Below are 200,172 nucleotides of genomic sequence, written 5' to 3'. Positions count from 1 at the left end.
TCGGGGGTTGGTGGCGACGTTCATGGCGGTGGTGAGGGTTTCGTATTGTTCGGCGGTGGCGAAGATTTCGATGTGGTGGAGCCCGTGGCGGCGTCGGCGGCGGAAGAACGCGCCTTGGAGTTGGCGGAGAACTTCTTCGGACGGTTCGGGACCGTCTTGGTCGATCGAATCGACCCAGCGTTTGGCCATTTTGGTGACGAAGTCCGGGTCGGATTCAATGGCCGTGGCGGTGAGGGCGTGTTCCATCCGGGTGAGGGTGTCTTCGTCGGTGAGCTGCCGGACATTTTCCAGTGCGCTGCTGATGATGGTCGCGGACCGGGTGGGTATCTGTGTGGTTTCGAGGGCTTGGGCGAGGATTTCGCGGCGGGGCGGGATGTGTTGCCCGGCGATTCCGGTCCGGGGGAGGACCTGGGAGGCCAGGGCGAGGCGGCGGTTGGCTTCGCTTTTGCTGATCCGCAGGCTCGCGCGGAGGAATTCCGCGGCGTTCCGGTAGCCGTCATCGGCCACCGCAGCAGCGTCTGCTGCAGTGACAACTACTGCCGAAGCCACAACACCTGGCCCCGCAGTAGTAGCGGATCCTTCAGGAGCATCGGATCCAGTAACAGCCCCGGCTGAGTCCGAGCCGGTGGTTCCGGGGTTGGTCCAGCCTGTCTGCCATCCCGTGCCGGCGGCGGTTGAGGGCCGTGTCTGCTGGGCTTGGGTGCGGGTCCGTTCCACGGCGTGCGCCGCGATGACCTGCAGGTATTCCACGGTGCGGGCAATCTCCTCCACCCGCCCGGCGAAACCCGCGGCCTCGGTGAACCCGAATACCAGGGCACCGGTTACGGTGAAGGAACGCAGGGATTCCAACGCCTCAACGCTGTCAGCCAGCGCCCCCTCAAGTCCCAGCGCACCCTCAATTCCCTGGGAAACGCTGCGCCCAGGGGAACCGTCAAGTAACAGGGAAACAGGGCGGACCTCAGGGTCCACTCCACCAGGGGCGGCGAAGGGCAGTGGTTCCAAGCCGCGAAGCAGCTCGGCTTCAGGGTCCACTCCACCAGCGGGGGCGAAGAATTGCGGTTCAACGCCGCGAAGCAGCTCGACTTCACAGTCGACGTCATCAGGCTCAGAGAAGGACGGCGCTTCAATGCCGCGAAGCAGCGCAATGGCCCTGAGGTTCTTCAAAATGGCGACTGCCGCCGTCGGGCTTTCACAGCGCGCATCCGCGTTGGCAGATAGGTCATGGCTTGCTCGGGAAACTCCTCGGGGGCGCAACGCGACGCCAGACATCGCTGCCCGACGCGCCAACATCTCCCCAATACTTCCCATGAATAAACCCTCTCATTGGGGTCTGACATTTTAGGAAGCCCGCTAAAAGCCCTCAGCCCGGATAGCCATACTCCGCATCTGTCACTAGCTCGCCCCACGTAGTTTCGGAACCGTCGGTGGCTCCGATGGTTTCCCACATGGCGAGGTGGCTCATGAAATGCTCCGGAGCAGCACCGTGCCAGTGCCATTCGCCCGGCGGGGTGTAGATGGTGTCACCTTGACGGATCACCTTAACCTCGCCTCCGCGTGCCTGAACCAGGCCTACACCGTCCGTCACATGGAGGGTCTGTCCAACCGCGTGGGTGTGCCACGCCGTTCTAGCGCACGGAGCGAAGCGGACAATGTTCACCCGCAATCGGGAGGGCTCGTCTCCCTTGGCGATGACATCGAAATAGACGTCGCCGGTGAAGAGCTCTGACGGTCCCTTGGTGCTGGTGGTTTTGGGGGTAATGTCCATGGTTCCTTTGTCGTTCCGGAATTAGTTGCTGTTCGTCTTGCGGAGCGCATGACCGGATTCAGACGCGTCAGCTTCAGACGCGCCAGGTTCAGACGCGAGCGTGGTTGCACCCCAACTCGCCAGTAACCGCAGGGCATCCTCGGTTCCGGTGCCAGGCTCCGCGTTGTAGATGGTCATGGTCAGGCCGTCGTCGGCGGAGAGCTCAAACGCCTCGTAGAGAGTGTGCAGGTCCCCGACGATCGGATGGTGAAACTGCTTTTTCCCGGTGTAATGCTGCCGGACGTTGTGGGACGCCCAGCGCATACGGAATTCCTCGCTGCGGGTGGACAGCTCACCTACGAGGTCAGTGAGGCCACGGTCGTAAGGGTCTCGCCCAGCCTCGGTACGCATGATGGCCACAGTGTCATTGGCAGCGCGTTCCCAATCGGTGTAGAAGTCATGGCTGCGGGGATCGAGGAAGAGGAAACGGGCAAGGTTGGGCGGCCCGGAAGGGGTGTCGTAGCTGTCCGCGTACAGTGCCCTGCCCAAAGCGTTGGTAGCGAGGATATCGAGCCGGCCATTGCGGACGAAGGCCGGCGCATGCGCGATCGCGTCCAACGTGAGTTGGACACCCTGTCGGATGGACTGCTTCCGAACCGGACGACGCCGCAACCGACCGCCGTCGTTGGCCGCACGGGCGAGGTCGAAGAGGTGTGCCCGTTCGGCGTCGTCCAGTTGCAGGGCGTTGGCCAGTGCTTCGAGGACGCTCTCCGAGACGCCTGAGAGATTCCCCCGCTCCAAACGGGTGTAGTACTCAACACTGACGCCTGCAAGCATGGCAACTTCGCCGCGGCGGAGCCCAAGGACGCGCCGATTGCCGCCATAGGCGGCCAGCCCAGCTTGCTCGGGGGTGATCTTCGCTCTTCGGGTAGAGAGGAAATCGCGCGTCTCGGTCCTGTTGTCCATGGTTCCAACGGTATGGCTTTTGGCCCTCCAAGGGAGTCCCTGTCATTACCCCTAACAGCAGTAACTCCTTGCATTTTGGAAAAGAGGGTTAGATGGAAGCATCCACTAATCTTCATCACGCAGGAGAAACATGCCTTCCGCTAACGCTTATGCTTCACCTTCGGCCACGGGCGACCTCACCCTGACCACCATCGAACGTCGCGAAGTTGGACCTCACGACGTCCACATTGACATCAAATTCGCCGGTATCTGCCACTCTGATATCCACACTGTCCGGGGCGATTGGGGTCCCCAGCAGTACCCGCTCGTCCCCGGCCACGAGATTGCCGGCATCGTTACCGAAGTCGGTCCGGAGGTCACCAAGCACAAAGTGGGCGACCGCGTAGGTGTTGGCTGCATGGTCAACTCCTGTAAAGAGTGCAGGAACTGCCTGGCGGGCGAGGAACAGTATTGCCTCAACGGCAACGTGGGCACCTATGGCGCGGTCGACCGTGATGGCACCATTACCCAGGGCGGATACTCCAGGAACGTCGTCGTGAACGAGGACTTTGTCGTCACCATCCCTGAAGCGCTGGACCTCGACGTCGCCGCACCGCTTCTGTGCGCAGGCATCACGACGTTCTCCCCGCTGCATCACTGGGACGCCGGTCCTGGCAAGAAGGTCGCGATCGTGGGCTTGGGCGGCCTGGGACACATGGGCGTCAAGATTGCCCACGCCATGGGTGCCGAGGTGACGGTCCTCTCGCAGTCCCTGAAGAAGATGGAAGACGGCCTGAAGCTGGGCGCAGACCACTACTACGCCACCAGTGATCCGGCCACGTTTGAGCAGCTGGCAGGGACGTTTGACCTCATCATCAACACGGTCAGCGCGTCCATCGACATCAGCGCCTACCTGCAACTGCTGAGCCTTGACGGAACCCTGGTGAACGTTGGCGCGCCGGCCGAGCCGTTGCCCGTGAATGCTTTCGCCCTCATTGGTGGGCGCCGCAGGTTCGCCGGCTCCATGATTGGCGGAATCCGCGAAACACAGGAGATGCTGGACTTCTGCGCCGAGCACGGGCTCGGCGCCGAGATCGAGGTCATTCCCGCCAGCAAGATCAACGAGGCCTATGAGCGCGTGCTCGCCTCTGATGTGCGTTATCGCTTCGTGATTGACACGTCCACCATTGGCTAGCACACCGACCCAAGAGCAACAACGTTGAAGGGGCCACGCCTCCTCGCAGCCGTCAGGTTCACCGAGGAGGCGTGGCCTTTTCAACGCCGGCCAGCAGGGACAATGGTGTGGTGACTTTCAGACTGGACACCATCGGCGCAGGACTGGTTTTCGCTGATTCGTTGGGAAGGCTCGCCGCCGCTTTGGAGAGCCAGGGCGACGGCGGAACGGTGGTCGTCCAGGCACCGCCCGGGACGGGAAAGACCACCCTGGTTCCTCCACTGCTGGCCAATCTCGTGGGGGAGAGGCACCCCGGCCAGCCGCGCGTCGTCGTCACCCAACCGCGCAGGGTGGCCGCGCGTTCAGCGGCCCGCCGTCTTGCCTCACTCGACGGCAGCCGTCTGGGCGGTCGGGTGGGTTATACAGTCCGCGGCGAAAGCATCGCTGGTTCGGACACTGTGGTGGAGTTCGTCACTCCCGGCATTCTCCTGCGGCGCCTCCTGGCTGATCCCGGACTCGAGGGAACGCAAGCGGTGATCCTGGATGAGGTCCACGAGCGTGGACTCGAAACCGACCTGCTCGTGGGCATGCTCGCGGAAGTCCAGGAACTCCGTGGCGACCTCACACTGGTGGCCATGTCGGCGACCGTTGACGCCACGCGTTTCGCCGCCCTGCTGGGGCGAAGCGGGACGGGGCGAAGCGGGGCGGGGCGAACCGGCTTGGGGGAGGCCGACGACGGCACGCCGGCTCCCGTCGTCGACTGTCCTTCCGTGCTCCATGCCCTGGAGGTCGACTGGATTCCTGCCTCAGGTCCGCGCCTGGACGAGCGCGGCGTTGCCTACAGCTTCCTCAATCATGTTGCCGCAACAACGGTGGCCGCGCATGAGCAGGCCCTCATACATGACCCCGACGTTGACGCGCTGGTCTTCCTCCCGGGCGTGCGTGAAGTGTCCGACGTCGCCAGCCGGCTCCGCGGGCTGGTCCGGGCCGACGTCGAGGTACTTGAGCTGCACGGCCAGATCGGTGCGGACGCCCAGGACCGTGCGGTTTCAGGCCGGGAACCCGGCGGCCCTCCTCGAATTATTGTGTCAACGGCGTTGGCCGAGTCCTCACTCACGGTGCCGGGCGTCCGGCTCGTCATTGATTCCGGCCTGTCACGTGAACCGCGTCGCGACGCCGGCAGGGGCATGTCCGGGCTGGTGACAGTCTCCTGCTCAAAGGCGTCTGCCGAGCAGCGGGCCGGCCGCGCAGCGCGTCAAGGACCAGGCAGGGTGGTCCGTTGCTACGACCAGCAGGCCTTCGCCGCCGCGCCAGCGCATCAAACCCCTGAGATTTCGGTGGCCGACCTCACCAGCGCCGCCCTGGTGCTGGCTTGCTGGGGAGCACCAGAAGGCCGTGGGCTTGCACTGCCGGACGCACCACCACGTGCGGCTATGGAGGACGCCGTCGAGGTCCTTCGGGAACTCGGTGCCGTGACCGCGGAAGGAACTGTCACGGACGTGGGCAGGACGCTCGCGAAGATCCCGGCAGACCCTCGGCTTGCCCGGGCGCTGCTGGACGGTTCTGCGCTGGTTGGCCGTCGCCTTGCCGCTGAAACGGTGGCACTGGTAGCCGGTGATCAACGTGCGCCGGGTGCTGACCTCACAAAACTGTTGGCGTCAGTTCGTTCCGGATCAGACCCGGCAGCCCGACGATTTGCCGAAGACGTCAAACGGATGGAATCGATCGCGCGCCAGGAAACTTTCGGCATCGCCTATCAACAAGGCATTGATGAACGACAGGCACTGGACGTTTCAGCGAGGGAGGCGCCCGGGTTCGTCGTGGCGTTGGCCTTCCCGGACCGTATTGCCAGGCGGGTTCCCGGCCAAGGGGCACCAACGTATCTGCTGACCTCGGGCACCAGAGCTGGTCTGCCTGCGGGTAGCTCGTTGTCCGGGCATGACTGGTTGGCCGTGGCGGAGGTTTCCCGCGCCCAAGGCAGGGACGCGGCGGGAACGGGAGCCGTGATCCGATCAGCGGCGCCCTTGTCCGCAGAGCTGGCGGCCGCCGCGGCGCCGGAGCTCCTGATCGAGGAGGTAACTGCACGTTTCGCCCAAGGGCGCGTGACCGCCAGGCTTGAGCGGAAGTTGGGAGCCCTTGTGCTGTCCTCGACGCCCGTGCGCCCCAGCGTAGAGCAGGGCCGCCAGGCTGTTGCGGTTGCACTGGAAAAGGCAGGACTCTCGATGATCGGGTGGTCCGCTGCGGCGGATGCGCTGCGCCGGCGTCTGGCTCTGTTGCACCGGGAGCTGGGCGATCCGTGGCCCGATGTCAGCGAATCCGCGTTGTTGGCAAGCTTGGATGACTGGCTTGCCCCGGAGCTCGAATCCATGTCCACCGGCACCCCGGCCACCGCCATTGACCTCAGCGATCCACTTCGGCGCCTGCTCCCGTGGCCCGAGGCTTCCAACTTGGACGGCCTGGTGCCCGAGCGTCTTCAGGTGCCCAGTGGCTCGAGGGTGCGAATCGAGTACCCGGAGGTCTCTGAGGGCTTTGACGGCTCCGATCGAAAGAATGCGGAGCACGACGGCGGCAGCCCGGTTGTGGCGGTCAAGCTGCAGGAGTGTTTCGGCTGGGACAGCACGCCTCGCCTTGTTGGCGGAAGGGTGCCGGTGCTTTTCCACCTTTTGTCTCCCGCAGGCAAGCCGTTGGCGGTGACAGGTGATCTCGCATCGTTTTGGTCCGGGCCCTACGCCCAGGTTCGGGCAGAGATGCGTGGGCGCTACCCCAGGCATCCCTGGCCCGAAGATCCGTGGACGGCACTAGCCACGGCCAAAACCAAGAACCGCATGTAGCCCGCCCCATCAAAAGGGCTGGCCCGATCAACAATGCTAGGCAAGCCTTTCCAGCATGAACTGGATCTCGCCGTCCACGAACGTACCTACCACGCTGCTGGCGGCAAACTCGTCCGGGGCGGTGGTCAGTGGATCGCGCTCGAACGCGGTGAAGTCGGCGCGTTTACCCACCGTGATCGAGCCCGAAACGTCCCACAGTCCCGCAGCGCGTGCGGCGTGCGAGGTGTAGCCCTCAAGCGCCTGGAGTGCGGTGAGTGCCTGGGAAGGTGCGATGGGTTCCTGTTCCGGATGTCCGGAACGGCGCCGCAACTGGGCGTCTGCAATGATCGGCAAGGGTTCGTACGGAGCGATCGGCCAGTCGGAGCCGATACCCACGGTAACTCCAGCCTCGCGGAGGTCCCTGCAACGCCATGCGCGGTCGGCACGGACCTTGCCAAGCCTGGTGGACCAATTGTCACTGTGGTCCGCCAGGGAATAGTGCGTGCAGTGCGTGGGCTGCATGCTCGCCACCACTTCGGCGTGCTGGAAGCGCTCCACCAGCTGGTCGGGCACCGTCTCGATGTGTTCAATCCTGTGAACCGTCTGGCGGAGCACGTCCGGGGGCACAACACCGCGGAGCGACTCCAAGGCGTCCAGCACATGTTCCACGCCGGCATCGCCAATGGCGTGGGTCGCCGTCGGGATGCCGCGGGAGGCAAAGTAGCGAACCGCTGCTGTGTATTCTTCCGGCCGTGGCCAGAATGGCACCGTGGATCGGCCGTACAGGTCCGGCTCGTAAAGCCACGCGGTCCCGTTGTCCACGGTTCCGTCAACGAACAGTTTGATGGCCTCGACGGACCAGCGGCGTCCGCCGGTGCCTATGGTGTGGGCAAGTCCCTTCCACTCAGCCTCGCCAGTGCCCGGCATGCACCATGGCGCACTCCGCAGCCGCAGGGGCAGCTCGCCGTCGGCTTCCAAAGCCTGAAAAAGGGCGGCCGACTGCTCGTCGTGGTCCATGACGTGCCCGCCGGTCAGGCCGGACCGGGCGAAGTCCCGGAGCAAGTTGCCCAGGCGGGTCTTCCGTTCCTCAAACGATTCCTTGGGAATGTGACGCTGCACCAGTTCAATGGCCGCCGCTTCCAGGAGCATCCCGGTGGGGACGCCGTCGCCATCGCAGACCACCTCGGCGCTCTGGTCAAATTCAACACGCCCATGGATCCCAGCCAGTTCCATGGCCCGGCTGTTCGCCAACGCCGAATGGCCGTCGAACAACCGGATCATGGCTGGCCGGTCTCCGGAGACTTCGTCGATCACACTCCGGTGCAGGGGTACTGGGCCAAACGCGTTCGGATTCAGGCCCCAGGCACGCAGCCAGCCGCCGTCGTATTGTGATGCGGAGCTTGCTGATTCTGCCTGCAGCAGCGCCTGTACTTCAGCCAAAGTGGATGCGCCGGACAGATCGCAGCCAATGGTCAGGTCCAGGCCAAACACGGGGTGGATGTGGCAATCAACCAGGCCTGGCGTCAGCGTGGCACTGCCAAGATCCACTATTCGCGTGCCCGGCTGACGCCACTGCTGCGCGTCCTCCCGGGATCCGACGGCGGCGATCAAACCGTCACTGACGGCGACGGCCTGAATAGGCGGCCGGGCGCTGTTAGCCAGGCTGTCATCGAGGGTGTGGATGGTGTCAGCAAGCACGATGAGGTCAGGAGTCATGGGTTTCGAAGCTTCCAATCCGGGCAAAGATGGCGGGGCGGGCGGTGCGCAATCTGCGGGCGATCAGCAGACCGGCCAGGAAAACAAGGGGCGTCACCAGCATGAGAACGGTGTTGGTGAGGGCATCGGCGAACGTCAGGAGTTCGATGTTGATGGCGATCAACGCAACCACGCCAAACAGCAGGATGGCTGACGCAATGCTCAAGGGAATGAGTAGCCTGTTGGTCACGGCGTCAGGGTTGCGCCGCAGGTAGATGAAAGCTGCCACGGAAACCAGTCCCTGCAAGGCGACAATGCCGAAGATGCCGGGAGTGTTGACCCAGATCAGCAGCTGTTTGTAGGGATCGGCGCCGGCGATGGCGCAAATGATGATGACGACGGCGGCGAGGGCTGTCTGGATTTGCCCGGCGCGATGCGGGGACTTGTACTTCGGGTGGGTCCTGCCGAGGAATGCAGGCAGGACGCCGTCTTTGGCGAGCATGTAAACGTAGCGATTGATGGCATTGTGGAACGCGAGCTGGGAGGCATACACGCTGGTCACGATCAGTACGTACATGACAACTTCTGCCCAAGGACCCACGTAATGGTTGATCGTGGCGAAGAACATGCCGTCCGCCAATTCACCGGCGGCAGCCATCACGTCGCCATCTCCATAGGCCTGGATGACTGTCCACACGATGAAGGCGTAGAACACGGACATGAAGCCAACGGCAATGTAGGTTGCCCGCGGCACGGACTTGTCAGGGTTGCGGGCCTCACGCCGGTACAGCACCGTGGATTCAAAGCCCATGAAGGCGGCGAAGCAGATAGCAAGGATGGCAAGGACGCCAGGGGTGAAGGCATGCTCGGGGGAGAAGGAGGCAACGCTGATGCCTTGTGCGCCGCCGTTCGCCAGAATGCCGGCGCCCATGACGGCAAGTATGGCGGTCTCGGCAATGAGCAGTACGCCCAGGACCTTGGCCCCAACGTCGATGCCCCGATAACCAAGGAACCAGACGGCGGCCACGGCTGCCAGCGCTACCGCCGGCCATGGAACGTCCAGGCCGAAGAGTGTCCGGAGCATGGCCTGGGTCTGGACTGCAAAGAGTCCATAAACGCCGATCTGCAGGCAGTTATAAGAGACGATGGCGAGAATGGCCGAGGCCAGCCCCACCGTTTTTCCCATGGCCAGTGTGATGTAGGTGTAGAAGCCGCCGGCTGCTTTGACGTGCTTGGTCATGGCCATGAAGGCCACGGCGAAGATCAACAGAACGGCGCCGGCGATGACGTAGCCCATGGGGGCGCCAATGCCCCCGATGCCAATGGCCACAGGTGCCACGCCGGCCATTACGGTCAAGGGGGCTGCTGCGGAGATCACCAGGAAGGCAATGCCGCCGGTGCCGATGGCATTCTTCTTGAGCCCGTTTCCAGCATCCGCTGCAGGAGGGCGGGTTTCGATTTCAGACATGGTGTCCTCGGAGGTCTAATGCGGGGAGATTCAGGGGAGGAGCCGATCGATAAGCGAAAGGCTTTCGTTTATCGTAAGGCCTTGTGATGGGGCGCACAATACCTTTGCCCAAACTTCTGGCTAGAGTCGTAACAACACTTTGATTGGAGAACCCAATGCCACGCCCGCTGGTTCCGCTGATTTCCATCGACGCACTCGTCACGGCCGCCTTGGAGCTGGTAGACGAGGCCGGCGACTTCAGTCTGCCCAAACTGGCCAAGAGGATCGGCGTCAGCCAATCGTCCATCTACAATCACGTCAGCGGCCGGGAAGAAATATTGGAGCTCATGCGCGGACGCATCATCGCCCAGAGCCCTTACACCCTCCACGACGGGCAGGACTGGGAGGATGCCCTCAGGGTCATCGTCCGAAGCTACCGCGACGCGTTCGCCCGGCACCCTCGCCTGGCGCCCCTGCTCGTCTTGCAAACAGTTCAGGACGATCAGGTGCTGGCTCTCTACGAGAATCTGGCCGTCGCCCTGGAAAAGGCCGGTTTCCAGGGACAGGATGTGGTTTCGGCGATCTCCACCATCGACAGTTTTGCCTTGGGATTTGCGTTGGACCTGGCAGCTCCCGACGTCGTCTGGGCACCTCCGGTTCACGGCTACCCGACCCTTACCCAGGCGTTGACGCACGCCGGCCCGCCGGACCAGCGTGGTGAAGCGGCCTTCGATTTCGGTTTGGAGATCCTGGTAGCGGGACTTCGTTCACGCCTCAAATCCTCGGTGCTGTGAACGGGGCTGTGAACCCTGCTGTGAACTTGCTGCAAACCTGGTGGGCGGCTGTGGTCCGTGGCTTCACCGACGTCCAGACTACTGTCGTGCCCCTGCCAGCGTTGTTGGCGATTCTCGCTGGAGCCACCATTCTGAGCATCCCTCGAGCCACGTGGCGATGGTTCGGTCTCTACGTGACATTCGTCCATGAGCTTGGCCACGCATATGCCGCCCTCATGACGGGGCGATTTGTCCACAGTCTTCGCATCGGACTGGATCATTCGGGTCGCCTCGTCAGCAGCGGCCGGAGCCCTTTCGGCGCAGCCTGGTCAGGGTTCTGGGGTTATCCCGCCCCGGCAGTCGTGGGACTTGCCTTAATTGCTGCGTTCGCCGCGGGCCGATCAGGAACCGCGATGTCTGTGGGTGCCCTCATCCTGCTGGTCTCCCTGATTTTCCTGCGCAACCTGACAGGGATCCTCGTGGCGGTGGTCAGCGCAGCTATCGCCCAGCTTTTGCTCCTCTTCGGATCGCCCACCATCGTCAACTACATTGTGCTGGCCCTGGGGATCGCCCTGTCAGTGGGTGCCGTGCGGGACCTCTTCAAGCTCGCCGGCGTCCATACACGGCGCCGGGACCGGCTCGCAGCGTCGGACGCCTACATCCTTGGCCGAACCACGGGTGTCCCGTCCTTCCTGTGGCTGACAGGATTCTCCGTGGTCATCACAGGGAGCACTGTCACCTCAGCATGGTTGTTGTGGGAGATGGTCGCGGCCTAGAACCCCTTGGCCACTTCGCGCTGGCTCTTCGTCCGCGGCTGGGTCTTGCCCTGTGGTCGCCTCAGGGTGTCCAATCCTCTTACACGTTCGAACCTTTCGACGCGTTCGAACTCCGAGCTTGGATACGACACCAGGAGGTGCTCATGTCCGCGAAGGGCACACGGGAGACGGCCAAGGCGGCCGGACCCGGCACACCCGAGTCCCGGCGAAGCGAGAACGGAACGGCTCTGGCGGCAAGTGATCCTGCCAAGATACGCAACGTGGCACTCGTAGGGCATTCAGGTGCAGGGAAGTCGATGCTCGTTGAGGCGCTGTTGGCTGCCACCGGTGCCATCACCCGGATGGGTTCCATCACTGAGGGAACAACTGTCAGCGATTCAGACCCTTCAGCCATCCATCAGCAGAGGTCCGTCACCATGTCCGTGGCCCCGATCCTGGTGGGCGAGGTCAAAGTGAACCTGATCGACACTCCGGGGTACACGGATTTCACGGGGGAATTACGAGCAGGGTTGAGGGCCGCCGATGCGGCCCTCTTTGTCGTCTCCGCCGTGGATGGCATCGACGGCGCCACCATCGCCTTGTGGGGTGAATGCGAGAAGATCCGCATGCCGCGGGCTGTAGTAGTCAGCCGCCTGGACCACCCCCGCGCGGACTTCAGCGCCGCCGTCGTACGTTGCCAGGAAGCCTTCGGTGAGTCTGTCCTTCCGCTGTATCTGCCCTCTGGCGGAGGGCTGGCAGGGGTGCTCGAGGGGAACAACGATGATCCCGTCGTGGAGGAAGCCCGCGGCCCTTTGATTGAAGGGATCATTGCCGAAAGCGAAGACGAGACCTTGATGGACCGCTATCTGGGCGGTGAAGAGTTGCCCTTGGAAGACCTCATCAAGGACCTGGAGACGGCTGTGGCCAGGGGCTCCTTCTTCCCTGTGATGGCTACTTCGGCGGAGACGGGTTTGGGGCTTCCCGAGCTCATGGCACTGATGATCGATGCTTTGCCTTCGCCGCTGGAACGCACCGCGCCCCCAGTGATGAAACTCGATGGTTCATCCTTGAAACCACTGGAATGCGACCCCGCAGGACGCCTCGCTGCCGAGGTAGTGCGGACTACCGTGGATCCGTTCCTGGGCCGCGTCTGCCTGGTCCGTGTTTTTTCCGGCACCCTCGGTGAAGATTCAGCCATCCACATCGGCGGCAGGGGATTGGCGGACAGGGGCCACGAGGACCACGACAGCGATGAACGCGTCACGCATCTGTACTCGCCCGTCGGATCAAGCCTGAAGGCTGTTTCGCAGTGCGTCGCCGGTGACATTTGCGCTATCAGCAAGCTGGCAAACGCGGAAACCGGGGACACTGTCTCGGACAAGGACGCCCCACTGTTGATCGAAACCTGGAACATGCCTGAGCCGCTGATGCCCATCGCGATCGAAGGAGTGTCCCGCAGCGACGAGGACGCGCTGGCCAAGAGCATCGGTAAGGTAGTCGCCGCAGATCCGACGCTTCGGGTGGAACGCAACCAGGACACGCACCAGTTGATTCTTTGGTGCATGGGTGAGGCGCATGCCGAAGTGATATTGGACAGGCTGCGCAACCAGGGCGTCAAGCTTCAAACTGTGGAGGTCATCACGCCGCTGCGTGAGACCTTCGCCAGCAAGGCCGCAGGGCACGGCCGGCATGTCAAGCAATCAGGCGGACACGGACAGTTCGCCATCTGCGACATCGAAGTTGAGCCGTTGGCGCGCGGGGAGGGGTTTGAATTCGCTGACAAGACGGTGGGCGGTGTTATTCCCGGAACGTTCGTCACTTCCGTGGAGAAGGGCGTGCGCTCCCAGATGCTCAAGGGCGTTTCCGCTGGGTTCCCCGTGGTGGATATCAAGGTCACCTTGGTGGGCGGAAAAACGCACAGCGTGGATTCCTCAGATGCAGCCTTCCAGGCAGCCGGTGCATTGGCGCTTCGAGAAGCCGCGTCAACGGCCAGGATCCAGCTGCTGGAACCCGTGTCCGCCGTGGTGGTCAGCGTCCCGGACGAACACGTGGGGGCGGTGATGAGTGATTTGTCGGGTCGGAGGGGACGGGTGACCGGAACTACGGCAGCCAATGGCGAAGGTACTGAGATCACCGCAGAAGTCCCCGACCAGGAGCTTCTGCGCTACGCCGTTGAACTTCGGGCGCTCACGGCGGGTACGGGGCGCTTCCGGCGATCGTATCTGCGCCACGAACCGGTGCCGAAGTAGTTCCTCAACTGTTTTCCCTCATGAACCCCGCTACCGCGGGTGCAAGCGAGGCACCTATCTCAGCGGCACTGCGCTTGAGGCCCTTGACCACAAACGAATGGTCGGCATTTTCGCTCCACTGGAAAGTCGCCGTCGGGCCTATCCTGGCCACTACCGACTCCAGAAGTTCCGGCGTCGCGAAGGTATCGCGAGTGCCTTGGAGGAAGAGCATGGGCACCGTTATCCCATAGAGGTGTTCATCGCGGAGCTTCTCCGGTTTGCCCGGTGCGTGGAGGGGATAACCGAGGTACACCAGGCCAGCCGCGGGCATTCCCTCAGCCACGGCCATGGATGCCATCCGACCCCCAAAGGATTTTCCGCCGGCCCACAACGGTTCATCGCCTGCGAGATCCGCGGCCTTTTCCATGACGGCCCGCCACGTGGCAATCGCTGCGGGCGGACGGTCGGGGAAACGGCGTCCGGCTTCCCGATACGGAAAATTGAAGCGCAGCGTACTGACGCCTTCCTCCGCCATCGCTTCGGCAAATCCCTGCAGGAAGGGGTGTTCCTTGCCGGCTCCGGCACCGTGAGCAACTACGAGGGTCGCGAACGACTTCTCCGGACGGACGTGGATTGCCGATACCTTGGTATCTCCCACGGCAACAGTCAGGGCGGTTTCAGTGTTTGGCATGTATCCATCATGGTGCAGTTTTGCCTTGGGGCCGCCAGACACTACTTCACGCCGCCGAAAAAAGGAACGCAGGATGCTGACGTGAACGCCCTTGACGGGGTAGCTTGTGGCCATGGCGAGCGAATCAGCAACAGTCTCCGTGCCCGGTCCCGAGGGCCCCCGCGAAGTCCGGATTTCAAGTCCAAGCCGCGTCATGTGGCCCGAGGCCGGACTGACGAAACTGGACCTGGCCAACTACCTGGTGGATGTGGGCGATGCTTTTGTGGCGGCCAACGGCAACCGGCCCGTCAGTCTCCAGCGTTACTCCGGCAACATCGAGGGCGAGATGTTCTTCTCCAAGAACCCTCCCAAGGGTGCGCCGGAGTATGTCCGCTCGGTCATGGTGACCTATCCGAGCGCCCGGACCCATCCGCAGTTGGTAATCGACGAACCTGCGGCCGCGGTGTGGGCAGCGCAAATGAACACGGTCGTCTTCCACCCGTGGGCTTCCCGTGCCAACGATCCCGACAATCCCGACCAGCTGCGTATCGACCTCGATCCGCAGCCGGGAACGGACTTTGATGACGCCATACCGGCCGCGCAGGAACTCCGCGCGTTGTTGGACGAAGCCGGGCTGACGGCCTTCATCAAGACCTCGGGCAACCGGGGACTGCATGTGTATGCGCCCATCCACCCCAAGCATGAATTCCTGGAAGTGCGCCACGCGGTGATCGCTGCGGGCCGGGAGTTGGAGCGACGGATGCCCGAAAAGGTCACCACGGCATGGTGGAAAGAAGAACGCGGGACCAGGATCTTCGTGGACTTCAACCAGGCCAACCGGGACCGGACGATTGCCGGTGCGTACAGTCCGCGTGCCGTGCCGAATGCACAGGTATCGTGCCCGTTGGCGTGGGAAGAGCTGGAAAATGCAGATCCGGCCAAATACACCATCAGCACAGTTCCGGACCGGTTGAAGACGACAGGCGACCCTTGGGCCACCATGCATGAGAAGCCCGGGGACATCGACGTCCTTCTGCAATGGTGGGAGCGCGACGTCAAGAACGGCCAGGGCGAGATGCCCTTCCCACCGGAATTTCCCAAGATGCCGGGCGAGCCGATGCGGGTACAGCCCAGCCGCGCTCGGAAACAGGAGGAGTAACCGCAGGAGCAAGCATGCATCCAGGTTCACGCACGGGAATTGTGACCGCAGCGCTTGCGTGCGGACTGTTCCTCGCTGGCTGCACGGGCGAACCGCAGCCCAACCCGCTTCCGCCGCCACCCGTGACAAGCTCGACGTCGGTCCCTCCCACAGTGCCCACGCCGCCATCCGGGAGGGCACAGTCCACGACGGCATCACCCTCACCACCAACAACACCCGCCTTTGCCGAGCTGCAGGCAGCATTGGAACTCTTCAGCCGGGAGATGCTCCAGAACGGTGCCCCCGCGGTGCTGATAGAGGCCAGGGCCGACCAACAAGTGTGGAGGCACGCGGCGGGTGTCAGGAGCCTTCACGGAGGTGCTCCTGTGCAGGCGGACGATCCGATCCGGGTGGGCGGGCTTACACGGACGATGGTGGCCGTTTCCGTGTTGAAGCTGGTCGAAGAAGGCCGGCTGGTACTTGAGGATTCGATCGCCAAATATCTGCCGGGGATCGACGTCCTCCTGCCGGCAGAGCCGGAGTCTGTGACAGTCCGGCAATTGCTGGGCCACACGGCAGGGACTCCCTATGCCAGCGGACTTTCGGATTATGCAGTCCTCGGCTTTTTGGTGGAGCGGCTCCGGGGCGCTCCACTGGGCGCGGTCCTGCGGACGGAAATCCTGGATCCCTTGAATCTGCACTCAACCATGCTGTTGGACGAGGGCCCCCTTTCAAACACCCTGGTCCATGGTTATGCAGTGGTGGGGGGTGAAACAGTGGACGTCACGCGTACCGTGCAGCAAGGCGGCCCGGCTTCCGACGGCTTGATCGCGAGTGTTACCGACATTAACGCCTTCTACGCAGCGTTGCTCAAGGGGCGGCTGCTCTTACCAGAGAGCCTGGTGGAGATGAAGGGTTCGGTTTTCGCCGATTACGGATTGGGCCTGGACCACTGGAAGGACAGGTGTACCAACGGCTTCTATTACGGCCACTCAGGTGACGTACCTGGCTATGCCACCATCTCCATCAGCAGTGCTGATGGGAACCGTCAGCTCACCATTTCCTTGGCCTACCCGCCGTCGCCCCTGTCTACGCAACCTTCGGCCATCGCTTTGGAACTGACAGGACTCGCCCAGGTCGCTTTGAACGCGAGTTGCCGTTTCCAGTTCCGCTGATCGCGGTTCGCCCCCGCTGGGACCCTATTCGAACCGTGAAGGATCGCCCGTTCCGCGCCGAACTACTTCTGCCGTGCCGCTGGAGAAATCGATCACCGTGGTGGGCTCCGAACCTGTATCGCCGGAATCGATCACGGCGTCCACTTCGTTGTCCAGCCGCTCCTTGATTTCCCAGCCCTGAGTGAGGGGCTCTTCCTGGTCGGGCAGCAGGAGCGTGCTGGAAAGCAAGGGTTCACCGAGCTCCGCCAAGAGCGCCTGAACCACTTTATGATCCGGGATGCGTACTCCCACTGTCTTCTTTTTCGGGTGGAGCAGGCGCTTGGGAACCTCGCGCGTGGCCGGAAGGATGAAGGTGTAGCTGCCTGGGGTGACGGCCTTGATGCTGCGGAAGACATCGTTATCGATCATCACGAACTGCCCCATTTGGGCGAAATCCTTGCAGACCAGAGTGAAGTGGTGTTTATCGTCCAACTGCCGGATAGTCCGGATACGATCCAAGGCTTCCCTGTTGCCGATCTGGGCACCCAGTGCGTAGCAGGAGTCGGTGGGGTAGGCGATCAGCCCGCCGCTTTGGAGCATATTAACCACTTGGCCGATGGCGCGTGGTTGGGGATCTTCAGGGTGCACGTCAAAGAATCTGGCCATGCAGAGAGCCTACGTCAAAGCTAGGACAGGATGTCTTTGGTGGAGAACTTCCCGTAGGCCAGCGCGCCGCAGACGGCGATATAACCGGCTTGGAGCAGCGCGTTCTCGCCAAACGATGTCCAGGAGATCGGTTGCCGGAGGAGGTCGGCGAAGCCCAGCCAGTGGTGGCTGAACAGCCAGGGATGCAGCCAATCGAGTTGTGGCAGGTTATCCAGGACCTGCGATACCACCGAGAGGACGATGGTCGCCGCCATCGCCCCTACGGGGACATCCGTGAAGGTCGAAATGAGCAGCCCAATCGCAGACAATCCCAGGAGCGAGACGGTGATGTAGGCAGCAATCAGCAAGGATCGCAATACAGACTCGCCTACCCCGATCGTGTCCCCTGAAAGTAGCGTCACGGGACCGATAGGGAAGAACACGACGCCGGCCAGAGCACCTGCCGCTGCGACGGTGGCCGTTGCGGCACAGCAGAAAGCGACGGCACCGGCGTACTTGATCAAGAGCAGGCGGATACGCCCCGCCGGTGCCAGGAGCAGATAGCGCAACGTTCCAAGGTTGGCCTCTCCGGCGATGGTGTCTCCTGCCACCACTCCGATGGTGAGGGGGAGGAACAGCGGGACACAAACCACCAGGGCTGTCACAGCAACAAAGAGGCCATTCTGGGTGATGCGATCCAAGAATAATGGCCCGCGACCGGGTGTCGCTGGCCGGGACGAGAGCTTGACGGCAAGGGCAATCAGGATCGGAACGGCGGCGAGGGCCACCAGCATTGCCCAGGTCCGGAGACGACGGAACAGCACGGATAGCTCCGAGCCAAGCAGCGCCCACCCCATCCCGGGATGGACAGCATTGTCATTGGAAGTAGCAGTTGTACCAGTAGTAGGAGTCGCTCCAGCAGTTTCAGCGGTCCCAGCAGTTTCAAGAGTGTCACCAGTTTCAGCCGACAACGTCGAACCCCTCTCCGGTCAAGGACACGAAGCGCTCCTCCAGGCTTGCGTTCTCCACAGTGAAGCCCCTGACCCTGACGCCATCGGCCACCAATGCGGCAACGATCTCTTCAGGCTTAACGCCGTCCAGCCCGTTTCCCTGGACCACCTCGCGGCCAGGCGCTTCGCCGGGTACCAGACCCAACCGGGCCAGAACACGGGCAGCACGTTCGACGTCGGGCGTTCGCACCAGGACGTGCGCTTGCCCTACAGAGCGCAGCTCATCCAGCGGTCCTTGGGCTACCAGCCGTCCGGCACTCATCACGCCCACATGGGTGCACATCTGTTCCACCTCGGCCAGGAGGTGGCTGGAAACGAAGACGGTGGTCCCGCCGGCGGCAAGGGAGCGCACCAGGCTTCGCACCTCCCGGGTACCTTGGGGGTCCAGCCCGTTGGTTGGTTCGTCGAGCACCAGCAGTTCCCGCGGCCGGAGCATGGCGTTGGCCAGCCCGAGGCGCTGTTTCATGCCCAGTGAGTAGGCACGTACCTTCTTCCCCGCTGCATGGCTGAGGCCTACGCGGTCCAACGCTTCGTCGACGCGCTGGCGTCGGGTGGAAGAGGATGCATGGCGATCAGCGGAGTCCAACCGCAGCAGATTGGCCGCTCCGGAAAGAAACGGGTAGAAGCCCGGGCCCTCCACCAGCGCGCCGACCTCGGGCAACACCGAGGCCAATTGCTGCGGCATCTCCCTGCCCAGAACCCGTATTTCACCGCTGTTCGCTGAAGCGAGCCCCAGCAAGACCCGGATGGTGGTGGTCTTTCCCGAACCGTTGGGCCCCAGGAAACCGAACACCGCACCACGGGGGACCGCAAGGTCAATGCCATCCACCGCGGAACGGTGCCCAAAGCGCTTCACCAGGCCATGGGTTTCTATGGCAAGGTCAATCGATTGAGCGCCGGGAGCAGTTTCACGGATCTCCGTCACAGGCTGCCGATCATGGGGTGCCGATCATGGTGCCGTCGCGGCTGATTCCAGCCGGTCCAACGGCACCAATCCCGCAAACACGCGGCCGTCGTCGAGAATGAGGACGCTCACCAAGGAGGTAGTCAAGGCTCGTCCGCCACTCACGGGTTGCAGGGCCTGGGCGAGTAGCGGGTTCGAGGTGAGTTCCGCGGGCGCCGTTCCAGCGGGCAAGCCGATCACGGTGTCCCACCCTTCACCGGTCACTGAAGGGCTGGGGTGGGGGAGCATCGGAGTGGCTGATCCCTCAGGAGTTGGAACAACAGCATCCGGGGTCGGAGCCGGCTCAGTGGTAGCTGGCTCATTGGGGCTTGGGACGGGAGCATCCGGTGCCGGGGCAGCAGGACCTTCCATCGCAGGCGGCACCGGCTTCTCCGTGACAGTGGCACCGGCAGGAGGAGTGAAATTGAACAAAGCCGCGTCTGGAGCGGTGAGGTTTATTTCGGTATAGGCAAGGGAGTACGCCGGCTCCGGCTGGCCCTTCGCGCGGACCTCGACGCCCAGCGGCAAACCGGTTTCGGAGTCGACGTCGATCGACACCGAAGCAACCAAGGTTCCGTCACTGCGCGGCACCAGGCTCAGCCGGTACGCGCTGCGACCCGCCACCGTGGACGCATCTCCCACCGTTACTTTGGTGCTGGAATCAATGGCTGACAAGAAGTGACTGGCCATCGCCTCCGGAGTGGGAATGTCAGGACGGGCTGTTTCGCTTGGCCCGGATCCTCTCCGCTCAGCCTTTGACGGCACAGGGACGCTCAAGTGCGTTGCGCTGTTGTCCGCGGAGTTGTAGAACCAGGCATCGCCGCCATTGACCACAAAGTCACGTTCGGCCATCCGGTCCAGGATCTGCAGCCTGGCCTTGAAGGGCCCGTCCAGATAGACCCGCGCTGTGTGCGAGCCCGTGAGCAGCTCAAGTGCCGACGTGGCTCCGGGCACGATTCCCGGGCCAGCCGTGGGAACTTCAGGCAGCCCCAACTCCGCAGTTTGCACCACAGTGCCGGATAACGCCCGCACCTCGGTACGGGCTATCATCGCCAGGATCTCGTCGGCCGTTTTAGGCGGCAGGGAGACAGTTGCGCCGGCCTGGACGGAGCCAATAAGCGCCGCCAGTGCCAATGCAAGGGGAATCAGGAGAGCTGGCAACCACCGCTGCCTGGCCCGCGCCATTGCTACCGACCACCACACGTGAGAGGCATGAATCCAGACTACTCCCGTTACCTGAACGGATCATCGGTCCGCTGGGCTGGATGCGGCGTGCACATCCAGCCACGCACCGGTGCGCACCAGGTTGCTGCGTCTACCAGGTTTCGGTGACCTTCAGCAGGCCCCGCGGCGCATCCGGATCATTGCCGCGCTCCACCGACAACTGCAACGCCAGTCGCTGGAGGGGCAGGATCTGCAGGATAGGAGAAAGCTCCTCGGGAACGCCCGCAGGCAAAGGAAGCACCAAACTGCCTGGAAGGGCGGCAGCGGGATCGCCCACCACGCACACGTGCGCCCCCCGGTCCGCAAGTCTGTCCAGGACCGGGCGCATCGCCGCACCTCCGATTCCCTCTGGCACAACGGCAATCACCGGGTGCTGGGAGTCGATCATCGCGAACGGGCCGTGCAGGAGGTCCGCGCCAGAGAATGCCTGGGCAGGAAGATACGAGGTCTCCATGAGCTTCAAGGCACCCTCCCTCGCCGTCGGGTAGGAATAGCCACGACCGGTAGTGATGATCCGGTCAGCAAAGCGGTAACCACCAGCGACCTCCAGCACCGTGTCGTCGGCAAGGACCGAAGCGGCCCACTCTGGAAGACCCGCGGCGTCGGCGAACGTCCCATCACGCCACGCATCAACCAACAACCACAGGGCCAGAAGCTGCGCCGTGTAGCTCTTGGTAGCAGCAACTGCAGTTTCGCTGCCCGCCCGAATATCCAGGTGATGCTCCGCCGCCCCAGCCAGCGCGGACTCCGGCGAGTTTGTCACCGCAACAGTGAGGGCGCCCAGGCGGCGAGCTGCCGCCGTCGACTCCACCAGGTCCGGTGAGCCGCCGGACTGGCTAACCGCCAACCACAGCACGCCCTCCAGTTGGGGCTTGGCGCCATAGGCGGTGAGGGTCGACGGCGACGCGAGGCCAACCGGCAGCCCCAAGCTGATTTCAATGAGGTACTTCGCGTACAAAGCCGCATGGTCACTCGTGCCGCGGGCGGCCAGCAGGACAAACCGAGGGCTCGCCTTCTTGATGATGTCCGCCATCGCCACGAACTGGTGGCGACCCGAGTCCAGGAGTCCGGCAAGAACCCGGGGCTGCTCGCCGATCTCATGGGCCATCTTCAGGCCGGGAGTATGGTTCGAGACGTCTGGGGAGGTAGGAGTGATCGTCATGGTTCCTGTCTGTTGCTCGAAGGGGCAAAATCTCTGGGAGTCAGGGCTGGATCAGCTGCCGTGCGAGCTTTACGGCCCCGTGCACCGGCGCCTGGCTCTGGATCCTGATCAGCGACGGATCCTCCACGGCAACCTTGCGGGCAACAGCGCCCGCCAACTGCTGTTGATTGACCAGAAGGCCGCCAGCCATCACCAACGGCAGGTCCAATCCGAGCTCGCCCAGTACTTGCCTCGCCAACGTGGCCAGAGAATGTGCCGCTTCGGCTTGAATCCGCAACGCAGCAGGATCACCCTCAACTGCAAGGTCCAGGACCAGCGGGGCAAGGCCCGCCCAATGGTCCGGCTCGGGCTTGGCATAGAACAGATCCATGAGCTGCAGCGCGTCCGCGCTCGCCGTCGCAGCCAAGAGTGCGCTGACCATGGTGCCGGGTTCCAGCCCCGCGTAATACTCCCGCAGGGCCTCCCGGACCGCGTCACGCACCACGGAGTATCCTCCGCCTTCATCGCCGAGCAAGTAGCCGTAGCCGCCGCTGCGCGCTTCCCGTCCTTCCCGGTTCCGGCCCCAAGCTACCGAGCCGGTGCCTGCGACCAGGACCGCTCCGGCGTCGAGGTCTGCTGCGGCGAGGATGATGCGGGTGTCATGGACCACCTCAATCCTGGCGCCGGGAAAATACCCTGTAAGTAAAGCACTCAGGACTGCCCTGCTGGCAGGAGTATCAGCCCCCGCGGCGCCTGCGCAAACCGCCTCGACACCGTCACCGACGGCAACCGCGATCCGCCGCAGCACGGCATCGGCTCCCTGATGCCCCACTGAGGACAGGTTGGCGCTCGCCTCGGTGATCTCCAGAGGTGCCTCGCTTGCCTGCGCGCCCTGGCTCGAGTCCGAGTCCGAGTGCACATCCGAACGGACAGCATGCGTCTTGGAACCTCCGATATGAAGGCCCAACACCGCCGGCGTCACCGGGCAACCGCCAGTTCGGTGTTTTCCTGTGGAGGGACCTGGCCGGCTGCCACAGGCTCCGGCCACTTCCCACCGTTTTCCCAGTACTGCTGTATTTCCTCCAAGGGGCGGCCCTTCGTCTCGGGAGCGAACTTGCGGACAAACATAAAGCCGAGAATAGCCAGAACACCGAACACTGCGAAGGTACCTGCACCACCCAATCGCTGGAGCATGGTCAGGAAGAAGGCTGCCACCAGGACATTGGCACCTATCGCTTTCGGAGTTTCTCTGCAATTGGTTTAGACCAACGTGCACAAGATTGGCATAGACCAATGACGTTGTCTACAAGTAGGATGTCCAATATGTCCTCCAATGCCACGCCGGCAATGCCCAAGTACTACCTCCTCAAGACCGAGCTGCTTGCCTCGATCGCCGGAGAGCAGCCGGGCACGCTCATTCCAACGGAGCGGGCGCTGGCTGAGAAGTACAAGACTTCCCGCACCACCGTTCGGCAGGCCATTAGCGAGCTGGTTGCAGAAGGGAAACTGGGCCGCATCCAAGGGCACGGCACCTTTGTGGCGCCGCCAAAGATCACCCACGTGCGGCAGCTCACCTCCTTCTCCGACGACGCGAAGAACCAAGGCCTTCGGCCCGACTCGCAGCTTCTGTCCCTTGCAACAGCAAAGGCGGACATCGACGTCGCGGCGCACATGGGGCTCGACGACGGCGCTGTTGTCACCCGGCTTGAGCGAATCCGGTTAATCGACGGCGAACCGCTGGCCCACGAGATCGCCTACCTCCCAGGCAAGCTGCCGCGGTTCAAGGCAAACCTCGAGAAGGCCGGTTCGCTCTATACAGCCCTGGCCGACATGTACGGCATCCACATCTCCGACGTTGAGGACACCGTGGAAACAGCACTTGCCGGGCCCGAGGACGTCCGGCTCCTCGGGATTGAAATGGGGGCGCCGTTGCTGGTGGTCCACCGCCTGGCACGGGACGCTGCAGGCGTCCCCGTCGAGTGGACGCGCAGCACTTTTCGCGGCGACCGCTTCCGGTTCGTCTCACGCGTGAAGTCCGGCTCCTGAAATGGCCAACTCGCAATCGGGCGAATCCGTCATCCGCCGCGTCGTTCGCTTGGTGGGAGCTTTCGACGACGGACACCGGACCATGAGTGTGGCAGGTCTTGCCCGCCGGTCCGGGCTCCCCGTCACCACCACGTATCGTTTGGTCGATGAACTGCTCGCGGAGGGGCTGCTGGAAAGGGAAACCAACAGCGAGGTTCGCATAGGTACGCGGCTCTGGGAACTCGTTTCCAGAAGTTCACGGATGGTCGGCCTTCGTGAAGCTGCGCTGCCGTTCATGGAGGACGTCCAGTCGGTGGTGCAGCATTCAACAACTCTGGGAATACTGGATTCGGATGAAGTCCTGTACATCGAGCGGATCGGCTCCAGGGATTCCATGGTGGATATCACGAAGGTCGCAGGGCGCCTTCCGGTGCACGGGACTTCCTCCGGCCTGGTCTTGTTGGCCCATTCTCCGGCGGCATACCAGGACCTCTTCCTGTCACGGCCATTGGAAAAGTTCACGGATGCGACGCTCACCGATCCGGCTGAACTGCGCCGCCATCTGGCAAGCATCCGCCAACGGGGCTTCGCGTCCATGCCCGGTATCATCGTCCCGGAGTCCAGTGGCATCGCCGTCCCCGTCTTTGACCGCTCCAATACAGTGGTGGCAGCCCTTAGCGTCGTTGTACCGCGGAATGAAGAAAATGCCGCCATCCGCGTGCCTGTGTTGATGACAGCGGCCCGCGGCATCTCACGTGCTTTAGGGTGGCGCGGCGAACTAAAACGAACCTTGCGGCAGAGCAACGGCAATATCTGATTCCCGTTCATCGGTAACGTTGTGTTCCCACTCACAGGTCGCTGGAAGAGTGGAGTTCAAGCAGGGCAGCTCGCCCGGCAACCACAATTTTCAGCCCCAACGGGCTATTCCGTGCTGCCCTGCGTCGAATCGATGGTTGAGCAGCCGCAATCCCGCGGCAGGAGGAGTTGTTCATGGAGACTGCAGCGCATTCAGTTCCAGAAGGGACGGCACGCCGCGTGGCCGGCAAGGTAGCCGTGGTCACGGGCGGCAGGGGTGACCTGGGCAGCGCAACAGCCCGTTTGCTGGCGGACCACGGGGCAGTGGTCGCCAGCCTGGACCGGGCAGGAACGGGCAGCGGGCCCGGGCACCGGGGAGTTGAGGAGTACGACGTCGATGTCACCGATGAATCGAGCGTCGCGGAGGCTGTCCGGCAAGTAAACACAGACCTCGGCACTCCGGACGTCCTGGTCAACGCTGCCGGCATCATCGGACCAGCGGGAGCCAGCCACACTGCAACCCTTGAAGATTTCAACGTCATTTTTGACGTCAATGTCAAAGGCGTATGGCTGATGACCAAGTATGTCGTCCCGGGGATGATCCACAAGAAGTCGGGAAGCATCATCAACTTCTCCTCCATCCACGGAATCACCGGTGGACGCAATGTCCCGCTTTATCACGCCACCAAAGGTGCTGTCCGGCTCCTGAGCAAGTCCGATGCGGCAGCCTACGGCATTCACGGTATCCGGGTGAACTCCATCCACCCGGGTTCCATGAACACCAGGATGAGCCAACGCTCGGCTGAGCAGTCCGATATCGGCCCCGAGGCCTACTACAAGCAGCTCGTGGGCGGAAACCCGCTACCGCGCCAGGGCGAACCGGACGAAATTGCCTACGGAGTCCTCTATCTCGCCTCCGATGAATCCCGTTTCACCACCGGCTCTGAGCTTGTCATCGACGGCGGCTATACAGCTGTCTGACGTTCACGCACCACCGTTTTTCAGAGAGGCATGATCATGAAATTCCTGAACGGCACACGTTCCGATACCTATGACGTCGTAGTGGTTGGTTCCGGCGCAGGCGCTTTGACCGCAGCCGCGACTGCCGCACGCGCCGGCAAGTCCGTCGTCGTGCTTGAAAAGACCCAACTGTTGGGCGGTACGTCCGCAGTGTCCGGCGGCATGCTGTGGGTGGCTGACAACCACCATGCCCGTGCGGCCGGGCTCAGCGATTCCAAGAACGACGCCGCCCGCTACGTCCGGGCCGTCGCGCGGGGCCGAGGCAGGGAAGAACTGCTGGATGCCGCGTTGAACCACGGGGACGCGATGCTCCGGTTCACCGAGGACGAGTGCGGACTACGTTTCATCTTCCTGGAGAACTTTCCGGACTATCGTCAGGATCTCCCCGGATCCGTCACAGGCGGCAGGACAGTTGAACCTGAGCTCTTCAACATCCGTGAAGCACTTGGCGGGCTGGCAGAGCATGTCCGCTCCGACGGCCGGGCACCTTTCACCATGCAGGAATACGAAACGTGGGGTGCTTTCACCAAATTTCCTTGGGAGAAGCTCAGCCAGCGGCAAGAGGACGGCCTCGTGGCCAAGGGCCAGGCCCTCATCGCGATGTTGCTGGCCAGCTTGGTCCGCGACGGTGCCTCGTTGGTGGTCGGTGCCCGCGGTGATCGACTGTTGCACGACGACGGCAGGGTAGTGGGCGTCAGGCTCGAGTCGGGTGAGGCTTTCCACGCTAATGACGGCGTTGTCCTGGCCACCGGCGGTTTCGAATGGGACAAGGCCTTGGCGGACTCGCTCCTGGCATCGCGCTTGTACATCATGTGCTCGCCCCCTTCGAATACGGGAGACGGACTCAGGATGGCCCAGCGGATCGGGGCACAAACCCGCGGGACCCGGGAGGCGTGGTGGGCTCCCATGTCCATCACGGGGGATACCCGGGATGGCGCACCCATTGGCACACTGCTCCGGTTCGAACGGCAGGGGCCAGGCTCGCTCATGGTGAACCGCCACGGGCGACGGTTCGCCAACGAGGCCCAAAACTACAACGACCTCGCCCGATGCTTGCAGTCCTGGGATTCGCCCAACAACCAGACGTTGAACACCCCTGCACACGTGGTGTTCGATCACAGTTACCTGGAGCGGTACGGTGTGCTGGCGCACCGGGCGGGCCAGCCGACGCCGGACTACCTGATCGAGGCTCCCACGCTGGTGGAACTGGCCGGAAAGATCGGCGTCCCTGCGGAGAATCTGGCAGCCACGGTCCAACGCTTCAACGAATTCGCAGTCAAAGGCGAAGACCCTGACTTCGGTCGTGGCGAAAGCGCCTACGACAAGTACTGGGGCGACGACGACTGCCCGTGGCCCAACCCCTCCTTGGGGCCTTTGCAAACTGGTCCGTTCTACGCCATGGAGGTAGTCAACGGTGCCTTCGGCAGCAACGGAGGCGTAGCCACTGACGGTCTCGCCCGGGTTCTGGACGTGGACGGGCAACCCATCTCCGGGCTGTTCGCTGCCGGAAACACCACGGAAAATGCTTACGCTGCCGGCTACCCCGGAGCGGGCGCAACCCTGGGCCCCATCATGACCATGGGATACCTGGCGGGCAGGACTCTTGCGAACCAAACGGCAGAATATGAAGGTCTCCCGGCCGAGGTAGCCTCATGATCCGCCATACGGTCTTGTTCAAGTTCAAACCTGACTTCCCAGCGCTGGACAAAGCCACCTGGATCGAAGGCCTTGACCGGATGGCCGGCAATGTTCCTGGGCTATTGACACTCACCCACGGCCCGGACATCCTCCAGCACGGGCGTTCCTTCGACTACGCCATTGTGGCCGATTTCAACGCCGTTGAAGACATCGAGGTCTACAACACCCACCCCTTGCATGAGCCTCTGAAGAAGTACTCGTTCCCCAACAGCGAGCAGATCATCGCCGTTGATTTTCAGTTGTAAGCCCGATCTGCCATTCAAAGGAGAATCGCTATGTTAAGCACCACCCGGCAGCCCCAAGCGCTGCGTAAGACCCCACGAAAAGCCGCACTCGCCTCTTTTCTGGGAAGCACCCTGGAGTACTACGACTTCTTCATCTACGGTTCGGCTGCCGCCCTGGTTTTCGGCCCGTTGTTCTTTCCGTCCGAGGACCCTGCAATGGGACTCATCGGGGCATTCGCTACCTTTGGAGTCGCGTATGTTGCCCGCCCGGTAGGCGGCATGGTCATGGGACACTTCGGCGACAAGCTGGGCCGGAAGAAGGTCCTGCTCATCACCCTGGGGGTGATGGGCACCGCGTCCCTGGGCATCGGTTTCCTGCCCAACTACAGCCAGATCGGCATTTGGGCGCCAATCCTGCTGGTGATTGGTCGGCTGGCACAAGGCTTCTCGGCCGGTGGGGAATCAGCGGGCGCCTCTACCCTGACCTTGGAACACTCCCCGGAGGGCCGCCGTGGCTTCTTCACCAGTTTTGTGATGACCGGCTACGCCTCCGGAATGGTCCTCGCAACGCTCGTGTTCATCCCAATAGCTGCGTTGCCCACTGAAGCACTCATGAGCTGGGGTTGGCGCATTCCATTCTGGTTGTCCATCGTGGTCCTGGCCATCGCCTACTGGGTGCGCACACATTTGGACGAGACGCCGGTATTCGAGGAAGCAAAGGACCGCCAAGCGGTAGCACCGATGCCGATCCGCGAGGTCCTGCGCTTCCAGTCCGGGGACGTGATCAGGGTAGTGGGCATGTCCATCATGTCCGTCATGCAAACCATATTCACGGTGTTTGGCCTCTCCTACGCCACAGGATCGGCGGGCTTTGACAAAGCATCGATCCTGACGGTGAACGCCGTAGCTATTGGATTGTCGATGTTCGTGATGCCTTTGGCTGCGAAGCTCTCTGACAGAGTGGGGCGCAGGCCGCTTCTCCTGACGGCTGCCCTCGGCTGCTCGGTCACGATCTTCGCCTATTTCGCCGCGTTGTCCACCGGCAACATCATGCTGGTCTTTGCTGCAGCATTTGCCAACATGACGCTGCTCTATTCCTGCTTCAACGGCATCTGGCCAGCCTACTTCGCCGAGCTGTTCGCCTCACCGGTCCGTTATTCCGGCATGGCTTTGGGAAACCAGCTTGGTTTGGTGGTCGCTGGATTTGGACCGTTGATCGCCGGACTCCTCCTGGGTAAGGGCCACGACGGCTGGCTACCTGTCGCGGGCTTCGCGGTCCTCTGCATGCTCATCGCAGCAGTGGCAGCTTTCTTCTCCCGCGAAACGGCAAGAACGCCCATTGACGAGCTCGGCTCGCCGTACTGGCTTGGGGTGGCCGCTAGGAAACAGTAACCATCGCGCTTCCCTCCAAGGTGCGGCGCACGAACTCCGCGCTTGGTTCCGCGTAGGCCTCCACAATCCGTTTGAACAACGCAGTGCCTTCGGCCCCGGGCCAGTCTTCAGGCAGGAATGTGCCGGGCAGCCCGGGGTCGAGGTACGGGATGATCCGCCAGCGGTCGATGCATTGGACGTACCTGGCAAAGGCCCCCTGGGTCGCTTCGATCCCGTCGCTGTCCGGTTCAGGCACCGCGGCGCCGTGCTCCCGGATGAAATCCTTGTGCAGCTCCGCCACCGAATCCAAATCCCACCAAGCTGACGCAGCGTCCTGGAGGGTGCCGCCCACCAGTGGGGTTTGCGTGACGAAGAGGGTTGCCATCCCTCGGAGTCCGAGGTCGGCAAGGATTTCCTCCACCTCGCCGCGAAGGGTATCCGGGCAAATCCACAAGCCGGCGGCCACAGTCCCGCACCCAATCCAGTGGAGCCTTCGCCGCAACTGATGGCGCTTCTCCCGCTCGGTCTCCGGAATCGAAAAGGACACCAGGCACCATGGATCGGACGGTGACATGCTGATGGGGTTGTAAATGCGGCGGTCGCCGCGGGCCAGCATGGTGGCCGCTCCCTCGGTCAGGGTGAATCCGGGTATCCCGTCGCGTGTCTCCTGCAGCACCACGTCCTTCTTCCGGAGGCGGCCCAGGGCCGTCCGGGTCACTGTCCCGGATGTGCCCAGGGCCTCCATGAGGACGACGATGTCCTTGGCCGACATCCATCCGCCGGCTTCCCGCAAGTACAAGCCGATGACTGTTCGCAGCAACGATGTGGTACTCCCGGGACGGGAGTCCATATCGTCAAGGACGGCACTCACAGCAGTTCGGCGAGGGCGTCGCGGATAGCGGTCACTCCCAGCTCAACCTCGGCGTAGCTCGTGCTCAAGGGAGACAGGCCGATGCGCAGACCATGCGGGGGACGGAAGTCAGGGATGACGCCCTGCTCCCACAGTTTGGCTGTGACGTCGGCAAAGAGCGGGTGGTCCACCGTGATGTGCGAGCCACGCTCGGCAGCATCGCGGGGGCTCACGATTTCCACGCCAAGTGGCACCAGGAGTTCTTCGGCGAGGGCAATCGCGTACTCCGTTAGTTTGACGGACTTCTCCCGGACCGCATCCATGCCCACGGAGGCGATCAGTTCCACCATGTCCTTGATTGGCTGCATGGCAAGAACCGGAGGAGTACCCGTGATGAACCGGCGGATTCCCTCTGCGGGGCGGTAGGAATCCGTCATGCCAAACGGATTGTCCGCCCCCATCCAGCCCCAAATTGGCTGCTGGAGCACGTCCTGCCGTGAGGCGTTGACATATGCGAACGCGGGGGAGCCCGGACCACCGTTGAGGTACTTGTAGGTGCAGCCGACGGCCAGGTCAACGTCCCAAGCATCAAGTTCCAACGGCACGGAACCTACGGAATGGCACAGGTCCCAGAGCATGAGGGCACCGGCAGCATGTACTTTGCCGGTGATTGCCTTCGCGTCTGCAAGGAACCCCGAGCGGTAAGCCACATGGCTAAGAACCACGACGGCGGTCCGCTCGCCCAGGAGCCCGTCGAGATCCGCGGCACGGACACCGCTGGAGGGGTTGGCCGCGATCCATTTGATGCTTGCCCCACGTTCTTTGGCGATCCCTTCGATGATGAAGCGGTCCGTGGGGAAGTTGTCGCGGTCAATGATGATCTCGTCACGCCCTGGCTGGGCATCTACGGCTGCCCGAATCAGCTTGTAGAGCATGACCGACGTCGAGTCGCCCACAGTGACCTGCCCCGGCGCCGCACCAAGCGCCACTTCGCCAATGCGGTCGCCCACGCGAGTAGGCTCATCCATCCATTGTTCGTCCCAGCCGCGGATCAGGCGGCTGCCCCAGGCGTCTTGCACAAACGACTGCAGGCTGGCAGCAGTTACCTTCAACGGGCGTCCGAGTGAGTTGCCGTCCAGATAAGAGGTGAGCTGCCCGGCGTCAGGCGTGTAGAAGGCCTCACGCTGGGCGGCGAGCGGATCTTCGGCGTCCAGCTCGGCCGACGTTGGCCATTGGGTCTGCTGAGCGGTAGTCATGGTTCCCTCCTGGGGAGTGGTGGGCCGGGTATTTGCTTAGTTGCCGATCTCAGTACGGACGGCGTACAGCTCGGGGAAGAAGGTGAGATCAAGGGCGCGCTTGAGGAAGTCGACACCTGAGGAGCCGCCGGTGCCCACCTTGAACCCGATGGTCCGCTGGACCGTACGCAGGTGGCGGAACCGCCAGGCCTGGAAGTTGTCTTCGATGTCCACGAGGTCTTCACAGGCCTCGTACAGCCCCCATTGGGTATCGTCCGATTCGTAGATCTTCTGGAAGACGGGGACCAGATCCTTGCGGAAGGTCCAGGGCTCGCTGGTGTCCCGTTCAAGGATGTCTGCCGGAATGTCATATCCGGCGCGGGCGAGCACCGCCAGGAAGGCGTCATACAGCGTGGGCTCTTCCAGCAGCCTGCTGAGCAGGGCATGTGCATCGGGGTCGCTTTCGAAGACCCTCAGCATTCCACGGTTCTTGTTGCCCAGCAGGAATTCAACGCCACGGTATTGGTACGACTGGAAGCCCGAGGAACTGCCCAGGAAGCCGCGGAACTGAGCATACTCGCGAGGCGTGAGCGTACCCAGGACCGACCACTGTTCGGTCATGGTGCGCTGGATGGCCTTGACGCGGGCGATGCACTTGAGTGCCTTGCCAAGATTGTCAAGGTCAAAGAGCCTGCGGGCTTCCAGCAGCTCATGAAGGACCAGCTTGAGCCAAAGCTCGCTGGTCTGGTGCTGGATGATGAACAGCAGTTCGTCGTGGTGCTCCGGCTGGCTGAGCGGATGCTGGGAGCTGAGCAGGTGGTCCAGGTCCAGGTAGCCGCCATAGGACATCGCATGCCGGAAATCGGTGCGGACAGAGTCTTCAATGTGGCGGACACTTTGGGGGGAATGGACTGGGGGCTTTTCCATACCTTCGAGATTATCACTTCCATGACGAACGTCAAGAGAATGATTTGGTTTGTATGTTCTTCCCCTGAAGTTCTCCGCCGTACCGTACGCTGGGCTTGATACACCGGAACCTGGGGGAAGGGAGGACGGCCATGGCCTCCAACATGCCGGTGTCCATATATTTGGACGTCGACGGCGTGGTGAACCCGTTCGGACCCCAAGGCGTCACTGATTGGGGCGGCGAGTGGAAAATCGCCGACGCCGGCATCCTTGACGTCGCGTTCGCGCCGGAGGCAGTGGCCGAACTGAACGAGATCTCGCAGCATCCCCTCGCCCGTTTTGTTTGGCTTACCACCTGGGAACGCCTTGCCCCGGAGTTCCTCTGCCCTGCCATTGGATTGAAGGGCGAGGACTGGCCTGTCCTCTCCAGCCAGGGCTGGGACCAAAGCCCGGAATGGTGGAAACTCGGCGCGCTCCAGAAGGACCTGGCCGCGATTGGGGCTGAGCGCTTCGTATGGCTGGACGACCAACTTGGCCAGGAGTCAGACGCCCGTTCCTGGGCCGAATACCACCAGGACCGTGTGCTTTGCATCTCACCGGATCCGCGTAAGGGGCTCTCCCGCAGCGATCTTGCCGCGGTCCGGACCTTCCTCGGTTGACCGAAGCGCTGGTGCATGTTTGTCGGCTCGGTGGTTGGCACGTAGGATTCTAAAGGTTTCAAGCCCGCCGGATAGAGTGCGGCAAGTCCAGTCAGTTGAACATTGGCTGAACTATGCTGTGCATGGCAGGTACGGGGAAGTGGAACTGCTGAACGTCGACTCTGCAGATTGGGCAACAGGTGGAAATCACCTTCATGGTCGCGCTTGTCATAGCGTTGGCCCTATTCTTTGACTTCACCAACGGCTTTCACGACACAGCCAATGCGATGGCTACGCCTATCGCTACGGGGGCGATCAAGCCCAAGACGGCGGTTGCCCTCGCTGCCGTGCTCAACCTTGTTGGGGCGTTCCTATCAACTGAAGTAGCAAAAACCATTTCCGGTGGACTCATCCGGGAAGGCTCGGACGGTATCCACATCACGCCGGACATCATCTTTGCCGGCCTGATGGGTGCAATCCTCTGGAACATGGTCACCTGGCTCAAGGGCCTGCCCTCCAGTTCCTCCCACGCACTGTTCGGCGGCCTCATCGGCGCCGCCGTGGTGGGTATCGGAGTACACTCCATCAACTTTGAAACAGTGCTGCAGAAGGTGATCCTGCCAGCTGTCTTCGCACCACTCATCGCCGGCGCCGTGGCATACCTTTGCACGCGCCTGGCCTATGCGCTGACGTCCCGCCATGACCCGGAAACGGGCGACAAGCTCACGCAGAAACGCGGCGGTTTCCGGACCGGCCAGATCTTCACTTCCAGCCTCGTTGCCCTCGCGCACGGCACCAATGATGCCCAGAAGACCATGGGCATCATCACCCTGGTTCTCATCGCAGCAGGTACGCAGGCGCCGGGATCCGGTCCCCAGTTCTGGGTCGTGACCGCTTGTGCCCTGGCCATCGCTATTGGTACGTACGCCGGCGGATGGCGCATCATCCGCACCATGGGTTCGGGCTTGACCGAAGTGAAGCCTGCTCAAGGATTCTCGGCGGAGACCAGCACGGCCTCCGCCATCCTGGCTTCTTCCCATTTGGGGTTCGCGCTCTCCACCACGCAGGTCGCCTCCGGCTCGGTCATTGGCTCCGGCTTAGGCCGAAAGGGCACCTCCGTGCGCTGGGGCACTGCGGGCAAGATCGCTTTGGGTTGGCTGTTTACCCTGCCGGCGTCGGCCATCGTGGGCGGACTTACCGCTCTGCTGGTGAACATCGGCGTCGTGGGCGTGGTCATTGCCGCCGTCGTAGGTAGCGCCGCCGTGGTCTTCATGTTTGTTGCGTCGCGCAAATCGCATGTCGGCCACCACAACGCAGTGGAAGTCGAAGAGGCCGGCCACGCCGTGAAGTTCAGCAAGAAGAAGAAAACCCGAAAGTCCGTCAACAACAAGGATGTGCAGCGATGAAGTGGCTGGAATTGCTTCAGGTTGCCGGCGTCACGCTCGTTGCTGCCGTGACACTGGTGGTCCTTTACTCCCTGGGAGTACGCCTCACCGCAATTGCAGGTGACGCCCAGCAGAAGTCGCCTGGACTCATCCGTTCCCTGGCCGTCGTATGTTTCGGCGTTTGCGGACTGGCCGTGCTGTTCGGCATCTACTTGATCGTGCCCTACTTCGGAAAGTAACGGCTTCTCTGGCAGCAAAGTCCTTTCGGGAGAATAATCAGCAGTGAAGTTACATCACTGCGTGATTGTGATCCGGCAGATGTGGGGCTGTCATGAAGTGCCATTCCCGAAGCCATCTCATCGGACTGGCGCTGGTTCCGGTCCTGATGCTGGCACTTTCTGCCTGCGTTCCCAACGCTGCCTCACCAGGTAGTCCTTCTCCCAATCCGGCACCTCCCGTCACCACCGCAACAGCACCAGCGGTTCCCACCGCCGTCGATCCCACTGCCGGGCAGCCCGCTGGTCCGGCCGGACCTGGAGCACCACAAGCAGAAGCGCCCGTGGTGCGCTGGGTACCCATTGGACCGGTGGGCCCCAACGATCCCACCTCGGGTCAGCGGTATCTCCTGCTGCAGCAATTCCAATGCGATGCCCTCGCCCAGAACCTGGAAGGTGCGGAAGATGCTGCCGTGTGGCAGGCCGGCGCCGCTGTCTGCAAGGCACTGCAAAGCGGTGCCCAGCAGGACTGGCAGCGGGCTTCGAACGCCGTTGCAGCAACACCGCGCATACCGCAGACCCAGTGTCTTGAGTTCACGGTGGCCGCAACGTCAGCCTCTGCGATCGCCCAACACCGCAGCAACCCGGGAGTCCCACTAAAGCCTCAGACCGCCCCGGGTGAAGCTTGTCCTCGGCACTTGAGCGGCCTCACGGTGGTAGACAACGACCTGAGGCCAGTGGCCGGCACAGCACGTGCCTCCGACCCCCGAACAGGCGGAACTGTCGTCAGGCTGGATGGCTATTACGTCAGGGTTGGGGACATCCTGTTCGACGGCGTCCCGGCCTCTCCCGAAATAGTTGCCGGCGGCGGGGATTACGAAACGCTATACCTGAGGATGCCGCCGTCTGACGGCCGCGACTCCGTCCGCATTTCCATCACGGACACCGTGGACATCAGCGGAACAGTGACGTTCTTCTATGAAGATTCCACGCCCACCAGCACGGGCCCGGGTGGAACGCCTGGAACCCGGCCAAGTGATGGACCCACGCAGAGCGGCCCGCCAACCATTCCTTCCTTTGGTGCCTCCCCAACGGCAACTCCATGAGCGTCCCCCAGGAGCCCGCTGCCTCACAGGAGCCCGCTGCGTCACAAGAAGCCGAGGAGCGGAGCCTGGTCAACAACCGCTGGCAGCGGACCCTGGACGTCCTCTCCGTCATTGGTCCGCCCCTCACCGTGGCCACGGCGTTGTTGGTCTACTTCGGCTGGGCGCGTACGGATGCCCAGGCGAAAGCCATGGGCCTGGACGTCAGCCTGTTCGGTTATACCGTGCAGGACTTTATCCTGCGGAGTATCCAGTCGCTCTTTCAGCCGTTGGCCTGGCTCGTGGTGATCGGGTTGTTGTGGCTCATGGTGGATAGGCTGGTTTCCCGACTCCTGGGCGCCGCACGCTACCGGACACTTCTGCGAAGAGCCGCCCTGGTAGTGCTGGTTCTTGGCTTCGCCTACGCGGCCGTGATGTGGGTGGCGATCGTGACCCAGCCGGAACGGATCCTGCTCTATGCGCCGTTCCTCATCGCGGCCGGCCTACTTGTGGGGGCTTGGGGACTGAGCGTGCGCCGGCGGGCCGCCGATCCGGCCCAACGGGGACTCCGCGCCGCCACTCCGCGCTCGCTCGAGAGATCCCTGGTGTTTGTCCTGGTCACCCTGCTTCTCTTCTGGGGTACCTCTGATTACGCGCAAGCCCTTGGGCGGGGCGCAGCCATCGATTACCAGGAACGGTCCAGTCTGCTTCCAACAGCCGTGGTGTACAGCAAGGAGCGGTTGGCCGTGACAGCGCCCAACGTCCATGAGGAGTCAGCTGGTACAGATGCCGTGCCGCTGTACCGGTACACAGGCCTGAGACTGCTGGTGGTCAGCGGCGGAAGAATCTTTCTACTGAACGACGGATGGACGCTTGCCCAGGGCCGGGTGGTGGTACTCCGCGATGATGGCAGTGTGCGTGTGGAGTATGGGAACGCCAACGCCAACTGACTAGTCTGGGGCCATGTCGATCTTCCAGTACTACGTTGCCTCCACCGTCGACGGCTTCATTGCTTCTCCGGACGACGACCTCGGCTGGCTCCTGCAATTCGACCAGGTTGAAGGCGTGAGCGGCAGCTATGAGTCCTTCTTCGCAGGGGTGGGTTGTATCGCCATGGGCGGCGAGACCTACCGTTGGCTCATGGAGCACGAGCCCGGCAAGTGGCCGTACCCCGACACCCCCTGTTGGGTGTTCACCCACCATGAATATTCGGCTCCGGCCGGTTCGAACGTCACGTTCGTCCGTGGGGATGTGCGCGAGTTCGCCCCGGACCTCCTCGCCGACGCCGGAGACAAGAACGTCTGGCTGGTGGGCGGCGGGGACCTGGTAGCCCAGTTCGCCAACGCCGGATTGCTCCACGAGATGATCGTCACCATCATCCCCGTTGTGCTCGGCGCCGGTAAGCGGCTGCTGCCGCTCAAGGGTCCGACGGCGCCACTTGAGTTGCTGTCCTCGCGCATCCTTGCCGGGGCCGCGGCTGAACTGCATTACCGCATGCCGCCGCAGTAGCTCTTTGGGCCGCGGTAGCTGGTTGGTCAGTAGCTGGTTGGTCAGTGGCGGTTGTTGCGGATCATGTTGGTAATCCGGGCAGTTGAAAGCCTCCGGCCTTTTTCGTCTGTGATAACGATCTCGTGCGTGGCCAACGTCCCGCCCAGGTGGATCGCCGTACACGTGCCGGTTACCGTTCCGCTGGCGATGGAGCGGTGATGCGTCGCGCCGACTTCGATTCCCACAGCGTGCCGCCCTCTGCCGGCGTGAAGCGACGCGGCAAATGAGCCCAGGGTTTCCGCCAGGACCACGTGGGCTCCGCCGTGAAGGATGCCGGCTACTTGCGTGTTCCCTTCCACAGGCATGGTTGCCACAGTGCGTTCGGCACTGAGCTCGGTAAACCGAATACCCATTTTCACCACAAGGGAGCCAACGCCATGCCCGGAAAGCCACTCATGGAACTCTTCGGGCACACCTGCCTCGTTCAGCTCGTCGACAAACCGGTTCGGCGTGAAATTGTCCATCATGCCAACTAGGCTGGCACCTGTGAGTGAAACAACCAAACCGGACCAGGTTCCAACGGCCCAAGCTGCTGCCATTGCAACAGCACCCAGCCCCTCTTCCACCGCTTCACCCAGCACCACGGGGGAGGGCCGGCCCAGGTTGCTGGTCCTGGATGGCCATTCGATGGCTTTCCGGGCCTTCTACGCCCTCCCCGCTGAAAACTTCTCTACTGCCAGAGGCCAGTACACCAACGCCGTGCATGGGTTCACCTCCATGCTCATCAACCTGATCAAGGACCAGAAGCCCACGCACGTCGCCGTAGCGTTTGATGTCTCTGACGACACCACCTTCCGCAAGGCCGAGTACAGCGAGTACAAGGGCGGCCGTAACGCGACGCCCGCGGAGTTCCAGGGCCAGATCGCCCTCATCGCGAGGGTTATGGAGGCGTGGGGAATCAAGACCATTGCTCTGCCCGGCTACGAAGCTGATGACATCCTGGCCACCCTTGCGGCCCAGGCGGATGCCGCCGGCTTTGAGGTCCTCCTGGTCTCCGGGGACAGGGACTCCTTCCAGCTCATCAACGACAACGTTTTTGTGCTCTATCCCAAGCAGGGCGTGAGCAACATCCCCAAACTGGATGCTGCGGCCATTGAAGAGAAGTACTTCGTCAAGCCCGCGTTGTATTCGGACCTGGCTGCCCTCGTGGGCGAATCGGCGGACAACCTTCCGGGCGTACCGGGCGTGGGCCCAAAGACTGCCGCCAAGTGGATCAACCTCTACGGTGGCCTGGAAGGCATCCTGGAGAACCTGGACGCCATCGGTGGCAAGGTGGGCGGAGCTCTCAAGGAGAACCTTGAGAACGTCAAACGGAACCGCAGGCTGAACCAGCTGCTGACAGACCTCGAACTGCCCGTCAGGCTGGAGGACCTCCACGAGCCGCGCCCCGACCGCCAGGCCATCGAGGAACTGTTCGAGGAGCTGGAATTTCGTACGCTCCGCCCCCGGCTCTTCGATCTCTACGGCGACGACACCACCGGTGCTGCCCCGGACACCATCGAAGCCCCTGAGTTTGCTACACTCCAGGGCGCCGCTGAGCTTGAGGCCTTCTTCGGCGCCGGTTCCGGCACTCGTTCCGCGATAGCCATCCAGCCTGTCCAGGGCCGTATCGGCGAGGATGCCAGCGCGTTGGCTGTGGTCCGGAACAATGGCGCTGCCTACATCGAGCTCAGCGGGCTGGATTCAGCAGCCGAGTCGGCGCTGGCCAGCTGGCTCCGGGACCCTGAAGAAGCCAAGGTGGTGCACGAGTTCAAGGCCGCGCTCAAGGCCCTGCACAACCGTGGCCTGGGCTTGGAAGGCGTTGTGGATGACACGTCGATTTCCGGATACCTGATCCAGCCGGACCGCCGCAGCTACGACCTCCCGGAGCTCGCCCAGGTCCACCTCAAGATCTCCTTGGGCGTTGTGACCGCATCCGCCGGGCAGTTGGAGCTGGACTTCACCGGAGGCAGCGACCAAGCCGCGGCCGCAGCCCTCGTCCAGCAGGCCGCCGTCGTGCATGCCCTCAGCAAGCACTTCGAAACGGAACTTGCCGGTATCAAAGCCGACGCCCTGCTGACCACGCTGGAGCTTCCGGTGTCCCGCGTCCTGGCGCAGATGGAACTGACCGGTATCTACGTCTCCACGGATCGCATGGACGAACAGCTTGCGGACCTCACCAAGGTGATCGAGAACGCCCAGGAACAGGCGTTTGCGGCAATCGGTCATGAGGTAAACCTGGGATCACCCAAGCAGCTCCAGACCGTCCTGTTCGAGGAACTTGGACTTCCCAAGACCAAGAAGATCAAGTCCGGCTACACCACCGACGCCGCATCCCTGAAGGGCTTGCTGGAAAAGACCGGCCACGAGTTCCTGGTGCAGCTCATGGCCCACCGCGAATCCTCAAAGCTCGCCCAGATGGTGGAAACCCTCAAGAAGTCCGTTGCGGATGACGGGCGTATCCACACCACCTACGCGCAGAACATCGCCGCCACGGGCAGGATCTCCTCAAACAACCCCAACCTGCAAAATATCCCGGTGCGCAGTGAAGAAGGCCGCCGGGTCCGCGGGATCTTCGTGGTCAGCGAGGGGTATGAATGCCTTCTGTCTGCTGACTACTCACAGATTGAAATGCGCATCATGGCCCACCTCTCCGGTGACGAGGCGCTGATCCAGGCCTACAGGGATGGCGAGGACCTGCACCGCTTCGTGGGCTCGCGGATCTTCAATGTCCCTCCTGCCGAGGTCACCAGCGCGATGCGCTCCAAGGTGAAGGCGATGTCCTACGGCCTGGCTTACGGGCTGACCTCGTTTGGCCTCTCAAAGCAGCTGGAGATTTCGGTGGATGAGGCCAGGACGCTGATGAAGGACTACTTCGATCGCTTCGGCGGTGTGCGTGACTATCTCAGGGGCGTTGTGGATCAGGCGAGGGTGGACGGTTACACGGCCACCATTGAAGGTCGCCGCCGTTACCTCCCGGACCTCACCAGCACCAATCGTCAGGCCCGGGAAGCAGCCGAGCGCATTGCGCTTAATTCGCCCATCCAGGGTTCCGCCGCCGACCTCATCAAGCGGGCAATGCTGGGCGTCTCAGCCGAACTTGCGAGCCAGGGCTTGAAATCGCGGATGCTCCTCCAGGTCCACGACGAACTCGTCCTCGAGGTCGCCCCGGGAGAGCGCGACGCCGTCGAAAAACTGGTCGTAGAGCAAATGGGGACTGCTGCTGAGCTGTCTGTCCCTTTGGACGTCCAGCTCGGCGTAGGGTCCAGCTGGTACGAGGCCGGCCACTAGTAGCCCGCACGTTCGAAAGGATCGCCGGAGGGCGCGCCGCCTTGATGGTGGCGCGCCCTCCGGCGTCTGGCTAGGCTCGGGGGCGTGGCTGATCCCAATGAAAGTTATTCCGAAACGAACTCCGCCGAGAAATATGCCGATCAATACAGGGTTCAACAATTCCCTGCTACAGCTGATCGTGAGGACCCTGCCTACTCCCGCTGTGCCGCATGGGTCCAGGCAGTCTCGCACGGCTTCCACCAGCACAGGCGTGACGAAGAGTACATCGCCAAGACCCTGGCGGCCTACCGCACAGACCAGCGTGAGTTGACCGGGGTGTACATCAACGGAGTCGTTCCCGAGCACGCTCTGGGCGTCGAGGTCCCGGTGGCCACGTACGGCACCATGCGCAAATCCCTGAATATCGGGTTTGGCCGACAACTGGAATCAAACCTGGTGACCAACGTGACTGTCCGTGGAACGCACCGGCGCAAAGGGCTGCTCCGGGGCATGATCACCGCTGACCTTGCCGGCGCAAAGGACGATGGTCTCGCCATGGCAGCGCTGACCGCCTCAGAGGGGTCCATCTACGGCCGCTTCGGTTTTGGCGTGGCTACCTTTGAACGCAGCATCAAGGTCGACACCGGCCCTCGTTTCCGCCTCAAGGGGTTGGCGACAGGAACTGTAGAGGTGGCTGACCCCGGCGTGCTCCTGGAGGTTGCGCCACAGATCTTCGGCCACGTCCAGCGTGCGACTCCTGGCTCAGTAGACCGCCAAGAGTACTATCGCTTGCTGGCTTCCGGAGCGATCGGCCATGACGGAAAGCCTGACACCGGTGTCAGAAGCGCCCTGCATTACAACGCCTCCGGAACACTGGACGGCTACGTTTCCTATCGCTTCAAGGGCTGGGATCACAAGCCCTACACCATGGAAATCGTGGACCTCGTTGCTGGTACCAATGCGGCTTATCTCGATCTCTGGCGCTTCCTTGGGAGCATCGATCTCATTGACCAGGTGACGTGGGCCGAGGCCCCCGTGGACGATCCACTGACCTGGGCCCTGGAAGATCCCAGATGCATCGACTCCTCGGACGTGCGGGACATGTTGTGGTTACGGATCCTGGACGTTCCGGCAGCGCTGTCCGCCCGACGGTATCCGGTTGCCGGAAAGCTCGTCATGGAAGTCTCGGATACACTTGGTCTGGCTGGTGGCACATGGGCGTTGGAGGCCGACGGCGGTGCTACCGCGGCCGTCACCGAGGCATCCGGCCAACAACCTGATCTCCGCATGGATGTCGCGGATCTCGCGTCCATCTATCTTGGTGCTGTGTCCCCAGCGACGCTCACTGCTGCCGGGCGGATGAGCGAAAGCAAGCCCGGTGCCGCGTTCGCAGCCCAGAAGCTTTTTGCTGTGGAACGGCCGGCGCACTGCCTCACGCACTTCTAAAAAGCACTTCCGGAAATAAGCACTTTTACAAGCGACTCACATACTCAATAGACAAGGACATCCATGGGGGATTCCAAGCGGCGGCCGTTGGCCGGCCGGCGTTCGGTGCTGCTTGGAATGGCGGGGCTGGCAACTGCAGCTCTGGCGGCTTGCGCGGACAACGGGAGAGGGGCGCTCCCGGACGCCGCCGCACCAGGGCAGATGGCCCCTGGTAGTCCCTCAAATGGGCCGGCGGTTGTCCCACCAAACGGACCCGGGGCCGGCCCTGCGACGCCACCGCCCTCCATCGCCGCGCTGTCCAGTGAGCAAGCTGCTGCTGCCCTCGCCGCCAAGGCCGGCAGCGGTGAGGGAGGCAGCGGCGACGCAGGCGACCAGAGTCCAGTGCCGCCGTCGAGCGCTCCCGCATTGCCAGCCGCCATCCCAGGCAAGCCGCAGATCCTGGCAGAATTTGGATCCCTCCGGCCGCAGGAATGGGGGCTTCACGTGACGGGTGTGGTGAACAATTCGGCATCCCGGCATGTGGCCCTCACGTTCGATGCCTGCGGTGGCCCAGGCGGAACCGGCTGTGACCACAAGCTGCTCAAGTCACTTCGCAGCCTCAACGTCCCCGCCACACTTTTCATTAACAGCCGTTGGATTAACGCGAACAAGTCACTTGCCGCGGAACTGGCCGCCGACCCCCTGTTCGAGCTCTCGAACCACGGCACACTTCACCTGCCCTTGTCAGTCAATGGCAAGTCCGCTTACGGCATAGCCGGAACGGCAAACCCTGCGGCAGTGTACGAGGAATTGATGGGCAACCAGGCCCTCATGCATGAGTTAACCGGGGTTTCCCCGCGCTTCTTCCGGCCAGGAACGGCGTTCTACGATGACGTCGCTGCCAGCATGACCCGCAGGCTGGGGATGCTGCCAGTCAACTTCACGATAAACGGCGACGGCGGGGCCACCTTTGCGCCGGCTACCGTCGCCGGGGAAGTGGCCAAGGCAGCGGCGGGAGACATCGTCATCTCGCACTTCAACAGGCCGGGCGCCGGAACTGCAGAGGGTTACGCGAGGGCTTTGCCTCGCTTGCTGGACCGAGGGATTACGTTCGCGCGGCTCGGAGACGTCCTGCCTGCATGAAGGCCTTTGCTGGCCCTGCCGGAGTCCTTTTGACCCTGCTTTGCAGATACGACTAGAATAAACGGGCGTGTACTACGTGCATGCGTCCATTTTGTATTAATCCACAAATCAGGATGACCCGGTATTTTGCCGTGTTCTGCCGTCCGGACCCGGGCGGCAGCGGTTTGCCTGACCGACTAACTATCCACAACGGAGCCCCTACTACATGACCATCACCTCCACCGAGAAGCCCGGTACCCCCGTAGTCGCCATTAACGACATCGGTACCGCTGAGGACTTCCTCGCAGCTGTCGACGCCACCATTAAGTACTTCAACGACGGTGACCTCGTCGAAGGTACCGTCGTCAAGGTCGACCGCGACGAAGTCCTGCTCGACATCGGTTACAAAACCGAAGGTGTCATCCCTTCCCGCGAGCTTTCCATCAAGCACGACGTTGACCCCGGCGAAGTTGTTGCCGTTGGCGATCAGGTCGAAGCTTTGGTTCTCACCAAGGAAGACAAAGAAGGCCGTCTGATCCTCTCCAAGAAGCGTGCTCAGTACGAGCGCGCCTGGGGCGACATCGAGAAGGTCAAGGAAGAAGACGGCGTCGTTACCGGTACCGTCATCGAGGTTGTCAAGGGTGGCCTCATCCTGGACATCGGCCTGCGCGGCTTCCTGCCCGCATCCCTCGTCGAGATGCGTCGTGTCCGCGACCTCGCTCCGTACATCGGTCAGCAGATCGAAGCCAAGATCATCGAGCTGGACAAGAACCGCAACAACGTTGTGCTGTCCCGCCGTGCATGGCTCGAGCAGACCCAGTCCGAGGTCCGCTCCACGTTCCTCAACAAGCTGGAAAAGGGCCAGGTTCGTCCCGGCGTTGTTTCCTCCATCGTCAACTTCGGTGCATTCGTGGACCTTGGCGGCGTAGACGGCCTCGTTCACGTTTCCGAGCTCTCCTGGAAGCACATCGACCACCCGTCCGAGGTTGTCGAGGTTGGCCAGGAAGTCACCGTCGAGGTCCTCGAAGTGGATCTGGACCGCGAGCGTGTCTCCCTGTCGCTCAAGGCTACGCAGGAAGACCCGTGGCAGACCTTCGCCCGCACCCACGCCCTGGGCCAGGTTGTCCCGGGTAAGGTCACCAAGCTGGTTCCGTTCGGTGCGTTCGTTCGCGTCGAAGACGGCATCGAAGGCCTCGTTCACATCTCCGAGCTGGCTGTCCGCCACGTTGAGCTCGCCGAGCAGGTTGTCTCCGTTGGCGACGAACTGTTCGTCAAGGTCATCGACATCGACCTCGAGCGTCGCCGCATCTCCCTCTCCCTCAAGCAGGCTAACGAGGGCGTTGACGCTGACAGCACCGAGTTCGATCCCGCTCTGTACGGTATGGCCGCTGAGTACGACGAAGAGGGCAACTACAAGTACCCCGAGGGCTTCGACCCCGAGTCGAACGAATGGCTCGAAGGCTACGAGACCCAGCGCGCCGCTTGGGAGCAGCAGTACGCTGACGCCCAGACCCGTTGGGAAGCCCACAAGAAGCAGGTTGCACAGCACGCTGCTGACGACGCTGCCGCTGCAACGTCCGGTGAGAGCGATTCCGGCACCACCAGCTACTCCTCGGAGCCGGCTGCTGCTGAGTCCAACGCCGGCACCCTGGCGTCCGACGAAGCTCTCGCCGCACTGCGTGAGAAGCTGACCGGCAACTAATTCCGCCACCCCTCACGGGATGCGCTGAATAGCCAAAGAAGGACCCCTGCCATGTGGCAGGGGTCCTTCTGCTTAAGCTAAGCCGGCCCTTCGAGTCCGGCTGCGGCCCCCCGGGGTTGCATAGTTGATTCAGGGCACATCGATCCACTCCGTTCCCTGCGGACTCAGAGTGCCCGTGCCTGCAGTGAGGGCCGCTACACGGGAGTGCGCCTCCGCCAAGGCGTCGCTGTTGTCCGCCAGCGCGACCCGGAGGACTGTGTGCTTGGCTTCATAGCTGGTGTTGGCCATGACAAAGCCGGATCCGCGGAGTTCGTTCTCCAAGCGTCCGGCGTCCGCGTGCGGCACGTCGATGTCGCAAAGCCGCAGCCGTCGACGCTGCACCAGGGGTGCCAGTTCCAAAGCTGCAGATACCGATTCGGAATAGGCACGGACCAGCCCGCCCGCGCCCAGGAGGATTCCGCCGAAATAGCGGACGACGACGACACTTACGTCGCTAAGGTCGGTCACCCCGGGTGCTGTCTCACGTTTGAGCAGTGCTTCCAGCATGGGAATACCGGCCGTGCCCGACGGTTCGCCGTCGTCACTGGAACGTTGAATCATCCTGTCCGGACCTACAACGAAAGCCGAACAGTGGTGCCGTGCGTCATGGAACTCGCGTCTCAGCGCAGCCACCAGGGAGCGTGCAGTTTCTTCGTCCGGCGAGCGGCGGAGAACAGTGATGAAGCGGGAACGCCGGATCTCCAGTTCGTGGCGGAAATCCGGACCTTCAGCCAACGTTGTGTAACTGGTTGCACGGCTGTCATCCTCAATTTCCACCGCTTCAGTCTAGTGTGGAGGGGTGTTGAAGATCGGGCTGACGGGCGGTATCGCCTCGGGAAAATCGCTGGTAGCTGCCAGGCTGCAGGAGTTGGGGGCCGTGCTCATTGATGCTGACCTCATTGCCAGGCAAGTGGTGGAGCCCGGAACTCCGGGGCTCGCCCGCGTAGTAGAGGCTTTTGGACCGGGGATCCTAGGCCCTGAGGGGAGACTGGACCGGCCCGCCCTTGGCGCCATAGTTTTCCAGGATCCCTCACGGCGTGAAATGCTCAACGGCATCATCCACCCGTTGGTCCGGGAGTCAGCAGCCGCAATCGTTGCCCAAGCCGCGGATGAAGACATTCTGGTCCAGGACATTCCCCTGTTGGTTGAGACAGGGCAGGGGAGTGCTTTCCATTTGGTGATTGTGGTGGATGCTCCCGATGACGTGCGGATACAACGCATGGTAGACCTTCGCGGGATGAGCCTGGAGGACGCGCGTTCCCGAATGGCGGCCCAAGCCAGCCAAGAGGCAAGAAACGCTGCAGCGGACATCGTCCTGGAAAATTCCGGCAGCCGGGAGGAACTGCTCGCCACAGTGGATGCCTTGTGGTTCGGTCGACTGCTGCCCTTCGCTGACAATTGCCGGCGGGGTGTTCGTGCCCGGCGAACAGAAGGGCCAGTCCTGTCTGCTTCCAGAACCGACTGGGGCCCGCAAGCGGCCCGACTGTCCTCGCGGATCCAGGCAGCGGCACCGGAGGACATCCTTGCCGTGGACCACATTGGATCTACATCGGTGCCCGGGTTGGCGGCCAAGGATGTCATTGACCTTCAACTGACTGTTGCCGATCTCGAGGTGGCGGATCGGATTGCGCCACGTCTGGCCGCAGCCGGATACCCGCGTGTTCCGGGCGTCGTCGCGGACACCCCGAAGCCGTCACAGCCGGATCCGGCCCAATGGCAGAAACGCTTCCATGCCAATGCGGATCCAGGACGCCCGACGAACCTGCATGTGCGCGTTGCCGGCTCGCCCGGCTGGAGATACGCGCTGCTGTTTCGTGACTGGTTGAGGGCCGAAGCTTCTGCCGTTGCCCTGTATGAGGGGCACAAGCGCGAACTTGCTGCACAACATGCCAGCGACCCCGGCACGGCTGCCTACGCCGATGCCAAAGAACCCTGGTTCACGGATGCGGCCTGGCCGCTGATGGATGAGTGGGCCAGCCGCACCGGCTGGCAACCGCCGTCGTATTCTTCTGTTGCAGCGGGACTTAAATCCGAACAATAAACTGTCGGGGTGCGGGGGTAGATTGGTGTCATGAGTCTTGCCCAGGAGATCAACCGTGTCGTCGCGCCCTTCGAAGTCGTCAGCGATTACAAACCCGCCGGCGACCAGCCGGCGGCAATTGCGGAACTGACAGAGCGCATCAACAACGGCGAGAAGGATGTTGTCCTTCTCGGCGCCACTGGTACGGGCAAGAGCGCCACCACAGCCTGGCTTATTGAGCAGGTGCAGCGTCCCACGCTGGTCATGGTTCAAAACAAGACCCTGGCGGCCCAGCTGGCCAACGAGTTCAGGGAACTCCTGCCCAACAATGCGGTGGAGTACTTCGTCTCGTACTACGACTACTACCAGCCGGAAGCGTACGTACCGCAGACGGATACGTTCATCGAAAAGGACTCCTCGGTCAATGAGGAAGTCGAGCGGCTTCGGCACTCGGCCACCAACGCGCTGCTGACCCGGCGCGACGTCATCGTAGTAGCCACAGTCTCCTGTATCTACGGCCTGGGAACACCCGAAGAGTACATCGCGGGCATGGTGACGCTCACCAAGGGCGCCGAAATGAACCGGGATCATCTCCTTCGCAAGTTCGTTTCCATGCAGTACGCGCGCAATGACATGGACTTCCACAGGGGCACCTTCCGCGTCCGTGGTGACACTGTAGAGATCATTCCCATGTACGAGGAACTCGCACTCAGAATCGAATTTTTCGGCGACGAAATCGAGAACATCTACACGCTGCATCCGGTAACGGGCGAGGTCATCCGCGAGGAAACCGAAATGTACGTCTTCCCGGCCTCCCACTACGTTGCCGGCCCGGAGCGGATGGGCCGCGCAATCTCGGCCATCGAGGACGAACTCGCAGAGCGCCTGAAGGTGCTGGAGAGCCAGAACAAGCTGGTGGAAGCCCAGCGGCTGCGGATGCGGACCACCTACGATCTGGAAATGATGCAGCAGATGGGTTTCTGCAACGGCATCGAGAATTACTCGCGGCACATCGACGGCCGTGCAGGCGGTACGGCACCGCACTGCCTCCTGGACTACTTCCCAGACGACTTCCTTCTGGTCATCGACGAATCCCACGTCACTGTCCCGCAAATCGGCGCTATGTACGAAGGGGACATGTCCCGCAAGCGCACGCTGGTGGACCACGGCTTCCGACTGCCCTCGGCCATGGATAACAGGCCTTTGAAGTGGGACGAGTTCCTTGAACGCATCGGCCAGACCGTCTACTTGTCGGCCACACCCGGCAAGTACGAGCTCGGGAAGGCAGACGGCACTGTCCAGCAGATCATCCGACCCACTGGACTCATCGATCCCGAGGTGATCGTGAAGCCCACCAAGGGACAGATCGATGATCTCCTGGGCGAAATCCGCCAGCGCACTGAACGCGATGAACGCGTCCTGGTAACTACGTTGACCAAGCGCATGGCCGAAGACCTCACGGACTACCTCCTGGGCCACGGCGTCAAAGTCCAGTACCTCCACTCCGACGTCGACACTCTTCGCCGGGTTGAGCTGCTGCGCGAGCTCCGGATGGGTGTCTTTGACGTCCTGGTCGGCATCAACCTCCTGCGCGAAGGCCTGGACCTGCCTGAAGTCTCGCTGGTCAGCATCCTGGATGCGGACAAGGAAGGCTTTCTGCGTTCAGCCACGTCCCTTATCCAGACGATTGGCCGTGCCGCTCGAAACGTGTCCGGCCAGGTCCACATGTATGCGGACAGGATCACGGACTCCATGGCGCACGCCATCGAGGAAACCAACCGTCGCCGCGCCATCCAGGTCAAGTACAACACCGACAATGGCGTTGATCCCCAGCCGCTTCGGAAGAAAATCGCTGATATCACGGACCAGCTGGCCCGCGAAGATGCTGATACCCAGGAGCTCCTGAACAACAACAGGCTGGCCAAGGGAGCCAAACGTACCTCGGGCAGCAAGGGTGCAGCCACCGTCCGGAAGGACGGACTGGCCGCGGCTCCCGCAGAAGATCTGGTTGGCCTGATCGAACAACTCACGGAACAAATGCACGGGGCCGCTGCCGAGCTGCAGTTCGAGGTCGCCGCCCGAATCCGCGACGAAGTGGGGGAGTTGAAGCGCGAATTGCGTCAAATGCAGTCCGCAGGGCACGCCTAAGGTAAGGTTGTGGTCACGTAGGGGAGTATCCCAAGCGCTATGTCCGTCAGCACGCAAGGCACAGATGCCTCGCCGGACATAGTGGGCCGCTGAATGTGCATTCACCGCACTGGCAGGCCGGAGAGACTTACACCGCTTTCCCGTACCCTGCGAAAGGCCTGCATTAATGGAGCTTCCAATCTGGTTTGAGGTCGGCTCATTCGTCGCCCTCGGCATCATCCTGCTCATCGACCTCCTCCTGGTGGTCAAACGTCCCCACGAACCATCAATGAAGGAAGCCGGCCTCTGGGTCGCCTTCTACGTTGCCTTGGCCCTGGTCTTTGCCGGTGCCATGTTCTACTTCACTGGCCCCGAATATGGCAGCCAGTTCGTCGCCGGCTGGGTTACTGAATACAGCCTGAGCATCGACAACCTGTTCGTCTTTATCATCATCATGGCCCGCTTCTCCGTGCCCCGGAAATACCAGCAGGAAGTGCTGATGGTGGGCATCATCATCGCACTGGTCCTCCGCGGTATTTTCATTGCCCTGGGCGCGGTGGTCATCGAGCAGTTCAGCTGGATCTTCTACATCTTCGGCGCCTTCCTGCTGTGGACTGCCTGGAAGCAGGCCACGGATTCCGGTGAAGACGAAGAAGAAGGTGCCGAAAACCCCTTGGTTGCGCGCCTGCGCAAGGTCCTGCCGATGTCTGAAAAGTTCGACGGCGGCAAGCTGCGCACCACCGTAAACGGCAAGAAGGTCTTCACCCCGATGGTGATCGTCTTCGTGACCATCGGAATGACCGACCTCCTGTTCGCGGTGGACTCCATTCCCGCGATCTTCGGCCTGACCCAGAGTGCCTTCATCGTCTTCACAGCCAACATCTTCGCGCTCATGGGCCTGCGCCAGCTGTACTTCCTGCTGGGTGGACTGATGAGCCGCCTGATCTACTTGAAGCACGCCCTGTCAGTCATTCTTGCCTTCATTGGCGTCAAACTCGTCCTGCACGCAATGCACGTCAACGAGCTTCCGTTCATCAACAACGGCCGCCACATCGAGTGGGCTCCCGAGATTCCTACCTTCGTTTCTTTGGCGGTCATTATCGGCACGATCGTCGTAGCAGTCGTCGCCAGCTTGCTCAGCCCGGCGGCGCGCCAGTCCAAGCTGGACGCACGGTTGGAAGAGGACTCGAAGAAGAGCTTGAGCGAAGCCGAGTAACCGGGCTGTGAAAGTTGTAGTCTCGTGAAGTGACTACCACTTCTACTACGGCGCTGGACCCCCAACGGGTCCAGCGCCGTTCTGTTTTCCTGCTCAGTTCGGCCCAGCTCCTCAGCGGAGTCGGCAACGGCGCCACATTGTCCATCGGATCGCTCCTGGCCGTGGATCTGTCCGGGTCCGAGGCGTGGGCGGGATCGATCACTACTGTCCTCACCCTCGCGGCAGCCTTGACTGCCCTACCGCTGGCACGGCTGGCGGAAGCGCGCGGACGCCGGGTGGGCCTCGTTTCTGGCCTGCTGGCTGCCATGATCGGGGCAGTCCTGGTGATGGTCTCCGTGGTGGCCGAATCATTCCCGTTGCTCCTGCTCGCTGCCGGTTTTCTCGGACTTGGTACAGCCGCCAACCTTCAGGCGAGGTTCGCCGCCGTCGACCTCGCCCACGCTGAGCACCGCGGCAGGTCACTGTCCACTGTCGTCTGGGCGATCACTATCGGAGCCGTGGCCGGTCCAAACCTCATCCAACCTGGTGCCGCAGTGGGGTCCGCGTTGGGCCTGCCACCCATTGCCGGTCCTTTCGTCTTCTCAGCCGCAGGTCTGTTCCTGGCGGCGGTGTTGCTCTTCATCGGTTTGCGGCCGGACCCGTTGCTGCTGGCGCGGCGGTTGGCCTCGGAGTCCGCAGGCTCGGGGACCCTCCCTGTCAGGGGCACTATCCGCTCCGGCCTTCAAGCTGTTCGTTCCTCGCCCCGGGCCATCCTTGCGCTTGCAGCCGTGGTTGCTGCCCACGGCGTCATGGTGGCGATCATGTCCATGACGCCCTTGCACCTGCAGCAGCTGGTGGGCGGTTCACATGCCGGCCATCACGGCGGAACAACTGACAGCACGGATGCCCTGGTAGTCATTGGGCTGACCATTTCGCTGCATATCGCCGGCATGTTCGCCCTCTCGCCGCTCTGGGGCTGGCTAACGGACAAAGCCGGCCGCATCCAGACGATCGCCATAGGGCACGGTCTTCTGCTGGTGGCAGTGCTGATCGCTGGAATCGGTCAGCAAGAGCCCGTGTTGGTGACCATAGGTCTGATCATCCTTGGCCTTGGATGGTCCGCCGCGACCATTGCCGGGTCCACGCTCCTTGCTGAAAGTGTTGCCCAAGAGCAGAAGGTAACCGTGCAAGGCGTTTCCGATACGCTCATGGGCGCGGCGGGTGCAACGGGCGGCGCCACATCCGGACTTGTCCTCGCCTGGCTCGGCTACGAAGGGCTGAACATAGCCGCCGGAGTGCTGGCCGCTGTGATGCTGGCACTGACAGCCGCCACCGCTGCCCGGGCGCGCCGTTCAATCCCTGCCTAGGACAGCTGTGGCCTCAGCGGGAACTCCGCACCAGCCCGAAAAGCCGCCCAAAGATGCCTTCGCCGTCTTCCCCGATGCCGTCATGGTGGAAGTCGTCCGTGACCCAGGTTTGAAGCCCCCGTACTGCCGCCGCGGTTTCCATTGAGAGGTCATGGTCCACGTAGATGTCGTCCTTGTAGACGGCCGCTGCCACTGGAACCTTGTTGACCGCCAACTGCTGGTGGTCATATAGGGGACACCAATCCGACTTGGCAGCCAGCAAGGCGGCTACGTCGTGGAGCGGGATCAGCGCCGGATCCTGTTCGAAGTACCAGGGGTAGACCATTTCTCCCGTGAGCAGGGGGGCCTCCGCTCCCGGCTTGAACTCGGGGAATTCTTCCAGCACGCGCCACGCTGCCCAATCCGTGGCTTCGCCCTGCCCGTAGATCGATTCATGGAGTACCGCGTACAAGGGGTTCCCTGCCCGGCTCACGAGGCTACGCACTTGCTCCAGGAACACCTCCGACAGTCGTTCACCCAAAGGTGTTTCGATGAAAGCGTCCTCCAGAAGGTAGTGCAGGGAGTCCACCCGGGTGTTGCCGCCGAGGAATGATCCCACCATCTGGAACCGCTCGGGCGACAGCCGTTCTCCGCTGGCCAGGAATTCCTCATGCTGTTCGAGGTGGCGAACGATCCTGGTGACAGTTTCGCGGTCTTCCGGATACCAGGCGAAGTACTCCGCGTTCCGCTCCGCCACCCGGCGGAAAGTGGCACGGTACACGCGCTCGGCCGGGCCATGCAGGGGAGCAAGTCCTCCCGTGATGAGGACCTCCCGCAGCCCTTTCGGGGCAAACGACAAATAAGTCAACGCGCAGAATCCACCAAAGCTCTGGCCCAACACTGACCATGGCCCGGAATCCAAGGCATGCCGAATGAACTCGGCGTCGGCCACGATTGAATCAGCCCGGAAGTGCGTCAGGTAGTCAGCCTGGGCTGCGACGTCACCGCGGAGCGCCAATGATTGTCGCTCCACAGGTGTGGAGAGGCCCGTGCCACGCTGGTCCAGCATCAGGATCCGAAAATCCTTGGCCGCCGCCTTCATCCACCCTGAAAGGGAAGTGACGCGGTTCCCGCGCCCGCCAGGTCCACCTTGGAGGAACAGCAACCATGGAAGTTTGGCGGCCTCCTCCTCTGAGTGATCGGTGGAGGAATACTCCCGTGCGAACACGGTGATCGTTTCGCCGGTCGCCTGGTCGTCCGTAACGGATTTAGCCGAATCATGGTCCAGAGGGACGGTGAAGTAGTGCTCGGCGGTTCGGACGCCTCGGAATTCATGCCGGGCGCGAATACGGTGAGCGTCGGTCACAGCTCGCATTTCAGCCATGGGCAAGAGCCTTGTTGCGGTTGCTGGCACCTGCTCCGAACTTTTCCAGCGCCTCTCCAGTCAGCCTGAACGTGGACCACTCCTCCATGGGGAAGGCGCCAAGATTCTTATAGAACTTGATGGACGGTTCGTTCCAGTCCAGGACGCTCCATTCCACCCGGGCATAGCCACGTTCGACGGCGGTCGCGGCCAGATGCTGAAGGAGCGACTTGCCGTGGCCCTCGCCACGCGCGTCCGGAACGACGTAGAGGTCTTCCAGGTAAATGCCGTGAACACCTTCCCACGTTGAGTAATTCAGGAACCACAGGGCAAAGCCCTGCACTGTACCAGCAGCGTTACAGGCCATGCTCGCGTACACCCGCGGGTTCTCTCCGAACAACGCCTCGGTCAGCAGCTCCGGGGTATTCCTGACGGCGTCGGGTTCCTTTTCGTAGATCGCAAGATCGTGGATCATGCGCAGGATTGTGGGAACGTCTTCAACGGTGGCAGGGCGGATTACACTCATGCTTCCGAGCTTACTAGGGGCCGGGCTTTACCAGGGGCCGGCCGCCTACCGCCAACGCCGTGCGGAGGAACCGTACGTGACAGGCGGTTCTTGATAAGCAATGGGAACACCGTCCACCGCGATGGGCGGACCGACGTACCGGAGACGGCCGTAGGGGCTGTCTACCTCGTGGTAATCGGGCTCTGGCAGCTCGACGTCAGTCCCGATGCCCGTCGGAAGGAGAAGTAGCTCTTCCGCTGTCCGGGCCAGCGAAAGCCGGGCCGTTCCGCCACGTCCCGTAGCCAGTCGCTGGGTCAGCAAAGCGAACACTGCCGCAGCAAGGCCATAGCCCGTGTCATGATCCAGCGCCTGCACCGGTAGCGCGCCAGGCCGCCACCCGCCGTCGTCGTAATGACCATATCGGTCAGCTATGCCGCACGCTGCCTGGACCAGACTGTCAAAACCACGTCGCCCCTGCCAAGGACCTCCGTGGCCCCATGCACTCAAGGTGGCCACCACGAGGTCCGGGCGGCGCAGCAGCAGCGCGTCAGGTGTTAATCCAAAACGATCCAGCCCGCCGTCGCGATACCCCATGATCACTACGTCTGCCATCTCCAGAAGTTCCATGACAGCAGCCAGATCGTCCGGATTCCGGAAGTCTGCTTCGGCGCTGCGCTTGTCAAAGCCTGAGTCAATGAAAGCGTCTGTCAACTCCGGAACGTGCGGAGGGTCGATCCGGAGGACGTCGGCGCCCAGGGCTCCGAGGAGCCGGGTTGCCACGGGGCCGGCAATAACGCGGGTCAGGTCCAGGACTTTCAGACCTGCCAAAGGGCGTTCCGGATCCGTGGAAGGAACCCACGACGACGGGCGGCTTGGTTCCGTGGTTGCTCCAAGGTGGCCGAAACTGATCCACGGCCCCTGACTGGCCGCTTCAAACATAGGAGCGGCTGCCCACTCTTCCCTGGTGCGGACGGCGGCAGCTACGCCGTTGTTGCCAGTAATAAGGTCTTCGGCTTCCAAAGACGTCATGGCCAGTAATGCGCGGTCCACATCGGCAGGTTCGCTGGCCGAGACCGCCTCCATAAGCCGGGCGGCGTGGTGTGGATAGTTAGCGTGGAGGCGGATCCAGCCATCAGCGGTTCTCCGGAAACCGGACAACGGAGCGAACCCTTCAGGTTTCTGGCCACCTATCCGCAGGTGCCCCAGGGAATCGAACGCAGCCGCCGTAGGTCCGGCGTCAACCGAGTACCTGTGCGTCGTTCCTGTCAACGCGTTCAGCCCCGTCGCTGCAGCCCGCACCGCACCCAAAGCCAGGCCTTCCACGTCCAGTGCAGGAACGCCATCTGCAACTGCCCACCATCGTCGCGGTCCGGTCCAGGGCGCCGTGGGTTGTGTGCTCATGACGTCCAGCGCCCGCAAGCTACTGCCGAGATCAGGGACGGATTCCACGGGACCTCCTTCAGACGGTTGACTAGAGTCGGTTGACGTTCGTCACCCGAACCACAGCGGTGCCCGTCTCATCGGAAGCGGCGAGATCCACATCGGCAGAGATGCCCCAGTCGTGATTTCCGGCGGGGTCATCGAAGATCTGGCGGACCCGCCACGTGCCGGGTTCTTCGGTGATGATAAGCAATCCGGGCCCACGGGCATCGGGGCCCGTGCCGATGTCATCGTGTTCATCGAAGTAGTCGTCCAGAACCTCTTCCCAGCGTTCGGCGTCCCAGCCGGCGTCGGCGTCCAGCTCACCCAGCGCGGCAGAGTCTTCGTCCGCGAAGAGCTCCACCCTGCGGAACATTTCGTTCCGGACCATGACCCGGAAAGCCCGGATGTTCGTGGTCAAAAGCGGCGGCGGTGGCGGGGGAGCATCGTGCGGTGTAGGCGTAAGCCCTGAAGTGAGCTCCTCCCACTCATCAAGGAGGCTGGAGTCCACTTGCCGGACAAGTTCACCCAGCCAGGCGATGAGGTCCTCGAGGTCCTCGCGCAGCAAGTCCTGGGGCACGGTCTGCCTGAGAGCACGGAATCCATCCGCCAAGTAGCGCAGGACGATGCCTTCGGAGCGGGCCAAGCCGTAGAACTGCACGAACTCTCCGAAGTTCATGGCGCGTTCATACATGTCGCGGATGATCGATTTGGGCGCCAGCTCGAAGTCGCCCACCCACGGCGCAGCCTTTCGGTACACCTCGAAGGCCTCGCCGAGAATCTCCGCCAAGGGCATCGGGTACGTCACTTCGTCGAGCATGGCCATGCGCTGCTCATATTCGATGCCGTCAGCCTTCATGGCGGCAACTGCCTCGCCACGGGCCTTCTTCTGCTGGGCAGAGAGAATCTGGCGCGGTTTATCCAACGTGGCTTCGATAACCGAAACAACGTCCAGTGCATACGACGGCGACTCTGGATCCAACAGTTCCAGCGCGGCAAGTGCAAACGGAGAAAGCGGTTGGTTCAGGGCGAAGTTGGCCTGCAAGTGGACCGTCAAGCGGACGGAACGGCCTTCGGACTGTTGTTGATCCTCCGGAATGCGTTCAACCACACCCGCGGCCAGCAGTTCGCGGTAGATTCCCAAGGCCTTCTTCATGAGTTTCAACTGCGCCGCGCGGTTCTCGTGGTTTTCGCTGAGCAAGCGCCGCGTTGCCTGGAAAGGATCTCCGGGGCGTTCCATGAGGTTCAACAGCATTGCGTGGGTGACAGTGAAACTTGAAGTCAAGGGCTCGGGTACGGACTCCACAAGGCGCTTGAACGTCGGCTCACCCCAGGAAACGAATCCTTCCGGAGGCTTTTTCTTGACCACTTGGCGCAGTTTCTTCTGGTCATCGCCAAATTTGGCGGTGGCTTTGGCCATGGCTTTGGTGTTCTCCACCACGTGGTCAGGAGCCTGAACCACTACGGTACCGGCGGTGTCGTACCCGGCGCGGCCGGCGCGGCCGGCAATCTGGTGGAACTCACGCGAGTTAAGCGATCTGGTGCGTACGCCGTCGTACTTGCTCAACGCCGTCAACAGAACCGTACGGATGGGAACGTTGATGCCCACGCCCAGGGTGTCGGTACCGCAGATGACCTTAAGGAGCCCGGCTTGTGCGAGTTGCTCCACCAAACGCCGGTACTTGGGCAACATCCCGGCGTGATGGACACCGATGCCATGGCGGACCAACCGGTTGAGCGTCTTTCCGAAGCCTGCGGCAAACCGGAAGCCGGCGATGAGCTCTGCGATCCGGTCCTTTTCATCCCGGCTGCACATGTTGATGCTCATCAGGTTCTGGGCGCGTTCGATCGCTTCTGCCTGGCTGAAGTGCACCACGTAGACGGGGACCTGCTTGGTGGAGAGCAGTTCTTCCAGGGTCTCGTGGACCGGAGTGAGGTGATAGTAGTAATGCAGCGGAATCGGACGCTCCGCAGAGCTAACGGTTGTGGTGGACCGGCCGGTGAGTTCAGTGAGGCCGGCTTCGAAACGGCTGACGTCGCCCAGCGTGGCGGACATGAGCAGGAACTGGGCCTGGGGGAGTTCAAGCAGGGGAACCTGCCAGGCCCATCCGCGCTGGGGATCGGAGTAGAAGTGAAATTCATCCATGATCACAGCGCCAAGTTCCGCGGAGGCTCCCTCGCGGAGGGCAATATTGGCCAGGATCTCGGCGGTGCAGCAAATAATCGGCGCATCCTGGTTCACGCCGGAGTCGCCTGTAATCATGCCAACGTTTTCGGCACCGAAGATATCGCAGAGCGCGAAGAACTTCTCCGAGACCAAAGCCTTGATGGGAGCGGTGTAGTAGCTTCGTTGGCCGCGGGCCATGGCCTCGAAGTGGGCTGCAATGGCAACAAGCGATTTTCCCGAGCCCGTAGGCGTCGCCAGGATGACGTTGGCGCCAGAGGCGAGTTCCATTATGGCCTCGTCCTGAGCAGCATACAACTGCAAGCCGCGGCCCTCTGTCCACTCAACGAACCGTGTGTAGATCTCATCCGGACCCAAGGGGTTGGAGGCGGTGGAACCAGGGAGCTGCTCAAGAAGTTTCATTGGTTTCCAGCTTAGTGCCCGGACGGTTTAGGCTCGCCCCAGCGCTGCTGCCAAATGCGAGGAGGCTTATATGAGGTGGGATCCATCCAAGTATGTGGAGTTCGGCAATCACAGGGACAGGCCGTTCCATGACCTCGTGGCCAGGATTCAGGCTGAGTCGCCGCGGAAAGTGGTGGATCTTGGATGCGGCCCCGGTAACCTCACAGCCACACTGGCTGTGCGCTGGCCTGATGCCCGCATCGTCGGCCTCGATTCCTCTGGCGAGATGCTTGCGAAGGCAGCTGGACAAGCCCGGAAATTCGCCAACATGGAATTCGAGCAGGCGGATATTGCTGGTTGGCAGCCTGACCAGGAGACCGACGTCGTAGTAACCAATGCCGCGCTCCAGTGGGTTCCCGGGCACCAAGCCATGCTGGGTCAGTGGCTACGTGAACTTAAGCCGGGTGCCTGGTTCGCCCTGCAGGTGCCGGGAAATTTCACATCCCCTTCGCACACGCTCATGAGGGAGCTAGCCGAGTCATCCAAGTGGTCCTCCCGCCTTGGCGACGTTCTTCGGCATGATGGCGTTGTGGGTAGTCCCGCCGACTACCTTGGGATCATGCTCGACGCCGGATGCGCAGCTGACGCTTGGGAAACCACCTACCAGCAGGTACTACCGGGCAAGGATCCGGTCCTTGAATGGGTGCGGGGCACGGGACTCCGGCCAGTGCTCGCAGCCTTGTCTCCCGCGGATGCCGCCGACTTCGAGCACGAATACTCCGCTTTGCTGCGCAAGGCTTATCCGGCCACAAGCCACGGAACAGTGTTCCCGTTCCGCCGCATCTTTGCGGTGGCCCGGAGGGACACGTGAGGCCGCACGACCCGTTGCCGGCCGTAGCAATTAAGTTTCCAGCCGTCAGTGGCTTGTTCCCGTTCCGCGTCGCTGGTCTAATTCTCGGCATGGACCATGGACGCTTCATTCAGCAGCAAACGCCCGCATGGGTCCCGGCACCTGGCCGGTGTTCGCGATGACTGCCATGGACGGATTTCCCGGGAACTGGCGCCCCAACACCAGCAGCGGAGTTGCCCTTTTTGAGCAGTTGAGACTGCGAATCATCGAACTCGCAGACTCCGGGGTCCTCGCAGTGGGAGCCAAGCTCCCGCCGGTGCGCAATCTTGCGGGCGTGCTGGATGTGGCCCCACATACAGTGGCCCGGGCCTATAAGGAGTTGGAGGCTGCGGGCGTCGTCGCTACGCGGGGACGCAACGGCACCATCGTGTGTGCCCGGGATGACCGCTGGGGCGCGCTTGCGGAGGTTGCCGCCCAATATGCTGCTGCGGCTAAGGCCCAAGGCGCCTCATTCGCCGAAGCGGTACAGCTTCTTGCGGCCGCGTATGACGCTGATTGATACCGATGAGTAGCATGTGAGGCACGACATGGAAATTCGAAGAAGTTTTCGATTAGCATTGGTAGGTGCCCAAAGCCTTAGCTGAAGATGCAGCCATCGATGCCCTGAAGAGCGTATCCGTCGTTCCCGATACCAAGCCCACCAGGCCGGACCTGTCCCGGCTGGTAGTCAAGGGCGCACGTGAACACAACCTGCGCAATGTAGATCTGGACCTCCCAAGGGACGCGATGATCGTGTTCACGGGCCTTTCGGGTTCGGGCAAGTCCTCCTTGGCCTTCGATACGATCTTCGCCGAAGGACAGCGGCGGTACGTGGAATCGTTGTCCGCCTACGCCCGCCAGTTCCTGGGCCAAGTGGACAAGCCGGACGTGGACTTCATTGAGGGCCTGTCCCCGGCAGTGTCGATCGATCAGAAGTCCACCAGCAAGAACCCCCGTTCCACGGTGGGCACCATCACCGAAATTTACGATTACATGCGTCTTCTCTGGGCGCGTGTAGGCCGTCCCCACTGCCCTGTCTGTGGCGAGCCCATCGCCCGGCAGACCCCGCAGCAGATCGTTGATCAGCTCCTGGAACTGGAAAAGGGCACACGCTTCCAAGTTCTGGCCCCCGTGGTTCGCGGGCGCAAGGGCGAGTTCGTGGACCTCTTCAAGGAGCTGACGGCCAAAGGTTATTCGCGCGCCCGGGTGGACGGCGAGCTGGTACAGCTCAGCGAGCCGCCCAAGCTTGGCAAGCAGTTCAAGCACACCATCGAAGTGGTAGTGGACCGCTTGGTGGTCAAGGAAGACATCAGCCAGCGGCTTACCGATTCCATTGAAACTGCGCTGGGCTTGGCAGAAGGCCGGGTGCTGATTGAGTTCGTGGACCTTGAGGCCGGAGACCCCGCACGTATCCGTGCCTTCTCCGAGAACCTCGCATGCCCCAACGAGCACCCCCTGGCCATCGATGAAATCGAGCCTCGCTCTTTCTCGTTCAACAACCCCTTCGGCGCCTGCTCAGCCTGCAGTGGCATCGGAACCAGGCTTGAAGTGGATGAGGAACTGATCGTTCCCAACCCCGAGCTTTCCCTGGCACAGGGCGCCATCGCGCCTTGGTCCCTGGGCACCGCCACCACCGAGTACTGGAACCGCCTCCTGGAGGGCCTGGCCCATGAACTCGGCTTCTCCATGGACACCTCGTGGGAAAAGCTCCCCAAGGATGTCCGGAACACCGTGCTGCACGGCAAGGATCACAAGGTTGTGGTCCAGTATCGGAACCGGTTTGGCCGGGAACGCAAGTACAGCACCGGCTTTGAGGGTGCCATTCAATATGTGCACCGCAAGCACGGCGAAACCGACTCGGATTGGGCGCGGGACAGGTACGAAGAGTACATGCGCCAGATTCCCTGCCCCGAGTGCAACGGTGCGCGACTCAACCCTGCTTCGTTGTCGGTGTTGATTAATGGCAAGTCAATCGCTGAAGTAGCGGCGCTTCCCATGCGTGACTGCGCGTCGTTCCTGGGCAGCTTGACCTTGACAGACCGCGAGGCGCAGATTGCCCACCAGGTCCTGAAGGAAATTCAGGCCCGTCTGACGTTCCTTCTGGACGTAGGGCTTGAATACCTGAACCTGGAACGTCCTTCCGGGACCTTGTCCGGCGGTGAAGCCCAGCGCATCCGCCTTGCTACCCAAATTGGGTCCGGCCTCGTGGGAGTCCTCTACGTCCTGGACGAGCCCTCCATCGGCCTTCACCAGCGCGATAACCGCCGCTTGATCGAGACGCTGACCCGCCTTCGGGATCTCGGCAACACCCTGATCGTGGTGGAGCATGACGAGGACACCATCCATGAAGCGGACTGGGTGGTTGATATTGGACCTGGCGCCGGCGAGCACGGCGGACAGGTTGTACATTCCGGTACTTACAAGGAGCTCCTGGAAAACAAGGAGTCCTTGACTGGCGACTATCTGTCCGGCCGCCGCAAGATCGATATCCCGGCCAAGCGCCGCAAGTACGACAAAAAACGTGAGTTGAAGGTTGTCGGCGCCAGGGAAAACAACCTGGACAATGTGGATGCCACGTTCCCCCTGGGGCTCTTCACGGCAGTGACGGGTGTCAGCGGCTCGGGCAAGTCAACGCTGGTGAACGAGATCCTTTACAAGGTCCTCGCCAACAAGCTCAACGGCGCCAAGCAGGTTGCCGGGCGGCACCGGAGCGTGAATGGATTAGAACACCTGGACAAGGTGGTCCACGTTGATCAGAGCCCCATCGGACGCACACCGCGCTCCAACCCGGCAACGTACACAGGCGTGTTCGACAACATCCGAAAACTGTTTGCTGAAACCACCGAAGCAAAGGTTCGGGGTTACCAGCCTGGCCGGTTCTCGTTCAACGTCAAGGGCGGCCGCTGCGAAGCATGCTCCGGCGATGGCACATTGAAGATCGAAATGAACTTCCTGCCTGACGTCTACGTTCCCTGCGAGGTTTGCCACGGCGCCCGCTACAACCGCGAAACCCTTGAAGTGCATTACAAGGGAAAGACGATTGCCGATGTCCTCAACATGCCCATCGAGGAAGGCGCTGAATTCTTTGCTGCCTTCACTCCGATCGCGCGGCATCTGAACACCTTGGTGGACGTAGGACTGGGCTATGTCAGGCTGGGCCAGCCAGCCACAACCCTGTCCGGCGGTGAAGCGCAACGCGTGAAGTTGGCCGCAGAACTCCAGAAGAGGTCCAACGGCCGCAGCATCTATGTTCTGGACGAACCCACAACTGGCCTGCACTTTGAGGACATCCGGAAGCTGCTCATGGTCCTTCAGGGACTGGTGGACAAAGGCAACACCGTGATCACCATCGAGCACAACCTGGACGTCATCAAGTCCGCGGACTGGATTGTGGACCTCGGGCCGAACGGCGGTTCAGGTGGAGGAAAGATCGTCGCAACGGGCACACCTGAGCAGGTAGCCAAGTCCACTGACAGCCACACCGCAACGTTCCTTGCGGAAATTCTGCGCTAACTGTCCGGACCGCCTCACGGGACGCCTAAAGAATATCCTCAGCACGGCAGAAGTATTCCGGTAGCGGCATGCGAGTTTCAGGCATGCCGCTACTCGTGAGAAACTAACCCGGTGACTCAAACAACGGTGCCCGTAATTTTCGATCTGGACGGCACCCTTGTCGATCCAGCCGGCGGTATCACAGGAGGAATATCCGCGGCCCTGCGCGAAATGGGCCTTCCGGTTCCGGAACAGGCCGTGCTGAACGCCATGGTTGGCCCCAAGCTCAGCGATGCACTTCTGCATTTAGCGGATGTCCCGGCGGAATTGGTCGACGAAACCATTTCCCGCTATCGGCGGCATTACAGGGAAACCGGAATTGGCCAGAGCAAGTTGTACCCGGGAATCTTCGACCTCCTTGAATTCTTTGCCGAAACAGGGCGGGCCGTTGCAGTTGCAACCCAGAAGCCCCAAGGTATTGCCCGGACTGTCCTTGAGCATCACGGTATAGCGGATTTCTTTGTGTCCATTAGGGGAGCTGCTGACGATGAATCGCTGGCGGCCAATTCCGCGTCCGGCAAGATCGAGATTGTTGGCGCCGCCTTGGCGGATCTCCACTCCCAGCCTGCGGTGATGGTGGGAGACCGGCACCAGGACGTTGCCGGAGCAATGGCCAACGGTCTGGATTGCATTGGCGTCCGTTGGGGCTTCGCTCAGGACGGCGAGCTGGAGGAGGCCGGTGCAGTCGCCGTGGTCGGCAGCGCCCGTGAGTTGCGAACCAAAATTGAAGAACTTGACGCTGTCCGCGCGGCGGCCCTGAGCGAGGTACAAAACGATGGCAGTCTTTGATGCGATCCGCTGGACTACGCGTGGACTGATCTCCACCACGTGCCGGCCCACGGTCATTGGACTGGAGAACGTGCCCAAAGACGGCCCGTTCATCGTGGCCCCGAACCATCTCTCGTTCCTGGACAGCGTGATTGTCCAGGCGCTCATGCCTCGTCCAGTGGCTTTCTTCGCCAAGGCGGAGTACTTCACCACCAAAGGCGTTAAGGGCGCTGTGATGAAGTCCTTCTTCGAAGCCGTCGGTTCCATCCCGGTGGAACGCGGTGAACAGGCAGCGAGCGTGCAGGCACTGAAGACCCTGCTGGATATCCTGGAGTCCGGGAAGGGCATTGGAATCTACCCGGAGGGCACCCGGTCCCGCGACGGCATCCTTTATCGCGGCCGGACCGGCGTCGGTTGGTTGGCACTCACCACGGGCGCACCTGTAATTCCCGTGGGGCTGATAGGCACGGAGAAACTGCAGCCAGCGGACAAGAACGCCGTCCGCCCCCAGCATTTCACCATGAAGGTTGGCGAGCCGCTCTACTTCGACAAGACGGGCCCTGACCATTCCCTTCCTGCACGCCGCCTGGTGACGGACAAGATCATGGATGCCATCGCTGCCCTCAGCGGTCAGGAACGGTCCACAAGCTACAACCAAAGCAAGTCGGTGGACTGAGCGCCTGGCGTTGGCTGTCGGTCCAGTTCACTAGACTGGAATCGTGGCAAATCCAGCAACTTACCGGCCCCAGACGGGTGAAATTCCCACCACCCCGGGCGTCTACCGTTTCCGCGACCCCCACGGCCGGGTCATCTACGTGGGCAAGGCCAAGAACCTCCGTTCCAGGCTGAATTCCTACTTTGCCAACCCCTCCGGGCTTCTACCCAAGACCCATGCCATGGTCCATGCTGCGAGCAGCGTGGAGTGGACCGTTGTGGGCAGCGAGTTGGAGTCGCTACAGCTGGAGTACACCTGGATCAAGGAATTCAAGCCTCGTTTCAACGTGGTCTTCCGGGACGACAAGACTTATCCCTACCTGGCCGTCACCATGGGGGAGAAGTACCCCAGGGTGCAGGTCATGCGTGGCGAACGCAAAAAGGGCACCAGGTATTTTGGCCCCTACACGGCTGGCGCCATCCGGGAGACCATGGACACCCTCCTTCGCGTGTTCCCGGTCCGCAGTTGCAGCGCAGGTGTCCTCAAGCGGGCGCAAGCCAGTGGGCGCCCGTGCCTTCTGGGCTACATCGACAAATGCGCGGCACCCTGCGTCGGCCGCGTGACGCCTGAGCAACACCGTCAACTTGCGGAGGACTTCTGCGCCTTCATGGGTGGGGAAGCCAAGCGCTTCATCAACCGGCTTGAAAAAGATATGGCGGCCGCTGTCGCGGAACTGGACTATGAGCGCGCCGCACGGCTCAGGGACGACATCATCGCTCTGCGCAAGGTCTTCGAACGCAACGCCGTAGTCCTCGCGGAAGATACGGACGCCGACGTCTTCGCGCTTCATGAAGACGAGCTTGAGGCCTCCGTGCAGGTGTTCCACGTCCGCGGCGGCCGGGTCCGTGGACAGCGCGGCTGGGTGGTGGAGAAAGTCGAAGACGCCACGACGCCGGAACTCATCGAGCACTTGCTGCAGCAGGTCTACGGGGAGGACAGCGAGGTCCAGGGCCGCATCCCGCGGGAAGTGCTGATTCCGGAAAATCCGAGCAACCATGCCGAGCTGAGTGAATGGCTGGGCGGGCTCCGCGGGGCAAAGGTGGATATCCGCGTGCCCCAGCGAGGTGACAAGGCTGCGCTCATGTCCACGGTACGGGAGAATGCCGAGCAGGCGCTGAAGCTGCACAAGACCCGCCGCGCCGGGGATATCACCGTCCGCTCGCTGGCCCTTCAGGAGCTTCAGGAGGCCTTGGAGCTTCCGGTTCCGCTGCTTCGGATCGAATGTTTCGATATCTCGCACGTCCAGGGAACCAACGTGGTGGCGTCCATGGTGGTGGTGGAAGACGGCTTGCCCAAGAAGTCCGATTACCGCAAGTTCTCCATCACGGGTGCTGCGGCAGTGGACGATACGGCCGCCATGCATGACGTCCTGACGCGCCGCTTCCGCCACTACCTCACGGACAAGGCCGCCCAGGTGCCGGTCTCCGGCGAAATCGTCAACCCGACCCGTGCGGGCACCGCCGCGGCTGCCAAGGGAACTGAAGCGCCGCCGTCGGACCCCACCATGCCGGCCCCCAAAGCCAAGTTCGCGTACCCGCCCAACCTGGTGGTGGTGGACGGCGGGCAGCCGCAGGTCAATGCTGCAGCGCGTGCTTTGGCTGAGTTGGGCATCGACGACGTCTACGTGGTTGGCCTGGCAAAGCGCCTTGAAGAAGTCTGGCTCCCCAACAGCGACTTTCCGGTGATCCTTCCCCGGACGTCGCAGGGCTTGTACCTGCTCCAGCGCATCCGCGATGAAGCCCACCGCTTCGCCATCACTTTCCACCGGCAAAAGCGCGGCAAGGCCATGACGGTCTCTGCCTTGGACGGCGTTCCGGGCTTGGGAGAGGCCAAACGCAAGGCCTTGGTGGCGCATTTTGGCTCCCTCAAGAAGATCCGGGCGGCCAGTGTGGAGGAACTTACCTCTGCCAAGGGCATCGGTCCAGCGTTGGCAGCGGCGGTCGTGCAGCATCTGGGTTCCAGCGAAGACGCAGGTGAAGCCGCTCCCGCCGTGAACATGACGACCGGCGAAATCCTCGAATCTTAGCTAGGGTAAGAACTTGACCGGTGGCCGCGATTGCGATGCCACCGGTCAGGCTGTAACAACCACTTCCAAGGAAACGGGGACCACTGATGGATGAGGCAACGGCAGGAGCCGGCGCGGAGCAGGACGGACTAACGCCCGTCAAGCCGGCGGAGGCGGAACTGCTGGTGGTTACCGGCATGTCGGGGGCGGGCCGCAGTACCGCTTCGGACGCCTTGGAGGACCACGGTTGGTACGTTGTCGACAACCTTCCTCCCCAGATGCTTGGCACCTTGGCGGAAATTGTCTCGCACGCGCCCAAATCCATTCCGAAGCTGGCCGTAGTGGTAGATGTCCGAAGCAAGGACCTCTTTACCGACATCCAGACTGCTCTGGGCGCCTTGAGCGCCACCGGCATCACGTTCCGTGTGCTGTTCCTCGATGCCAGTGACGAAGTCCTGGTCCGCCGGTTCGAACAAGGCCGGCGTCCGCATCCGCTGCAGGGCGGTGGTCGGATCCTTGACGGAATCGGCATAGAGCGTGAAGTCCTGCGCGAACTCCGGGAGCATGCCGACGTCGTCTTGGACACCAGTGAGTTCAACGTGCACGGCCTTGCAACGGCGATCACTGAACTCTTCAGCGATACCGGACCTGTGACGCTCCGGCTGAACGTCATGAGTTTTGGATTCAAGTACGGCTTGCCTGTAGACGCCAACTTCGTGGCCGACGCCCGTTTCATTCCCAACCCGCACTGGGTTCCGCAACTTCGTCCCCACACAGGCTTGGATGAGGACGTCAGCGACTACGTGCTAACCGCTGATGGGGTCCAGGAGTTCGTGGACCGTTACGTGAAGGCACTGGAACCAGTCCTGGACGGCTACCGCCAGGAGAACAAGCATTACGCCACCTTGGCTGTGGGATGCACCGGGGGCAAGCACCGTTCGGTTGCAGTCGCCGTCGAGCTCTCCAAACGCCTCGCGCAATATCCGCGCGTTACCGTCACAACCACGCACCGCGACCTGGGGCGTGAGTAATGGGAGTCCTCACAGGTCCATTGCCCCTCATCCCGCCCAAGGGCGTTCCGGGCAGCCAACAAAACAAGAGTCCTTCCGTGGTGGCCCTCGGTGGGGGACACGGCCTCGCGGCCTCGCTCTCCGCACTTCGTTTGTTGACGTCAGAGCTGACGGCAATCGTCACGGTAGCTGACGACGGCGGCTCCTCCGGGCGTCTACGGGACGAGTATGGTGTCCTGCCGCCCGGCGACTTGCGGATGGCACTGAGCGCGCTGTGCGACGACACTGACTGGGGGCGCACATGGCGGGACGTCATGCAGCACCGCTTCGCTGCGGGAACCGCCAAGGGCGGTTCGCTGGACCACCACGCGATGGGAAACCTGCTTATCGTCACCCTCTGGGAGCTGCTGGGGGATACCGTGGCCGGCCTCAAATGGGCCGGGGCATTGCTGGGCGCGAGGGGCCAAGTGCTGCCGATGTCCAGTGTTCCTTTGACCATCGAGGGCCAGGCCCGGGTGGAACTGCCCGGCGGGGGACACGAACTGCAGACGGTCAGCGGCCAGGCGAAATGCGCGGTTGCTGGAAAACTGGAGGAAGTGCGGCTGCTGCCCGAGGACGCCCGAGCCTGCACTGAGGCGCTCACCGCGATCGAGCTCGCCGATTGGGTCATTCTCGGACCAGGGTCCTGGTACACATCGGTATTGCCCCATTTGTTGCTCCCGGAGCTTCGGCAAGCCTTGGGCGATACTGCAGCCAAACGCTGCCTCACCATGAATCTTGATGTCGAAACCAAGGAAACGTCCGGCATGACGGCGGCCGACCACTTGGATGTCCTTCGACGCTACGCACCGGAGTTCAGCGTCGACGTCGTACTTGCCGATCCCTCGGCGATCCAGGACCTGAAGGCCTTTGAGAAAGCAGCGGGGATGATCGGTGCGGAAGTGGTGTTGGGTAGAGTAGGGGCTTCGAGGCGCCGCCCCGTCCACGATCCACTGCTCTTGGCGGCGGCGTACCACGATATTTTCGGGAACAGTTAGGAATACACACGCGATGGCACTTACCGCGTCGGTCAAGGACGAACTGTCCCGGCTGGACATCAAGAAATCTTCAGTCCGTAAAGCTGAGGTTTCGGCGATGCTCCGCTTTGCTGGCGGCTTGCATATTATTTCGGGACGAATCGTCATCGAAGCTGAGGTGGACCTGGCCTCGACTGCCCGGCGCCTGCGCGCCGCGATTGCCGAGGTTTACGGACACCAGAGCGAGATCATCGTGGTCTCAGGCGGCGGCCTGCGCCGGGGCAGCCGCTACGTGGTCCGTGTTGTCCGCGACGGCGAAGCCCTGGCACGCCAAACAGGACTCCTGGACGGTCGCGGCCGTCCGGTACGCGGACTGCCTTCTGTAGTTGTCAATGGCTCTGCGGCCGATGCGGAAGCCGTCTGGCGCGGAGCTTTCCTGGCCCATGGATCCCTCACCGAACCCGGACGTTCCTCGTCCTTGGAGGTAACCTGTCCCGGGCCGGAGTCCGCGCTGGCACTCGTGGGTGCTGCACGGCGGCTGGGCATACAGGCCAAGGCCCGCGAAGTCCGCGGCGTCGACCGCGTGGTTATCCGCGACGGCGACACGATCGCCGCGCTCCTTACCAGAATGGGCGCACATGACGCCTTGATGGTCTGGGAGGAGCGGCGCATGCGCAAGGAAGTCCGGGCCACTGCCAACAGGCTGGCCAACTTTGATGACGCCAACCTTCGCCGTTCGGCGCAGGCCGCCGTGGCGGCAGGTGCCAGGGTGGACCGCGCGCTTGAAATTCTGGGCGATGACGTTCCGGATCACCTGAAGTATGCGGGGGAGCTCAGGGTCGCCCACAAGCAGGCAAGCCTGGACGAGCTGGGCCGCCTTGCCGATCCCCCCATGACCAAGGACGCCATTGCGGGCCGGATACGCCGCTTGCTCGCGATGGCTGACAAACGCGCACTCGATCTCGGAATTCCCGGTACGGAAGCAAATGTGACTCCGGAAATGATGGACGAGTAGGTCCCGCCCATAGAATCGAGATCGTGTGGAGGAAATACTGTGAGGCCGCAGCGGGTTGTTGCCGGTGGCGGCAGGAGCAGGCTTCTTCCCCAAGGATTTCCGGCTGGCCTGCCGGCCGGATGAACACAACGAGAGTTACCAAACCGGACTTCGGTCCATTACATTGGAGGATTTCGTGACAGAGTACGTTCTGCCCGAGCTCGGCTACGACTACGCAGCTCTTGAGCCGCACATTTCGGCGAAGATCATGGAGCTGCATCACAGCAAGCACCACGCTGCGTACGTTGCAGGCGCCAACAACGCCCTCAAGCAGCTTGCTGAAGCCCGCGAATCGGGTGACTTCGCCAACATCAACCGCCTCTCCAAGGACCTCGCGTTCCACACCGGCGGCCACATCAACCACTCCGTGTTCTGGAACAACATCTCCCCGGACGGCGGCGACAAGCCTGAAGGCGAACTCGCAGCAGCCATCGAGGATGCCTTCGGTTCATTTGACGCTTTCCGTGCCCAGTTCACCGCTGCCGCACTCGGCCTGCAGGGTTCCGGCTGGGCCTTCCTGGCTTACGAGCCCATCGGTGGCAACCTGGTCATCGAGCAGCTCTACGATCAGCAGGGCAACGTCGCCGTTGGCACCACTCCGCTGCTCATGCTGGACATGTGGGAGCACGCCTTCTACCTGGACTACGTCAACGTCAAGGCTGACTATGTCAAGGCATTCTGGAACATCGCCAACTGGGCAGACGTCGCCAAGCGCTTCGAAGCAGCCCGCGCCAACGCTACGGGCCTCATCGTTCTGTAGCTGGTGAGCCCCGGTTCACGTTGATGTAACAAAAGTCACATTAACAGTGAAATGGGACCAAATACTGGAAAGCCTGCCCCCGCAGTTGCGGGGGCAGGCTTAGTTAAACGTAAGATGGGTCACGGAAGGCGGTTAGCCTTCAGCAACGTGGCTGGTCGCCCTCCGATCTGATAATCACCTCTGCCCAATGACGTGCGGGGTCTGTTAGTTGGAAATAAAAATCCGACTCACTAGGCGTGCTTGCAAGAGCACCAAGGAGATTGACACACAGTGACCACCCGTATTGGTATCAACGGCTTCGGCCGCATCGGCCGTAACTACTTCCGCGCAGCACTGGCCCAGGGCGCAGACCTTGAGATCGTCGCAGTCAACGACCTCACCAGCCCCGAGACCCTCGCCCACCTCCTGAAGTACGACTCCGTCGGTGGCCGTCTGACCCAGTCCGTGGAAGTCAAAGAGGGCAACCTGATTGTTAATGGCCAGTCCATCACTGTCCTTGCTGAACGCGATCCCGCCAACCTTCCCTGGGGCGAGCTCGGTGTCGACATCGTCATCGAGTCCACCGGTTTCTTCACCAAGGCCGCAGCTGCTCAGAAGCACATCGACGCCGGCGCCAAGAAGGTCCTCATCTCGGCACCTGCCAGCGACGAAGACATCACCATTGTCATGGGCGTGAACCACGAGCTCTACGATCCCGCAGCGCACCACATCATTTCCAACGCATCCTGCACCACCAACTGCCTTGGCCCGCTGGCCAAGGTAGTCAACGACGCCTTCGGCATCGAGCGTGGACTGATGACCACGGTTCACGCCTACACGGCTGACCAGAACCTGCAGGACGGCCCCCACGGAGACCTCCGCCGTGCCCGCGCTGCTGCCATCAACATGGTTCCCACCTCCACTGGCGCCGCCAAGGCCATTGGCCTGGTCCTGCCGGAGCTCAAGGGCAAGCTCGACGGCTACGCCATCCGCGTTCCCGTCCCCACCGGTTCCGCCACGGACCTCACGGTCACTGTTTCCCGCGAAGTTACGGTCCAGGAAGTCAACGCAGCAGTCAAGGCTGCCGCGGAGTCCGATCAGTTCGCCGGGATCCTTAGCTACACGGATGCTCCCATCGTCTCCTCGGATATCGTTGGCGACCCCGCTTCCTCGATCTTCGACTCCGGCCTGACCAAGGTCATCGGCAACCAGGTCAAGGTTGTTTCCTGGTATGACAACGAGTGGGGCTACTCCAACCGCCTCGTCGACCTCACGGAGCTCGTCGCATCCAAGCTGGGCTAGGGTAGACACATGACATCTCACACCCTCAACGAACTCATCGCTGAAGGTGTCCGCGGGCGGTACATTCTGGTCAGAAGTGACCTTAATGTGCCGCTCGACGGCTCTGCAGTGACCGACGACGGCCGCATCAAGGCCTCCCTCCCGGTCCTTAAGAAGCTCTCGGACGCCGGTGCCCGTGTGCTCGTAACCGCCCACCTCGGCCGCCCCAAGGGCGCCCCCGAGGAAAAGTACTCTTTGAAGCCCGCAGCCACCCGCCTCGCGGAACTCGCGGACTTCAACGTCCAATTGGCTGCTGATACCGTTGGCGACTCCGCCAAGGACCTGGCAGCTGCATTGCAGGATGGCGAAGTACTCATCTTGGAAAACGTGCGTTTCGATGCCCGCGAGACCAGCAAGAACGACGCCGAGCGTGGCGCATTCGCTGACGAGCTGGTTGCCCTCACGGGTGACAACGGCGCGTTCGTGGGCGACGCCTTCGGGGCGGTCCACCGCAAGCACGCGAGCGTCTATGACGTCGCAACGCGCCTGCCGTCTTACCTTGGCGACCTGGTGCACACCGAGGTGGAAGTTCTCCGGAAGCTCACCGCAGACACCCAGCGGCCTTACGTTGTTGTCCTCGGCGGTTCCAAAGTCTCGGACAAGCTGGCAGTCATCGACAACCTGCTTGGCAAGGCAGATACCATCCTGGTTGGTGGCGGCATGCTGTTCACTTTCCTGGCCGCCGAAGGCCACAAGGTAGCTGGCAGCCTCCTGGAAGAAGACCAGATTCCTGTCGTTCAGGACTACCTCAAGCGCGCCGCTGACGCCGGTACGTCGTTCGTGATTCCCACGGACGTCGTGGTTGCAAGCCGTTTTGCGGCCGATGCCGAGCACGAAGTGGTCCGCGCGGATGCTATAGAGGAAAGCTCGTTTGGTGCCTCCGGCATTGGACTGGACATCGGGCCCGAATCCGCGTCAGCTTTTGCGGCGCAGATCGAAGGAGCCAAGACCGTGTTCTGGAATGGCCCCATGGGCGTCTTCGAATTCGAGGCATTCTCCAGCGGCACGCGGGCCATCGCGCAGGCCCTGACTGACACCGTGGCCTTTACGGTGGTCGGTGGCGGCGACTCCGCCGCAGCAGTAAGGACCCTCGGCTTCGAGGATTCCCAGTTTGGCCACATCTCCACCGGTGGCGGGGCCAGCTTGGAATATCTTGAAGGCAAGGAACTTCCGGGCCTCAGCGTCCTGGACCGCTAAACAGCAACCCGGCCGGCAGGACGCCCACGCGTCCTGCCGGCTGTTCCATTTATCAACGCATTCTTGGAGTTCATGTGACTACCTCTGCCAACGGCAACTTTGTCCGAAAGCCCTTCATCGCAGGCAACTGGAAGATGAACATGGACCATGTCCAGGGCATCACCTTGCTTCAGAAGCTCGCCTGGACCCTCTCGGACGCCAAGCATGACTACAACCGTGTAGAGGTTGCCGTCTTCCCTCCGTTCACTGATCTCCGCGGCGTGCAGACGCTCGTACAGGGCGACGAACTTGACGTCGTTTACGGCGGTCAGGATCTGTCCCAGTTCGACTCCGGCGCCTATACCGGTGACATCTCCGGCCAGTTCCTCAGCAAGCTGGGCTGCGCCTATGTCCTGGTGGGGCACAGTGAACGCCGCACCATCCACAACGAGTCCGACGACGTCCTGAACGCAAAGGTCAAAGCCGCGTTCCGCCACGGAGTCACACCAGTCCTTTGCGTCGGTGAAGGCCTCGAAATCCGTCAGGCAGGAACACACGTGGAGCACACGCTGGCCCAGCTGCGCGCCGGTGTCGAAGGCCTCACACCGGAACAGGCCGCTGAGCTTGTGGTCGCCTATGAGCCCGTGTGGGCTATCGGAACCGGCGAAGTTGCAGGCCCGGAAGACGCACAGGAAATGTGTGCTGCCATCCGCGTCGAACTTGCCAAGCTCTTCGACGAGGGCGTAGCTGAAAAGACGCGCCTTCTGTACGGAGGCTCTGTCAAGGCTAACAACGCTGCCGCCATCATGGCAGAAAACGATGTTGACGGCCTGCTTGTGGGTGGCGCCAGTTTGGACCCAGCTGAGTTTGCTAACATTGTCAGGTTCGAGAGCCACCTCGTCACGGACTAGTCCGGCTCCCGTTTTCCGCTTCTTCGAAAGGCCGTCGTGGACGTTCTTCATGTCATTCTGCAGATCCTGCTGGGCGTAACCAGCCTTCTGCTGACGCTGCTCATTCTTCTCCACAAGGGACGTGGAGGCGGTTTGTCCGACATGTTCGGTGGGGGAATGAGCTCCGGATTGAGCTCTTCCGGCGTTGCTGAGCGGAACCTGAACCGCTTCACCATCATTCTTGGTGTCACCTGGGGAGTCGTCATCATCGGCCTGGGCCTGATCATGCGCTTCACATCGGGCGGCGATTCCTAAAAGTTTGCGTAGGAAGGCTCCTGCAAGGGAGCCTTCCCAGCACTTCTGAATCATTCGGCACCAAACACCAGTGCCGCCGTCGTACCCCTCGCATTAGACTGGGCCTGTTGGCCGTAAGGCCTACGGGCCGTGACGGCCAACCACCGAGTCGCTAGGGGTTCGAAAATGGTTCATGGCACGCCTGGTTACCGGGGCACCCGCGTTGGTGTAGCACTGGGATCTGCTCCGCGACATCAAAGCGACCACGGCGATGGAGAACAACTGCCGCGTATTCGTGTCCCGTATTGGTGCGCCAAGGGACACGAGACGCGGCTTGTTTTCCTTAAACTGCCGGACGAACAAATACCGAAGAACTGGGACTGCCCCAAGTGTGGCCTCCTTGCATCGAGGGACCCCGGCCAGGTTGCGGAAACCCGGCCGGAAGACGACCTCTTCAAATCCCACTTGGATTACGTTAAAGAAAGACGCTCCAGCCAGGACGCGGAAATCGTCCTGGCTGGAGCGTTGGAGCGGTTACGCGCCCGCGGGGTCCTTCCGGACCAACTGCTGGGGGACACGTGACGCAGCGTTCTCGTCGATGAGCCACAGGGTCCTGGAGCGCCCAACGGGGCCTGCTGCGGGGACCTGAACAGGGTTGGCGCCTGCCAGGGCAAGGCCCACGGCACCGGCCTTGTCCTCGCCCGCTACCACCATCCAGATCTCCTGCGCAGTATTGATGGCGGGCAAAGTCAAGGAAATGCGCGACGGCGGGGGCTTGGGTGAGTTTTCAACGCCCACCACTGTACGGTTCTTCTCCCTGATGGCTGCCTGCTCCGGGAAAAGGGAAGCGACGTGGGCGTCTGGACCAACACCGAGTAGCAGTACGTCGAAGCGCGGCAAGACACCGGGCTCCTCCAGACGGGTATCGGACATGTCAGCGGCATGCTCTGCCTCTGCTGCTGCCTTCAGCCTGTCGGCATAGTCAGCCGCAGCGTCATCAGCCGATGCGAACTCGTCCGATGAACCCGGCTCATGGACGCGGGCCGGATCAACAGGAAGGTGCGCGAGCAGGGCCTGGTGTGCCTGGCGGGTATTGCGATCATCGCTGCCCGCGGCCACAAACCGTTCATCACCCCACCAGAAGTTCACCTTGGACCAATCGACAGCTGGTGCCGCAGCAGAATCCGCCACCGCCTTCAGGGTGCCAATCCCGACAGTGCCTCCTGTCAGGACCACCGTGGCCTCACCGTGCTTGTCCTGGACATCCACGAGCTTGGTGATCAGGCGGGCCGCAATGGCCGCCATGAGCACCTTGGAATCGGGGTGGATGCTTACTCTGGGCTCAGCGTGCACTGGTCTGGACTCTCCTCTGACTGGTTAATGGCAGTCCCATCGTAATCACTTCTCCGAAAACTTCGTCCGGGTCCAGCCGGCGAAGTTCTTCGGCGAGGCAATCTTTCAGGCTGCGTCGGGGGAGGGTGATGCGCTGGGCAGGCTGGCCGGGCTGCGTCAGCTCGGCCACGGACAATCCGGGGCGGAAAAGCTGAACGTCACCGCTGGCACGCGTCATGCGGACGCGGCGGATGCCCGTACCCGCCGGATCGGCAACGATCGTTACCGGCGCCTGCAGGGCAAGGCCCAGCCAGGCTGCGAGGAGCAGGGTGCTGGGGGAGTCCGAAGCACCTTCAACGGCTACGGCCGAGACGGGGTCGTTGTCCACTTGGTCGAACACGGCTGCGAGCTGCATGCGCCAGTTCGTCAGGCGGGTCCATGCCAGATCCGTGTCGCCTGCCTTGTATGTCCGGCGAATGTTCTCCAGCGCCTGGGCGGGGTCGGGCTCGTTCGCGGAGTCGGTGATGCGCCGGTGGGCAATACGACCGATGGACGTCTCGCAGGCGCTTTCCGGTGCGCCGTGAGGCCACCAGGCCACGATCGGTGCGTCCGGAAGCAGCAGGCCCGCCACCAAGGACTCACTTTCGTGGGCCATGTGGCCGAACCCTCGGAGGACGATAACTTCGGAAGCACCGGCATCCCCGCCAACGCGGATCTGCGCGTCAAGGCGGTCCGGTGCCTCAACCCCGGCATCGGCAAGCACGATGATGCGGCAGGGGTGTTCGCGGCTGGCCTCGTTGGCCGCCTCGATGGCGTCTTCTTCCTGCCCGGACTTCGTGACAACCACCAGGGTCAGCACACGGCCCAGGGCGATCACGCCGCCTTGTTCCCTTAGCGACATGATCTTCTTGGAGATCTTGGAGGTGGTTGTGTCGGGAAGATCTACGATCATGGCCTTCTCCAGGTTCGTCCATCACGGGCAAGGAGTTCATCGGCTGAAGCCGGTCCCCAGCTACCGGGTGCGTACGGTTGCGGTTGTTCTTCCAGGCCCGCCCAGTACTCTTCGAACGGGTCCAGGATCTTCCAGGACAGCTCAACTTCCTGGTGGCGCGGGAAGAGCGGCGGCTCACCCAGAAGTACGTCGAGGATGAGTCGTTCGTAGGCTTCGGGGCTGGACTCCGTAAACGAGTGGCCGTAGCCGAAGTCCATCGTGACGTCGCGGACCTCCATTTGCGTGCCCGGGACCTTGGAACCAAATCGGATTGTGGCGCCCTCGTCAGGCTGAACACGGATCACCACGGCGTTCTGGCCGAAGTCGTCGTCGTTGTGGTCCCGGAACAGCAGGTTGGGAGCACGCTTAAAGACGACCGCGATCTCGGTCACTCGACGGCCAAGACGCTTGCCCGCCCGCAGGTAGAACGGCACACCATTCCAGCGGCGGGTGTTGATATCCACCCGGATCGCGGCGAAGGTCTCGGTCTTGGAATCAGCCGGAATACCGTCCTCATCCAAGTACCCCAGTACCTCTTCGCCGCCCTGCCAGCCACCGGTAAATTGTCCCCTGGCCGAATGCGTGGACAAATCATCGGGCAGCTTAACGGCCGCGAGGACCTTTTCCTTCTCGGCACGCAGGTCATCGGCGTTGAAAGAAATAGGCTCTTCCATGGCCGTCAGGGCCAGGAGCTGCAGCAGGTGGTTCTGGATGACGTCACGGGCCGCGCCCACGCCATCGTAATAGCCGGCACGGCCGCCGGTTCCGATGTCCTCAGCCATGGTGATCTGGACATGGTCAACATAGTTGGCGTTCCAGAGCGGTTCGAACAACTGGTTCGCGAAGCGCAGCGCCAGAATGTTCTGGACCGTTTCCTTGCCCAGGTAATGATCGATCCTGAACACAGCATCCGGCGGGAACACTGACTCGACGATGTCGTTGAGCTGACGGGCTGACTCGAGGTCGTGACCGAACGGCTTTTCGATGACCACTCGCCGCCACTGGCCGGGCTTCGCCTGAGCCAGGCCATGCTTGGAGAGCTGGCGACAGACCTGCTCGAACGCCTTGGGCGGGATGGAGAGGTAGAAGCCATGGTTGCCACGCGTGCCGCGGGTCTCATCCAGCTCCTCCAGCACGTCGCCGAGGCGCTCAAAGGCGTCGTCGTCGTCGAATTCGCCCTGAACGAAGCGGATGCCTGAAGCCAACTGTTCCCAGACGGCTTCGTCAAACTTGGTCCGCGCGTGGGCCTTGACGTTCTCTTTCACCTCCGCGGCGAAGTCGGCGTTATCCCACTCGCGGCGTCCGAATCCCACCAAGGCAAAGCTCGGCGGAAGCAGGCCGCGGTTGGCGAGGTCATAGACCGCCGGCATGAGTTTCTTACGGGCGAGGTCGCCGGTGACTCCGAAGAACACCAACGACGACGGCCCGGCGATGCGGTTCAGGCGCCGGTCCCGCGGATCCCGCAAAGGATTCCGCAGGCTGGCGTTCTTCCTGCCGTTTTCAGTTTCTGGCATGTTTGGTTTTGTGCCTTAGCTTTCGAGTGCGCTGGCCTGGCCGGCCAGTGCAGCGACGACTTCCTGGAGCTGGGCTACGCCGGCCGCACGCTCGGTGAGGTGCAGGCGCAACACGGGACGGCCATGGCCTTCCAGGACCTGGGCGTCGCCCGAGGCCTGTGCAGCAATGAGCTCCCCGAACGTGAAGGGGCGGTCAGGGATTTCCAGATCCAAGGACGAGGCCGCCGTGATCTGAAGGAACACTCCGATAGCCGGGCCGCCCTTGTGGAACTGACCCGTGGAATGCAGGAAGCGCGGGCCCCATCCGAACGTCACCGGACGGCCGGAGACTGCGGCGAGTTCGTCACGGATACCTTCAAGAGGTGCATGGGAGATGCGGTCCAGGTAAGCCTGGACGCTCAGGTAACCGTCAGAGCCGAGCTGGGCCAGAAGTGCCTGCACGGCTTCGGCTGCGGTGGAAGCACTACCGAGCCAATCGCCGCCGCGAACTTCCACGACGCCGTCGGTGAACGCGGCCGGAGTTGGCTCAGGGCGGGCATCCAGCAAGCCGCGCGCGGCCACCTTGGCAGCCTCGACATCGGGCTGGTCAAACGGGTTGATGCCCAGCAGTCGTCCTGCAACTGCGGTCGCGAATTCCCAAAGGAACATCTGGGAAGCCAAGCCGCCTGCGATCGCAACTTCGTTTTCACGAAGTTCGACGTCGGCGTCCGCACTGACCAGCCGGACCACCAGAACGTCCTCGGCACCGGCAAGGGCCTCCGGGGAATCCGGGCCCGCGACAACAGGCAGCACACCCGTGCCTAGCTTGCCCGTGGACTCCGCGATGAGCTGCTCGGCCCAATCAGCGAAGCCCACAATGCCGGAACCGTCCTCGGCAATGACGATCTTGTTGCGCAGAGGCTTGGTACCGCCCAGGGCAATGCCCAAAGCAAGGCCAATGTTGTCCTCCGAGTCCTCATTGAGGATCTCGGCAGCCTCCTCAGCTTCGTCCAGGAAAGCCTGGATGTCGACGCCAGCCAGCCCGCAAGGGACAAGCCCGAAAGCCGTGAGGGCAGAGAACCGGCCGCCGACGTTGGGATCGGCGTTGAAGACGGCTCGGTAGCCGGCTTCGCGGGATGCCTTGTCCAGCGGCGATCCTGGATCCGTGACGATGATGATGCGGCTCTTGGCGTCGATGCCGGCGTCTTTGAACGCTTTCTCGAACACCCTGCGCTGGGAATCGGTCTCAACAGTCGAACCGGACTTGGAGGAGACCACAATTGCAGTCGCCGCCAGCCCGTCCGTCAAAGCAGCACTGACCTGCTCGGGATCTGTGCTGTCCAGCACAGTCAGCTCGACGCCGGCGGTACCGGCGATGACCTCGGGAGCCAAGGAGGAGCCACCCATGCCACAGAGGACAATACGGGAGACGCCCTCGGCGCGGAGAGCATCGCGAAGTTCGAGAATGCTCTCCACCAAAGGTTGCGATACGGCGGCAGCCTCAACCCAGCCCAGTCGGATGGCCGACTCGGACTCGGCTTCAGGACCCCACAACGTGTGGTCTTTGGCGAAAATCCTCGTGGCGACCTTGTCCTCTACCAGGCTGGTGATGTTCTGGGCGATGGCCTGCTGCGCGGCACCGCTGGCGTCGTAGCTGATTGTGCTCATGGTTGGTTAGGAAGCCTTCCGTGCGGTGGCGAGGGCGCCTTCGACGTCGGCCAGGAGTTCCTTCCAGCTGGCCACGAACTTCTCGAGGCCTTCGGTCTCAAGGACAGCTACGACGTCGTTGTAGGAGACGCCGAGTGCCTCGAGTGCGTCGAGGGTCTGGTTGGCTTCTGCATAGGTGCCCGTGATGGTGTCTCCGGTGACTACGCCGTGATCGAACGTTGCGTCGAGTGTCTTTTCCGGCATGGTGTTGACCACGCCAGAGGCGACGAGTTCGGTGACGTACAGGGTGTCCGGGTAGGCCGGGTCCTTGACTCCGGTGGAGGCCCAGAGCGGACGCTGGGGGAGGGCGCCGGCTTCGGCGAGCAAGGTCCAACGTTCGGTGGAGAACAGCTCTTCGTAGACCTGGTAGGCGAGCCGTGCGTTGGCGACGCCCGCCTTGCCCTTGAGGGCCTTGGCTTCGTCGGTGCCGATGGCGTTAAGGCGCTTGTCGATCTCGGTGTCCACGCGGGAAACGAAGAAGGATGCCACGGAGTGGATCTTGGAGAGGTCGTGACCGTTGTCCTTGGCCTGCTCCAGGCCGGACTGGAAGGCGTTGATGACGGCGCGGTAGCGCTCCAGGGAGAAGATCAGGGTCACGTTGACGCTGATGCCCTCGGCCAGGGTTGCCGTGATGGCCTCCAGGCCTTCCAGGGTTGCGGGGATCTTGATGTGGACGTTGTCCTTGTTGACCTTGCCGTACAGGTGCTTGGCCTCCGCAATCGTGGCCTGTGTATCCCAGGCCAGTCGGGGATCCACCTCGATGGACACGCGGCCGTCCACGCCATTGGTGGCGGCGGCGACCGGTGCGAACAGATCGCAGGCGTCGGCGACGTCGGTGGTGGTGATCTCGAAGATTGTCTCTTCGACGCTGGCACCGGCCGCGGCCTGCGCGGCGATCGTGCCGTCATAGTCCGTGCCGGTGGTGATGGCGGCGTGGAAGATGGACGGGTTGGTGGTGACACCGACGACGTTCTTTTCGTCGATGAGCTTCTGCAACGTGCCCGTTTCGAGGCGGTTGCGGGAAAGGTCATCGAGCCAGATGGAAACGCCGGCGTCGGAGAGTTGCTGCGTGGGGGTGTTGGTCATTGTTTTTCTCCTTGATAGAGGTATCAGGCGCTCAGGCCTGCGAGGGAGTCTTTAGCAGCGGCGGCAACAGCTTCGGCAGTAATGCCGAATTCCTGGAACAACCGCTTGTAGTCTGCCGAGGCACCGAAGTGTTCAAGGGAGACCGAACGTCCGGCGTCGCCGACGAATTCTCGCCATCCCAGCGCAAGGCCGGCTTCGACGGAAACGCGTGCCTTCACATCGGCCGGGAGCACGGACTCACGGTAGGCCTCGTCCTGCTTGTTGAACCATTCCACGCACGGCATGGAAACAACGCGGGTGGCGATGCCTTCGGCCTGGAGTGCTTCGCGGGCCGCGACGGCGAGCTGGACCTCGGAGCCGGTGCCGATCAGAATGACCTGCGCGTCAACGGTTTCGCCGTCCTTGGAAGCCTCAGCCAGGACGTAACCACCCTTGGCCACACCAGCGGTGGAACCGAAGGTGTCACCTTCTGCTGTGCCTTCGCCGCGGGCGTAGGTGGGGATGTTCTGACGGGTCAGCACGATACCGGCCGGGTTCTCGTGGTTCTCGAGCATGGCCTTCCACGCTGCCGAGACCTCGTTCGCGTCACCGGGGCGGACCACGTCCAGGCCCGGGATGGCACGCAGCGAAGCGAGCTGCTCCACGGGCTGGTGGGTAGGACCGTCTTCGCCCAGGCCGATGGAGTCGTGCGTCCACACGTACAAGGACGGGACACCCATCAACGCGCCGAGGCGGATGGCCGGGCGCTGGTAATCCGAGAAGATCAGGAACGTGCCCGAGAACGCACGGGTGCGTCCATGCAGGGAAATGCCGTTCACGATCGACGCAGCTGCGTGCTCACGGATACCGAAGTGCAGCACGCGTCCGTACGGGTTGCCCTTCCACGCGTCGGTGGAGCGCGAGGTGGGGATAAACGACGGCGAGCCTTCAATGGTGGTGTTGTTGGACTCGGCGAGGTCGGCGGAACCGCCCCACAGCTCGGGGAGGACCGGGCCGATCGCGTTCAGGACCTTGCCCGATGCTGCACGGGTGGAGACGTCCTTGCCGGCTTCGAACACCGGCAGCGCGGCATCGATGCCCACGGGAAGCTTCTTGGCCTCAACGCGCTCCAGCAGGGCAGCCGCGTCGGGGTTGGCGGACTGCCAGGCCTCGAACGAGGACTGCCAGGCAGCGCGGGATTCGGCGCCACGGTCCAGGACCTTGCGGGCGTGTGCCAGGACCTCTTCGTCAACATCGAAGGACTTCGCGGGATCGAAACCAAGCACGGTCTTCAGCGCTGCGACTTCCTCGGCACCCAGGGCCGAGCCGTGGATCTTGCCCGTGTTCTGCTTCTTCGGGGCCGGGTAGCCAATGATGGTGCGCAGCGAAATGATGGACGGCTTGTTCGTCTCAGCCTTCGCAGCCAGCAGTGCGGAGTAGAGTTCCTGGACGTCCTCGACGTAGTCCCCGGTCTTGGTCCAGTCCACACGCTGGGTGTGCCAGCCGTATGCTTCGTAGCGCTTCAGGACATCTTCCGTGAACGCAACGTCAGTATCGTCTTCAATGGAAATGTGGTTCTCGTCGTAGATCACCACGAGGTTGCCCAGTTCCTGGTGGCCGGCCAGCGAGGACGCCTCGGACGTCACGCCTTCCTGCAGGTCGCCGTCGGAAGCGATAACCCAGATCGTGTGGTCAAACGGCGACTCGCCGGCGGGAGCATCGGCGTCGAACAGGCCGCGCTGGCGGCGCTGGGAGTAGGCGAAGCCAACAGCCGAAGCCAAGCCCTGGCCCAACGGGCCGGTCGTAATCTCCACACCCGCGGTGTGCTTGTACTCGGGGTGCCCCGGGGTCAGCGAACCCCAGGTACGCAGTGCTTCGAGGTCTTTCAGTTCCAGGCCGTATCCGGAGAGGAACAGCTGGATGTAAAGCGTCAGTGACGTGTGGCCGGGGGACAGGACGAACCGGTCACGCCCAATCCAATCAGGGTTCTTCGGGTCATGGCGCATCAGCTTCTGGAACAGCAGGTACGCTGCCGGTGCCAAGCTCATAGCCGTGCCGGGGTGGCCATTTCCAACCTTCTCCACGGCGTCAGCAGCCAACACGCGAACGGTGTCAACCGCCTTCCGGTCCAGATCGGTCCATGACAGTTCTTGCTCTTCCAAATGTGGCACGAAAACCGAGCCCCTCTCTGTGCTGACGGCAGGCGGAAGGACACGGCACGCAGGAAGCACAGGATGGCGCCCGCTGCAATGTGTCTACCAGCCGTTCACCATTGAAACGTTGATCCTTCATCCAGACGCACGGATTATCCGAGAATACGGTTTCCCGGAGCGTCAACGTGTCCTGATCTGCTCAACAGCTTAGCCCTAAACGTGTCCTGGGACTCAGGGAATCCCACTAACTGGACAGAATTTCCCTTATATGAATCACGATGGCGCCCCTGGGAAGTGAACTTTCCGAAACATTGGCGTTTTTTGCGGACACGGACGCACTTCCGGCCACGGTATGATATCTGAAGGCCACCAGCGGTTTCATGCGCCTGCGGTTCCTTCTCGGAAACCCGGACGGCAGCCGCTGCGAGAAACCCAGAGCATAGAACAGAGTGACTGCCGCCGTGAGCACAACTGATACGCCCCTCAACGCGTCCCCGGCCCGGGGAAGCATCGGAATCTCCCGTAAGTTAAAGGCGTATCTGGCTCTCACCAAGCCCCGTGTCATCGAGCTGCTCCTGGTCAGCACGCTCCCCACCATGATCTTTGCCCAGCGCGGGTTCCCGTCCATCGGGCTGATTCTGGCAACGCTCGTTGGCGGTGCCTTCGCGGCAGGCAGTGCCGGAGTGTTCAACTGCTACATCGACCGCGACATCGACAAATTGATGCACCGCACCGAGAAGCGTCCACTGGTCACCGGTGAAGTTTCGCCCCGGGAGGCTTTGGTTTTCGCCTGGATTCTCGGCGCCGCTTCAATCGCCATCCTGTGGTTCGGTGCGAACCCGTTGTCCGCATGGCTTGGGTTGGGTGCCATCGTTTTCTACGTCGTCATCTACACCATGATCCTGAAGCGCCGCACAGCACAGAACATAGTCTGGGGCGGGGCCGCCGGCTGCTTCCCGGTACTGATCGCCTGGGCTGCCGTCACCAACACCGTTGAGTGGCCCGCCATTGTGCTGTTCATGGTCATTTTCCTGTGGACGCCTCCTCACTACTGGCCGCTGTCCATGCGCTACGGCGAGGACTACCGCAATGCCAACGTGCCTATGCTCGGAGCCATTGCAGGAGCCAAGGTGGTTTCGGTGCAGGTGGTCCTTTACGCCTGGGCGATGGTGGCCTGCTCGCTCTTGATGGTTCCCGTTGGCCGCGCGGGCTGGGTCTACACAATTGCGGCTGTAGCTGCCGGCGCGTGGTTCCTTTACGAGAGCCACGCCCTCTACAAGCGGGCACAGGGCGGCGACGTCTCCAACAAGGGGGCCATGAAGGTCTTCCACGGCTCCATCAGCTACCTGACGCTGCTCTTCATCGCGCTGGCAGTAGACCCCTTCATCGGATCACCGATCATCGGCGGCTAACCTTCGGGACCGCTTCCACAAAGAGGCACGACAAAGAAGGCACGACGACAAAGAAGGCACGACGCCGGCACTCACCCAAGTTCCGGCGTCGCGCCTTTTCGTTTCCCCCCGGATGTTCTCTCACATCCGAGCGTATTTTTACCGATCTTCTCTCACATCCCACCGGTTTCCGGCGGATGCTCCCTCACATCCCACCGGTTTTTCACTGATCTTCTCTCACATCCTGACCGGTTTTTCACTGATCTTCTCTCACATCCTGACCGGTTTGCGACGAATGCCCTCACACATCCTGACCAGTTTCCGACGGACGGTCTCACACATTCCACGGGGTAATCGACGAATGCCCCCATCGTCAAGTTGGTTGTGAGTCATTCATTACCTGTTGATTGCCGACCTTGGATCTGAGAAAACATCGGGCTCAAGGATCCTGCATGTGCAAGAACATTCGGCCACAGGCCGCAGGATGTGAGAGAACCCCTCATCGTCAAGCTGGTTGTGAGTCATTCATTAGCTGTTGAGTGAAGGAGCCGGCGATGGCCGTTGATAACAAGGGTTTTACGCGTGAAGAGATCCGTGAGTTCATGCATGAGTACTATTTGCAGCCGTACGGGACGAGGAAGGAATGGATGGCCTCGTCGTCCGTTTCGGAATGGACGTTCCGCAGGTGGCGCAAGATGATGCTCCAGGGCGATATCGACCGTGGGCTGATTCCGCGGGAGCATGGAGGCATGGTCCCAACGAATCGTGAACTCTCCGCGTTTGAAAAAGCACGCGCGAAGGAAATCGCTGCCCACCGTGCCGAAGTCGAAAAACTCCAGAAGCGGGTGCAGGAGCTGGAGGACACGAATTCCGCGCTGGGAAAAGCTATCGGGCTCTTGCACGAGTTGAGCGTGCCAGAGCCCGATACAACCCCGACGAGCGCTCACGAGGATTCATAGCGGCCGAGAACACTCTGGTCCAGGAGCTGCAGGTGATTATCGGCTCCCAGCGGACAGCGCTCAAACTGGCGGGCGTGTCGCGCGGGACCTGGCATTACCGCTCCAATCGCCGTCCGGCGGTGCAGCACCCGATCCACCAGAGCGAGCGGGCCTACGAATCCCGGATCAGCACCGCAGATCAGGACCGGATCCTGGGGCTCATCCTGGCCAGCTGGGAGAAGGGCAACTCCGTTGACCATGCCTTCGCCACGGCCTGGGACAACGGCGTGCTGCTCGCCTCCAACCGCTCGTGGTGGCGGATCGCGGCAGAGTACGAGGACCAGCAGGCCCGCCCGGCCATCCCGGCCAAGCGTGGGGGCACGCGTGGTTCCTCTGACAAGCCGGTGGTCAAGGCCACCGGCCCCTGCCAGGTCTGGTCCTGGGACATCACCGACATCTATTCCAAGTGGCAGGGCAAGGTTTTCAAGGTGTACTCCATCATGGACATCTTCTCCCGGGAGATCGTCGGCTGGCGGGTGGAGGAACGCGAGTCCGACCACCTCGCCGCGGAGATGTTCAAAACAGCCATCGCCCGGCACGGCTCCCCGCGCATCGTGCACGCCGATTCAGGCCCGGCCATGAGATCAAACCTGCTCCGTGACACCCTCACCGCCCACGGCGTGGAACTCAGCCATAACCGCCCGTACGTCTCCAACGACAACCCCTTCTCGGAGTCAGGCTTTCGCACGATGAAATACCGGCCCGGCTACCCCCGGATCTTCAACGATCTCGACGCCGCCAGGGAGTACCTCACCGGCTACGTGCACTGGTACAGCACCGATCACAAACACTCCGGCATCGCCCTGTTCTCACCATCACAAGTCCACGACGGCTCATGGAAAGAACTCTGGAACAAGCGAGACAAAGTCCACCAGGACTACTACGAACGACACCCAGGAAGATTCCGCCAACGCCCCACCACACCGGCCCCCGCCACACACGTCGGGATCAACCTCCCCCAAACCAAAACACCCCAAAAACTAGCCCAATGACTCCACACAGCTTGACAACTTTCGAACATCCCACCCAGCGCGGCCCGATGTGAGAGAACATCCCACCCAGCGCGGCCCGATGTGAGAGAACATCCCACCCAGCGCCGCCCGATGTGAGAGAGCGCTACTTGGCGGGGCTGTACTTTGCGATATCAGCCGCGTTGGTGGATGCGCTCATCAGCAGGGCTGCGCCAAGCATGTGTGCACCCACGAGAAGCGCAGGAATTCCGTTGTAGTACTGGGTGAACCCGATGACAGCTTGCAGCAACGTCACGGCGAGCAGCAGGAAGGCAGCGGTTCGGAACGGGCCGCCAATCTTATGCCGGACCACAAGGTATACAGCCAACAGTGTCCCGGCTGTGATCAGGTAAGCGGGCACAGCGTGAATGTGCGAGAAGAGGTCCCAGTCCAGATCATTGCGGGGCGCATCGGCGTCGCCCGCGTGCGGACCGGCGCCTGTGACTACTACGCCGAGCATGACAGCTATGGCCGAGAAGACGGCGACGGCCAACATCACAGGCCGGGCAACCGAAGGCAGTGCAGGCAGCGCGTGCTTCATGAATCGTCCCGTGCGGCCAAAAGCGCGGTTAACAAGCAGCGTCGCGAAGACAACCAAGGCCATGGATACCAGGAAGTGCAGGCCCACAACCCAAGGGTTGAGGTTGGACAGGACTGTGATTCCGCCGATGATGGCCTGAGCCGGGATGCTCGCCAGGAGGCCAAGAGCAAGCATGAAGAGGTCGCGGCGTTCTTTGCGGAGATTCCACAAGTAGACCAACATGAGCGCCGCAACCGCCGCCAACGCGAACGTGAGCATCCGGTTGCCGAACTCGATAAGACCGTGAATGCCCATTTCAGGCGTGTTGACGAGGGATTCGTCGGTGCATCGCGGCCACGTAGGGCAGCCAAGGCCCGAAGCCGTAAGGCGAACTGCACCACCGGTCACTACAAGCACGGTCTGTCCGATCAGGGAAAGGACCGAGAGCCGGCGGATAGTGCGGTTTACTTCCGTCGGCAGCTTGGTGGTGAATCGCTGGACGGATTTAGGGAGGCGCGATGCCGTGCTCACAGTTTGCTCAACTCTCAGTTCTGCTTGTTGTCAGTTCCACTTGAACCAGCGAATGGCCGCGGCGCCGGCCAGCAATGTCCACATCAGGAGGACCAGGACGGCCGGGAAAGGCACGATGCCCAAAAGGAAGGCATCCCGCAATGCTTGGCCCAGTGCGCCGGAGGGCAGGAAGTGCACGATGCCCTGGGCTATGGCGGGGAGCCTTTCCGCCGGGACAACAATCCCGCCCAGCGCTCCGAGCAGGATCCACAGGAGATTGGTGATGGCCAACGTGGCTTCAGGCCGTACAGTTCCAGCGACCAGGAGCCCCAGCGCAGTGAACGCGGCCGCACCAAGGACAAGGATCCCAAGGCCTGGAAGCCATGCCTCCGCCCGCGGCTGCCAGCCCAGGAGCCCGGCGACTGCCCCCACGACCAGCACTTGGAGGAAGAGAACGACGAGCACAGCCAGTATTTTGCCGGCGATCAGGCCACCACGACCCAGGGGAGTGGTGGAGAGGAAGCGCAGAACTCCGTAACGCCGGTCAAATCCTGTGGCAATGCCCTGTCCGGTGAAGGCGGTGGACATGGCACAGAGAGCGAGGATTCCGGGCGTCGCCACGTCAATGCGCGAGCCTCCGAGCCCATCCAGCAGGGGAGTAACAGTCAGCCCGGCCAAAGCAAGAAGCGGAAGGACGACGGCAAGAATCAGCTGTTCGCCGTTCCGCAGCATAGTGATGGTCTCGTAGCGGCCCTGCTGGAGAATACGGCGAGGCAGGGAGGCGGGCCCGGCATTGGGGGAGAGGAGCTTGCTCATCGGAGGTCCCTTCCGGAAATGTCCAGGAAAACGTCCTCAAGGCTCCGCGCCTCGAGTCTCAGGGACGCTGGCATGATGTTCCGTTCGGCCCACCAGGCGGTCAGGGCGGCAAGGTCCCCAGGTGCCAGAGCACCGGTGATCGAGTAGCTGCCGGCACGGGTTTCAAGGACTTGCAGGCCTGCACCAAGGACGCCTTTGAACTCGAGTCCAGGCGGCGCATCGAAAAAGAGGGTCCGGTCCGTGATCGCGGTATCGGCGGAATGATCGTGCCGCAGAAGGTCCGCGACCGTCCCCTCGGCGACGTTGTGTCCGCCGTCGATGATGTAGACGTAGTCCGCCAGGCGCTCGGCGTCATCCATCAGGTGCGTCGTGAGGATGATGCCCATGCCGGCGTCACGTAATTCGGCAATGAGGTCGAAAACCACTTGGCGCGAATGCGGATCCAATCCAGCGCTGGGTTCATCGAGGAAGAGGACCTCGGGGTTGCCAATCAAGGCCGCAGCCAAGGCCACCCGTTGCTTTTGGCCACCTGAGAGGCGCCGCACACTGGTGCGGCTGAACTGGGCAATGCCCAGGCGATCCACGAGGGCATCGACGTCCATGGGGTTCCGGTACATGCCGGCAACGTGACGCAACAGGGGGATTGGACGGGCCGACGGCGGGAGCCCGCCATCCTGAAGCATGACGCCTACCCGGGACCTCAAGTCAGCGCCGGCAGTATCCGGGTCTGCGCCCAGAAGTGAAATAGTTCCACCAGTCCGTTTCTGCAAACCTTGGGCACATTCAAGGGTGGTGGTCTTGCCGGCGCCATTGGCCCCGAGGAGGGCGGTAATCCGGCCCCGTTCAGCCACCATGGACAGGCCACTCACAACACGGAGCATTTTGCCGTCAAGGGCAGCCAAGGGCCCTACATCCTTAATGAGTCCGTCTATAGTGAGGACAGGGGAATCGGTGGATCGCACCAAAGTATTCTACGCGAAGTAGTACGGTCGCACCTGGCGGGTGACTAAGGTCAGTCTTGCCTTACTGGATGCATGAAACAAATTACGACATGATTGTGTTGTGTATTCCATGAGCAGTCCAATTTCCATGCCCTCAAGGCGGCATGCTGCAGCGGCAGAGGCCTTCGCGCCTTCGTCTGTGCTGCCGGACGCGGAGGACCGCACAAGGGACCGCGTTCTGGGTGCTGTGTTGGAGAACGGCCCCGTGAGTGCCGCCGAGCTGGGCGACCTCCTTGGTTTCACGCCTGCAGCGGTCCGCCGCCATCTGGATCATCTTGAGCGCAATGGCGTTATCGAAGTCAAGCGCGTGGCCAAGGCGGGAGCCGGTGCCGGACGTCCTGCGCGCCGTTATGTCCTGAGTTCACAAGGACAATCCAAGCTTGGCGATGACTACTTGAACATCGCCAGCTCCGCGCTCAGGCGGCTACAGGAAATTGCCGGCGAAGATGCAGTCCGCGAGTATGCAGAGGAGCGCTTCTCTGAAATGGAGCGCCGGTATGCACCGGAAGTTGCCGCCGCCGGGCAGGACATCGGCGCCCGAGCCCTGGCCTTATCCAAGGCCCTCAGCCGGGATGGCTATGTAGCCTCTGCCCATTCCATTGAGGCCAAAGCCCCTCTGCCGGCAGAATTTTCCAGTGTCCAGCTCTGCCAGGGACATTGCCCCATCCAGCAGCTCGCAGCGGAATTCCCTGTTTTTTGCGACAGCGAGACCAAAGTCTTTTCCCGCTTGGTGGGCGTCGATGTCCGGCGTCTTTCAACCCTGGCGCAAGGCGGGCACGTCTGCACCACCCACATACCTACCGGGCGACCAGCTGCCACGGTGCATCACAGCACCGCAGAGCAGTCCGGGAACCCGTACCAGGAATCAAACAACCAGCAAGAAAGGCCGTGATGACGGACCAATTAGCAGAGAAAGCGGTAGCTGACGGCACTGTGATCTCGGAGATTCTGGAGAAGAATCCCGAACTGCACGGTATCGGAAACTACGAGTACGGCTGGGCCGACAAGAACGACGTAGGCGCGAATGCCCGTCGTGGCCTCAACGAGGACGTTGTCCGCGACATCTCCTCGAAGAAGAACGAGCCCGAATGGATGCTCGATCTACGCCTCAAGGGCCTGAAGTACTTCGACCGTAAGCCCATGCCCACGTGGGGTGCAGACCTCTCCGGCATCGACTTCGACAACATCAAGTACTTTGTGCGTTCCACCGAGAAGCAAGCGGCAACGTGGGAAGACCTGCCGGAAGACATCCGGAATACCTACGAAAAGCTTGGCATCCCGGAAGCTGAGCGCAGCCGGCTCGTTTCCGGCGTCGCGGCCCAGTACGAATCCGAGGTTGTCTACCACCAGATCCGCGAGGACCTTGAAGCCCAGGGCGTCATCTTCCTGGACACGGACACCGCCTTGCGCGAACACCCGGAGATCTTCCAGGAGTACTTCGGCACCATCATCCCCGTGGGCGACAACAAGTTCGCTTCCCTGAACACGGCGGTATGGTCCGGTGGATCGTTCGTGTACGTGCCCAAGGGCGTGCACGTGGACATCCCACTGCAGGCTTACTTCCGCATCAACACGGAAAACATGGGCCAGTTCGAGCGCACCCTGATCATCGCCGATGAGGACTCCTACGTTCACTACATCGAAGGTTGCACGGCTCCGATCTACACCTCGGACTCCCTGCACTCCGCCGTGGTGGAGATCATCGTGAAGAAGGGCGCCCGCGTACGCTACACGACCATCCAGAACTGGTCCAACAACGTGTACAACCTCGTCACCAAGCGCGCCATCTGCGAAGAGGGCGCCACCATGGAATGGATCGATGGCAACATCGGCTCCAAGGTGACCATGAAGTACCCGGCCGTTTACCTGGTAGGCGAGCACGCCAAGGGTGAAACCCTGTCCATCGCCTTTGCCGGCGAGGGCCAGCACCAGGACACCGGCTCCAAGATGGTGCATATCGCACCGAACACCAAGAGCTCCATTATTTCCAAGTCCGTGGCCCGCGGCGGTGGCCGTGCGGCTTACCGCGGCTTGGTCCAGGTCCGCGAAGGTGCAAAGCACTCGGCCAACACGGTCCGTTGCGACGCCCTCTTGGTGGACACCATTTCCCGCTCGGACACGTACCCGTACATCGACATCCGCGAGGACGACGTCGTCATGGGTCACGAGGCCACCGTTTCCCGCGTCAGCGAAGAGCAGCTCTTCTATCTGATGTCCCGCGGCATGCCTGAGGACGAGGCCATGGCCATGATCGTGCGCGGCTTCATTGAGCCGATCGCCCGTGAACTGCCCATGGAATATGCCCTTGAGCTGAACCGCTTGATTGAACTGCAGATGGAAGGGTCCGTCGGTTAACAATGACTGATATCACTACTGAAAAGGCACGCATCGGCGCGCCCTCGGCCCAGCCGTTTATCAACGGCTTCACCGAGGAAGGCGAAAACCTTTCGCCCGTAAATACCGGAACAAACACCAGCACGACGTCGGAACAGCCTGCTGCTGGTCCGCTCGGTGGCGCATCGGTCAAGAGCCACTCGCATGGCGGCGGCGTCGGCATCCCGGACAGCTCCCGCGCCGGCCGCCTCACGTCCTACAAGCTGGAGGACTTCAAGCCCCTGACCGGCCTTGAAGAAGACTGGCGTTTCACGCCGCTGAAGCGCCTGCGCGGTCTCCACACCGAGGTCCTTAACGGTGCAGCTCCGGCTGTCAGCGTGACTGCACCGTCCGGCGTCGTTGTCGAAACGGTTGGCCGCGAGGACAAGCGGATCGGCCAGGCAGCCATCCCCGAGGACCGCGTGTCCGCCAACGGTTGGGAGAACTTCGCCGAAGCTACCGTTGTCACGGTTCCGGCTGAGCTCCAGGCCGAGAGCGAAGTTTCCGTCCTGATCACCGGATCCAGCGAGGCTCCTGCTGCCCAGCACATCGTGATCGTGGCAGAGCGTTTCTCCAAGGCGGTTGTGGTCCTGGATCACCAGGGCACGGCTGTTGTCTCCGAGAACGTTGAGATCATCGTCGAAGATGGCGCTGAGCTCACGGTCGTGTCCTTGCAGGAATGGGCCGACAACGCTGTTCACGCGTCGGCCCAGCAGGCCAGGATCGGCCGTGACGCGAAGTTCAAGCACATTGTGGTCAGCCTCGGCGGCGACGTCGTGCGCGTTACGCCGTCGACCCGCTTCACGGCCCCTGGTGCCGACGTCGAAATGTTCGGCTTGTACTTCGCCGATGCCGGTCAGCACCTTGAGCAGCGCCTGTTTGTTGACCACGCGGTGGCCAACTGCAAGTCGCGCGTGCTCTACAAGGGCGCGCTGCAGGGCCGCAATGCCCACACTGTGTGGGTGGGCGACGTCCTGATCCGTAAGGAAGCAGAAGGCACGGACACCTATGAGGCCAACCGCAACCTGGTCCTGACGGACGGCGCGCGTGCGGACTCTGTGCCGAACCTGGAAATCGAAACTGGACTCATCGAGGGTGCCGGCCATGCCAGCGCCACCGGCCGTTTCGACGACGAGCACCTCTTCTACCTCATGGCACGCGGCATTCCCGAAAAGGTAGCCCGCCGCCTGGTGGTCCGAGGCTTCCTCAACGAGATCATCCAGCAGATCAACGTCCCGGCAATCGAAGAACGCCTGACCGCAGCTGTTGAGCGCGAACTCGCCGCGACCGACAACTAGCAAAGACCAGGCAGGACAAGCATGAGTGAACAAACCAAGGGCGAACTGGTATGCAACGCCAATGACATCCAGGTCAAGCAGGCGCTGCGCGTCCTGATCGATGACTATCCGGTAGCCATCGTGAGGGACTCGATGGGCGAGATCCATGCCATCGGCGATACCTGCTCGCACGCGGACATCTCGTTGTCTGAAGGCGAGATTGAAGGCTGTGCGATTGAGTGCTGGGGCCACGGTTCCCAGTTCGACCTCCGCAGCGGACAGCCTCTTCAGCTGCCTGCCTACGACCCCGTTCCCGTTTTCGCAGTCACCATCGATGGTGACGACGTCTACGTGGACGTGACCAACGTTGTGAACGGTGCTTCGGTAGATAACTACTAAGCGCCCGGTATCACCAGACTTACGAACGGAAAAGAAAGAAGAGCATGTCTACTCTTGAGATCAAGGACCTGCACGTCAGCATCGAGACGGAGCAGGGCACCAAGGAGATCCTGAAGGGCGTCAGCCTCACCATCAAGACCGGTGAAACGCACGCCATCATGGGCCCCAACGGCTCGGGCAAGTCCACCCTCGCGTCCACAATCGCCGGCCACCCGCGCTACACGGTGACCAGCGGTACCATCACTCTCGATGGCGAAAACGTCCTGGAAATGAGCGTTGACGAGCGCGCCCGTGCAGGCGTCTTCCTCGCCATGCAGTACCCGGTAGAGGTTCCCGGCGTCACCATGACGAACTTCCTGCGTACCGCCAAGACGGCGATCGACGGCGAAGCACCCGCCCTTCGCACATGGACCAAGGACGTCAAGGCTGCCATGCAGCAGCTGCGCATCGACGCCGACTTCGCTCAGCGCAACGTCAACGAAGGCTTCTCCGGTGGCGAGAAGAAGCGCGTCGAGATCCTTCAGCTCGAGCTCTTCAAGCCGAAGTTCGCTGTTCTGGACGAGACCGACTCCGGCCTCGACGTTGACGCCCTCAAGGTAGTTTCCGAAGGCGTCAACCGCGCACACGCAGATGGAAACATGGGCACGCTGCTCATCACCCACTACACCCGCATCCTGCGCTACATCAAGCCCGACTTCGTCCACGTTTTCGTCGACGGCAAGGTCGTTGAAGAGGGCGGCCCCGAACTGGCCGACCGTCTTGAAGAAGAGGGCTACGACCGCTACGCCGCAGGCGCAGGCGTTGCCGTTGCTCCTGCCGTACAGGCCTAGTTAGGATCATTCCATGACCGAAATCAACGCGGCGCGCACCAGCCTCGAGGACGTTGAGGAAGCGCTCAAGGACGTCATTGACCCGGAGCTCGGTGTCAACGTCGTGGACTTGGGCCTCCTCTATGGCCTGAAGTACTCAGATGAGGACGGCGCACTCCTGATCGACATGACACTGACGACGGCGGCTTGCCCGCTCACGGACGTGCTGGAAGAGCAGGTAGGCAAGTCCCTCGACGGAGTCGTGGACGAGTGGCGCCTGAACTGGGTATGGATGCCGCCATGGGGTCCCGAGCGGATCACCGACGACGGCAAGGACCAGATGCGGGCCCTCGGCTTTAACATCTGATCGGCAGTTTTCGCCCTCCAAGGGCAAAGAAATGGTTCCGGACCTGTGGTCCGGAACCATTTCTGCATTTAGCCGTTGGCTCAGGAAATAAACCGTCGCCACCGCAGCTATGGCGCCGCAACACCAAACGTGTCGCATTTGTTGATGTCGCCCGTGGCGTATCCCTGGTAGAACCACTTCTGCCGCTGCGCGCTTGAGCCATGGGTCCAGGACTCCGGCGAGACGCGACCTGTTGCTGCCTTCTGGATTCGGTCATCGCCGACGGCGGACGCAGCGGACAGCGCGTCCTGCAGGTCCTGCTCGGTGAGGGGGTCAAGGAACGGCTTGCCCGTTGCCGGGTCTTTCTGCGTGGTCGCATGGCGAACCCAGAGTCCTGCGTAACAGTCCGCCTGCAATTCAACCCGGACTGCACCGGACTCCGGCCCTTGGGGATCCTGTTGTGCCCGGTCAAGGTTGCCCAGGATGTTTTGGATGTGATGGCCGAATTCATGGGCCACCACATACTCCTGCGCCAGCGGCCCACCTGATGAGCCAAAACGGGTCACGAGCTCATCGAAGAACCCGGGGTCGAAGTATGCCTTGGTATCGGCCGGGCAGTAGAACGGACCGACAGCCGTGGTAGCAGCACCACATCCGGTATTCGTCCCTTGCTCGAAGATGACTGTCCCGGGCCGGGAATACTGAACGTTGTACTGGGCGAGATATTCGGGCCAAAAAGCATTAAGGCTGTTGACAGTGCCTGTGATCCGGCAGTCGAGTCGTTTGTCCGCATCAGCGCCCGTCTTGCACTCCTGTACACCGCCGCTTCCACCTTCGACGGCGGGAGGCTGGGTTCCGCCGCCAGTAAGGTCGCCAAGGATGTTGGGGTTGATTCCGAAGAGGGCCAGAAGCAGCACGACGATGCCACCACCAATCCCGCCACCTATTTTCGTCCCGCGGCCCATGCCTCCGCCGCGTCGGTCTTCTACTTGGGATGGGTCTAGCTGCGCACCGTCATTGAAACTCATACAGTCAGAATAGACGTCACCATTGGTGCCGGAGGGCGGACACTGCCGTAAAATTGCGGGGATGCCTTTCCTGGATAAAATTCAGCTCTGGGCCGATGAGCGTCCCCACGACACCGCCGTCGTTGTGGGCCGCAGCCGGCTCAACTGGGCCGAGCTCCGCGACGCCGCGGCAAGCCTGCTTGGCCACGCGGCGGCCACTACTGTGCTTGCCGAACCCAACTCCACTGACTTCGTCGCGAAGTTTACGGCGGCGGTGGCTGGGGAGCGCCGCTGTGCTGTGCTGGACCCACTGTGGCCTGCAGCAATGGTGGAGGAAGTGACGTCGCGCATCGTCGATCCTGCCATAGCAACCGATGTGGAACTTGTAGACGGAGATCCGTCCACTACCTTCCTGATTGGGCTTACGTCCGGCACCACTTCGGTGCCGAAGGCGTTCACGCGGTCCCGCCGTTCGTGGCAGGTTTCGTTCGACGCTTCGATCGAGTTCTTCGGACTCTCCCAGGACGATCGGACCCTGGCGGCAGGTCCGCTCTCCTCCAGCTTGAACCTCTACGCCCTGTCTGAGTGCCTGTACGCGGGCTCTGCATTCCACACGCTGGAGTCTTTCGATGTCGGTGACGCCCACGCTTCGATCAGCCATGACAACATCACAAGACTGGTGCTCACCCCGACCATGCTTCGTTTGCTCAGCGAACGCGGCTTAGCTGGGGATGTGGATGCTTCCGGCATCCGGAGCATCATCTGCGCCGGTTCCAAGCTCGATGGCCGTACGTTGGAAGCGGCGCGCCGCTGGGCTCCACATGCTGCCATCTTTGAGTACTACGGAGCCTCCGAGTTGAGCTTCGTCTCCGGCACACGGCTGGCTGCCGGCGAGCCCCTCGACCTCGGTGGTACAGGGATTGGCCGGCCTTTTCCTGGTGTGGAATTGCGAATCCTGGACGACACCGGCCAGAACCTCCCGGACGGGGAGCACGGCAACATCAGCGTCCGCAGTGGAATGGTCAGCAACGGCTACCTCTGGGGCGACGACGGCCAAGCCCTCCGCTGCCTGGACGGCTGGTACACCGTGGGGGATCAGGGCTATCTCGCCGACGGCACCTTGCACATTCTGGGACGTCGTTCGGACATGATCATCACTGCGGGAAAGAACGTGTACCCGCACGAGGTGGAACTCGCCCTCGCCTCCGTTCCAGGCATTGAAGTTGCGGTAGCAGCCGGAGCTCCGGATGACATCCGCGGTCAAAAGGTGATTGCCGGCGTCGTTCCTGCCTACGGTGCCGTCACGGCGACGCAGTTGCGCACCGGCCTTGATGGCCTGCTCGCCCGGGACAAGTGGCCACTGCAGTACTACGTCCTGTCCGAGCTGCCCATCACGGATCGCGGCAAGGTCAGCCGGATGGTACTGCTCGACTGGATCAAGAACCATGACGTCCGGGCGCGTCCCCTTGGGTAGCGGCGGCCCCTTGGGAAGCGGCCCTTCCATGCAGCAGGTCGACGAGTCCCGCCAGCCTGTCATCATCGCGGCGCTGCGGACTCCGATCTGCCGGGCAAACGGGCAGCTGAGGCAGCTCCGCGCCCCGGATCTCCTGGCACCGGTCATCCGTTCCCTCATCGAGCGGGCTGGCATTGATCCAGCCGCGGTGAACGATGTCATCATGGGCAATGCTGTTGGTGGTGGCGGAAACGTGGCGCGCTTCGCCGCTCTCCAGGCCGGTTTGCCTGTCACGGTCCCGGGGCTCACCGTGGACCGGCAGTGTGGTTCCGGCTTGGATGCCATTGCGCTTGCGGCGCGTCTGGTTGGCGCCGGCGGCGACCCGCTCTATGTTGCCGGCGGGGTGGAAAGCATCAGTACGGCTCCAGCGCGGGCCAACAGGACCGACGACGGCGGACTGGACTTTTTCTCTCGGGCCACCTTTGTGCCGCCCGCGTTTGGTGATCCTGACATGGGTGTGGCTGCGGAAAATGTGGCCCGCACATTTGGTATCAGCCGTGAGCGGCAGGATGAGTACGCCCTCCGCAGCCATCGGCGGGCTCTTGAGGCTGCGGCAGCGGGCAAGCTCGCACGCGAAATCGTGCCGCTTGAAGACGCCGGGACGATCGTCGACGCCGACGACGGCCCCAAGCCTTCGTTGCGCGCCCCACTGATGTCGCGGTTCCCGGCAGTTTTCGTCCCCGACGGGACTGTCACGGCAGCGAACTCGTGTTTTGATGCGGACGCAGCTGCCGCCGTCGTCATAACATCGCTGAAGCGCGCCCGCGAGATGGGGGCGGTGGACGGCTTGCTGGTTTTGGGTTGTGAGACCACAGGTGTGGATCCGGAGTTGCTGGGCATCGGGGCCGCACACGCCGCCGAGCAGTTGTTGGCTCAACATGGCGTGGCTGCAACCGACGTAGACCTCATCGAATTCAATGAAGCCTTTGCGTCCCAGACCATCGCTTGCCTTGATCATTTGGGTATCGATCCTGGAAAAGCCAATGCCGAGGGCGGGGCCTTGGCTTTTGGGCACGGTTACGGCGCTTCGGGGGCTGTTCTGGTGACGCGCTTGCTTACCCAGGCTCGTGGCGTCTCCCAAAATTCCGGGCTGGCACCACTGGGCTTGGCGATGATAAGCATCGCGGGCGGCATGGGCACCGCAGCCCTGCTGCGCTACTCCCGGCTCCAGCCCAACTGACCAGCATTAGTGGTTGTTATGACGCCTGAAAACAACCACGAATGCCAGCTACTTGGGCTCGTCAGGTTCCCCGAGTCCTCGGGCGGCCAAGGCGTCGCCTGTTTGGCGTGCATAAGCGACCGTCGTGATAAAGACGGGGAGTACCAATGCCCTGGGATTGCGTTCAAGTCCGCGGGCGCGGGCGGCATCCCTTACGTCCGAAAAGGCACCAGCAATGAAGGGGATGCTCCTGAGCATCACGGCAATGGTGAGTGCGAAGCGCTCGGGATCGGCACCAAAGCGCTGGAACGGTTTGGCGAGGGAGACAACGCCGTCCAACAGGTCCTGGACGGGTGTGGTGGCAGTCAGAACCGAGGCTGCGACGACGCACACCAGGACGTTCAGGACGATGCGTGCAGCCGTGGGGGCACCTAATTGCCACCATTGGAACAATCCGATCACCACGAGGATGGGCGTCACCATCCATATGGCACGCATCAGACGGCGCAAACCGGCCCCGCTCAGCAGGAACAAGCCGCACATGATGGCGAAGACCAGCAGCGAAACTGCCCAGTCGACAATCAGGAAGGACGCGGTTCCGCACCCTGCAACCACCAGGAATTTCAGCCACAACGGGGTTCGGTGGATGGGCGAGTTGCCCGGCACATAGTTTGCTATCAGGAAGCCGTGGCCCCTCATAACCGGCCTCGCCCCGGAAGTTCCCCAAAGCCCGGAACCTCGTCGAGTGCAGTTGCGCATAGCTCCCGGTACCGTGCAACACCTTCAGCCGCACCGCCGTCGAAGACTATCCGCCCCGACTCCACCACGAGGACGCGGTCCATCTCCAACGCAAGGTCGAGGTCGTGGGTGGACATGACGACTTGTTGCTCCAGGCCCGCCAAGGTGCGCCGCAGCAGCTCGCGATTCCGCAGGTCAAGGAGGGTGGATGGCTCGTCGAGGACCAACACTTTGGGATTGACGGCGAGGACTGCCGCTAAGGCGAGCAACTGGCGCTCCCCGCCGGAGAGCTCATAGATGCTCTGGTCTGCCAGGGGCAGCAGGCCAAACCTGTCAAGAACGGCCTCCGCGTGCGCGGCTCGTTCCCGCGTGTTCTTAATGGTGCGCCGCAGGGAGAGTTCAACGTCTTCACGGCCGGTAGGCATGACCAATTGCGACAAGGGATCGGTAAAGACGAACCCGACGTTCGCACGGACCCGGCGCACGGCTCTAACTGTGTCATCGCCGTGGACTTCAACAGTTCCGTCGCTGGGCTCCACCAGGCCGTTCAACAGCCGTAGCAACGTGGATTTTCCGGAACCGTTTGCCCCGATGACGCCAATTCGCCGCTCCGTAAGGCTCAAGGAAACATCGTGCAGCAGGGTCTTGGACGTGATGCTGCCATCAATGGCTACACGAACCGAGACCCTGCTGAAACTGATGGAGTTCATAGAGTGATTGTGTCTGACTTTGTCGGACGGAGGCTATTTGACCCTGCGGACCAGGACGTCCGGGAAGGCCTTGTGGATAGCCACTGCAATGATCACTGCGAGGACATTTTTGATGATGTCCCCGGGGTAGAACGCGAGGTCGGCAATGAAGGCCTTGGTGAAGTCCAGCTTGCCGTTCACCATCATGCCCAGGACGCCAAGGCCGTGGATGAGGACGATGCTGCTGACCATGGCGGCAGCAAACAGCAGCAGCGAACGGTTCCGGACCGTCTTACGGATAATCAGGGCGGCCAGATAGCCTGTTGCCGCCGCTGCAAGGGGGAACGCGATGATGTAGCCTGCCGACGCAGTAGCCAGGATGCCCAGTCCGCTGCGGCCGCCGCTGAAGATCGGCAACCCGGCCAGGCCAAGGAGGACATAAAGCCCGACGGCGGCGAATCCGCGCCCGGGGCCAAGCACCAGGCCGCTCAGCATCACAGTGAGGGTCACCAAGGTGATCGGCACGCCAAGGGCGCCAACCGGAATGCCGGGAACGATCGCGGACGCTGCCACCAGGGCTGCGAAGACGGCAATGAGGCCGAGGTCTGTGGCGGTCCATCGCTTGCGCGAAGAGTTGCGCTCCACAGAAGCGGAGGTGGTTTGGCTCATGACGGGTCCTATCAGGAAATGCTGTGGGTGCGAGGTTGAAGTTTGTTTCCCCCAACAGTGAGGATACGGAGCTTGGGAAGGGGCTTTTTTGGAGCCTCTCCACAACTGTGGACATTAATCCTGTGTGAAATGGCACAATCAGCCCTTCAGGCGGCGTTATGTCCGGGGGAGGGCAGGCTGCCGGTAGACTTGAACAGGCTGTTCTCACGGCCGTCCCCGCCGCAACTACCGGGCCAACCGGTCACGCAGGCGTTCCCCATTGAAAGGCATCACCCGAATTGATTACCGTCCAGGAACTCGAACTCCGCGCCGGCGCACGCCTGCTCATGGACAAGGTCAACTTCAGGGTGGACAAAGGGGACAAGATCGGCCTCGTTGGCCGCAACGGGGCGGGCAAGACAACCCTGACCCGTGTCCTCGCAGGCGAAGGCCTTCCGGCAGGCGGCAAAGTGACCCGCAGCGGCGAGATCGGTTACCTGCCCCAGGATCCCCGCACCCCGGACATGGAGCAGCTCGCCCGTGACCGCATCCTCTCTGCACGTGGATTGGACGTGGTGGTGGGGAAGCTGAAGAAGGCACAGGCCGAGATGGCCAGCGAGGATGACGCCATCCAGCGCAAAGCCATGAACCGCTACGACCGCTTGGAAACTGAGTTCCTGGCCGGCGGAGGATACGCCGCCGAAGCGGAGGCAGCCGCGATCTCCTCCAACCTTGCGCTCCCTGAACGCATCCTCAACCAGCCGCTGAAGACCCTCTCCGGTGGCCAGCGCCGTCGTGTTGAGCTCGCCCGCATTCTGTATTCCTCGGCAGAAACCCTGCTCCTCGACGAACCCACCAACCACCTCGACGCCGATTCCATCACCTGGCTGCGCGACTTCCTCAAGGACCACCAAGGCGGACTGATCGTGATCAGCCACGACGTCGAACTGCTGGAAGCCACGGTCAACAAGGTCTACCATCTTGATGCGAACAGGGCCCAGATCGACTACTACAACATGGGCTGGAAGCGCTATCTCCAGCAGCGCGAAACGGATGAACGAGCCCGCAAGCGCGAACGCGCCAATGCTGAAAAGAAGGCCCAGGTCCTCATCGACCAAGCCAACAAGATGCGTGCCAAGGCAACAAAAGCTGTCGCAGCGCAGAACATGGCAAAGCGTGCTGAACGTCTCCTCGGCGGCTTGGAAGCGGTCCGCGAAAACGATCGCGTCGCCGCCCTGCGCTTCCCGGATCCGTCCCCGTGCGGCAAGACCCCACTGACCGCCGAAGGGCTCAGCAAGTCCTACGGCTCACTGGAGATTTTCACTGACGTGGACCTGGCGATCGATCGCGGCTCCAAGGTGGTCATCCTTGGCCTCAACGGCGCCGGCAAGACTACCCTCCTGAGAATGCTTGCAGGCGTGGACAAGCCGGACACCGGCGACATCATCCCGGGACACGGATTGAAAGTGGGCTACTACGCCCAGGAACACGAAACCCTGGATCACGATCGCACGGTCCTTGAAAACATGCGTTCCTCCGCACCTGACATGAAGGACGCCGAGGTCCGCGGCATTCTGGGTTCGTTCCTGTTCTCAGGTGACGACGTCGAAAAGCCGGCGGGAGTTCTGTCCGGCGGTGAGAAGACCCGGCTGGCCCTCGCGACCATCGTTGCCTCCAGCGCCAACGTGCTGCTCCTCGACGAGCCCACCAACAACCTGGACCCAGCCAGCCGCGCGGAAATCCTCGGTGCGCTGAAGAACTACAGCGGCGCCGTCGTCATGGTCAGTCACGATGAGGGTGCCGTCTCAGCCCTGAATCCGGAACGCGTGGTGCTGCTGCCGGACGGTGTTGAAGATCACTGGAACGAGGACTACCTGGACCTGATCACCTTGGCCTAGTCCGCCTCGCCGTCCGCTGCGGACCGTGCTTCGTTCCGCTGCGCGGCGCACAGCGCGTTGTGGTTGCGTTCCGCTTCGCGGCGCGCTCGATGTGCCGCTGCGCAACGTGCTGGGTTCCGCTGCGCACCCCGCCGGATTTGCCGCGTGCTCGCTCGTTCCTCGCTTGGACGCACGCTACACAAATCCACCGCGCTGCTCCGCTCGTGAGCCAGTCGCCTTCGCGGGGGCTAGCGGACCTGCAACGGCTCGGCGTTCGTTATCCTTTGCAGCTGGTCGTAGGTGATGGAGAACATTGAATTGTGGTCTCCGGCGCCGGCCCACAGTAGTGGGTGTTCTTGCAGCGAGGTGTCCAGGATGGTTCTTATGCGTTGTGGGTGACCGATAGGCGCGACTCCGCCCACCTCCTGGCCGGTGTGTTTCAGCACGAAATCTGGCTTCGCGCGGCGGATCTTTTCGGTTCCCAGGAGTTTGGCTACCAGTGTCGTATCTACCTTTGCGGCTCCGCTGGCGAGTATCAGCAAAGGTTTGCCGTCGAGTTTGAAGATCAGGCTGTTCGTAATGGCCGCAACGTCACATCCAAGGACGGAGGCCGCGGCAGCAGCGGTGGGCACCTTGTCCTCGAAGATCCGGACGGTGTCCTCAGCGCCTGCCGCCGTAAGGGCCGACTTGACGTTGAGAACTGGGTCCGGAACCGCTTCAGTAACCTTGGGCATCCAGGATTGCGTCTTCCTCTTCTTCTGACGTGGGGCGCTTGTTCTTTCGGTTTGCCGACACGCGGCGCTTGGGCGGCCCGTTGGCAGCAATAACTTCCTCGGCGTCGTCTTCGTCCTCTTCAGCGTCGATGGCAGCGTTACGCGCCTGCTGCCTGGCTGCGTAGCCGAAACCAATGAACATCAGGACGCCGAAGGCAAACCACTGCAGGGAGTACGAGAGGTGCGTGCCCTCTTCCGTGGCTGGTTTGGGGAACGGCGTGGGCATGGGTTGGACTGCGGGATCTTCGCTGGCCAGCTGCCCATAGGCGCCCGTCGCGATGGGGTAGGGGAGTTCGCTTGCAAAGCTGGCCAGGTCAATGGATGGCAGTTGTCCATCCACCGCACCGCGGTCCAGCTTCGGTTCCGTTGGCTTGAGGCGGGCAACCACGGTCACTTCGCCCGCGGGAGGTGCCGGAACGACGTCGGGACGGCCCGGCGTGTTGTTGCCAATCGGCAACCAGCCGCGGTCGATAACTACCGCGTCGCCGGTGGTGAGGCGGAAAGGAACCACGACGTCGTAACCTGGCTGCCCGTTCAACGGACGGTTCCGTACAACGCGCTGGCCATTCAGGTCATAACTACCCCGCAGTTCCACCTGGGTCCACTCCCGCTCGGGGTCCAGGGTGCGGAACTGGTCCTTGATCCCAGCGAAGGGGACAGGCGTCGCGGAGTAGTTGTTCACCACGCGGTTGATCTCAGCCAGCGTCTCTGCCCGCCGATCCATTTGCCAGCGGCCGAGGAACACGCATGCTGTGGCGAAGATAACGGCCAGAACGAAATAGCCCAGCCACTTGCTGGAGAAAAGGAAACGATACATTCAGCGGGCCTCGCCAACAGCAGCGTCATCTGCCTCGAAAGGGACGGTCTCTTTCCAGAGGCCCCGCGTTTGGAGGTAGTCCTCAAGCCACTCGCGATGCTCGTTGCACGAAAGCCAAACCTTCCGCCGTTCGGGGGTATGGATCCGGGGGTTATTCCACAGGAGTTGCCACGCCGCCCCCTCCCGGCATCCCTTACGGGAGCACAGGGCGGAGCCACTGGCGCGATCGGACTCCTGGCTGCCCAAACCGGCGCCGCCAAGGTTAAAGATGTTCATGAAGCCGCCCGTTCGTTGCCGGCGTCCCCGGCCTTCGGTGTATGAGTCGCGTCAGGCCCTGTTTCCTGACTTGGTGGATCATCGTCCACCAACTCGCCTTTTAGCACGGTGACGTTGTCCGTCGATTCCTCTTCGATGGGCAGCGAAGAGCCCTCGATTTCCGCTGTTCCCACGTAGTCCAGCAAGGAATCGCTGTGATCCTCGGCTTTGTCGCTGCCATTGGCAATGACCACGGCTATCCAGGGAAGGAACACGGCGCCGGCCACGGCGATTATTTTCAACCAGCCGTCCACCACGAAGATCAGGATGATGCAGACCATGCGAATACCCATCGCCACTGCGTACTTGATCATGCGCTCCCGCATGTCTTCCGAGTGGGCAGCCGCGGCATCGGTGATGCTGTGGACTTCGGGGTCGCCAGAGACGGCGTCCGGATCCCCGGGCACCTGCTGCAGGGGACTGTTTTCTCGTGTCACAACTGAATCATCACGCTCCAAAGGCTTCTCTCAATTCTCTCACCAAGGCGGTGGCCGCCCAAACCGCGGACAGGCCGGTTACCGGGCGGTTGGAGCACGTGCCCGATAAGATCGAGGCAGGAAATCCCCTCTTCACCGCAGCACACCCATGCCGCAGAACCTGGAGCGAAAGTATGTCTGAAGCAGTATCCACCGGCCGGAGCGTCCTCATCACCGGCGGCAACAGGGGCATCGGCCTGGCCATTGCCGAGTCCTTCCTCGCGAACGGTGACAAGGTGGCAGTGACCTATCGAAGCGAAACAGAACTGCCTGAAGGCATCCTGGGAGTCAAAGCCGATGTCACTGACGAAGCCTCGATCGATGCCGCCTTTAAGACAGTAGAAGAAGCGCACGGCCCGGTGGAGGTTTTGGTTGCCAACGCCGGCATCACCAAGGACACGCTGCTCCTGCGCATGAGTGAGGACGACTTCACCTCCGTGCTGGACACCAACCTCACCGGTGCGTTCCGCGTCATTAAGCGTGCTTCCAAGGGCATGATCCGTCTCCGCAAGGGCCGCGTGGTCCTCATCTCATCGGTCTCCGGGCTGTATGGCGCTCCGGGCCAGATCAACTACTCTGCCTCGAAGGCGGGCATGGTGGGCATCGCACGCTCGCTGACCCGCGAACTGGGCAGTCGGGGGATCACGGCCAACGTGGTTGCTCCGGGATTCATCAACACGGACATGACGGCAGAACTTCCCGAGGAAACCCAGAAGTCGTACCTGGCAAACGTGCCGGCAGGCCGTTTCGCCGAGGCTTCCGAGGTAGCCAATGTTGTGCGTTGGGTGGCCAGCGACGAGGCCGCCTACATTTCAGGGGCAGTGATTCCCGTTGACGGCGGTCTCGGGATGGGCCACTAAAGCGGCCCACTCCGAGGCAAACAGCAGGTTTTTGTCGCCAGCCGACAACGGGGGTCGAGTCGGTCGCTGGCATGATGGAACCCGGGACCACACATTTTTAGATGAAGTGAACAAAAGGAGCACGAATGGGAATGCTGGATAACAAGACCGCGATCGTCACGGGATCTTCGCGTGGCATCGGTGCTGAAGTCGCCAAGATCCTCGCGGGTGAGGGCGCCGCTGTGGTCGTCAACTACCGTCAGAAGGCACCGCGCGCCAACAAGGTCGTCGCTGAAATCCAGGCAGCGGGCGGCCGCGCTGCGGCCGTGGGTGCAGACCTCACCACCGACGAAGGCGTTCACACTCTTGCCAGCACCGCAATGGAGCAGTTCGGCTCGCTTGACGTGCTGGTGCTGAACGCATCCGGTGGCATGGAGTCCGGCATGGAGGAGGGCTACGCGCTCAAGCTAAACCGCGACGCCCAGATCAACATGCTCAATGCGGCTGTGCCGCTCATGCGCGAAGGCTCGCGCGTCGTCTTCGTCACCAGCCACCAGGCGCATTTCGTGGAGACCGTTCCCACCATGCCTGAATACGAGCCGGTAGCAAAGAGCAAGCGCGCCGGTGAGGACGCACTGCGCGCACTCCTGCCCGACCTTGCCGACAAAGGCATCTCGCTGGTGGTTGTTTCCGGTGACATGATCGAGGGCACTGTGACGGCCACCCTGCTTGACCGCTCCAACCCGGGCGCCATCGAGGCCCGCCGCGCAGAAGCAGGCAAGTTGTATTCCGTTGAAGAATTTGCGGCAGAGGTCGCCAAGATGGTGACGGCCGACGTCGAAACCGGCCACACCGAATACGTGGGTGGAGCAGACTACTTCGGCAAATCCGCCGAGTAGGCACCCTGGCAGAATTAGTTGTGGCCCGGACACGCGTCCGGGCCACAACTGTTTAACCGTCCAGATGCCAATCAAAGTGGACCATGACAATTTGATAAATTGTTCAGTTTCCTGCAACACGAAATACTAAAAGTTGTTTCAAGTTCCCGCTTTTGCATTTGGGGAACCTATCTGATTGAATCTGCAAGGCGTCGTCGTCCCTAAATGCAAGCAAACTGTATTAAGCCAAGGTAGGAACTTTATGGCAGTGTCCAGGGTCGAGCCCACTACTGTGAACTAGGAGCATCTTTGGACCTGTTACTGCACGCTGATGATATTCATGCGTCCTACGATCAAAGGCGCATCCTCAAGGGCGTGGAGCTTTCCCTCCACCGCGGCGAGATCCTGGGATTAATCGGGACCAATGGTGCGGGCAAAACCACTCTCATGGGCGTATTGGCAGGATCCCATAAGCACGATGACGGGCGTATCATGCTGGCTGGCGAGAAATACGGACCGGATTCCATGGAGGAAGCGCAGGCCTGCGGCGTCGGCCTCATCCCGCAAAACTTCCGCCTCGACCCTGAACTGTCCGTCGCCAAGGCCATTTTTCGCGGAACTTTTCAAGCTGACAAATCCCATGATGAACTCCGGATTCAGGCGGTTAAACTCATCAAGGACATCGGGATCACCTTGGATCCGGACGTGAAAGTAGGCACGCTGATCCGTGCCGAGCAGACACTCGTGGAAGTTCTGAGAATGGTGGCCGAAGAAGCCCAACTCGTCATCATGGACGAAGTTGCTGCGTCGCTACCGGATCATGACGTCGCCGTCCTGCATCAAGTTTTGCGGATGCTCGTCGGGCAGGGGCGTGCGATCATCTACATCACCCATCGCCTTGATGAAGTCCGCTCCATAGCCCACCGCATCGCTGTCATGCGGGACGGCAAGGTCCACAAAATCCTGGAAGCCAGTCGGACAGACGTCGACGAGCTCGCTTTCCTCTTGCTTCAGCACAAGCTGGCCAACACCTCCAGACCCACTGATCCGGCACCCGGAGATGAAGCTATGCGGGTGGTTGAGCTCACTGTGGAAGACAGTATCCGCGATATTTCCTTCAGCGTATCCAAAGGTGAGATTTTCGGGTTGGCGGGAACACATCGCTCAGGCATATATCAATTGCTTGAAGCGCTTGTGGGTATTCACCCGAGTACCTCGGGCCAGATTTTCATGCAAGGAAAACCAGTACAGATCCGAGGGCTGCAGGATGCACTGCGTTTGAAGATCGGTTACTTGTCAGACACCGCAGACACCCTGGAATCGGCAGGTGGAATCGTTGAAGGCCTTCAGCGCAGTGACGATACGGCCGGGGCCAATTTACAGGAAGAGATCACTCAGCTTCGTGGCGTGATCGAACTGGTTCGCCGTATGCGCATCAACACGACAAACATCCATGGCGCCATCACCACTCTTTCGGGTGGCGATCGCCAGAAGGTGCAGCTTGCCAAGTGGATGACGAGCGACTGCGATGTGTTGATCCTTAGCCACCCCAGCCGCGGTATAGATGTTGGGGCCAAAGAGACGGTGTACAGGATGCTCCAGGAGCTCAGCCGAACCGGGGTTGCGATCATCCTGTTGTCGTCGGATTTGTCGGAACTGGTCAGCTGGTGCCATCGGATTGGTGTGATGCGCAACGGCGAAATGGTAGCCATAGAGGCTAATGCCAATACCAACGAAGACGCCCTGGTACACCATATGCTGGGCGAGAAGTTCACGTCCGGCAGTGGGGAAGCCCGTCGCGTGAAGAGTTGACTGCAGTGTGCCTTCCTGACGTGAAACCGAAAGGGGCGACCGCGAATGTGCGGCCGCCCCTTTCGCTCTTACGGGGAAGATCAGATGGTAATTCCCTTGGCAAGATTGCTGAGCTTGTGGCGCGCCAATGCAAGGTTTGCGTAGGTGCGGTCAAGCACCAAGTAGACAAACAGGCCCTTGGAACCGCCTGAGTTAAGAACGTTGATCAGGTGGTACTGCGAACCCAGGGTGATGAGGATGTCTTCGATATCGCTATCCACGTGCAGGTCGGCCATGGTGCGGAGTTTTGCACTGACAACATTCGAGTTACCGGCAGCGGCCACTCCCAGGTCAAAGCCAGGACTTCCGCCCTGGGCCAAAGCCATTCCGCTGGAGTAGTCCACGACGGCCGCGCCTGTTGCGCCCTCGATGGACAGCAACTGCTTTATGGATTCGTCAAGCGTGCTCATATTTTGTTCTTCCTTTTCTTTTTTATCATCACCGATATGTGTGAAGTAGACCGCCACGGGCTGCTGGTACACCGGTGCATTACGAAGTGATTCATCCTCATGGGCATGCACTTCAGCAGGAACATGCTTTTCCCGACGTTGCCACCATCTTCGTGCGTGCCGCGAACGATTCACTTTCTGCCCCTGCTGGTCTTAATCCCGGGCCGCCTAATGCATCACGACTCCGTCTTGGAATTTCCAACAATACACATTAAGAAGCCACCGGAACGCACTGTCTCAAGAAGCGAACCAGTTAGTGACAATCGCATAAATTATTCGAAAGTTGGCGTCACGAAATGCGACCCCGGGCTTCGGAGGCGCTTCTGTGCAGCGTCTTTCGATTAATGAAAGCGACGTTAATAATGTGGTCTCCTCCAGCTTCCGTCGTATTTTGGAAGATCACTTGATACGGAGTACGCCGAATCAAAAGGGCTATCCCGTCAGGAGCCCTGTCGGGCGTTTTGGACGCATTGGCGAGCATGTCCCGGAAACCCGGGTGGTTTTCCACGTGCCCCCGGATCCCGGATTGATCAAAAGACGCCAGGGTAGACAACCACACAGTTCCATCTGCCTCGATAACTCCGTGAGCCGGGTACACCACGTGGCCGGTTTCGGTGGCGAAGCCGAAGTCTGTTGGAAAGATCTTGAACCGCGCACACCAAGCGGCGAAGTGCTTCCTCAGCACACCGTCAGGATCTGCTGAAACAACAGATCTGAAAAGGGTTTCATGCTCCGGCAACGCATCTCCTTCGGATGGGCAAGCCGATGTTCGCTCACCGGCAAGGGTCACATCTGATGAGTGTCCTGAAAGCGCCAATCGTTTCGCTGAAAACCCTGTGAAATGCGCAACATGAACCCTGTGGTCCCGCTACTCGAATGGTGGAGGTCCCTGGGCAACTGCCCGGGGCACCATCAATCGAAGGGACAAGTGTGATAAATCAACGCGCATCACGGCACTGGCGAGCGGCCACTGCCACCTTGGTCGGGGCGGTGCTGACTGTGTCATTTTCCGTTGCCCCAGCTTCGGCCGCACCCGTGATTGGCAGCGACCAAACCGGTTCCATCACCGTTCACAAGTTCGAGAAGCCGACCGGTGGAGGCGGCGGCGGGAACAACGGCGGCGGACACGGTGGCGGCGGCAGTAATGGCAGCGGGAACGGTGGCGGCGATAACAACTTTTCCCGCGCCGTTCCTGACACCACCGCGCTGACGCCCCTGGCTGGCATTGAGTTCACGGTCCAGCAGGTCAACACCATTGATCTATCCACCAATGCGGGCTGGGACGCGGCACACAACCTCAGCGGTGTATTTGCGGCGTCTGACCCGTCCGGTTCCATCACAGGCGCTGGATACACCCTCGGTGCCGGGCAGGCCCAGATCACTGCCGCCGACGGCACTGCCGTCTTTGCCAACCTGCCCATAGGCCTGTATCTAGTGACCGAGACGAACTACCCGGCCGGAGTCACCCCATCGGCCCCGTTCCTTATCTCGGTGCCGCTAACCGATCCGGACAACCAGGACAACTGGATCTACGACGTCGACGTGTACCCGAAGAACTCTGTTTCGGGTGCGGAGAAGATCGTCACTGATGCTCCCGACGTCAAGCTGGGCGACCAGGTCGATTGGACGATCACAGCTGATATCCCGAACGAGGCTGTGATCGACGGTTACAAGGTGGTGGATCAGCTCGACCCCAAACTGACCTACGTCGGTGCGACGGCCATGCTCGAGAACGGTCCCGAACTTGCTGAAGGAACCGATTACGTTGTGAGCTTCGATCCCACGACCAACACCGTCTCGGTGGTCTTCACCGATGGCGGGCGTGCCTTCCTGGCCAGCTACACCGAAACCCGTGTGCGGATCGTAGTGAGCACCAAGGTCAACACCATCGGGGAGATCGAAAACGAAGCACTCGTCTACCCGAACGCTGCGAGCTTCAGCATCACCCCCGGCCAGCCGGGAGGGCCAATCGTAACGCCGCCTGTCGCTACCAAATGGGGCGGGATGACGTTGCAGAAGGTGGACGAGAATGCTGCCGCCCTGGCCGGCGCTTCTTTCTCGGTCTACACCAATGAGGCTGATGCCAAGGCAGGCACCAACCCCGTGGATATTGAAGGCCAAAGCGTCTTCACCGTTGCCGGCGATGGAACCTTGACCATTTCAGGCCTGCGCTACTCGGATTGGGCCAACGGTGCGGCCGTTGCCCCTGGGGACGCGGACTACCGCACCTACTACCTGGTGGAGACCACAGCGCCGGCAGGGTACGAACTGCTCGCCGAGCCTGTGTCCTTCCTGATCAACTCCACCACCACAGCCGTCGGTATTGACCTGAGCGTGAAGAACATCCCGTCCAACAACGGCTTTGAACTGCCGCTGACTGGCGGCGTGGGAACCGGCATTCTTTACGCAGCCGGTGCTCTGCTGGTCATTGGTGCCGGCTTGTTGTTCGTCCGCAACCGCAGGGCGGGTAGGAACAGCTAAGCACGTGGGCTTCAGACGTTGGCGATGTGCCGCACCGCATCAAGGTACGGCATGTTGATGACGGCGTCTGCCGCTGCACGGACGGCCGGTTTGGCGTTGAAGGCAACGCCAATTCCGGCCGTCCCCAGCATGTCGAGGTCGTTGGCGCCGTCGCCCACAGCGATGGTGTGCTCAAGGTCGATCCCCTCAGCGGCTGCCCACTCACGCAGGTACTTCTCCTTAGCCGCGCGATCAATCACGTCGCCCAGCACCCTGCCCGTCAAAGCGCCATCGACGATTTCCAACTCGTTGGCAATCCAGTAGTCCAGGCCGAGTTCTTCAGCGATGGGCCCCAGGATCTGGTTGAAGCCGCCGGAAACAACAGCCACCACGTGGCCTGCCTCCTTGAACGCGGCCACCAGTTCTGCTGCACCAAGGCTGAGGCGCACTTCCGCGCGAACTGAATCGACGACGGCGGCAGGCAGCCCTGCGAGCACCTCAACGCGGGCGTACAGGCTCTGGGCGAAATCCAGCTCCCCACGCATGGCCGCTTCGGTAACAGCTGCAACTTCATCGCGCTTGCCCGCATACGCCGCAAGCAACTCGATGACTTCCTGCTGGATCAGCGTTGAATCCACATCCATGATGAGGAGTTTCCTGGGAGCCTGGCGAAGGGCCTCCGGAACGATCGCAGTATCTACTCCGGCATTCGCGGCCTCAGCCACCCGCCGTCGAATAGCACTTAGTTCTGCAGGTGTGATTGCATCAACGGCGAGACCGGCCGTGTGAACACCGAAGCGGTCGTCCCCGGAATGTGATTCCGATGACACTGCGGCACCGGCATCAGCCAGCACTTTGCGCACGTTATCAAGCGATTCAGGGGACAAATTCACGCCATAGCTGACCGCAGCCAAGTTCGAAGTCATGGCCTCAATCCTACTGAGCGTGCCAGGTTCACCCGAATTCGTTTCTCCGCAGCAGCGAGCACCTATGCCCGGTTATCAGTCATCTGTATTTTTGTCCTAGTGTCTACTGCTATGAGTGATGTTCTGGAATTGGCTTCCGTCAGCGTTGTCCGAGGCAAGAAGACCCTGCTGGACAAGGTTGACTGGCAGGTCAACGAAGGCGAACGCTGGGTCATTCTTGGCCCCAACGGCGCAGGCAAAACCACACTTCTCCAGATTGCTGCAGCACGCATGCACCCGTCCAGCGGAAGGGCAGGGATCCTTGACGAAACCCTGGGCCGGGTGGACGTCTTTGAACTGCGCCCCCGGATTGGCCTTTCCTCGGCAGCACTCGCTACCCAGATTCCGGAACACGAGAACGTCCTCAATGTCGTAGTTACCGCGGCCTATGGCGTCACGGGCCGCTGGCGTGAAGGATACGAGCGCGACGACGAGCGTCGCGCCTTTGGCCTTCTGAACGACTGGGGGATGGGCCCGCTGCTCAACCGCACGTTTGCCACTCTCTCCGAAGGTGAGCGGAAGCGGGTGCAGATCGCGCGCGCACTCATGACCGATCCCGAACTCCTGCTCCTGGATGAACCGGCGGCCGGACTGGACCTCGGGGGGCGCGAAGAGCTCGTACACAAACTTGGTGAACTGGCCAAGGACGAGGCGGCTCCGGCGATGGTCCTGGTTACCCACCACCTCGAAGAAGTTCCCCCGGGATTCACCCACGCAATGCTGCTGCGCGAAGGTGGAGTAGTGGCAGCTGGTGCCATCAAGGACGTTCTCACGGACGAACACCTGAGCAACACCTTCGGCCTTGCCCTGGACGTCACGGAAAACGCCGGCCGCTATACCGCAACCGCACGCCGCTAGGCGAACTCTTCGTCAACTGTGGAGATTCTTAGCAGCGTCCTGGTCTTTTTCGCGGGCTTGTGGGCCGGCACCATTAATGCGGTAGTCGGCTCAGGCACCCTCGTGACTTTTCCAGTGCTCATTGCGCTGGGCGTCACCCCCGTGGTTGCCTCCATGAGCAACGCCATGGGCCTGGTGGCCGGCACTGCGGCCGGAGCATGGGGATATCGCCAGGAACTCGCGGGGCGCGGCAGGCAGTTGCTGAAGCTGCTGCCAGCTTCACTCCTGGGCGGCATCACTGGCGCATGGTTGTTGCTGCACCTTCCGGACAAGGTGTTCCATTACGTCGCCCCCGTCCTGTTGGTACTGGCGCTGCTGATGGTGGTGTTCCAGCCTCGACTCCAGGCCTCAGTGCGAAACCGTGAAGAGAACCCGGAGCATGCCCTCAGGGACCGGAGCCACGGCATCCTCCTCGTGGTCCTGGTTTACCTCGCCGGGGTATACGGCGGCTACTTCGTAGCGGCCCAAGGGATTTTGCTCGTAGGAATATTGGGCGTGTTCCTCACTGGGACCATGCAGAACGCCAACGCCATGAAGAACATCCTCGTGCTCGGCGTTAACATGGTGGCCGCTGTGTCCTACCTGATCTTTGCCTTCGATCGCATTAACTGGCTCGTGGTCCTGCTTATCGGCGTGAGCTCAACCATTGGAGGCCTGGTTGGATCCAAGGTTGGCCGCAAGCTTTCCCCGCGCGTTTTGCGTGCGATTATCTTCACCCTTGGCATCGTGGCCCTCGTCGTCATGATCGCCAACCTGCTGAAATAATCACCCGGTGACGTTCCACTACCTTGAGTCCGCGGATGATCCCCGCGTGACCGACTACACCACCCTGACCGATGTGCACCTTCGCAAGCTCCGCGAGCCTAAGGAAGGCATGTACATCGCCGAATCCTCCAAGGTTCTTCGTCGGGCGCTGGCAGCAGGTCATCAGCCACGTTCCTTCTTCCTGGCTGAGAAGTGGCTGGAAGACCTCGACGACGTTTTCCGGGCCTATCCCGACGTTCCGGTCTTCATCGGCAAGGCCAAGCTGCTGGAAGAAATCACGGGATTCCACCTGCACCGCGGAGCGATGGCAGCCATGCACCGTCCGGAACCGGTGCCGCTCACGGAGCTGCTGGCCGGTGCCCGCCGGATTGCCGTACTGGAAGACATCGTGGACCACACGAACGTCGGCGCCATCTTCCGTTCAGCTGCCGCCTTGGGAATGGACGCCGTGCTTGTTTCGCCGCGCTGCGGGGACCCGCTGTATCGCCGGAGCGTCCGGGTCAGTATGGGAACGGTCTTCCAGGTTCCCTGGGCACGTCTGGAAAGCTGGCCGGGCGACCTCGAAAGGCTCAAAGAACAGGGCTTCACAGTTGTCGCTATGGAATTGACCGATGACGCTGTTGACCTTGACGAACTCGCTGCCCGCAACATCCCCAAACTCGCTCTGGTACTTGGCACGGAAGGTGCCGGAATGAGCGCAGAGACGCTTGCCGCCGTCGATCTCGCCGTCAAGATTCCGATGCGCGCCGGAGTCGATTCACTGAACGTCGCATCCGCCTCGGCAGTGGCGTTCTGGGAGCTTCGCCCGCAGGACTGAGCCTGGTTCGTGCACCCGGCTGGTTTCGGCTATGATTGATTGTTGGCCCGGCCGCTGGAATTTCTACATGGCAGCAGGCGGACCACCTCCATTCATACCTGGCAGCTGGCAAAATCCAGTTGCGTGAACAAAAGGTCCCATTATGAAGTCTGATATCCACCCGAAGTACGAAGCTGTTGTTTTCAACGACCTGGCTTCCGGCACGAAGTTCCTGACCAAGTCGACCGTGTCTTCCTCGAAGACCATCGAATGGGAAGACGGAAACACCTACCCGGTTATCGACGTCGAAATCTCTTCGGAGTCCCACCCGTTCTACACGGGCAAGCAGCGCATCATGGACTCCGCTGGCCGCGTCGAGCGCTTCAACGCTCGCTTCAAGGGCTTCGGCGGCACGAAGTAACCCACTTCACCCCAAAGCTTTTCGAAAGCCCGCATCGCTGGAATTTCCAGCAATGCGGGCTTTTTTGTTTTCCGGCAAGATGGAACGCATGACGTCCCAGCCCGTACCCGAAAAGCCCACTAACTACATTGACGACGGCGCCACTCGCCTTCACGGGGAGTACAAAGTTCCCGGCGGCAAACTCGTGGTGGTGGATCTGGACGTCCAAGGCGGCCTCTTGGCCAACGTTTCACTGAGTGGCGACTTCTTCCTGGAGCCGGACGAAGCCCTGCAGGACATCAATGCGGCGCTGACGGGCCTGCCTTCGACGACGTCGGCTGCAGACATCACTGCAGCTGTCTCAGCCGGGTTGCCCCCAGGGTCCGTGCTTTTTGGATTCTCGGCGGAGGCCGTGGCAGTGACCGTCCGCCGTGCGCTGTCCAAAGCCACAGGCTGGTCCGATCACCAATGGGAAATTATCCCGCCTACGGTCCTGCCCACCGAGGTTAACGTCGCACTCGATGAGGTCCTCACGGAAGAAGTCGGCGCGGGACTGCGAAATCCCACCCTGCGGTTCTGGGACTGGGAGGAACCTTCAGTGGTGATCGGGAGTTTCCAGTCCGTTCGCAACGAAGTCGATCCTGAAGGCGTATTCAGGCACGGCATCACGGTAGTCCGCCGGATCAGTGGTGGCGGTGCAATGTTCATGGAAGCCGGCAACTGCATCACCTACTCCCTCTACGTACCGCAGACGTTGGTGGACGGCATCAGTTTCGCTGATTCCTACGCCTTCCTTGACGCATGGGTCATGGCGGCGCTGGAGAAGCTTGGCATCACGGCTTTCTATGTTCCCCTCAATGACATCGCCACTGAGCAAGGCAAGATCGGTGGCGCGGCCCAGAAACGGCTCGCCAATGGAGGCATGCTGCACCACGTGACCATGAGCTATGACATCGACGCTGACAAGATGGTGGAGGTCCTGCGCATCGGCAAGGAAAAGCTCTCAGACAAAGGCACGCGAAGCGCCAAGAAGCGAGTGGATCCATTGCGCCGGCAGACCGGCTTGGCCCGCGCCGCTATCATCCATGCAATGCAGGAAGTCTTTACGGAACGCTACGGTGCAGTTGAGTCCCGCGTGTCGGACGACGAACTTTCGGAGGCCAGGAAGCGGGTGGAAACGAAGTTCGGCACAGAGGAGTGGTTGTACAGGGTTCCCTAACCGGCGGCCTGCGCCGTCAGCGCCCGTAGCAGGTGGCTGCGCTGTTCGATGATGATGCGGCGCAAAGCGCGGGGTGCATCGGCATGCTCATGCAGCCACCGGTCAGTCTTCACCAGCACTGGATGCGTGATCGGCTCCATCCCGGCGGCTAAATCCTGGGCGCCGGGGTAGAGGCCCCTGACGATCCTGCCTGCGATTTCGATACTGCGCTCAGCCCAGACACGTTCCAGGCATTCAAAGTAGGGCTCGATGTATGGGTCCAGGAGGTCTCTGGGCGCAATGGTGAAACCCGTGATTGTTGCACTGAGGATCTCGTTGGACAGGCCGGTGGTGTTGACTGCTGCGTCCCATGCTCCAGCCTTTACGGAGGGGTCAGGGCGGGCTGAGGAGGCTACTGCATGGCCTTCACGGCCGGAGGCCGTCTTGTCCGCCTCAAGTTCAGCGTCCAGCTCGCGCTGCGTGGCTTGTCCATGGGCGACGAGGGCCTGCCAGAAACTCCAGCGCAGTTCAGCATCAACGGCCAGGCCCTCAATAACGGTGCCGCCTTCCAGGATGCCCCGCAGCAGTGGGAGCTCGCTGTCGCCGTGCCTGGAAACATCGGCCAGGGTTCTGGCCCACGCAAGCTGATGGTCGGATCCAGGGGCTGCGGATTGCAATTGGGCGGCGGCGACTGCCAGGAAGTCCTTACGCGCGCCTTCCCGCATGACAGGGGGGACATAACGTTCAATAGCGGTGGCCGCATTGCCCAGCACGTTCAGGAGGACGCCGATGCCGGTTTCGGTGGCTGCGAATTGTTCGACGGCGGCAACGTACCGAACCGCTGGCGTAGCGCCATCCCGAGCCGAATCCCACAGTGCGGTCCAGCACAGGGCACGTGCCATGGGGTCCTGGATGGTGCCCAGGGAACTGCGGACCGTGTGCTCCGAAATGACGTCCAGCCGCACCTTGGCGTAACTGAGGTCCTCATCGTTGACCAGCAGCAGGGCGGGCCGGGGCTTCCCTGCCAGTTCGGCCACCAGCGTGCTCGGGCCAGAGACGTCCAGCTCGATGCTCTCTCGCCGGACGAGGTGGCCGGAGGAATCGGGGTCATACAGGCCCAACCGGAGTCGATGGGTCCGCAACTCCTGCCTGCCGGTCAGGGGGTCGATTGCATCCTGTTGGAGCGTCACGGTGCCCATGATCCCGTTGTCATCAACGATGTCCGCCGTGATCGTGGAAATGCCCGATGTCTGCAGCCACTGGCGCGCCCAGCCGGCAAGGTCCCTTCCCGACGCGACGCTGAGCGCCTGCAGAAGGTCCTGTAGCGAGGTGTTGCCGAACTCGTGGTCCCGGAAGTACTGACGGGACCCGGCAATAAAGTCATCAAAGCCTACGTAAGACACCAGTTGCTTCAGAACAGAGGCCCCTTTGGCATACGTGATTCCATCAAAGTTCTGCTTGGCCGCCTCGAGGTCCGGAATGTCAGCAACGATGGGGTGCGTGGTAGGCAGCTGGTCCTGTACATAGGCCCAGGCTTTGCGTTTGCTGGCAAAATTCACCCATGCGGTATCCCAGTCAGTGGCGCGGTCCACGCCGAGGGTCCCCATGTAGTCAGCAAAGGATTCCTTCAGCCAGAGGTCATCCCACCAGGTCATGGTGACGAGGTCGCCGAACCACATGTGGGCCATCTCGTGCATCAGTGTGTTGGCACGGGCCTGGTACTGGGCGTCCGTTGCCCGCGAAGCGTAGACATACTTCTCGGTGAAGGTGACCAGCCCGGGGTTTTCCATTGCGCCGAGGTTGTACTCGGGCACGAACGCCTGATCGTATTTGCCCCAAGGATAGGGGTAGTCGAAAAGTTCGTTGAAGAACGCCAGCCCGCTCTTGGTCAGCCGGAAGAGTTCATCGGCATCGAACGACTCCGCCAAAGACGCGCGGCAGTAAAGGGCCAGTGGCACGTCAAGGCGGGTGCCGTCGTCGAGAGTTGCTCCCCAATGATCCGTCGCCTTGAAGTAGGGCCCGGCGAGGATCGTGGTGATGTATGTGGACATCCGCTTGGTGGTGGCAAAGTCCCAGCAGCATGCTGCCGCATCATCCGCTAGAGGCGTTCGGGCGGTCTCCACGCCATTGGAGGCGACTTCCCAGCCTGCCGGAGCGATCACGTGGAAAGTGAATTCGCCTTTGAGATCGGGCTGCTCGAAGTTGGCGAAGACGCGGCGACTGTCGGCCGGTTCGTACTGGGTGTAGAGGTAGCACTGGCCATCGGCGGGGTCGACAAAGCGGTGCATGCCCTCTCCGGAGCGGCTGTAGAGCGCTGTCCCGGTCACAGTGACGGTGTTTTCGGTGGCGAGGCCTTCCAGGATGATTCTGTCCCGGTCCACGGCACGGTCAACATCAAGCTCCCTGCCGTTCAGGACCACGGACTTCACTCCGCCGCCGATGAAATCGAGGAAGGTGGCTGAACCGGGTTTGGCTGAAAACCTGATGGTGCTGGTGCTCGGGTAGCCGGCGGTTGCGGGATCTGCCGCGTCGCGGACATCGAGGGTGACGTCGTAGCTGTGGGTGGTGATCAGGGCTGAACGTGTTGCGGCTTCGTCGCGCGAGAGATTGTGATTCGACACACAGCTATCTAATCATGATCCATACGGCGCCCAGGCCCAGCGTTGCGATCAGCAGCCACGATCCCAGTGCAACAGCAACGGCACGGCCACCGGTATGAACCAGGGTGCGCACCCGCACGGCGGAACCGAGCCCAAACAGGGCGGTCGCAAGCAGGATGTCCTGTACTCCGGCGGCGGCTTCCAGAGCTGCCGGTGGCGCCCACCCCAAGGTGCGGACGCCCACCATCGCGATGAAGCCGAGGACAAACAGAGGGACAATCGGCGGGAACCTGCCGTCGCCGTCGTGCTGTCCTGATGGACCTGGTACCCCATTGGACCGCCGCCGGACGTGCATCACCCGCTGGTGGAGCCCTGCCGCCGCCGCGATGGGCGCCAGAAGCACCACTCGCGTCAATTTAACGACGACGGCGACAGCCAGCGCCGCTGTCCCCGCAGTTTGGGCGGTGGCAACCACTTGACCGACATCATGCACGGATGCACCGGTCCAGGCTCCGAATTGTTCCGGGTTCAAGCCCAGGGGGTGCATGAGGAGGGGGAGCACTCCAATGGCCAGAGTGCCGCACAATGTCACCAGCGCCACGGGAAGAACAGTGTCCTGATGCTTGACCCGCCGTACCGCTGCCATGGCACCGATGGCAGACGCACCACAAATGGAAAACCCTGTGGCGATCAGGAGGGCCGCCTCGTCCGGAAGGCGCAGGATCTTCGCGAGTCCATATGTCCCGGCGAAACTCAGTACTACAACGGCCGCAATCAGAAGCAGTGACAACCACCCCAATCCCAGGACGTCGCCCATGCTCACCTTGAGTCCAAGCAGGACGATTCCGGCACGCATGAGGTGCTTCCCGGCGAAGTCCAGGCCTGGCCGGGCGCGCCCCGCCGCCCAGACAGCAGTGCCCGGTATATTTGCAGAGAGCAGACCCAGTGCAACAGCAAGCGTCATGACGGGAATGACCCCCAATGCCGGAAATACCGTGTGGACGGTAAAGGCGACCCCCGTTGCGGCAATACTCAGGACCAACCCCGGCCCCAGCCGGGACAGGTGGGGCGCAAGACTGTTCAAGGGCATGCCTCAACCCTGCCGGATGGGGGCACCGAAAGGCGAACCGGGAGTCTCCGGAAACCGCGACACAATCAGTGCGAAATGCGCTTGACTCAAAAAGGTGATTGTCTAATTCCCATGTCTGACCTATTTCAGGATTATTCCGAGGCCGCTGCGCGCAGCGGTGCCTACGACGAGATGTTCGCTCCCGGCCACGTCGCCAGAAAATCCTACGGTCAGGTCTCCGGTGCACTGCGCGAACTTTCCCTGGCCGATGTCACCGCCCGCGCCGATTCCATGGCACGTACGTTCCTGGACCGCGGTGTGACGTTCGACTACGCGGGGGAGGAGCGGCCATTCCCGCTGGATATCGTCCCGCGCGTTATCCCCGCCGATGAGTGGGACGTCCTTGAGCGCGGCGTGGCGCAGCGGGTCAAGGCCCTTGAAGCATTCCTCAACGATGTGTATGGCCGGATGGCCGTGGTGGCTGATGGCGTCATTCCCCGGCAACTCGTCACCACAAGCGCCCATTTCCACCGTGCGGTTCACGGCTTCGAGCCTTCCGGTGGTGTTCGCGTCCACGTCTCAGGCATCGACGTCGTCCGTGATGCCGAAGGCACCTTCCGTGTCCTCGAGGACAACGTCCGGGTCCCCTCCGGCGTGAGCTACGTACTGGAGAACCGCCGTGCCATGGCAAAGGGCCTGCCCGAGGCATTCGGCCAACAACACATCCGGCCGGTGGAGGAGTACCCCCGCAGGCTCCTCTCAGCGCTGCGCAAGACCGCACCGGCCGGCGTCGACGATCCCACGGTTGTGGTCCTCACACCTGGCGTGTTCAACAGCGCTTATTTTGAGCACACCCTGCTTGCCGGACTCATGGGCGTGGAATTGGTGGAAGGCCGGGACCTGATCTGCCGCGGCAACCGTGTGTACATGCGGACCACAGCCGGCGAACAGCGTGTGGACGTCATCTATAAGCGAATCGACGACGACTTCCTGGATCCCCTGCAGTTTCGGTCCGATTCCATGCTTGGTTGCCCTGGCCTGGTCAACGCCGCCCGCGCTGGTGGCGTCACCATCGCCAACGCCGTTGGCAACGGCGTAGCCGACGACAAGCTCGTGTACAGTTACGTGCCTGACCTGATCCGGTACTACCTTCACGAAGAGCCAATCATCGCCAACGTCGACACTTTCCGGCTTGAAGAAAAGGAAGCCAGGGAACATGTTCTGGACCGCTTGGAGGAGCTTGTGGTCAAGCCCGTCGATGGTTCGGGCGGCAAGGGCCTGGTCATCGGTCCGGATGCTTCCAAGGAAGAGCTTGACGCTTTGCGGAAGCGCGTCATTGCAGATCCGCGCGGCTGGATCGCACAGCCCGTTCTTCAGCTCTCCACTGTTCCCACGCTCTCCGGAGACAAATTCGGGCCGCGGCACGTGGACCTCCGCCCCTTTGCGGTCAACGACGGCGACGACGTCTGGGTCCTTCCCGGCGGCCTGACGCGTGTGGCGCTCAAGGAAGGTTCCCTGATTGTGAATTCCAGCCAGGGCGGTGGTTCCAAAGACACCTGGGTGTTGGCCAATTCGCCACAAATGCCTGCCGAGATCATTCCCCGCCAGTCCGTGACGGTGCGCGAGCAGGTTTCTGTGTGGCCCGTGGAAAGCAATTGGCGGGACCGCCAAACGGAGCAGCAGCAGTGAGCCGGATCGCAGGCCTCAGCGGAATCACTTCTCGATCAAACCCTGAACTTCGACAAGCACCACGCGAAGGAGGCGCAGTTTCATGCTGAGCCGTATTGCCGAGTCACTTTTCTGGATCGGACGCTATGTGGAGCGGGCCGACGGCACTGCCAGGATCCTGGACGTGCACCTGGAGCGCTTGAACCACCTGCCCCTTGAGGAGCAACGCAGTGTGGCCCGCGAACTCCTCGCCGTAATGGGCGCGAAACCACAAAGCGAAGACTTCGGCCTGCCGGAGTTGCTGCATGCACTTGCCTATGACAAGCAGAGCGCATCCTCCATCGCGGGCTCGCTTGGCGCCGCACGTGAGAATGCACGCAGGGCGCGGGAGACCGTCTCGCAGTCACTCTGGGAAAGCCTCAACACTACGTATTACGGCCTCAGCCAGCATCGCAAGGACGTCGTGGGAACCTACCGTTTCTGCAACTGGGTCCTTGAGCGGACCGCCATGGTGCGCGGCCTGGCCGACACCACCGTCAGCCATGACGAGAGCTGGCTGTTCATGGTGCTCGGGCGTTCCCTTGAGCGTGCCGACATGACAGCACGCATGCTGTCCACGCGCGATGTGCAGTCCGCGGGAATGTCGTGGGTGAACATGCTGCGCTGCGCCGGAGCCTATGAGTCCTTCATCCGGACCCGGAGGGCCGCATTTGGCGACCAGCACGCAGCCGAGTTCCTCCTTCTGGACCGTTTGTTCCCGCGCTCGATCGTCTACGCCCTGCGCGACGCGGACGAGTGCCTGGCAAAGCTGGATCCTTCAGCACAGCGGGTCGGCTTCATCAATGATGCGCGTCGGATTGTCGGGCAGGCCAGAACGTTCCTTGAGTTCCACCGGACGGATGACCTGATGTCCGAATTGCCAGAGCATATGGAACGTGTGCAGAAGGCCGTGACCCAGGCTTCGGACGCGATTTCCCGTAAGTACTTCAATCAGGCTGATGAGCACGCCTGGGTGGGAGAAGTTTCATGACCCGGCTGAGCATCGTCCACAAGACGGCGTACAAATACAACCGACGCGTGACGTTGTCCTACAACGAGGCGCGGATGACTCCGTTGACGGACGGCCAGCAGGTGGTCCTGGAGTCCTCGCTGAAGGTTTCACCCAACCAGGCCTCGGTCAGCACGTACCGCGACTACTGGGGCACGCGCGTCACCGCCTTTGATATGCAGATGCCCCACGAGAGCCTCGAGGTCCTTGCCACGGCCACCGTGGAAGTGCACCGGACCGAGCGCGTGGCAACCGAGGACGACATCGTGGGCTGGGACGTTATTGCCTCGGAGAAGGTCCAGGACGATTTCAGCGATTGGCTGCCCCAGTCCCGCCTGAGCGGTCCGGGTGAGGAAGTCCTCGGCATCATTCCAGGGGTGGTCGACGGTAAGAACCCCCATGAGGCCGCGTTGGCGGTCTTTTCGTGGATGGCCGGCGAGATGACGTACATGAAGGGCACCACCGGTGTCACGACGAATGCCGAACAGGCGTGGACGCAACGCCAGGGTGTCTGTCAGGACCTCGCCCATTTGGCCATTGGTGCATTGCGTAGCCGGGGCATTCCAGCGCGCTACGTTTCCGGATACATCCATCCGCGATCGTCCGCTGACATCGGCGAAACGGTTGCCGGGCAGTCCCACGCGTGGCTGGAGTGGTGGGACGGCGAATGGCGCAGCTGGGATCCCACCAACCATAAGCCTGCCGGCGACTACCACGTGACCGTGGCGAGGGGACGGGACTACCGGGATGTTCCGCCGCTGAAAGGTATTTTGTCCGGCGGCGGAGGTTCGGGGCTATCCGTTTCCGTGGAGATCACCCGCCTCGCATAAGCAGTTAATGAACAGATATGGCCCCCAAGAAAGCACTTGGGGGCCATATCTGTTCACAAGTCGAGGATTTTTGATCTACCAGGGGGAGGGCTTGTAGTCCTTGAGGAACACTCCGTACTGGTCCTCGCCGTTCTCGCCCATCACGATGGGGTCATACACGCGGGCAGCACCGTCCACCAGGTCCAAGGGCGCATGGAATCCTTCTTCCATGAGCCGCACCTTGGTGTAATGCGGACGTTCATCAGTGATCCAACCGGTGTCCACGGCAGTCATGAGGATGCCATCGGAATCCAACATTTCCTGGGCACTGGTTCGCGTCATCATGTTCAAGGCAGCTTTGGCCATGTTGGTGTGAGGATGCCCCGGACCCTTGTAGGCACGGGAGAACTGCCCCTCCATGGCCGAAACGTTCACGATGTACTTTCGTCGTGCCGTTGAGCGTTTCATGGCATCGCGCAGCCGACTGACCAGCAGGAACGGAGCTGTGACGTTGCACAGCTGCACTTCGAGCATTTCGAGCGGATCCACTTCGTCCACTACTTGCGTCCAGCTGTTGATGGTGGCGAGGTCCGGCACCAGCCCGCCGGCATCGATAGCCGTTCCGGATTCAATCCGGGCCAAAGACGCCGAGCCGGTAGAGAGCGCCAGGGAAGTGATCGCGTCTCCGGCGAGGACAGGATGTTCGGTGACGCTGCTGGCCAGGGCCAGTGGATGCTTGTCATGGGCGTGGCCGAACGTGACAAGCTCGGGCCCTCCGTTGGAAGCCTCCAATACCGCCGGCAAGGGCTCGTCCTCGGCGTCAACCAAGGGTTTGTAGGCGTTACCGGTCCGCCGCACGGTTTGCGCGGCATTGTTGATGATGATGTCCAGCGGACCGGCCTTGTTCAGGGAGTCCGTCAGGGCCATCACCTGGGCGGGATCACGGAGGTCGATGCCAACGATCCGCAAGCGGTGCAGCCAATCCGCGCTGTCTTCCATGGCCGCAAACCGACGTGCCGCGTCTTTGGGGAAGCGCGTTGTGATGGTGGTGTGGGCACCATCCCTGAGCAGGCGGAGCGCAATGTACATACCAATCTTGGCGCGGCCACCGGTCAACAGGGCATTGCGACCCCTGAGGTCCGTGCGGGCATCGCGTTTGCTGTGGCTGAACGCAGCGCACTCGGGGCACAGCTGGTGGTAAAACGCATCCACCTGGGTGTAGTGCTGCTTGCAGATGTAGCACGGGCGGGAACGGATCAGGTGACCCGCGACCTCGCCGGTCGCTGAAGGAGCGAGCTTGTTGCCACGGGTTTCGTCGTCAATGCGGTCCGGTGCAGCTGTTGCCGTGAGGGCAATGACTGCACGGTCTGCTTCCGCGATCAGATCCCGCTTGGTGACGCGGCGGTGCCGCTTGACGGCTTTGAACATTTTGCCCGTTGCGCGGCGGACCGCGACGTAGTCCGGGTGCTCCTCGTCATAGACGTGGATTGTGGTCAGAACCTTGAGGCAGGCCTGGATCTCTTCAGGCGTCAGATCGGTGGAGCTCATTGACCTGATTTTACAGCCTTGGGAGCCTGGGGCCTGCCTCGGGTTCTACCAGCGCAACCGGTGATGAAGGGGAGCCTAGCGGCCAGCGCCGTTTGACGCTGCGTCTACTACCCGGGCCTGAATGCCTGCAGCTACCTTTTCTGCAGAATCCCGGATATCGGGGTCATCCTGCGTCGCAGCCTTAACGGCTTCCGGCAGGCCCCGGCGGTACTCTGCGGACAACGCGAGCTCCTCTTCGCCAGGTTCAGGTACAAGCTGTCCCTTGGCAAGGACTGTGATCCCGGATTCGGTGACCTTGTAGCCACGGGCCTTGTCCAGCGCCGGGTCCAGTCCGATCGCAGCGCCGGCCGGGACTTTGACGTTCTTGTCCAGGATGGCCCGCTTGATCACTGCACCTTCGCCGACGCGGACCTTGTCCATGAGTACCGAGTCCTGAACACGGCTGCCCGCCTCCACGAAGACATCGTTGGAGAGCACGGAGCCTTCAACGATGCCGCCTGAAATGACCACACCGCTGGCCACGATGGAGTCCAGCGCCGTACCCACCGTGCTGTTTCCGCCGCGCACAAACTTGGCGGGAGGGGAAATGCTCTGGCGGGTGTAGATGGGCCATTCGGAGTTGTAGAGATTGAAGATGGGAACGGGGGAGATGAGGTCAACGTGGGCGTCGTAGAAGGAGTCGATGGTGCCAACGTCCCGCCAGTAAGTACGGTCACGTTCCGTTGCACCAGGGATGTCGTTGAGCGTGAAGTCATAGACTCCGGCCTCACCCTTGTCCACGAAGTAGGGAATGATGTCCCCGCCCATGTCGTGCTTGGTATCCAGTCGCTCAGCGTCAACATGAAGCGCCTCAACGAGGGCGTCGGCATTGAAGACATAGTTGCCCATCGAGGCGAGGAACTGGGTGGGATCGGCCGCAAGTCCTGGCGTGCTGGCCGGCTTCTCCACGAATGCCCCGATCTTCTGGGGATCGTTCTGGTCAACTTCAATCACACCGAATTGGTTGGCCATGTTCAGCGGCTGTCGCACGGCTGCTACGGTAGCCTTCGCGCCACTGGCAATGTGCTGTTCCACCATTTGGGAGAAATCCATGCGGTAAACGTGGTCTGCGCCGACCACAACCACGATGTCCGGAGCGTCGTCGTGAATGAGGTTCAGCGACTGATAGATGGCGTTGGCGCTGCCAAGGAACCAGCTCTTGCCGACGCGCTGCTGCGCCGGAACGGAAGCTACATAGCGGCCCAACTGTGTGGACATGCGCCAGGTCTCGGAGATATGTCGGTCAAGGCTGTGCGATTTATACTGCGTCAGAACCACGATTTTCAAATATCCCGAATTGACCAGATTCGATAGTGCAAAGTCAATAAGCCTGTAGCCCCCGGCGAACGGAACTGCTGGCTTGGCCCTATCCGCCGTCAAAGGCATGAGGCGATTGCCTTCGCCGCCAGCCAACACGATTGCCAATACTTTCTTCAACGCCATGGTCATAGCTCCCCGTACGTCTTCGTAGCCCCCAAAAGTCCGATTTTCCGGACCCTTTCACACTAGAACACATAAGCCGGAACGACTACGTTGGGTAACGTGCGAATAGACATTGTGACTAAAGAATTCCCTCCGGAAATTTATGGCGGTGCCGGTGTCCACGTTGCCGAGCTCAGCCGTGTGCTGGCGAAGCACGTGGATCTTCATGTCCGGGCGTTTGGCGCCCCACGTGATGCCGACTACCATGGGGCCACCGTGGCCTCCTATGCCACACCCCAGGACCTCGGCGATGCCAATGCTGCCCTCCAGACGTTGGGCGTGGATCTTCGGATCGTTCCGGACATTGCGGGAGCGGATCTCGTCCACTCGCACACCTGGTACGCCAACATGGCAGGACACCTCGCTTCGCTGCTGCATGGCATTCCCCATGTACTGAGCGCCCACAGCCTGGAGCCGTTGCGTCCATGGAAGGCCGAACAGCTCGGTGGCGGCTACGCGTTGTCTTCATGGGTGGAGAAGACAGCCTACGAAGCTGCTGCGGCGATCATCGCCGTATCCGATGGAATGCGGCAGGACATCCTGCGCAGCTACCCCGACGTTGACCCGGCCAAGGTCAGGGTGGTACACAACGGCATCGACGTTTCCCTGTGGGAACGGGACGAAGAGGACGACGCCATCCGCGCGCTGGGCATAGATCCCGCCAAGCCAAGTGTGGTGTTCGTTGGCCGGAACACCCGCCAAAAGGGCGTCCCCTACCTGCTGCGCGCAGCGTCCAGCCTTCCCGCCGATGTTCAACTGGTCCTCTGCCTGGGCGCAGCTGATACTCCCGAATTGGCAGCTGAAACAGCACGCCTCATTGAGGAGCTCCAAAGCAAGCGTGAGGGCGTGATCCTCATTGAGCGGATGCTGCCGCGCCGGGAACTCATCCAGGTCCTCAGCCATGCCACCGCATTCGCCTGCTCCTCCATCTACGAACCGTTGGGCATCGTGAACCTTGAAGCAATGGCTTGCGGCGCCGCTGTGGTGGCAAGCGCAACCGGCGGCATTCCAGAGGTTGTCCAGCATGGCGAAACCGGCTTGCTGGTCCCTTTGGAGCAGGTTACCGACGGTACCGGGACGCCGCTGGATCCACAGAAATTTGTGGCCGACTTCGCTGCAGCCCTGAACGAGGTAGTGGCAGATCCAGAGCGCGCCCGCAAGATGGGCATGGCCGGCAGGCGCCGCGCCGAGGAACATTTCTCGTGGGAATCGATCACTGAAACCACCCTTGAGGTATACCGCTCCGTTCTTAACTGAGCACCCTTAACTCAGCCCGGCCCGTCCGGGAAAGCAGGCAAACCACGACGGCGCCGCCCCCTTGAGTGGGGACGGCGCCGTCGTGGTTTGGCGAAACTTCCTAAAAAGTTCACTGACGGGAAATCTCGTACTGTTACCGCGACTTTGACGCTTTCAGGGCCAGCAGTGACTTCTCGTCGGCTGGTGCGGAGCCGCTGGCCCGCTGTTTACGGAAGTGCGTGCTGGCCTCGTCCTGGCGGCCTGCTTCAGCGCCGGTAGCGATGGCTGCACGCAGGTGCTCCGGACCGTAGCCAAAGGCATCCACGAGGTCGAGCGCGTGGGGACGGATCTTGACCAGCAACCGGTTGATGTAGGTCCCCACGGTCCGGCCGCGCTGCATCGAGAGCCGCCCATTCATGAGATACCAGGACAGGTGCTTCTCAATGAGCGACAGTCCGAAAAGGTCCCGCAGCCAGGTGAGGACCCGTTTGGTTCCCTCATCGGAAACCTCGGTCAGGGCCTCCGTGAAGGCTTCCCACTGAAGGAGTTCGGCATGGGCTTGAGCGGCTTCGATGAGTTCATGCTGGTGCTGGTTGAACAGGGCTGCCGCCTGGTGTTGCGGCAGCTTATTGGCGCCCTTCAGCGCAGCACCTACTTCGGCCACCATGGACTGCACGCGGTCAGTCAGCAGCGTCCGCTGGCCTTCCTCGTCACGCAAAGCCAACGCTGCTTTCTGCACCGAACCCGTGTCGGCTACGAACTGGGCAACCTGGCGAAGGCCCGTCCTGTGCAAGGCGACACCCGCGGCCTGGTCCACCACATAGCGTGCAAGCACACCGAAGTCAGCACTGCGGAATTCCTTGGCATAGTCGGCAAGGAGGCGCTTGGCCACCAACTGCAGCAGGACGGTGTTGTCGCCTTCAAAAGTCACGTAAACGTCAAGGTCCGCGCGCAACGAGGCAAAGCGGTTCTCGATCAGGAATCCTGCGCCACCACAGGCTTCGCGGCATTCCTGCAGGGTGTCCAGCGCATGCCAGGTGCTGAGGGGCTTCAGCGCGGCCGCCAAGGTTTCCAGATCCTGGCGGTCGGCGTCGGTGTCGTGGGCACCGGAGAAAACGTCGTCAAACTTTTGCAGGAGCTGCTCGTGGGCAAAACTCGCGGCGTACGTCGTGGCAAGCCGGGTGAACAGGCGCCGCTGGTGACGCTGATAGTCCAGCAGGACTTCCTCATCAGTGGGGGAGGACGCATTGAACTGACGGCGCTCAGTGGCGTACTGAATGGCTGTTTTGAGCGCAACCTTGCTTGCTGCCACAGCTGCACCGTCCAAGGAGACCCGGCCTTGGACCAAGGTTCCGAGCATCGTGAAGAAGCGGCGACCCGGGCTCTCGATGGTTGACGCATACGTACCATCCACAGCTACGTCGCCGTAGCGGTTCAGGAGGTTGGTGCGGGGGATACGGACATCGGTGAAATGGAGCCTGCCGTTGTCGATGCCGTTGAGGCCGCCCTTGATGCCGTCATCCTCCCCGCCGATGCCTGGCAGGAATTCTTTGGTAGTGGGGTCGCGCAGTTCTACGTAGAAGGCGTGGACGCCGTGGTTAACGTTCTTGGTTACCAGCTGCGCGAACACGACGGCGGCCAAGCCATCGTTCGCGGCGTTGCCGATGTAGTCCTTCCAGGCTGCCCGGAAGGGGGTGTTGATGACAAACTCCTGGCTACCCTCGTCATAGGTGGCCGTGGTGGCGATGCTTGCGACGTCGGAGCCGTGGCCCGTCTCCGTCATCGCGAAACAACCCGGAATTGCCAGGCTCATGATGCCGGGGAGCCATTTGTCGTGGTGCTCCCGGGTACCAAGGTGCATGACAGCGGAGCCAAAGAGGCCCCATTGAACGCCAGCCTTGATCTGCAGGGAGGGGTCCGCCGTGACGAGCTCTTCGAATCCGGCAATATTGCCGCCGTGATCATCGGAGCCACCCAGGCGCGTGGGGAACGCCCGGTGGACAGCATTGTTATCCACCAGGAACTTCAACTGCTCAAACACGCGGGCCCGGTGTTCCGTGTGATGCAGGCCTTCGATCTTCTGGACATCGGGATGACCTGCTACTTCGCGGGCTTGGTGCCGGATGTGGGCCCACTTGCCCAAGAGCTGCTCACCCAGCGCAGCGACATCGACCACCGGGTCCGCACCCTGCTTGCCAGAGTCACGGCCTCCGGATCCACTGGTGCCGGATGCGCTATTGCGGGTGGCCGCATCCTCGCGGCCTGAGAGTTGTTGGGCTGATGCCGCCCGGTCCACTACTTCAGTCATGTTGATTCCTTCTTTGGTTCCTACAACTGATGGGTCGTTGCTCATGTCACGTTGTTGCTTTGAGTTCGGGTGCGACGCCCAGGCACAGCCAGTCCGTGATGTGTCCGGCCATGGCTGCCTGATTCGGTTTCGTCTCGGAGGCAGGGCTTCCAAGCCACATTTCGCCGGCGTTCCGAACGAGCCCAATGGCTGCAGTGGGCCAATACTCGATCAAAGCCTCTTTCTCTGTACCGAGGTACTGCCGCATGGGTGTGGCGATCATGTCCGTGATTTGTTCGAAGAAGTTTCCCAGCGCACCCGACGCCGCAATGGCATCCTGTGAGGAAGCTTCCCCGGGCGTCAGCCGGGTGATGAACGCATACACGTTGGGGCTGGATTCCGCCATTTGCAGGTAGGCCGAGACCATGGCGTAGAGCCCTTCACGTGGCGTCTGCGCCAATTGGGCCGCTTCTTTCATGCGGCGCTGCATTTGCCCCAGCACCACTTCTCCCATCGCCTGTTGAAGGCCTGCCTTATCGCCGAAATAGCGGTAGTAGACCGACTTTGAGGTGCCCGCGGCACCGGCGATGTCTTCCATGGACGCCTCGCTGCCCAAGGCGTGCACAGCCCTGCGTGCTGCCTTGATGAGCTCGCGCCGACGCTCCTCGCGATGGCTCTGCCACCTGGCAGCACGCCCATCTACGGCAGGATCCGGGACGGCACTGCCGGACTCCGCTGCGGTATCAACAGCGCCAGCGCGGGAAGAGGCAGGAGCGTGCGGAAATTCTGTACGACGACGGTTCACGATACCCAGCGTATCAGGTACGCTGGGTATCAGTAACTGGTATTCATCGAAGGAGTCAAGCATGGCTGCAGCAGACGGACCCGCGGGCACGAACACAGGTACAAACAGCTTCGCAAGCGCAGAGCAGAGTGCCGAACAGAACAAGGGCATTCAAGGGACGCGTTCTGCCGTGATCGTTGGAGGCAACAGGATTCCGTTTGCCCGGACGGGCGGCGCTTACGTGAAGTCCTCCAACCAGGACATGCTTACTGCTGCACTGGATGGACTGATCGCCCGCTTCGGGTTGCAGGACGAGCGGATCGGTGAAGTAGCAGCTGGGGCGGTGCTGAAGCATTCACGGGACTTCAATCTCACCCGGGAGGCGGTACTGGGTTCGGCGCTATCTCCAGAGACACCTGCATACGACCTTCAACAGGCATGTGCAACGGGACTGGAAACCGTGCTAGGGCTTGCCAACAAGATCAAGCTTGGCCAGATCGATTCCGCGATCGCTGGTGGTGTTGACTCCGCGTCCGATGCCCCGATTGCTGTCAGCGAGGGGCTGCGGGAGATCTTGCTGGACCTCAACCGTGCGAAGACCTCCGTCCAGAAGCTGAAGATCCTGGCCCGTATCCGTCCAAAGGATCTGGCCCCGGATGCTCCCAACACCGGCGAACCACGTACCGGCCTCTCCATGGGCGAACACCAGGCCCTCACCACGGCACAGTGGAAGATCAGTCGGGAGGCACAGGATGAACTCGCGTTCAACAGCCACCGCAACCTCGCCGCCGCCTACGAACGGGGCTTCTTCGACGACCTCATCACTCCCTACCGGGGCCTGAACCGGGACTCCAATCTTCGGGCGGACACCACATTGGAGAAGCTCTCCACGTTGAAGCCTGTCTTTGGCAAGAACCTGGGATCCGAGGCCACGATGACGGCCGGCAATTCGACGCCACTGACCGACGGTGCGGCAACCGTGCTGCTTGCTACCCAAGAGTGGGCGGACAGCCGGGGCCTGCCCAAACTCGCCACCGTCCTGGATGGTGAGGCGGCCGCCGTCGACTTCGTCCACGGCAAGGACGGACTTCTGATGGCGCCGGTCTTTGCCGTACCGCGCCTCCTGGCCCGCCATGGGCTGACTCTGGAGGACTTCGACTTCTTCGAAATTCACGAGGCCTTCGCCGGAACCGTCCTCAGCACCTTGGCTGCCTGGGAAGACGAGGACTTCGGACGAACGCGGTTGGGGCTGGACGGCGCTTTGGGAAAGGTGGACCGCGCCAAGCTCAACATCAACGGTTCCTCGCTCGCTGCCGGCCACCCATTCGCCGCAACCGGTGGCAGGATTGTGGCTTCGCTGGCAAAGATGCTCCATGACAAGGGGAGCGTGGACGGAAGGCCGGCACGTGGCCTGATTTCCGTGTGCGCCGCCGGCGGGCAGGGCGTTGTTGCCATTCTGGAAGCAGCCTAGGGGAGCGTGATGACAGACAAGTACACCAAAATCGTCAGCAAAGGACTGGGCAAGGACGTCGCCAAAAGGCTCGGCCTGCCACAGCCTGTTGAGCTGCGTCGACACCAGCCAGGCGCACCGCTCATTATGGGGCCGGTGCTGGTTAACGGCGACAGCCTGGGCGCAGATGACCTCGCCACCACGCTTCTTGGTTGGGGCCTGGACATCCGCCGTCATGCGTTGCCCAAGGAAAAGCTCGGGGCCATCATTGTTGTCCTCGACGCCGTGCAGCACCCGGAAGATCTGGGCAAGCCAGTCCTGACAATTGGCGCTTCCTTGCGGGATCTCGCGCCCAATGGACGCGTCATTACCGTCTCAAGGACGGCCAGGTCGGCACCTGCGCCCGCTTCGGCCGCCGCCCGGCAGGGCATCGATGGCCTTCTGCGTTCACTGGCCAAGGAATTGCGTGCTGGAGCCACGGCGAACGGCATTCTTCTTGACGAGGACTTAGCCACCACCAGCCCATCCACGCTGGGGGCGCTCCGATTCTTCCTTTCCGGCCGCTCCGCCTACGTGGATGGCCAATTCCTGACGATCAGTTCGTCCTCCGGCAGCCTCCCCTTCGACGCCGACAAACCCCTTGCCGGAAAAGTTGCCGTTGTCACCGGTGCAGCGCGGGGCATTGGTGCGGCGATCGCCCGTACGCTCCACCGTGATGGCGCGAAAGTTGTGCTGGTGGATATTCCTGCAGCGGGCGACCATTTGGCGGCGGTCGCCAACGAGGTCCATGGAACCGCGCTCCAGCTGGACATCACCCGCGACGACGCCGGTCACCGGATCATCGACCACGCAGTGGAACGCCATGGCCGGCTCGACATCGTAGTCCACAACGCTGGCATCACCCGCGACAGGCTCCTGGCCAACATGGATGAGGGACGCTGGCAGTCTGTCATCGCCGTCAACATCGCTGCGCAATTGAGGATCAACGGGACCCTCCTGGCATCGGAGCACTTCAAGGACAAGCCGCGCATCGTTTCGGTGGCATCCACCAGCGGAATTGCGGGTAATCGAGGCCAGACCAACTATGCCGCGTCCAAGGGCGGCGTGATCGGAATGGTGCGCTCAACAGCGCCGCTCATGGAGTCCTTCGGGGGGACGATCAACGCCGTAGCGCCAGGGTTTATTGAAACAGAGATGACGGCCCGGATGCCGTTCGCCATCCGGGAAGCTGCGCGAAGGGTCAATTCCCTCAGACAGGGTGGCCAGCCCCAGGACGTAGCCGAAGCCATTGCCTTCCTGGCGAGTGACGCCGCGGGAGGAATCTCGGGCGAAGTCCTTCGCGTGTGCGGGCAGCAAATGGTGGGAGCATGAGCAAACCCCAGCCGGTCATCCTTGGGGAGCTGCCGTCGCTGTCCAAGCTCTACATGAATGCCGCGGCAACTGCCGCTCGTCGGCGTGTCCTGGGGTCATCGACGGGGCAGGCTACACTGCCTGCCGCTAGCCACGAGGTCAAGGGGGTCCAGGCGGACGTCGCCAATCTCACCGCCTACCAGCACCTTCTGGGGGAGACCGCCAGTGACATCCTGCCAGCAGGTTTCGTCCACGCGCTGGCGTTTCCGGTGTCAATGAGTGTCATGAACCGGGATGACTTTCCCTTGCCATTGCTCGGGATGATCCACCTCAGGAACCATGTGGAACAGCGGGTTCCCATCCAGTTCACAGAAGCCTTGGACATCCGGTCATGGTCGGAGAACCTTTCGGGGCACCGGGCGGGGACGCAAGTCGATGTCATCGCCGAAGTCCGCTCGAGTTCGTCAGGCGCGCTGCTGTGGCGGGGAATTTCCACTTACCTTGCGAAAGGGGTCTTCCTGCCTGGCATCGACAAGCCAGGAAACTCAAGTGGCTCCGGTGATAATGGCGGCTTTTCTCCGCCGGACCCTACGGCCCTGTGGCAACTCGACCTGGACATCGGCCGTAACTATGCCGCCGTCTCCGGCGACTTCAACCCCATCCACCTGAGCGTTCTATCGGCCAAAGCCTTGGGTCTGAGAGGGTCCATTGCCCACGGCATGTACCTTGCCTCCCGGGCGTTGGCAGACGTCGGTGCGGTCAAGTCGGATGCCTTCACTTGGGACGTGGCGTTTGAAGCGCCTGTGTTCCTTCCGGCCCGGGTGGCGCTGGACATCTCCACCATCCAGTCGGAAACCGGGGCTTGGCAGCGTTCGTACTACGTGGCGTGGAACCCACGCAGCGGTCGGCGTCATTTCAGGGGCGGCGTGGCGCCCTTGTAGGAAGCTGTTGGAACTTGGTGACTTCGAATCTTCCTCTGGATAAACTCACTTAGCGCTGGGAATCCTGCCTGGACGCCGCCCAATACGTTGGCGGGGAGTGATGATGTCGATGATCGAGCCCGTCACCGAATGGGAGGAAGGTCGCGCCCTCGCCACCAGGAACGAGCCGTCGACACTGGTGCCCTTCAAACAAGCCAGCTCCAGGCTCGTCCTCCAACCACTTGGCGAGGGGACAGCGATGGCCTTTGACTACCGTTATGTGCCCAGGGGTGGGCCACTCGGGCGCCTGACCGGCCCCCTGATTGACAGAATGCTGACGGCGACCTTCAAAAGCATGCTGGCAGCGGTCGAGAAGGCTGCCCGCCAGGCAACTGAGAGGTGATGCGCTTGTGCAGACCCCCTTCAGATTCGAACATATGTTCTATTCTTAGTTCATGAGACCCAAGCAAGACTCCAAAGCTTTCGCCCGCATGATGTTGCAGACCGAGGCGGAGGCAAACCACCCCAAACCTGACGATGGCAAGATCATGGAGCTCGAGCAGGGTGCCCAACCGCTTGTCCGTGTTGGTGAGGTGTACGGACGTGCGATCAAGTACACCCGTACCTATGGCCTGGTGGAGTGGATGGATGATCGGCGGGACTATCACGTGGAATGGTTTCCGGCCGGACAGATCAAACGGGTGGCCCAGGAGTCATGGAGGGGCTGGCCGTTGGCTTAGCAAACGTTATGAATGATCGGACAAGCGTCACCCAGGGTGGCTGAGGGCACAAAAAAACCCCGGTTTCCCGGGGCCTTCTTTGTGCGCGGAGGGGGACTTGAACCCCCACCCCCTTTCGAGGACTAGCACCTCAAGCTAGCGCGTCTGCCATTCCGCCACCCGCGCAGGTGGTGTTCAGAGAAGCCATTCTGCACCTTCCGGTGCTTCACTTTCCTCCGAAGCAGCGAGAAAAACTCTAACACGGTTTGAAGCAACTAAAAAATCGATGCTGGTGAGGACCGGGTGCAAGCTTTCAACCCGTGGCGATGCCCGGAATTGCTCAACCGACGGCGCTTCCGGTGAGTAGGCTGGTGGAACACGGGACGGTAGAACTGCGGGGTCCGCAGTGCGCGTCGCCGGCACCTGCAGCCCAGCCAACGCAAGGAGAATTTCCATGTCTGTCATCCGCCCCGAAGATGAAGTTGTCCGGATCTGCCAGGAGCTCATCCGTATCGACTCCTCCAACTTCGGCGACGACACCGGACCGGGCGAACGCGCTGCTGCGGAGTACACGGCTGGCCTGATCACGGAAGTGGGTCTTGAGGCCGAGATTTTCGAGTCCGCACCGGGACGCGCCAACGTCGTCACGCGCATGGCGGGGGAGGACCCCTCAGCCGACGCGCTGGTGGTCCACGGACACCTGGACGTTGTGCCGGCCCTGAAGGATCAGTGGAGCGTTGACCCCTTCAGTGGTGAGCTGAAGGATGGACTGATCTGGGGCCGCGGTGCCGTGGACATGAAGGACATGGATGCCATGATCCTGTCAGTGATGCGGGACTTCGCCAGGACTGGCCGCAAGCCCAAGCGGGACATCATTTTTGCCTTCTTCGCAGACGAGGAAGCGGGCGGTACCTATGGCGCCCGCTATGCCGTGGAGCACAGACGAGAATTGTTCGATGGGGCCACCGAGGCTATCTCCGAAGTGGGTGGATTCTCCGCGACTATCGGTGGCCAGCGGACCTACCTGCTTCAAACTGCAGAAAAGGGCCTGTCCTGGTTGCGGCTGGTGGCCCATGGACGGGCTGGCCACGGCTCACAGATCAATACGGACAACGCGATCACCCGACTCGCGGCCGCGGTCACCAGAATCGGCGAATACAAGTGGCCCGTGGAACTGACTCCCACCACCAGGCAGTTCCTGGACGGTGTGACTGAACTCACGGGCGTGGAGTTTGATGCCGAGAACCCGGACATCCTGCTCAAGGAGCTTGGCACGGTCGCCCGCTTTGTGGGGGCAACGCTGCAGAACACCTCCAACCCCACCCTGCTCCGCTCGGGCTACAAGCACAATGTCATCCCGGAATCGGCCGAGGCCTTCGTGGATTGCCGCACGCTGCCCGGCCAGCAGGAACTGGTGTTTGAGACCATCAAGGAACTCGCCGGCGACGGCATCGAGATCAGCTACGTCAACAAGGACGTCTCCTTGGAGGTACCCTTCGCCGGCAACCTCGTGGATTCCATGATTGACGCCTTGCACTCCGAGGACCCGGGCGCCAAAGTGCTTCCCTACACTCTTTCCGGAGGCACGGACAACAAGTCCTTGAGCAAGATCGGCATCACCGGTTATGGCTTCGCTCCACTGATGCTGCCGGATGAGTTGGACTTCACAGGCATGTTCCACGGGGTGGACGAGCGAGTGCCGGCGGAGTCCCTGCAGTTCGGCGCGCGCGTCCTCAACAGGCTGCTGAGCAACTACTAAAACGCAAACTTCAGGAAAGACGGTGGGCCATGACTCCAGAGGAAATCCTTCCGGATGCGCTGTTGGAACGGCTGCGCGGACGGGCAGCCGGTTACGACCAAAACAACCTCTTCTTTCAGGAAGACCTTGAAGAGCTCGCAGCCGCCGGTTACCTGAAACTGTTCGTGCCAGTTGCCGACGGCGGTATGGGACTTGGCCTCGAAGCGGTGGCTGCGTTGCAGCAGCGCCTCGCCACGGCCGCCCCGGCCACAGCACTGGCAGTCAATATGCACTTGGTGTGGACCGGCGTCGCGCATGTCATGGCCGCCAGGGGAGACGACTCGCTGGACTTCGTGTTGAAGGAAGCCGGCAAGGGGGAAGTGTTCGCTTTCGGGATTTCGGAAGCGGGCAACGATTCAATGCTGTTCGATTCCACTACCGTTGCGGAGCCGCTGCCTGACGGAGGTTATCGCTTCACCGGACGGAAGATCTTTACGAGCCTGTCCCGTGGTTGGACCCGCCTGGGAACGTTCGGCAAGGACGCGGAGGGCAGGGACGGAGAGGGCGAATTGGTTTTCGGCTTCATCCATCGTGATGAACCCGGGCACGAGACCCTTAACGATTGGGACACCCTGGGCATGCGGGCCAGTGCCTCGAACACCACACTGTTGAAGGGAGCGGCGGTTCCTTCGGAGCGGATCTTCCGTAAACTGCCTGTCGGCCCCAACCAGAACCTGCTGATCTTCGCCATCTTTGCCTGCTTTGAGACCTTGTTGGCGGCCGTCTACACGGGATTGGCGGAGCGCGCCTTCATGCTGGGCGTTGAAAGTGTCAAACGACGGGTCTCGGCGAAGCACGGCGGACGCAGTTTCGCCCAGGACCCGGACATTCGCTGGAAAGTTGCTGACGCGGCCCTGGCCATGGACGGTATCTATCCCCAGTTGTCGGCAGTAGCGCGCGACGTCGACAATCTGGTGGACCATGGACCCCAGTGGTTCCCCAAGCTTGTTGGACTCAAGTCGCGGGCCACGGAAAATGCCCGCTACGTGGTGGATCTGGCGATCAGGGTCACGGGAGGATCCAGCTACTTCCGCGGCTCGGAACTGGAACGCCTCTACCGGGACGTACTCGCTGGAATTTTCCATCCATCTAACGACGAATCGGCGCACAACACCGTGGCGAACGCCTGGCTGGGGCCCCTGGACAGCTAAAGGCTCGACAGCTGAGGCACGTGGACAGCTGACTAAACCGTGCGCTGAACGGAATAGACTTTTCGGCGCAACCAGAAGCGTCTGCCGCCGCCCAGGTACAGCCGGCTGCGTTCCAACTCCCACTTCCCGTACTCCGAGTGCTCAGCAAGCCGTCGCCGGGCTTCGGGCAGTGAATCGTCAGGTCCTACCGTCAGTACGAGGTACTCGTACTGACGTGCATAGTCACGTTGGCGCTCTTCGGAGCTGCCTCGAAATTGTTCCTTCATCCCTCTCCATTTTCGTCCTTTTCGGGCTAACGTGAAGTCATGAGCATCGATCCGCGTGTCGCGCTTCAGTCACTGACTGCTGCCCTGGAAGAGCACTTGGCCGCCGCTTCCGCCCGTCGGGGCGAGGGTGACCCCAACGTCGAGGCGGCGTTCTTCGCCGTCGCAGATGCCTTCGAGGTTTACGAAGACGCCTTGTACGAGGCATATTCCGAGGTTACTCCGCTGCAGGTGTTTGATGACGAGGAAGAGGACGATGACGAGATCCTGGACGAAGACCTCGAAAGCCTGGAGGACTAGGAACTTTCAATAGGCGGCAACTAACCGGTCACCGGCGGTGGCCGGTTTCTTGTGTCGTTTCGCGACCTGTTTGTCCTGTTTCCAGCCCGAAATGTAGCGGTTTTCGGTGCTGCAGTGAGGCTTAGAGCACGTAGTCCTGCCTCATCCGGCTAGGTACTGGCACGTAGGAGCCATGGGTAAACCTGCGCAAAGTTGAGTACCGACTACTGGTGCGCCTCCTGACAGCCGCCGCTTCACTGGGATGTAGGCAACGGCAGGTCTGCGAAGAAGGCTGACATGGTAAAAGTTCCAGTCTTGCGTTCGGGCAAGGTGGCGGCCCCTCAGGGTCCGCACGACTTTTCCTTGGGCGCGGCGTTCACCGCGAAACCTGGTGTTGTCGATGTCAATCCGCCGGCGTCTCCCTGGATTGACAAGTCCGTTGCTGCACAACGGGCTGAAAAGGCGGGACTGGCGGCGTTGAGGGCAGATGTCACCCTGGACCTCAAGCCGCCAGTCACCCACCGCAAAGCCCGCAACTCCTCCTCTTTGGCCGATCGGTCAGACCGGTACGAAGGGGCCGGCTGGACCAAGGCGCTCACCAACGGTCTTCGCTGGGCAGACAGCGCCCTGGTAGGGGCAGCAGTCACATCCGGATTCTTTCTAAACACTGACGGTCTTGCCGTTGCGCCAGGCGGCGCGGGATATGAGCGGCACCTCATGCTCGGTTTCATACTTGGCATTGCCTGGCTGGGCGCACTGGAGGTCTACCGGACACGGGATCCGAAAGTACTTGGGGTTGGGGCCGAAGAGTACAAGCGTGTCCTGTCGGCAAGCCTGCGCGTTTTCGGCTTCCTGGGGCTCGTGGCAGTCGTTGTCCGGCTGGAGTCAGCAAGCTCCTTCGTCCTGGTGTCCCTGCCCGTCGGCTTAGTGGCCCTGACAGGCAACCGGTGGATGTTCCGCCGCTGGCTGACGCGCGAAAAGTCACGCGGCCGGTGCCTGTCCCGTGCCATTGTGGTGGGGGAGCCACAGGACGTCAGATACGTCATCAAGCAAATCAACCGGAAGTCCGGTGCCGCGTACAACATACTGGGGGCATGCCTTCCAGGGGCGCGGCGGGGTGCCGTCCTGGTGGTGGATAACGTGCGGGTTCCCGTGTTGTCATCGATTTACGGCATTGCCCACACTGTGCGTCAGACGGGCGCCAACGCGGTGATCGTTGCCGGTCCGGTCCCTGGCGGCAACCAGTTCATCCAGGAGTTGGGCTGGCGCTTGGAAGAAGATGCCGCCGAACTGGTACTGGCAGCAACGTTGACCAACGTGGCCGGCCCGCGCATCCACTGGCGCCCCGTTGAGGGCCTGCCCTTGATGCATGTGGATATTCCGCACTACTCCGGTGGCAAACACACACTCAAACGCCTCCTGGACGTTGTGGTCTCGGCTGCTGCGTTGCTTTGCTTGGCGCCACTGCTGGCTGTTTTGGCGCTGATTGTCAGGTTGGACAGCCCCGGCCCAGTGCTCTTCCGGCAGGAACGGATTGGCAGGCGAGGCACCACCTTCCAGATGCTGAAGTTCCGTTCGATGGTGGTTGACGCCGAAGCGCGGCTGGAAGAACTCAGCGGAAAAGACCAGGGCGCCGGTGTCCTCTTCAAGATGCGCGAGGATCCCCGCGTCACCAAATGCGGCCATTGGATGCGCAAGTACTCCTTGGACGAGCTACCCCAGTTCTGGAATGTGCTGGCCGGGAACATGAGCCTGGTGGGCCCCCGTCCGCCGCTCCTGCGCGAAGTCAGTGGTTACGAAAGGCATACCCATCGCCGGCTGCTCATCAAACCTGGAATTACGGGCTTGTGGCAGATCAATGGACGATCGGACCTTCCCTGGGATGAAGCTGTCCGGCTGGACCTCTACTACGTCGAAAACTGGTCGATAGCGGGCGACCTGATGATCATGTGGCGGACCTTCCGGGCCATGATCCAGCCCTCCGGTGCCTACTGATGGGCTGGCTGGAACGTACTGGCTGATCCGAGACACGTCGAGCAGCCCCAAAAGCATTACCTGAGAAAGAACCGAGCTATCCAACACAGAATCCGAGTGGAAAATGAGCATAGGAACTATTCCATCAGGCCACCTTAACGGCCACGGGATGACCCCGAAGTTACGGATCGCCGTGGTCGGAGCGGGATATTGGGGCCCGAACCTCGCCAGGAACCTCAAAGCCAGCCCGGATTGGGAACTGGTGGCAATTTGCGATCTTGACGTGGAGCGCGGACTTCGGCTGGCTGAAACGGTAGGCGGCGTCGCCGTCGTCGAGTCCTTGGACGAACTTCTGGACACGTACAACCTGGACGCCGTCGCCGTCGCGACCCCGGCGCACACGCATCACGGAGTAGTGATGACCGCGTTGCGGGCCGGCATGCACGTTCTCGTCGAGAAGCCACTCGCGGATAGCCGCGCCAAGGGCCTGGAAATGGTGGAGGAAGCCAAGGCCCGCGGCCTGGTCCTCATGGCAGACCATACCTATTGTTTTACTCCGGCGGTTTTGAAGATCCAGGAGCTCGTCTCCAGTGGGGCGTTGGGCGACATCTTGTATGTCGACTCCGTGCGCATCAACCTCGGACTTGTCCAACCGGACGTCAATGTCTTCTGGGATCTTGCACCCCACGATCTCTCGATCCTGGATTTCGTCCTGCCAGGAGGCCTGCATCCCACCGAGATCTCTGCACACGGCGCAGATCCCCTGGGTACGGGCCGCGACTGTGTAGGCCACCTGACCTTCGGCCTGCCAAACGACGCCATGGTGCATATCCACGTGAACTGGCTCAGTCCCACCAAAATCCGACAGATGATCATTGGCGGCTCAAAGCGGACGCTCGTCTGGGACGACCTGAACCCCCAACAACGCCTCAGCGTCTATGATCGCGGCGTCAGCCTGGAACAGCAGCCACGGTCAGCGGCGGACAAAAAGAACTCGGCCATCTCCTATCGCCTCGGCGATACCTGGTCACCGGCGTTGCAGGAACGCGAACCGTTGGGCCAGGTCGTCGCCGAGCTGGCCGGATCCATCCGGAACCACACGATGCCGCGCACCAGCGGCGAATCCGGACTCAGGGTCCTCTCAGTCCTGGAAGCCGTCACCCAAAGCCTTGGAACAGACGGCCAGTCAACCATCGTTGCCGGCAACGAGGTCGCTCTCCAGGTCGCACAGTGAAGAAGCTGCTCGGCGCCAACGTCCTGGTCACCGGAGGCGCCGGAACCATCGGATCCACCCTGGTTGACCAACTGGTCGACGCCGGCGCGGCGCACGTGGACGTCCTGGACAACCTCGTCAGGGGGCGCCGGGCCAACCTCAACGATGCGCTGGCTACCGGACTCGTACAGCTGGTGGAAGGTGACCTGCGGGACCGGGACCTGATCCACGACGTCACCAGGGGCAAAGATCTGGTTTTCCATCAGGCTGCGATCCGCATCACCCAATGCGCCGAGGAACCACGGTTGGCTCTTGAGGTCCTGGTGGACGGAACCTTCAACGTGTTCGAAGCCGCCGTTGAGCACAACGTGGAAAAGGTCATCGCGGCGTCAAGCGCCTCGGTCTATGGAATGGCAGAAGAATTCCCCACCACCGAGAGGCACCACCACCACAACAACGACACCTTTTATGGGGCCGCGAAATCGTTCAATGAGGGAATGGCGAGGAGCTTCCGGGCCATGTCCGGCCTGGACTACGTCCTCCTGAGGTACTTCAACGTGTACGGACCCCGCATGGACGTCCACGGCCTCTATACGGAGGTACTTGTCCGATGGATGGAGCGGATAGTCGACGGCGTTCCGCCCCTGATCTTCGGCAGCGGCCACCAGACAATGGACTTCATCCACACCGCCGACGTCGCAAGGGCCAACATCCTCGCAGCCGCAAGCGATGTCCGAGAGGGTGTCTATAACGTGGCCAGCGGCATCGAAACCAGCCTGGCCGAACTCGCACAAACACTGCTCCGGGTCATGCAATCCCCGCTGCACCTTGACCACGGACCTGAACGCGCAGTCAACGGCGTCGCTCGCCGACTCGCAGACGTCACCGCCGCCAAACGGGACCTTGGTTTTGAAGCCGCAATAGAACTTGAAGATGGACTCCGCACACTCGTCACGTGGTGGCGTCCCCTCCGTGAAGAAATCGCAGCCTCCCGGCAGCTGGCCCGGCCCGAAACACCCTCAGTAGGTGCACGATGACCACCTCCGAAACTTCCCTGGCACGCATCGACGTGATGAAACCGTGGCTTGGGGAAGAAGAAGCCCAAGCAGTGGCAGAGGTCATCGCTTCCGGTTGGGTGGCGCAAGGCCCCAAAGTCAAGCAGTTCGAGGAAGCCTTCGCCATGGAGCAACAGGCTGCTTTCGCCGTCGCGGTTTCCAGCTGCACCTCAGCCCTGCACCTGGCACTCGCCGTGGCCCGGGTTGGTCCGGGAGACGACGTCGTTGTTCCCTCCTTCTCCTTCATTGCCACGGCAAACGCCCCCAGTTATGTAGGGGCCCGGGTGGTCTTTGCCGACGTCGACGTACTAACAGGTTGTGTCACCGCTGAAACGATTGCCGCCGCGTTGACGCCTGCTACACGGGCCGTCATAGCCGTGGACCAAGGCGGAGTACCCGTGGATCTCGATCCCATCCGGGCCCTGTGCGACCCCCTAGACATCATCGTGGTGGAAGACGCAGCCTGCGGCATCGGTTCCCGTTACCGCGGCCGTCCGGTAGGAGCGGGCGCCGAGCTGGTGGCTTGGTCCTTCCACCCCCGTAAGATCCTCACCACAGGCGAGGGCGGGATGCTGTCCACGCCGCGGCAGGACCTCGCAGACCGGTCCCGCCGGCTCCGCGAACACGCAATGAGCGTCTCAGCCGCGGACCGTCATGCCAGCATCCTTGCCCCGGCCGAGGAATATCTCGAAGTAGGTTTCAACTACCGCATGACCGACCTTCAGGCCGCCGTCGGAATCGTCCAACTCGGCCGGCTGCGCCAAGCAGTGCAACGCAGGCGCGAACTGGCCGCCAACTACGCCCAGGCCTTTGCGGGCGTCGAAGGCCTCCGTTTAGTGGACGACCCCGGATACGGAACCGGAAACTTCCAGTCCTGCTGGCTGGAAGTAGGCGACGCCTTCCCTATGGGAAGGGATGCCCTGATGACCCGCCTGGCCGAGGACGGAATATCGGCACGGCGCGGCATCATGGCCGCACACCGGCAACCTGCCTACGCCCGGACAGCCAAGGGAGCGGTTTCGCTGGCAGCAACTGAATGGTTGACAGACCACACATTGATCCTGCCTCTGTACCACCAACTCACCCTGGGTGACCAGGTCCGGGTCATCGACTCAGTGCTTCGCGCGGCAGGACAGGGAAGATGACCGAGCTCCTCCTCATCGCCGCCAGCGGACTCGCCCGCGAGGTCCTGGCCATGGTCCGCAACACCGGACAATACGACGTCATCGGAATCCTGGACGACGACGAGGACAAACTCGGGCGCGTCGTGGACGGCGCCCACGTACTGGGCCCCATCCGCGATGCTCTGACCTTCCCACACGCCATGCTGCTGGTCTGTATTGGATCGGGCCGAGGACGCGAAAGCGTCGTCATGCGGTTACGCACCCTGGGCCTTGCGGAAGACCGCTACGCAACGGCGATCGACTCATCTGTACATCCGCCGGAGGGATGCAGGATCGGCCTTGGCAGCATTCTCCTGGCGAACGTCACCATGACGGCCTCCGTCACAGTGGGAAGCCACGTAGTAGCCATGCCCGGCGTCACGCTCACCCACGACGACGTCGTCAGCGACTTCGCCACCCTTGCCGCAGGCGTATCCCTCGGCGGGAACGTCCACATCGGCCGCGCAGCCTACATCGGCATGAACGCCAGCGTCCGCGAGCGCCGCACCGTCGGCGCCGGCGCAACCATCGGTATGGGAGCGGCCGTGCTTACTGATGTTCCTGAAGAAGAGACCTGGGCCGGGGTGCCGGCACGCGTTATCCGCCGCGGATTTTCTCCTGAGCTGGAGGATGCCTTGTGACCCTCCCGAGCCCTGTGCCCACTAAATCCAAACCCACACCGTCCAAGGCGTTTGTGATCAGCGTTGTCAACGCGTTCGTCACACGTCTGGGCACAATCGGTATCGGGATAGCGCTGGCGCGGCTGCTTGGCCCTGAGGAATTCGGAACGTATGCGGTGGCGTTTGTAGCACTCGTAGCGGTGCTGAGCTTCAACGAGTTGGGGGTAAGCCTGGCAATCGTGCGTTGGCCGGGTGACCCGAAGGCTATTGCCGGCACGGTGACCACAATCTCCACTGCATGCAGCCTCATTCTTTTTGCTGGTTCCTTCGTGTTGGCTCCCTATTTCACTAGCGCCATGGGCAACGAAGCCGCCACAGATGTAGTCAGGGCGCTGGCATTTTGCATCGTGCTTAACGGATTGGTAGCAACGCCGGCAGCGCTCCTTCAACGCAACTTCCAGCAGGGCCAACGCATGATCATTGATCAGGTCAATGTATGGCTGGGAGCAGCTGTATCCCTGGTTCTTGTCATCATGGGCATGGGAGCCATGAGTCTTGCCATCGGACGGGTGCTGGCCAGTCTGGTTTCCGCCGTTCTCTTCCTGGTCTATTCACCGTTACCGTATCGTTTTGGGTTCTCGCGGAGGTCAGCGAAACAGCTGTTGGCATTTGGGTTACCTCTGGCCGGCGCGAGCGCAGTGGTCTTTGCTGTGGGCTACGTTGACCAGCTCATTGCGGGAAGAATGCTCGGCTCTGTTGCTCTGGGTCTCTATGTCATGGCGTTCAATATGGCTGGATGGCCGTCGAGTTTGCTGTCCCAGCCGCTTCGCAGCGTGGCACCGGCGACTTTTGCCCGTTTGCAGGACAAACCCGAAGACATGAGTTCGGCCCTGTTGTCGCTGACCGGGGCGCTTGCAGCAGTCCTCTTGCCAACGTGTGCCGTCATGATGGGTTGTGCAGTCCCACTGGTGACGCTGGTCTATGGAGATGCGTGGGCTCCTGCTGGCGTGGCCCTTATCTGGCTCGCCCCGCTGACTGCCTTTCGCGTGCTGCACGAGTTGATTTACGACTACCTCGTGATTCTGGGATTGTCAGTATCGATCTTCACTGTCCAACTGGTTGCGCTGGGAGCTTTGGTTCCATCTTTGATAGCCGGTGCCCTTTTTGGTGGGATGCCGGGTTTGGCTGCGGCACCTGTTGCCGTGGCTGCTGCAGTGACCTCACCTTTGTACCTGAAGGCAATGCGGCGGGCAAAGGTTCCTCTTAGGGCTATGGCTGTCCGCCTGCTCCGCCCGGCTTGTGTTGCTGCCGGCGCGGGGCTTGCGTCCATGCTGTTGAGCCAGTTCATACGTTCACCCCTTGAAGCTGTTTTGGCATCCACAGGTGTTGGTGTTTTGGCGCTGGCAGCAACCCTGGCCCTGGCCCGGCACGATCTTGCCGGTGTCAGGCTCTGGGGCCGGGGCCAGGAGGTGTCTCTGGTATGAGGATCCTTGTTTATCCCCATGACCTCCGCGTGGGAGGGAGCCAGTTGAATGCTATGGAGTTGGGCGCCGCCGTTCAGCGCCTGGGCCATGACGTCGTGCTCTTTGGACAGCAGGGGCCGCTCGCGCAGAAGGCAGTGGAACTGGGTTTGGAATACGTGGAAGCACCGGCCCCCGGGAAACGACCCTCGCCGGCTGTCATCCACGCATTGGTCCGCACCGTCCGCGAGCGCCGAGTGGATATCCTCCACGGATACGAGTGGCCACCAGCGTTGGAGTGTTTGGTTGCCTCCAAACTGGTCCGCGGCACCACTTCTGTGGCCACGGTGATGTCCATGGCTGTGGCTCCGTTCATACCAAAATCCATGCCGTTGATGGTTGGTACAGAACAAATCCGGCACTGGGAGGCTTCCCGGGGCAGGCGGGACGTGCACGTTATGGAACCACCGGTGGATATTCTCGCCAACCAAGTTTCCGCCACGCCGGGGTTGAGAGCATTCAGGCGTAAGTTCGCCTTGACTGACGGTTTCCTGAATGTTGTGTGCGTTACCCGTCTGGCGCACGAATTGAAGCTGGAGGGCATCATCTGCGCCATGGATGCTGTGCGGATGCTGTCCGTTGAGGGGCCCGTTCGCCTGATCATCGCGGGAACCGGCCCGGCGAGGGCAGAAGTCGCTGCCAGGGCTGCCCTTATCAACGCAGCCACCGGTCGGGACACTGTGACCCTTACAGGTCAACTTTCCGATCCCCGCCCTGCCTATGCCGTTGCTGATGTCGTACTAGGCATGGGTGGCTCAGCGCTGCGGGGTTTGTCCTTTGGAAAGCCCCTTGTGGTGCAAGGCGAGAGAGGCTTTTGGGAACTCTTGACATCGGAGTCACTACCATCGTTTCTGTGGCAAGGGTGGTACGGATTCGGTCCCGGCACAGCCGGAGAAGGACAAATCGCTTTGGCCGCTATCCTGAGGCAACTCATGGACGATGATCAGCTTCGTCGCGGCTTGGGGTCCTTTGGCCGGCAAATCGTTGAAGAGCGGTACTCCCTGGACTCTGCGGGGCGACGTCAGGATCTCCTTTACCAGCGTTTCGCGGCTTCCCGCCATGGTCTGACTTCGACCATGGCACCTGAGGTGGCCGCAATGATCCGCTACTGCGGCTATGTGGGGAAGCGACGTGGTCAACGCGTGCTGGGACGGCTGCCCAGGGACGATTTCAATGCCCGTCCTGTCGCTATGACGGCCGCTGAATCGAAGCTAGCCGCGGCGGTGAAGGCATGAGCGGCACCATCATGTATATCTCTGGAGCGCAATGGGATGGAGTGCCCGGGACAGACAGGCTGCTGGCGGAGGCGCTGAGCGCCCGCACGAAGGTTATCTGGGTCGATCAACCGGTCTCAGTTGCCAGGGATGGGAACGTGCGTCGTCACGCGGTACGCAGCTTTTGTGGCATGGCTGAGACCGTGGCCCCCACAGTGGGCAGGTTGCGCGTCCCCGCCCTGCCCGGCTTCAGCCGGCCCCTGGTACGACGCTCCACAGAGGCCATCGCCCGGTGGACCCTGCAGTCGGCAGCGAAGAAGGTGGGCGACGGCATTGCAGGAGTGGTGAATACATCGCCCTTGATTCAGTTCCCCCGAGGACTATCCGCGCCCCGGCTTCTTCATCTGACCGATGATTGGCTTGCCTCAGCGAAGCTCATGGGATTATCCCGCCCCCACCTGGAACGGGTCCTTCGCACCAACATGGCTGCGGCCGATGTCGTCACAGCGGTGTCGCCCGGACTGGCACATAAAGCTTCTGAATTCTCAGGCCGGAAGGTGAAGTTCCTGCCAAATGGTTGCAGGCCCCCCGTTCCAGCCGAACCCGGAACTGTCCGCCAACCGGTCGCTGTGTTGATCGGCCAGCTTAATGAACGTTTGGACTTTGCCACCCTTGGTGATCTGGGCAGGACACGACTTCCCATTATCGTCTTGGGTCCGAGGACAGAACGAGAACGGTCCGCCCGGAGGAGCCTTGATGAATTCTTGTCCCGGCCGAATGTTGACTGGCGTGGCGAGGTACCCCCTGAAGAGGTTGCCAGGGTACTGGGTACGGCTGCCCTGGGCCTTACCCCTTACACGGATTCGGAATTTAACCGGTCAAGTTTTCCCCTCAAGACCCTCGAATATCTTGCCTTCGGAATACCTGTGGTCGCCACTGACCTTCCGGCCACGCGGTGGATTAGCTCCGAGTTCGTAAAGATAGCCACGACGTCGCAGGATTTTGTGGAACTTGTGCGATCAGGCCTTGAGACAGTGCTGACGTGTGAGCAGCAACGGGGAATCCAAGCCTCAGCACAGGAGCACACATGGGATGTAAGGGCAGAAAGCCTGCTTTCCCTTTTGGGTGTGCAACAAACCACGGAGCGGGTCAGTCAACGCGCTCCCCGTCATATTGGGAGCACATGATGCAGCTGCGAACTGTTCTAACCAGTGTTGTCCGGCGCTGGTATCTGGTGGTTGCAGGCATCCTCGTTACGGGGCTGCTGTGCATGGCCATCCAAACCACGGCCCCGGAAAAATACAAGTCCCAAGCAAGCCTGGTCCTCATGCCGTCGAGCCAAAGCATCGGCGAGGCCGGGAATCCTTACCTCTATTTGGGCGGAATGAGCGAGGCCCTTGACATCCTGATCCGCAAAATCACGTCGCAGCCTGTGAAGGAACGGCTTCTGGCCAACTTCGGATCCGCCACCTACATCGCCGAGCCCGACCGCGGCACCAGTGGCGCGATTCTGATCATTACTGCCACTGCGGACAACCCCGAAGAGACCATGGCACTGCTGAAGGCGGTGATGGACGAAACTCCCCGCTCACTCAACGAAATGCAGGAAACCCTGAACGTCGCGGTGCCGGCCAGGATCACCACGATGAGTCTTCTCGTGGACCGGCAAGCCGTTCCCGAGGTGAAGGCCCGCACGCAGTTGGTCCTCATTGCCGGGGCTGGGGGGCTGGCACTCACATTGCTCCTGTCTGTCCTGGTGGACGGACTCCTGATGACCAAGGCCCGCAAGAAGCAAGCAGCAAGGAAAGATACCTTGCCGGAGGGCGACGCTTCTCCCTTTGAGGGCCGTGACGCCGCCGAACATGCCACTGTCCACAGCCCGACGATGCTGGCAAAAGAGGCCGTGACCGCCCCCTCCGAGATCCGCCCCGGGGGATCCCGGAGCAGGCACACTTCCCACGACGCCAAGGAAACCGATGAAGAGATCCATGGCGTCCTGCCACTGTCCTCCGGGTCAAGCTAGCCATGACTGCGTCAACTTTCCTGGGGATACTTCTGCGCCGATGGTACATTGTGGCCTTCGGACTGGCGGTAGGCCTGGCTGCCCTTGGCGCGATCCGTTCCTCGGAGCCCGTCTTTTGGACCGAAGCTGACGTCACTTTCCTGGCCCCCGAACGCGAACCGGCCTACTGGATCTCGGGTGGCAGCGCCATGACCTTGACTGAATTCGCCGACATGGTCAAGCGCCGTGTCAACCAGGAAGCTCCGTCGGTGGACCTGGCCCTGACCAGGGGGACCCTATATGGCGCCGGCGTTCAACAGGGGTTCTCAGTGACACTCCCCGCCAGCGGTGGTCAATGGAACAAGACCTTCAGCCAACCCGTGCTCAAAGTTCAGGTGGTGGACACGAGCGCCGAAAGGGTGAACCAGGTTCTGGCAGGCATTCTTGACCGTATCAACGACGCAACGATCCACCTGCAGAACGAGGCATCCGTAAAGGCCGACCGTATATCCACGCAGACCACGCCGTCAAAAGCCGAGGTCATCTTCGGCGGCGGAACCCCCGTGACCCGCATGAAGGGCGCTGTAGCGTGGGCAGGGCTGTCTTTGGCCCTAACATCAGTAGCAACCCTTTACACTGATCGCGTTTTGGTGCGACGGAAGCGTAACCGGATCAAACCCGCAGGGAAGCACAACCGGATCACGCCAGTAGAGGGGACAGTCCATGCATCCCTCCTATGAGAACATCAAGGATCCCGGCATCCTCAGCACCGCGAACCCCCCGGAGCGCAGGGACGTTTCCTGGTTTGTCATCGTTTACTTGGTGGCTACGTGCTTTATTCCGTCAAATCTGACCATTACAGCCTTGGGTTCCGTGGGCCGGCCAACCACGCTGTGCGGACTCCTGGCCCTGGCTTGGTGGCTGCTTTATCAGTTGCAACGGACCACGCCAACGCGCGCAGGCGTCCAAACAGTCCGTACCGCCATGGTGGTCTTTCTCGCCGCCGCCTTGACCAGCTATTCATTGGCAATGCTGCACGGTGTTCCTGATCCGGAGGCCAGCCCCGCAGACAGCGGCCTCATCCGTTTGGCCAGCTGGGCCGGCATCTTCCTTCTCATCAATGACGGACTGGCCAGCCGCCAAACACTGATCAAAGTGCTGCGAAGCCTCGTCATGGTCGGGACAGCGACTGCTGTCCTGGGATTGATGCAATTCGCCACCGGATCATCCCTTGTGGACTGGATCAGCATTCCAGGCTTCAGCGCCGCCTCGGAATTGACCGGCGTGCAATCCAGGGGCGGATTCATTCGTGCGGCCGGAATGGCCAGCCACCCCTTGGAGTACGGAGTGGTGCTCGCTGCCTCCCTTCCCATCGCCATAGCGCTCGCCGTTACTGACCGGGCCAAAGGCTGGATCCTGCGATGGCTGCCCGTGGCGGCCATCTCTGCAGCAGCTGTGCTATCCGTCTCACGCTCGGCACTGATGGCGTTCGGCGTCGCTGTGCTTGCCCTGATACCGTCCTGGCCCAAGAAGGTTCGGCGTGGTGCGCTGCTGCTCGGCATCGTGCTCGCGGCGGGAATGTATCTGGTGACTCCCGGGATGCTTGGCACCCTCCGCGGGCTTTTCACGGTGGGCACCGCAGACCCGAGCATCAGTTCGAGGACCAGCGCATACGCAACAGCTTTTGGCATGCTGGCAAACAACCCCGTCGTCGGACGTGGGTTCGGGACGTTCCTCCCGGACTACGTCATCGTGGACAATCAATTCCTCGGCATTCTGGTGGAACTGGGATTCGCTGGATTGGCAGCATTCACAGGGCTGATTCTTTGTGCCATCGTTGGCGCCTGGCGTGCACGGAAGCTGTCGACCGATGCACAAATGCGCCAGATCAGTCAGGCCGTTCTCGCCTCAATAACCGCGATCGCCGTGACATTCGCGTTCTTTGACGGACTGTCGTTCCCCATGGCAGCCAGCCTCTTGTTCTTCATGCTGGGAATCGCTGGTGCACTGTGGCGCTTGGCACGACAAAGCACCGGCGACGGAGCGACGCGGCCGCTCGATGGCAGGCCAGAAAGGCGCTAGCCATGAAGCGGAGAACAATCGCCAGGTTCGGCGCCCTTGCCGCGTTGTGCCTTCTGGCGACAACCGCGATGGTCAGCGGCGCGCCTATCCCAGGCCCGATCACTGCACCCGCTCCCAGCATCCAAACGCCGCACAGCACCTCGACCCCTATGCCTGGAATTGATGTTCGCGATGTCGACGGCGGCCTTGACTTCTACTCGCCATTCACGAATGCCTTACCCACGGAACCACATTTCTTCCCAGTCGGCGTTTGGTTCGAAAGCGCTTTGGAAAAGGACTACGTGGCAAAGGACCGCGCTGAGGGACTGAACACCTACGTTGTCTTAACCACAGATTCCGACCTCGACCTCGTCCGGGCTTCCGGAATGTACGCAATTCCGACGTTCGCAGCAGCCCAGGCATCAGGCTATGCCTTAGGCGACGAAGTGGACATGTGGGCTGGTGCAGGAGACGCTCCATGGACCGGTAAGTACCCGGGCGAAGGACCTATTTGCGTCCCGGAACAATCCAAATGCGGCTACACAGTCCAGAACCAGTTACGCGCCGCCGCACCACCAGGATCAATGATCTACGCGAACTATGGCAAAGGGATAACGTTCTGGCTCTCCGACGAACAATCACGGGCTTTCATCAACGGAACCCAGAATCTCGTATCAGCGGACAACTACTGGTTCACTGACCCCAACATCTGCGCCAAAACAGAGGGCGGGGCAATCAACGGCTCGACGAACGACCTGACGGAATCCGAATGCCGACTGGCAGCAAACTATGGGTGGACAGTTGAACGCATCCGAAAACTCACTGGGGGGAAAGCACCCGTCTGGGCTTTCGTAGAAGTCGGACATCCCTTTGAGGACTCGCCGCAGGCGACAACCATCAGCGGACCGCAAATTCGAGCAGCAGTCTGGAGCAGCCTCATCCACGGAGCCCGCGGGATCATCTACTTCAACCACAGTTTCGGCGGAGACTGCGTGACCCAGCATGTGCTGCGTGACTGCCCGGGCGAAGCACAATCCACAGTGACTGCCGTCAATAAGCAAATCCACGACCTCGCACCCATCCTCAATGCACCCTTTCTCGACGGCGCCACCACAGCCAGCGGCCCCGTGGACCTCGCCACTAAACTCCACAACAGCAAGCTCTATATCTTTGCCGGAGCGAACAAGAACACCGGCGGAGCAGCAACTTTCGCGGTGAAATGCGGCGGCAGCACCGCCGTCGTCATCGACGAAAACCGCACCATCCCCATGGTGAAGGGAACCTTCACCGATACCTTCGCCGACGGCAACGCGGTCCACCTTTACAGCATTGAAGGCGGCGGCAGTTGCGGCTTCTGACTAACGGCTGGTCTCGTCCCGCTCCCAGGCAGTCACCATATTGCCGGAGGACAGCGGACGACGGCGGCCCGCACCAGCGAACACGACGTAGACCGCGGCATCAAAAGCACTCAGCGGCCCCCTGACGGAGGCAATCAACTCACGTATGGTCCGCACAGCGGAAGCACCTCCGGACATGCGATCCTGCTGCGCGTTTCCCCGGTACGTACGCCTCAGGACAGACAACAATGCGGCACACGTCCGCGGCGTCCGGACAACCACAGGCTCGGTGGGCAGGACCGCCTTCTCCCGGGCAGAGAACAGCCGGTCCACGTAGTAGTCATCACCTGTAAGGGCAGGAAACGTACCCAGCCGCTCATGCCCTGAATAGCTCAGCGCATACGCACCGGCACCCCAAAGCCCCTGGGCGTTACCCGGGATGCGGCTACGGGCGCGGTAGTAGGCCCTGACCAGCGCCGAAGCGCCTCGGGTGTCATATCGAAAGGCAGGACGGGCAGCCAGCAACCCGGTATTCTCCAGCGCCGCAAAGACCACACGCAGCGCCGAAGCAGGGACCTCAATATCGGCGTCCAAATACAGCCGCGGCCAACGCAGCGTCGCCTGGTCGGCAGCGTTCAACGCCTCAGTCTTGGACGCCTCAGTCACGTGAAGGACGCGGACACCTTCACACCTGGACGCAATAACCTCTGTGGCGTCCACGCACCCATTACAGGCCACCACAACATCAACGGTGCCCCACGCAATGACCTCCCTCAACGCATCAAGCGTTCTGCCGATAACACGGGCCTCGTTATGCGCCGGGATAATGACTGCACCGGAGGGATGTGAAGCAGCAGTCATGGCATAACTGTGGTCGAGGTCCGAGTAGCGTGGGGGAGCGAGTCCCAACGCCGTTGACTTAGCACCGCCCACGCCGCAACCCGATGCCCGGGCTTATTCAAGCGGGCAACTTCCGCGGCCAGGACCACACCCCGGAAAGCCAGCGCCCGGCCACGCCCAAGATACTTAGCCGCATAGCGAACCCGATTAACGGACATCAACGCAGTCAGCTGCGGCGACGTGCCCGACCCCCCACCTTCGTGCCACATCCGGGCCGCGGGCTCAAACCAGATGGAAAAACCCGCATCTCTCACCCGGTGGCAATAATCCGTTTCTTCCGAATACAGAAAGAACTGCTCGTCCCAGGCACCCACCGCCCTCGCTGCCCCCGCACTGATTAGGAGAGCCGCACCCGTAGCCCAATCAACGCGATGCCCGTGCAGGTAACTCTCCGGATCAAAATCCATCTCCGACAACCATCCAGGCCTGGCCTTCACATGACTGCCCAACGCAGCGTCACCCAGCGCTCGCAGGACGCCCGGCTCACGACGCAACGAAGGGTAGATACTGCCGTCATCGTCCAGCAGGACCGGCACCACCATGCCCGCCCCTTGCTCATTCATGCGCTTGAGCATGGCGGCGACTGCGCCTGGTTCGACGCGCAGGTCTGGATTTAGGACGAGGTAGCTTCCGGCGTCGCCGGCCGCCGACAACGCAGCGTTGATACCGCCGGCATAGCCGAGGTTTCCACCTGTTCGCACTGCTGTGACGTCGGGATAGTGCGAAAGTTGAAGGAGGGTGCTTTCGTCAGGGGAGTTATCTGCCACGACCACTTTGATCGATTGATTCGTCGCTTCCTTCCGCAGGCCCGCGACAAGCGGCCCGACGTCGTCCGCATTGTTGTAGGTGACAACAATCACAGCGACGTCGGCCCTGTCGGTCACCGGCACAAACGATCCCGGAGCCCGGCTGGGCACCGGCCCCGGGACGGACCTTGCAGCGATGGATGGCCGGGCGGCCTCCGTAGTGCTCGCCTCAATGTCACGACTGCTGGCCGTGCGCAATTTCACGTAGGCCTCCGGTCCTTCCACCAAGTACCGGCGGGCCAACCGGCGCGGTTCCAACATCAGGCGCCACGCCCATTCAAGACTGTGCGAGCTCACCCAGGAAGGCGCACGGCGAATATGTCCGGCCAGGAAGTCCACAACCGCCCCAAAGGCCAGGAGGACCTTGGCCCCGGTCAAATGGCCGTACTCGGATATCCATAGTTCCTGGCGGGGTTTGCCCAGACCGACAACAAGGATGTCAGGTGTTGTCTCCGAAATATGGGCTGCGAGCTGGCGGGAAGCCGTGTCGTCCCCAAGCGTTGGCCGGCCAGGCGCCCACCATCCGGCGACCTCCAGCTCCGGGCGCTCAACAGCGAATCTCGTCCGGATGAGCTGTTGCGTCTCCTCTGAGCCGCCCAGGAAGCCAACCCTCAGGCCCCGTTGCGAGGCCGAATCCAGCAGGTGCTCGATCAGGTCGCTGCCAGCAAGCCTGGGCCACGCCCTTGCCGTGAGGCGACGGGCTTGCGTCGCCAAGGGTGCACCATCAATCAAGGTCAGCCACTGAATGGACGCCGGCTGGTCCAGCGTGCCCATCCACCGGCTTCCTGCGCCGAAATGGCGGATGTGGTCAAGATTTGCTGAGCATACGCCCATGGGGGTGGCCTCAGCGGAGGCTGCGCGATCCACAATTTCCTGCAGCGCATCATTGAGCTGCGTCAGTTTCACGGGGACCCCACCCAGGCAAACCCAGGTCCCTTCAGCGGTGCCCGGCCCAGCGTCAATCTCGCCCGTGGGAGGCTGAAAAAGGAGACGGCCGCCGTTAAGTCTGCGGAACGGGCGGAGGCGGGGAACTGTCAGGTGTGCAACGTCACCGACGGACGTAATTTTGGGAAGCAGCATTTTCGGCTCCGGGCTCGGGTCCAGCTCAAGGCACAACCATGTGGCCCACGATCCAAGGCTGCTGCACTGCTTGGATCGTGGCTGGCGGACAACTGCCGCCTTTACAACATGTTCACTTGAGGTGTCTCCCGGCCCCTGCTTGAGGCTGCCGTTAGGCCCACTTTAGGCCGTTTCGCCGGACTCCGCTAGACCTCCAAGCCTCAAGGTACTCAGCCAAACGCTGGGTGGCGTCCGGCGGATTAAACCCGATGGCCATCATCTTGGACAGGTCCAGGACGCTGCTGCGCGGACGAGGCGCCATTCCGGGCTTGGCGTAGTCGGCCGTTCTCACGGATCCAACCTGAGTGGGATCGGCCCCGCAAAGCCGGTAGACCTCCCTGGCGATGTCCGCCCAGGATTGCGGTTCGCCGCTGTTGCTGAAGTTGTAGGTGCCATAGGGCGCACCGCTCTGAAGCAAGTGCCGGATAAAGCCTGCGATGTCCTCTGAGAAGCTAAGCCGTCCCCACTGGTCATCGACGACGGCGGGTGAGACGCCTTGGGCGGCCAACCCGGCCATGGTGCGTACAAAGTTGCGGCCTTCGCCCACCACCCAGCTGCTCCGCACAATGTAATGCCTCGGCACGGAAGCGACAGCAGCGTCCCCTGCAGCTTTACTTTGCCCGTAGACACCCAGGGGAGTGGGCGTCTCCTCCTCCATGTGCACGGCGGCCGTACCGTCGAAAACGTAGTCGCTGGAGACATGGACAAGAGTCAGTGAATGTTCGACGGCGGTCCTGGCCAACCTGGACACTGCGGACGCGTTGATGCGCCAGGCAGCCGTACGGCCTTCCGCTGTCTCCGCCGCGTCGACTCCCGTAAAGGCTGCAGCATTGATGATGGTGGAGTACTTCCGCCAATCGGTGCCGAGATAGGAATCCTCTGTGGAGATATCGAACTGCGTCCGCCCGACGAAATCCACCGTCAGGTCGTCGTCGAACTCCTGTCTAAGGGCCTTGCCCAACTGTCCGTCCGCACCAAGGACCAACGTGCGCCGGCCCTGCATGGGCGCGACTGCCGCCAACCGGCGGTGGCTGCGGTCCTGCGGAGACAGGATGGCCTGTTCCAGTGGGATCGGCCAGGGTATGGCGACGTCTTCGTCGGCAAGGTTAAGGAAGGTGTATTCAGACTGGGCCGCGGCGCTCCAATGGTCGTTGACCAAGTACGTGTAGGCGGTGTCGTCTTCCAGGGTCTGGAAGGCATTGCCCACGCCGCGTGGAACGAAGATGGCGTCCTTGGCCGTCAGCTCGGCATGGAACATCGTTCCGAACGTAGGCCCATCCCGCAGGTCCACCCACGCACCAAAGATCCGCCCTGAGGCGAGGGAGATGAACTTGTCCCACGGTTCGGCGTGGATACCCCGGGTAGTTCCCCGCAATGCATTGAAGGAAATGTTATTTTGCACCGGTCCAAAATCCGGGAGTCCCAAGGCCGCCATCTTTTCGCGGTGCCAGTTCTCCTTGAACCAGCCACGGTTGTCGCCATGGACCGGGAGCTCGAAAAGGACCAGTCCGGGGATCGGCGTGGGTCTGCATCTTAGCTGGGCGGCCGGTTGCATGTGGCTAATGGCCCTGTTCCGCGTACTTGTTTTCGGTCACGGCTTTTTGGGGTCGCCACCAGTCCTCGTTCTTGGTGTACCAGTGCCACGTGTCTGCCAGTCCCGTAGTGAAATCCCTATAGCATGGGACCCATCCCAGTTCCCTCCGCAATTTGGTGGAGTCGATCGCATACCGCAGATCATGGCCCGGTCTGTCGGTCACGAGGTCGTAGGCATCAGGTGACTGGCCAGACATCGAGAGCAGCAATTCCACCACTTCCCGGTTGGAATGCTCACCGTCAGCGCCGATCAGGTATGTTTCACCGAGGCGTCCGCGCTCCAGAATCGCAAGAACTGCAGAAGAGTGGTCTTCAACATGGATCCAGTCCCGCACGTTCCTACCCTGGCCGTACAGCCGTGGACGCGTCCCATCCAGGATATTTGTGATCTGCCGGGGGATGAACTTCTCCACGTGCTGATAAGGCCCGTAATTGTTCGAGCAATTGCTGATGGTCGCCCGCAGCCCGAAGGAACGGATCCAAGCCCGCACCAACATATCCGATCCCGCTTTTGTGGCTGAGTAGGGGCTGGTGGGCCGGTACACAGAGCCCTCCGTGAACCGGTCCGGATCGTCCAGTGCGAGGTCGCCGTAGACTTCGTCCGTGGAAATGTGATGGAACCGCGTGCCGTAACGGCGTGCTGCCTCGATCAGGGTGAATGTCCCTACCAGATTGGTATCGATAAAGGGCCTGGGATCTTCGAGCGAGTTGTCGTTGTGCGATTCAGCGGCGAAATGGACCACGGCGTCCGTAGCGGCCACCAGCGTGTCCACCAGTGCGGCATCACAGATATCTCCCCGGACGAAGTCCAGGCGACCAACCGGCAATCCGGCCAAAGACTCTTCGTTGCCGGCGTACGTCAATTTGTCCAGGACCGTGACATGGAGCACAGTGTGCTCCATGATGTAGTGGACAAAGTTGCATCCAATGAATCCGGCCCCGCCGGTGACAAGGATTCTGTGCATGGCCATAGCGTAGCCGTCAATTACGGCTATGTGCAGCGGGAGGGACAGCAAATATGCGCGGGATAATTCTTGCCGGCGGCACAGGTTCCAGGCTTCATCCCATTACGCTTGGCATCAGTAAGCAATTGGTCCCGGTCTTCGACAAACCAATGATTTACTACCCCCTGTGCACGCTGATGCTGGCTGGAATCCGTGACATCCTGATCATCACCACACCGACTGATGCCCCTCAGTTCGAGAATCTCCTGGGGGATGGATCCCAATTTGGGATAAACCTCAGCTATGCACAGCAGCCGACACCGGACGGCCTGGCCCAGGCATTCATCCTGGGGGAGCAGCACATTGGCAATGGCAAAGTAGCGCTCATCCTGGGTGACAACATCTTCAACGGTCCCGGAATGGGTAACCAATTCCGCAAGTACGCCGACGTCGAAGGTGGCGCGATCTTTGGTTACTGGGTCAAGGATCCAAGTGCTTACGGCGTCGTGGAATTCGATGACGATGGTCTGGCCGTCTCCATCGAAGAAAAGCCCGCGTCCCCAAAGAGCAATTACGCGGTCCCGGGCCTGTACTTCTACGACAACGACGTCGTCGCCATGGCAAAAAACCTCAAACCTTCCCCTCGAGGGGAGCTGGAGATCACGGATATCAACCGGCAGTACATGGAGCTCGGCAGGCTCCACGTACAAAAATTCCCCCGCGGGACCGCCTGGCTGGATACGGGAACCTTCGGCGACCTCAACGATGCTTCAAACTATGTCCGCACTACCGAGAACCGGCAGGGCCTGAAGATCGGAGCGCCGGAGGAGGTTGCATGGCGAATGGGATACTTGAACGACGAAGAACTCCGCCAGCAGGCTTCCAAGCTCGCCAAGAGTGGCTACGGCAGCTACTTGTTGGACATCCTCGACCGCCAGTAAGGAACTCGAGGGCTATGCCGCCGAGACGTCTTCCAGGGCACGCGCAATCTCGGCCGGGAGAACCGTCAACTTGGCATCCAGCAATTCCTTGAGCTGGACGGCGTTCCGGGCTCCCACTATCGCCGTGGCAACGCCGGGACGGGAAAGCAACCAACTCAGCGACACGTCTAGGGGCGATCGTCCCAGCCCCCGGGCGGCCATGGCGACGGCCTCCACTACCCGTGATGCCTTCGGTTCAAGGTATGTCTCCACATAGGCAGCAAGCCTGCTCTGCGCGGCACGGGAATCCACGGGAATCTGGCCCCGGTACTTTCCGCTCAAGACACCGCGGCCCAGGGGAGCCCAAGCCATCAGGCCGAGCCCGGCATCCTCCACGGCAGGAATGAGCTCTTCCTCCGGCTTTCGCTGCACCAGGGAATATTCGGATTGGTTGGCTACGAGCGTGAAACCAGCCACTGCCGCCGCTTTGGCTGTCTGCCACCCATTGTAATTGGAAATTCCCACATAGCGGGCGCGTCCTGACCTCTGTGCGAGCTCCAGCGCTGACAGAGTCTCGTCCAAGGGAACATTCGGGTCCCACTCCTGAACGAACCAGATATCGAGGTAGTCCGTTCCAAGCCTTGCCAGGCTGGCGTCCAACGCCGCGAGCAGGGCACCGCGTGATGCGTTGATGCTGCGCCGTGATTCCGACGACGAGACGCCGGCTTTGGTTGAGATCACGACTTCCGAGCGAGCCACGACATCACCCAACATGGAGCCCAGCATGGCCTCAGCCTGGCCCTGGGCATACGATGCAGCGGTGTCGATGACGGTGCCACCTGCGTCCACGAAAGCGTGGAGCAACTCCGCGGCGTCCTGCTCATCCGTCTCCTGCGCCCAGGACATTGTTCCGAGGGACAAAGAGGAGACACGGAACCCGCTGTTCCCGACATAACGCTGCTGCATGCTGATAGCTTACGGGGAGATCCTAGTCTTCATGACGTAGGGTCTATTCACGTGAACTGGATAGAAGCAGCCTTGCTGGGCCTGGTGCAAGGCCTCACCGAATTCCTCCCGATCTCCTCAAGCGCCCACTTGCGGATCGTGGGCTCATTCCTTCCGAATGCAGCCGATCCCGGAGCCGCCTTCACGGCCATTATCCAACTGGGTACGGAGACGGCGGTCATTGTCTATTTCTGGCGCGACCTCGTGCGGATCATCGGGGCCTGGTTCAGGTCCCTGAGTGGGAAAGTCCCACGAAACGATCCAGACGCCCGAATGGGATGGCTGGTAATCCTGGGCAGCCTCCCCATCATCGTGCTCGGCTTGTTGTTCCAGGACCAGATCGAGTCGGTCCTGCGAAGCATGTGGATAGTTGCCACCATGCTCATTGTCTTCGGCATGATCCTGGCAGTTGCCGACGCCATTGGCTGCCAGGAACGGGATCTCACACAGCTCAGCTATAAGCATGGCATTCTGTACGGCCTTGCCCAGGCGATGGCCCTTATTCCCGGCGTTTCGCGTTCCGGCGGAACCATCACTGCCGGGCTGCTGATGGGGTACACACGTGAAGCTGCGGCTCGCTACTCGTTCCTCCTCGCCATTCCGGCGGTTTTCGGCAGCGGCCTCTACCAGCTCTACAAAACGGTTTCCAAGGAGGGGCTCGCCGGTCCCTACGGCCTTCCGGAGACGGCACTGGCCACAGTCATCGCCTTCGTGGTGGGCTACGTGATCATCGGCTGGTTCCTGAAGTTCGTCTCCACACGCAGTTACAGGCTCTTTGTCTGGTACCGCATCCTTCTTGGCCTGGCCTTGTATGTCCTGCTCGGTTTCAATGTGATCAGCGCCTAGCACTAAGGTTGAGTCGTGAAATCGTGGACTTCCCGCCCTGTTCCTGAGCTGCCCGGCAGCATGCCGCAACTACGCCTCTTCGACACCGCCCTCGGCCGCGTCGTGGAGATAGAGCCGCAGCCGGAACAATCGATGTACGTCTGCGGCATTACGCCGTACGACGCGACGCACATGGGCCACGCCGCCAGCTATGTGGCCTTCGACCTCCTCAACAGGACATGGCGCGACGCCGGGGTCCGGGTGGCCTACGTCCAGAACGTTACGGACATCGATGACCCGCTGCTTGAACGCGCCACGGCCACCGGCGTGGACTGGCGTGACTTGGCGCAGAGCCAGATTGAACTGTTCCACACCGATATGGACGCCCTGAACGTCCTTGCCCCCAATCACTACATCGGCGCAGTCGAAGCCATTCCGGATATTGTGCCGGCGATCGAGCGGCTTATTGCGGACGGCGTCGCCTACCGCGTACAAGGTACTGATGGGGAGCCCGACGGCGATGTCTACTACGACGTCGAAATGGCCGGCAAACGATCCGACGCCACGGATGCATGGACTCTGGGCGACGTTTCAGGTCTCGGCGAAGCGGAAATGCTTGCCCTTTTTGCAGAGCGCGGGGGCGATCCGGACAGGGCAGGCAAACGCCAGGCGCTCGACCCCTTGCTCTGGCGGGTGGCACGCGAAGGAGAACCCAGTTGGCCGGGGGCCACTTTGGGCGACGGCCGTCCCGGGTGGCACATCGAGTGTACGGTCATCGCACAGAAGTACCTGCCCGCACCATTTACCGTGCAGGGTGGCGGCTCGGACCTCATCTTCCCCCACCACGAAATGGGAGCAGGACACGCCTACTCGCTGGCGGGCGTTCCGCTTGCCCGACACTATGCCCATGCCGGCATGGTGGGCCTCGACGGGGAAAAGATGAGCAAGTCAAAGGGCAACCTGGTTCTTGTCTCCAAGCTCCGGGCTGCTGGAGAAGAACCCGCAGCCATCCGCCTTGCGATCCTCGCCCACCATTACCGCTCTGATTGGTCCTGGACTGAGGCGGACTTCGGGGCAGCAAAGGATCGGCTGGCCCAGTGGCGCAATGCCCGTGACGCTGCTCCTGCCGGTTCGGCCGCAGCGCTCGTCGCCGCCATGCGCCTGGAATTGGCCAATGACCTCAACGCTCCCGGAGCGATGGCCGCTGTCGATCGCTGGGCTGAGGAGGCATTGCGGAACAACGCTCCGGCGTCCGGGATCGACGCCGCACTTATGAGCGATGCCGTAGACGCGCTGCTCGGCGTGGAGCTTTAGGGCCGGTCCTTACCCCGCCGCTTGAGGTAGCGCTCGAACTCCCGGGCGATCGATTCGCCCGAGGCTTCCGGGAGGTCCGCTGTGTCCTTGGCCTCCTCCAGTTGGCGTACGTAGGCAGCAATCTCAGGATCTTCGGTGGCAAGTTCGTCCACTCCGCGTTCCCAGGCCTCGGACTCTTCCGCCAGGGCCTGGCTGTCAAGGGGAACCTGGAGCAAGTCCTCGATCTTGTGAAGGATGGCGAGTTGGGCCTTGGGCGAGGGCGGCTGTGCGACATAGTGGGGGACCGCTGCCCACAGGGAAACCGTCGGCAGCCCTGCCAGCATGGCAAACTCGGCCAGCACCCCCACAATTCCCACGGGCCCCTCGTATTGGGAGGCCTCCAGGTTCAACCGTTCCCGAAGTGAACTGTCTTCCGTGGTGGTGCTTACCGGAATGGGCCTGCTGTGCGGAACGTCGGCCAGCAGCGCACCCACAAGAATGACCGAGTCCACCTTCAGCGCTTCGGCGTGGACCAGGAGTTCGGTGGTGTAGGCGCGCCAACGGTATGAAGGTTCTGTGCCCAGAACAAACACCACATCCACATTGCTGTCCGGAACTGACGCTTTGTAGATCCGCGTCGAGGGCCATTTGACCTTGCGCGCACCAGAGGACGTACGCCGCACGGTGGGCCGGGTGAACTGGAAGTCGTAGTACTCCTCGGCGTCCACTGTGGCAACCTTCTTGCCGTCCCAGAGCTTATTCAAATAGTGCAGCGCATCGCTGGCGGCCTCGCCGGCGTCGTTCCAACCTTCAAACGCGGCGATCATTACGGTGACGCGCTGGCCTTCCGCGGGTTCCTTAAGGAAACGCTCGGGCTCCGCGGTGATGTCCTGTCCTTCGGGGGTCCCGTCCACACTGTTCATCCACTCACCCTACGTCCAAGACCCTTGTGGATGCATGGCATTTCGCCCCGAAGCGTGTCCTGTATTCGCCCACAGCGCAAGCCCGGCCGGAAGCGCCCCGGCTTCCACGTAGACTTGAAACCATGCCTTCGTCATCCAGTCAGCCCCTCCTCAAAGCCGTGCTCTGGGATATGGATGGCACCCTAGTGGACACTGAGCCCTACTGGATCGCCGCCGAGCGCGCACTCGTGGAGGCGCATGGTGGGAGCTGGTCACACCAGCAGGCCATGCAGTTGGTGGGGCAGTCCCTGATGCACTCGGCCGCAGTGCTCCAAGCTGCAGGAGTCCGCCTCGAAGCCCGGGAAATTGTGGATACCCTCAGCGCACAGGTAATCAAGCACGTCCGCAATGAAGTTCCCTGGCGCCCAGGAGCACGCGAGTTGCTGGACGAATTGCACCAGGCAGGCATCCGTTGTGCCCTGGTCACCATGTCCGAGGGCCCGCTGGCCGGCGTTATTGTCGAAAGCCTTCCCAAGCCCTACTTCGAATTCCTGGTCACGGGAGACACCGTCAGCAACGGCAAGCCCCACCCGGAGGCCTACCTCACGGCTGTTGAACGGCTCCGGCTCGATGACCCGTCGCTGACCATCGATCACTGTGTTGCGCTGGAAGATTCCATCCCGGGCGCTACGGCTGCCCTGGCATCCGGAGTGCTGACCGTGGGCATTCCGCACCAGGTTCCGTTGCCCGAGTACCCTGGCATGGTCATGTGGGAAACCCTGGTGGGCCGGTCCGCGGCGGACGTCAGCCAGCTGGTTGCCAACCGCTTCGCACAGGGAAACCTGCTTGAAGGGGCAAACTAGGTGAGCAGCTCCTCCACGCCACACCATGCTGTGACCAAAAAGGACGGCATCCCTCTCGGAAAAATCGCCGGAATCTCCGTGTACCTCGCGTACTCGTGGTTCGTTATCGCCGGCTTCACCGTCATCGTCTATGGGCCTGCCCTGCTGGTGCGGATGCCCAACCTCGGCATCTGGGCCTACTTTGTTGCCCTCGGCTATGCCTTGCTGCTCGCGCTCTCCGTCCTGGTCCACGAGCTTGCACATGCGCTCAGCGCCAAAGCGTTCAACTGGCCAACGGAAAAGATTGTCCTGAACCTGTGGGGCGGCCACACCCAATTCGAGAGCTTCACCGCATCCCCGGGACGCTCTGTCATCGTCGCCCTTGCCGGACCGGTGTCAAACTTTGTCCTGGCCGGCGGCATGTGGGCTGTCCTTTCTTCAGGCATCCTCGGTGGCGTCGCGGAAATCCTGGCAAACATCCTGATGTGGGCCAACCTCCTTATTGGCATCTTCAATGTTCTTCCCGGATTGCCCTTGGATGGCGGCCGATTGGTGGAGTCGGCGGTCTGGAAGGCCACGGGCAGCCAGGACAAGGGAACCATAGCGGCAGGATGGTCAGGCCGTGTCATCGTCGCCGCACTTGTCATTTGGTTCATCGGAGTTCCGTTCCTCACCGGAGCGCCCCTGGACATCAGCCTCATGCTCATCACCGTCCTTGTGTGCGGTTTCCTCTGGATGGGAGCCTCCAGCTCCATCAACCACGCAAAACTCCGCAGCCGCCTTTACCTGGTGAGCGCGGCCGGGCTAGCGGAGCCCGCAGTGGGTCTCCCGAACGCGGCGACTGTGGCAGACATCCTGGCGGTATCACCTGCCGGGCGTCCCGCCGTCGTAATTTGCGGACCTGACGGAAAGCCTCAGGGAGTGGTTGATCCCGGCGCGGCTGCCGCGGTTCCTCCCGCGGCCGTAGCGACGACGCCGGTCACCGCCGTAGCGCATGCACTGGCGGCCGGTGCCTACGTCCCTGAATGGTCCAAAGGCCAGGAGCTGATCCAGTATCTGGCGCGGCTGGAGGGTGGCGAATACGCTGTGGTGGACCACAACGGAACCGTGACCGGGTTGCTCAGGCAGCAAGCAGTAGTGACAGCGATAACAGGTAAAGAAGCCCGGGGCAGCGGGCGCGCCTAACGGGCTTGCCGGTAGAGTTACGTGCCGGTCCATAAAAAATAAACCATCGATTTTCGACGCCCATACGGCAGCAACACATGGCGGCGCAGCCGCCCAGGAGCGAGGAACACCACATGAGCAGCGAAACCGCCGCGGCGCAGACAATCGCAGGCACTGTCCCGGGCGCGGACACAGGCACTGACAAGCCAGCCACCGACTCTGCCACGCAGCCAACCGGGGCAGCCCGGCGCCGTGGGCCTTTCCGTGTGGGCGAGCGGGTGCAGCTCACGGATGAGCGTGGCCGGATGAACACCATCACGCTTGAGGTGGGCGGAGCTTTTCATACCCACCGAGGGTTCCTGAACCACGACGAAATCATCGGCAAGGTTGATGGTTCGGTAGTCAGCAATAACATCGGGCAGCAGTACCAGACGCTGCGGCCCTTGCTCTCGGACTTCGTCCTGTCCATGCCGCGTGGCGCGGCCGTCGTCTATCCCAAGGATGCTGGCCAGATCGTCACGATGGCTGACATCTTCCCCGGGGCCCGCGTTGTTGAAGCCGGCGTTGGCTCCGGCGCGCTGTCCATTTCCCTGCTCCGTGCAGTAGGCGACGGCGGCTACCTCCATTCCTTTGAGCGGCGCGAAGAATTCGCGGACATCGCCCGGGGGAACGTCGAGACGATCTTCGGTGGCCCGCACCCCGCTTGGCAGATCTCCCTGGGCGACTTCCAGGAAGAGGTAGTCAAGGCCGAGGCACCCGGCTCCGTAGACCGTGTAGTGCTGGACATGCTCGCTCCGTGGGAGTGCTTGGACGCTGTTGCCACAGTCCTGGCTCCCGGCGGCGTCTGGATCAATTACGTAGCAACCGTCACCCAGTTGTCCCGCACCGCCGAAGCCATCCGCGCTGACGGACGCTTCACCGAGCCGGACGCCTGGGAATCCATGGTCCGCGGCTGGCACCTTGAAGGACTCGCCGTCCGTCCGGATCACCGCATGGTGGCCCATACTGGATTCCTCCTGGTCACCAGGCGGCTCGCCGACGGCGTCACGGGAATCTCCGTCAAACGGCGCCCGTCCAAGACCGAATTCAGCGAGGAAGACCTGAACGCCTGGACTCCGGGAGCAGTAGGGGAGCGCGCAGTATCGGACAAGAAACTCCGGCGCGCTGCACGTGATGCCATCGCCGGAACCAACGTCCAGGACGAGCCCTCGGTCACAAACTGAAAAGGTCACAATAGGGTCCGCATTCCGGATGTCACCAAGCACCCTGCGCTTTTCGGGACTAAGGTCTTGTTAAGCGCAGGAAGGGGCTGATGAATCGTGGATACGTCGAACAACAACGACATTGGACGGCCGACGCCGGAGGAAGCTAACGCCGCAGCTGAAGAGGCAGCAAACCGGAGGCTTGCCGCCATCCAGCCGCCCGACCCATCCAGTGAATTGACCGTGGCCGAACGCCAGATCAACATCCTTCGGGACAAGCTTCGCCACATCGACCGCCAGCTTGCCGCCGCCACCCAGAACAACAGCAAGCTCGTCAGCATGCTTGAAACGGCGAAGAGCGAGATCCTCCGTTTGAAGGGTGCTTTGGAGCAGGAAGGGCAGCCGCCCTACAGCTTCGGAACAGTGGTACAGATCAACCCCCGCAGGCAGCCGGGCCCGGGAAGTTCCGGCCAAGCGGCCACGGAGGAATCCGTGGACATTTTCAATGCAGGGCGCAAGATGCGTGTAGGCATCAGCCCGCTGGTAAATGTCAACCAACTCGCCGTTGGCCAGGAAGTCCTCTTGAATGAGGCCCTGCTGGTGGTTGCCGGACTCGGCTACGAACGGGCGGGTGAACTCGTTACGCTCAAGGAGATGCTGGGCAAGGACCGTGCGTTGGTAGTAGGCCGCGCGGACGAAGAACGCGTAGTCCGCCTTTCCGGAGCGTTGCAAAGCGTGCACCTGAAGGTAGGAGACGCACTGTCACTGGATTCGCGCACCGGCTACGCGCTGGAGAAAGTTCCGCGCGCTGAGGTGGAGAACCTTGTCCTGGAAGAAGTTCCGGACATCACCTATCAGGACATCGGCGGCCTTGGTCCGCAGATCGAACAGATCCGCGATGCCGTTGAACTCCCGTTCCTGCATCCGGACCTTTACCGGGAACACGGGCTCAAGGCGCCCAAGGGCATCCTTCTCTACGGTCCGCCAGGTTGCGGCAAGACCCTCATCGCCAAGGCTGTGGCCAATTCCCTGGCAGCCCGTGCCGCTGAGCGCGCAGGCAACACCGACCTTAAGAGCTACTTCCTCAATATCAAGGGTCCTGAGCTCCTGGATAAGTACGTCGGCGAAACCGAACGGCACATCCGGCTGATCTTCTCCCGTGCCCGGGAAAAAGCGTCCGATGGCAGCCCCGTGGTGGTTTTCTTCGATGAAATGGATTCGCTGTTCCGCACCCGAGGAACTGGCGTGTCTTCCGACGTCGAAACCACCATCGTCCCGCAGCTGCTCAGCGAGATTGATGGCGTGGAGCGATTGGACAACGTAATCGTCATTGGTGCCTCAAACCGTGAGGACATGATCGATCCCGCGATCCTCCGGCCGGGCCGCCTTGACGTAAAGGTCAAGATCCAGCGACCCGACGCCGAAGCCGCTGCAGACATCTTTGGCAAGTACATCACCACCGATCTCCCCTTCCATGCACAGGATCTGGCGGAGTACGGCGGGGACGTCCAAGCTACTGTCGACGCCATGATCCAGCGAACCGTGGAGGCAATGTACTCCACCGAGAAGTCGAACGAATACCTTGAAGTCACGTACGCCAACGGTGATACGGAAATGCTGTACTTCAAGGATTTCAACTCAGGCGCCGTGGTTCAGAACGTCGTGGACAGGGCTAAGAAGTACGCCATTAAAGACCTGCTGACAAACCATCAGAAGGGCCTGAGGATTGACCACCTGCTGCGTGCAGTGGTGGATGAATTCCGGGAACACGAGGATATGCCGAACACCACAAACCCTGACGACTGGGCAAGGATCTCAGGGAAGAAGGGTGAACGGATCACGTACATCCGCACGATCGTGCAAGGGAAGGCCGGCCAGGAACCCGGCAAGTCGATCGAGACCACGGCCAACACAGGTCAGTACCTGTGACGGCCAAAACCGAGGGTGTGCCCGGGGAAAGGTTGCCTGCGGGCGGCGCCATGCGCGTCATGGGTTCCGAAACCGAGTACGGAATCCATGCGCCGTCGGCGCCTGGGGCGAACGCCACGATGATGTCCGCCCGGATCATCCAGGCCTATGCCACGGTCACGCGCCAACGTGCCGCCGGGGGAGCGGAAACCCGCTGGGACTACACGGACGAAGAACCTTTACACGATGCCCGCGGCTGGACCGTTGACCGGGCGTCGGCCGATCCCAGCCAGTTAACTGACCAGCCGCCAGTGCTCGACGCCGAGGCAGTCGCGTTGGCGTATGGCCGCCAGGAACTGGAGCTGGACGGCCAGGACGAGTCCGGATCGCTCCTGATGAACATGGTCCTCGGGAACGGCGCGCGCCTTTACGTGGACCACGCTCACCCGGAATACTCAAGCCCCGAAGTCACCAACCCACGGGATGCGGTGGCCTGGGATGCCGCCGGTGATCTCGTCGCACTTGCCACCGTGAGGAAAGTGGCGGCAGACACCAGCCTTCCGCCGATCAATCTCTACAAGAACAACACTGACAACAAGTCAGTGTCCTATGGCTCGCACGAGAACTACCTCATGCCCCGTTCAGTTCCCTTTTCCGACATTATCCGGGGGCTCACACCATTCTTCGTGTCCCGGCAGGTTATTTGTGGAGCCGGACGTGTGGGGATCGGGCAGGACAGTTCCACTGCCGGCTACCAGATCAGCCAACGGGCAGACTTCTTCGAGGCTGAGGTGGGCCTTGAGACCACTATCCGACGCCCCATCATCAACACCCGCGACGAGCCCCATGCGACGGCGGATAAATACCGGCGGCTCCACGTCATTATCGGCGATGCGAACCTCAGCCAGGTTTCCAACTACCTGAAGTTCGGCACCACGGCCATGGTTCTTAGTCTCATTGAGGCTGGCCAGGCGCCCCGCATCGAAGTCCATGAACCCGTTCAGGCGCTGCAGGCCATCAGTCATGACACAACCCTGACCACCACGGTAAGACTGCTGGACGGGCGAAGGGTGACCGCCCTGGACGTCCAGTGGATGTACTACGAGGCCGCCGCAAAGCTGGCGCAGGAGACCGGAGTTGCAGATTCCGTCAGTGGTGACGGGCACACGCATGGCGTTCTTGAGCGCTGGGAATCCACCCTGTCAGTGCTGGGCAGCAACCCCGCTGCTGCTGCCTCATCGGTGGAGTGGGTAGCCAAGAAGTCCCTCCTTGAGGGGTACCGGAACCGCGACGGCCTTGGTTGGGACGATGCCAGGCTCGGGTTGGTCGATCTCCAGTGGTCCGATATCCGGCCCGAAAAGGGTCTTTACTACAGGATGCTGTCCAGGGACAGGATGATCCGGATCGTCGACGACGCCGACGTCGCCAGGGCCGTGAGTGAACCGCCGTCGGACACGCGAGCGTACTTCCGCGGACGGTGCGTTTCAAGCTTCGGCAAAGATGTTGTCGGCGCCAGTTGGGACTCGGTCATTTTCGACGTTCCGGGACTTGGGAAACTGCAGCGTGTACCCACCCGCGAACCACTGCGGGGAACCAAGGCGCTGACGGGCGCCCTCTTTGACCGGCATCAGGAAGCGGGCTCGTTCCTGGCCGAATTGCTGGGCCAAAAGCCGCCGCCGCCCAAGGACTGAGGCATTCAGCCACCGGAAAAATGGTGCCCTCGCAAAGCCGGGCGGAGCAGCCCACAGCGTGGCAATATGGCAGTAGGAAGTCTCCACAAACGGGGACTGACAGTAGGGAGAAAGAAATGGCAGCTCAGGAGCAGCAGCAACCGCAGTCACGGGACACCGAGACTGAAGTGGATGTCCCGGAGGCCCCGCCGGCAGCACCCGAAGCCCAGGCCTCGGACGCGACCCAGGGTGTGGACGATCTCCTTGACGAAATCGATGGCGTCCTGGAATCCAACGCTGAAGAGTTCGTCAGGGCCTTCGTCCAAAAGGGCGGCCAGTAAGCGGACCCGGACAAATTATGTACTGCCCGGCCGGCGCGAGGCCGCCGGGCATCGGAATGCAGAGTCGAAGGAGTGCAGCAATGCAGGACCCATCAACCGGCCCCCTGGCCACCCAGGCAACGTCTTCATTCACGGAGCACCTTCAACGCTCGCGTCCCGAACTCCTTCCCTTCAACCAGACGTTGCCAGCCGGCACCGTACCGTCCTCGCCGCATGCAACCACTATCGTCGCCTTGACATACGCCGGGGGGGTGCTGATGGCGGGAGACCGGCGGGCAACCATGGGAAACGTGATCGCCAGCCGTCACATTGAGAAGGTCTTTCCCGCGGACCAGTATTCGGTGCTGGGCATCGCCGGTACCGCTGGCTTGGCGATCGATATTACGCGGCTCTTCCAGGTGGAACTGGAGCACTACGAAAAGATTGAGGGTACGCTCCTTAGCCTCGTAGGCAAGGCCAACCGATTGGGTGCGATGATTCGCGGCAACCTGCCCATGGCAATGCAGGGAATGGCCGTCATTCCCTTGTTTGCCGGTTTCGACCAGGTATCGGGCACCGGACGGCTTTTCTCCTACGACGTAACCGGTGGACGCTATGAAGAACAGGAACACCACTCAGTGGGTTCCGGTTCAGTTTTTGCGCGTGGAGCCCTGAAAAAGCTGTGGAAGCCAAACCTCTCGGAAGAACAAGCCGTGGCCGTCGCGGTTGAGGCCCTCTATGACGCCGCGGACGACGACTCCGCAACGGGCGGCCCCGACCCCGTCCGCCAGCTGTGGCCAGTGGTTTACACCGTGAACCGTGCAGGTAATCGACGGGTACCTGAACGGGACCTGGCGGCGATAGCCGGCACCATCGTCGAATCCCGTGCCATCGCCGGACGGGAGGCCTGACATGACGCAGCAGTTCTATGTCTCGCCCGAACAGCTGATGAAGGACCGTGCGGACTTCGCACGGAAGGGCATTGCGCGCGGACGTTCCGTAGTGGTGATCAGTTGCGCTGATGGCATCGCTTTGATTGCTGAGAACCCGTCACCTTCGCTGCACAAAATCGGCGAGATCTACGACAAAATCGCCTTCGCGGCAGTGGGCAAGTACAACGAGTTCGAAAGCCTGAGGCAGGCCGGGGTACGGTACGCGGACGTCCGTGGCTACTCGTACGACCGCGAAGACGTGACAGCCCGGGGATTGGCCAGCGTCTACGCGCAGAGCCTCGGAGCCGTGTTCACCGCAGAACAAAAGCCCTTCGAAGTGGAACTGGCCGTGGCGGAAGTCGCCCCGACCCAGGAGCAGGACCACCTGTACCGGCTCACCTTTGACGGTTCGATTGCCGATGAGAACGGCTTCGTGGTGATGGGCGGACTTGCCGATCAGATTTCCGACGTCGTCGGCGGGGCTTGGGAGCCTGAGCTTGGTTTTGCCGGGGCGATGAGATTGGCTTTGCGCGCATTGGCGACAGACAAGGAAGCCGACGCTCTCCCGGCGACCGCCGTCGAAGCCGCAGTCCTGGACCGCGCCTCGGAGAGTCACAGGGGTTCCCGCCGGGCTTTCCGGCGTCTGCTTCCCGAGGACATGACACAGCTGCTCACAGAGGAGGCTTGAGATGGACAAGCGCATATTCGGCATCGAGACGGAGTTTGGAATTTCCTATTCCAGCCCCGACTCCCGTCCTTTGGCCCCCGAAGAAGTGGCCCGCTACTTGTTCCGCAAGGTGGTGAGCTGGGGCAGGTCCTCCAACGTCTTCCTGACCAACGGTTCACGCCTTTACCTGGACGTTGGTTCGCACCCGGAATACGCCACCGCGGAATGTGACGACCTCGCGCAGCTCATCGCCCACGACCGCGCCGGCGAGCTCATCCTGGACGACCTCGTCGATGAGGCCCAGGCCCGCCTCGCTGCAGAGGGTTTCAACGGCACGGTGTACCTCTTCAAGAACAACACCGACTCCGCCGGAAACTCCTACGGCAGCCACGAAAATTACCTCATACCCCGCCGCGGTGAGTTCTCCAGGCTGGCTGAAATCCTCATCCCGTTCCTGGTGACTCGTCAGCTCATCGCGGGGGCCGGCAAAGTCCTGAAGACGCCCCATGGTGCAACTTTCGCCTTTTCGCAGCGGGCGGACCACATCTGGGAAGGCGTGTCCTCTGCCACCACCAGGTCACGCCCCATTATCAACACCCGTGACGAGCCGCATGCCGACGCCGAGTTCTATCGCCGGCTCCACGTGATCGTGGGTGATTCCAACATGTCCGAAACCTCGGCACTCCTCAAAGTGGGCACGGTGGACCTCATCCTGCGCATGATCGAGGCAGGGGTGATCATGCGGGACATGCGAATGGAAAACCCGATCCGCAGCATCCGGGAAATTTCGCACGACCTCACAGGCAGCGCCTTGGTCCGCCTGGCAAACGGCAGGCAACTTTCGGCGCTCGATATCCAGCGGGAGTACCTGGCAAAGGTCACAGAGTTCGTGGCCGCAAACGGCGCACACAATGCCCACGTGCCGCTTATTCTGGACCTGTGGGAGCGGACCCTGGATGCGATTGAAAGTGGCGATACCAGCACGATTGACACCGAGGTGGACTGGGCGATCAAGAAGAAGCTGATGGACGGTTACATGCGCCGGCACGATCTCAGCCTGGACTCGCCACGCATCGCTCAATTGGATCTCACCTACCACGACATTTCCCGGCAGCGCGGCCTCTTCTTCCTGCTGCAATCACGGGATGCCGCGCGGCGTTTGGTCCCGGAAACTGAAGTGAAGGACGCCGTGGACACGCCCCCACAGACAACCAGGGCCAAACTGCGGGGAGATTTCGTCCGAAGGGCGCAGGAGCTTGGACGCGATTACACGGTGGATTGGGTACACCTGAAGCTCAACGACCGCGCACACCAGACGATCCTGTGCAAGGACCCCTTCCGCAGCGTTGACGACCGCGTCGATGCGCTGCTGGACTCCATGGGCTAACCGCCTTTCTGAGCGGACTCCCAGCTTCACGCGCTATTCTGGACTGTGGCCTCTTTCCAAGAGGCCATTGCCTTGGATCTGCCATGCGCCTTTCCGAGTGTCCTTTGCCCCGACGAAAGTGTCTTTTTTGTGCGCCGACTCCTAGCAATTCTTCTGCCTGCCCTGCTGCTCATCACTGCGTGTGGGGGAGGGGGCACGCCAGCCGCCGAGCCCACCAGCCAGTCATCCGGCGATGTCTCCAAACTCGATTCCGTGAAAGTGACGGACAACGGCGATGATAAGGCCCCGGGTCTGGACTTCACCAAGCCGCTAACCGTCGCTGAACCTACCATCAAGGTAGTCAGCGAAGGCAACGGCGAGCGTATCAAGGCCGGCCAGGTTGCCGAGCTCGCATACATCGCCGTGGATGGCAATGACGGCAAGACCGTTGAAGACGTCTACAAGAATGGCCCCCAGCCCATTGAGCTGAATGACGAGCTGAAGAAGGGCAATGAGCTGATCTACAACGCCATTGTTGGCGCCAAGATCGGTTCCCACATCGCGTTCGCCGCGCCGGGCGCGGCCGCTGCGGGCGCGGCCGCCGGCTCGACGCAGTTGGTGGTTTTCAAGCTGCTTTCCGCTAAGGAAGCGGCTCCGGTCCTGTCGAAGCCGGAAGGCGAGACAGTCACCCCTCCGGCTGGGCTCCCCACTGTGAAGGAAGACGACAAGGGCGTCCCTCAGATCTCCGTTGACGGCGCAGCCGCTCCCAAGGAACTCATCGCGCAGGACCTCATCAAGGGCTCCGGCGCTGCCGTTAAGGCCACTGACACCCTCACCGTGAATTACGTGGGCGTCAATCTCGTGGGCGGCCAGAAGTTCGATTCGAGCTTTGACCGGGGGCAGACAGCAAGCTTCGCACTTTCCGGTGTCATCAAGGGCTGGACCCAAGGTCTGGAAGGCAAGACTGTTGGCTCCCGCGTCCTTCTGGTGATCCCGCAGGACCTTGCTTACGGCGCGGCCGGACAGGGTGACGCCAAGGGCGATCTCGTGTTCGTCGTTGACATCCTCGGCATCAAGTAGGCAGCCACCTGATCAGGGACTGGCTAAGCTGGTTCCTGACACCACTCATACCTCAAAGCAAGGAGCAACCATGTCATTTGGTCAGCGTGACTTCGACCGCACCAAGCCGGAAATCGACTTCCCGGAAGGCGATGTTCCCACCGAACTCGTCATCACGGACCTCATCGAAGGTTCCGGCGCCGAGGCCAAGGCCGGCGATACCGTTTCCACCCACTACGTTGGCGTCGCCTGGTCTACCGGCGAAGAGTTCGACGCTTCCTGGGGCCGCGGCGCTCCGCTGGACTTCCGTGTTGGCGTGGGCCAAGTCATCCAGGGGTGGGACCAGGGCCTGCTGGGTATGAAGGTTGGCGGCCGTCGCCGCCTGGAGATCCCTTCCGAACTGGCGTATGGATCCCGTGGCGCCGGCGGAGCAATCAAGCCCAACGAGGCCTTGATCTTCGTCGTTGACCTCGTGGCTGTCCGCTAGGACGCAAGCTTCCTGCCAAGGCGCGTTACCTTCCGGCTTTGCCGGGCCGGTGACGCGCCTTGCTGCTTTCGCCCAGGTCTTTAGTAACGTAGCAAGCGTGTCCGCATCCCGCACTGAACGACTCCTGAATCTCCTGCTTGCCTTGCTCAACACCAGGGTGGGCCTTCCGCGCTCTGTCCTGCGGGAGAAGGTCTATCACGGCTCCGCTGAAAACGACGTCGCCTTCGGGCGGATGTTCGAGCGCGACAAAGTGGATCTGAAGCAGTTCGGCTTTGAGATCGAGACCCTCACCGACCCCCGCAGTTTCGGGTCCGACGATCCCGCATCAACCCGCTACCGCATCGGCAAGGATTCCAACAGGCTTCCTGATGTCAGCCTGACTCCCGCTGAATCCACTGTCCTCCTCCTTGCCGCCCAGTTGTGGGAACGCGCTGCTCTCGGCAACGCCGCAGTCAACGCTGTCCGCAAGCTTCAGGCCGCAGGCGGATTTACCGACGTCGACCTGCCTGCCGGTGTCCAGCCGAGGATCAAGCCAGCGGGACAAGCATTCGACGACGTCGTTGGAGCCATGCACGGCCGGCATGCGGTCCGCTTCGGGTACCTCGCCGGAAGCACCGGGCGTGAGGAATTGCGCGAGGTAGAACCTTGGGGCCTGGGGAGCCGGTTCGGGCAGTGGTACCTCCTGGGATTTGACCGGGGGAGGGCAGCCAAGAGAATTTTCAGGTTGTCGCGCATGACCACTGCAGTCTCGGTCATACCGGGCAGTTCCTTCGAACCGCCAGCCGGTTTCAACGCCCGGGTCGAGCTGGATTCGCTCAACGAACTTCCTGTGCAGCAGGCTGTCATGTACGTAGACGCCGGACGACTTCTCGCCCTGCGCAAACGTTCTGATTCCATCGGCGCCGGGAAGGAACCGGCTGAGAAGGGGGTGGACGGCCGGGACCGGCTCGTGGTGGACTTCCGGGATCCCGAGCAGTTCGCCGAGGAGCTGGCCTCGTATGGCCCCCACGTCAAAGTCGTTGAACCTGCCGAGCTGCGTGCCGCCGTCGTACGCCGGCTCAAAAGCGCTGCGGAGTTCAATGCGTCTCCGGCCATCCCCGTGGAATTCCCCGAAGCTGCGCGCGCGCAGCGGTCAAGGAAGCGCACGTCCGAAGACCAACTCACCCGCATGCTGCAACTGGTGCCCTTCCTCGTCCACCATCAGGGCTTGCACGTCCAGGAAGTTGCCGACCACTTTGGCATCACCCGCAAAGCGCTCATCGACGATCTAAAAATCCTGATCTGTTCCGGGCTGCCCGGAGGCTACCCGGACGACCTCTTGGACATCCAATGGGAAAACGACCATGTGTACATCACGGAGCATTTGGACCTGAACCGTCCTGTTCGCTTCAGCGAGGACGAAGCCGCGGCGCTGCTGACTGGATTGTCCATGCTCGGCGATCTCCCCGCACTTGCGGGTTTGTCCGAGGATGAACCGGGCAGTGCCCTGGAGTCTGTGACCATCAAATTGACCGGTGCCGCCGGACAGGCCGGACGCTTGGCCGGTGCCGTTGCAGGCCAGTCGGTGGCGCCCGAGCAATCGGAAGCCTTCGCCACCATCACGCACGCCATCAGGGACGGCCAACAACTGCGCCTGAGCTACCTTTCCCCTCAAAGGGATGAAGTGACCGAGCGCGACGTGGACCCCCTGCGGCTCTACTCTATGGACAATACCTGGTACTTCGAGGCCTACTGCCATAGCAAGTCGGGACTCCGGAATTTCCGGCTGGACCGTGTGCAATCTCTGGAACCCAATGGCCGTCCTGTCTCCGGGACGGCGACTGCTGATGCAGACTTTCCGGCAAGGCTCTTCACGCCCAGTGATGACGACGTCCTGGTGGTGCTTGAGTTGACCCGGCAGGGCGCTGGCCTGGCTGACGACTACTATGCCGAACGCACTGCGGAATTGCCCGACGGCGGGCTGCTCGCCGAGGTGCGCTTTGGAAATGTGGAGTGGTTACCGATGTTTGTGTCCCAACATGGAGGGACGGTGCGGGTGCTGGACCCTGCGGAGTTGCGTCAGGAGGTCCAAGCGTGGCTCACGGCGGCGCTTGCCCAATACGGCGAAGTTTCCTCGTCGGACAACGTGGCTGGCTAGACTACTCAGATGCCTTGGTGGTTTTGGATCCTGTTGTGGATCGCGCTCATAGCCCTGTCGTTGCTCCTTCATGTGACCCTTGGTTTTCGGCTGTTCAGGAAATTCATGGCCACTGTTCACGAATTAGGAGACGCCGGGAAACGTTTCAGCCATGTCTCTCCTGCCGCAGAAACCTCCGATGTTGAGGCCCCCGAGCGCCGGCCGGAGCCCGGATCCGCAATTTTTGCCTCGCCGGAGCAGATGCGTCATGATTACCTGACGGCCAAAGCCTTCCGCCAGGAAGTTCGTCGCCAGAAGCGCGTTCAGCGCAAAGCAGAGCGGGGTCAGCCCCAATCCCTGCACGACATTGAATTCAGATAGACGTAGGATGTATCCAAAAGGAAAGGACCTCCCCACATGAGGCTCGAAGGCTGGCATCTCATCATCATCATCGTCTTGGCTCTGGTGCTTTTCGCTGCACCGAAGCTGCCGTCCATGGCGCGCAGCATTGGCCAGTCGATGCGTATTTTCAAGTCTGAAGTCCGGGAAATGAAGAAGGACGGTTCCTCCGAAAAGAAGGAAACCCAGGACCCCTCTGACGCCGTCGAAGGCAGGGTTGTAGACCACCCGGACGTGAAGGCCAAGAACAACGGCGAGACCGACGTTCCGCCCGCCAACCGCGTCTAAAAAGAAGTGGTAGAGACGAAGGGGCGCAAGGCCAACCCCGAAGCCCGGATGGCACTCCTTGACCATCTCAAGGAGCTCAAGAACCGGCTGTTCAAGGCTGCCATCGGCGTTATTCTTGGGACGGTGCTGGGCTTCATCGTCTATCAACCCCTCTTGGAAGCTTTGATCAAGCCGATCAAGGACCTGAACGCAAAAGAAGGCCGCGCCGCCAGCCTCAACTTTGATGGCGTAGCCAGCTCATTCGACCTCATGGTCCAGGTCTCCGTATTCCTGGGCGTGATTCTTTCCAGTCCTGTCTGGATCTACCAGCTGTGGGCATTCATAGTCCCTGGCCTGCACAAGAAAGAGCGCAGGTTGGCTCTGTCGTTTGTAGCAGCTGCCGTTCCGCTCTTTATCGGTGGTGTCCTGCTGGCTTGGCTGGTGCTGCCCAACGCCGTGCGTGTCCTCACGGACTTCACACCTACCGGCGCTTCAAACTTCATTAGTGCCGAAATCTACCTTGCGTTTGTCCTGAGGCTTCTTCTGGCTTTTGGAATCGCCTTCCTGGTGCCGGTGGTCCTGGTTGGGCTGAACCTGGCCGGAATCGTCAAGGGCAAGCAATTGGTCAAAAGCTGGCGGATTACTATTTTCCTGGTCTGCCTGTTCGCGGCCATGGCGGCCCCAGGTGCAGATGCCATGAGCATGTTCTACTTGGCGGCGCCCATGCTGCTTCTGTTCTTCGCTGCCATCGGCATTTGTCTTTGGAACGACCGCCGGCGGGAACGCCGCGCCATCAAGCGCGCTGCTGAGACCGAAGCCACGGCAGATATTGCCACCCCGGCCTCGGATCTGGAGAATCTCTAGACCTCAGGCCATTAGGCTTGGTGCATGTCCTCCATTTCCGGGTCTCCATCACCATCAGACCGCTACCAGGCGGCAGCTCACCGGGCAGCTGAGGCCAAGACATATCTTGGTGCCTTTGCCTTGACGCTGGACTTCGAATTGGACGATTTCCAGCGTGAGGCGTGCCGCTCATTGCAGGAAGGCCGCGGCGTCCTCGTCGCGGCTCCCACAGGTGCGGGAAAGACGATCGTTGGCGAGTTTGCCATCTACCTGGCTTTGGAACGTGGCCTCAAAGCGTTCTACACGACACCCATCAAGGCGCTGAGCAACCAGAAATTCTCCGAGCTCGCCGCCAAGTATGGTTCTGCCAACGTTGGCCTGCTGACGGGCGATACAACCATCAACGGTGAGGCGCCCGTTGTGGTCATGACCACCGAAGTCCTCCGCAATATGCTGTACGCCGACTCGGAGACCCTCGGCGACCTCGGCTTCGTCGTGATGGACGAGGTCCACTACCTCGCGGACCGCTTCCGCGGAGCCGTCTGGGAGGAAGTCATCATTCACTTGCCCAGTGAAGTGCAGGTTGCTTCGCTGAGCGCCACTGTGTCCAACGCCGAAGAGTTTGGTGCCTGGCTGGATACCGTTCGGGGCGATACTGATGTCATCGTGTCCGAACACAGGCCCGTGCCATTGTGGCAGCACGTCATGGTGGGCAGGGAGATCGTCGACCTTTTTGCCGGCGATACCACTTTTGATGAAATCGCTCCCCAGATACCGGATACAGAAGTTCCGGATCTTAGCGATACTGACGACGCCGTGGACGAGGCCACCCTCCCGGCGGAAACCCGGAAGATCGCCGTAAAGAGTTCCGTGGCACCTCCTGTCCGTCAGGCAGTGACAGGCCCCGAGTTCGAAGTGAACCCGGATCTGCTGGCAATGGCCCGTTCCGAGAGCCGGATGAACTTCAACGGCCGATTCGGCCACGGTGGCCGGAGCCGCCGTCGGCAGGACCGCTATCGGGATGAACGGCAGAACACTGAACAGCGCAGTCCAGTTCGGAAAGCAAGCCGCCCCCAGGTTATTGAAAGCCTTAACCGTCAGGGCCTGCTGCCTGCCATTACGTTTATTTTTTCCCGGGCCGGTTGTGACGCTGCGGTGGCCCAGTGCGCGGCATCGGGACTATGGCTCACTACTGAGCGCGAACGACAGATCATTGCCCAGCGGGTGGATGAAGCAAGCCACGAAATCCCTGCAGACGATCTCGATGTTTTGGGGTTCTGGGGCTGGCGCGACGGCCTTATACGGGGCTTCGCGGCTCATCACGCAGGCATGCTTCCTACCTTCAAGGAGGTAGTGGAGAAGCTGTTTGCGGATGGCTTGGTCAAGGCGGTTTTTGCCACCGAGACGTTGGCACTCGGGGTGAACATGCCTGCGCGTTGCGTGGTATTGGAAAAGCTTGAGAAGTTCAATGGCGAAGCCCACGTCAACATCACGGCGGGGGAGTACACACAGCTCACTGGGAGGGCTGGACGCCGGGGTATCGACGTCGAGGGCCATGCCGTCGTACTGTGGCAGCCGGGAACAGATCCCGCTGCCGTGGCTGGCTTGGCGTCACGCCGCACCTACCCGCTGAATTCCAGCTTCCGGCCCACGTACAACATGAGCATCAACCTCATTGCCCAGTTTGGACGGGTCCGGGCACGGGAAATCCTCGAGTCGTCTTTCGCACAGTTCCAGGCAGACCGCTCGGTGGTAGGGCTGGCCAGGCAGGTCCGCGGTCGCGAGGAGTCCTTGGCAGGATACGCGAAATCCATGGAATGCCATCTGGGCGACTTCACCGAATACGCCAGGCTCCGGCGGGAGCTCAGTGATACTGAACAGTTCGCTGAACGGAATTACCACCGTGCGCGAAAGTCCAGGGTGGCGGACTCACTGACACGGCTCATTCCAGGGGACGTCATCAGCGTCTCCAGCGGCAGACTGGCGGGCTACGCCGTCGTGCTTGATTCCGATGCCAATGCCCGCGAGCCGAGGCCTTCTGTCCTCACCTCGGACAATCAACTGCGCCGGATCGGCGTTCACGACGTCGATGCCCCGGTCTCTCCTGTGACCCGGATCAGGATCCCGAAATCCTTCAATGCCAAGGTCCCCAAATCGCGGCGTGACCTCGCCTCCTCCATGCGCCATGCCATCAGCGACGAAGCGCCCAAGTCGCGTCGCAACAGCAGGCATGAAGACTTTGGACTGGGATCCCGGCTCCCGGACCAGGAACAGAAGATCACTGAACTACGCAGGGCGCTCAGGGCGCATCCTTGCCATGGCTGCAGTGAACGAGAAGATCACGCCCGCTGGGGGGAGCGTTGGTGGAAACTTCGCAAGGAGACAGACGGCCTGATTCGCCAGATCCAAAGCAGGACCAACACGATTGCCAAGACCTTCGACCGCGTCTGCGATGTCCTGTCCGCCTATGGCTACCTCGAAACCAACGACGCCGGCAAGGTCACCATCAGCACGGATGGGCAGCGGTTGCGGCGCATTTACGGTGAGAAGGACCTGCTCATCTCGCAGTCCATCAGGCGGGGTGCCATCAACGATCTCGATGCTGCCGAGCTGGCCTCCTTGGCCAGCGCCTTGGTGTACCAGGCAAAGCGTGAAGACCGGGGCCTTCGCCCGAGGATGCCTTCGATTGCACTGGAAACGGCTGTCGACATCGTCGTCCGGGAATGGTCGCAACTTGAGGACACTGAGGAACAGAACAGGCTTCCACTGACCGGCGAACCGGAGCTGGGCCTCATGTGGCCCATGTACAAGTGGGCCAAAGGCCGCCATCTTCAGGACGTGCTCAGCGGCACGGACCTTGCTGCGGGCGACTTCGTCCGTTGGGCAAAGCAAGTGGTTGACCTCCTGGACCAACTCGCCAAAATTCCACAACTGGATCCCCGCTTGACGCGGATCTGCCGTGAATCCATCGATCTGGTCCGCCGGGGCGTCGTGGCTTACTCCACCATCGCCTGACCCGGAACCGTTTTCGAGACCCAGACCTTCTTCAACGCTCGAGGAGCACACCGCATGAACCAGCCAGGCCTGTCCGCCGGCGACCGCCCCCACGAAAACGTTCGCAAGGTGACCCTTTACCGGAACGGTTCGATCTATACCGCTGCCGATCCGTTCGCTACCGCCATGGTGGTGGACGGTGACACGGTGGCGTGGGTGGGTTCCGAGCAAGCGGCAACATCCATCGCTGATTCCACGATGGACATCATTGATCTTCGGGGAGCCCTCGTGGCGCCGGGCTTTGTTGACTCCCATGCGCACTTGACGGAGACGGGCCTCGCTTTGGCTGGACTGTCCTTGACGGGCGTTCGCTCTGCCCGGGAACTGCTGGACGCCGTTGCTGCCGCTGGCGGTACCGGGACTGTCTTTGGGCATGGCTGGGATGAAACAACCTGGCAGGATGCCACCCTTCCAACGCTTGAAGAGCTGGAACAGGCCTCGGGCGGCAGGCAGGTTTACCTTTCCCGCATTGACGTTCACTCCGCCGTCGTTTCATCCTCCCTTGCGGCGTCGGCAGGCCTTGCTGGCATGGACGGCTTCACGGGGGACAGCGGCCGCGTAGTCAGGACAGCCCACACCGCCGCCCGCCTCGCGGCCCGGCGCCTCAGTGAGGCCGAACGGAGTGGGTATCAGGAACAGGCCCTGCATTATGCGGCTTCCAACGGCTACGTTGCCTTGGCTGAAATGTCGGCCCCACACATTTGCGGGCCGGAAGATCTTCACATGGCCATGTCCTGGAACAGGCAAACCGGCAAACCGCAGGTGCTGCCGTATTGGGGCGAGCTGGCTTCATCGGAAGATCATGCCCGCAGGATCCTGGACAGCGTGGGCCCCGAGGTCCTGGGCTTGGCGGGAGATCTGAACATCGATGGTTCCATTGGTTCGCGGACAGCTGCCTTGAGGCAAGACTATTCCGATGCGCCAGGTCAACGGGGCAACGTGTATCTTTCAGTGGATGAAGTCGCCAAGCACCTTGCTGCATGCTCGCTGTTGGGCATCCAGGGCGGTTTCCACATCATCGGAGATGCAGGACTTGATGTTGCGCTTGAGGCATTGGACGCAGCAGCTGACGAGGTGGGGGAGCAGCGGATCCGCGCGGCGGGTCACCGCTTTGAACACGTTGAGCTCGCCGACCAGTCCGCCGTCGAGAAGCTGGCCAAGTACTCCGTGACTGTCAGCATGCAGCCGGCATTCGACGCTCTCTGGGGAGGCCCCGGGCGACTCTACGAGCAACGACTCGGCGGCCGCAGCAAGGCAATGAACACGTTTGCGTCCTTCTACGCCAGCGGAGTTCCGATCACCTTTGGCAGCGATAGCCCGGTCACACCGCTCAGCCCTTGGTCCAGCATCCGGGCTTGCCTGGAACACAGCAACCCGGACCAGCGCATTTCAGCCCGCGCGGCTTTCCTTGGCCATACGAGGGCGGGCTGGCGGGCCACCAAACACAGGAACCCTCTCATGGGCCAACTCGTCCCTGGCGCGCCAGCAAGCTTCGCGGTATGGGAAATTGAGGAACTCATGGTGCAAGTAGCGGATAGCCGTGTGCAATCGTGGAGCACCGATCCCCGAGCCCGCACCCCCTTGCTCCCGGCACTGGATACTGGCAGCGATCCTGTATGCCTGCAGACCGTGAGGGAAGGCCAGGAGCTCTTCGCTCACGAATCCCTCCGGGTCTGAGGGCACTATTTCCTTGCCTTCGAATGGGCCCCCTGAACTGGGACGATACACGAACCCGCAGGTCAACCCGCGGTTGACAGCTTTTGTAAAGTCCGTAACATTGAGCCTCAACAGATCGTTAGGGCTTCGGGTTCTCCCGCGAGTAATTATCTGGTCGCGGCCAGAAAATGGTCTGGTGGCGGTACGCGAGTGGGCAGGCCCATAGGGTCCTAGAAAACAGTTCGTCCGGCAAAATAACTGTCCGGACAACACTGGTCCTGGGTCTATGGACCTGCCCTCAGCACTTAACCCTGTGTGGCCATGGCCACAGCTGCCCTTAGTAGTGCACTCGATCGTCCTATAATGGAGAGTTGCGCCAGAATGCCAGCCCCAAGGCTGGTCCGGCACACTGACCGCTCCATCAAGGAAAGGCCTCTTCTTGCGTGTCCTGACGATCATCCCTACCTACAACGAGCTGGAATCGCTCCCCAAGACATTGGGTCGGCTGCGGACAGCAGTACCTGAGTCGGACGTCCTGGTGGTTGATGACAACAGCCCGGACGGCACGGGACAGCTTGCCGACGGCATAGCCGCCGAGGACAAGCAAGTGCACGTACTGCACCGCAAAGGCAAAGAAGGCCTCGGCGCAGCCTACATCGCCGGCTTCAAATGGGGCCTCGCGGCAGGGTATGACGTCCTGGTCGAGATGGACGCCGACGGCTCCCACAAGCCCGAGCAGTTGCCCCTCCTTCTTGATGCCGTCAAGGAGGGCGCGGACCTTGCCATGGGCTCACGCTGGGTGCCGGGAGGCAGCGTTGTGAACTGGCCTCTCTACCGCCAAGCAATCTCCCGAATCGGCAGCACCTACGCCCGCCTCATGCTTGGTTTGAAAATCAAGGACGTCACGGGCGGTTATCGTGCTTTCCGCCGCAGCACACTTGAAGCCCTCAAGTTGGATGACGTGGATTCAGTGGGCTACGGCTTCCAGGTTGACCTTGCCTGGCGCGTGGCCAAGCTCGGCCTGCGTATTGAGGAGCGACCCATCACCTTCGTTGAGCGCGAACTCGGTGCATCGAAGATGAGCGGCAACATTGTGGTGGAAGCCATGATCAACGTCACCAAATGGGGCATCGCAGCACGGTGGGCCAAGCTCACCAGAAAACAGCCTGCCCTCGCAAAGTAAAAATTCCACAAGAAAAGGCCGGACCAGTTCCCACGAGGAACCGGTCCGGCCTTTTTGCTTGAGTCTGAAGACTAAGCTGAGCGGCGCTCTCCGCGGCGCTCACGCAGGATGTTCAAACGATCCTCAAGGATCTGCTCCAGCTCCGGAAGGCTGCGGCGTTCCAGGAGCATGTCCCAGTGGGTACGGACGGCTTTCTCGTTGGCATCCACGGGACGCTCGCCATCTACGAGCAAGGCTTCCTTGCCAGTCTTGGAAACCCAAACAGGGGGGATCTCGGCTTCGGCAGAGAAGGTTACGAAGACCTGCTCGCCGTCCTCGCAGCGGTATTCAACCCGCTGGCGCGGTGCCGGTTCAACGCCGGACTCGGTTTCCATGCTTTGGGCGCCAAGACGCATACCCCGCAGGCTGCGATCGCTCATGATTACTCCCTCTGTCTGTTCGCGGAGCCTGAACCCCGCGCTAGCCGTAAGCCGTTATTACGGTCTCAACGGACTACTTCTGCACACCTTGCATCACTAATTGCAACGCCTGGCCAAGCTTTAATGTTCCATCCACACTGAACCAGCCGGACAAATATCCGATTATACGCCCATGGATAGCGAGTACCCAAAAGCAGTGCAAACACAGCGAGCGGCCAGCCGCCTGGCTGACCGCTCAACTGCCTGACGACAGAGTTATTCTGTGGGCCGTGTCTGTGCTGCCGTGGTGGATTCCACCGGAGCCGCCGGTTCTGAAGCCGCAGCTTTGTTGCTGCCGCCAAACAGGCCAGCGGCATCGGAGTCACCGTTGACGCCTCCGAGCGCGCTGCCAATGCCCTTCAGGGCTTCGCCAACTTCGCTCGGGATGATCCACAGCTTGTTGGAACTCCCCTCCGCGATCTTGGGCAGCGTCTGCAGGTACTGGTAAGCCAAAAGCTTCTGGTCGGGGTTGCCTTTGTGAATGGCATCAAAGACCTTCTGGATGGCCTGGGCTTCACCGTCTGCCCGAAGGATGGCGGCCTTCGCATCACCTTCAGCTGCAAGGATGGCCGCTTGGCGCTGGCCTTCTGCCGTAAGGATTTGCGACTGCTTGGTTCCTTCAGCAGTCAGGATGGCGGCTCGACGGTCGCGCTCTGCACGCATCTGCTTTTCCATCGAGTCCTGGATGGAGTGGGGCGGATCAATAGCCTTCAGTTCCACGCGCGAGACGCGGATGCCCCAGCGGCCTGTGGCCTCGTCCAATACTCCACGCAGCTGGCCATTGATCTGGTCACGGGAGGTTAGCGCCTCTTCGAGGTTCAGGCCACCCACAACGTTACGAAGTGTGGTGGTAGTCAGCTGCTCTACCGCCTGGATGTAATTGGCGATTTCGTAGGTGGCCGCCCGGGGGTCCGTTACCTGGAAGTAGACCACGGTATCGATCGAAACCACGAGGTTGTCCTCGGTGATGACCGGCTGCGGCGGGAAGGACACCACCTGCTCACGGAGGTCGAGCAACGGCAAGAGCCGGTCGACGAACGGAATAAGGATGGTGAGGCCGGGGTTGAGCGTGCGTTGGTACTTACCGAGGCGTTCAACGACGCCGGCACGTGCTTGCGGGATGATCCTTACCGACCGGACCAACACGATGATGACAAAAATGACGAGAACAATCAGCACAACTGCTGCCGCTGTTCCTCCTAAACCGTCCATGCGTCTCCTTGATTCCCCAATTGCGTGGCTTGCTTTGGCCATTTGCGGGCAGGCTGCCAAGCCGTTATCCGCAGAATTCTGGTTTTCCGGTTCGAATCAGCGCGGGCTGTTTTCCGCAGGCGAGGCAACTACCGCCGTCGCGCCGTCAATCCTGGTGACCTGAACCGTGGCACCGGCGTCGAGGACTCCGGCGGTGCTGCGCGCACTCCAGACGTCGCCCCCGATCTTTACCAGCCCACTGGTGCCCGTGACGGCTTCGATGACGAGGGCGGGTTGACCGATAAGGCGGTCGATGTTCGTCCGCTGTTCTGCTGGTCCCTTATGCAGGTGCTTCAAGGCGACCGGCCGGACGAAGGCGATCATCAAGAGGGAGACCACGCTGAAGATGACGATCTGGAGCCAGAAATCGGCGCCGGCGAAGTCCGCGACCAATCCCGCTAGTGCGCCGCCGCCGAGCATGATGAAGAAGAGGTCGAGGGTAAGCATCTCCACCACCGCGAACGCGAGGAAGACCGTGAGCCAGAGCGCCCACCAGTTCTCGCCGAGCCATTCAAACATCAATTCCCCCTTGGTCCCGGATTCCGCCGCAGGCGGGATCACAGTCGCTGTTCCTCCATCCTAGCCCGACGCTGAGTCCCTCGTCAGGAAGCCGAAGCCCCCACTGTGAAGCGGCTGATTCGGAACTTCGCGGTGGTTGCTACGGTCCCAAGCTCATCGGCCAGAAGTGCGAGTTCTTCGGGCTTGATGTGGTGGCCGGCTGGCCCCATATAGGCGATGTCGGCCAGCTCGGAGCCCGTGAGGATGAGCTGCACGTCCAGGTTGTACGTTGAATTAGCGTGGAAATAGCCGCCCAGCGACTCAGCCAAGCGCTCGGCCTTGCCTTCCTCGATGCTAAGCATTCCGGTGCGGGCGGCGATTTCAGCCAAGTGTCCTGGCTGCGGCGTCACCACAATCAGCTTTCCGCCAGGCCGCAGTACTCGGGCAAACTCTGACGGATTCCGTGGGGCGAACACCACCAGCACGACGTCCACCGCGTCATCGGCAAGGGGTAGCGGACGCCAAATGTCCCAGACGAGGTTGGCAGCGTCCCCGTTGAGCCGCGCGGCGCGACGCAGCGCGAATTTGGAGATGTCCAGCCCTACCGCGGAGGCCGGAGTGGTTTCCAGGACGCGGTGGAGGTAATGCCCGGTGCCCGTTCCGGCGTCGAGAACCACGGCCCCGGGCCGCTGCAGCGATGGAGCTACGAAACTGGCGACGCGATCGGCCAGCGCAGCGTAATGTCCGCTGTCCAGGAATCGCTGGCGGGCTCCCACCATCTCCGCCGAATCAGCTTCGAATACTGTGCCTTTGCCCGTCAGCAGGTTGAAGTAACCCTGCTTCGCGGCATCGAATACATGCCCGGAATCGCAAACGAGCCGCCGCTGTGGATCTTCGACGAGCTGAAACCGCCCTTCACAAACGGGACATCGGAGGGCAGCAACGGCGTCGGACAACATGGTTTCAATCCTACGGTGGGCCGGAGTGTCTGGTGCCTGCGTCAGGGCGGCGGGGCTAGGCTCACCAAGGTGAAACCCGAGCAGCTGCCTTTGTTGAACTCCGTCTCCGCCCCTGCCATCCATCCGGACGGCACCAAAGCGGTGGTATCCGTCGTCAGGCCTGATTTCGACGCCGATGCGTACGTCGGTCAATTGTGGAATGTACCGCTGGACACCACCAAGCGCCCACGACGTATCACCCGTGGGTTCAGGGACACTTCCCCGGCTTTCTCGCCTGACGGCCTGGTTTTGGCCTTCCTGCGGAGCGACGCAGAGGGAAAAGCACAACTGTTTGTTGTGGAGTCGGCAGGGGGCGAACCACAGCAGGTCACGGATCAGCACGCCGGGGTCAACGGGTTTGCGTGGGCTCCCGATTCCCATCGGATGGTCTTCACCAGCCGTGTTGCCGAACCGGGCCGCTATGGAACGGTCGACGGCGTTACTTCCGGCGGGGAAGATGCACGGCTTATCGGCGTGAACCAGTACCTGATGAACGGCGTGGGCTACGTCCTGGACCAGCGCCAGCAACTGTTCGTCGTTGACGTGCCGGAATTGGGTGGCGAGCCTGTTGTCATTCCCCGCGGCAGAGCCGCCCACGAACGGCCAGGCGCCAGGGTAACTGGTGTTCCCGATGCCAGGCAGATGACGTTCGGCGAATCAGACCATGAGGCGCCCTGCTTCTCGGCCGACGGCAGATTCCTCTTTTTCGTAGCCGCTCTCCACGACGGGCATGATGACGACCTTGTAACGTCGGTGTATCGGATGGACGCAACAGGCGGCGAACCCCAGCTCGTCAAACCTCACAACCCAAAACTGCAGACCGTCACGGCCGTGCGGGCGTCCACCGATGGCCGCTCGCTGTTCTTCACCGCGCAGGACCTGGGCGACACAGGACGTGACTTTGTCGCGCGCAACAGCGTTCTCTACTCAATGCCTGTCATCGGGGGAGATGCGGTGGCCCTGACCGACGTCGAGCATTTGGACGTCTCGGGTCCGCTGGAACCGAGCGGACCAGACAGCGTCCTGGTCTTGAACACAGCGCTGGGCAGCGTGGAGCTCCTCGATGTCACCGCAGAAGGAAGCATTACACCGCTCGTCCATGGAGCCCGGGTAGTCAACGGCGCCACTGTCGCTGCCAATGGTGAAATTGCCGTCAGCTTCCTGGACGCGTCTACCGCCGGCGACGTCGCCTCCCTGGAGCGTGGTGAACTGCGTCTGCTGACGGACTTCTCGGCGGGACTACGGAATAACTCAAGAGTCAGCGAGCCCGTGGATTTGCAGGCAACCGCCGACGACGGATACCCCGTGAACGGTTGGTTGGTGCTGCCCGACGGCCCGGGACCGCACCCTGTCCTGCTGACCATCCACGGGGGTCCGTTCTCCCAATACACGGGAGCGTTCTTGGACGAAGCGCAAGTCTACACAGCTGCGGGATACGCAGTAGTGATGTGCAATCCCCGCGGCTCGTCAGGCTACGGACAATCACATGGGCGGGTCATCAAGGAGCGCATGGGAAGCGTGGACATGCAGGACGTGCTCGCCTTCCTGGACGCTGCCTTGTCCGCCCACACAACCTTGGACGCAGACAGCGTGGGCATCATGGGTGGATCCTATGGCGGTTACCTTACGGCGTGGACCATCGCACACGACCACCGTTTCAAAGGGGCAATTGTCGAACGCGGATTCCTGGACCCTGTCAGCTTTGCGGGTACGTCCGATATCGGCTGGTTTTTTGGCGGCGAGTACGCTGGAGCCTCACCCGGTCAGCTTGTGGCGCAGAGCCCCTTGGCCGTAGCCGCGGCCGTCATGACCCCGACTCTGGTGATCCACAGCGAAAACGACCTTCGGTGTCCTCTTGAACAAGGGCAGCGGTACTATGCGCTCCTCAAAGATAGAGGAATTGAGACGTCGTTACTCGTCTTCCCGGGCGAGGACCATGAACTGTCGCGTTCGGGGACTCCACACCACCGAAAGCAGCGGTTCGAACACATCCTTGCGTGGTGGGCCAGGCATCTGCCGACGGCTTCAAACCATATGGCGGAATGATGCATAAAGAGTGGCGGCTAGCCGTGCAGGAAACCGAGGGTCCGACGTGCATCCTCAACGTCCGGATTGGACCACCGTAGGGAATGTTCGGCGTTGCTGGAAAGCGATCGCATTTCTGCTTTGTCCACGTAGAGAACTCCCTGCAGGTGGTCTGTTTCGTGCTGCACAATGCGTGCCTGCCATCCTGAGAACCATTCCTCCACGGGGCGCCCCTCTGGCGTGAGGTAGCTCAATTCCACATTGCGATACCTGGTGACCACCGCTTGGTAGCCACTCACTGACAGGCATCCCTCATAGAAGGACGCTGTCTCATTGCCCAAGGGCCGATATTGCGGGTTGAGCACAGCCATGAACTCCATTGGCTCCCTGTGCCGGACCGTTGCCGACTCCGGATCCACCTCGTACTTGTCTTCAAGGACTGCCAACTGCAACGGAATGCCCAACTGCGGAGCCGCCAGTCCAACCCCCGGTGCCGCATGCATGACCTCACGCATCCGCTCGATGAACGCCGCCAATTCAGCGCCATCAAGCTGGCCGTCATAGGGCGCCGCCTGTTGCCGGAGGACGGGGTGCCCGGCTTGAACGATCGGCGGAAGTTCCTCGGTTTCAAGTAGCCGCAGGACTGCGTCCCTGATCTGAAGGGGATTAAAATCAGTGGCCGGGCTGGGCGCCTCGGAGTGAGGTTGCTGCGTCATGACTCGAGCCTAGCGCGAAGGCTCCGCTTCGCGCCTGCGTCCTGCACTACGGTTCGCCCTTGCCGGGCCTCGGTCTCCGCGTTCAGCTAGGCTCGTCGAATGAGCGAAAGCAACCCCCTGGACCATGTACTCGGATTTATCAGGACGGTTGAGGCCGGCGGCGGCGCCGCTGAGATCAGCCCATACCTGGCTCACGACTTTACACTCACCGAGTGGCCGCACGCACTATCCAAGACCGGGTCCACCAGGACTCTTCAGGAGACTCTCACCGGCGCGGATCACAGTAAGGACATCGTGGCGAACCAGAGCTTTGACGTGGTCCGGACCACCTGCGAAGGCAATCGGGTAGTCCTGGAGATGAACTGGTCAGCCACATTGCTGCTGGACCTCCCGCACTGGGACGCTGGCGAAACCATACGTGCGCGGAGCACAGCTGTTTTTGAACTACGGGATGGATTGATCGTCAGCCAGGACACCTACGACTGCTACTACACCCTTCCCGAACAGGCAGCCGCAGGCTCCTGAATGAACGCTGGAGGAACGTGGACGAGCTAGCGCATGGTGAAGCGCCGCTCCACCAGTGCTGAGACCCCCGGCAGTTCCAAGGCATGGGCAAAAAACGAGTTTCTGGCCGCCATGATTGCCGGAGGCAGAGGCCTTCCAAGCGCCATGTTCAACCCCGCCTGCAAGGAGGCGCGGGCCGCTGCCCGGCGTCGGTCCTTCTCGAACAGTTGAAGCTGGCGGCCGACGCCCTGCCCCCTGAGGGAGGCACCAATGAGAGGTGCCAAGGCAGCAGCGTCAAGCCATCCAAGATTCATTCCCTGGCCGCCAATGGGGCTGATCTCATGGGCGGCGTCGCCCAACAACACGGTTCTGCCATGGATCATGCGCCCCGCAAGCCTGGATTGGACATCGAATGCACTCAGCATGGTGTTGCTGTCCGAATCCAGCACGGCCCCGGTCCTGGCGTGGACCATGGCAGCCAGGTTGGCCGCCGTCGCGCCTCTGGCCGGGGCTCCCAGCCGTACCACCCATCGCCGAACCTCTCCAGGCAAAGGGAAAGACTCGACGATGCCCTCCGGCTCCAGATACAGGACCGCGTTGTCTCCGTGGCCTGTCCCATCAGTGAAGTCGCCCATCAGATAACTATCCGGATAGTTACGGGCCGGGAGGTCGGGGAGAAGACGTTCTCGTATCAGCGAGTGGGCTCCGTCAGCTGCCACCAAAAGACGGCTGGTAACGGTGCGTTCCCCGGAAGCTGAGGCCGCTCGGACGCTGACAGTGCCGCCGTCGTCGGCAAAATCGCGCACGTCCGCGCCGCGGACGATCGCGTCCGGGTCCAACGCAAGGACTGCTTGCTCCAGGGCCTGCTCCGTCACTGGTTGCGGGACCGCGAGGATGAAGGGAAAGTGCGGGTCCCCTGAAAAAGGCAACTCGGCGATTCTCCTGCCTTTGCTGTAGGCAATGCCCCGCTCGATCCGCACGCCGGATGCCAACAACGGCTCGGAAAGACCGGCCCTTTCCAGTTCCATGAGAGCCGGCGGGTGTATCCCTATTGCCCTTGAACGGTGGCTCCTGTTCAGTCGGCGTTCAAGGATTCGGACCTGGTGCCCTCGTTTGAGCAATAAAGTGCCCATGAACAAACCGACAGGACCGGCACCCACGATGATGACGTCAAGCACGTCCGTCCCTCATGTCCAGGATCCATTGCCGTCATGCTCGTAGACGAGCAGGTTGTGCCATGGTCCGTTTCGATCCACCCTCCATCCTCCCGGAGCCGCCGTTTGGAGCTCTGCAGAGGTGAAACTGCGTTTGATGGAGACCAAACCATCTCCGCAGATGAAAGAGCCAACGCCCAAAGGCCAAAAGCCGGCCGCGAAGAGAAGGTAGGCGATGTTGCTCCGTTTGAGATCGTTATGCAGCGCGAGCCTGCGGCTCAGTACTTCTGAGTCCTTCAACACTCCGGCGAGTTGCTCAGCGTCGAGGTGGTGGAGCATGTGGTTCGACAAGACGATATCGAAACTGCTGCCCTCGGCCGCAAGCTCGGCACTGTGCGCCCGCCGGTAGGTGACGCCTTCCACCGCTGGCGCACGGGTCGCAAAATTGTATGCCCGTTCGTCAGGGTCTATGGCAGTCACCTCTAACGCAAATCCATCCTTAGCCGCCCATTTGGCCAGGCTTCGAGCGACGTCCCCACCACCGCACCCGATGTCCAGGACCGACGCCGTGCCACTCGCTGCGAGAACTGGCCGGAAGCGGTCACGGTACGTCCGGTGCCATCCGGAAAGGAGGCGGTTAACCACCGGGAAGCGGGCGTAGCTGCGATCCAGGCGCTGGAGGTCACAATCAGGCCGGTCCATGTCCTCGATGGCCTGCAAGTCCCTGTCCTTCAGGAATCCCCAGGGGCTCACAGGCTGGGAGAGACCAGGGTAAAGAGGCCTGTCTCCACCGTGAGGCCGGGACCGAAAGCCATGGAGCAGATCCGCTCCTCGCGTTGGTTTGCGGCCTGTCCGAGCATGTACTTCAAAACAAACAGCACAGTGGCGCTACTCATATTGCCGTATTCCCTGAGAGTCTCCCTTGCCGGGACCAGTTGCTCCGCAGTGAGTTCGAGCTTGGATTCGACCTTGTCCAGAATGCTGCGCCCACCCGGATGAATGGCCCAGTGCATTATGTCCCGATAGGGCAGTCCTGCCAGTTGAGGCTCCTTGGCGAGCAGCGGCTCCAAGGCGCCGGTGATGTGCTCCTCGATGATGTGGGGCACATACGAACCCAAGACCATTTCAAAACCCTCGTCACCGATGTTCCAGGCCATCGCTTCTTCACCTACGGGAGTGAGGACCGTTTCGAAGTGGTCCAGCCTGATGACGGGCTCAGGCCCTTGCGGTTCCTTGGACGTCACGATGGCCGCGGCTGCACCGTCGCCGAAGATCGCCGAGCCCATGATGGTGTCAGGGTCGTTGGAGGTGCGCACGTGCAGCGAACAAAGCTCCACACAGATAACCAGAACGACGGCGGCTGGATCTGCCAGGCAGAACTGCTTGGCTGCCTTCAGGGCTGGAAAAGCGGCGTAACAGCCCATGAAGCCCAAGTGGTAACGCTGCACGGAGGGGTTCAGTCCCAGTGCGCGGACGACCTTGTAGTCGGGACCAGGGTTGAAGAATCCAGTGCAGGAAACAGTAATGACATGAGTGATGTCATCGAGATCGATATCCGGTACGCGCGCTACTGCAGCTTTGCCGGACTCTATGAAGAGCTTGGTGGCCTCTACGGCAAAAATCTCGTTCCGGACTTTGGTGCTCGGGCTTAGCACTTGGTTGGTTGAGGGATCGAAGAATCGTGGATTTTCGGGATGCGCGTCCAGGCTCAGCTCTTCCACCGCCGTATAGCGGGTATCTATGGCAGCGGAGTCGAAGCAGGTGGAGACCAGTCGCGACCCCAGCCGGGTCAGGCCTGGTTGCGCTGCGAAGACGTCGCGTGCCTGCGACTGCACGAGGATGGTTGGCGGAACTGCGGTTTCAAGGGACCTCATGTATACCGGCATGCTTCATTCTTAGTGAGTCCGCAGCTGATGACAATGGTTGGAGTGGTTCAGGATTCGCGTCCTCCCGAAGGCATGCAGCGCAGGCCGTTAGTGTGGACAATGACCGTTGCCGCTTTCGCGACGACGAACGAGAATTTTACGTACTGACCGAGGCTGGCCGGTCCGGGCCAGGCGGGCCGCCGAGCTTTTGGGCAGCGCCGACCAACAGATGGTGCCTAAAGATGGAGAAATCATGAGCATTGCCACGAGCACCGACACGCAGTCTGCTGCGTCGCACGTAGCAGACACCCACGACCTCATTCGGGTGCAGGGTGCGCGCGAGAACAACCTCAAGGACATCAGCGTAGAGATCCCCAAACGTCGTCTCACCGTGTTCACGGGTGTCTCCGGCTCGGGCAAGAGCTCCTTGGTCTTTGCAACCATCGCCGCAGAATCCCAGCGGATGATCAATGAGACATACAGCGCTTTTGTTCAGGGCTTCATGCCTTCGTTGTCACGGCCGGATGTGGACATGCTGGAAGGCCTGACAACGGCCATCATCGTGGACCAGGAGAGGATGGGCTCGAATCCGCGCTCAACCGTGGGCACGGCGACAGATGCCAATGCCATGCTCCGCATTCTCTACAGCCGGCTCGGGCAGCCCCACATCGGGTCGCCGAACGCGTACTCATTCAACGTGCCCACCGTTAAAGCCAGCGGGGCCATCACCGTCGACCGCGGCGAGGGCAAAACCAAGACGGAGAAGGCAAGCTTCAACCGCCTGGGCGGCATGTGCTCACGCTGTGAGGGAATGGGCTCGGTCAACGATTTCGATCTCACCGCGCTCTACGACGACAGCAAGTCCTTGAACGAGGGCGCGCTCACGATTCCCGGGTACACGATGGATGGCTGGTATGGCCGGATCTTCAGCGGATCAGGCTACTTCAATATGGACAAGCCAATTGCCAAGTTCACGAAGAAGGAGCTCCACGACCTCCTGTACCGGGAACCCACCAAAATCAAGGTCGAAGGCATCAACCTCACCTACGAAGGTGTCATCCCCAAAATCCAGAAATCGATACTCTCAAAGGACGTTGACGCACTTCAACCACACATCCGCGCCTTCGTGGAGCGGGCCATCACTTTCACCACCTGTCCGGAGTGTGAAGGCACCAGGTTGAGCCCGGAGGCACGTTCTTCCAAAATCAGCGGCAAGAGCATTGCGGATGTGTGCAAGATGCAGATCAGTGACCTTGCTTTGTGGATCCGTGAAATCAATGAGCCTTCAGTGGCGCCGCTTCTCAAGGGACTACAGCACCTTCTGGACTCCTTCGCCGGGATAGGCCTCGGATATCTTTCCCTCGATCGGCCTGCCGGTACATTGTCCGGGGGAGAGGCGCAGCGAACCAAGATGATCCGGCATCTGGGCTCATCCCTGACTGACATCACGTACGTCTTCGACGAGCCAACCATAGGGTTGCACCCGCATGACATCGAGCGCATGAATCAGTTGCTGCTGCAGTTGCGGGATAAAGGCAACACTGTCCTGGTAGTCGAGCACAAGCCTGAAACGATTGCGATCGCTGACCACGTGGTGGATCTGGGTCCCGGCGCGGGCACAGGCGGCGGCACCGTCTGTTTCGAAGGCGATCTGGACGGGCTGCGGGGGAGCGACACCATCACTGGACGCCACCTCGACGATCGCGCATCCATTAAGGAGCAGGTTCGTTCCGCCTCCGGCACTCTTGAGGTCCGTGGCGCCTCCACCAACAACCTTCAAAACGTGGATGTTGATATTCCATTGGGCGTGCTGTGTGTGCTCACCGGGGTGGCCGGATCGGGCAAGAGCTCGCTCATTCACGGGTCCGTAGCCAAACGTGACGGTGTCCTGGTGATCGACCAAGGTGCAATCCGGGGTTCCCGCCGAAGCAATCCTGCAACCTACACCGGTCTCCTAGAGCCCATCCGCAAGGCATTCGCCAAGGCCAACAACGTGAAACCGGCACTTTTCAGCTCCAATTCCGAAGGCGCTTGCCCCACCTGCAACGGCGCCGGGGTCATTTACACGGACCTGGGCGTCATGGCCACTGTGGAGTCAACGTGCGAGGAATGTGAAGGGAAGCGCTTCCAGGCATCCGTACTGGAGTACAGGCTTGGTGGCCGCAATATTGCAGACGTGCTTGCAATGTCTGTCAACGAGGCTGGGATCTTCTTCAGCGAAGGCGAAGCACGCACACCGGCCGCCCACAAGATCCTGGACCGCCTTGCCGACGTCGGGCTTGGTTACCTGACGCTTGGCCAGCCGCTCACCACACTGTCCGGTGGGGAACGCCAGCGGCTCAAGCTTGCCACGCAAATGTCGGAGAAGGGCGACATCTACATCCTGGACGAGCCGACCACAGGCCTTCACCTGGCCGATGTCCAGAACCTGCTCGGCATGCTGGATCGTTTGGTCGAGTCAGGAAAGTCAGTCATCGTCATCGAGCATCACCAGGCCGTCATGGCACATGCGGACTGGATTATCGACCTCGGGCCCGGCGCCGGACACGACGGCGGCAAAATTGTTTTCTCTGGCACGCCAGCTGACTTGGTGGCTGACCGCTCGACGCTGACCGGCAAGCACCTGGCGGCTTACGTCGGCGCTTGATACTCGATTGGCCTGAAAAGACGCCAATCCAGCTTGTTGGGAATCCGTCTGTAGCCGCTTCTCAACTAAGCTTTTTTGCGGGATTCCTTGACTATTCCCTGTGATGTGACCCACACTTACTCAAGATTTGGACTATTTACAGACCATTAAAGATCTTGAGCGCAGGGGGAAGCATGTCCACATTTTCGTCAGGCTTGGTCAAGGGTGACAACACCCACGCGAAGGAATCTCGCCGGAAGCACCATTTCCGGTTTGCGACCACTGTGGCGGCAGTGGCGATCCTCATGTCGGCCACGTCGTGCGCCCCGCCACTTGCAACCGGCATTGAGCCAGCAGCCGAGTGCCGCCAACTTGACGCCAAACTGACGTGGCCGGATGAGGTCCGGGAACAACTACAAAAAAACCATCGACGCCCACAGCAGTTGCACCGGAACATCCCGCGGAGACCAAGCTCCAGTGGCGATCTTTGACTGGGACAACACCGTGGTGAAGAACGACATCGGCTATGGCACGAACTTTTGGATGCTGCGGCACGACAAAGTCCTGCAACCGGCGAACAAGGACTGGAAAAGCACAAACCGCTACCTTACAGATGCGGCAGCCAAGGCGCTGACAGCGGCCTGCGGCACTGACACTCCCGCAGGCCAACCTCTCAAGACCAGCAGCAACATTGACTGCGCCGATGAAATCCTCGCCATCCTTGAGGACAAGACACGTTCCGGCGAACCCGCATTTGAGGGCTTCAATGCCCGCCACCTCATAGGCGCCTACGCCTGGGGTACGGCTCTCTCTGCAGGATATACCGAGGAGCAGCTCGGCCAGTTCGCCCTCGCGATGAAGCAGGAGAACCTGTCCGCAGCACAAGGCAGCATGCAGATGGTTGGAAGCCAGCAGGTGGACGGTTACATCCGGATTTACCCACAGATGAAGGACCTCATCAGTGTCCTTCAGGCACACGGCTTCGAAGCCTGGGTGGTGTCCGCATCGCCCGAGCCGGTAGTCAAGGCCTGGGCCGGCGACGTCGGCATCGACGCCGGGCACGTCGTGGGCGTCCGCAGCGTCTACGAGGACGGCATCCAAACGTCCCACCTGAAAGGCTGCGGCGGAATACCCGACGGCGAAGATTCCGTCATGACCTACATCGAAGGAAAACGTTGCTGGACCAATCAGGTGATCTTCGGCGTCGAGGGTCCTTCAGCCTTTGAGCAGCTGCCTGCCGAACGCCGCCAGATCGTGGCCGCCGGTGACTCCGGCACAGACGTAACCTTCGTTGGCGACGCCACCGAAGCCAGGCTGGTGGTGAACCGGAACAATGCCGAAATCATGTGCCGCGCGTACGACAACGAGGACGGCAAGTGGTTGATCACGCCAATGTTCATCGACCCCAAACCACAGCGTAGTGAGCCGTATCCATGCACCACCAAGGCGTACACCAACCCGGACAGCAGCAAGGGGCCGGTGATGCGCGGGGACGGCAGCCTCATCCCGGATCAGGCGGACCGTGTCCACTGAGGGGATTTCCTGGTAGCCGCTTCTGTCGCGAAGGCTCCTACTTCAGGCTTCCCATGGTCACGCCTGAGCGCCAATAGCGTTGCATGGCGATCATGAGGACGACCATGGGAATCGTGGAGATGAGTGATCCTGTGATCACGAGACCGGTCAGGTCATACTGACTGTCAGTTCCACGCTCGAGCCATGAATAGAGTCCGAGCATCACAGGCCATTTGTCTGCGCCCTTGAGGAAGACCAGAGGCCACATGAACGTGTTCCAGGAAGCCACAAAGTGAAGGAGAAATATTGTTGCGCCTGCAGTTGTCATGAGCCTGAGACCGAGGGAGAAGAAGATCCTGTACTCACCAGCTCCGTCGATCCTGGCTGCCTCCATGAGCTCACTGGGGACTGCTCCCTCGGCGTATACCTTCGCCAAGTAGACGGAAAATGAGCCAAACATGCCGGGGAGGACCATGGCCCAGATCGTGTCGTAGATACCCATCTGCGTAAAGAGCACAAAGGAGGGGACGATCATGAGGGTTCCGGGAATGAGGAACGAAGCGATAATGAGGCCCATGGTGAACCCTCGCCCTAAATAGCGGTACTTGGCGATGGCATAACCCGCTGCCAAGGCAACCAACGTCAACCCGACTGAGCCCAGCGTGGCGTAGACCACGGTGTTCCAGAGCCATCGGGCGAAGATGCCGTCCTGATAAGTGAAAAGGTCCGAGAGGTTGTCCAGGAGACTGAATTCCCCAAACCACATGCCGTTGGTTGTGTACAGCTCTTCTTTCGACTTCGTCGATGCCACGATGAGCCACCACAGCGGGCCCGCGGAGTAGACGGCCAGGAAAGCCAGAATTCCCAGCATGACCCAGCGGGAGACTCCCACAGCCTCGTTCGCGGATCGCTGTACATTTGGATTTCGCCTCCGCTTGCGGGGGAAACGAGCAGTATGGGACGCGTCTACTCCTTCATGGACTGTCCCGCTCACCGCGGGCCGCAATGATGCCTGGGTCATGACTCGATCCTGTTCGTAAAGCGGTAAATGATGGTCGAAACGATGCCCACCACGACTCCCAGCACGATTGAGAGTGCCGTGGCGTAGTTGATGTTTCCCACTTGGAAGGCCTGGTTGTAGATCATCATGGCGGGCGTGAAGTCCTTGGTTATGGTCTCCGGAGTCACGGCCCGGAAGAGAAGCGGCTCGTTGAAGATCTGGAGCGTTCCGATGATTGCCAGCAGGCTTGTCAGAACGAGGGAGCCCCGAAGGAACGGCACCTTGATGTCCATGGCGATTCGCAGTTCCCCGGCGCCGTCGATCCGGGCGGCTTCAAAAATTTCATGGGGGATTGACTGAAGGGAGCCGTACATGATGAGCATGTTGAACCCGATGCCGCCCCAGATTGCCAGGTTCCCGATTGAGGACCATATGGTGTTGCCGGCGAAGAAATTTACCTGGACCCCGAACACCTGGAGGAAATCACTCAGTGGTCCGACAACGGGGCTGTAGAGAAAAATCCAGACCATGGTGGCCACCAGCCCTGGGACCATGTAGGGGAGCAGCAGCACGATCCTGAACCGCGCCGCCACCCGCCGCCGGACGCCGTCGAGCACCAAAGCCATCGCGAGGCTGGCCAACTGGCCAAGCGGAACGACGATGACCGCGTAGATGAACACGCGAAACATTCCAGCCCAGAAGGACGTGTCCGCGAGGGCTTCGGCAAAGTTGTCAAAGCCAACAAAGGTTGACGTTGCCTTGCCGAAGCCGAGCCCGGACGTCTTGGTCGCAAAAACGCTTTCCTTGAGTGCCATCCCGACTGGAATGAGGGTAAATAAAGCAAACCCGAGGAGGAACGGGAGACTAAGGGACGCACCTTTCAGGTCTTGCTTTACGCGCCACCCGGATCGTGCCCGAAGGGCTGGCCCGCCCGTTCCACCGCTGTTTTTCTTCCGGGTCGTGTTTCCACGAGGGGACCGGCGTCGCTTGGTTGCTGCCTGGATAGTTGCTGTCATGAAGTCCTCCTGCTCTCAATGCACCGCAGCCGTTAGCTGCCGGTGGTGAATGAGATGCCCTTCTTTTCCAGGTCCGAGGTCACGAAGTTCTGGACATTCTTCAGTGCTTCGCTCAACTTAATCTGGCCCGCCACGGCCTTGCCCCATTGATCCTGCAACTCCGGGAACCACGCGTCGTAGTTCGGTCCCAGTTCGAATTTGCCGACCGTAGCCTTCTGGGCCTCAACCATGACTTCTGCAGCTTTGGTGTCGTCGACGAAGAAGCCTTTAGGGATGACATCCTTGACGTACGGGGACGGGTCCTTCAGGGAGGAGGGCAAGCCTACGGAACCAGTCTTGGGGTTCTTGCCCGCTTGGATACCTTTGGGCGTGGCTAGCCAGTCGGCGTACTTGACCACGGCTTCAGGGGAGTCGCAGCCAACGGGGACAAAGCTTGGAGTCGATCGGCCTGGAGTGGCCTTCTTGTCGGCACTGAATTGCGGGATCTCCACTGCCTCCCAGTGGCCCGACGTTGCGGGAAAGTTCGTTTTGTAGCCGGTAAGCGACCACCATTGCGTGGTTGTGGAGGCCATCTTGCCTGAGTCGAAGTACGAGTACAGGGCAGGCCTATCCTTATAGGTCTGATTTGAGACGAAGTCGTTGTCGATAAGTTGCTGGATGATGTCGGCCGCCGCCATCGTGGCCTTGTCGGTAAAGTTGACCTTCCATTTGTCCCCGTCTATCGCGAACCACTCCGCGCCGCCCTGCTGGGCCAGGTTCATCAGGGTACTCGGGTCCTCACCGGCGAGGTTGGTGACGTCAACGCCGTTGGCTTTGAAGATTTTGCCGGCGTCCACGAATTCCTGCCATGTGGTGGGTATCTTCACTCCGTACTTGTCGTACGTGTCCTTGTTGACGATCATGAATTGCCCGTCAGATCCGGAGGGAAGACCGTAGTAGCGGTCATTCACCTTAGCCGCGGCCTTGGCACCGTCGTTGTAGATGTCCTCGGTAGGAGTGACAGCATCAGTGATGTCCTGGGCCCAGCCGTTGACCACCATCGTGGTCAACGGCGCGAAACCCTGAACCAGGCATGGAACATCGCTCTTGGCTTCCATGGCATTCCGGAAATTTGTTTGGGTAGCGGTGTTGGAGGCCTGGAGAACGTAGTTGACCTTAACATCGCTCTGTGCGGCGTTGAACGCGTCCGCTATCTGCTTACCCGTTTCGGCATTCCAACCCCACACGTCAATCGTGACCGGGCCCGACCGGGCCGCTGGGGCTGCCGGTGAGGCAGCGCCCCCGCCGCATGCCGAAAGTAATGCGGCTGAGGCTAGGACGGCAGCACTCAAAGTGACCCGCCTGCGGTGTGTTAACTTCATATGTCTCTCCTTTGAGGTGGTACGAAACGTGGGGAAAGGGCCCGTTCCCCACGTGACTGAGCCGAGGGCGAACTGGATAGGAAATCGTTATCCCAAGCATGAGTGATGAAGGCCACATTGTCAACGCGTTAGCGCTAACAACGGCTTAACGGCGCGCTGTTGCTGATAACCAGGGACCGAATGCTAGGGGAGTAGCGGACGCTTTTGGCTAAGAAGGCTTACTGGTGGGAGTGTGGCCAGTGAACTTGCCTGGACCCACAAGAACGGCCCCTACGGATGGTGTTCCATCCGTAGGGGCCGTTAGCCACTGACCGACTTCTAAGGGGCAGCTAGCTCTTTTGGCTACGCGGCAAGAGCGGCATCGAAAAGTTGCTCGGCCAGCCGGAGCAAGTGAGGGGGTGCATCTAACTCCTCGCCGTTGTCGTCATGGCCAAGTAGAACGGCGGTCCCACTAACGGGCTGTGCAATATCCAAGCCTGCTTCGCGCAGCAACACCTCGGCCCGGGCATTCAGTCGCAGGGGAATAGACCCTGCCTCGTCGTTAAGATAGACGTGCCAATCGTTCCAGGTAATTGCTTCAACGTTTCCTTCAACCAGCCTTTGCATTGCGGGCAGGGTCGGGTCGATTCTTTCGACGCGGACGGGCTGCCTGAGAGGAGCTGGGATAATCAGGGCATTGTGTTTCCGATACATAATTCATCCCTTCCACGTCTGGGCGACCGGCATTCCCAGGGCTTCAAACCCGTCCCTCCTGGGAATGACCAAGTGACCGCTCGGGGCAAACTTTTACATAGACTTGGCCGCGATTTAGACCGCGTCGTGCCTGTGTGCCAGATCCACTAACAACACTGACCCTAAGCGCGACGCGTCACCTTTGGTTTTTACGCGGCTTTTGGAAGAGATTTTCGCTGGTATCAATTTTTGCCTTTTTCGCGGCTCTTTTTTCAAGAATTGATTTTCCCGATTTTTTGGCACTCACATTTCTGGGGGACTTACCGGCCACAGGAATCACGCCTTTCTGAACGCTATCTAGCAATCACCATACCGACTTTAATTTTTAAAGCCAGTCCGCGGTTTGGCGGATATTTCTGCAGGCTGCCTCCAGACAAGACTTTCGAGGAATTGCCGCAGGCCTCAACATCCCAGGAGCCGACATGCCGCCCGAGCGCACGGACATCGCCGGCCTGATAGTGGCAGCGCGCCGTCAGTCCGGCTTGATGTAGACAAGCCCCTTCTGATCCCGCGCTTTTAACGCCGATAATCTACATTATGTAAAGTAAGGAAGGAGAGGCCACCCCCACTAAGGCCTATCCAGCGCGCGACCCGGCCTGTTTCATTCCTGACTGAACTTCCACCAGCTCAGCCAATACC

The 200,172-nt window shown here is 61.6% G+C and carries 181 protein-coding genes and 1 tRNA gene (1 of these 182 cut by a window edge); 112 read left to right on the top strand and 70 right to left on the bottom strand.

The genetic code is table 11. The features are described 5' to 3' along the window. From AC1DD5_RS12295 to AC1DD5_RS12285, 3 genes are all read right to left on the bottom strand, one after another. Positions 1-1,308: DUF222 domain-containing protein (locus tag AC1DD5_RS12295; RefSeq protein WP_477521591.1), on the bottom strand; the 1,308-nt coding region annotated here is incomplete at its 3' end. 52 nt (positions 1,309-1,360) lie between these two features. Beyond that, entirely contained in the window at positions 1,361-1,765 is a 405-nt protein-coding gene (locus tag AC1DD5_RS12290; protein WP_477521590.1) for a (R)-mandelonitrile lyase, read from the bottom strand. 21 nt (positions 1,766-1,786) lie between these two features. Then, positions 1,787-2,710 carry a helix-turn-helix transcriptional regulator gene (locus tag AC1DD5_RS12285; protein ID WP_477521589.1) on the bottom strand — a complete coding sequence of 308 codons (924 nt, stop codon included), beginning with the start codon at positions 2,708-2,710 and terminating at the stop codon, positions 1,787-1,789. A 130-nt stretch (positions 2,711-2,840) separates the two neighbouring features. Between AC1DD5_RS12285 and AC1DD5_RS12280 the strand changes: the two genes are divergently transcribed. Together AC1DD5_RS12280 and AC1DD5_RS12275 are read left to right on the top strand one after the other, a co-directional pair. Next, complete coding sequence (locus tag AC1DD5_RS12280) at positions 2,841-3,884, top strand: NAD(P)-dependent alcohol dehydrogenase (protein ID WP_477521588.1); 1,044 nt, start codon at positions 2,841-2,843, stop codon at positions 3,882-3,884. A gap of 71 nt (positions 3,885-3,955) precedes the next feature. Beyond that, on the top strand, positions 3,956-6,694 hold the full coding sequence (locus AC1DD5_RS12275; RefSeq protein WP_477521587.1) for an ATP-dependent RNA helicase: 2,739 nt from the start codon (positions 3,956-3,958) through the stop codon (positions 6,692-6,694). Positions 6,695-6,730: 36 nt separating this feature from the next. Here AC1DD5_RS12275 and AC1DD5_RS12270 read toward each other — a convergent pair whose 3' ends face one another. Both AC1DD5_RS12270 and AC1DD5_RS12265 read right to left on the bottom strand, forming a co-directional pair. Then, a complete protein-coding gene (locus AC1DD5_RS12270) occupies positions 6,731-8,389 on the bottom strand; it encodes an amidohydrolase (RefSeq protein WP_477521586.1) in 1,659 nt (552 codons plus the stop codon). Next, the gene (locus AC1DD5_RS12265; RefSeq protein WP_442005440.1) at positions 8,379-9,836 is read right to left on the bottom strand and encodes an APC family permease; all 1,458 of its coding nucleotides are present in this window, start codon (positions 9,834-9,836) and stop codon (positions 8,379-8,381) included. The genes AC1DD5_RS12270 and AC1DD5_RS12265 overlap by 11 nt, the downstream gene beginning before the upstream one ends. Before the next feature lie 155 nt (positions 9,837-9,991). On the opposite strand from AC1DD5_RS12265, the gene AC1DD5_RS12260 reads away from it, so the two are divergent. From AC1DD5_RS12260 to AC1DD5_RS12250, 3 genes are all read left to right on the top strand, one after another. Beyond that, positions 9,992-10,609 (top strand): TetR/AcrR family transcriptional regulator C-terminal domain-containing protein, encoded by a 618-nt coding sequence (locus tag AC1DD5_RS12260; protein ID WP_477521585.1) that lies wholly within the window; start codon positions 9,992-9,994, stop codon positions 10,607-10,609. After that, positions 10,606-11,364, top strand: coding sequence for a M50 family metallopeptidase (locus AC1DD5_RS12255; protein WP_477521584.1), 759 nt, complete (start codon positions 10,606-10,608; stop codon positions 11,362-11,364). The genes AC1DD5_RS12260 and AC1DD5_RS12255 overlap by 4 nt, the downstream gene beginning before the upstream one ends. A 143-nt stretch (positions 11,365-11,507) precedes the next feature. After that, positions 11,508-13,592, top strand: a complete 2,085-nt coding sequence (locus AC1DD5_RS12250) for an elongation factor G-like protein EF-G2 (RefSeq protein WP_477521583.1) — start codon at positions 11,508-11,510, stop codon at positions 13,590-13,592. Positions 13,593-13,596: 4 nt separating this feature from the next. Here AC1DD5_RS12250 and AC1DD5_RS12245 read toward each other — a convergent pair whose 3' ends face one another. Beyond that, the gene (locus tag AC1DD5_RS12245; RefSeq protein WP_442015515.1) at positions 13,597-14,262 is read right to left on the bottom strand and encodes an alpha/beta hydrolase family protein; all 666 of its coding nucleotides are present in this window, start codon (positions 14,260-14,262) and stop codon (positions 13,597-13,599) included. A 112-nt stretch (positions 14,263-14,374) separates the two neighbouring features. Here AC1DD5_RS12245 and ligD point away from each other — a divergent pair, with 112 nt between their 5' ends. Further along, the gene (ligD, locus tag AC1DD5_RS12240; RefSeq protein WP_477521582.1) at positions 14,375-15,400 is read left to right on the top strand and encodes a non-homologous end-joining DNA ligase; all 1,026 of its coding nucleotides are present in this window, start codon (positions 14,375-14,377) and stop codon (positions 15,398-15,400) included. 14 nt (positions 15,401-15,414) lie between these two features. After that, positions 15,415-16,554: a serine hydrolase domain-containing protein gene (locus tag AC1DD5_RS12235; protein ID WP_477521581.1), complete on the top strand. Its 1,140-nt coding sequence runs from the start codon at positions 15,415-15,417 to the stop codon at positions 16,552-16,554. A gap of 24 nt (positions 16,555-16,578) precedes the next feature. On the opposite strand, the gene AC1DD5_RS12230 is transcribed toward AC1DD5_RS12235, so the two are convergent. The 7 genes from AC1DD5_RS12230 to AC1DD5_RS12200 form a co-directional block, all read right to left on the bottom strand. Next, positions 16,579-17,199: an L-threonylcarbamoyladenylate synthase gene (locus AC1DD5_RS12230; protein ID WP_216925826.1), complete on the bottom strand. Its 621-nt coding sequence runs from the start codon at positions 17,197-17,199 to the stop codon at positions 16,579-16,581. Positions 17,200-17,219: 20 nt separating this feature from the next. After that, positions 17,220-18,035, bottom strand: coding sequence for an ABC transporter permease (locus AC1DD5_RS12225; RefSeq protein ID WP_477521597.1), 816 nt, complete (start codon positions 18,033-18,035; stop codon positions 17,220-17,222). 103 nt (positions 18,036-18,138) lie between these two features. Next, on the bottom strand, positions 18,139-19,113 hold the full coding sequence (locus tag AC1DD5_RS12220; protein ID WP_477521580.1) for an ABC transporter ATP-binding protein: 975 nt from the start codon (positions 19,111-19,113) through the stop codon (positions 18,139-18,141). A 24-nt stretch (positions 19,114-19,137) separates the two neighbouring features. Continuing rightward, positions 19,138-20,292: a LolA family protein gene (locus tag AC1DD5_RS12215; protein ID WP_477521579.1), complete on the bottom strand. Its 1,155-nt coding sequence runs from the start codon at positions 20,290-20,292 to the stop codon at positions 19,138-19,140. A gap of 154 nt (positions 20,293-20,446) precedes the next feature. Then, entirely contained in the window at positions 20,447-21,517 is a 1,071-nt protein-coding gene (locus AC1DD5_RS12210; protein ID WP_477521578.1) for an SIS domain-containing protein, read from the bottom strand. A 40-nt stretch (positions 21,518-21,557) separates the two neighbouring features. Continuing rightward, complete coding sequence (locus AC1DD5_RS12205; protein ID WP_477521577.1) at positions 21,558-22,478, bottom strand: N-acetylglucosamine kinase; 921 nt, start codon at positions 22,476-22,478, stop codon at positions 21,558-21,560. After that, complete coding sequence (locus AC1DD5_RS12200) at positions 22,475-22,711, bottom strand: MFS transporter (RefSeq protein WP_477521576.1); 237 nt, start codon at positions 22,709-22,711, stop codon at positions 22,475-22,477. The genes AC1DD5_RS12205 and AC1DD5_RS12200 overlap by 4 nt, the downstream gene beginning before the upstream one ends. Positions 22,712-22,810: 99 nt before the next feature. Here AC1DD5_RS12200 and AC1DD5_RS12195 point away from each other — a divergent pair, with 99 nt between their 5' ends. The 6 genes from AC1DD5_RS12195 to AC1DD5_RS12170 all read left to right on the top strand — a co-directional run bounded on the left by AC1DD5_RS12195 (position 22,811) and on the right by AC1DD5_RS12170 (position 28,650). Continuing rightward, positions 22,811-23,542, top strand: a complete 732-nt coding sequence (locus AC1DD5_RS12195) for a GntR family transcriptional regulator (RefSeq protein WP_477521575.1) — start codon at positions 22,811-22,813, stop codon at positions 23,540-23,542. 1 nt (position 23,543) lies between these two features. Further along, positions 23,544-24,338 carry an IclR family transcriptional regulator gene (locus AC1DD5_RS12190; RefSeq protein WP_477521574.1) on the top strand — a complete coding sequence of 265 codons (795 nt, stop codon included), beginning with the start codon at positions 23,544-23,546 and terminating at the stop codon, positions 24,336-24,338. 173 nt (positions 24,339-24,511) lie between these two features. Then, positions 24,512-25,297, top strand: a complete 786-nt coding sequence (locus tag AC1DD5_RS12185) for an SDR family NAD(P)-dependent oxidoreductase (RefSeq protein ID WP_477521573.1) — start codon at positions 24,512-24,514, stop codon at positions 25,295-25,297. Between the two features lie 36 nt (positions 25,298-25,333). Beyond that, positions 25,334-26,992 carry a 4-oxocyclohexanecarboxylate 2-dehydrogenase gene (gene chcC1 / locus AC1DD5_RS12180; protein WP_477521572.1) on the top strand — a complete coding sequence of 553 codons (1,659 nt, stop codon included), beginning with the start codon at positions 25,334-25,336 and terminating at the stop codon, positions 26,990-26,992. Continuing rightward, positions 26,989-27,279 carry a Dabb family protein gene (locus AC1DD5_RS12175; RefSeq protein ID WP_477521571.1) on the top strand — a complete coding sequence of 97 codons (291 nt, stop codon included), beginning with the start codon at positions 26,989-26,991 and terminating at the stop codon, positions 27,277-27,279. The genes chcC1 and AC1DD5_RS12175 overlap by 4 nt, the downstream gene beginning before the upstream one ends. Before the next feature lie 30 nt (positions 27,280-27,309). After that, positions 27,310-28,650: an MFS transporter gene (locus AC1DD5_RS12170; RefSeq protein WP_477521570.1), complete on the top strand. Its 1,341-nt coding sequence runs from the start codon at positions 27,310-27,312 to the stop codon at positions 28,648-28,650. Here AC1DD5_RS12170 and AC1DD5_RS12165 read toward each other — a convergent pair. The 3 genes from AC1DD5_RS12165 to kynA are packed head-to-tail and all read right to left on the bottom strand — an operon-like array spanning position 28,637 to position 31,641. Next, a complete protein-coding gene (locus AC1DD5_RS12165) occupies positions 28,637-29,500 on the bottom strand; it encodes a PaaX family transcriptional regulator (RefSeq protein WP_477521569.1) in 864 nt (287 codons plus the stop codon). The two genes, AC1DD5_RS12170 and AC1DD5_RS12165, sit on opposite strands and share 14 nt — an antisense overlap. After that, on the bottom strand, positions 29,497-30,735 hold the full coding sequence (kynU, locus tag AC1DD5_RS12160; protein ID WP_477521568.1) for a kynureninase: 1,239 nt from the start codon (positions 30,733-30,735) through the stop codon (positions 29,497-29,499). Before kynU ends, AC1DD5_RS12165 begins: the two co-directional genes overlap by 4 nt. 36 nt (positions 30,736-30,771) lie before the next feature. Continuing rightward, on the bottom strand, positions 30,772-31,641 hold the full coding sequence (gene kynA, locus AC1DD5_RS12155; protein ID WP_477521567.1) for a tryptophan 2,3-dioxygenase: 870 nt from the start codon (positions 31,639-31,641) through the stop codon (positions 30,772-30,774). Between the two features lie 131 nt (positions 31,642-31,772). Here kynA and AC1DD5_RS12150 point away from each other — a divergent pair, with 131 nt between their 5' ends. The 6 genes from AC1DD5_RS12150 to AC1DD5_RS12125 all read left to right on the top strand — a co-directional run bounded on the left by AC1DD5_RS12150 (position 31,773) and on the right by AC1DD5_RS12125 (position 36,449). Beyond that, positions 31,773-32,279, top strand: a complete 507-nt coding sequence (locus tag AC1DD5_RS12150) for an HAD domain-containing protein (RefSeq protein ID WP_477521566.1) — start codon at positions 31,773-31,775, stop codon at positions 32,277-32,279. Between the two features lie 179 nt (positions 32,280-32,458). Beyond that, positions 32,459-33,664, top strand: coding sequence for an inorganic phosphate transporter (locus tag AC1DD5_RS12145; RefSeq protein ID WP_442015498.1), 1,206 nt, complete (start codon positions 32,459-32,461; stop codon positions 33,662-33,664). Then, the gene (locus AC1DD5_RS12140; protein WP_442005417.1) at positions 33,661-33,882 is read left to right on the top strand and encodes a hypothetical protein; all 222 of its coding nucleotides are present in this window, start codon (positions 33,661-33,663) and stop codon (positions 33,880-33,882) included. The genes AC1DD5_RS12145 and AC1DD5_RS12140 overlap by 4 nt, the downstream gene beginning before the upstream one ends. A gap of 92 nt (positions 33,883-33,974) precedes the next feature. Continuing rightward, positions 33,975-34,964: a hypothetical protein gene (locus AC1DD5_RS12135; RefSeq protein WP_477521565.1), complete on the top strand. Its 990-nt coding sequence runs from the start codon at positions 33,975-33,977 to the stop codon at positions 34,962-34,964. Further along, the gene (locus tag AC1DD5_RS12130; RefSeq protein WP_477521564.1) at positions 34,961-35,890 is read left to right on the top strand and encodes a hypothetical protein; all 930 of its coding nucleotides are present in this window, start codon (positions 34,961-34,963) and stop codon (positions 35,888-35,890) included. The genes AC1DD5_RS12135 and AC1DD5_RS12130 overlap by 4 nt, the downstream gene beginning before the upstream one ends. A gap of 13 nt (positions 35,891-35,903) precedes the next feature. After that, a complete protein-coding gene (locus AC1DD5_RS12125; RefSeq protein WP_477521563.1) occupies positions 35,904-36,449 on the top strand; it encodes a dihydrofolate reductase family protein in 546 nt (181 codons plus the stop codon). Between the two features lie 41 nt (positions 36,450-36,490). Here the strand turns inward: AC1DD5_RS12125 and AC1DD5_RS12120 are convergent, their stop codons facing one another. Next, positions 36,491-36,955: a hotdog fold thioesterase gene (locus AC1DD5_RS12120; protein WP_442005413.1), complete on the bottom strand. Its 465-nt coding sequence runs from the start codon at positions 36,953-36,955 to the stop codon at positions 36,491-36,493. A 160-nt stretch (positions 36,956-37,115) separates the two neighbouring features. Here AC1DD5_RS12120 and polA point away from each other — a divergent pair, with 160 nt between their 5' ends. The 4 genes from polA to rpsA all read left to right on the top strand — a co-directional run bounded on the left by polA (position 37,116) and on the right by rpsA (position 43,986). Beyond that, positions 37,116-39,758 carry a DNA polymerase I gene (polA, locus tag AC1DD5_RS12115; RefSeq protein WP_477521596.1) on the top strand — a complete coding sequence of 881 codons (2,643 nt, stop codon included), beginning with the start codon at positions 37,116-37,118 and terminating at the stop codon, positions 39,756-39,758. 84 nt (positions 39,759-39,842) lie between these two features. After that, on the top strand, positions 39,843-41,183 hold the full coding sequence (locus tag AC1DD5_RS12110; RefSeq protein WP_477521562.1) for a GNAT family N-acetyltransferase: 1,341 nt from the start codon (positions 39,843-39,845) through the stop codon (positions 41,181-41,183). Positions 41,184-41,246: 63 nt separating this feature from the next. Continuing rightward, on the top strand, positions 41,247-42,305 hold the full coding sequence (locus AC1DD5_RS12105) for a polysaccharide deacetylase family protein (protein ID WP_477521561.1): 1,059 nt from the start codon (positions 41,247-41,249) through the stop codon (positions 42,303-42,305). A gap of 205 nt (positions 42,306-42,510) precedes the next feature. Beyond that, positions 42,511-43,986, top strand: coding sequence for a 30S ribosomal protein S1 (gene rpsA, locus AC1DD5_RS12100; RefSeq protein WP_216925808.1), 1,476 nt, complete (start codon positions 42,511-42,513; stop codon positions 43,984-43,986). Positions 43,987-44,115: 129 nt separating this feature from the next. Here rpsA and AC1DD5_RS12095 read toward each other — a convergent pair whose 3' ends face one another. Further along, a complete protein-coding gene (locus AC1DD5_RS12095; RefSeq protein ID WP_477521560.1) occupies positions 44,116-44,802 on the bottom strand; it encodes an IMPACT family protein in 687 nt (228 codons plus the stop codon). A 22-nt stretch (positions 44,803-44,824) separates the two neighbouring features. On the opposite strand from AC1DD5_RS12095, the gene coaE reads away from it, so the two are divergent. From coaE to AC1DD5_RS12075, 4 genes are all read left to right on the top strand, one after another. Beyond that, the gene (gene coaE, locus AC1DD5_RS12090) at positions 44,825-46,066 is read left to right on the top strand and encodes a dephospho-CoA kinase (RefSeq protein ID WP_477521559.1); all 1,242 of its coding nucleotides are present in this window, start codon (positions 44,825-44,827) and stop codon (positions 46,064-46,066) included. Positions 46,067-46,096: 30 nt separating this feature from the next. Next, positions 46,097-48,193 (top strand): excinuclease ABC subunit UvrB, encoded by a 2,097-nt coding sequence (gene uvrB, locus AC1DD5_RS12085; protein WP_477521558.1) that lies wholly within the window; start codon positions 46,097-46,099, stop codon positions 48,191-48,193. Positions 48,194-48,359: 166 nt separating this feature from the next. Then, positions 48,360-49,388 carry a TerC family protein gene (locus AC1DD5_RS12080; protein ID WP_477521557.1) on the top strand — a complete coding sequence of 343 codons (1,029 nt, stop codon included), beginning with the start codon at positions 48,360-48,362 and terminating at the stop codon, positions 49,386-49,388. 29 nt (positions 49,389-49,417) lie between these two features. Then, a complete protein-coding gene (locus AC1DD5_RS12075) occupies positions 49,418-50,734 on the top strand; it encodes an MFS transporter (RefSeq protein ID WP_477521556.1) in 1,317 nt (438 codons plus the stop codon). Positions 50,735-50,747: 13 nt separating this feature from the next. Here AC1DD5_RS12075 and AC1DD5_RS12070 read toward each other — a convergent pair whose 3' ends face one another. The 4 genes from AC1DD5_RS12070 to AC1DD5_RS12055 are packed head-to-tail and all read right to left on the bottom strand — an operon-like array spanning position 50,748 to position 56,587. Further along, positions 50,748-52,097: an alpha/beta fold hydrolase gene (locus tag AC1DD5_RS12070; RefSeq protein ID WP_477521555.1), complete on the bottom strand. Its 1,350-nt coding sequence runs from the start codon at positions 52,095-52,097 to the stop codon at positions 50,748-50,750. Then, entirely contained in the window at positions 52,090-52,602 is a 513-nt protein-coding gene (locus tag AC1DD5_RS12065) for an N-acetyltransferase family protein (RefSeq protein ID WP_477521554.1), read from the bottom strand. The genes AC1DD5_RS12070 and AC1DD5_RS12065 overlap by 8 nt, the downstream gene beginning before the upstream one ends. A gap of 45 nt (positions 52,603-52,647) precedes the next feature. Then, on the bottom strand, positions 52,648-54,030 hold the full coding sequence (locus AC1DD5_RS12060) for a CoA transferase (RefSeq protein WP_477521553.1): 1,383 nt from the start codon (positions 54,028-54,030) through the stop codon (positions 52,648-52,650). Between the two features lie 22 nt (positions 54,031-54,052). Continuing rightward, complete coding sequence (locus AC1DD5_RS12055) at positions 54,053-56,587, bottom strand: DEAD/DEAH box helicase (RefSeq protein WP_477521552.1); 2,535 nt, start codon at positions 56,585-56,587, stop codon at positions 54,053-54,055. A gap of 70 nt (positions 56,588-56,657) precedes the next feature. Between AC1DD5_RS12055 and AC1DD5_RS12050 the strand changes: the two genes are divergently transcribed. From AC1DD5_RS12050 to AC1DD5_RS11980, 15 genes are all read left to right on the top strand, one after another. Beyond that, complete coding sequence (locus tag AC1DD5_RS12050; protein WP_477521551.1) at positions 56,658-57,437, top strand: trans-aconitate 2-methyltransferase; 780 nt, start codon at positions 56,658-56,660, stop codon at positions 57,435-57,437. A gap of 157 nt (positions 57,438-57,594) precedes the next feature. After that, positions 57,595-57,975 carry a GntR family transcriptional regulator gene (locus AC1DD5_RS12045; protein WP_216925843.1) on the top strand — a complete coding sequence of 127 codons (381 nt, stop codon included), beginning with the start codon at positions 57,595-57,597 and terminating at the stop codon, positions 57,973-57,975. A gap of 65 nt (positions 57,976-58,040) precedes the next feature. Then, on the top strand, positions 58,041-60,968 hold the full coding sequence (gene uvrA / locus AC1DD5_RS12040; RefSeq protein ID WP_477521550.1) for an excinuclease ABC subunit UvrA: 2,928 nt from the start codon (positions 58,041-58,043) through the stop codon (positions 60,966-60,968). 111 nt (positions 60,969-61,079) lie between these two features. Continuing rightward, entirely contained in the window at positions 61,080-61,796 is a 717-nt protein-coding gene (locus AC1DD5_RS12035; protein WP_477521549.1) for an HAD hydrolase-like protein, read from the top strand. Next, entirely contained in the window at positions 61,783-62,451 is a 669-nt protein-coding gene (locus AC1DD5_RS12030) for a lysophospholipid acyltransferase family protein (protein WP_477521548.1), read from the top strand. Before AC1DD5_RS12035 ends, AC1DD5_RS12030 begins: the two co-directional genes overlap by 14 nt. 43 nt (positions 62,452-62,494) lie before the next feature. Next, complete coding sequence (uvrC, locus tag AC1DD5_RS12025; RefSeq protein ID WP_477521547.1) at positions 62,495-64,516, top strand: excinuclease ABC subunit UvrC; 2,022 nt, start codon at positions 62,495-62,497, stop codon at positions 64,514-64,516. A gap of 86 nt (positions 64,517-64,602) precedes the next feature. Continuing rightward, a complete protein-coding gene (gene rapZ, locus AC1DD5_RS12020; protein WP_477517327.1) occupies positions 64,603-65,526 on the top strand; it encodes an RNase adapter RapZ in 924 nt (307 codons plus the stop codon). Beyond that, on the top strand, positions 65,526-66,542 hold the full coding sequence (locus AC1DD5_RS12015) for a gluconeogenesis factor YvcK family protein (RefSeq protein ID WP_442005396.1): 1,017 nt from the start codon (positions 65,526-65,528) through the stop codon (positions 66,540-66,542). The genes rapZ and AC1DD5_RS12015 overlap by 1 nt, the downstream gene beginning before the upstream one ends. Positions 66,543-66,555: 13 nt before the next feature. Continuing rightward, positions 66,556-67,536: a DNA-binding protein WhiA gene (whiA, locus tag AC1DD5_RS12010; protein WP_018777554.1), complete on the top strand. Its 981-nt coding sequence runs from the start codon at positions 66,556-66,558 to the stop codon at positions 67,534-67,536. A 175-nt stretch (positions 67,537-67,711) separates the two neighbouring features. After that, entirely contained in the window at positions 67,712-68,335 is a 624-nt protein-coding gene (locus tag AC1DD5_RS12005) for a superoxide dismutase (RefSeq protein ID WP_216925790.1), read from the top strand. A 270-nt stretch (positions 68,336-68,605) separates the two neighbouring features. Further along, positions 68,606-69,616, top strand: a complete 1,011-nt coding sequence (gap, locus tag AC1DD5_RS12000) for a type I glyceraldehyde-3-phosphate dehydrogenase (RefSeq protein ID WP_431115204.1) — start codon at positions 68,606-68,608, stop codon at positions 69,614-69,616. A 9-nt stretch (positions 69,617-69,625) separates the two neighbouring features. Continuing rightward, positions 69,626-70,852, top strand: coding sequence for a phosphoglycerate kinase (locus AC1DD5_RS11995; RefSeq protein WP_477521546.1), 1,227 nt, complete (start codon positions 69,626-69,628; stop codon positions 70,850-70,852). A 74-nt stretch (positions 70,853-70,926) separates the two neighbouring features. Further along, a complete protein-coding gene (gene tpiA / locus AC1DD5_RS11990; protein ID WP_442005394.1) occupies positions 70,927-71,742 on the top strand; it encodes a triose-phosphate isomerase in 816 nt (271 codons plus the stop codon). Between the two features lie 36 nt (positions 71,743-71,778). Then, complete coding sequence (secG, locus tag AC1DD5_RS11985) at positions 71,779-72,036, top strand: preprotein translocase subunit SecG (RefSeq protein WP_216925786.1); 258 nt, start codon at positions 71,779-71,781, stop codon at positions 72,034-72,036. A gap of 165 nt (positions 72,037-72,201) precedes the next feature. Then, positions 72,202-72,597 carry an RNA polymerase-binding protein RbpA gene (locus AC1DD5_RS11980; protein ID WP_442005392.1) on the top strand — a complete coding sequence of 132 codons (396 nt, stop codon included), beginning with the start codon at positions 72,202-72,204 and terminating at the stop codon, positions 72,595-72,597. On the opposite strand, the gene pgl is transcribed toward AC1DD5_RS11980, so the two are convergent. The 6 genes from pgl to tkt are packed head-to-tail and all read right to left on the bottom strand — an operon-like array spanning position 72,550 to position 80,774. Continuing rightward, complete coding sequence (pgl, locus tag AC1DD5_RS11975; protein WP_477521545.1) at positions 72,550-73,368, bottom strand: 6-phosphogluconolactonase; 819 nt, start codon at positions 73,366-73,368, stop codon at positions 72,550-72,552. The genes AC1DD5_RS11980 and pgl overlap by 48 nt on opposite strands. Then, positions 73,358-74,299: a glucose-6-phosphate dehydrogenase assembly protein OpcA gene (locus AC1DD5_RS11970; RefSeq protein WP_442015477.1), complete on the bottom strand. Its 942-nt coding sequence runs from the start codon at positions 74,297-74,299 to the stop codon at positions 73,358-73,360. Before AC1DD5_RS11970 ends, pgl begins: the two co-directional genes overlap by 11 nt. Next, positions 74,296-75,852, bottom strand: a complete 1,557-nt coding sequence (gene zwf, locus AC1DD5_RS11965) for a glucose-6-phosphate dehydrogenase (protein WP_477521544.1) — start codon at positions 75,850-75,852, stop codon at positions 74,296-74,298. Before zwf ends, AC1DD5_RS11970 begins: the two co-directional genes overlap by 4 nt. Before the next feature lie 15 nt (positions 75,853-75,867). After that, complete coding sequence (locus AC1DD5_RS11960) at positions 75,868-77,499, bottom strand: glucose-6-phosphate isomerase (protein ID WP_477521543.1); 1,632 nt, start codon at positions 77,497-77,499, stop codon at positions 75,868-75,870. Between the two features lie 6 nt (positions 77,500-77,505). After that, complete coding sequence (tal, locus tag AC1DD5_RS11955; protein ID WP_477521542.1) at positions 77,506-78,624, bottom strand: transaldolase; 1,119 nt, start codon at positions 78,622-78,624, stop codon at positions 77,506-77,508. 23 nt (positions 78,625-78,647) lie between these two features. Continuing rightward, complete coding sequence (gene tkt / locus AC1DD5_RS11950; protein ID WP_477521541.1) at positions 78,648-80,774, bottom strand: transketolase; 2,127 nt, start codon at positions 80,772-80,774, stop codon at positions 78,648-78,650. Between the two features lie 431 nt (positions 80,775-81,205). On the opposite strand from tkt, the gene AC1DD5_RS11945 reads away from it, so the two are divergent. The 3 genes from AC1DD5_RS11945 to AC1DD5_RS11935 all read left to right on the top strand — a co-directional run bounded on the left by AC1DD5_RS11945 (position 81,206) and on the right by AC1DD5_RS11935 (position 84,137). Beyond that, positions 81,206-82,168 carry a heme o synthase gene (locus tag AC1DD5_RS11945; RefSeq protein ID WP_477517335.1) on the top strand — a complete coding sequence of 321 codons (963 nt, stop codon included), beginning with the start codon at positions 81,206-81,208 and terminating at the stop codon, positions 82,166-82,168. 533 nt (positions 82,169-82,701) lie between these two features. Then, entirely contained in the window at positions 82,702-83,106 is a 405-nt protein-coding gene (locus AC1DD5_RS11940; protein ID WP_477520315.1) for a hypothetical protein, read from the top strand. Between the two features lie 32 nt (positions 83,107-83,138). Further along, positions 83,139-84,137 carry a transposase gene (locus AC1DD5_RS11935; protein ID WP_477521540.1) on the top strand — a complete coding sequence of 333 codons (999 nt, stop codon included), beginning with the start codon at positions 83,139-83,141 and terminating at the stop codon, positions 84,135-84,137. 124 nt (positions 84,138-84,261) lie between these two features. Here AC1DD5_RS11935 and AC1DD5_RS11930 read toward each other — a convergent pair whose 3' ends face one another. From AC1DD5_RS11930 to AC1DD5_RS11920, 3 genes are read right to left on the bottom strand one after another with little or no spacing between them, the layout of a single operon-like run. Then, positions 84,262-85,206, bottom strand: coding sequence for a COX15/CtaA family protein (locus tag AC1DD5_RS11930; protein ID WP_477521539.1), 945 nt, complete (start codon positions 85,204-85,206; stop codon positions 84,262-84,264). A gap of 30 nt (positions 85,207-85,236) precedes the next feature. Beyond that, complete coding sequence (locus tag AC1DD5_RS11925) at positions 85,237-86,001, bottom strand: ABC transporter permease (RefSeq protein ID WP_477521538.1); 765 nt, start codon at positions 85,999-86,001, stop codon at positions 85,237-85,239. Further along, a complete protein-coding gene (locus AC1DD5_RS11920; protein ID WP_442017863.1) occupies positions 85,998-86,963 on the bottom strand; it encodes an ABC transporter ATP-binding protein in 966 nt (321 codons plus the stop codon). The genes AC1DD5_RS11925 and AC1DD5_RS11920 overlap by 4 nt, the downstream gene beginning before the upstream one ends. 109 nt (positions 86,964-87,072) lie before the next feature. On the opposite strand from AC1DD5_RS11920, the gene AC1DD5_RS11915 reads away from it, so the two are divergent. From AC1DD5_RS11915 to AC1DD5_RS11890, 6 genes are read left to right on the top strand one after another with little or no spacing between them, the layout of a single operon-like run. Next, positions 87,073-87,894, top strand: coding sequence for a helix-turn-helix transcriptional regulator (locus AC1DD5_RS11915; protein ID WP_442017862.1), 822 nt, complete (start codon positions 87,073-87,075; stop codon positions 87,892-87,894). After that, positions 87,894-89,357, top strand: a complete 1,464-nt coding sequence (sufB, locus tag AC1DD5_RS11910; RefSeq protein ID WP_431115218.1) for a Fe-S cluster assembly protein SufB — start codon at positions 87,894-87,896, stop codon at positions 89,355-89,357. Before AC1DD5_RS11915 ends, sufB begins: the two co-directional genes overlap by 1 nt. Before the next feature lie 2 nt (positions 89,358-89,359). Next, on the top strand, positions 89,360-90,673 hold the full coding sequence (gene sufD / locus AC1DD5_RS11905; RefSeq protein WP_442017860.1) for a Fe-S cluster assembly protein SufD: 1,314 nt from the start codon (positions 89,360-89,362) through the stop codon (positions 90,671-90,673). A 21-nt stretch (positions 90,674-90,694) separates the two neighbouring features. Beyond that, entirely contained in the window at positions 90,695-91,051 is a 357-nt protein-coding gene (locus AC1DD5_RS11900) for a non-heme iron oxygenase ferredoxin subunit (protein WP_377653811.1), read from the top strand. Positions 91,052-91,095: 44 nt separating this feature from the next. Further along, the gene (gene sufC / locus AC1DD5_RS11895; RefSeq protein WP_477521537.1) at positions 91,096-91,881 is read left to right on the top strand and encodes a Fe-S cluster assembly ATPase SufC; all 786 of its coding nucleotides are present in this window, start codon (positions 91,096-91,098) and stop codon (positions 91,879-91,881) included. Positions 91,882-91,894: 13 nt separating this feature from the next. Further along, the gene (locus AC1DD5_RS11890; protein WP_216925770.1) at positions 91,895-92,227 is read left to right on the top strand and encodes a metal-sulfur cluster assembly factor; all 333 of its coding nucleotides are present in this window, start codon (positions 91,895-91,897) and stop codon (positions 92,225-92,227) included. Positions 92,228-92,334: 107 nt separating this feature from the next. On the opposite strand, the gene ypfJ is transcribed toward AC1DD5_RS11890, so the two are convergent. After that, positions 92,335-93,234 (bottom strand): KPN_02809 family neutral zinc metallopeptidase, encoded by a 900-nt coding sequence (ypfJ, locus tag AC1DD5_RS11885; RefSeq protein ID WP_442005379.1) that lies wholly within the window; start codon positions 93,232-93,234, stop codon positions 92,335-92,337. 61 nt (positions 93,235-93,295) lie between these two features. On the opposite strand from ypfJ, the gene AC1DD5_RS11880 reads away from it, so the two are divergent. Both AC1DD5_RS11880 and AC1DD5_RS11875 read left to right on the top strand, forming a co-directional pair. After that, positions 93,296-94,687, top strand: a complete 1,392-nt coding sequence (locus tag AC1DD5_RS11880; RefSeq protein WP_442017859.1) for a class I adenylate-forming enzyme family protein — start codon at positions 93,296-93,298, stop codon at positions 94,685-94,687. A 28-nt stretch (positions 94,688-94,715) separates the two neighbouring features. Further along, on the top strand, positions 94,716-95,906 hold the full coding sequence (locus tag AC1DD5_RS11875; protein ID WP_477521595.1) for a thiolase family protein: 1,191 nt from the start codon (positions 94,716-94,718) through the stop codon (positions 95,904-95,906). Positions 95,907-95,954: 48 nt separating this feature from the next. Here the strand turns inward: AC1DD5_RS11875 and AC1DD5_RS11870 are convergent, their stop codons facing one another. Genes AC1DD5_RS11870 through AC1DD5_RS11860 form a run of 3 tightly spaced genes read right to left on the bottom strand, consistent with a single transcriptional unit; the run spans position 95,955 to position 97,981 of the window. Continuing rightward, positions 95,955-96,584, bottom strand: a complete 630-nt coding sequence (locus AC1DD5_RS11870; RefSeq protein ID WP_477521536.1) for an energy-coupling factor transporter transmembrane component T family protein — start codon at positions 96,582-96,584, stop codon at positions 95,955-95,957. Then, on the bottom strand, positions 96,581-97,333 hold the full coding sequence (locus AC1DD5_RS11865; RefSeq protein ID WP_477521535.1) for an energy-coupling factor ABC transporter ATP-binding protein: 753 nt from the start codon (positions 97,331-97,333) through the stop codon (positions 96,581-96,583). The genes AC1DD5_RS11870 and AC1DD5_RS11865 overlap by 4 nt, the downstream gene beginning before the upstream one ends. Before the next feature lie 33 nt (positions 97,334-97,366). Beyond that, a complete protein-coding gene (locus AC1DD5_RS11860; RefSeq protein WP_477521534.1) occupies positions 97,367-97,981 on the bottom strand; it encodes a biotin transporter BioY in 615 nt (204 codons plus the stop codon). Between the two features lie 278 nt (positions 97,982-98,259). Between AC1DD5_RS11860 and AC1DD5_RS11855 the strand changes: the two genes are divergently transcribed. Next, positions 98,260-99,858 carry an ABC-F family ATP-binding cassette domain-containing protein gene (locus AC1DD5_RS11855; RefSeq protein ID WP_477521533.1) on the top strand — a complete coding sequence of 533 codons (1,599 nt, stop codon included), beginning with the start codon at positions 98,260-98,262 and terminating at the stop codon, positions 99,856-99,858. 227 nt (positions 99,859-100,085) lie between these two features. Here AC1DD5_RS11855 and AC1DD5_RS11850 read toward each other — a convergent pair whose 3' ends face one another. Genes AC1DD5_RS11850 through AC1DD5_RS11835 form a run of 4 tightly spaced genes read right to left on the bottom strand, consistent with a single transcriptional unit; the run spans position 100,086 to position 102,200 of the window. After that, positions 100,086-100,571 carry a YbaK/EbsC family protein gene (locus AC1DD5_RS11850; RefSeq protein ID WP_442017856.1) on the bottom strand — a complete coding sequence of 162 codons (486 nt, stop codon included), beginning with the start codon at positions 100,569-100,571 and terminating at the stop codon, positions 100,086-100,088. Beyond that, positions 100,555-101,427, bottom strand: coding sequence for an SURF1 family cytochrome oxidase biogenesis protein (locus AC1DD5_RS11845; protein ID WP_442017855.1), 873 nt, complete (start codon positions 101,425-101,427; stop codon positions 100,555-100,557). Before AC1DD5_RS11845 ends, AC1DD5_RS11850 begins: the two co-directional genes overlap by 17 nt. Continuing rightward, positions 101,428-101,703, bottom strand: coding sequence for a hypothetical protein (locus AC1DD5_RS11840; protein WP_442017854.1), 276 nt, complete (start codon positions 101,701-101,703; stop codon positions 101,428-101,430). It abuts the gene before it with no gap. Further along, positions 101,700-102,200 carry a DUF3099 domain-containing protein gene (locus AC1DD5_RS11835; RefSeq protein WP_442017853.1) on the bottom strand — a complete coding sequence of 167 codons (501 nt, stop codon included), beginning with the start codon at positions 102,198-102,200 and terminating at the stop codon, positions 101,700-101,702. The genes AC1DD5_RS11840 and AC1DD5_RS11835 overlap by 4 nt, the downstream gene beginning before the upstream one ends. A gap of 152 nt (positions 102,201-102,352) precedes the next feature. Here AC1DD5_RS11835 and AC1DD5_RS11830 point away from each other — a divergent pair, with 152 nt between their 5' ends. The 3 genes from AC1DD5_RS11830 to AC1DD5_RS11820 all read left to right on the top strand — a co-directional run bounded on the left by AC1DD5_RS11830 (position 102,353) and on the right by AC1DD5_RS11820 (position 105,747). Then, complete coding sequence (locus AC1DD5_RS11830; protein WP_223932850.1) at positions 102,353-103,078, top strand: beta-ketoacyl-ACP reductase; 726 nt, start codon at positions 102,353-102,355, stop codon at positions 103,076-103,078. 125 nt (positions 103,079-103,203) lie between these two features. Continuing rightward, positions 103,204-103,956: an SDR family oxidoreductase gene (locus AC1DD5_RS11825; protein ID WP_442005369.1), complete on the top strand. Its 753-nt coding sequence runs from the start codon at positions 103,204-103,206 to the stop codon at positions 103,954-103,956. 288 nt (positions 103,957-104,244) lie between these two features. Next, positions 104,245-105,747: a sugar ABC transporter ATP-binding protein gene (locus AC1DD5_RS11820; protein ID WP_442017852.1), complete on the top strand. Its 1,503-nt coding sequence runs from the start codon at positions 104,245-104,247 to the stop codon at positions 105,745-105,747. 80 nt (positions 105,748-105,827) lie between these two features. On the opposite strand, the gene AC1DD5_RS11815 is transcribed toward AC1DD5_RS11820, so the two are convergent. Beyond that, complete coding sequence (locus AC1DD5_RS11815; RefSeq protein ID WP_442017851.1) at positions 105,828-106,196, bottom strand: hypothetical protein; 369 nt, start codon at positions 106,194-106,196, stop codon at positions 105,828-105,830. A gap of 328 nt (positions 106,197-106,524) precedes the next feature. Next, positions 106,525-106,974 (bottom strand): hypothetical protein, encoded by a 450-nt coding sequence (locus tag AC1DD5_RS11810; RefSeq protein ID WP_442017850.1) that lies wholly within the window; start codon positions 106,972-106,974, stop codon positions 106,525-106,527. Positions 106,975-107,165: 191 nt separating this feature from the next. On the opposite strand from AC1DD5_RS11810, the gene AC1DD5_RS11805 reads away from it, so the two are divergent. Further along, the gene (locus AC1DD5_RS11805) at positions 107,166-108,716 is read left to right on the top strand and encodes a SpaH/EbpB family LPXTG-anchored major pilin (RefSeq protein WP_442017849.1); all 1,551 of its coding nucleotides are present in this window, start codon (positions 107,166-107,168) and stop codon (positions 108,714-108,716) included. A gap of 11 nt (positions 108,717-108,727) precedes the next feature. On the opposite strand, the gene serB is transcribed toward AC1DD5_RS11805, so the two are convergent. Further along, positions 108,728-109,621 (bottom strand): phosphoserine phosphatase SerB, encoded by an 894-nt coding sequence (serB, locus tag AC1DD5_RS11800; RefSeq protein ID WP_442005364.1) that lies wholly within the window; start codon positions 109,619-109,621, stop codon positions 108,728-108,730. Between the two features lie 111 nt (positions 109,622-109,732). Between serB and AC1DD5_RS11795 the strand changes: the two genes are divergently transcribed. The 5 genes from AC1DD5_RS11795 (at position 109,733) to AC1DD5_RS11775 (ending at position 113,737) form a co-directional block, all read left to right on the top strand. After that, positions 109,733-110,518, top strand: coding sequence for an ABC transporter ATP-binding protein (locus tag AC1DD5_RS11795; RefSeq protein WP_442017848.1), 786 nt, complete (start codon positions 109,733-109,735; stop codon positions 110,516-110,518). 18 nt (positions 110,519-110,536) lie between these two features. Next, positions 110,537-111,322 (top strand): sulfite exporter TauE/SafE family protein, encoded by a 786-nt coding sequence (locus AC1DD5_RS11790; RefSeq protein ID WP_442005362.1) that lies wholly within the window; start codon positions 110,537-110,539, stop codon positions 111,320-111,322. A 7-nt stretch (positions 111,323-111,329) separates the two neighbouring features. Then, positions 111,330-112,139, top strand: coding sequence for a TrmH family RNA methyltransferase (locus AC1DD5_RS11785; protein WP_442017847.1), 810 nt, complete (start codon positions 111,330-111,332; stop codon positions 112,137-112,139). 142 nt (positions 112,140-112,281) lie between these two features. Further along, positions 112,282-112,539 carry a type B 50S ribosomal protein L31 gene (locus tag AC1DD5_RS11780; protein WP_216925747.1) on the top strand — a complete coding sequence of 86 codons (258 nt, stop codon included), beginning with the start codon at positions 112,282-112,284 and terminating at the stop codon, positions 112,537-112,539. 88 nt (positions 112,540-112,627) lie between these two features. Then, positions 112,628-113,737: a lipoyl protein ligase domain-containing protein gene (locus tag AC1DD5_RS11775; protein ID WP_477521532.1), complete on the top strand. Its 1,110-nt coding sequence runs from the start codon at positions 112,628-112,630 to the stop codon at positions 113,735-113,737. Here the strand turns inward: AC1DD5_RS11775 and pepN are convergent. Both pepN and AC1DD5_RS11765 read right to left on the bottom strand, forming a co-directional pair. Then, a complete protein-coding gene (gene pepN, locus AC1DD5_RS11770) occupies positions 113,734-116,337 on the bottom strand; it encodes an aminopeptidase N (protein ID WP_477521531.1) in 2,604 nt (867 codons plus the stop codon). The genes AC1DD5_RS11775 and pepN overlap by 4 nt on opposite strands. Positions 116,338-116,341: 4 nt before the next feature. Then, entirely contained in the window at positions 116,342-117,406 is a 1,065-nt protein-coding gene (locus AC1DD5_RS11765) for a YeiH family protein (RefSeq protein WP_477517356.1), read from the bottom strand. Positions 117,407-117,517: 111 nt separating this feature from the next. On the opposite strand from AC1DD5_RS11765, the gene AC1DD5_RS11760 reads away from it, so the two are divergent. The 3 genes from AC1DD5_RS11760 to AC1DD5_RS11750 all read left to right on the top strand — a co-directional run bounded on the left by AC1DD5_RS11760 (position 117,518) and on the right by AC1DD5_RS11750 (position 120,931). After that, positions 117,518-119,074 (top strand): circularly permuted type 2 ATP-grasp protein, encoded by a 1,557-nt coding sequence (locus AC1DD5_RS11760; protein ID WP_442005357.1) that lies wholly within the window; start codon positions 117,518-117,520, stop codon positions 119,072-119,074. 82 nt (positions 119,075-119,156) lie between these two features. Next, on the top strand, positions 119,157-120,083 hold the full coding sequence (locus tag AC1DD5_RS11755) for an alpha-E domain-containing protein (RefSeq protein WP_216925742.1): 927 nt from the start codon (positions 119,157-119,159) through the stop codon (positions 120,081-120,083). Further along, entirely contained in the window at positions 120,080-120,931 is an 852-nt protein-coding gene (locus tag AC1DD5_RS11750) for a transglutaminase family protein (RefSeq protein WP_442005356.1), read from the top strand. Before AC1DD5_RS11755 ends, AC1DD5_RS11750 begins: the two co-directional genes overlap by 4 nt. Before the next feature lie 75 nt (positions 120,932-121,006). Here AC1DD5_RS11750 and AC1DD5_RS11745 read toward each other — a convergent pair whose 3' ends face one another. Next, on the bottom strand, positions 121,007-122,458 hold the full coding sequence (locus AC1DD5_RS11745) for an SDR family NAD(P)-dependent oxidoreductase (RefSeq protein ID WP_477521530.1): 1,452 nt from the start codon (positions 122,456-122,458) through the stop codon (positions 121,007-121,009). 75 nt (positions 122,459-122,533) lie between these two features. Next, positions 122,534-123,946, bottom strand: coding sequence for a glucose-1-phosphate adenylyltransferase (gene glgC, locus AC1DD5_RS11740; protein ID WP_442005354.1), 1,413 nt, complete (start codon positions 123,944-123,946; stop codon positions 122,534-122,536). Between the two features lie 93 nt (positions 123,947-124,039). Here glgC and glgA point away from each other — a divergent pair, with 93 nt between their 5' ends. Further along, a complete protein-coding gene (glgA, locus tag AC1DD5_RS11735) occupies positions 124,040-125,236 on the top strand; it encodes a glycogen synthase (RefSeq protein WP_477521529.1) in 1,197 nt (398 codons plus the stop codon). A 133-nt stretch (positions 125,237-125,369) separates the two neighbouring features. On the opposite strand, the gene AC1DD5_RS11730 is transcribed toward glgA, so the two are convergent. Both AC1DD5_RS11730 and AC1DD5_RS11725 read right to left on the bottom strand, forming a co-directional pair. After that, positions 125,370-127,523: an acyl-CoA dehydrogenase family protein gene (locus AC1DD5_RS11730; RefSeq protein ID WP_477521528.1), complete on the bottom strand. Its 2,154-nt coding sequence runs from the start codon at positions 127,521-127,523 to the stop codon at positions 125,370-125,372. Positions 127,524-127,569: 46 nt separating this feature from the next. Then, positions 127,570-128,370 (bottom strand): TetR family transcriptional regulator, encoded by an 801-nt coding sequence (locus AC1DD5_RS11725; protein WP_477521527.1) that lies wholly within the window; start codon positions 128,368-128,370, stop codon positions 127,570-127,572. Here AC1DD5_RS11725 and AC1DD5_RS11720 point away from each other — a divergent pair. The 5 genes from AC1DD5_RS11720 to AC1DD5_RS11700 all read left to right on the top strand — a co-directional run bounded on the left by AC1DD5_RS11720 (position 128,369) and on the right by AC1DD5_RS11700 (position 132,746). Continuing rightward, on the top strand, positions 128,369-129,757 hold the full coding sequence (locus AC1DD5_RS11720; RefSeq protein ID WP_477521526.1) for an acetyl-CoA C-acetyltransferase: 1,389 nt from the start codon (positions 128,369-128,371) through the stop codon (positions 129,755-129,757). The genes AC1DD5_RS11725 and AC1DD5_RS11720 overlap by 2 nt on opposite strands. A gap of 9 nt (positions 129,758-129,766) precedes the next feature. After that, the gene (locus AC1DD5_RS11715; protein WP_477521525.1) at positions 129,767-131,107 is read left to right on the top strand and encodes a 3-oxoacyl-ACP reductase; all 1,341 of its coding nucleotides are present in this window, start codon (positions 129,767-129,769) and stop codon (positions 131,105-131,107) included. Then, positions 131,104-132,027 carry a MaoC/PaaZ C-terminal domain-containing protein gene (locus AC1DD5_RS11710; protein WP_442017837.1) on the top strand — a complete coding sequence of 308 codons (924 nt, stop codon included), beginning with the start codon at positions 131,104-131,106 and terminating at the stop codon, positions 132,025-132,027. Before AC1DD5_RS11715 ends, AC1DD5_RS11710 begins: the two co-directional genes overlap by 4 nt. 100 nt (positions 132,028-132,127) lie before the next feature. Continuing rightward, the gene (locus AC1DD5_RS11705; protein ID WP_477521524.1) at positions 132,128-132,409 is read left to right on the top strand and encodes an SRPBCC family protein; all 282 of its coding nucleotides are present in this window, start codon (positions 132,128-132,130) and stop codon (positions 132,407-132,409) included. Between the two features lie 52 nt (positions 132,410-132,461). Continuing rightward, on the top strand, positions 132,462-132,746 hold the full coding sequence (locus tag AC1DD5_RS11700) for a hypothetical protein (protein WP_477521523.1): 285 nt from the start codon (positions 132,462-132,464) through the stop codon (positions 132,744-132,746). Between the two features lie 82 nt (positions 132,747-132,828). On the opposite strand, the gene AC1DD5_RS11695 is transcribed toward AC1DD5_RS11700, so the two are convergent. After that, a tRNA-Leu gene (locus AC1DD5_RS11695) sits at positions 132,829-132,911 on the bottom strand. 268 nt (positions 132,912-133,179) lie between these two features. Here AC1DD5_RS11695 and AC1DD5_RS11690 point away from each other — a divergent pair. After that, positions 133,180-134,484 (top strand): M20/M25/M40 family metallo-hydrolase, encoded by a 1,305-nt coding sequence (locus AC1DD5_RS11690; RefSeq protein WP_477521522.1) that lies wholly within the window; start codon positions 133,180-133,182, stop codon positions 134,482-134,484. A 29-nt stretch (positions 134,485-134,513) separates the two neighbouring features. Further along, entirely contained in the window at positions 134,514-135,674 is a 1,161-nt protein-coding gene (locus AC1DD5_RS11685) for an acyl-CoA dehydrogenase family protein (protein ID WP_477521521.1), read from the top strand. 32 nt (positions 135,675-135,706) lie between these two features. Here AC1DD5_RS11685 and AC1DD5_RS11680 read toward each other — a convergent pair whose 3' ends face one another. Then, positions 135,707-135,940 (bottom strand): DUF5703 family protein, encoded by a 234-nt coding sequence (locus AC1DD5_RS11680; RefSeq protein ID WP_216925728.1) that lies wholly within the window; start codon positions 135,938-135,940, stop codon positions 135,707-135,709. Positions 135,941-135,979: 39 nt separating this feature from the next. Here AC1DD5_RS11680 and AC1DD5_RS11675 point away from each other — a divergent pair, with 39 nt between their 5' ends. The 13 genes from AC1DD5_RS11675 to AC1DD5_RS11615 all read left to right on the top strand — a co-directional run bounded on the left by AC1DD5_RS11675 (position 135,980) and on the right by AC1DD5_RS11615 (position 150,396). Further along, the gene (locus AC1DD5_RS11675; RefSeq protein ID WP_431115260.1) at positions 135,980-136,237 is read left to right on the top strand and encodes a hypothetical protein; all 258 of its coding nucleotides are present in this window, start codon (positions 135,980-135,982) and stop codon (positions 136,235-136,237) included. Positions 136,238-136,513: 276 nt separating this feature from the next. After that, entirely contained in the window at positions 136,514-138,211 is a 1,698-nt protein-coding gene (locus AC1DD5_RS11670; RefSeq protein WP_442017833.1) for a sugar transferase, read from the top strand. Between the two features lie 103 nt (positions 138,212-138,314). Next, positions 138,315-139,424, top strand: coding sequence for a Gfo/Idh/MocA family protein (locus tag AC1DD5_RS11665; protein ID WP_442017832.1), 1,110 nt, complete (start codon positions 138,315-138,317; stop codon positions 139,422-139,424). Further along, positions 139,421-140,440: an NAD-dependent epimerase/dehydratase family protein gene (locus AC1DD5_RS11660; protein ID WP_442017831.1), complete on the top strand. Its 1,020-nt coding sequence runs from the start codon at positions 139,421-139,423 to the stop codon at positions 140,438-140,440. The genes AC1DD5_RS11665 and AC1DD5_RS11660 overlap by 4 nt, the downstream gene beginning before the upstream one ends. Next, entirely contained in the window at positions 140,437-141,603 is a 1,167-nt protein-coding gene (locus AC1DD5_RS11655; RefSeq protein WP_442017830.1) for a DegT/DnrJ/EryC1/StrS family aminotransferase, read from the top strand. The genes AC1DD5_RS11660 and AC1DD5_RS11655 overlap by 4 nt, the downstream gene beginning before the upstream one ends. Further along, positions 141,600-142,262, top strand: a complete 663-nt coding sequence (locus AC1DD5_RS11650; protein ID WP_442017829.1) for an acetyltransferase — start codon at positions 141,600-141,602, stop codon at positions 142,260-142,262. The genes AC1DD5_RS11655 and AC1DD5_RS11650 overlap by 4 nt, the downstream gene beginning before the upstream one ends. Then, entirely contained in the window at positions 142,259-143,725 is a 1,467-nt protein-coding gene (locus AC1DD5_RS11645) for an oligosaccharide flippase family protein (RefSeq protein ID WP_442017828.1), read from the top strand. The genes AC1DD5_RS11650 and AC1DD5_RS11645 overlap by 4 nt, the downstream gene beginning before the upstream one ends. Then, positions 143,722-144,996: a glycosyltransferase family 4 protein gene (locus tag AC1DD5_RS11640; protein ID WP_442017827.1), complete on the top strand. Its 1,275-nt coding sequence runs from the start codon at positions 143,722-143,724 to the stop codon at positions 144,994-144,996. Before AC1DD5_RS11645 ends, AC1DD5_RS11640 begins: the two co-directional genes overlap by 4 nt. Then, positions 144,993-146,162, top strand: coding sequence for a glycosyltransferase (locus tag AC1DD5_RS11635; protein ID WP_477521520.1), 1,170 nt, complete (start codon positions 144,993-144,995; stop codon positions 146,160-146,162). The genes AC1DD5_RS11640 and AC1DD5_RS11635 overlap by 4 nt, the downstream gene beginning before the upstream one ends. Next, positions 146,159-146,998 (top strand): hypothetical protein, encoded by an 840-nt coding sequence (locus tag AC1DD5_RS11630; RefSeq protein WP_477521519.1) that lies wholly within the window; start codon positions 146,159-146,161, stop codon positions 146,996-146,998. Before AC1DD5_RS11635 ends, AC1DD5_RS11630 begins: the two co-directional genes overlap by 4 nt. 2 nt (positions 146,999-147,000) lie before the next feature. Further along, complete coding sequence (locus tag AC1DD5_RS11625; protein ID WP_477521518.1) at positions 147,001-147,717, top strand: hypothetical protein; 717 nt, start codon at positions 147,001-147,003, stop codon at positions 147,715-147,717. Beyond that, positions 147,701-149,059 (top strand): O-antigen ligase family protein, encoded by a 1,359-nt coding sequence (locus tag AC1DD5_RS11620; protein ID WP_477521517.1) that lies wholly within the window; start codon positions 147,701-147,703, stop codon positions 149,057-149,059. Before AC1DD5_RS11625 ends, AC1DD5_RS11620 begins: the two co-directional genes overlap by 17 nt. A 2-nt stretch (positions 149,060-149,061) precedes the next feature. After that, a complete protein-coding gene (locus AC1DD5_RS11615; protein ID WP_477521516.1) occupies positions 149,062-150,396 on the top strand; it encodes a hypothetical protein in 1,335 nt (444 codons plus the stop codon). Here the strand turns inward: AC1DD5_RS11615 and AC1DD5_RS11610 are convergent, their stop codons facing one another. The 4 genes from AC1DD5_RS11610 to rfbB form a co-directional block, all read right to left on the bottom strand. Next, positions 150,397-151,236: a glycosyltransferase gene (locus AC1DD5_RS11610; protein ID WP_477517378.1), complete on the bottom strand. Its 840-nt coding sequence runs from the start codon at positions 151,234-151,236 to the stop codon at positions 150,397-150,399. It abuts the gene before it with no gap. Further along, entirely contained in the window at positions 151,233-153,161 is a 1,929-nt protein-coding gene (locus AC1DD5_RS11605) for a WecB/TagA/CpsF family glycosyltransferase (protein WP_477521515.1), read from the bottom strand. Before AC1DD5_RS11605 ends, AC1DD5_RS11610 begins: the two co-directional genes overlap by 4 nt. A gap of 151 nt (positions 153,162-153,312) precedes the next feature. Further along, positions 153,313-154,755, bottom strand: a complete 1,443-nt coding sequence (locus AC1DD5_RS11600) for a sugar nucleotide-binding protein (RefSeq protein ID WP_477521514.1) — start codon at positions 154,753-154,755, stop codon at positions 153,313-153,315. A gap of 4 nt (positions 154,756-154,759) precedes the next feature. Next, entirely contained in the window at positions 154,760-155,758 is a 999-nt protein-coding gene (rfbB, locus tag AC1DD5_RS11595; RefSeq protein WP_477521513.1) for a dTDP-glucose 4,6-dehydratase, read from the bottom strand. Between the two features lie 53 nt (positions 155,759-155,811). On the opposite strand from rfbB, the gene rfbA reads away from it, so the two are divergent. Next, complete coding sequence (rfbA, locus tag AC1DD5_RS11590) at positions 155,812-156,678, top strand: glucose-1-phosphate thymidylyltransferase RfbA (RefSeq protein WP_477521512.1); 867 nt, start codon at positions 155,812-155,814, stop codon at positions 156,676-156,678. Between the two features lie 12 nt (positions 156,679-156,690). Here rfbA and AC1DD5_RS11585 read toward each other — a convergent pair whose 3' ends face one another. Next, positions 156,691-157,623: an aldo/keto reductase gene (locus AC1DD5_RS11585; protein ID WP_477521511.1), complete on the bottom strand. Its 933-nt coding sequence runs from the start codon at positions 157,621-157,623 to the stop codon at positions 156,691-156,693. A 51-nt stretch (positions 157,624-157,674) separates the two neighbouring features. Between AC1DD5_RS11585 and AC1DD5_RS11580 the strand changes: the two genes are divergently transcribed. Next, positions 157,675-158,508: an undecaprenyl-diphosphate phosphatase gene (locus AC1DD5_RS11580; RefSeq protein ID WP_442005324.1), complete on the top strand. Its 834-nt coding sequence runs from the start codon at positions 157,675-157,677 to the stop codon at positions 158,506-158,508. Between the two features lie 15 nt (positions 158,509-158,523). Then, positions 158,524-159,801, top strand: coding sequence for a cysteine--1-D-myo-inosityl 2-amino-2-deoxy-alpha-D-glucopyranoside ligase (mshC, locus tag AC1DD5_RS11575; protein WP_477521510.1), 1,278 nt, complete (start codon positions 158,524-158,526; stop codon positions 159,799-159,801). Here mshC and AC1DD5_RS11570 read toward each other — a convergent pair. Further along, positions 159,798-160,703, bottom strand: a complete 906-nt coding sequence (locus AC1DD5_RS11570; RefSeq protein WP_431115281.1) for a PAC2 family protein — start codon at positions 160,701-160,703, stop codon at positions 159,798-159,800. The two genes, mshC and AC1DD5_RS11570, sit on opposite strands and share 4 nt — an antisense overlap. Before the next feature lie 122 nt (positions 160,704-160,825). On the opposite strand from AC1DD5_RS11570, the gene AC1DD5_RS11565 reads away from it, so the two are divergent. The 18 genes from AC1DD5_RS11565 (at position 160,826) to AC1DD5_RS11480 (ending at position 181,817) form a co-directional block, all read left to right on the top strand. After that, complete coding sequence (locus AC1DD5_RS11565; protein ID WP_477517383.1) at positions 160,826-161,545, top strand: HAD family hydrolase; 720 nt, start codon at positions 160,826-160,828, stop codon at positions 161,543-161,545. Continuing rightward, positions 161,546-162,709 (top strand): site-2 protease family protein, encoded by a 1,164-nt coding sequence (locus tag AC1DD5_RS11560; RefSeq protein ID WP_477517384.1) that lies wholly within the window; start codon positions 161,546-161,548, stop codon positions 162,707-162,709. Between the two features lie 113 nt (positions 162,710-162,822). Further along, positions 162,823-163,911 carry a tRNA (adenine-N1)-methyltransferase gene (locus AC1DD5_RS11555; RefSeq protein ID WP_442005320.1) on the top strand — a complete coding sequence of 363 codons (1,089 nt, stop codon included), beginning with the start codon at positions 162,823-162,825 and terminating at the stop codon, positions 163,909-163,911. Positions 163,912-164,007: 96 nt separating this feature from the next. Beyond that, a complete protein-coding gene (arc, locus tag AC1DD5_RS11550) occupies positions 164,008-165,819 on the top strand; it encodes a proteasome ATPase (RefSeq protein WP_431115286.1) in 1,812 nt (603 codons plus the stop codon). 50 nt (positions 165,820-165,869) lie between these two features. Further along, the gene (gene dop, locus AC1DD5_RS11545) at positions 165,870-167,489 is read left to right on the top strand and encodes a depupylase/deamidase Dop (protein ID WP_477521594.1); all 1,620 of its coding nucleotides are present in this window, start codon (positions 165,870-165,872) and stop codon (positions 167,487-167,489) included. A 116-nt stretch (positions 167,490-167,605) separates the two neighbouring features. Continuing rightward, positions 167,606-167,809, top strand: a complete 204-nt coding sequence (locus AC1DD5_RS11540) for a ubiquitin-like protein Pup (RefSeq protein ID WP_216925702.1) — start codon at positions 167,606-167,608, stop codon at positions 167,807-167,809. An 80-nt stretch (positions 167,810-167,889) separates the two neighbouring features. Continuing rightward, positions 167,890-168,699 carry a proteasome subunit beta gene (gene prcB / locus AC1DD5_RS11535; protein ID WP_223932797.1) on the top strand — a complete coding sequence of 270 codons (810 nt, stop codon included), beginning with the start codon at positions 167,890-167,892 and terminating at the stop codon, positions 168,697-168,699. 1 nt (position 168,700) lies between these two features. After that, the gene (gene prcA / locus AC1DD5_RS11530) at positions 168,701-169,408 is read left to right on the top strand and encodes a proteasome subunit alpha (protein WP_477521509.1); all 708 of its coding nucleotides are present in this window, start codon (positions 168,701-168,703) and stop codon (positions 169,406-169,408) included. Between the two features lies 1 nt (position 169,409). Further along, positions 169,410-170,774: a Pup--protein ligase gene (gene pafA / locus AC1DD5_RS11525; protein ID WP_224164420.1), complete on the top strand. Its 1,365-nt coding sequence runs from the start codon at positions 169,410-169,412 to the stop codon at positions 170,772-170,774. A 129-nt stretch (positions 170,775-170,903) separates the two neighbouring features. Continuing rightward, positions 170,904-171,833, top strand: a complete 930-nt coding sequence (locus tag AC1DD5_RS11520; protein ID WP_477521508.1) for an FKBP-type peptidyl-prolyl cis-trans isomerase — start codon at positions 170,904-170,906, stop codon at positions 171,831-171,833. A 70-nt stretch (positions 171,834-171,903) separates the two neighbouring features. Continuing rightward, positions 171,904-172,299 carry an FKBP-type peptidyl-prolyl cis-trans isomerase gene (locus AC1DD5_RS11515; protein WP_216925697.1) on the top strand — a complete coding sequence of 132 codons (396 nt, stop codon included), beginning with the start codon at positions 171,904-171,906 and terminating at the stop codon, positions 172,297-172,299. Positions 172,300-172,396: 97 nt separating this feature from the next. Next, the gene (locus AC1DD5_RS11510) at positions 172,397-174,436 is read left to right on the top strand and encodes a helix-turn-helix transcriptional regulator (protein ID WP_477521507.1); all 2,040 of its coding nucleotides are present in this window, start codon (positions 172,397-172,399) and stop codon (positions 174,434-174,436) included. A gap of 9 nt (positions 174,437-174,445) precedes the next feature. Next, on the top strand, positions 174,446-174,796 hold the full coding sequence (locus AC1DD5_RS11505; RefSeq protein ID WP_442005316.1) for a hypothetical protein: 351 nt from the start codon (positions 174,446-174,448) through the stop codon (positions 174,794-174,796). A gap of 36 nt (positions 174,797-174,832) precedes the next feature. Further along, the gene (gene tatA, locus AC1DD5_RS11500; RefSeq protein WP_442017813.1) at positions 174,833-175,102 is read left to right on the top strand and encodes a Sec-independent protein translocase subunit TatA; all 270 of its coding nucleotides are present in this window, start codon (positions 174,833-174,835) and stop codon (positions 175,100-175,102) included. Positions 175,103-175,108: 6 nt separating this feature from the next. Next, the gene (tatC, locus tag AC1DD5_RS11495) at positions 175,109-175,945 is read left to right on the top strand and encodes a twin-arginine translocase subunit TatC (RefSeq protein WP_442017812.1); all 837 of its coding nucleotides are present in this window, start codon (positions 175,109-175,111) and stop codon (positions 175,943-175,945) included. Positions 175,946-175,969: 24 nt separating this feature from the next. Beyond that, entirely contained in the window at positions 175,970-178,939 is a 2,970-nt protein-coding gene (locus tag AC1DD5_RS11490) for a DEAD/DEAH box helicase (protein ID WP_477521506.1), read from the top strand. A 54-nt stretch (positions 178,940-178,993) separates the two neighbouring features. Beyond that, positions 178,994-180,655 carry an amidohydrolase gene (locus tag AC1DD5_RS11485; RefSeq protein WP_477521505.1) on the top strand — a complete coding sequence of 554 codons (1,662 nt, stop codon included), beginning with the start codon at positions 178,994-178,996 and terminating at the stop codon, positions 180,653-180,655. Positions 180,656-181,073: 418 nt separating this feature from the next. Then, entirely contained in the window at positions 181,074-181,817 is a 744-nt protein-coding gene (locus AC1DD5_RS11480) for a polyprenol monophosphomannose synthase (protein ID WP_477521504.1), read from the top strand. 71 nt (positions 181,818-181,888) lie between these two features. Here the strand turns inward: AC1DD5_RS11480 and AC1DD5_RS11475 are convergent, their stop codons facing one another. From AC1DD5_RS11475 to AC1DD5_RS11460, 4 genes are all read right to left on the bottom strand, one after another. Next, on the bottom strand, positions 181,889-182,236 hold the full coding sequence (locus AC1DD5_RS11475; protein ID WP_021470504.1) for an RNA polymerase-binding protein RbpA: 348 nt from the start codon (positions 182,234-182,236) through the stop codon (positions 181,889-181,891). Between the two features lie 255 nt (positions 182,237-182,491). Further along, positions 182,492-183,487, bottom strand: coding sequence for an SPFH domain-containing protein (locus AC1DD5_RS11470; protein WP_442017808.1), 996 nt, complete (start codon positions 183,485-183,487; stop codon positions 182,492-182,494). A 96-nt stretch (positions 183,488-183,583) separates the two neighbouring features. Continuing rightward, positions 183,584-184,045, bottom strand: coding sequence for an NfeD family protein (locus AC1DD5_RS11465; RefSeq protein WP_442005310.1), 462 nt, complete (start codon positions 184,043-184,045; stop codon positions 183,584-183,586). Positions 184,046-184,128: 83 nt separating this feature from the next. Then, positions 184,129-184,983 (bottom strand): methyltransferase domain-containing protein, encoded by an 855-nt coding sequence (locus AC1DD5_RS11460; protein WP_477521503.1) that lies wholly within the window; start codon positions 184,981-184,983, stop codon positions 184,129-184,131. Between the two features lie 69 nt (positions 184,984-185,052). Between AC1DD5_RS11460 and AC1DD5_RS11455 the strand changes: the two genes are divergently transcribed. Continuing rightward, positions 185,053-187,068, top strand: a complete 2,016-nt coding sequence (locus AC1DD5_RS11455) for a S9 family peptidase (RefSeq protein WP_477521502.1) — start codon at positions 185,053-185,055, stop codon at positions 187,066-187,068. Between the two features lie 17 nt (positions 187,069-187,085). Here AC1DD5_RS11455 and AC1DD5_RS11450 read toward each other — a convergent pair whose 3' ends face one another. Continuing rightward, complete coding sequence (locus AC1DD5_RS11450; RefSeq protein WP_477521501.1) at positions 187,086-187,763, bottom strand: peptide deformylase; 678 nt, start codon at positions 187,761-187,763, stop codon at positions 187,086-187,088. A 99-nt stretch (positions 187,764-187,862) separates the two neighbouring features. Here AC1DD5_RS11450 and AC1DD5_RS11445 point away from each other — a divergent pair, with 99 nt between their 5' ends. Then, the gene (locus AC1DD5_RS11445; protein WP_477521500.1) at positions 187,863-188,288 is read left to right on the top strand and encodes a nuclear transport factor 2 family protein; all 426 of its coding nucleotides are present in this window, start codon (positions 187,863-187,865) and stop codon (positions 188,286-188,288) included. A gap of 26 nt (positions 188,289-188,314) precedes the next feature. Here AC1DD5_RS11445 and AC1DD5_RS11440 read toward each other — a convergent pair whose 3' ends face one another. From AC1DD5_RS11440 to AC1DD5_RS11430, 3 genes are read right to left on the bottom strand one after another with little or no spacing between them, the layout of a single operon-like run. Further along, positions 188,315-189,445 (bottom strand): FAD-dependent oxidoreductase, encoded by a 1,131-nt coding sequence (locus AC1DD5_RS11440; protein ID WP_477521499.1) that lies wholly within the window; start codon positions 189,443-189,445, stop codon positions 188,315-188,317. Between the two features lie 9 nt (positions 189,446-189,454). After that, on the bottom strand, positions 189,455-190,174 hold the full coding sequence (locus AC1DD5_RS11435; RefSeq protein ID WP_477521498.1) for a class I SAM-dependent methyltransferase: 720 nt from the start codon (positions 190,172-190,174) through the stop codon (positions 189,455-189,457). Continuing rightward, positions 190,171-191,307, bottom strand: a complete 1,137-nt coding sequence (locus AC1DD5_RS11430) for a type III polyketide synthase (protein ID WP_442017802.1) — start codon at positions 191,305-191,307, stop codon at positions 190,171-190,173. Before AC1DD5_RS11430 ends, AC1DD5_RS11435 begins: the two co-directional genes overlap by 4 nt. 232 nt (positions 191,308-191,539) lie before the next feature. On the opposite strand from AC1DD5_RS11430, the gene AC1DD5_RS11425 reads away from it, so the two are divergent. Continuing rightward, positions 191,540-193,933 (top strand): ATP-binding cassette domain-containing protein, encoded by a 2,394-nt coding sequence (locus AC1DD5_RS11425; protein ID WP_477517397.1) that lies wholly within the window; start codon positions 191,540-191,542, stop codon positions 193,931-193,933. A 136-nt stretch (positions 193,934-194,069) separates the two neighbouring features. Here the strand turns inward: AC1DD5_RS11425 and AC1DD5_RS11420 are convergent, their stop codons facing one another. Continuing rightward, the gene (locus AC1DD5_RS11420; protein ID WP_477521497.1) at positions 194,070-194,258 is read right to left on the bottom strand and encodes a hypothetical protein; all 189 of its coding nucleotides are present in this window, start codon (positions 194,256-194,258) and stop codon (positions 194,070-194,072) included. Positions 194,259-194,308: 50 nt separating this feature from the next. Here AC1DD5_RS11420 and AC1DD5_RS11415 point away from each other — a divergent pair, with 50 nt between their 5' ends. Further along, the gene (locus AC1DD5_RS11415) at positions 194,309-195,445 is read left to right on the top strand and encodes an HAD family hydrolase (RefSeq protein WP_477521496.1); all 1,137 of its coding nucleotides are present in this window, start codon (positions 194,309-194,311) and stop codon (positions 195,443-195,445) included. 37 nt (positions 195,446-195,482) lie between these two features. Here the strand turns inward: AC1DD5_RS11415 and AC1DD5_RS11410 are convergent, their stop codons facing one another. The 5 genes from AC1DD5_RS11410 to AC1DD5_RS11390 form a co-directional block, all read right to left on the bottom strand. Further along, complete coding sequence (locus AC1DD5_RS11410) at positions 195,483-196,445, bottom strand: carbohydrate ABC transporter permease (protein WP_477521495.1); 963 nt, start codon at positions 196,443-196,445, stop codon at positions 195,483-195,485. After that, positions 196,442-197,440, bottom strand: a complete 999-nt coding sequence (locus AC1DD5_RS11405; RefSeq protein ID WP_477521494.1) for a carbohydrate ABC transporter permease — start codon at positions 197,438-197,440, stop codon at positions 196,442-196,444. Before AC1DD5_RS11405 ends, AC1DD5_RS11410 begins: the two co-directional genes overlap by 4 nt. 32 nt (positions 197,441-197,472) lie before the next feature. Beyond that, complete coding sequence (locus AC1DD5_RS11400) at positions 197,473-198,801, bottom strand: ABC transporter substrate-binding protein (protein WP_477521493.1); 1,329 nt, start codon at positions 198,799-198,801, stop codon at positions 197,473-197,475. Between the two features lie 342 nt (positions 198,802-199,143). Beyond that, positions 199,144-199,494 carry a DUF3846 domain-containing protein gene (locus tag AC1DD5_RS11395; RefSeq protein ID WP_477521492.1) on the bottom strand — a complete coding sequence of 117 codons (351 nt, stop codon included), beginning with the start codon at positions 199,492-199,494 and terminating at the stop codon, positions 199,144-199,146. Positions 199,495-200,108: 614 nt separating this feature from the next. Then, positions 200,109-200,172 carry the final stretch of an RNA polymerase sigma factor gene (locus tag AC1DD5_RS11390; protein WP_477521491.1) on the bottom strand. The gene runs 686 nt beyond the window's last position, so only the last 64 of its 750 coding nucleotides appear in the window; its start codon lies off the right edge, out of view; its stop codon occupies positions 200,109-200,111.

Source organism: Paenarthrobacter sp. 10L420 (genome assembly GCF_056395385.1).
This window is presented reverse-complemented; position numbering and strand designations above follow the sequence as displayed.

Coding starts and splice junctions, on each gene's coding strand:
- AC1DD5_RS12290 (WP_477521590.1), bottom strand. CDS start 1,765: ATGGACATTACCCCCAAAACCACCAGCACCAAGGGACCGTCAGAGCTC.
- AC1DD5_RS12285 (WP_477521589.1), bottom strand. CDS start 2,710: ATGGACAACAGGACCGAGACGCGCGATTTCCTCTCTACCCGAAGAGCG.
- AC1DD5_RS12280 (WP_477521588.1), top strand. CDS start 2,841: ATGCCTTCCGCTAACGCTTATGCTTCACCTTCGGCCACGGGCGACCTC.
- AC1DD5_RS12270 (WP_477521586.1), bottom strand. CDS start 8,389: ATGACTCCTGACCTCATCGTGCTTGCTGACACCATCCACACCCTCGAT.
- AC1DD5_RS12265 (WP_442005440.1), bottom strand. CDS start 9,836: ATGTCTGAAATCGAAACCCGCCCTCCTGCAGCGGATGCTGGAAACGGG.
- AC1DD5_RS12260 (WP_477521585.1), top strand. CDS start 9,992: ATGCCACGCCCGCTGGTTCCGCTGATTTCCATCGACGCACTCGTCACG.
- AC1DD5_RS12250 (WP_477521583.1), top strand. CDS start 11,508: ATGTCCGCGAAGGGCACACGGGAGACGGCCAAGGCGGCCGGACCCGGC.
- AC1DD5_RS12245 (WP_442015515.1), bottom strand. CDS start 14,262: ATGCCAAACACTGAAACCGCCCTGACTGTTGCCGTGGGAGATACCAAG.
- ligD (WP_477521582.1), top strand. CDS start 14,375: ATGGCGAGCGAATCAGCAACAGTCTCCGTGCCCGGTCCCGAGGGCCCC.
- AC1DD5_RS12235 (WP_477521581.1), top strand. CDS start 15,415: ATGCATCCAGGTTCACGCACGGGAATTGTGACCGCAGCGCTTGCGTGC.
- AC1DD5_RS12230 (WP_216925826.1), bottom strand. CDS start 17,199: ATGGCCAGATTCTTTGACGTGCACCCTGAAGATCCCCAACCACGCGCC.
- AC1DD5_RS12225 (WP_477521597.1), bottom strand. CDS start 18,035: ATGGGGTGGGCGCTGCTTGGCTCGGAGCTATCCGTGCTGTTCCGTCGT.
- AC1DD5_RS12210 (WP_477521578.1), bottom strand. CDS start 21,517: ATGACGATCACTCCTACCTCCCCAGACGTCTCGAACCATACTCCCGGC.
- AC1DD5_RS12195 (WP_477521575.1), top strand. CDS start 22,811: ATGTCCAATATGTCCTCCAATGCCACGCCGGCAATGCCCAAGTACTAC.
- AC1DD5_RS12190 (WP_477521574.1), top strand. CDS start 23,544: ATGGCCAACTCGCAATCGGGCGAATCCGTCATCCGCCGCGTCGTTCGC.
- AC1DD5_RS12185 (WP_477521573.1), top strand. CDS start 24,512: ATGGAGACTGCAGCGCATTCAGTTCCAGAAGGGACGGCACGCCGCGTG.
- chcC1 (WP_477521572.1), top strand. CDS start 25,334: ATGAAATTCCTGAACGGCACACGTTCCGATACCTATGACGTCGTAGTG.
- AC1DD5_RS12175 (WP_477521571.1), top strand. CDS start 26,989: ATGATCCGCCATACGGTCTTGTTCAAGTTCAAACCTGACTTCCCAGCG.
- AC1DD5_RS12170 (WP_477521570.1), top strand. CDS start 27,310: ATGTTAAGCACCACCCGGCAGCCCCAAGCGCTGCGTAAGACCCCACGA.
- kynU (WP_477521568.1), bottom strand. CDS start 30,735: ATGACTACCGCTCAGCAGACCCAATGGCCAACGTCGGCCGAGCTGGAC.
- kynA (WP_477521567.1), bottom strand. CDS start 31,641: ATGGAAAAGCCCCCAGTCCATTCCCCCCAAAGTGTCCGCCACATTGAA.
- AC1DD5_RS12150 (WP_477521566.1), top strand. CDS start 31,773: ATGGCCTCCAACATGCCGGTGTCCATATATTTGGACGTCGACGGCGTG.
- AC1DD5_RS12140 (WP_442005417.1), top strand. CDS start 33,661: ATGAAGTGGCTGGAATTGCTTCAGGTTGCCGGCGTCACGCTCGTTGCT.
- AC1DD5_RS12135 (WP_477521565.1), top strand. CDS start 33,975: ATGAAGTGCCATTCCCGAAGCCATCTCATCGGACTGGCGCTGGTTCCG.
- AC1DD5_RS12130 (WP_477521564.1), top strand. CDS start 34,961: ATGAGCGTCCCCCAGGAGCCCGCTGCCTCACAGGAGCCCGCTGCGTCA.
- AC1DD5_RS12125 (WP_477521563.1), top strand. CDS start 35,904: ATGTCGATCTTCCAGTACTACGTTGCCTCCACCGTCGACGGCTTCATT.
- AC1DD5_RS12120 (WP_442005413.1), bottom strand. CDS start 36,955: ATGATGGACAATTTCACGCCGAACCGGTTTGTCGACGAGCTGAACGAG.
- polA (WP_477521596.1), top strand. CDS start 37,116: ATGGCTTTCCGGGCCTTCTACGCCCTCCCCGCTGAAAACTTCTCTACT.
- AC1DD5_RS12105 (WP_477521561.1), top strand. CDS start 41,247: ATGGGGGATTCCAAGCGGCGGCCGTTGGCCGGCCGGCGTTCGGTGCTG.
- rpsA (WP_216925808.1), top strand. CDS start 42,511: ATGACCATCACCTCCACCGAGAAGCCCGGTACCCCCGTAGTCGCCATT.
- uvrB (WP_477521558.1), top strand. CDS start 46,097: ATGAGTCTTGCCCAGGAGATCAACCGTGTCGTCGCGCCCTTCGAAGTC.
- AC1DD5_RS12080 (WP_477521557.1), top strand. CDS start 48,360: ATGGAGCTTCCAATCTGGTTTGAGGTCGGCTCATTCGTCGCCCTCGGC.
- AC1DD5_RS12070 (WP_477521555.1), bottom strand. CDS start 52,097: ATGGCTGAAATGCGAGCTGTGACCGACGCTCACCGTATTCGCGCCCGG.
- AC1DD5_RS12065 (WP_477521554.1), bottom strand. CDS start 52,602: ATGAGTGTAATCCGCCCTGCCACCGTTGAAGACGTTCCCACAATCCTG.
- AC1DD5_RS12055 (WP_477521552.1), bottom strand. CDS start 56,587: ATGAAACTTCTTGAGCAGCTCCCTGGTTCCACCGCCTCCAACCCCTTG.
- AC1DD5_RS12050 (WP_477521551.1), top strand. CDS start 56,658: ATGAGGTGGGATCCATCCAAGTATGTGGAGTTCGGCAATCACAGGGAC.
- AC1DD5_RS12045 (WP_216925843.1), top strand. CDS start 57,595: ATGACTGCCATGGACGGATTTCCCGGGAACTGGCGCCCCAACACCAGC.
- AC1DD5_RS12030 (WP_477521548.1), top strand. CDS start 61,783: ATGGCAGTCTTTGATGCGATCCGCTGGACTACGCGTGGACTGATCTCC.
- rapZ (WP_477517327.1), top strand. CDS start 64,603: ATGGATGAGGCAACGGCAGGAGCCGGCGCGGAGCAGGACGGACTAACG.
- AC1DD5_RS12015 (WP_442005396.1), top strand. CDS start 65,526: ATGGGAGTCCTCACAGGTCCATTGCCCCTCATCCCGCCCAAGGGCGTT.
- whiA (WP_018777554.1), top strand. CDS start 66,556: ATGGCACTTACCGCGTCGGTCAAGGACGAACTGTCCCGGCTGGACATC.
- AC1DD5_RS11995 (WP_477521546.1), top strand. CDS start 69,626: ATGACATCTCACACCCTCAACGAACTCATCGCTGAAGGTGTCCGCGGG.
- AC1DD5_RS11980 (WP_442005392.1), top strand. CDS start 72,202: ATGGTTCATGGCACGCCTGGTTACCGGGGCACCCGCGTTGGTGTAGCA.
- AC1DD5_RS11970 (WP_442015477.1), bottom strand. CDS start 74,299: ATGATCGTAGATCTTCCCGACACAACCACCTCCAAGATCTCCAAGAAG.
- zwf (WP_477521544.1), bottom strand. CDS start 75,852: ATGCCAGAAACTGAAAACGGCAGGAAGAACGCCAGCCTGCGGAATCCT.
- AC1DD5_RS11960 (WP_477521543.1), bottom strand. CDS start 77,499: ATGAGCACAATCAGCTACGACGCCAGCGGTGCCGCGCAGCAGGCCATC.
- tal (WP_477521542.1), bottom strand. CDS start 78,624: ATGACCAACACCCCCACGCAGCAACTCTCCGACGCCGGCGTTTCCATC.
- AC1DD5_RS11940 (WP_477520315.1), top strand. CDS start 82,702: ATGGCCGTTGATAACAAGGGTTTTACGCGTGAAGAGATCCGTGAGTTC.
- AC1DD5_RS11925 (WP_477521538.1), bottom strand. CDS start 86,001: ATGAGCAAGCTCCTCTCCCCCAATGCCGGGCCCGCCTCCCTGCCTCGC.
- AC1DD5_RS11915 (WP_442017862.1), top strand. CDS start 87,073: ATGAGCAGTCCAATTTCCATGCCCTCAAGGCGGCATGCTGCAGCGGCA.
- sufB (WP_431115218.1), top strand. CDS start 87,894: ATGACGGACCAATTAGCAGAGAAAGCGGTAGCTGACGGCACTGTGATC.
- sufD (WP_442017860.1), top strand. CDS start 89,360: ATGACTGATATCACTACTGAAAAGGCACGCATCGGCGCGCCCTCGGCC.
- AC1DD5_RS11900 (WP_377653811.1), top strand. CDS start 90,695: ATGAGTGAACAAACCAAGGGCGAACTGGTATGCAACGCCAATGACATC.
- sufC (WP_477521537.1), top strand. CDS start 91,096: ATGTCTACTCTTGAGATCAAGGACCTGCACGTCAGCATCGAGACGGAG.
- AC1DD5_RS11890 (WP_216925770.1), top strand. CDS start 91,895: ATGACCGAAATCAACGCGGCGCGCACCAGCCTCGAGGACGTTGAGGAA.
- ypfJ (WP_442005379.1), bottom strand. CDS start 93,234: ATGAGTTTCAATGACGGTGCGCAGCTAGACCCATCCCAAGTAGAAGAC.
- AC1DD5_RS11880 (WP_442017859.1), top strand. CDS start 93,296: ATGCCTTTCCTGGATAAAATTCAGCTCTGGGCCGATGAGCGTCCCCAC.
- AC1DD5_RS11875 (WP_477521595.1), top strand. CDS start 94,716: ATGCAGCAGGTCGACGAGTCCCGCCAGCCTGTCATCATCGCGGCGCTG.
- AC1DD5_RS11870 (WP_477521536.1), bottom strand. CDS start 96,584: ATGAGGGGCCACGGCTTCCTGATAGCAAACTATGTGCCGGGCAACTCG.
- AC1DD5_RS11865 (WP_477521535.1), bottom strand. CDS start 97,333: ATGAACTCCATCAGTTTCAGCAGGGTCTCGGTTCGTGTAGCCATTGAT.
- AC1DD5_RS11860 (WP_477521534.1), bottom strand. CDS start 97,981: ATGAGCCAAACCACCTCCGCTTCTGTGGAGCGCAACTCTTCGCGCAAG.
- AC1DD5_RS11850 (WP_442017856.1), bottom strand. CDS start 100,571: ATGCCCAAGGTTACTGAAGCGGTTCCGGACCCAGTTCTCAACGTCAAG.
- AC1DD5_RS11845 (WP_442017855.1), bottom strand. CDS start 101,427: ATGTATCGTTTCCTTTTCTCCAGCAAGTGGCTGGGCTATTTCGTTCTG.
- AC1DD5_RS11840 (WP_442017854.1), bottom strand. CDS start 101,703: ATGAACATCTTTAACCTTGGCGGCGCCGGTTTGGGCAGCCAGGAGTCC.
- AC1DD5_RS11830 (WP_223932850.1), top strand. CDS start 102,353: ATGTCTGAAGCAGTATCCACCGGCCGGAGCGTCCTCATCACCGGCGGC.
- AC1DD5_RS11825 (WP_442005369.1), top strand. CDS start 103,204: ATGGGAATGCTGGATAACAAGACCGCGATCGTCACGGGATCTTCGCGT.
- AC1DD5_RS11815 (WP_442017851.1), bottom strand. CDS start 106,196: ATGAGCACGCTTGACGAATCCATAAAGCAGTTGCTGTCCATCGAGGGC.
- serB (WP_442005364.1), bottom strand. CDS start 109,621: ATGACTTCGAACTTGGCTGCGGTCAGCTATGGCGTGAATTTGTCCCCT.
- AC1DD5_RS11795 (WP_442017848.1), top strand. CDS start 109,733: ATGAGTGATGTTCTGGAATTGGCTTCCGTCAGCGTTGTCCGAGGCAAG.
- AC1DD5_RS11780 (WP_216925747.1), top strand. CDS start 112,282: ATGAAGTCTGATATCCACCCGAAGTACGAAGCTGTTGTTTTCAACGAC.
- AC1DD5_RS11775 (WP_477521532.1), top strand. CDS start 112,628: ATGACGTCCCAGCCCGTACCCGAAAAGCCCACTAACTACATTGACGAC.
- AC1DD5_RS11765 (WP_477517356.1), bottom strand. CDS start 117,406: ATGCCCTTGAACAGTCTTGCGCCCCACCTGTCCCGGCTGGGGCCGGGG.
- AC1DD5_RS11760 (WP_442005357.1), top strand. CDS start 117,518: ATGTCTGACCTATTTCAGGATTATTCCGAGGCCGCTGCGCGCAGCGGT.
- AC1DD5_RS11755 (WP_216925742.1), top strand. CDS start 119,157: ATGCTGAGCCGTATTGCCGAGTCACTTTTCTGGATCGGACGCTATGTG.
- AC1DD5_RS11750 (WP_442005356.1), top strand. CDS start 120,080: ATGACCCGGCTGAGCATCGTCCACAAGACGGCGTACAAATACAACCGA.
- AC1DD5_RS11745 (WP_477521530.1), bottom strand. CDS start 122,458: ATGAGCTCCACCGATCTGACGCCTGAAGAGATCCAGGCCTGCCTCAAG.
- glgC (WP_442005354.1), bottom strand. CDS start 123,946: ATGACCATGGCGTTGAAGAAAGTATTGGCAATCGTGTTGGCTGGCGGC.
- AC1DD5_RS11730 (WP_477521528.1), bottom strand. CDS start 127,523: ATGACTGAAGTAGTGGACCGGGCGGCATCAGCCCAACAACTCTCAGGC.
- AC1DD5_RS11720 (WP_477521526.1), top strand. CDS start 128,369: ATGGCTGCAGCAGACGGACCCGCGGGCACGAACACAGGTACAAACAGC.
- AC1DD5_RS11725 (WP_477521527.1), bottom strand. CDS start 128,370: ATGCTTGACTCCTTCGATGAATACCAGTTACTGATACCCAGCGTACCT.
- AC1DD5_RS11715 (WP_477521525.1), top strand. CDS start 129,767: ATGACAGACAAGTACACCAAAATCGTCAGCAAAGGACTGGGCAAGGAC.
- AC1DD5_RS11710 (WP_442017837.1), top strand. CDS start 131,104: ATGAGCAAACCCCAGCCGGTCATCCTTGGGGAGCTGCCGTCGCTGTCC.
- AC1DD5_RS11705 (WP_477521524.1), top strand. CDS start 132,128: ATGATGTCGATGATCGAGCCCGTCACCGAATGGGAGGAAGGTCGCGCC.
- AC1DD5_RS11700 (WP_477521523.1), top strand. CDS start 132,462: ATGAGACCCAAGCAAGACTCCAAAGCTTTCGCCCGCATGATGTTGCAG.
- AC1DD5_RS11690 (WP_477521522.1), top strand. CDS start 133,180: ATGTCTGTCATCCGCCCCGAAGATGAAGTTGTCCGGATCTGCCAGGAG.
- AC1DD5_RS11685 (WP_477521521.1), top strand. CDS start 134,514: ATGACTCCAGAGGAAATCCTTCCGGATGCGCTGTTGGAACGGCTGCGC.
- AC1DD5_RS11680 (WP_216925728.1), bottom strand. CDS start 135,940: ATGAAGGAACAATTTCGAGGCAGCTCCGAAGAGCGCCAACGTGACTAT.
- AC1DD5_RS11675 (WP_431115260.1), top strand. CDS start 135,980: ATGAGCATCGATCCGCGTGTCGCGCTTCAGTCACTGACTGCTGCCCTG.
- AC1DD5_RS11670 (WP_442017833.1), top strand. CDS start 136,514: ATGGTAAAAGTTCCAGTCTTGCGTTCGGGCAAGGTGGCGGCCCCTCAG.
- AC1DD5_RS11665 (WP_442017832.1), top strand. CDS start 138,315: ATGAGCATAGGAACTATTCCATCAGGCCACCTTAACGGCCACGGGATG.
- AC1DD5_RS11655 (WP_442017830.1), top strand. CDS start 140,437: ATGACCACCTCCGAAACTTCCCTGGCACGCATCGACGTGATGAAACCG.
- AC1DD5_RS11650 (WP_442017829.1), top strand. CDS start 141,600: ATGACCGAGCTCCTCCTCATCGCCGCCAGCGGACTCGCCCGCGAGGTC.
- AC1DD5_RS11640 (WP_442017827.1), top strand. CDS start 143,722: ATGAGGATCCTTGTTTATCCCCATGACCTCCGCGTGGGAGGGAGCCAG.
- AC1DD5_RS11635 (WP_477521520.1), top strand. CDS start 144,993: ATGAGCGGCACCATCATGTATATCTCTGGAGCGCAATGGGATGGAGTG.
- AC1DD5_RS11630 (WP_477521519.1), top strand. CDS start 146,159: ATGATGCAGCTGCGAACTGTTCTAACCAGTGTTGTCCGGCGCTGGTAT.
- AC1DD5_RS11625 (WP_477521518.1), top strand. CDS start 147,001: ATGACTGCGTCAACTTTCCTGGGGATACTTCTGCGCCGATGGTACATT.
- AC1DD5_RS11620 (WP_477521517.1), top strand. CDS start 147,701: ATGCATCCCTCCTATGAGAACATCAAGGATCCCGGCATCCTCAGCACC.
- AC1DD5_RS11615 (WP_477521516.1), top strand. CDS start 149,062: ATGAAGCGGAGAACAATCGCCAGGTTCGGCGCCCTTGCCGCGTTGTGC.
- AC1DD5_RS11610 (WP_477517378.1), bottom strand. CDS start 151,236: ATGACTGCTGCTTCACATCCCTCCGGTGCAGTCATTATCCCGGCGCAT.
- AC1DD5_RS11605 (WP_477521515.1), bottom strand. CDS start 153,161: ATGCTGCTTCCCAAAATTACGTCCGTCGGTGACGTTGCACACCTGACA.
- AC1DD5_RS11600 (WP_477521514.1), bottom strand. CDS start 154,755: ATGCAACCGGCCGCCCAGCTAAGATGCAGACCCACGCCGATCCCCGGA.
- rfbB (WP_477521513.1), bottom strand. CDS start 155,758: ATGCACAGAATCCTTGTCACCGGCGGGGCCGGATTCATTGGATGCAAC.
- rfbA (WP_477521512.1), top strand. CDS start 155,812: ATGCGCGGGATAATTCTTGCCGGCGGCACAGGTTCCAGGCTTCATCCC.
- AC1DD5_RS11585 (WP_477521511.1), bottom strand. CDS start 157,623: ATGCAGCAGCGTTATGTCGGGAACAGCGGGTTCCGTGTCTCCTCTTTG.
- AC1DD5_RS11570 (WP_431115281.1), bottom strand. CDS start 160,703: ATGAACAGTGTGGACGGGACCCCCGAAGGACAGGACATCACCGCGGAG.
- AC1DD5_RS11565 (WP_477517383.1), top strand. CDS start 160,826: ATGCCTTCGTCATCCAGTCAGCCCCTCCTCAAAGCCGTGCTCTGGGAT.
- AC1DD5_RS11555 (WP_442005320.1), top strand. CDS start 162,823: ATGAGCAGCGAAACCGCCGCGGCGCAGACAATCGCAGGCACTGTCCCG.
- dop (WP_477521594.1), top strand. CDS start 165,870: ATGCGCGTCATGGGTTCCGAAACCGAGTACGGAATCCATGCGCCGTCG.
- AC1DD5_RS11540 (WP_216925702.1), top strand. CDS start 167,606: ATGGCAGCTCAGGAGCAGCAGCAACCGCAGTCACGGGACACCGAGACT.
- prcB (WP_223932797.1), top strand. CDS start 167,890: ATGCAGGACCCATCAACCGGCCCCCTGGCCACCCAGGCAACGTCTTCA.
- prcA (WP_477521509.1), top strand. CDS start 168,701: ATGACGCAGCAGTTCTATGTCTCGCCCGAACAGCTGATGAAGGACCGT.
- pafA (WP_224164420.1), top strand. CDS start 169,410: ATGGACAAGCGCATATTCGGCATCGAGACGGAGTTTGGAATTTCCTAT.
- AC1DD5_RS11515 (WP_216925697.1), top strand. CDS start 171,904: ATGTCATTTGGTCAGCGTGACTTCGACCGCACCAAGCCGGAAATCGAC.
- AC1DD5_RS11505 (WP_442005316.1), top strand. CDS start 174,446: ATGCCTTGGTGGTTTTGGATCCTGTTGTGGATCGCGCTCATAGCCCTG.
- tatA (WP_442017813.1), top strand. CDS start 174,833: ATGAGGCTCGAAGGCTGGCATCTCATCATCATCATCGTCTTGGCTCTG.
- AC1DD5_RS11490 (WP_477521506.1), top strand. CDS start 175,970: ATGTCCTCCATTTCCGGGTCTCCATCACCATCAGACCGCTACCAGGCG.
- AC1DD5_RS11485 (WP_477521505.1), top strand. CDS start 178,994: ATGAACCAGCCAGGCCTGTCCGCCGGCGACCGCCCCCACGAAAACGTT.
- AC1DD5_RS11475 (WP_021470504.1), bottom strand. CDS start 182,236: ATGAGCGATCGCAGCCTGCGGGGTATGCGTCTTGGCGCCCAAAGCATG.
- AC1DD5_RS11470 (WP_442017808.1), bottom strand. CDS start 183,487: ATGGACGGTTTAGGAGGAACAGCGGCAGCAGTTGTGCTGATTGTTCTC.
- AC1DD5_RS11465 (WP_442005310.1), bottom strand. CDS start 184,045: ATGTTTGAATGGCTCGGCGAGAACTGGTGGGCGCTCTGGCTCACGGTC.
- AC1DD5_RS11460 (WP_477521503.1), bottom strand. CDS start 184,983: ATGTTGTCCGACGCCGTTGCTGCCCTCCGATGTCCCGTTTGTGAAGGG.
- AC1DD5_RS11450 (WP_477521501.1), bottom strand. CDS start 187,763: ATGACGCAGCAACCTCACTCCGAGGCGCCCAGCCCGGCCACTGATTTT.
- AC1DD5_RS11445 (WP_477521500.1), top strand. CDS start 187,863: ATGAGCGAAAGCAACCCCCTGGACCATGTACTCGGATTTATCAGGACG.
- AC1DD5_RS11430 (WP_442017802.1), bottom strand. CDS start 191,307: ATGCCGGTATACATGAGGTCCCTTGAAACCGCAGTTCCGCCAACCATC.
- AC1DD5_RS11425 (WP_477517397.1), top strand. CDS start 191,540: ATGAGCATTGCCACGAGCACCGACACGCAGTCTGCTGCGTCGCACGTA.
- AC1DD5_RS11420 (WP_477521497.1), bottom strand. CDS start 194,258: ATGCCGGTTGCAAGTGGCGGGGCGCACGACGTGGCCGACATGAGGATC.
- AC1DD5_RS11415 (WP_477521496.1), top strand. CDS start 194,309: ATGAGGTCCGGGAACAACTACAAAAAAACCATCGACGCCCACAGCAGT.
- AC1DD5_RS11410 (WP_477521495.1), bottom strand. CDS start 196,445: ATGACCCAGGCATCATTGCGGCCCGCGGTGAGCGGGACAGTCCATGAA.
- AC1DD5_RS11405 (WP_477521494.1), bottom strand. CDS start 197,440: ATGACAGCAACTATCCAGGCAGCAACCAAGCGACGCCGGTCCCCTCGT.
- AC1DD5_RS11400 (WP_477521493.1), bottom strand. CDS start 198,801: ATGAAGTTAACACACCGCAGGCGGGTCACTTTGAGTGCTGCCGTCCTA.
- AC1DD5_RS11395 (WP_477521492.1), bottom strand. CDS start 199,494: ATGTATCGGAAACACAATGCCCTGATTATCCCAGCTCCTCTCAGGCAG.